This is a genomic window from Pseudomonas sp. 22189 (genome assembly GCF_052045635.1).
GTDB lineage: Bacteria > Pseudomonadota > Gammaproteobacteria > Pseudomonadales > Pseudomonadaceae > Aquipseudomonas > Aquipseudomonas parakoreensis.
This window is the reverse complement of record NZ_JBQEPG010000011.1, coordinates 1-224774: the sequence shown is the minus strand read 5'-3', so window position 1 is coordinate 224774 and position 224774 is coordinate 1. Positions and strand designations below refer to the sequence as shown.

The following is a 224774-nucleotide window of genomic DNA, read 5'->3' as shown; positions in this document are numbered from 1 at the left end:
GCCCCAATCCCTCTAATCGCGATCTGTCTGAAACACCGCATGCGCGGGTAATACGACGGCTTCGCCGCCGAGCGGGAGCAAGCTCCCTCGCCACAGGGGAAGTGGGAGCTTTAGAGCCAGCAGGCGTCCCAAAGCGGGTAATCGCCAATCCGCTCCACCAATCCTGCTCGTAGCGGATTAGCAATGATGTAACGGGCGAGGGGTTTCAAGTCTTTACCATCACGGATGGCGCGGTCGTGATAGCCTGTTTGCCAAAACGCGCCTTTTCGGTTCAGGGCGCGATTAATCGACAATGTGCTGCGGGATTTCACCGCTTGCATCAGACGTTCAATATGCATTTCTTCCAGCTGGACCAACCAATGTAAGTGGTCAGGCATCACCACCCAGGCTATCGAATCGACCCATCGCTGGTCATGAGCTCGCCTGAGTTCCGCTATCAACAAACGCCCCATCTGCCAATCGCTGAATATTCTGCGGCGCTGATGCACCACAGTAGTTATGAGATAAGCACGTCCTAACTCCGAACAACGCCCTCGGCGGAGCCGATGTGAATTTGGGGGGTTACGCATTCCGTTGCGTCCTTTGCGAGTTCAATCCTTATTCACGCTAGTCGCAGCAATCAAGAATTGGGTCTGCGATGACTGTACGAAATTTCCGAAAATTTGCAGATGTCGCCTTCTGTGTGGCGAGGGAGCTTGCTCCCGCTGGACTGCGCAGCAGTCCCAATCCCTGTAGTCGCAATTTGTCTGAAGCACCGCGTGCGCGGTAATACGACGGCTTCGCCGCCGAGCGGGAGCAAGCTCCCTCGCCACAGGGGAATAGACAGCCAAGCACATCGAAACAGCTGTGCTAGAGCTATCACCTACGCAATACCACCAACACAGGGGCATGACGGTGCACCAATGCTGTGCAATACTCGCCGGCCTTTTTAGTGGGGAAAAATCCTACGGAGTCCAGGTAATGCCTCTCCGTAAACCGGCGGAATGCCGAGATTTCCCGCTGAATGTTGCGGTTTATAGAGTGAAAAGCCCTGTCACAAGCTTTTTATACTGCACGCCCCGCTGATCTTGCAGGTCGGGACCTGCGAGACGCGTTTGCCCACGAGGCCGGCGCGGTTTCGGGAAGTTCAGGCCTATCGGTCGACGCTTCGCCACTCGGCGGTCATATCCAATAACAAGACGAGGTTGTATCCCTATGCCAGTCGGCAATCACCTGCCCCATGGCGAGACCGCTCACGGCGGCCCGCTCAAACGCGAACTCGGTGAACGGCATATCCGCCTGATGGCGCTCGGCGCCTGTATCGGTGTCGGCCTGTTCCTGGGTTCGGCCAAGGCCATTGAAATGGCCGGTCCGGCGATCATGCTTTCCTACATTCTCGGCGGCCTGGCGATCCTGGTGATCATGCGCGCCCTCGGTGAAATGGCCGTGCACAATCCGGTGGCCGGCTCGTTCAGCCGCTACGCCCAGGACTACCTCGGCCCGCTGGCGGGCTTTCTCACTGGCTGGAACTACTGGTTCCTGTGGCTGGTGACCTGCGTCGCGGAAATCACCGCCGTCGCCGTGTACATGGGCATCTGGTTCCCCGATGTACCGCGCTGGATCTGGGCCCTGGCGGCGCTGATCAGCATGGGCTCGATCAACCTGATCGCGGTAAAGGCCTTCGGTGAATTCGAGTTCTGGTTCGCCCTGATCAAGATCGTCACCATCATCGCCATGGTCATCGGCGGCGTCGGCATCATTGCCTTCGGTTTCGGCAACGACGGCGTGGCGCTGGGGATTTCCAACCTGTGGGCCCATGGCGGTTTCATGCCCAACGGCGTGACCGGTGTGCTGATGTCCCTGCAAATGGTCATGTTCGCCTACCTCGGTGTCGAGATGATCGGCCTGACCGCCGGTGAAGCGAAGAATCCGCAGAAAACCATTCCCGATGCGATCGGCTCGGTATTCTGGCGCATTCTGCTGTTCTACGTGGGCGCGTTGTTCGTGATCCTGTCGATTTATCCGTGGAACGAAATCGGCACTCAAGGCAGCCCGTTCGTGATGACCTTCGAGCGTCTGGGCATCAAGACCGCTGCCGGCATCATCAACTTCGTGGTGATCACGGCGGCACTGTCGTCGTGCAACGGCGGCATCTTCAGCACCGGGCGCATGCTGTACAGCCTGGCGCAGAACGGTCAGGCCCCGGCCGGTTTCGCCAAGACCTCCAACGGCGTGCCACGCCGGGCACTGCTGCTGTCGATTTTCGCGCTGCTGATCGGTGTGCTGCTCAACTACCTGGTGCCGGAGAAAGTCTTCGTCTGGGTGACGTCGATTGCCACCTTCGGCGCGATCTGGACCTGGGTCATGATCCTGCTGGCGCAACTGAAATTCCGCAAAGGTTTGAGCGCCAGCGAACGTGCCGGCCTGAAATACAAGATGTGGCTGTACCCGGTCAGTTCTTACTTCGCGCTGGCGTTCCTGGTGCTGGTGGTCGGCCTGATGGCGTACTTCCCGGACACCCGCGTGGCACTGTACGTGGGGCCGGCGTTCCTGGTGCTGCTGACGGTGTTGTTCTACGTGTTCAAGTTGCAACCGAGCGGTGAAACGCAGGGCGCGGTGCGTTCGGCCACTTGATGTAGTCGATAGCAAAAGCAAAAGATCGCAGCCTGCGGCAGCTCCTACAGGGTTGATACATTTCCTGTGTAGGAGCTGCCGCAGGCTGCGATCTTTTGCCGTGTTACCGCCGGTCTGAAAGAGCGATACAAAGCGGCCGATCAGGCTCAAACCTGTATCTCTTTGCAATCCCGCGCGGCAGTAACCGAGGCGCAGACATGAGGGCGAGCGCATTTCTCGAGCGAGAGCTCAGTCAGCGGCAAGTCGTGCTGTTCTTCCTGCTTGCCACTGCGTTGTACGCCCTGCCGCTGCTCCTCGCCGACTTCCCCTACATTGACGACAACTGGCGTACGCTGGCCGCCGCGAATGCCTGGGCCGGGCAAGGCCGATTGTTTGCCGACTGGTTTTATCAGGCGCTGACGTTCACCGGGGCGGCACCGAACATCTATCCGTTACCCCTGTTGCTCGCGGTCGTGGCGATGAGTCTGGCGCTGACTCGGCTGACCGTTCACTACTTTGTCGAACCGACGCTGGCCTGTTGCCTGGTCGCGTTGCCGCTCTGGTACAACCCGTTTCTGCTGCAGAACCTGTCCTATCAATACGACGGCCCGATCATGGCCTTGAGCATGGTCGCGGTGATTTACGCCATCACGTTCGACGCTTCATCGCGGGTACAGCGCTGGCTGGTACCGGCGGCGTTGCTGGCGCTGGCGATCGGGCTGTATCAGATCAGCCTCAATGTGTTTCTCGGTCTGTGTGGTGTCGAGTTGATCAGGGCTGTTCAGCAGCAAACGCAGTGGCCGCAGATCTTGCGGATGCTGGGCTGGAAGCTCGCACAAGCGGGCCTCGGCATCCTGATCTATAGCGTCACGGCTTATCCGTTCATGGAGACGTTGCGAAGAACGGATCTGCTGAACCCGGACACCCACCCGCTGTTGCAGATCGGTATCAATTTCTCTCGGGTGCTGCAGAATGTTGCGCTGCTGTTTCACGGCGGCTACTCGTGGGTTTTCGCTGCACTGGTGTTGTGTGCATTCGCGGGCTGTCTGCGTCTGGTTCGGGGCCGCCAACGCCGTTGGCCAAGCCTGCTGCTGTGTTTGCTCACGCTGCTCGTTCTGGTCTGGCTGGTGCCCGGAATCACCCTGCTGTTTCGGGATTTCAATGAAGGCGCGCGGACCCTGATGGGCTTCGGCGTGTTACTGCTGGGGCTGTTCTATCTGGCGCACGTTGCGCTGGCGTCCGGGCACCGCCGATTGCCCTTGCTGCTGATCATTGCGCTGCTGGCGACACTCTCGCTGTCCTTCGCCTATGGCCGGGTGCTGAGCCTGCAGAAAACCTTTGCCAACAGCGCGCTGAACAGCCTGAGCCACGACATCGCCGCCCATCGTGAGCTGCGTGAAGCGAAACGGATTTACCTCTCGGTCAGCTACTCCGATCGCTGGCTGGCCAGTGCGGCCGGTTCATTCCAACAGCTGCCGGTGTTGCACTATCTGCTCAACGTCGACTACTTCATCCTCGCGGAAAATCTGCCGTCGGCAGGCATCACCAACGTGGTCGCCGAACGCGAACGGCGTAACGCCACGCGCGTTGGTTATCAGGGTTTTCCCGCGTTGGTGGACAGCCTGTATTACCGGATTTACCTGATTGGCGATTACGGTTTCATCGTCATGAAGGAACCGCCTCACGGCAGGTTGCTGCAGTGGTAACCCTGACCGTCCGTCGCAATCCACCCCGCACCTGTAATTTCTGACAGTAGACCACTCAAGCGCCTTGCCCTAGCTTCGAAAGTCAGCCGGACCAAGCCATGGCAAGGAACCGTAATGAAAGGATTTCCTGCGCTGACAGTGATTGGCATCGCTGATGCACTTATCCACTGGCAGATTTTTTTTGTTTTGTGCAGCGCCATCGGGTTGACCCAGGCAGCCAGTAACTTCGCCGCATTCTGCGTGGCGGCGGCGTTCTCGTTTTACGTGAATATGCTCTACACCTTCGACAGCAAGACGCCGGTATTCGGCTACTTGCTGTTTGTTGGTCTGATGGGGGGCGCGAGTTTCGGTATCGGCAGGATTGCCGATGCGCGTGACTGGAATGGTCTGCTGACGGTCACGGTGTTTACCGCACTGAACCTGGTGTTGGGGTACTGCTTTTTCCGGTTTGTGCTGTTCTGGAGAAAACAGACATGAAACCGTTGCTGACAACTTCTTTTTCTACCAAACCTCAGACATCCGTGATGATCGACCGGCTTGCGCTGATGGCGGTTTTGCTGCTCGCAATGTCCTTGCGTTTCTACGCTTTGGAACGCCCGTTTTTCTGGCTGGATGAGGCATTCAGCCTACGTCTTGGTTCCATGTCGGTTGACCAGATCTGGTACTACACAGGTCGTGATGTCCACCCTCCCTTTTATTATTACGTTTTGCATGTCTGGTTTTTGATATGGGGTGATAGTCCATACGCTGCGCGTGCACTGAGTGCCGTTGCGGGGAGTATGGCCGTTATTTGTAGCGTCTATGTTGTAGGAACTATAGCCGGGCCGAGAGCCGGTATTGTCTGTGGCCTACTCACTGCATTTTTGCCCATCGCTATTCGTTATAGTCAAGAAGCCAGAATGTACGCGCTCCTCTCATTTTTATTACTTGCATCCTTGCTGGCGCTGACAGCGTGGGTCACTAATCCAGATCGTAAAAAATATCTCTTTTGGTATGTTTTTTTCTCGGTACTGGCGATATATACGCATTATTTTGCTGCGTTGGCGATTGCATCAAGCTGGGTGTATCTGTTTTTTTTGAGTGTCAGAAGCACTCGTGGGCATAAATACGTCCTGCATCCTCTATGGTGGTGGGCAAATCTTTTTATTGCCATATCGTATGTTCCTTGGGCTTTTAGTCTTCTGCACCTGCTATCAACGGTTAATCTTATCGGCCAGAATGGCCTGTTCGCTTGGATAGCCCCCGTGTCCTATCAAACGATTCCGTCATTATTTTGGGCCTTTTTCACGCTGCAGAACGTGCACGTAAGTGATGTTCTGGGTTGTTGGCTATTGACGTTTTTAGTTCTGTCGCTGTCTTGGTTTGTTGTTTATCGGGATAAGAACCAATTTTCGCTTTCCATGCTGGTCGTATCGTACCTATGGACGCCAATGATTGTTGCTATGAGTATTTCATTCGTGGTTCCCATGATAACGATTCGCTATCTGGCCTTTTGCTCAATGGCGGTGCCGATGATAGTTGCTGTTGCAATAGCTTGTTCGAACTGGCGTTATATGGTGGCTGTTTTGGCTTTGATGTTGTTGGTAGAGGCTCCGGGTGTTTTGAGTGTTTATCAACAAATAGATGACTTGAATTATTCACGTTCTCCGCAGGATTTCCCAATGGAAAAGTTGGGTGGGAAGTTGAAAAGTTCCATTGCCTCGGGGGATAAGATAGTCGTTGAAGGAACACTCTGGTATTACTCCTTGGAGGCGTATGGTTTTTCTGATCGGCAACCGATGTTATTTGAGCGAAGCTGGGTACATGACAATGCCTCTCGCCCGACAGGCTTTGGTTTTCTTTCGTTACTCGATCCTGTACGTGATGAGGTTTTTTTGTTCAGCCTGAGCAAGCTTTCAAATGAATCACAAAGGGTTTGGTGGGTTAGCGGCCATTCGGGCTCAAACATGGATGAAAGTATCGAGTTTCCGAACAACTGGGTTCAGAAAGGTAGATGGGACTTCGGCAACCTTAATCTGCGGCTTTTCAATATATTCGCATCGTCAAATGAAAAGCGTCAGCCTTCAATTATGGCTGACGCTATTCAGTAATCTACGCAGCAGCCACTTCCTGCGCCTCAAAACTGTCCGCCCGCGCCATTTGCCACATCCGCGAATAAAACTCGCCATTCACTTCTCCGGTGAGCAATTCCCCCGGTTTCAGAAACACATGCAGCTGCGAGAACAGCTTGATCTCGGTCGCCGACATGCGCCGCACCAGGTGCTTGGCCGACAGTTGCGACGGATGTTCCAGCCCTGCAGCGGCAAGCATTTCCGCCAGGGCCTTGAGGGTATTGCGATGGAAGTTGTAGACGCGCTGGGCCTTGTCCGGGACGACGAGGGCGCGTTGACGCAGGGCGTCCTGGGTGGCGACGCCGGTCGGGCATTTGTTGGTGTGGCAGCTTTGCGACTGGATGCAGCCGATGGCGAACATGAAGCCGCGCGCGGAGTTGGCCCAGTCGGCGCCGATGGCCAGCACGCTGGCGATGTCGAACGCGCTGACGATCTTGCCGCTGGCGCCGAGCTTGATCTTGTCGCGCAGGTTCAGGCCGACCAGCGTGTTATGCACAAACAGCAGGCCTTCGCGCATCGGCACGCCGATGTGGTCGGTGAACTCCACCGGTGCGGCGCCGGTGCCGCCTTCCTTGCCGTCGACCACAATGAAGTCCGGCAGGATGCCGGTTTCCAGCATGGCCTTGGCGATGCCCATGAACTCCCACGGATGCCCGAGGCAGAACTTGAAACCCACAGGTTTGCCGCCGGACAGCTCACGCAGTTGCTGGATGAACTGCATCATTTCGATCGGCGTGGAAAACGCGCTGTGGCGAGACGGCGAGATGCAGTCTTCGCCCATCAGGATGCCGCGGGTGTCGGCGATTTCCTGGGTAACTTTGTGCTTGGGCAGGATCCCGCCGTGGCCGGGTTTGGCGCCCTGGCTCATCTTGATTTCGATCATTCGCACCTGCGGATTCTGCGCCTGGGCGGCAAAGCGTTCCGGGTCGAAACGGCCATCGCTGGTACGGCAGCCGAAATAACCGCTGCCCAGTTCCCAGGTCAGGTCGCCGCCGTGTTCGCGGTGATACGGGCTGATGCTGCCTTCGCCGGTGTCGTGGGCGAAGTTGCCGAGTTTGGCGCCCTGGTTCAACGCGCGGATGGCGTTGGCGCTGAGCGAGCCGAAGCTCATGGCCGAAATGTTGAACACCGACGCCGAATACGGCTGCGTGCATTGCGGGCCGCCGACGGTGACGCGGAAACTGCTCGGGTCGCTCAAGGGCGCCGGGCGCATCGAGTGGCCGATGAATTCGAAGCCCGATTGATAGACGTCGATCAGCGTGCCGAAGGGTTTGTCGGCGGTTTCGTTCTTCGCCCGCGAATAGACCAGCGAGCGCTGGGCGCGGGAGAAGGGCAGGGCGTCGCTGTCGGATTCAAGCAGGTACTGACGGATCTCCGGGCGGATGCCTTCGACCAGATAGCGGATGTTGCCCAGGATCGGGTAGTTGCGGCGCACCGCGTGCGGGCTCTGCAGCAGGTCGAACAGACCGAGCAGGCTCAGCACGCCGGTGACGGCGGTGATTGGCCACAGCCAGTCGTGTTCGAGAAAGGGCAGGCTGGCGAGGGTGAAAATCACGCAGACGGCAAAGAAGGCGTAGCGGCTCAGGAGTGACAGGCTCATACGGTTTCCTTGGTTCGGACTCAATGGTTTGCAAACCTGTGGCAGCAGGCGGGCCTGTTGATGAGATTTATTGTGGTGAGGGGATTTATCCCCGATGGGTGGCGAAGCCGCCCCAAAACCATTCACTGCGGTTTAACTGAAAGACCGCATGCATAGACTTGGGGCTGCTGCGCAGCCCATCGGGGATGAATCCCCTCACCACAGAGAATCTGTCGACACAGGAAAGCATTTCCACGCGTTATCAGGCGTTCTGCGCCTGGAGAAAAATCGAAAACAGCTCCGACTGGGATTTGATCCCCAGCTTGCTGTACATGTGTTTCTTATGGACTTTCACGGTTTCTACGGAGATTTCCAGCTTACGGGCGATTTCTTTACTGGAGCAACCGCTGAGCATCAGACGCCCGACATCCAGTTCCCGGGCAGTCAGTTGCGCACCCTTGAGTTGCTGCACCGACGCTTCCAGTTGCACCCGCCAGTCGGCCGGTGCAGGCGCGGCAGCGAGGGCCACGGTTTCGTTGATTTCGTACGGCAGGCGCTGGCGCAACAGACCCAGCACCCACGGCTGGATCAATGACAGCAAAGCGATCTGTTCGCCAGTGAAACGTTGTTCACTGCCCAGCGACAGGCACAACGTGCGTTCGCCTTCGAGCTGGCAATTGAACTGGATTTCGTCGGCGACCACATTCAGACGAAAGTATCGCTGGTAATACTCGGTCAGCTCGAAATGCTCCGGCGCCACCTCCGACAGGCGATACAGCCCGGTGCGCGACTGCTCGCGGCAGGCGATGTAGAACGGATCAAGCAGATACAAACCGCGCAGATAATCCTGAAACAGCGGGTCGGGACTGCCGTCCTCGGCGGGGCATTCGGCGAACACTTGCGGGTGCTGATCGGCGCTGAACAGCAACACCACCCAGCTATCGAATGCCACGTACTGGTCGAGCAAACGCACCAGTTGTGCCCAGAAATTCGGCTTGTCCAGTGCGTCGATCAACTGCCCGACGGCGCGGTGCCAAGTGATGTCATCAAACGAAACGGTCATGAATCTACCCCTATCGGGTTACCCCGGCCGCGTGATTCCCTGCCGGTTGCTTGCTGCGCATACTGGCCCACAGACAGCCACCGGGCAATCTTTCAGCGCCCGGCCCTGACCACAAGGACTCGCAATGAAAGTCGAACTCGCCCAACTGGCGGGCCGTGACAATGGCACCGCATACAACCTCGAACGCGCCCTCGCGGCGATTGCCGCGTGCGGTGCCGACACGCAACTGATCGTATTCCCGGAAACCCACTTGATGGGCTTCCCGACGGCTGACACCGTGGCACAGATCGCCGAGCCGCTGGATGGCCCGACCGTCAGCGCGGTGCTGGCCGCTGCCCGCGAGCGCAACCTCGCCGTGGTGATCGGCATGGCTGAGAACGACAACGGTCGCTTCTACAACACCACGCTGCTGATCACCCCCGAAGGCATCGCCCTCAAATACCGCAAGACCCACCTCTGGGCGTCGGATCGCGGCGTGTTCGAGGCCGGCGACCGCTACGCCACCTGCGAGTGGAACGGTGTGCGCGTCGGCCTGCTGATCTGCTACGACATCGAGTTCCCGGAGTCCGCCCGCGCGTTGGCGCAACTGGGCGCCGAGTTGCTGATCGTGACCAACGGCAACATGGACCCGTACGCCCCGACTCACCGCACCGCGATCATGGCCCGTGCTCAGGAGAATCAGGCGTTTGCGCTGATGGTCAATCGCGTTGAGGCCGGGGATGACGGCTTGATGTTTGCCGGCGGCAGTGCGCTGGTCGATCCGCTGGGGACGTTGCTGTTCGAGGCGGGGCGCGAAGAAGGGACGTTCAGTGTCGAGCTGGATTTCGACCGGTTGCAGGTCGCGCGCCAGGATTACCGCTATCTGGATGATCAGCGCTTGAAGCTGCCGGGGGAGGTGGTAGAGCACGCGTGCGGATTGCGTGAGTTGCTGATTCCTGCGCGCTGAAGATCAAAAGATCGCAGCCTTCGGCAGCTCCTACACCATTGCACTGCGTACTCCTGTAGGAGCTGCCGAAGGCTGCGATCTTTTATCGATTCATCTGACTCACCCAAAAAAACAAAGCCACACCCGAAACATTCGCCGAACTCGGCTCTGCCATAAATCCAATAACATTCGGAGTAAGTCGCCCATGGCTCGTTTGCAACGCACCCTGTCATTAGGGTCGGTGGTGCTGTTCGGCATCGCCTACATGACGCCGATCATTGTCCTCGGCACCTTTGGCATCCTCGCGCAATCCACCGCCGGCATGGTCCCGGCCGCGTACCTGGCAGCACTGGTGGCGATGTTCTTCACCGCCATGAGTTACGGGCGCATGGCCGCCGCGTTCCCGGTTGCCGGTTCCGCCTACAGCTACGTGCGCAAGGCGATCAGCCCCAGGCTCGGCTTCATCGCCGGTTGGGCGGTGTTGCTCGATTACCTGTTTCTGCCGATGGCGATCTGGCTGATCGGCGCGGCGTACCTTGCTTCGGCATTCCCGTCGATCCCGCAGTGGATCTGGGTACTGGCGTTCATCGGCATCACCAGCGCGATCAACATCGTTGGCCTGAAACTGGCCAACGGCATCAACGCCTTGCTGATGCTGGTGCAATTTCTGGTGCTGATCGCCTTCGTCGCGCTGTGTGTGCACTACGTCGGCGGTGATGCGCGCACGCCGTTGTGGTCGATCAAACCGTTCTTCAACGGTGACATGCAAATGCCGCTGATCATGAGCGGCGCGGCGATTGCCTGTTATTCGTTCCTCGGCTTCGACGCGGTCAGTACGCTGACCGAAGAAACCCGCGACCCACGCCGCACCATTCCACGGGCGATCATGTTGATCACCTTGATCGGCGGGCTGATCTTCGTCGGCGTGTCGTACTTCGTGCAGATCGCCCACCCGTCGTTCCAGTTCGACAGCGTCGACTCGGCGGCCTATGAAATCGCACGCAACATCGGCGGCGACCTGTTCGTCTCGATCTTCCTCATCGGCCTGATCGTCGGCCAGTTCGCTTCGGGGCTGTCGGCCCAGGCCAGCGGTTCGCGCTTGCTGTTTGCCATGGGGCGCGATGGCGTGTTGCCCAAGTCGTTTTTCGGTACCTTGCATGCGCGCTTCGGCACGCCGGTCAACAGCATCCTGCTGTGTGCGGTCGTGGCATTGCTGGCGCTGAAACTCGATGTGACCACCTCAACCTCGTTCATCAACTTCGGTGCGTTCCTGGCGTTCAGCCTGGTCAACCTGTCGGTGATTTTTCATTACTGGATCGGAGGCGAGAAAAAAGGCCCGCGTGAGCTGGTGCTGTTTCTGGTCTTCCCGTTCATCGGGCTGCTGGCGGACGTGTGGCTGATGGTCAGCCTTGATCATCTGGCGGTGTATCTGGGCTTGAGCTGGCTGGCGATTGGCGTGGTGTATCTGGCGGTGCTCACTGGCGGCTTTCGGCGGCAGCCGCCGGAGATGGATTTTCAGGAAGCGACCTGAGGCGCCTCAGGCCGCGGGCCGGCTCTGACGCATCGGCAACTCGACGCGGAAGGTCGTGCCCACGCCCGGTTCGCTGCGGACCGAAATGTCACCACCGTGTTTTTTGACAATGCCGTAGGACAGGGACAGGCCCAGCCCGGTGCCCTGGCCAACCGGTTTGGTGGTGAAAAACGGATCGAAAATTTTCTGCAGGATGTCCGGCGCAATCCCGGCGCCGGTGTCCGCGACTTCCACCCAGGCCGTGTCCTGCTGTTGCCCGGTGCGCAAGGTGATGGTGCCGCGCTCGGGGCCCATGGCCTGAGCCGCGTTGACCACAAGGTTCATGATCACCTGATTGATTTGTGACGGCAGGCACTCGATGTCCGGCAGCGGCTGATATTCCTTGATCAGGTCAGCCTTGTACTTGAGTTCGCTGGCGACAATATTCAGGGTCGACTCGATGCCTTGCTGCAGATTCGCCCACTGCCATTGCTGATGGGTATCGACCCGGGAGAAATCCTTCAGATCCTTGACGATCTGTCCGACCCGGCCAATGCCTTCCTTGGATTCGCGGATCAGTACCGGAATGTCTTCGAGCAGAAAATCCAGATCGGCGTCTTTGCGCAACTGCTCAAGCCGGGCCACGGATTCGCTGTCTGGCGTGGCGCCCAGCGTTTGCCAGGCATCGAGTACGCTGAGCAACTGATTGAAGTAGCCGTCAAGGGTGCCGAGGTTGGAGGAGATGAAACCGATCGGGTTGTTGATTTCATGGGCCACACCAGCCGCCATTTGCCCCAGTGAAGCGAGCTTTTCCGACTGCACCAGCTGACTTTCCAGTTGCTTGCGTTCATCGATTTCGCGCTGCAGAGCTTCGCTGGCCTGCTTGAACTGGGCGGTGCGCTGATCGACCAGATGTTCCAGGTGATGCATCTGCAAGGAAGCGCGTTCGGTCATCTGCCATTTGGTCAGCAGGGTGTTGGCCATTTGTTGCACTTCAATGTTGTCGAACGGCTTTTTCAGAATCAGTAATCGGTCATGCGCCTGCAGCCGTTCGAGCAGTTCATCCCAGGAGTAATCCGAGTAGGCCGTGCAGACCACCACCTGCAACAGCGGATCCTGTTGCCAAAGGTGTTCGATGGTTTTCGCGCCGTCCCAGCCGTCGGGCATGCGCATGTCGACGAAAGCCAGTGCGTAGGGGCGTTGTTCGTGCAAGGCCTGCATCAGTTTGCCCAGGCCTTCCTCGCCGCCGTAGGCCGAGTCCAGCTCGAACGGCGGACGTTCGGCACGCACCTGTGCACCAAACAACGCCGCCTCCATCTCGTCGAGTTCCACTGACTGCGCCGCCGGTGGCGCGAGAATCTTGCGGAAGTCTTCATGAATCGACGGCATGTCGTCGATCAGCAGAATACGGCGGTTCGACAGCTCGCTCATGCGTTCTCCGTGACGCTGATCAGGGGAATCTGCAAGGTGAACAGCGCACCTTTGCCCGGTCCGTCGCTGTGCGCGGTGAGGTGCCCGTTCATCTCGATGGCCGCCAGGGCGCAGCTGTGCAGGCCGAAGCCGTGGCCTTCCTTGCGGGTAGTGAAACCGTGGGCAAAGATCCGCGTCATGTTTTCCGGCGCAATGCCTTCGCCATCGTCCTTGACGCTGATTTCGAGGAAGCTGTCATCGACGATTTTTACCGCCAGCGTCATGGTGCGAGGGCGGTTGCTGAGGTCGGACATGGCGTATTTGGCGTTGCTGATGAGGTTGATCAGGATCAGCAGCAAACGGTGTTTATCGCCCATCACCTGCGGCACCTCGGCGTACTCCCTGACCACCGTGACGTGGTGTCGGGTCAGCGCTCCGGCGTTCATGCGCAAGGCGTCTTCGAGCAATTCATTGATGAACAGCGGTTCAGTCATGCTGTTGGCGCCGGCATAGGACTGCTGGGTGGCGACGATGTCCTTGATGTGATCGACGCTTTTGTTCATCTGGTTCAGTTCGTCGACCATTTCCTGCTGTTCCTGGGCAATCGCACCCACCAGCTGATTGAGGTAACCGGGAAGCAATTTGCCCTTGGGGTCTTCGCACAGAAAGGCGCCGAGGTCATGCGGGTGTTCGTTGATCAACTGCATGGCCTTGCCCAGGCCCTGGGTCTTGCTGTTGCGCAGCTTGCGCGTGATCAGGTCGCTGGAGATGTTCACGCTGTTGAGCACGTTGCCGACGTTGTGCAGCACGTTGGTGGCGATTTCCGCCATGCCGGCCTGACGCGCCGCGTCGAGCAGTTCGCTCTGGGCGTCCCTGAGTTCGCGGGTGCGTTCCTCGACCCGTTGCTCCAGGGCATCGTTGGCCGTTTGCAGGGCCGTGTTGACCCGATTGATCTCGGCGAAACTGCCGATCAGGCGGATCGCCAGCCACACCAGCGAGAGCATCAGCAACACCGAAAACAGTAGCAGGTAGAAGTGGTATTGGCGGTCGACCCGATCGGCGCGCTGTTGATCGCGATCGAGCAGGGTGGTTAGGGTATCCAGGCGCTCGGCCACGGGAATGTTTTCGATGCTTTCGAGCAACTGATTGACCAGCGGTTGCTCGCGCGCGATCAGGCTGATGTGGTTGCTCATGATTTTGATCGGGGTTTCAAACGCCGGCGGCAGTCGTTGCGCATTGACCTTCAGTTTGTTCAGGCCGACCTCGATGTCGGCGGCCCTGTCGTCGGAAGTGACCTGGGCGAACTCCAGGGCACTGAGCAGCAGGTCGTAAGTGTCGGTGGTGATGTTTTGCAGCTGTAATTTATCCAGGTCCGACAGGTTGGCGAGTTGCTCCTGAATGTCGTCTTCGGCGGTGGGCAAAAAGGCCAGGGAATTGCGCAACAGTGCGTTGTGCGATTTGAACTGTTCGACCAGGCGGATCTTCTCCTGCATCGCCTGCAGAAAACCCTCGTGGGCGTCGTTCCATTGCGCCGAGTCGTTGCGACCATGCCTGGCCTCGATCGCGTCGAAGCGCGCCCAGAGCCGGTTCATCTCGGTCATGGGTGACACCAGCGGATCGTAATTGTGGGTGAGCGCCACTCGCGCCTTGAGGATCTCGTTTTCCCACAGCGAATTCTGCTGTTTGATCTGCCGGATCAGATCCCGCGACTCGGTATAGGTCATGGTCTGGTCGGAGCTGGACTTGAAGTACAGAAACAGCAGAATCGACGCCAGCACCAGAGCGACCAGCGTGAGCAACAGCAGACTGCGCCGACGGGAGATGTTGATCATGGCTTGCCTTCCCTTTGGCCGGTCAGGGTCTCGAGAAATAGAATGATCAGCCGTTTGTCCTCTTCGGTCGGCGTGCGTCCCAACTGATACTGGAACATCACATCCACCGCCTTTTCGAGGGTGTCCGCCGAGCCGTCGTGAAAGTAGGGCGCGGTCAGCGCGACGTTGCGCAGGCTCGGCACTTTGAAAAATTCACGATCCGCTTCGTCCCGGGTGACGTTGAAGCGGCCTTGATCAGCCACGGTCGGGTTGCCGCGATCGGCAATGTAATCGCCGAACACGCCAAACTTCTGGAACATGTTGCCGCCGATGTTCACCCCTTGATGGCAGGCGATGCAGCCGTATTCCTTGAAGCGCTGGTAACCGTACTTTTCCTCGAGGGTGAGGATGTCGGTGTTGCCCAGCAGGTATTGATCGAAGCGCGAACCGGGCGTCAGCAAAGTACGTTCGAAACTGGCCAGCGCCTGCTGGACATTGGCCTGGGTCACGCCGTCCGGGTAGGTGGCGGCAAAATCGCGACGGTAGTCGGGGTCGTTCGAGATCCGCTCGATAACGGTGCGCCAGTCGCTGCCCATTTCATGGGGACTGGTGATGACGACGTTGCTTTGTTCCTCCAGCGTTTCGACACGGCCGTCCCAGAACTGGCGGAAATTGAGGGCGGCGTTGAACACGGTCGGCGTGTTGACCGCCACCGGTTTACCGTCGAAGCCCAGCGACAGGGCGCGGCTGTCGGCACCGTTCTTGTCCAGTTGGTGGCAGCTGGCACAGGACAGCGTGTTGTTGATCGATAACCGTGGTTCATGGAACAGGCGCCGACCCAGTTCCACGCGGCGGACGTCCTGCTGCGGCACCGCGGGCAACGGTTTGAGCGGCTCGTCCAGCGGCTCGGCACTGGCCCCGGCGCAGAGCCCGCACAGCAGCAACACGATGGCGTGGTGGAAAAGACTCATCGGCAATCGTCTCCCTGACTCAGGACCGTTTTCAGCGTGTTGATCAAATCGCCCACGGCGTGGTTTCGCTGCCGGCCAGCAAGCGCGCAAACGCGTCTGCCGGCAGGGCCTTGCTGAAAAAGTAGCCCTGACCTTCCTCGCAGTGATGCGCCTTGAGAAAGGCCAGTTGTTCGGCGGTTTCAATACCCTCGGCAATGACGTTCAGCCCCAGACTCTTGCCCAGATGGATGATGGCGCTCACCAGTGCGGCATCGTTGGGGTCGTTGCACAGGTTGCGAATGAACGACTGGTCGATCTTCAGCACATCGATGGGAAACCGCCGCAGGTAACTCAGGCTGGAATAGCCGGTGCCGAAGTCATCGATGGCCAGGCGCGTGCCCAGCGTTGTCAGGCGCTTGAGCGCGGTCATCGTCGCCTCGACGTTTTGCATCAGCACGCCTTCGGTGATTTCCAGCTCCAGGCAGTCTGGGGCCAGGCCCGTCTGCTCAAGCACGCGCTCGATGCCGGCGACGAAGTCACGCTGGCGAAAATCGATCGGCGAAGTGTTGACCGACATGCGGATCGGCGGCAGTCCGGCGACTTGCCAGTCGCGGGTCTGACGACAGGCCTCAGCCAGCACCCATTTGCTCAGCGGCACGATCAGACCGCTGTCCTCGGCCACCGGGATGAAGTCCGAAGGATAGACCCAGCCGTGTCCCGGTTTCTGCCAGCGTATCAGCGCTTCGGCACCGACCACTGTGGCCGTGCGCAGGTCGATTTTCGGTTGGTAGTGCAAGACGAATTCGTGCTCATGCAGCGCGCGGCGGATGCCCGACTCAATGCTGTGCTGTTCCCGGGCGTGCTGGTTCATGGCTTCGATGAAGAAGCCAATGTTGTCAGGGCCGTGCTCCTTGACGTTGCGCATCGCCGTCTCGGCTTTCTTGATCAGCTCGATGGCTTCGAGGCCGTCAGCGGGATAAACGCTGATGCCCAGACTGGCCGTGACGCTGACGTCGTGGCCGGCAATCGCTTGCGGCAGGCGAATGGCGGCCAGCAGTTTTTCCGCGAGGCCGTGGGTTTGCTGGGGATGGTTGATGTCGCCAAGGATCACCACGAACTCGTCCGAGCCATAACGAAACACCGAGTCGGAATCACGTACGCAGGACAGCAGTTGCCGGGCGACCCGTTTGAGCATCTCGTCGCCCGCCGGATGGCCCAATGCATTGTTGATGCGCTTGAAGCGATCCAGACCGAGGAACATCACCACCAGTTGCTTGTCATGGCGCCGGCACACCGCAATCGCCTGGCTCAGACGATCACCCAGCAGGGTGCTGTTGGGCAGCTCCGTGAGGCTGTCGTATTGCAGCAGGTGCGAGACTTTGAGCAATTCGTGCACCCGCGCCTCGATGGTTTGCTCAAGGCTGAGCATCTTCAGCGCCGCGTCCTGCGCCAGCTGCCACTTCCAAGTCAGCGCGTTGGCCATCTGGCGGATTTCCAGGCTGTCGAACGGTTTTTTCAGAATCAGCAACTGGTCGCCGAACTCCAGCCGTTCGGCCATCGCCTCCCAGCTGTAGTCGCTGTACGCGGTGCACAAGGCAATCTGCAGGTTCGGATCGACCCGCCATAATTGTTCGATGGTTTCCAGGCCATCCCAGCCGGGCGGCATGCGCATGTCGATGAAGGCGAGGGCATACGGGTTGCCGCTGACCAGCGATTGTTTGACCAGAGCCAGAGCTTCCTGGCCCTGATAAGCGGAGTCGAGCTGGAAGCTCAGGTGCGGCGTCTGCTGGGTGCCGAACAGCGTCTGTTCCAGTTGATTCAGATCGACGGCGTCCTGAACCTGTGGGGCAAGGATCTTGCGAAAGTCGTCGTGAATCGCCGGTGTGTCGTCGATGATCAGGATGCGCCGGTTGGTCTGGGGGAACGGCGTTTTCATCACTCGTCCTCCTTCGGTGCCGGGTGAGCACTGTCCTTGAGCAATCGCCCGGCATGTTCGGCGCTGACCGCCGCGCTGAAATACAGCCCGCGCGCGCTGGGCAGCGGGGCTGCGGCAGGTGGCGCGCACGGCTGATCCGGCGACGGCTGGCCTTCAGCGATGATGCCGATGTCCAGGTCCCGGGCGAAGTTGACGATGGCGCGCAAGGCGTTGGCACCGGCCACATCGTGAGCGGCATTGTCGATGACGCTCTGGGCCAGTTTGAGCTGATTGACCCGGTAGGTTTTCAGGTAATCGAACGAGGAATACTCGGTGCCGAAATCATCGATGGCGATGGTCACGCCCAGTTCACGCAGGCGCGGCAACGCGTCGTTGTGCGTCCACTTGGTCTGGGCCAGCGTGGCCTCGGTGACGTCGAACCGCAGGTCCCAAGGGGCGAGCTCCCAGCGGGCGGTGGTGCGCAGCACGGTGTAGATCAGTTCCGGGCCGCTTTTGAGTTGCGCCAGGGAAATCTTGATCGCCATCACGGGCGGCGCCACCCCTTGATTACGCCACAGATGCATCTGATGGCAGGCGTGATCCAGCACCCAGCGTCCGAGCGGAATGATTGCGCCGGTTTTCTCCGCGATCGGCACAAAGTCCGCTGCCGGCAGCAGGCCGCGCCGGGGATGCTGCCAGAGGACTTGTGCCTCCATGCCCAGAATCCTGCCGCTGTGCAGATCTACTTCCGGCGCGTAATGCAGCCGCAGTTGATTGCCTTCAAGGGCGGTCATCAATTCGCTGACCAGGGTCATGCGCTCGGCCACTTCCCGAGAGATGTCCTCGGAGTGGAAGTGATACTGATTGCGGCCCATTTCCTTGGCGCGGTACAGCGCCATGTCGGCCTGCCCGAGCAGGCTGTCGGCATCGAGACTGAGTTCGCTGTAACTGCTGATGCCAATGCTCACCGAAATGTGCAGTGCATTGCCGGCCAGGTTATACGGCGCCAGCAACGCGTCGCGGATGTTGGCGGCCATCGCCGCCGACTGGGTCGGGTCACTGACGTCCAGTTGCAGGATCGCGAATTCATCGCCACCCAGACGCGCCACCACGTCGCTTTCGCGGACACCGGACTTGATGCGCCGGGCGACCTCCTGCAGCAGCAGATCGCCAACCGGGTGACCGAGGGTGTCATTGATCCGCTTGAAGTGGTCCAGATCCAGGTAAAACACCGCAAACGGCATCGCGCCGCGTCGCGCAGCGGCAAACGCCTGGTGCAGGCGTTCGATCAGTGTGGCGCGATTGGCCAGGCCCGTCAGGCCATCGGAGCGGGCGAGCAAGGCCAGTTTGTCCTCGGCCTGGCGACGTTCAGTGATGTCGAGGATGATGCCTTCGACTTCCAGCAGACGGCCGTCCTGATCGCGTACCGGGATGTAGCGGTTCTCCACCCAGCGCCAGGTGCCCTGGCCGGTGCGCATGCGGAATTCGATGGACGCGCCCGACGCATGCCGATCCAGTACCCGGGCCATTGCCGCGTCGACGCTGGCCTGATCGTCCGGGTGAATCAGGACCTTCGCCCAGTCGGGCGAACCCACCAGATCGGCGGCGACATGGCCGTAGCGGGTGATGTTGTGAGAGATGTACATCAGCGCGAATGAGGGCTCGCCACGCAAGCGGTAAAGGATGGTCGGACTGTTCTGCACGATCACGTTGGCGTCCGACAGCTCCCGGGTCCGCTCCTGCACTGCGTGCTCCAGCAGGCTCATTTTCAGCTCGGCGTCTTCGGTCATTTGCCATTTGACCGTGAGGGCGCTGGCCATCTGCCGAATCTCGATCGCGTCGAAAGGCTTTTTCAGAATCAGGAGCCGGTCGTTCAGTGCCAGGCGTTGGTCGATGTCTTCCCAGGAGTAGTCGGAATAGGCCGTGCACAGTGCGACTTGCAGTTTGGGGTCGACTTGCCACAGCCGTTCGATGGTCTCCAGGCCATCCCAGCCTGGCGGCATGCGCATGTCGATGAAGGCCATGGCGTAGGGGCGGTTTTCAGCCAGCGCGGCTTCGAGTTTTTCCAGGGCTTCCTGGCCCTGAAAGGCCGAATCCAGCTCGAAGTGTGGGGTGTGCCGAATAGACGGGGTGCCGAACAACAGGTTCTCGGTTTCGCCCAGGCCATCGTCGCCGGGAACGACGGGGCTGAGAATCTTGGCAAAGTCGTCATGGATCGCCGGACTGTCGTCGACAATGAGCACGCGGCGATTGATCGGCGTGGTGGGCGGGTTCATGCCGCGCCCTCCTCGGGAAGGCGTGCTGTGATCATCCGGGGCATCCTTTTCCCTCGCCATTGCCTGTTTTGTAAGCCGATGGAGTTCTTTGCCGTGTACAGCATAGTCGGCCCCTCGGTACTGCGCTGGCCGCGCCGGACGAAGATTTAAGTGAATGCACTGAAAAATCATCTAGCCTTGGACTCAGGCGCGGGCCAGTGGGGCGGTCGGTCGGTGTGTCGTTAACTCTGTTTCGCGTGAGGCCATGCCATGCAAGAGCAATCCGCGCCGATGCCGTCGCATCGCCCCACGGTGCTGCTGGTCGATGATGAGGAATCAATCCTCAACAGCCTGCGCCGCCTGTTGCGGGGGCAACCTTATGACGTCCTGTTGGCGACCAGCGGTGCCCAGGCGCTGGAGATGCTGGAGCAGCAGCCAGTGGATCTGGTGATGAGCGATGCGCGCATGCCGAACATGGATGGCGCCTCGTTACTGGCGCATGTCCGTCAACGCTATTCGGCCACTGTGCGCATCATGCTCACCGGTTATGCCGACCCTTCGGCCATCATCAAGGCGATCAACGACGGGCAGATTCATCGCTACATCAGCAAACCGTGGAATGACGAGGAGTTGCTGCTGATCCTGCGCCAAGCGCTCGACCATCAGCATTCCGAGCAGGAGCGGCAGCGTCTGGAGCGCCTGACCCAGGTGCAGAACGATCAGCTCAAACTGCTCAACAGCACCCTGGAAAAGCATGTCGCGGCGCGTACCGCCGAACTGCAGCAGACCGCCGACATGCTCGATCTGGCGTACGAAGAGCTCAAACACAGTTACGTCACCGGCACCGAAGTGTTCTCGCTGCTGGCCAATCTGCGTCTGCCACCTGCGAAGCAGACCAATCGGCAGATCATCGAACTGGTGCGCAGCTACTGCAAACAGCATGCTCTGGACGAGGCCACCAGCCGCGATCTGACCATGGCCGCCGCGCTGTACAACATCGGCAAACTGAGCTGGACCGACGGCATGATGACCACGCCTTCGGATCTGCTGCGTCACACCGATCGCGAGCGTTATCGCAGCTATCCGAAGCAGAGCGAATCGCTGCTGATGACGCTGGACCCGATGAAGGACGCGGCCCGCCTGATCCTGCATCACCAGGAACGCTGGGACGGCAGCGGCTTTCCCGACCGGCTCAAGGGCGAGGCCATTCCGTTCGGTTCGCGCCTGCTGAAACTGGCCGTGGATTTCGTCGAGTTGCAGCGCGGCCTGATCCTCGAACGGCATTTGAACAGCGACGAAGCGCTGCTGTACCTGCGGCAGTACGCCGGTCGCTTGTACGATCCTGATCTGGTGGAGGATTTCATTCAGGTGTGCGCGGCATTTCTGGGCGACATCACCCTGGCCGACCCGACGGTCAAGGTCCTGACCACCCGGGACCTGGCGGCGGGGATGATTCTGGCGCGCAATCTCAATGCCGATAACGGCATGTTGCTGCTCAACGCCGGCAAAGTGCTCAGCGCGCTGTTGGTGGAAAAGCTGATTGCCTTTGAAGCCATGGAGGGCGGCAAGTATCAGATTTTCGTCAAGCTGCCGGAGGCGGATGAAACTGCGCTCAAGGCGTTGGGAGAGTGACCTGTGAGGTGACGTGATCAGCCCGGGCATGGGATCCTTGCGCTTTTTCCAGGCCGGTGGCTGACCCATGACCTCTGCATCCGTTGTCGCTCCAAACCTCATTCGTATTGCCGCTGCGCTGTTGCTCAACCCTCAAGGCCAGACCCTGCTGGTGCGCAAGCGTGGCACCACGGCGTTCATGCAACCGGGCGGCAAGATCGAGGCGCATGAGTTGCCAGTGCACGCGCTGGCCCGCGAGCTGGAAGAAGAGCTGGGGCTGACGATCGATCCGGCGCAGGCGTCTTTTCTCGGCCAGTTCTCGGCGCCCGCCGCCAACGAGCCGGGGTTTGTCGTGCAGGCGGAGATTTTTCAACTGACCATCGATGCCGATGTGACGCCCGCTGCCGAAATCGAGGAAGTGATCTGGATCGATCCGGTCAGTGATCCTGCTGTCGTTCTGGCGCCATTGACACGCGACCTGATCCTGCCGTTTTATCGCCACTCGCTGACCGCGATCGCCTGATCCCCCACGCACAGGATGTCCACCATGATCCCGCTTCAAGACCTGTTGATCTTCGCCGCCGCCGCGTTGTTGATGGTACTGACGCCGGGGCCGAACATGATTTACCTGATCTCGCGTTCGATCTGTCAGGGACGCAAGGCCGGGGTCACCTCGTTGCTCGGTGTGGTGGGTGGTTTCTTCGTGCACATGTTTGCCGCGGCTGCCGGTTTGAGCGCGGTGTTTCTGGCGGTGCCGATGGCCTACGAGGTACTGAAGTGGGCCGGTGCGCTGTATTTGCTGTGGCTGGCCTGGCAAGCGCTCAAACCCGGTGCGCGTTCGCCGTTCGAGGCGCAGCAATTGCCCCCGGACTCGTCGCGCAAACTGATTACCATGGGCTTTCTCACCAGTGCGTTGAACCCGAAGATAGCGGTGTTCTACCTCTCGGTGTTTCCACAATTCATCAGCCCCGAACACGGCTCGGTATTCACCCAGAGCATCCTCCTCGGTCTGACCCAGATCAGCGTCAGTTTCAGCGTCAATCTGTTGATCGCGCTGTTCGCGGCAGGCATTGCTTCCTGGTTCGTGCGCAACCCGACATGGCTGGCGCTGCAGCGTTACTTCATGGGGTTTGTACTCGCTGGTCTGGCGGTGCGCCTGATGCTTGAACAACGCAGGACCGCCTGAGCATGTGGATCGAACGCCTCGACGCCAGCCATGCGCTGGCTTACCGCGAGCTGATGCTCGAAGCCTACGACCGCCATCCGCAGGCGTTCACCTCCAGCGTGCGCGAGCGCGCGGTGATGCCGCTGAGCTGGTGGGAAGCGCGGCTGACCAGCAAGCTGGATGTGGTGCTCGGTGCGTTCGAGGCAGGCACACTGGCCGGCATCGTCGGCCTGGCGTTCGAACCGCGAGAGAAGGCCCGCCACAAGTCGACCTTGTTCGGCCTGTACGTCTCAGCCGATTTTCGCCAGCACGGCCTGGGCCATCAACTGGTCGAGGCTGCCATCGCTGAAGCCCAAACCCATCCCGAACTGAAAGTCCTCCAGCTCACCGTCACCGCCGGCAACGACGCCGCGTTCAACCTGTACCAGCGTTGCGGCTTCATCCAGTTCGGCCTTGAGCCATTGGCGGTGCGGGTCGGCGAAGACTATTTCGACAAGATTCACATGTGGCGACAACTCTGATCGTCCCCCTAAATGAGAGGTTTTTGTGGCGAGGGGATTTATCCCCGATGGGCGGCGAAGCAGCCCCAAATCCTACAAACGCGGGCTATCTGAAACACCGAGTGCACAGGTCTCAGGGCTGCTGCGCAGCCCATCGGGGATAAATCCCCTCACCACAATGAATCTTTTTGTCTCGCAAATGCTCTCGGTTTACCGTCAGTCATGAGGCACCTTGGTGTCAGCGAACCGCGCTAACCCCATCCAGTGTCGAGAACGAGGTGTCCTTGGCGGTCAGCAGGAAATCGCGCATGTACGGCGCATCGAGCATGTCGGCGCGGATCGCCGCGTACAGCGTGGCAAACAGACCTTTTTCGCCCAGGCGCTTGGCTTTTACATAGCCGCGCGAGCTGTATTCGTGCAGTGCCCAGTGCGGCATGCCGCACACGCCACGGCCGCTGGCGACCAGTTGCATCATCATCACCGACAGCTCAGAGGTGCGAACCTGCGCCGGTTCGATGTCGGCCGGTTCGAGGAAGCGGGTGAAGATGTCCAGCCGGTCGCGCTCCACTGGGTAGGTGATCAGCGTTTCAGTCAGCAGGTCCTCGGGGACGATGTACGGTTTGTTCGCCAGTGGATGCTGGTTCGCCACTGCGAGCATCGCTTCGTAAGTGAACAGCGGCACGTAGGTGATGCCGGCGATGTCCAGCGGATCGGAAGTCACCACCAGATCCAGGTCACCGCGGGCCAGCGCCGGCAGCGGGGCAAAGGCGAAACCCGAGGCGAGGTCGAGTTCGACTTCCGGCCAGGCGTCACGGAACTGGTCGATGGTCGGCATCAGCCACTGGAAACAGCTGTGACATTCGATCGCCATGTGCAGGCGTCCAGCGGTACCGCCGGCCAGACGACTGATGTCGCGCTCGGCGGCGCGCAACAGCGGCAGGGTCGCGTCGGCCAGTTGCAACAGGCGCAGGCCGGCGCTGGTGAAACGCACCGGTTTGGTCTTGCGCACGAATAACGGCATGCCCAGGCGTTCCTCCAGTTCCTTGAACTGGTGTGACAGCGCCGATTGGGTCAGGTGCAGACGGTCGGCGGCATCGACCAGACTGTCAGCCTCGCGCAGGGCATGCAGGGTTTTCAGATGACGGATTTCAAGCACGGCTGGCCCCATGAGGAAAACTTGTGACAAATTCGAAGGCAGTGAGTTTGTCTCATGTTGACAGTGCTGTCGACCACTCGAGCAGAAGCGGGGCATCGCCATGCCCCGCTGCTTTTCGCCCTAGAGGTCTGCGAAATGCCGGATACCCAGCGGTTTACCGATATCGCCGCGCCAGATCGCCTCGACCTGTGCCCCGCTGGCGGCCTGAACCTGCTGCCATTGCAGGCCGAGGTTGCGTTGCTCCGGCAATTTCAGGTGCGCCTTGACGAAGTCAGCAAAGGGCACCTTGTCCGAGGTGTAGTGAAAATGCGCGTACCACAGCGTGCGCGGCGGCGTGGAGGTGAGGTCGCGCACGGCGTATTCCTGAAGGAAATCCTTGCGCCCGTCAGCCCTTTTGCCCAGTGCCCGCAGCGGACCTTCGCGGCGGATATCCACCACTTGCTGTTGCAGCAGATAATCCAGATAGCCTTCAGTGGGCGTCTTGCTGCGCAGTGACTGATCAATGCGCAGCGTACGACCGGTACGGCGCAGTTCGCGGGCCTTGTCGTGCAGTTGCAGCACCACCGGTTCGGTCGGCGACAGTCGCTCGATGGCCTGGGCACGGGTGCTCAGTTCGGTCGCTTCGCTGCTGAGCATGTGTTCCAGATCCACCGGCAGCATGTCCTGGCGGGCATAGCCCTGCACCTTGTTGCTGTAAACCGGAACAGCTGCCAGACGTTTGCGCGCTTCGACCAGCAGTGGCTGAACGTCAGTTGGCAACGTTGCTGGCGTCGGGGCGGTGCGCACTTGCAGATGGTATTTGCCACCGGAGCGCGGCAGCCAGGTTTCGCGGAATCCGTCGATGCCTTCAATGGTGATGCGTTTTTCCCGGGTGCCGGCGTCGATGCTTTCCGTGCCGATCAGCAACTGGTTGTCCTCGGTTTCGAACAGTTGCTTGCCGCCAGGCTCTTTCGGCTTGATTGGCGCACGTTGCCTGATCGCATGCCGCGCCTGCGCTTCGACCTGAGTCAGCCCCTCGAGGAACAGCCCGACCTGTTCCAGATCCAGATGCTGTGCATAACCCAGTGTCCAGGCGTTCAATTGACGACGGAAATCGGCATAGATCTGCAGGCAGTCCTCAAGGATCCGATTGCGCTGAACCAGGCTGGCGCTGACCTCTGGCAGGTGATGCTGGGTCAGCAATGCGCGCCCGACCTTGGTCCGGGCGTCTTTGAGCTGGGTATGGAAATACGCCCAGGACAGGTCAGTGACCGCATCGTAGCGGGCAATGATTTCCAGCAGATGCGCAGTTCTCAGGTAGTGATGGGTGTTGTCTCCCAGGTTGCGGTTGATAGCGGCCATGTCTTTCGCCATCCGGGCTTTCTGCGCGCGGTTGCTGATGCGGTTGTTCCACAGTCTGGCCTGCTCGGTGATCGCATGCAGTTGATCGAACTCCTTGAGGAAATCCTCGCGGGCCTGCTTGCGCCGGGCCATGAGTGTGATATGGACGCTGGTGTGGTCGAAGGGCACGGCATCGGACTCGGCGACCAGTGCGTCGATCCGGTTCAGGTGTTCCAGCAAGCGGTCGCGGGCGACGGTGACGCGCTGCACGGCGCGGTCGACCACGATCCAGGCGCAGCGGCTCTGGATGGCTTCAATCTGCAGACGTTTGCGGCCGTGGCTCAAAGGTATTAATTCGACAAGGTTGTCGTATTGGGCGATCGCGACGTCGATGTCATTCAGGCAGGCTGTGTCAACGGCTGTCTGCAGGGGCTTGCGCTGGGCAATATCGAGGTTCTGATAGTTCTCCAGCAACTGGTTGGTGGCGCGGGTCTGAGCATCGAGGCGCCGGGTGTAGTTGTCGGCGGTGTTGGTCAGGGTCATTTGCCGGCGCAGTTGCCGATCGGTCCACCAGCGCGGTAGCCACTGGCGGATCGGCGCAGGCCAAAGCGGATCCAGGCCGTCGACCAGATGTCCGAGCACTGCGCCGCCGCCAGGACCGCCACCGTCCATGACAGTGCCGTGCACCGCATAGTGGGTGTTCCACTGACCGCTGTCGTCGAGGGCGATCGGTTGTTTGTAGCCGCGCATCCATGTGCCGTAAAGCCTCCAGCCACGCGGTGCATCGCTTAGCTGAACCCGATAAATGCGGCCCTGACGAACGATGAAATCGCCATCGGCGTGACGGTAGACGTTGCGATAGACACCGTGGGTGGCCGGGTGCAGGCCGGCCAGGGAAATGTCGAATTCGTACTCGTAACCCTTGAAGCGGTCGAGCGACTGCCGGGCCCGTTGCCAGGACGCCGACATGGTGGCGAATCCGCCCAGGGCCGCGCCTTGCCGCTGACGGGTGGCCAGACGTGCTGCTGCGGGGGCGGAGACGGTTCCGGGCAGCACATCCATTGCCGCGTCGATCAGTGACAGCAGCACTGCCTCCACCTCCGCCAGACCATGCCCGAGCTCGCCGCGCAAGAACGCCGCGACGGCCAGATTGGCGCTGTTCCAGGCGTCATACAGGGCCACTGCCGCCCCCACGAACGGCACCATGCCGATGGCCATTTTCAGATAGTTGAACAATGCCCCGGATTTCAGTGCACAGCGTTCCAGATACAACGCATCGTTGGAACGCGAACTGTTGCGATGGGCCTCCAGCAACCGGCCCATGTGCACGTTCAATAGATGAATGGCCAGCGATGTGGTCGCCGGCCAAGCCATTCCGACGCCGATCAGGGCATCGAAATTGCGCAATTGCGCCTGGTTGATGCGACTGACATGGCTGGCAAAATCGCCGCTCACGGCGCGTCCGGCCAGGTAATTGACCATTTTGCTGTCCATACAACGCCTGAACAGATCCATTCGCGCCTGTTCCAGCGTCGTGTACTGCCGCAGGAAGAGGGCGTCGGTGCTGTCGGGCAGGTAGAGCAGGGTCAGGCCACTGTTCTGTTCGACAATGAACGTCAGCCCGGCGAGCGTGCTCGGTCCCTGATGCGCGGTGTCCTCTCCACCAACCGTCAGCTGCACCGGCAGCAGCGCGATGCGCTTCCCATCAACGGCATACGCTTGGGGTGAAGTCGCATCGATGGCGACCTTCAGTACGGCATGGCCGGCACTGTCGATGTGCCGTTGCAGCAGGGCGAATTCACCTTGCAACCTGAGCATCAGCCGCCATGGTTCGCTCAGGCATTCGCGGCGCCAGGCCTGCTGAAACGCAGGTTCTGCCGGCGCGCCGAAAAACACTTGGCGAATCTGTTCTTCGTAACGTCCGGGCAGATCGAGCTCGGTCACCAGTTTGCGCAAGTAGACCAGGTTGAGTCCGGCTTCGACGCGCTGCCGATCGGTTTCGTCCTCGGCACGGATCCTGGCCTGCATGAACGACAGTCGCCACCACATGGCTTGATCGATGTTGTGCTGTGCCAGTTGTTCGAGGGCGAGATCGCTGCGCTTGTCGCTCGCGGTCAGGACATTGCGTTGCGGCGTGCCAGGCGCAGCCCCTTCCATCACGGTTTTTTGCCAGACCGTCGAATCGGGCAGATCGAGGCTCACGCTCACGCTGTGTTTGAGCGCGAAGTCCGCGCGCAAGCGGGCGTCGATGCGTTTTTCGGCGAAGGCCTGACGCGACGGCAGCTCCCGTTCGAGCAGCGCATGGGCGCGATGCATGGCGCCGAGGTAGTGGCTGATCAGCGCTTTGAGCGTGTTCCGGTGCGCCGCGTCGAGGTTGTCGAACCACTCGGGCAGGCTGCCGGCCAGCGCGGCGCTGCGGTCTTGCGCCTGACGTTCGGCAAATGCCCGTTCGCGGGCCTGCGCGATCGGCACGGTCAGGCGTGGCAAGTGTTGTTCGCGCAACTTTTCCATCTCGGCCTGGCGCTCGCCGGCACGGCCGGGCAGCGGGTTGTCGCGCAGGATCTGTGCGGCCTGTTGTTCGCATTGATAGAGCTGCTGATCGAGTGACCAGGCGAGCGGGTCATCGGTCAGTGGTGTCAGGTGCAGGGTCAGCCCGCCGTCCTGGGGCGAGCGTTTGAACACGTTCTGCTCCAGTGCCGCACGCGAAGCAAAACGTTGCAGGCCGCCAAACTCGCCGGGCCAGTAAAGCAGCAGGCTGTCGGTGGAACCGGGGGCCAGCGCTGCAAGAGGGGCGATGATCAGTACACCTGGCAGCTCCTCGACGGCGCTGATGTTGTCGTCTGCCGTAGCCAACGATATGCGGGCGATGACCCCGTCTGTTGGCGGCAGGTGGTGTCCCGGTGCGTCCAGCATTGCGATGACTCGCCGATGTTCCGCGACGGACAGTTGCTCCAGCGTCCGTTGCAGTTCGACCTCCGCGCGCAGCCCTGCGATACGCGCCTGCAGCAAGGCCTGGTAATGCTCGTTTGAGCGGCGGCGTAATTCGAGCAGGGTCAGCGGAGTGTGGCTGTCGAGCAGGGCCGATGCGGCGTCATGGCTGGCCTGCTGAGCCTCGCGCAAGGCGACGAGTCGTTGTGCCAGTTGTTGACGTTGCGGACTGTTCGGCTCGGCGTCGCCAAACAAGCGGTCAAGCGCACGCTGTTCAAGCGCCAGCGTCTGCCGGCGCAGATCCAGGGGAATATCGGCCATCAGCAAACCGAAGGGCGCGACCTCATCGACGCTTGGCCCGGCACTTTGCGGCAGAGCGGGCGTGATCGGGAAAAACTTGTCGAGTGCGATCCCGTTGTCGCCAGTGACGGGCGAACTCGACAGCAGCGGTTCAACGCCGCGCTTGAGCGGATCACTACCGAATTCGATGAAGTCCAGCGAGGAGACTTGCAGTCGCTCCGGTTGCTGATCCATCAGCCAGCGCTCAAGGTCGGCCTGTTTTTCGAAGCGGAGCAACGGTTGTGGGTGTGCGGGCAGGTAAAGCAGCAGCGTTTCCTCCAGTTGAAGCAGCAACGTGCCGTACAGACGCACCCGGCTGTTATCGACACGATTGAGTACCGGTTGCGCGACCCGCAGATCCGCCGCGACCTGGCTCGACGGGGTGAGAAGTTGCTCAAGCCTGTGGCGTTGTGAGGTGTCGAGCTTGCCTTCGGCAGCCGCCCATTGAAGCGCGGCCTCAAAGTGCAGTTGATAGAGACTCAAGGCATGCTCGCGCCGTGACAGCGCAGTGCCGGGCGCGCGGGCATCCCACCAGGCGCTTTCGGGTTGCCCGGGATGCCGGGCCATGAGGTCCAGCCATTGCTGGTGACAGTCGTTCAGACGAGCCGTGGCCAACAGGTGCAGATGTTGATCGACGTTGGGCTGTAGCCGCTGATCAAGGCCGAAGTCGGCTGTTACAAGGGGAGGCGAATGGGTCATGCGACAGGGCTCCAGAGGGCATGCAGACCGGGTAATTCCGGTTTTCATGCCTATTAGAGGCGCGCTGTCACAAGCCCATGCGGTACATGGTTATCGCTGGGGGAGTGGTTTTGTTGCAGAGGATGTACAGACTGTTCCGGCCTGATTCGTTGTCGGAGAATGACCGCTCGGCAAACTTCATCAAACTGTCACGCAACTGTGGCAGCGCGCTTGAACAAACTTCATCAGACTCGCGCTCTACTGGGGTTCTGCGTTTCGGTGTTTCTTCATGCGTTTATTTTTTCTGTTGGCCGCGCTGTTGTTCGGCCTGCCGTCGATGGCGGCTTCGCGTTGCGACGTCAATGTACCGACTGAACGGGTCGATCTGGCCCAGGTGAGCCTGGCGTACCAGAGCATCGGCCGTGCTTCGGATCCGGCGCTGTTGCTGGTCATGGGTTTGGGCGGCCAGTTGATTCACTGGCCGGACGAGGTGGTGGTTGCGCTCTGTCAGCAGGGTTTTCGGGTGATCCGCTATGACAACCGCGATGTCGGTCTGTCGACCTGGCGTCAGGCCCCGGCCGACGCCAACCTGACCTTTGAAGTGCTGCGTTACAAGCTCGGATTGCCGGTGTCGGCACCGTACTCGCTGAGCGACATGGCCGATGACGCGCTGGGGTTGATGGACGCGCTGCACATCGAGCAGTTTCACGTGCTGGGTGCCAGCATGGGCGGGATGATCGCCCAGCACTTGGCGGCGATGGCGCCACAACGGGTGGAAAGCCTGACACTGATCATGACCAGTTCCGGCGCCGAAGGCTTGCCGGCACCGAGTGCGGCGCTGGTGCAACTGCTGGCGCGGCGTGGCGCGCCGAATCGCGAAGTGGCGCTGGAGCAGCAGGCCGATCTGCTGGCGGCGCTCGGTAGCCCGGCGGTCACCGATGACCGGCAAGCGTTGTTGCATCAGGCGGCGGTAGCCTACGATCGGGCGTTCAACCCTGAGGGCGTGAAGCGCCAGATCATGGCGATCCTTGCCGAGCCGAGCCGGGTGACGTTGCTCAATCAACTGCGGGTGCCGACCCTGGTGGTGCACGGCACGGCGGATCCGCTGTTGCCGGTGATGCACGGTGTGCATCTGGCGGCGCATATTCGTGGCAGTCAGTTGAAGCTGATTCCGGGGCTGGCCCATCGTTTTCAAGAGGCGTTCAAGGCGCCGTTGCTGGCGGCGGTGTTGCCGTATTTGCAAGCGCATCGTGAAGACACGTCGCACTGGGCGCAGATCGAGCCGGTGGCAAGCGGCAACCTGCTGTAGCTGAGGTTTTGACGGTGTTGACTCGGGCCTCTTCGCAAGCAAGCCGGCTCCCACATTTGCAATGCGGTTCGCTTGAGGGAGCGGACTGTGATCAGCTGTGCAGGCGTACCCACACCGAGACCAGTACGGTCGCCGCGATCAACCACGCGACCACCGCCACCGCCAGTGACGCTTCCAGGCGCATGCGGTCGACCATCACGTACAGCGTCGCCAGATAGATGAAGTAGGGAATGATCGACCACATGCCGAACACGATGGTCGCTTTCAGATCATCGACCGAACGGCCCTTGCCGACGATGTAGTGGGCAATCAGCGCGAAGGTCGGAAACAGCGGCACCAGTCCGGCGATGTAATAGTTTTTGGTCTTCGACAGCGCGGCGAGGATCACCACCACTGCGGCGCCGAGGGCGGCTTTGAGAATCAGATCCATCAGTGGCTCAACCCGTATTTTTTCACTTTGTCGAACAGCGTGGTCTTGGCCATGCCCAGCTCCAGGCTGGCCTGGGTCAGGTTGCCGCCACTGCGTTGCAAGGCGTCATTGAGCAGATTGCGCTCGAAGGCTTCCACCGCTTCGGCGAACGCCAGCCCCTGACCGCCGCTGCTGGCGCCGGACTTCTTGAACGCCGGCAGGCCGAGGGCAAAGCGCTCGGCGACGTTACGCAGTTCGCGCACGTTGCCCGGCCAGTCGTGGCTCATCAGGTTTGACAGGGTCTGGTTGTCCAGCTCGGGCAACGCGCGGTCGAAACGCAGCGCCGACTGCTGGGTGAAGTGTTCGAACAGTTGCAGGATGTCCTCGCGGCGCTCGCGCAGCGGCGGCAGTTCCAGCGTCACCACGTTGAGGCGGTAGTACAGGTCGCTGCGAAACTCGCCGGCCTTGCTCGCTTCGTCGAGGTCGGATTTGGTCGCCGCAATCACCCGGCAATCCACCGCCACGCTCTGGTTCGAGCCGAGGCGTTCGAGGGTGCGTTCCTGCAACACCCGCAGCAGTTTGATCTGCAACGGCAGCGGCATGCTTTCTACTTCATCGAGGAAGAGCGTGCCGCCGTCGGCGTGTTCGATCTTGCCGATACGCCGTTTGCCGGCGCCGGTGAAGGCGTTGGCTTCGTGGCCGAAAATCTCGCTTTCGAACAGGTTCTCCGGCAGGCCGCCGCAGTTCAGCGCGACGAATTGCTTGGTGTGGCGGCGGCTGAAGTCGTGCAGGCAGCGCGCGACCAGTTCCTTGCCGGTGCCGGTCTCGCCTTCGATCAATACGTTGGCCGAGGTGTCGGCGACGTTGGCGATCAGTTCGCGCAGGTTCTGCATCGCGGGGGAACGACCGATGATCCGGCCTTCCAGGGAGTCGCGTTCGGCCAGTTGCCGACGCAGCGACGAGACTTCGCGAGCGAGGCTGCGTTGCTCCAGTGCGCGGCGGGCGACGTCGACCAGACGCTCCGGCGAGAACGGTTTCTCCATGAAATCGTAGGCGCCTTTCTGCATCGCACCGACCGCCATTGAGATGTCACCATGACCGGTGATCAGCACCACCGGCAGACTGCGGTCGCGTTGCTTGAGGCGGGTCAGCAGTTCCAGGCCATCGATGCCCGGCAGGCGGATGTCGCTGATGACGATGCCGGCGAAGTTGTCGCCAACCTGCTCCAGCGCTTCTTCGGCACTGCCGACACCGATGCAGGGAATGTCTTCCAGGGTCAGTGCCTGCTGGCAGCCGAGCAGCACATGGGGGTCGTCTTCGACGATCAGCACACTAAGGTCGTGGTTCATATTGGCTCGGCAGGAGTAGGGCTTACCAACGGTAAACTGAGGACGAAGGTGGTGCCACCGCTGGCCGGATGTTCGACACCCAGGTGCCCGCCGGTGGCGGCAGCGAGGCTGGCGGAGAGGGTCAGGCCGAGGCCCAGGCCCTGTTCGCCGGGTTTGGTGGTGAAGAACGGCTCGAACAGATGCTTGCGCGCCTCGGCATCGACGCCGTGGCCGTTGTCGCGCACCCGCAGACGATATTTGCCGTTGAACTCTTCCCCCTCCAGCCACAGTTCCGGCTGCGGCTGCGCCTGCATGGCGTCGAGGGCATTGCCGATCAGGTTGACCAGAATCTGTTCGAGGCGGGTCTGGTCGATCTGCACTTGCACGTCGATGAATTGCCGATGCAGTTGCAGTGACGCGCTCTCGACCCTGGCACCCAGCACCTGCAGCGCGGCGTCCACCGCTTTGCCGAGACTGGCCTGGCCCTTGTCGTCCCCGCGTCGGGCGAACGAGCGCAGGCTGGCCGTGATCCGGCCCATGCGGTCGATCAGGTCATTGATGGTCTTGAGGTTGGTGCTGGCGACGTCGAGCTGGCCGCGTTCGAGGAACCGAATGGTGTTGCCGGACAGGGTGCGCATCGCCGCCAGCGGCTGGTTCAATTCGTGGGCAATGCTGGTCGACATCTGGCCGATGGCTGCGAGTTTGCCGGCCTGCACCAGTTCGTCCTGGGCGCGGCGCAGGGTTTCTTCGGCCTGCCGTCGTTCGCGGATCTGGCTCTTGAGGCGTTCGTTGCTGGCGCGCAGGTCGCCGGTGCGTTCGGTGATCCGTCGTTCGAGTTGACTGTTGGCTTCCTGCAAGGCTTCGCGGGCGGCGAGGCGGGTGGCGATGACCTTGCGCCGCTCGTTCCAGGCAATCAGCAGGAACGCCACCAGGGCGAAAGCCACGGCCACCAGAATGCCTTGGTTGATCGCTTCGCGGCGCAGGTCCTGCAACGGCGTGAGCAAGGTGAAATTCCACGGTGTGTCGCTCAGTGGCCGGGTCTGAGCCAGATAGCTGATGCTGTCGTCATCGGCGCTCACTTCGCTGTTGGCGGGGAAGGTCAGTTTCTCCACGCCTTCGGCCAGGGTTTCGCGGGCCAGTGGTTGCAATTCGTTGAGCGGGAACCAGTAATACTGCAGGCTGCGGGCGAGCTTCTCCTTGGTTTCATCGCTCAGCGGAACCACCGATTTCAGGCGCCGCGCCGGGTCGCTGGAAAGAATGATGATGCCGTTCTCGTCGCTGACGAAGGCTTCCAGACGGGCGCGCTGCCAGCGTTCTTCCAGGGCTTCGAGACGCACTTTGACCACGGCGACGCCAATGATCTTGCCGTGCTCTTCCAGTCCGTGGGCCAGGTAGTAACCGGGTTCGCCGCTGGTGCTGCCGATGCCGTAGAAACGTCCGGGCTCGCCGCGCACGGCTTTCTGGAAATAGGCGCGGAACGACAGGTCTTCACCGAGGTAACTGTCGACGTCGCGCCAGTTGCTGGTGGCCATCACGCGGCCGGTGGTGTCCATGACATAGATGGCCCGACTGCGGCTGCGCCGGTTCAGGCCTTCAAGGTAAGCATTGACCGTTTGCCGGTGCTCCGGGGTCGGGTCGGCCAGCAATTGCGGGACGCTGGTTTCCAGTTCCAGCAGGCTGGGCAGGTAGGTGTATTTGCTGATCTCGCTTTCGACGGTACGCGCGTGCAGTTCGAGCTGACGCTGGCCGTTTTCGCTGAGGCTGCGGATGCCGAAATGTTCACTGGTCCAGAAGCCGATGTAACCCAGTCCGATCATCAGCACGATGATCAGCGGCGGCAGAAACAGATGGCGAATCAGACGAGGCTTCACGGCAAGTGATGGCGGCGCTGCGCGATAGAGATTGGGGTCGCATTTCATCACAGTTGCCTTGGGTCAACCAGCATGGCTAACAGCATCCCGGTTTGTTCGAGCGCGGAACCTGTGGCGAGGGGATTTATCCCCGATCGGCTGCAAAGCAGTCGTCAAACCGGCAGATGCGGTTTGATTTTGAAATGCTGGGGTCGCTTCGCGGCCCATCGGGGATAAATCCCCTCGCCACAAAGCTCCCTCGCCACAGCGTTCAGTGTGTTGCTTTTAGTGCTGCAGGATTTTCTCGAGGAAATGCTGCGCGCGTTCGGAGCGTTGGCTGATGTCGCCAAAGAACTCTTCTTTCTTGCAGTCTTCGATGATCTTGCCGGCGTCCATGAAAATCACGCGGTCAGCCACTTTGCGGGCGAAGCCCATTTCGTGGGTCACGCACATCATGGTCATGCCTTCCTGGGCCAGTTGCACCATCACGTCGAGCACTTCGTTGACCATTTCCGGGTCGAGCGCCGAGGTCGGTTCGTCGAACAGCATGACGATCGGGTCCATCGCCAGCGCGCGGGCAATCGCCACACGCTGCTGCTGACCGCCGGACAGTTGCCCCGGGTGCTTGTGGGCATGCGCCGACAGGCCAACGCGTTCCAGCAGTTGCAGACCTTTTTTGGTCGCTTCTTCCTTGCTGCGGCCCAATACCTTGATCTGCGCAATGGTCAGGTTTTCGGTGATGGTCAGGTGCGGGAACAGCTCGAAATGCTGGAACACCATGCCGACGCGCGAGCGCAGTTTCGGCAGGTTGGTCTTCGGGTCGGCAATCGAGGTGCCATCGACGACGATGTCGCCTTTCTGGAACGGCTCCAGCGCGTTGACGCATTTGATCAGGGTCGACTTGCCCGAACCCGATGGGCCGCAGACCACGATCACTTCGCCTTTCTTGACCTCGGTGCTGCAATCAGTCAGCACCTGGAAGTCGCCATACCACTTGTTGATGTTCTTGATGGAGATCATACGGCAAACCTTTTTTGCAGACGCTTGACCAGCAGCGAGGCGGAAAAGCTGATGATGAAGTAAACGACACCGGCAAAGATCAGGAACTCGTTGGAACGACCGATGATGTCGCCGCTGGAGCGGGCGGAGTTGAGGAAGTCCACCAGGCCCACGGTATAGACCAGCGAGGTGTCCTGGAACAGGATGATCGACTGTTGCAGCAGCAACGGGGTCATCTTGCGGAACGCCTGGGGCAGGATGATCAGACGCATGGTCTGGCCATAGGTCATGCCCATCGCCTGCGCGGCGGCCATCTGGCCTTTGGGGATCGACTGCACGCCGGCACGGACGATTTCACAGAAGTACGCGGCTTCGAACATCATGAAGGCCACGACGCAGGACGTGAACGCGCCGATCGGGGTGTCTTCGCCGGTGATCCAGCGCAGCACGAACGGTACCGCCAGGTAGAACCAGGTGATCACCAGCAGCAGCGGGATCGAGCGGAAATAGTTCACATAGGCGCCGGCCACGCGGGACAGCAGTTTGCTGGACGACAGGCGCATCAGCGCGAGGATCGTACCGAGCACGATGCCGCCGACCACGCCCATGACCATCAGCTTCAAGGTCATGAGCATGCCGTTCCACAGGCCCGGGATCGCGGGGATGATGCCGCTGAAATCGAAGTCCATTATTTACCCCCCACGGAGATCAGGCCGGGCACCGCGACTTTCTTCTCGACCATGCGCATCAGCAGCATCAGGCTCATGTTCAGGGTGAAGTAGATCAGCGTGGCCAGGGTGAACGCTTCAAACAGGTTGGCCGAGAATTCGGCGGTCTGTTTGGTTTGCGCCAGCAGTTCCATCAGGCCGATCAGGGACGCCACGGAGGAGTTCTTGAAGACGTTGAGGAATTCCGAGGTCAGCGGCGGAATGATGATGCGGTAGGCCTGCGGCAGCAGCACGTTCCAGTAGATCTGCGGCAGCTTGAAACCCATGGCGCGGGCGGCGGATTCCTGGCCCCGCGGCAGCGCCTGGATACCGGTGCGCACTTGCTCGCAGACCCGGGCGGCGGTGAACAGGCCCAGGCACACGACGACGCTCAGGTAGGCCGAGGTGGTCGGGTTCAGATCCTGTTTGTACCAGTCCTGCAGGTTTTGCGGCAGCAGGTCGGGCACCAGGAAGTACCAGATGAACAGCTGAACCAGCAGCGGCACGTTGCGAAACAGCTCGACGTAGCACGTCGCGATGCCCGACACGAGGCGGCTCGGCACGGTGCGCATGACCCCCAGAATGGAGCCCAGCAGCAAAGCGATGATCCAGGCCACGACGGCGATGGCAATGGTCCAGCCCAGACCGGAGATGAACCAGTCGAGATACGTCTCGCTGCCCACGCCGGTGGACTTGAAGAACACGCCCCAGTCCCAGTTGTAATTCATTAGGGTCTCCCCTCGAAATCGATCGATGTACAAGCACCCGCTTGGGGAAGATCCTTTCCCGTCCGACGTTGAACGTCGGGCACACGCGATCGGCTCGGAAACCGCCTGGTCGAGTGTTCCACAGTAAAGCCAGCAGGTAGTAACAGACGTCTGAGGGAGGTTGCTCCCTCAGACGACAGGTTAGTCAGGAATCAGATTTTTACGTCAGGCGCAGGCTTGTCGCTCGGATTGGCGATCAGCTCTTTCACCTTGTCGCTCATCGGGAAGTTGAGGTTCAGGCCCTTTGGCGGAATCGCGGTTTCGAACCACTTCTTGTAGATCTCGTTGATCTTGCCGGACTTGTACAGGCCGACGATGGCGTCATCCACAGCCTTCTTGAAGGCCGGGTCGTCTTTACGCACCATGCACGCGTAGGCTTCGAAGGATTGCGGAGTACCGGTGATGACCCAGTCGTCCGGCTTCTTGGCCTTGGCTTCTTCACCGGCCAGCAGGGCGTCGTCCATCATGAAGGCAACGGCGCGGCCGCTTTCCAGCATGTTGAAGGATTCGCCGTGGTCCTTGGCGGAGATGATGTTCATGCCCATCTGCTTGTCGGCGTTCATCGCTTTGATGATGCGCTCGGACGTGGTGCCAGCGGTGGTCACGACGTTTTTGCCTTTGAGGTCGGCGAAGTCTTTGTAGGACGGGTTGCCATCCTTGTCTTTCTTGACCAGCAGACGGGTGCCGATTTCGAAGATGTTGACGGTGAAATCGACCTGTTGGGCGCGTTCGGCGTTGTTGGTGGTCGAGCCGCATTCGATATCCGCAGTGCCGTTCTGGATCAGCGGGATACGGGTTTGCGAGGTCACCAGGTTGTACTTGACCTGCAGGTCTGGCTTGTTCAGGTCTTTTTTCAGGGCTTCAACGATGGCCACTTGAATGTCGTGGGAGTAGCCCACTGGCTTGCCGGAAGCATCCGCGATGTAGGAAAACGGGATGGAGCTGTCGCGGTGAGCGAGGGTGATGGTGCCGGAATCGTTGATTTTCTTCAGGGTGCCGGTGAGTTCGGCGGCGAAAACTGGTGTGCTGATCAGAGCGGCCGCAATGGCTGCGCCCAGGATAGGGGGAACGATGCGCATCAAATTTTCCTCGAATTGTTTTTTTTATGGAGCCAGTTCGTCGGCCCTTTTGTGCTTCGAATGCCTGACGGCTCCTGAAGTGTTGGCACGGCAGGCATTCGTCGAGAGAGTGTAGAGCATGAGTCGTGCCAGACCAGTTGCAGTGGATCAACTGATTGATTAATAAGGAAATTAAAGTTTTTAGTTAGTGTTTTTGGCTGAAATTGATCCGGTTATCCGAATCGACCGGCAGGTCGCGTTCGGAAAACCGAACGATCTTTTAATCGCTGCCCTCATATTGATGATCGTTCGAGCCCACATTCCCTTGTGGCGAGGGGATTTATCCCCGATAGGTCGCGAAGCGGCCTTCTTTCAGCGCAAAGGCGAGGACCGCTTCGCAGTCCATCGGGGATAAATCCCCTCGCCACAGGGTTAGTGGCAGGCAAAGTAAGTCACGCAGCAAAAAGCCCCTGAATCTCTCAATTCAGGGGCTTTCGTTTTAAGCGAGGTTCAAATCACGCCGCTTCAGTCTTGCGGTTCTGCTCGACCTTGCCCAGGTAGGCCGCCAGTTTCTCCTGCTCGGCCGGGGTGGTGAACAGGCCCAGTTTGCTGCGACGCCATAGAATGTCATGCGCCGTGGTCGCCCATTCTTCGCTGCACAGGTAGTCAACCTCACGGGTATAGAGCCCGCCGCCGAGGTGTTCGCCCATGTCGGCCAGCGTTTCCACGCCTTCGAGCATGCGCCAGGTGCGGCTGCCGTAGGTGGTGGCCCAGCGGCGAGCGATTTCGCTCGGGACGAAGTCGAACTTGTCGCGGACCTGTGCGCTCAAGGCTTGTGGGGTGGTCATGTCTTCACCGCCGGGCAGGGTCGCGGTAGCGGTCCAGCTCGGGCGCATCTGGGTGAAGTACGGCATCAACTGGGCCATCGCCGACTCTGCGAGCTTGCGGTAGGTGGTCAGCTTGCCGCCGAACACCGACAGCAGCGGTGCCTCTTCGCCGCCGCCAGACAGGGCCAGGGTGTAGTCGCGGGTTACGGCCGACGGGTTGTCGGATTCGTCATTGCACAGCGGGCGCACGCCCGAGTAGCTGTGCTGGATGTCGTCGCGGCTGATCTGCTTCTTGAAGTGGGCGTTGACCACTTTCAGCAGGTAATCGGTTTCGCCGTCGGTGATTGCCACTTTTGCCGGATCGCCGGTGTACTCACGGTCGGTGGTGCCGATCAGAGTGAAGTGGTTCAGGTACGGAATAGTGAAAACGATGCGCTGATCTTCGTTTTGCAGGATATGCGCGTGATCGCCTTCGTACAGCTTCGGCACAATGATGTGGCTGCCCTGAATCAGGCGAATGCCGTATGGCGATTCCATCTTCAGGTCGTCACGGATGAACTTGGCGACCCATGGACCGGCGGCGTTCACCAGCGCTTTGGCGGTGATCGAAAACAGGCTGCCATCGGCGCGTTCCAGGTTCAGGTACCACAGCCCCTTGGCGCGGCGGGCGCTGACGCAACGGGTTTGGGTGTGAATATGGGCGCCGTGTTCACGGGCAGCCATCGCATTCAACACAACGAGGCGGGCGTCGTCGACCCAGCAGTCGGAGTATTCGAAGCCTTTCTTGATTTCGCTTTTCAGCGCGCTGTCGGCACCGAACTTCAGGCTTTTCGAACCTGGCAGCTTTTCGCGCTTGCCGAGGTTGTCATAAAGGAACAGGCCCGCGCGGATCATCCACGCCGGACGCAGGTGCGGGCGGTGCGGCAGCACGAAACGCATCGGCTTGACGATGTGCGGCGCCTTGGCCAGCAGCACTTCGCGCTCGGCCAGTGCTTCACGCACCAGACGAAATTCGTAATGTTCGAGGTAGCGCAGGCCACCGTGGATCAGCTTGCTGCTGGCCGACGAAGTGTGGCTGGCCAAGTCATCCTTTTCGCATAGGAATACCGAAAGACCGCGACCGGCGGCATCCGCTGCAATCCCCACGCCATTGATCCCGCCGCCAATCACGGCAACATCATAGATCTCGGCAATCGGGGGCGTACGCAAGGTAGAGGTGGACATCGGCTGGCCTCGGGCTCTTTTGATTTTCTGTCTTGGAAATCGAACATAAATGTTCATTTGCGAAAATGGTAGCCCATAAAGACGCGCGCAGCCAGTCGCCTTCGATTGAAAAAACTCATCGAAGGGCGGCTAAAAGAAAATTTTCGAACATTATTGAGGCGGGGATGCTCTCTGTGGCGAGGGGATTTATCCCCGATGGGCCGCGTAGCGGCCCCTCAATGTTGGATATCAGGCACACCGCATTGGGTGGTTTTGGGACTGCTTCGCAGCCCATCGGGGATAAATCCCCTCGCCACAGGGGAATGTCGACGGGATTAAACGACTTCCAGACGAATCTTGTGCTGGCTCAGCAATTGCGCCAGCGCCGGCACCGGTTGCTGATCGGTCACCAGGCAGTCGATCAGGCTGATCGGCCCGAGGCGGATCATCGCGTTACGCCCGAACTTGCTCGAGTCCGCCGCCAGAATCACCTGCCGCGCGTTGGCGATGATCGCCTGCGACACGCGGACTTCCTGATAATCGAAGTCGAGCAGGCTGCCGTCTTCGTCGATGCCGCTGATACCCACCAGTGCAAAATCGACCTTGAACTGATTGATGAAGTCCACGCTCGCCTGACCGACCACACCGCCGTCACGGCGCACGTTGCCGCCGGTCAGCAGCACATCGAAATCATCCTTGGCACTGAGCATCGAGGCGACGTGCAGGTTGTTGGTGATGATCTTCAAATGGTTGTGATTGAGCAGGGCGCGGGCAATCGATTCGGTGGTGGTGCCGATGTTGATGAACAGCGAGGCGTGATCGGGGATCTGCGCGGCGATGGCTTCACCGATGCGTTGTTTTTCGTCGCGCATCTGATCGGCGCGCATCGCATAGGCGGTGTTTTCGACGCTGGAATCGTAGGCCGCGCCGCCATGGTAGCGACGCAACAGATTGGCTTCCGCGAGCTGATTGATGTCGCGGCGGATGGTTTGCGGGGTCACAACGAACAGCGTGGCCATTTCCTCGATGCTCACATAGCCGCGTTCGCGGACCAGCTCGAGGATTTGCTGCTGACGGGGAGGCAGATTCATGGGGCTTCCTTTGGGCTGCCATGCAAAATTTGCCCATGATGACGCAGGAATCTCCTCCCGACCAGTTTCCAAACAACGTGAAAGCTACTGCGCTCGGCAATCCTGCGTTAAAAACAGGCTCGGACTGCTCATTTACAAACCCGTAAACTCCGCGTCCTCGCCTGTTTTTGCCTTGTCTTGCCTTCGCTCGCTACGCTTTCACGCTGTTTGGACAGCTTAAGTCAGTCTTCAGACTGGCTTATTCAGCGTCTTCACGCGCCCAGTCACGGGTGCGGCTGACGGCTTTTTTCCAGCCTTTGTACAGTTTCTCTTTCTCGACTTCGTCCAGGCTCGGTTCGAACTCGCGCTCGATTACCGCTTTGCCGCGCAGTTCTTCCAGGCTGCCCCAGAAACCGCACGCCAGACCGGCCAGATACGCCGCGCCCAGTGCCGTGGTTTCGCGCATTTGCGGGCGCTCGACCTGGGTGCCGAGGATGTCGGCCTGGAACTGCATGAGGAAGTTGTTGGCGACCGCGCCGCCGTCCACGCGCAGGGCCTTGAGGCGTTCGCCGGAGTCCTGTTGCATGGCGTCGAGCACATCGCGGGTCTGGTAGGCGATCGACTCCAGCGCGGCACGGATGATGTGATCCACGCGCACGCCGCGCGTCAGGCCGAACAGTGCGCCACGGGCATACGGGTCCCAGTACGGAGCGCCCAGACCGGTGAACGCCGGTACCAGGTACACGCCGTTGCTGTCCTTCACTTTGTTGGCGAAGTATTCGGTGTCGTGAGCGTCGTTGACGATCTTCAGTTCATCGCGCAGCCACTGCACGGTCGAGCCACCGTTGAAAACTGCGCCTTCCAGGGCGTAAGCCACTTCGCCACGCGGGCCGCAAGCGATGGTGGTGAGCATGCCGTGCTGCGATTTCACCGCTTTGTCGCCGGTGTTCATCAGCAGGAAGCAGCCAGTGCCGTAGGTGTTTTTTGCCTGGCCCGGCTCGACGCACATCTGGCCGAACAGTGCCGCTTGCTGGTCACCGGCGATACCGCCGATGGCGATGCCGCTCTTGGTGCGACCGTAGATTTCCGAAGACGCTTTCACTTCCGGGAGCATCTCGCGCGGGATGTCGAGGATTTCCAGCATCTTCGAATCCCACTCCAGCGAGTGGATGTTGAAGAGCATGGTGCGCGAGGCGTTGGTGTAGTCGGTGACGTGCACTTTGCCGCCGGTGAATTTCCAGATCAGCCAGCTGTCGACGGTGCCGAACAGCAGTTCGCCGTTGCGCGCACGCTCGCGGCTGCCTTCGACGTTGTCGAGGATCCACTTCAGCTTGGTGCCGGAGAAGTACGGGTCGGTGACCAGACCGGTGTTGTCGCGGATGTACTCTTCGTGGCCATCGCGCTTGAGCTGCTGGCAGATCTCGGTACTGCGGCGGCACTGCCAGACGATGGCGTTGTACACCGGACGACCGGTGGTCTTGTCCCAGACCACGGTGGTTTCACGCTGGTTGGTGATCCCGATGGCGGCGACCTGATCGTGATGCAGACCAGCCTGGGCCAGCGCTTCGACCATTACCGCGCTCTGGGTGGCAAAGATTTCCATCGGATCGTGTTCGACCCAACCGGCTTGCGGGTAGTGCTGGGCGAATTCGCGCTGGGCGGTGCAGACCACGTTCGCGTCGCGGTCGAAGATGATCGCGCGGGAGCTGGTCGTACCCTGATCGAGGGCAATGATGTAGTTCTTATTCTGAATGTCGGTCATGTCGATTGCCTTGGACGAAATAAGGGAGAGTGGGCCGTGGCGCGGGTTCTAAATGGGCAGGAACCCGCGCCGACTGTTTCAAGAAGTTCTTGGTTTGCCGTCAATGGCCGGTTCTGCATCCTTTGTAGCAGGTGTGGCGCCGGTCAGGTGACGGGCAATGAGCCCGCGATACCCGGCAGCGCCGAGGCAGGCACCGACAATCGGTGCAAAAATCGGTATCAGGAAGTACGGAATATCGCGGCCGCCAGTGAAGGAAATTTCACCCCAGCCGGCGAAGAAAGTCATCAGTTTCGGACCGAAGTCCCGGGCCGGGTTCATCGCAAAACCGGTCAGCGGGCCCATCGAGCTGCCGATCACGGCAATCAGCAAACCGATCAGCAGCGGGGCCATCGGGCCTTTCGGCAGGCCGTTGTTGTCGTCGGTCAGGGCCATGATCACGCCCATCAGGATCGCGGTGATGATCATCTCGACCAGGAACGCCTGGGCGGTGGACAGCACTGGATTGGGGAACGTCGAGAACACCGAGGCCAATTCGAGGCTGGCGGCCGTGCCACGCACCATGTGATGGGTTTGTTCGTAATCGAAGAACAGGTTGCTGTACAGCGTGTAAACCAACAGCGCGCCGCAGAAGGCGCCAGCGATCTGCGACAGGATATAGAACGGCAGTTTGCGCTTTTCGAAGTCGGCGAAAATGCTCAGGGCGATACTCACGGCAGGGTTCAGGTGCGCGCCGGAAACGCCGGCGGTCAGGTAGATCGCCATGCTCACGCCGACGCCCCAGATGATGCTGATTTCCCACAGACCGAAGCTGGCGCCCGCGACTTTGAGCGCGGCGACACAGCCGGTGCCGAAAAAGATCAGAAGTGCAGTCCCCAGAAACTCGGCCAGGCATTGGCCGGAAAGCGATGGTTGCTGTAAAGCAGTTGTCATTGAAAACCTCGGTTTTTGTTGTTGTCTGGCGCGTTTGCCGTCAGGGCAAGGCGCGATTTTCCCCGGGGCAGGATCCCCATCCTGTTCCCGGTTTACTGCTGGGTGCTGCAGTGACGATAATTCTTACATTATTCAGATTCGAAAAAATATAGACAAGAAACAAACCTGTCAAAGGTCGAAAGTGAACCGTCGGTCACAATTCAACTATCAACCTGCTGAATGGTCCTGCCAATGGCGGCGGCGATAGCCTGGCGACTCACACGCAAAGCCCGGAAAACGGGGCTTGCGCTAGAGCCTTTTGCGCTGTGATGACCTAGAATCCGGCGCAGGATTTTTCTGTTGATGCCGAGCCTGGAGCTGCCATGACCCCTGCGTTGGACTTGTTGAAAAAAGTTCGTGCCGAACATCGCGTGCACAGTTACGAACATGACCCGAAGGCCGCGTCCTACGGGCTGGAGGCCGCAGAGAAACTGGCGCTGGAGCCGGCGCAGGTGTTCAAGACGTTGCTCGCTGCCAGCGAAAAAGGTGAATTGCTGGTGGCGGTGGTACCGGTCGTCGGAAGCCTTGATCTCAAGGGGCTGGCACACGCGGCGGGCGTGAAGAAAGTCGAAATGGCTGACCCGGCTGCGGCGCAACGCTCCACCGGTTACCTGCTGGGCGGGATCAGTCCGCTGGGGCAGAAGAAGCGTCTGCGCACCTTCATCGATAACTCGGCTCAGGGTTTTGCGACTATTTATGTCAGTGCTGGCCGACGCGGCCTGGAGGTCGAGTTGGCGCCCGCCGTACTCGCCGAGCACACCCAGGGCAAATTTGCCGACATCGGTCGGGTGTAACGCTGAATTCTGTATGAAGAAAATTGGCCGGTTCTGTCACTGGCGCTGATCCGGCCCGCGCCGCATGCTCTGCCCACGGACTTAGGGAGAAGGTTATGCAGCTTGAGTTTCATCAGGTCGACGCGTTCAGCGACCGACCGTTCAGTGGCAATCCGGCGATGGTGTATCGGCTCGACGCATGGCTTGCGGATGAGTTGATGCAGAAGATCGCCGCCGAACACAATCTGGCGGAAACCGCGTTCGTGGTGCGCGAAGGCGCCGCGTGGCACATCCGCTGGTTCACTCCGACCACCGAAGTGCCATTGTGCGGGCATGCGACGCTGGCCAGTGCCCACGTGTTGTTCGAGGTCTACAAGGAAAACGTCGAGCGTCTGGACTTCACCTGCAAGTCCGGGCCGTTGAGCGTCAGCCGCGAAGGCGATCGCCTGTGGCTGGACTTTCCGTCGATCGTGCCATCGGCGATTGGCGTGACGCTGGATGTCGAGCGTGCGCTGGGTGTCGAGGCGGTGGATGTGCTCGGTTCCAACGAGTTGTTCGTGGTGCTGGAGTCGGAGCAGGCAGTGCTCGACTGCACACCGGACATGGTCGCGCTGGCGAAACTGCCGTGGCTCGGCGCCATCGTGACGGCGCGCGGCAATCAGCATGATTTTGTCTCGCGTTATTTTGCGCCGGCCATTGGTATCAACGAAGATCCGGTCACCGGTTCGACGCATTGCAGCTTGATTCCGTACTGGTCGAAACGTCTGGGCAAGTCGAGCCTGACCGCGTGCCAGCGTTCGGCGCGGGGCGGGGAGTTGTTCTGTCGGCTGGAGGGGGAGCGGGTGAAGATCGGCGGGAATGCGACGCTGGTGGCCAGCGGTACACTGATCCTCGGTTAACGCAAGACTTTGTTGGAGTGAGCCTTTGTAGTGAGGGGATTTATCCCCGATGGGCTGAGCAGCAGCCCCAAACCATTACTTGCACAGTGCCAGGCACTCCGCGGTGCAGGTTAAAGGGCCGCTTCGCGCCCCATCGGGGATAAATCCCCTCACCACAAAAAACCTCCACACTCCGATGTTCTGTTTGATCAGAGGGCGGTGCTGTAGCGGCGGACGCCGTTTTCCACTGCCGGGATTTGTGCGGCGGTGCTGCCCGATGCCTGGAACAGGACCAGGTGTTCTGCAGCAACCCGAATCCCGACATCCGCACCCACCTGATGGTCGGCATGGCTGGGGAAGATCGATTCCAGCTGCGCGCCGGTCGGCAGTTGCAGGCGATACAGGGTCGAGGCACCGAGGAAGGTCTTGCCGACGATGCGTGCTTTCAACGCGCTGTCCGGCGCATAAACGATGTCATCCGGACGCAGCAACACATCTACCGCGCCGCCCACCGGCCAGGTATAGGCCCGGTTGCCGCGCAGTTCGCCGAGTTCGGTCTGCACCGATTCCGGGCTGCCGAGCTGACCGCGAATGAAATAACCCTGACCAATGAAGCTGGCCACAAACGGCGTCGCCGGCTCGTGGTAGAGATTGTAGGGTGTGTCCCACTGTTCCAGCCGACCTTCCTTGAATACACCAACATGATCGCTGACGGCGAAGGCTTCTTCCTGGTCGTGGGTCACCAGAATCGCACTGGTGCCACGGGCCTTGAGAATGTCGCGCACTTCGTGGCTGAGCTTGCGCCGCAGTTCGCCATCGAGGTTGGAGAACGGTTCGTCGAGCAGCAGAAGTTGCGGTTCTGGCGCCAGGGCGCGGGCGAGGGCGACGCGTTGTTGCTGGCCGCCCGAAAGCTCGTGCGGGAAGCGTTTGCCGAGGTTCTTCAGGTTGACCAGTTCCAGCAGCTCTTCAGTGACGCGCGCCTTGTTCGGGTGCTTGCGGATCCCGAAGGCGATGTTGTCCGCGACGCTGAGGTGCGGGAACAGCGCGTAGTCCTGGAACACCATGCCGATTCGGCGTTTCTCCGGGGCCAGAGTGAAACCGGCGCTGGAAATGGTTTCGCCGCCCAAAGTGATTTCCCCTTCGTGCACCGGTTCAAAACCGGCAATCGCGCGCAGGGTGGTGGTCTTGCCGCAGCCGGACGAGCCGAGCAGGCAGCCGATGTCGCCGGCGTTGAGGTGCAGATTGAGGTTCTGCACCACGCGTTGATCTTGGTAGCCGCAAGCGAGGTTGCGCAGGTTCAGCAGTAATTCATGACTCATGCGTGGTGATATGCCGGTTCGACGAGGAACTCAAGCAGGGCCTTCTGTGCGTGGAGACGGTTTTCTGCCTGATCCCAGGCAACGGAGCGCGGGTCATCGAGCAGGTCGAGGCTGATTTCTTCACCGCGGTGCGCCGGCAGGCAGTGCATGAACAGCACATCTTCAGCCGCCAGATCGAGCAGGGCGCGGGTCACCTGGAACGGTGCAAACAGCTTCAGGCGCTTGGCAGTTTCCTCTTCCTGACCCATCGAAGTCCAGACGTCAGTGCTCACCAGGTGCGCACCGCGCACGGCGTCTTGCGGATCGCGGACGATGGTCACGCGATCGCCGGCGCGGGCGACGAACTCAGGATTGGGCTCGTAGCCTTGCGGGCAGGCAACGCGCAACTGGAAGTCGAACTGGATCGCCGCTTCTATATAGCTGTTGCACATGTTGTTGCCGTCGCCGATCCACGCCACGGTCTTGCCCTGAATCGAGCCACGGTGTTCGAGGAAGGTCTGCATGTCGGCCAGCAACTGGCACGGGTGCAGGTCATCGGACAGGCCGTTGATCACTGGCACGCGCGAGTTGGCGGCGAATTCGGTCAGGGTGCTGTGGGCAAAGGTACGGATCATCACCGCATCGAGCATGCTCGACATGACGATGGCGCAGTCGCCAATCGGCTCGCCACGGCCCAGCTGGGTGTCACGCGGCGACAGGAAGATCGCCTGGCCACCGAGCTGGATCATGCCGGCCTCGAAGGAGATCCGGGTACGGGTCGAGGATTTCTCGAAGATCATCCCCAGGACGCGGTTTTTCAGCGGCTCGAACAGTACGCCGCGGTTACGCAGGTCCTTGAGCTCAACGCCTCGACGGATCACGCTGACCAGCTCTTCGGGCGTGCAATCCATCAGGGAGAGAAAGTGCCTTGCGCTCATCATTGACTACCTTTTTGTTACAAACCGCAGATGCTCAAAGCCTTGTTTAACGGAACAACGGGCGAGACCTGCGGCGTAAGCCGCACGGGGCGACGAAATAGGGGAAGGCGCGATATTGACACTAAATGTCGCGTTACGCCAATAGGCTACGGATTTTGCGGGACTCGGAGGATGTTTCGTATCTTGCTGTCGGACATATGAAGACCGGTTCAAGGCCGCAGCGAGCCTCTTTGTACACCGGCCTTGCAGGGCTTGGCAATTGAGTGTGGCGGGGATCGAGTCGCCTGGGTCGGTTTACGACCGTGGCGCCATGCCATCACTTGGTCGGATGCTCGGACTGAAACATTTGCTAAAGCAAAGTGCTGGGTTATAAATAAGTTTCGAGCGACGCAGGAAGCCTCCGCATGGAATCGAAAGAAAAACTGTTAATGGAACTGCTGGGTCACACGGCTCGCTCATTGACCCATCTCACCGCGTCGGTGACCTCAATGTCCTTCGAACTGCTGCGCAGCGAAGACGAAGTGGTCAAGACCGCCGGCCGTCACATGATCGATCGCATGGCGACCATCAGTGCCGGGCTCGACGAGCACTGGCGGCTGATCGGCGAACTCACCGGCGTGCATGTCGCCCACGAGCAGATCGAAACCATTCAGGAAATTCAGCTGGCCGCGCCGCCGCAACTGCCGTCGAATTGATCATGGCGGTGTATCGGCTCGCCTGATAACCGTCGATTCACAAGACGAACGTCGCTGGCGCAGGATCTGCGCCGGGGCCATAGTTTTGTTCCCGCGGGCCTGATTGCCTGCCCAGAACAAGACAGAGACTGGCCATGACCAAGACTCTCCATCACCGTGCCTGCCACCTGTGCGAAGCCATCTGCGGCCTGACCATCGAGACCACCGAAACCGATGGCAACGTCGCGATCACCTCGATCAAGGGCGATGCCCTCGACACCTTCAGTCGCGGGCACATCTGCCCCAAGGCCGTGGCCCTGCAAGACATCCAGAATGATCCCGATCGCCTGCGTCAGCCGATGCGCCGGGTCGGCAACGAATGGCTGCCGATCGAGTGGGACGAGGCCTTTGCACTGGTGGCCGAGCGTCTGGCGGCGATTCAGGAGCGTCACGGGCAGAATGCGGTGGCGGTCTACCAGGGCAACCCGAGCGTGCACAACTATGGGCTGATGACTCACAGCAACTACTTTCTCGGCCTGCTGAAGACGCGCAATCGCTTTTCGGCGACTTCGGTCGATCAGTTGCCGCATCACCTGAGCAGTTACCTGATGTATGGCCACGGCTTGCTGTTGCCGATTCCGGACATCGATCACACCGATTTCATGCTGATCCTCGGCGGTAACCCGCTGGCTTCCAACGGCAGCATCATGACCGTGCCGGATGTCGAAAAACGCCTGAAGGCGATTCAGGCGCGCGGCGGTAAAGTGGTGGTAGTCGACCCGCGGCGCAGCGAAACCGCAGCCATCGCCGATCAGCACTTGTTTGTGCGGCCTGGTGGCGACGCGGCGCTGTTGTTTGGCTTACTCAATACGCTTTTCAGCGAAGGTCTGACCCGCGACAGTCACTTGCCGGTTGATGGCCTCGATGAAGTGCGCGCAGCCGTCGCCACTTTCACTGCCGAAGCCATGAGTCCGCTGTGTGCGGTGCCGGCCGAGCAGATCCGCCAACTGGCGCGGGATTTCGCTGCGGCACCGAGTGCGGTGTGCTACGGGCGCATGGGCGTTTCAACTCAGGCGTTCGGCACCTTGTGTCACTGGGTGGTGCAATTGATCAATCTGGTCACCGGCAACCTTGACCGGGTGGGCGGCGCGTTGTGCACCGAGCCGGCGGTGGATCTGGTGGCGTCGACCTCGGGCGGGCATTTCAACAAGTGGCAGAGCCGGGTGTCCGGACGGCCCGAGTACGGCGGCGAGCTGCCAGTATCGGCGCTGGCCGAAGAGATGCTCACTGAAGGCGAAGGGCAGATTCGCGCGCTGATCACAGTGGCCGGCAATCCGGTGTTGTCGACGCCCAACGGTCGGCAACTGGAGCAGGCGCTGGACGGTCTGGAGTTTATGCTCAGCATCGACCTGTACATCAACGAAACCACGCGTTACGCCGACCTGATCCTGCCGTCGACCTCGGCGCTGGAGAACGATCACTACGACACTACGTTCAACCTGTTCGCGGTGCGCAACGTCACTCGCTTCAACCGGGCGATTCTCGCCAAACCAGAGGGAGCGTTGCACGATTGGGAGATCTTCGTCGGCCTGGCCAAATCCTTTGCCGAAAAGACCGGCAAGGAACTGAAGCCGACCCTGCCGCCGGCGAAGATGATCGATATGGGCCTGCGCATGGGGCTGTATGGCGATACGTCCGATCGGAAGCTGTCATTGGCGACATTGTTCGATCATCCGCACGGGATTGATCTTGGGGCGTTGAAACCGAATCTTGCTGCTCGCCTCAAGACGCCAGATCAACGGGTGCAGGCTGCGCCGCCGGAGATCCTCGCTGATCTCGCACGCTTTGCGGCCTTGCAGGCACCGGCAGCCGATGAGCTGCTGATGATCGGCCGGCGCCATGTGCGCAGCAACAATTCGTGGATGCACAATTACCATCGGCTAGTGAAGGGCAAACCGCGTCATCAACTGCTGATGCACCCGGACGATCTGGCCAGTCGCGGGCTCGACGACGGGCAATGGGTGCGCGTCAGTTCGCGGGTCGGACAGATCGAAGTGGAGGTGCTCGGCAGCCTGGACATGATGAAAGGCGTGGTCAGCCTGCCCCATGGCTGGGGGCATGCGCGCCCGGGCGTGCAAATGGCGATTGCCAGTGGTCAGCCGGGGTCTAGCGCCAACGACCTGACCGATGAATGCCAGCTCGACGAGCTGTCGGGCAACGCGGCGCTCAATGGCGTGCCGGTGACGGTGGTGGCGGCTTGAATATGCCTGTCGGGGAGACCGAGCAGCGCGCTCGGGATTCCGTTACAATGCGTCACCGTGCCGACCCATGAGTCGGAAAGTTCAGCCGAGGTGCTCCATGGATATCATCGAAACGATTAAAGAGCAGATTGCCAACAACACCATTCTGCTTTACATGAAAGGCTCGCCGAATGCCCCACAGTGTGGCTTTTCCGCGAAAGCTGCGCAGGCTGTGATGGGCTGTGGCGAGAAGTTCGCCTACGTCGACATCCTGCAGAACCCGGAAATCCGCGCCAACCTGCCAAAGTACGCCAACTGGCCGACTTTCCCGCAACTGTGGGTTGGTGGTGAACTGGTCGGCGGCAGCGACATCATGGCTGAAATGTTCGCCAACGGTGAGCTGCAGACTCTGGTCAAGGAAGCATCGGCCAAGGCGGCTGCGGCCAAGTCCGAAGCCTGATCCGGCTTTCACTCGGCGCATGCTTCTGCTGTAGGAGCTGTCGAGTGAAACGAGGCTGCGATCTTTTGATCTTCAGCCAATAAAAAGCCCCGCACCTCGAAAGAGGGCGGGGCTTTTTAGTGCGCTGGAAAAGTTAACGCGAGTTGCCGGTGCAATCTGAAAAGATCGCAGCCTGCGGCAGCTCCTACTCCTCGCCCATCTGCGATTGCAGATAGTTCTCGAGACCGACTTTATCGATCAGACCCAGTTGGGTTTCCAGCCAGTCGATATGCTCTTCTTCGGATTCGAGAATGTCTTCAAGCAGTTCACGGCTGCCGAAGTCGCCAACCGATTCGCAATGGGCGATGGCGGCTTTCAGGTCGGCGTGGCCGGTCTTCTCGATGCGCAGGTCACACTCCAGCATTTCCCGGGTGTGCTCGCCGATGTGCAGCTTGCCCAGATCCTGCACGTTCGGCAGGCCTTCGAGAAACAGGATGCGTTTGATCAGCTTGTCCGCGTGTTTCATCTCGTCGATGGATTCGTGGTACTCGTGCTTGCCCAGCTTGTTCAGGCCCCAATCTTCATACATGCGGGCATGCAGGAAGTACTGATTGATCGCGACCAGCTCATTGGCAAGGATCTTGTTGAGATGCTGGATGACTGTAATGTCGCCTTTCATGATGGGAGTCCTGCCCTGTAATAGCCGTATATAAGGCGGAGTTTGAGCCGGGTACTTATAAGTGTCAAACCTAAGTTATTGAATAATAAATGAAATTAAATCTGAATAAGAATGTTTGTGTTCCGCGTCTGGCACCTAAGCACTTGATTTGCGGACATAAAAAAACCGGACATAAGTCCGGTTCTTCGAAATCTGGGTAATTACGCAGCCGTAAATTCTACCGGATAGGGGATCGCGGCCTGAGCGGTTTGCAGCTTGGTCAGGGTTTCGCGAACCACTTCCTTGGCCAGGCAGGCACATTTGCCGCATTGGCTGGCGACGCCAGTGGCCTGGCGGACTTCTTTGTAGCTGCAGCAACCTTCATAGATCGCTTCGCGGATCTGTCCGTCGGTGACGCCAGTGCAGAGGCAAACATACATAAGTGAGAACCGTCGCTGGTTGTGACTCAATTGCGATGGATCTTAATGTTAACGAGAATGATTGTCAAAGTGCTTTCTGAATGGTTTTCGATCGAAAGGCTGGTCACTGACGAACGGTGATTAATGGCGGATTGCCTGGCCCCGAAAATGCTGGTCTGTTATCGGCCTTGGGCAAAAAACCGTTAAGGACAGGCGAAAAACGCAGTGTATGATGGTCGGCCCTTGCGAAGAGGGTTCGTGTCACAGGGCTGTCGCCTGAGGGTGGCAGGCTGGCCCGGACCCTGAACTTCAAAGTTATTCACCAGGAGATATCCATGAGCGTACTCGTAGGCAAACAAGCCCCTGACTTCACCGTCCCGGCCGTACTCGGCAATGGCGAGATCGTTGACAGCTTCACCCTGTCCTCGGCCATCAAAGGCAAATACGGCCTGGTGTTCTTCTACCCGCTGGACTTCACCTTCGTCTGCCCGTCCGAGCTGATCGCTCTGGACAACCGCATGGCTGACTTCAAGGCGCGCAACGTGGAAGTGGTCGCCGTGTCGATCGACTCGCACTTCACCCACAACGCCTGGCGCAACACTCCGGTCAATAACGGCGGCATCGGCCAGGTGAAATACACCATGGCTGCCGACATGAAACACGAAATCGCCAAGGCTTACGACGTTGAATCCGAAGGCGGCGTGGCTTTCCGTGGCGCGTTCCTGATCGACGACAAGGGCGTCGTCCGTTCGCAGATCATCAACGACCTGCCGCTGGGTCGTAACATGGAAGAGCTGATCCGTCTGGTCGACGCTCTGCAATTCCACGAAGAGCACGGCGAAGTTTGCCCTGCCAACTGGAAGAAAGGCGACAAAGGCATGAACGCTTCGCCAGAAGGCGTCGCGGCTTACCTGACCGAGAACGCTGCTGCCCTGTAAGGCGCAACGTCGAGGTACAAAAAAACCGGCCCAAGTGGCCGGTTTTTTCATGCGCAGGAAATACCCGACGAGGATCAGTCGTCGAAGTCTTCCCAGCCGCCCATCTGTTTCCAGCGGTTGACGATGCCGCAGAACAGCTCGGCGGTCTTCTCGGTGTCGTAACGCGCCGAATGCGCTTCACGGCCATCGAAGTCGATGTCGGCGGCCTGACAGGCTTTCGCCAGAACGGTTTGACCGTAAGCCAGACCGGCCAGTGTCGCGGTGTCGAAGCTGGAGAACGGGTGGAACGGATTGCGCTTCATGTCCAGACGCGCAACCGCGGCATTCAGGAAGCCAAGGTCGAAACTGCTGTTGTGGCCGACCAGGATCGCGCGTTTGCAGCCATTGGCCTTCAGCGCCTTGCGCACGCCACGGAAGATGTCGGTCAGCGCGGTTTCTTCGCTGACCGCCATGCGCAGCGGGTGATCGAGCTTGATCCCGGTGAACTCCAGTGCGGCTGCTTCGATGTTGGCGCCTTCGAACGGCTCAACGCGGAAGAAGTAGGTGTGGTCCGGGTAAACGAAACCCTTTTCATCCATGGCGATGGTGGTCGCAGCAATCTCCAGCAGAGCGTCGGTGGCCGAGTTGAAGCCACCGGTCTCTACGTCGACGACAACCGGCAGGTAGCCGCGAAAACGCGCTGCCATTGGATGACGGGAACCGCCGCCGCCACCTTGACCGTCCAGTTCGTCGTCGAAATGGTCTTCACTCACGCGTGTTCCTCCAGCAGGCGCCAGCGCAGTTTTTCACCGGCGCGCAGCGGGATAACGTTCAGCTCGCCGAATGGCAGGCTGGTTGGGGCGGTCCATTCTTCGCGAACCAGGGTGATGCGATCGGTGTTGGCCGGCAGACCGTAGAAGCGCGGGCCGTTCAGGCTGGCAAACGCTTCGAGCTTGTCCAGCGCATTACGCTGCTCGAACGCTTCGGCATACAGCTCGATGGCGGCGTACGCGGTGTAGCAGCCGGCGCAGCCGCAGGCGGCTTCCTTGGCGTGCTGGGCGTGCGGCGCCGAGTCGGTGCCGAGGAAGAACTTCGCGCTGCCGCTGGTGGCGGCGTCGAGCAGGGCTTCCTGATGGGTATTGCGCTTGAGGATCGGCAGGCAGTAGAAGTGCGGCCGGATCCCGCCCACCAGCATGTGGTTGCGGTTGTACAGCAGGTGATGCGCGGTGATGGTCGCGCCAACGTTGGCCGAGGCTTCGTTGACAAACTGCACGGCGTCGCCGGTGGTGATGTGTTCGAACACCACTTTGAGCGTCGGGAAGCGCTCGACCACCCGGCGCATGTGCTCATCGATGAAAATCTTTTCGCGGTCGAAGACATCGACATCGCCACGGGTGACTTCGCCGTGGATCAGCAGCGGCATGCCGACTTCGGCCATGGCTTCCAGCGCCGGGAAGATCTTGTCGATGCTGGTGACTCCGGAATCGGAGTTGGTGGTGGCGCCAGCCGGGTACAGCTTGGCGGCGTGCACGAAACCGCTGGCCTTGGCCTCACGAATTTCTTCGGGCTGGGTGCGGTCGGTGAGGTACAGCACCATCAGCGGTTCGAAACGACTGCCGGCCGGGCGGGCAGCGAGAATCCGCTGGCGATAGCCATCGGCTTCAGCGGCGTTGCGCACCGGTGGTACCAGGTTGGGCATGATGATGGCGCGGCCAAAGGTGCGCGCCACATCGGCAACGGTATTGGTCAACACGGCACCATCGCGAAGATGAATGTGCCAGTCGTCGGGACGCAGCAGGGTCAGGCGGTCGGACATGAGGGGATTCCAGGCGGGTCAAACTGAGGGGAATGCTACCGGAAAAGACTCTTGCAGGCACTCGCTATCAAGTTTTGCCGGAACCTTCCGATAGCCCGTAGGTATGCCGTAAACATAGTGTGAATCGGTCTTTGTGTTACAGAAGCCAATGGAGCCTCCCGTGCGCCAGCGATATTTAGCCTTGCTCAGTGTGTTTGCCAGCCTCCCCGCGATGGCGCTCACCTACCAGACGCGTCTGGAGAACATTGAGTGGACGGTCGAGGGCGACAAGTTCGAGTGCCGTCTGACCCAGCCGATCACCGATTTCGGCTCGGGCCAGTTCGTGCGCAAGGCCGGCGAGCAGGCGATATTCCGCCTCAATGCCTACAACGCCATGCTCGGCGGCGGTTCTGCGACGTTGCTCGCGGCAGCTGCGCCCTGGCAGCCGGGGCGCAACGACATCAATTTGGGCAGCGTCAGAATCGGCACCGGCAACGTGCTGTTCAACAGTTCGCAATCCCAGGCCGGCGGGCTGATCAGCGGTTTGCTCGACGGTCGCAGTCCGGTGGTACGTCGTGCGTCCGGCGATGGCCGGGTTTCGGAAGTGCGTCTGTTGCCGGTGAAGTTCAGCAAAGCGTTCAATGATTACCAGACGTGTGTGGCGAAATTGCTGCCGCAGAATTTCGATCAGGTGAAACAGTCTCAGATAGGCTTTCCTGGCGAAGGCACCGATCTGGATGCCGACGCCAAGGCCAGGCTGCAGGTGATGCTCGAGTTCATGAAGGCCGACCCGACGGTCAATCACATCGAACTGGATGGCTATTCCGACAACAGCGGTAATCGCCTGACCAATCGTGAACTGTCGCGCCGGCGCGCGCTGGCGGTGGTCGACTTCTTCAAGGCCAACGGCATCGCCGAATCGCAGATCACCGTGCGGTTCCACGGCGAGCAATACCCGCTGGTGCCGAACAACAATGCAGCTAACCGGGCGAAGAATCGCCGGGTCAGCGTGAAGCTCGCGCGAGTCGCACCAACTACCGCGCCAGCCCCGCAAGCCAGTACGCCTGCCAATGCTGCAGCGACTTCCTGACCCACCGGTCATCGTCGCGCTCTCGACAGATTCTGTCGCTTTGTCGTCTTAAGCTGTCGCGCCTCTGTAAATTATCGGATTTGAGCGGTAGACTCCTCGGCTTTCCGTAGAACCCCGTGGAGTGATGGCATGGCGGACGTAAACAAGGTCGTTCTGGCGTATTCCGGCGGCCTGGACACTTCGGTGATCCTCAAGTGGCTGCAGGATACTTATAACTGTGAAGTGGTGACTTTCACCGCTGACCTGGGTCAGGGCGAAGAGGTCGAGCCGGCTCGCGCCAAGGCTCAGGCCATGGGCGTCAAAGAAATCTACATTGACGATCTGCGCGAAGAATTCGTGCGTGACTTCGTGTTCCCGATGTTCCGCGCCAACACCGTTTACGAAGGCGAGTACCTGCTGGGTACTTCCATCGCACGTCCGCTGATTGCCAAGCGCCTGATCGAAATCGCCAACGAAACCGGCGCCGACGCCATTTCCCATGGCGCCACCGGCAAGGGCAACGACCAGGTGCGTTTCGAACTGGGTGCCTACGCGCTCAAGCCAGGCGTGAAAGTGATCGCGCCATGGCGTGAGTGGGACCTGCTGTCGCGCGAGAAGCTGATGGACTACGCCGAAAAGCACGCGATCCCGATCGAGCGTCACGGCAAGAAGAAGTCCCCGTACTCGATGGACGCCAACCTGCTGCACATCTCTTATGAAGGCGGCGTGCTGGAAGACACCTGGACCGAGCACGAAGAAGACATGTGGCGCTGGACCGTCTCCCCGGAGAAGGCTCCCGACACCCCGCAATACCTGGAACTGACCTACCGCAACGGCGACATCGTTGCCCTGGACGGCGTCGAAATGACTCCGGCCACCGTACTGGCGACGCTGAACAAGATCGGTGGTGCTCATGGCATCGGCCGTCTCGACATCGTGGAAAACCGCTATGTCGGCATGAAGTCCCGTGGTTGCTACGAAACCCCGGGCGGCACCATCATGCTGCGTGCACACCGCGCCATCGAATCGATTACTCTGGACCGCGAAGTCGCTCACCTCAAAGACGAGTTGATGCCCAAGTACGCCAGCCTGATCTACACCGGTTACTGGTGGAGCCCGGAGCGTCTGATGCTGCAACAGATGATCGACGCTTCGCAGGTCAACGTGAACGGTGTGGTTCGTCTGAAGCTGTACAAAGGCAACGTGATCGTCACCGGTCGCAAGTCCGACGATTCGCTGTTCGACGCCAATATCGCGACCTTCGAAGAAGACGGCGGCGCGTACAACCAGGCTGACGCGGCGGGCTTCATCAAGCTTAACGCGCTGCGCATGCGCATTGCAGCCAACAAGGGCCGCAAGCTGTTTTAAGTCACGCAGGCCTGTATAAAAAATGGCGGCTTGTCCTTAGACAATACCGCCATTTTTTTATGCTCGTCTGGCGCTCTCCTGGATTGTCTGTCGCTACGGCCCATTCCGGGGGGTTCTTGAATACCCATTTCAGGCATCTGCCTTGCGTTTCATAGTTCGCTCAGAACCGTAGTGCTTTGTGTACTCACGTTATAGGCGACAAAGAGTTTCGCGCCGCCGCTTTTCTTCGACTGTCTGATAAGACTGAGCGTCATTTGCTTGAGCAAAATCTCGGACGCGGAATCGGTCAAAAATAGCACTGCCTTGGCCGATTGTTTGCCCAGGCGCGGAAAGTGTTCGACCAGAGTATTGAACGCCTGTGAGTTGTTCATCGGGCGTACATCTATGGCACGCAACGTGCCCATGGGTTTAGGGAACTGAATGTTGTGTTCAATCCACAGTTCCTCCGGGCAGGCTATTTCAGCAGACCGATGGGATTGCGTCTGGTCAGTACCTTGTTTTGGTAGCGTTCGTTCTGGTTTATTCGAATTTGATTTCTTTCCGGTTGCAATGGAAGTGTCTGTCGGAGACAAATCCGGGTTGCTCTCGGTGGTCTTGAGTTCCTCAAAGGTTTTTAGAAAGCTGTCGTCTTTCTCGAAATCCGAGGGGGCGTACAGAGAACGGTAGTTGAAGTTCAGTGTTAGAAAAAACAGCAGCAACAAGTAAAACGGGAAGCTGATCAGAAACCAGACATAGACCTCCCTTTCGTTGTTATCTAAAAAAGGCAAGGAAATGGCGGCTGATGATTCGGAAATAAATGCAAATATCGCAATTATAGTCATGGGGTTGGTTATCTTTTTTCTGACTTTTATCATGGGGAGTGCTCATTAAATGTGTGTTTCCAATAGGTGGAGTGGTTGGGTGTGGGTTGAAGTTTATACTTGAGGCTATTTTTATATTAAAGAAAATCAGTTGGGTAGAAGTATCTTGTTTCAGACATTGATTGTTAAAGTACTTTGAATGGTTTTTATGTTGTTTTTTACAATTGGTCATCTACCAAGTGCCGATCGCGGATGAGCCATAGGTATTCATTGAACAGCAATATTCTGTCTGCATTCGATGAGCAACTTGCTCTGAAAGCGAGTGCGCAAGGGCTTCAGGGCGTAGTATTTTTCACGTCGGTGCAGGGGGCGGAAAAACAGTTGTGTCATGGAAATAGTGCGTAAGTGGGTTTTTTTGTAGGAATAGTCTTTATTTGTTGTAGGGAATGTCTTTCGCTGGGAGTGCGATGGAACTCTCTTGTGCCATGTCGGAAGTGACTGGGCTATTGTGCGTGCTCTAAAAATTCGAACAGCGAAACTGGACTTGCCCATGAATAAAGTGCTGATCGTGGATGATCATCCCGTCATTCGTCTTGCTGTGCGTATGCTGATGGAGCGTCATGGCTACGAAGTCATTGCAGAAACGGATAACGGTGTAGATGCGTTGCAACTTGCGCGTGAACAGATGCCGGACATCGTTATCCTGGATATTGGAATACCGAAGCTCGATGGTCTTGAAGTTATTGCGCGTTTGAACTCGACACCGATGCCCTTGAAAGTTTTGGTGTTGACTTCCCAGGCCCCAGGGCATTTTTCAATGCGCTGCATGCAATCGGGGGCGGCAGGGTATGTCTGTAAACAGCAGGATCTGACAGAGCTGCTCAGTGCGATCAAAGCCGTACTGTCCGGATACAGTTATTTTCCCAATCAGGCCCTGCATACCGTACGTACCAGCCTCGGTAATGCCAGCGAGGCCGATATGGTAGACCGCCTGTCCGGGCGGGAAATGATGGTGTTGCAGCAATTGGCGCGAGGTAAAACGAACAAGGAAATCGCCGATGGCATGTTTCTCAGCAACAAGACGGTCAGCACTTACAAGACCCGCCTGCTATTGAAACTCAATGCCCGGTCGTTGGTGGATCTGATTGAACTGGCGCAACGCAACGGGCTTGTCTGATGCTCCTGAAGCCCGAGGCAACGTGGGCTGCGCCATGTCAGATGCTGCAGAAAGTAAAAAGCCTCCGGTCAGGGAGGCTTTCAAGTGTCAAAGATCAAAATCGTAATCGGCCAATTGCTTTTGCAGTCGGCGCTCCTCAAGCAGGTTGTCGATGGTGCGGCGTTTGCTCAGATTGGTCTTGGCGACTTCGACCACCGGTTCGGCGTCGTCGGTTTCTACAGCGGTGAAATCGTCATCTACATCCAGTTGTTCTTTGCTGTCAGTCATAAGGTGAACTCCAGGCTAAGACTGCCTTTGGCGCTCCTTATATCGATATTCCTGCTGCGGGTAAAAAAGATTTTTTCAATCGATAAATCAATTATTCCAATAGCCAATCAATCGTCAGAGGTTTTGTGTTTGTACTCGCACAAATCCTCGATTCGGCAGCTGCCACAGCGTGGCTTGCGCGCCAGACACACATAGCGACCGTGCAGAATCAGCCAGTGGTGAGAATCCAGCAGGTAGTCTTTTGGCACAAATTTCATCAGCTTCTTTTCAACTTCAACGACATTTTTACCCGGGGCAATACCGGTGCGGTTGCTCACGCGAAAAATGTGCGTGTCGACCGCCATGGTCAACTGACGGAAAGCGGTATTCAGGACCACGTTGGCCGTCTTGCGGCCGACGCCGGGCAGCGCTTCCAGTTCTTCGCGCGTCTGCGGGACTTCGCCATTGTGCAATTCGACCAGCATGCGGCAGGTCTCGATCACGTTTTTCGCTTTGCTGTTATAGAGACCGATGGTTTTGATGTATTCGGACAGCCCTTCGACGCCCAATGCGTGGATTGCAGCGGGGGTGTTAGCCACCGGGAACAGTTTGGCCGTGGCCTTGTTGACGCCGACGTCGGTTGATTGCGCCGAAAGAATGACCGCGATCAACAACTCGAACGGCGAAGAATAGGCCAGTTCGGTCTTCGGCTCGGGATTGTCTTCGTGAAGTCTGCGGAAGATTTCCAGACGTTTTGCGGCATTCATGGATGATGTGTTTCCTTGGAGAGAGCGTTCGAGCGGGTCCAGGCCTGGCGGGCGGCGAGCAGAAGCCCAAGCACGATAAAGGCGCCGGGAACCAGGGTGAACAGGTGCAGCCCTTCGTTGAACAGCACCAGGCCTTGCCAGTGCTCAGGCAGGCCACGGCCGATATGCCCCTGACCGAACAGTTCACGCAGTCCAGCCAGCGCGATCAGCAACCCGCTCGACAAGCCAAAAAATTTCAGGCGCAGGCCAAATGCCTGAGCAAAGAATCCATTGTATTCCAGCACCACGCATTGCAAGGCGATCAGCCCGGTATAGATTCCGAGTGACTGTTGCCACTGCAACGCCCAGCGTTGCGCGAGGATATTGGTGCAACTGGTCAGGGTGGCGGCCAGCAGCAGACTGGCCAGCATCCGGTCGCGGTCAGACAGTCGCGAGCGCAATGCGCCGAAACAGACACCGTAAACCGCCACGACGATGCCCGACATCAGCAGCATGCCCAGTGCGCTAGCCAGTGTTGTACTGGTGCCAAGTAGCACAACCAGCATCGAAGCGTTCGTCAGGTTCGTCGGCCGGTTCATGATCCGATCCCCAGCAAGGTTGTCCGGTGCTCATCAAAGTAGCGCAGGGCGTCGTGGATGGCATTGACGGTGGCCCGGGAGGTGATGGTCGCGCCCGCCAGTTGATCGAACTGTCCCTGATCCTTTTTCAGCGCCCAGCCTGCGTCGTCAGGCGCGTGACGCGATTGCCCGGCAAATGTCGCCAGCCAGTGGTTCGGCCAGTCGCCAATCAGTCCGCCGAGTGCGGGCGTTTCGTTGTGCCGCAGGGTTTTGACCCCCAACAGTCTGCCGTTGGCATCGATGGCGATCAGCAGTTCGATAACGCCGGCATAGCCCTCAGTCTGCGTGCGCAACAGCACCGCCACCGGCTGCCCGGCTTTGCTGGCGCGGTAACCCGCCAGCAGTTTGCTGTGGCTCAACGTCGTATCAGTCAACGCCAGTGGCTGCTTCAGCGGCTGATTGTCGTATGCATCGGCCGCGAGCACATCGAGCAGCTTGCGGCTGTCGAGCAGGGCTTGCTCGCTGGCAATCTGCGGCGCACTGGCGCGTTGCACCACATAAGTCAGGCCGAGCCCTGCGCCGGCCAGCAGCACGAGCGTCACAACAGAAACCGTGCGGCTCATGATTGCACCTGCGTCTGGCGGGCGGCGGCAAAACGTTCCAGCGCTGGCACGCAGAGATTCATCAGCAACACGGCAAATGCAACGCCGTCCGGGTAGCCGCCCCAGGTGCGGATCAGGTAGGTGAGCAAGCCGACGCCAACGCCGAACAGCAGCCGGGCCAGCGGACTTTTGGCGCCCGACACCGGTTCGGTGATGATGAAAAAGGCACCGAGCATGGTTGCCCCGCTCAACAGATGAAACAGCGGTGAGCCGTGGGAATCCGAACCCGAACCGTTCCAGCAGAGCAGGCTGACGACAAACAGGCTGGCAAGCATGCCGACCGGCGCTTGCCAGGCGATTACCCGGCGCTGCAACAGCCACAGCCCGCCGGCGAGAAACGCCAGATTGATCAACTCCACGCCGCGTCCGCCAAAGCGGCCGAACGCCGGGTTGGCGGCGAACAACTCATCCATGGTCAGGCTCTTGTTGATGCGCAGACTGTCCAGCGCAGTGGCCTGCACCCAGGCGTCCGGGGCCTGGCCCAGATTCAGGACTTGGGCAAAAGCGGCCTGCAGATTCATGCCGTGCGCCGGCCAGTGGGTCATCGGTTGTGGGAACAGCACCATCGCCAGGGCGAAACCGAGCATGGCCGGGTTGAACGGATTCTTGCCGACACCACCGTACAAATGCTTGCCGAACAGCAGACCCGAAGTCACCGCGGTCACGGTCAGCCACCACGGGCAGTAAGGCGGCAGGGCAGCGGCCAGCAGTGTCGCGCTGACCAGCGCGCTGCCATCGCTGAGCGTCGGTTGCAAAGGTTGGCGCCGCAGGCGGGTGACGCCAGCTTCGATCAGCAGCGCCGTGCTCGCCGCCAGAATCAAATTGATCAGCACGCCCCAGCCGTAACACCAGAACAGTGCCAACAATCCCGGCAGCGTGGCCAGCAGCACCTGCCTCATCGCCTGTTGCAGGCGATCATCCGGTGCCTCACGGGGCGACATGGTCTTGCACCTGACGCTCGGCGGCCAGCAGGCGAGCGCGGGCCTTGTCGAGGATGTCATTCGGTGTGTCGGCGCGGCGTTCGAGTTTGCTCAGGTCGGCGCGGGCGTAGGCCAATTCGGTTTTCAACTGGCGGAGCTGGTTGTCGATCGGGCGCTTTTCCACCCGGACCAGATCAGGCACAGGCTGCTCACTGGCCGCCTCTGCCACATGCAGGGCTTGCTCAGCATCACGCAGTGCCTGTTCCAGCGTGGCAATCTGCTGCGCGGGTGCTTCGGCGGTCTGAGCCTTTTTCAGTTCGGCGCGACGCATGGCCAACTGGATTTTTGCCCGTTTCAGATCCGCGTCTTTCGCTGGAGCCGGAACCGCAGCGGCTGGAACGGCGGCGCTGCTTTCGAGTTTTGCCAGCGCCTGTTCTGCCGCTTCGAACTGCTGTTGCAGCACGATCAGTTGCGATTGCTGTTCGAAGGTCGGCGGATGACCGAAGGCTTTCAGCGATTTGTGCAATTGCGCGCGGCTCATGGCGACATCGATCTTGGCTTTCTTCAGCGCCGCATCGGCGGTTGCGGCTTTCTGCGCGCGCACCCGTTCCAGAGCTGCCTGCACCGGATCGAGAGTGGCCGTCGCCGGTTGCGCAGCCCGTTGCGCGCGGGCTTCGCGCTCAGCCTGTTTGTGCTGTTCTTCGCGTTGCAGGCGGGCGTTGCGGCGTTCGAAACGCTGGCGCGCATGATCGCGTTTGGCCGTGCGTGCGCGCAGCTCTTCAAGGCTGGTCGCCAGGCCACCGACCACCGGCAAGGTGCCGAGCGGCAACGGGTGCATCTCGATGCAATCCACCGGACACGGTGCCACGCACAGGTCGCAACCGGTGCATTCGTCGATCAGCACGGTGTGCATCAGTTTCGCCGCGCCGACGATGGCGTCGATCGGGCAGGCCTGGATGCACTTGGTGCAGCCGATGCACTCGGCTTCGCGGATGTACGCCACTTGCGGCGGTGCCGCGCCACGGCTGACGTCCAGTTCCAGCACCGGTACTTTCAACAGTTCAGCCAGGGCGGCGATGGTTTCGTCGCCGCCGGGCGGGCACTTGTTGATCGGTTCGCCGTCGACGATGCCTTGCGCATAGGGCTTGCACCCGGGGTGGCCGCATTTGCCGCACTGGGTCTGCGGCAGGAGGGCATCGATGAGTTGAATCAGACTCATGTTTTGATCAGTCCACTGAATCCGAGAAAAATCACTGCGATCAGTCCGGCGCCGATCAGGTCGATCGGCAAGCCGCGAAAGGGCAGGGGAATGTCGTTGTCCGCCGTGCGTTCACGCAAGTCGCTGAACAGGCTCAGCACCAGCCAGAAACCCAGCCCGGCGCCCAGGCTCAACGCTGTTGCCTGCAGCAGGCCACGATCATTATGCGCATTGATCAAGGCCAGCCCGAGCACGCCGGCATTGCCCAACAACAATGGCCATAGCCCATCGAAGGGCCAGTCAGGCAGCGCACGGGTCAGCAGTTTCAATACCGGCGCGATCAGCAGCGCGTTGAGCGGCAAGAACACGAACAGGTGCAGGGCCTGCAGTTGCAGCGGTACCAGCAGCCAGTGCCAGATTGCGTAACCGGAGATGCCGACGCTCAGCATCAGGCACGCCGTCGCCAGCCCCAGCGCATGCACCTGGCGCCGACTGCCGGCCAGCAACGGATCGACGCCCAGCGGCCAGTGCAACACGAAGTTGTTGAGCAGGGCGGCACTGATCAGCGTAAGCGCAAGTTCGGTCATGGTTCTGCCGGCAGTAACGGGCGGGTGTCACTTAAGGTTAGGCATTATCCGGCACCCGCGAAGGGTGGGCCAGATATGAAAAATCCCACAGGCCTGCAGAACATGCCTGTGGGATCGTTTCAGCGCTGGGTCTTACTTGATGCGTTGACCCGGCTTGGCGCCGCTGTCCGGGCTCAGCAGGTAGATTTCCTCACCGCCAGGGCCGGCGGCCATCACCATGCCTTCGGAGATGCCGAACTTCATTTTCCGCGGCTTGAGGTTGGCGATCATCATGGTCAGGCGACCGTCGAGTTTCGACGGGTCCGGGTAAGCGCTCTTGATCCCGGAGAATACGTTGCGCTGCTCGTCACCGATGTCCAGCGTCAGGCGCAGCAGCTTGTCCGCACCTTCCACGTGTTCAGCCTTGACGATCAAAGCCACGCGCAGGTCGACGGCAGCAAAGGTGTCGAAGTCGATTTCCGGCGACAGCGGATCCTTGGCCAGTTCGCCGTTGCCCGCAGGCGCGGCGGCACCGGTGTCGGTCTGGCTGGCGGTCAGGTCTTCTTTCGAGGCGTCGGTCATGGCTTGCACTTTCACCGGGTCGATGCGGGTCATCAACGGCTTGAATTCATTGAGCTGATGGTTGGCCAGCAGCGTGGTGTGGTCGTTCCAGGTCAGCGGGGCGACGTTGAGGAATGCCTCGGCGTCGGCGGCCAGCAGTGGCAGCACCGGTTTGAGGAAGATCACCAGTTGGCGGAACAGGTTGATGCCGGTGGCGCAGATCGCCTGGACTTCATCCTGCTTGCCTTCCTGCTTGTTCAGCGACCATGGGGCCTTGTCGGCGATCCAGGCGTTGGCGCGGTCGGCCAGGGCCATGGTTTCACGCATGGCGCGGGCAAAGTCGCGGGCTTCATAGGCGTCGGCAATGCTTGGCGCCGCGGCAAGGAAGGCTTCGGTCAGTTCTGGCGCAGCATTGTTGTCGACCAGCAGGCCGCCGTTGCCCTTGTGGATGAAACCGGCGCAACGGCTGGCGATGTTGACCACTTTGCCGACCAGGTCGGAGTTGACCTTCTGCACGAAGTCTTCGAGGTTCAGGTCGAGGTCATCGACACCACGGCCCAATTTGGCCGCGTAGTAGTAACGCAGGTATTCCGGCGACAGGTGATCCAGGTAGGTACGGGCCTTGATGAACGTGCCACGGGACTTGGACATCTTCTGGCCGTTGACGGTCAGGTAGCCGTGCACGTTGATCCCGGTCGGCTTGCGGAAACCGGCGCCTTCGAGCATGGCAGGCCAGAACAGGGCGTGGAAGTTGACGATGTCCTTGCCGATGAAGTGGTACAGCTCGGCGGTGGAGTCCTTGCCCCAGAACGCGTCGAAGTCCAGCTCCGGCGTGCGGTCGCAGAGGTTCTTGAAGCTCGCCATGTAGCCGATCGGCGCATCCAGCCACACATAGAAATATTTGCCCGGCTCGCCCGGGATCTCGAAACCGAAGTACGGCGCATCGCGGGAGATGTCCCACTGTTGCAGGCCGGCGTCCAGCCACTCGGCGATCTTGTTGGCCACGGCGTCCTGCAGGGTGCCGCTGCGGGTCCAGGTCTGCAGCATCTGCTGGAAGTCTGGCAGCTTGAAGAAGAAGTGCTGGGAATCCTTGAGCACCGGAGTCGCGCCGGAGATGGCCGACTTCGGATCCTTCAGGTCGGTCGGGGCGTAGGTTGCACCGCATTTTTCGCAGTTGTCGCCGTACTGGTCTTCAGTGCCGCATTTCGGGCAGGTGCCCTTGATGAAGCGGTCGGCCAGGAACATTTTCTTTTCCGGGTCGAAATACTGGGTGATCGAGCGCTGGGCAATGTGCCCGGCATCGCGCAGCTTCAGATAGATCTGGCTCGACAGCTCACGGTTTTCTTCGGCGTGAGTGGAGTGGAAGTTGTCGAAGTCGACCAGGAACTCGGCAAAGTCGGCGCTGTGTTCAGCCTGCACATTGGCGATCAGTTGTTCCGGGGTGATGCCTTCCTTTTCCGCGCGCAGCATGATCGCCGAACCGTGGGCGTCGTCGGCGCAGACATAAATGCATTGATTGCCGCGATGCTTCTGGAAGCGCACCCACATATCGGTCTGGATGTATTCCAGCATATGGCCAAGGTGGATCGAACCGTTGGCATAGGGCAGGGCGCTGGTGACGAGGATCTTGCGTGGTTCGGACATGTGGGGCTTCGCTACTTGATGAAACGGAGGTCGGCCACTATAAAGCGCTGGCGCATATTTTTCACCCTGTGCCGCTGGGTACTTTGAGAGCATTTGTGGCGAGGGGATTTATCCCCGATGGGTGGCGAAGCCGCCCCCAAACCCGATATCAGGGCCTGTCAGACACACTGCGGGTGATGGTTTTGCGACTGCTGCGCAGCCGATCGGGGATAAATCCCCTCGCCACAGGGGTTAACGGGTTGAAGTAATCAGTTCGCCACAAATCAGCGTCCAGCGTACGATACCCGCCATCTTTTCCCAGTCTTGTTATCGGAGTTGCCCATGAGTGCCGTCACTCGCGCAGCGGTGGAAGCCGTCCTCAGCCAATACACCGACCCCTACCTGAACCAGGACCCGGTCAGCGCCGGTTGCGTGAAGCACATCGAGATCGATGGCGACCGCGTCAAGGTTCAGCTGGAAATCGGCTACGCCGCCGGCCTGTTCAAGAGCGGCTGGGCGCAGTTGCTGCAACTGGCCATCGAAAATCTTGATGGGGTGACGATCGCCAGGGTCGAGGTCAACAGCGTGATCGCCGCGCACAAGGCTCAGGCGCAGATCCCGGGGCTGGCCAACGTCAAGAATGTGGTCGCCGTGGCGTCGGGCAAGGGCGGTGTGGGCAAGTCGACCACCGCGGCCAACCTCGCGCTGGCGCTGGCCCGCGAAGGCGCCAAAGTGGGGATTCTCGACGCTGATATTTATGGCCCGAGCCAGGGCATCATGTTCGGCATCCCCGAGCGCACCCGTCCCGAGATCAAGGATCAGAAGTGGTTTTTGCCGCTCAAGGCCCACGGTGTCGAAGTCATGTCGATGGCGTTCCTGACCGACGACAACACGCCGATGGTCTGGCGCGGGCCGATGGTCTCCGGCGCGTTGCTGCAACTGGTGACGCAAACCGCGTGGGGCGATCTGGATTATCTGGTCATCGACATGCCGCCAGGCACTGGCGACATCCAATTGACCCTGGCGCAGAAAGTCCCGGTGGCCGGTGCGGTGATCGTCACCACCCCGCAGGATCTGGCGTTGCTCGATGCGCGCAAAGGCGTGGAAATGTTCCGCAAGGTCAACATTCCGGTGCTGGGCGTGGTGGAAAACATGGCGGTGCACATCTGCTCGAACTGCGGACATGCCGAGCATCTGTTCGGTGAGGGCGGCGGCGAGAAACTGGCCACCCAATATGGCGTTGAACTGCTGGCCTCGCTGCCGCTGTCGATGCTGATCCGCGAGCAGGCCGATGGCGGCAAGCCAACGGTGATCGCCGAACCGGACAGCCAGATCGCGATGGTCTATCAGGAACTGGCCCGCCACGTCGGCGCGCGCATTGTGTTGCAGGAAGCGGCGACGCCGGCGATGCCGAATATCAGCATCAGCGACGATTGATCGGCGTCGTTTGCTAAAAGATCGCAGCCTGCGGCAGCTCCTACAGAAAAGCTCTATNATGTAGGAGCTGCCGCAGGCTGCGATCTTTTGATCTTGCTTTAGATGCGCAACCCGCCATCCATCTCCAGAATCCGCCCGGTGTAGTAGTCGTTCTCGAAGATGTACGCTGCCGAATGGGCAATCTCTTCCGGCTTGCCCATGCGCTTGAGCGGAATCCCCGAGGTCATCTTCTCCAGCGCTTCCGGCTTCATGCCCAGGGTCATCTCGGTTTCGATGAAGCCCGGCGCAATGCCCGCCACACGAATGCCGTAACGCGCCAGTTCCTTGGCCCAGGTCACAGTGGCTGCGGCCACGCCAGCCTTGGCGGCGGAATAGTTGGTCTGGCCGACGTTACCGGCGCGGGAGATCGAGGAAATGTTGATGATCGCGCCACTGGTCTTCAGCTCGACCATTTTCGCCGCCACTTCACGGGTGCACAGGAAGACGCCGGTCAGGTTGACGTCGATCACCGCCTGCCACTGGGCCAGGCTCATTTTGGTCATTTCGCCATCTTTGACCTTGAGCAGCAGGCCATCGCGCAGGATTCCGGCGTTGTTGATCAGGCCGTGGATCGCGCCGAAATCTTCGGCAACCTGCGCGACCATGTGCTCAACCTGTTCTTCATTGGCCACGTTGCACAGATAGCTGCGCGCCTCGACGCCCTTGGCTTTGCAGGCTGCCACCGCGTCATCGAGTTTTTCCTGATTGAGGTCGACCAGTGCGAGCCTGGCGCCTTTGCCGGCGAAATACTCGGCCATGGAGCGGCCCAAACCCTGGCAACCGCCGGTGATAATGATTACTTTGTCGTTGAGTTGCATGCGCATGCCCCGATAGCCGGTCTGAGTGGTTTTTTGTTATTGGCGACGCTCGATCTGTACCGGTATGGCCAGATTGCACATGAGCATTGCCCGATGGCGTTACAGGGACTTATCCCCAGGCGCCTGTCCGTTTTTTCGACGGATTCTATTTAAGGAGTCATAAATTGAGCGTTGAAGCGGCCAAGAATGCCCGAGAATTGCTTCTCAAGGAATACCGTGGCGTATTGTCGACCCACTCCAAATCGATGCCCGGTTTCCCGTTCGGCTCAGTGGTGCCGTATTGTCTGGACGAGCAAGGCCGGCCGCTGATCCTGATCAGCCGCATCGCCCAGCACACTCACAACCTGCAGAAAGACCCGAAGTGTTCGCTGCTGGTGGGGGAACGCGAGGCCGACGACGTGCAGGCCGTTGGTCGCCTGACCTATCTGGCCGAGGCGCAAAAGCTCGAAGAGCCGGCGGCTATCGAAGCCGCCGCCGAGCGTTACTACCGTTATTTCCCCGATTCGCAGAATTACCACAAGGCTCACGATTTTGATTTCTGGGTGCTCAACCCGGTACGTCACCGCTACATCGGCGGTTTCGGCGCGATTCACTGGGTCGATCAGTTGACCCTGGCCAACCCGTTTGCCGGCAAGGCGGAAATCAGCATGGTCGAGCATATGAACAGCGATCACGCCCAAGCCATCGCGCATTACGTGGAACTCAGCGGATTGCCGCAAACCGTGCCGGCGCAACTGGCCGGGATCGACAGCGAAGGCATGCACCTGCGCATCGGTCAGGCACTGTATTGGCTGCCGTTTCCAGCGCCTTGTCATACGCCGATACAAGTGCGCGAGGCCTTGGTTTCTCTGGCTCACGCCGAGGTCTGGCCAAAAAATGCAGTGGCCGACGCTTGAATTCACGAAAGGGCGACGTCATCTAAGGCTTACTGCAAGGCATTTCTTGCGTTGAGGAATCTTTGATGCGCCCTTTTTTGTTGCTCTTTCTGCTGTTTCCGGTGCTGGAGCTGTTCGTATTCGTCAAAGTGGCAGGGGCGATCGGGTTTTTCCCGGCCCTGCTGCTGATCATTCTCGGCTCGATGTTTGGCGTGTTCGTGCTGCGCATCGCCGGTCTGGCCACAGCACTGCGTGCCCGTGAAAGCCTGAATCGCGGTGAACTGCCCGCGCAGACCATGCTTGAAGGCCTGATGCTGGCACTGGCCGGTGGCCTGCTGATCCTGCCGGGTTTCGTCAGTGACGTGGTCGGTCTGGTGATGTTGTTGCCGTTCACCCGTCGCCTGCTGGCGAACAAGATGCGCCAGCGCGCCGAGGAGCAGGCCATCCGTCAGCGTGCTTTCGCCGACGACCTGCAACCGCGTGGTGGTCCTGCACCGCGTCAGCCTCTGGGTCGCGAGGGTGATGTGATCGAAGGCGAGTTCGAACATCGCGACAGCCAGTAACCCCTGCATCGACACGGCACCTTCGGGTGCCGTTTCTTTATGCGCGGCATTCAAGGGGCACATGATGAAAAATTTTCTGTCCCCGCCCTTGTAATAAGCTTATGCGCCCTTATGTATCGGTCACCGAAAGGTTTCCGGCATTCAAGCCGGACAGACTTCCGCGGTTCGCTCGACGAACCGCAACCGGCGCAGGCCGGATTTGTTAAACCCGCCGGGACTACACCGGCCGATGAAAACCACAATTAGGAGAGATCGACAATGAAGCTTCGTCCTCTGCATGACCGCGTCGTCATCCGTCGCAGCGAAGAAGAAAAGAAAACCGCTGGCGGTATCGTCCTGCCAGGTTCGGCTGCTGAAAAAGCCAACCACGGTGTGATCGTCGCTGCAGGCCCAGGCAAGACTCTGGAAAACGGTGAAGTGCGTGCGCTGGCCGTTAAAGTCGGCGACAAGGTTGTGTTCGGTCCTTACTCCGGCAGCAACACTGTGAAAGTCGACGGCGAAGACCTGCTGGTAATGGCTGAGAACGAGATTCTCGCTGTACTGGAAGGCTGATTTCCCCGCTCATTTTCCCGTTACTACAAAGTATTTAAGGAATATCGATCATGGCTGCTAAAGAAGTTAAGTTCGGCGATGCCGCTCGCTCCAAGATGCTCAAAGGCGTCAACGTTCTGGCTGACGCGGTAAAAGCGACCCTGGGCCCGAAAGGCCGTAACGTGATCCTCGAGAAGAGCTTCGGCGCTCCGACCATCACCAAGGACGGCGTTTCCGTCGCCAAGGAAATCGAACTCGAAGATCGCTTCGAAAACATGGGCGCGCAGCTGGTCAAAGACGTTGCCTCCCGTGCCAACGATGACGCTGGTGACGGTACTACCACTGCGACCGTTCTGGCTCAGTCGATCGTCAACGAAGGCCTGAAAGCCGTCGCTGCCGGCATGAACCCGATGGACCTGAAGCGCGGTATCGACAAAGCGACCATCGCCATCGTCAAAGAGCTGAAAGCCCTGTCCAAGCCATGCGCTGACACCAAGGCGATCGCTCAGGTCGGCACCATCTCCGCCAACTCCGACAACTCCATCGGCGACATCATTGCCGAAGCCATGGAAAAGGTCGGTAAAGAAGGCGTGATCACCGTTGAAGAAGGCTCGGGCCTGGAAAACGAACTGTCGGTTGTAGAAGGCATGCAGTTCGACCGTGGCTACCTGTCCCCGTACTTCGTCAACAAGCCGGACACCATGGTTGCCGAGCTCGACGGCCCGCTGATCCTGCTGGTCGACAAGAAGATCTCGAACATCCGCGAAATGCTGCCAGTGCTGGAAGCCGTTGCCAAAGCCGGCCGTCCACTGCTGATCGTTGCCGAAGACGTTGAAGGCGAAGCCCTGGCGACTCTGGTCGTGAACAACATGCGTGGCATCGTCAAGGTTGCAGCCGTCAAGGCGCCAGGCTTCGGCGACCGTCGCAAGGCCATGCTGCAGGACATCGCAGTTCTGACCGGCGGTACCGTGATCTCCGAAGAGATCGGCCTGAGCCTGGAAAGCACCACCCTGGAGCACCTTGGTAATGCCAAGCGCGTGACCCTGTCCAAGGAAAACACCATCATCGTTGACGGTGCTGGCGTACAAGGCGACATCGAAGCCCGTATCGCTCAGATCCGCGCCCAGGTTGCCGAAACCTCCTCGGACTACGACCGTGAAAAACTGCAAGAGCGTCTGGCCAAACTGTCCGGCGGCGTTGCAGTGATCAAGGTTGGCGCTGGTTCCGAAGTTGAAATGAAAGAGAAGAAGGCCCGCGTTGAAGACGCCCTGCACGCAACCCGTGCAGCCGTTGAAGAAGGCGTTGTACCTGGCGGTGGCGTTGCGCTGATCCGTGCTCTGGAAGCCCTGACCGAACTGACCGGCGACAACGCTGACCAGAACGTCGGTATCGCTGTGCTGCGTCGCGCTGTTGAAGCGCCGCTGCGTCAGATCGCTGCCAACTCCGGTGACGAGCCAAGCGTAGTGGTCAACGAAGTGAAGAACGGCAAAGGTAACTTCGGTTACAACGCTGCTTCCGGCGAATACGGCGACATGATCGAAATGGGCATCCTGGACCCAACCAAGGTCACCCGTTCCGCTCTGCAAGCTGCAGCCTCGATCGGCGGTCTGATCCTGACCACCGAAGCAGCTGTTGCTGATGCACCGAAGAAAGAAGGCTCGGCTGGCGGCGGTATGCCAGACATGGGCGGCATGGGTGGCATGGGCGGCATGATGTAAGCCAGCCTTACCCCTGTAATGAAAAACCCCGCCTGCGATGAGCAGGCGGGGTTTTTTATTGCCTTCGATTTGTCGTTGGCGCTATACCGAGGTGCGCCCATCGCTGGCGAGCCAGCTCCCACAGGTTTAGCGCAATNGTGGGAGCTGGCTCGCCAGCGATGGCGTCATGTCAGTCAACACAGAGGCTGACTGACACAACAACGTCCATCTTCAGTTAACGATCACTGACCTGCGGAGCCTCTTCTTTCACAGGCTTCCAGCTCAACAACTGCTGTTTGAAGCCATAACTGGCCGCCTGGTAATACGCAATCGCCCGGCTGACCAGCGGATCGTCACTGCTGACCCGCGATTCACGGCTCTCGGTCAACGCATCGTCATGCCGGCGCAAGCCCTGGCGCGGACTGAGGATCGCCAGATCCTTGCCATCGAACAGGCCCAGATGCTGATAGTTGCCGACCACCACGCGCGGTGGCAGCGGGTTGTCCTGCAACAGGTTGCGGCCGAAGAACGTCGAGGTGTAATCCAGGTTCAACAGGCCCAGCAGCGTCGGGGCCAGATCGATCTGGCTGGCCAGTTGCGCGCTTTCGCGAGCCTCGATCATTTTCGGCGCATAGATGAACAGCGGGATCTGATAGTTGGTGATCGGCAAGTCTTCTTTACCGGCACTGCCTGCAGTGTGGTCAGCGACGAAAATGAAGATCGTATTGTCGAACCACGGTTTCTGCCGCGCCTGCTCGAGGAACTGGCCAATCGCATAGTCGGTGTACTTCACCGCGCCATCGCGGCCGTTTCCGGACTTGATGTCGATGCGGTTGTCCGGGTAGGTGTAAGGGCGATGGTTTGAGGTGGTCATTAGTTGCAGCAGAAACGGCTGCTGTTTGGCGTAGTCGGCGTCCGCCAGTTTCAGGGTCTGGCGATACAGATCTTCGTCGGCCATGCCCCAGGCGTTCTTGAAGTGGATTTCGGCTTCATCGACGCTGCTCTGATCGACGACGCGATAGCCGTTGCCGCTGAAGAACGCGTTCATGTTGTCGAAGTAACCGCGTCCGCCGTAGACGAACACACTGTCGTAACCTACGGCGCTGAGCTGTTGGCCAAGGCTGGCGAAACCGCTCTCACGACCGATGCGCTTGACGATCGAGCGGCCCGGCGTTGGCGGGATGGCCAGGGTGATGGCTTCCAGACCGCGGTCAGTGCGGGTGCCGGTGGCGTAGAAGTTATTGAAGTACAGACTCTGCTTGCGCAAGGCGTCGAGGTTCGGCGTCAGGTTGCGACCGTCGCCGTTGCTGCCCAGGTACTTGGCGCTCAGGCTTTCGATGGTCACCAGCACGATGTTCGGCTTGCGCGGGGTACCCGGATTGTCGATCACCCGGCGGATGTCCTGTGGATCTTTGCCAATGAAGCGCGCGTCGCTTTCACTCAGCTCGGATCGGATCTGGCTGGCGACTTTTTCCGCCGGCAGGCTTTTGTAGAACTGGGTGTAGTCCAGTTCATTGTTACGGAACGCGGCGAAGAACTGATACGGACCGTTGCTGGCCAGTTCGTTCTGGTAGGCGTTGCCGCCCTGGGCACGAGGGGCGTCCTGGCTGAGCAGTTGCAGGCTCAGGCCCGCGACGATCAACAGGCCCAAGGCACTGAGCAGACGTCCGCGCAGCGCTGGCAGCGGAGCATTCATGGCGGCATTGAACGGCTTGCGCAAAGCGAAACTGATGACCACGGCCAATACGGCGAGGAGGCTCAGCAGTTTGCCGATCGGGTAGGATTCGAGGACGTTGTTCAGCACTTCGTCGGAGTACACCAGGTAATCGACGGCGATGAAGTTGAAGCGCACACCGAACTCGTCCCAGAACAGCCATTCGGCCACCGCCACGAACAACATGGCGAACAGGCTGATCGTCAGCAGGACGCGCAGGAATCCGCGATGTCCGCGACGACGCCACAGGCCCGGCGGGCAGAGCAGCAGGTACAGGCCCATGGGCAGTGCCGCGTAGGCAAGGAACCCCAGGTCATACAGCGCACCGATGCCGAACACGGAAAGGGCGAGACCACCGGCCTCATCCAGGTGAGTCAGCAGCAAGACTGCTCGCGTCAGGAGAAAAATGACCAGCCAGGCGCCGGTGATCAGCAGCAGAAAGCGCATGGGCGCTGTCTTGAAAGAGTCCATTGTCTCGTTTTCCTTATATCAATGGCGCGCGAGTGTCGCGGCGTCACTGTAATCAGGTTGTGAATCGATAGTGAAAACTTTGTTAATTATTTAATTTGTCCGGGCAAATGGACTTGCGCGTATGCCGGCCCTAGCCCTGAACCGGCGTAGGCCTTAAGCTGCGCGGGCCAAGACGGCCGTTACTGTACGGAGGAAATGCCAATGCGAATTCTATTGGTCGAAGACAACCGCGATATCCTGGCCAATCTGGCCGATTACCTGGGGCTCAAAGGCTATACCGTCGATTGCGCCCAGGACGGTTTGTCGGGCTTGCATCTGGCGGCCACCGAGCATTACGACCTGATTGTGCTCGACATCATGTTGCCCGGGATCGATGGCTACACCCTGTGCAAGCGCCTGCGTGAAGACGCGCGGCGCGACACGCCGGTGATCATGCTCACCGCCCGCGATCAACTGGACGATCGTCTGCAGGGCTTCAAGTCCGGGGCCGACGATTACCTGGTCAAGCCGTTTGCCCTGTCCGAACTGGCGGCGCGCGTCGAGGCCGTCATGCGCCGGACTCAGGGTGGCGGACGCCGTGCGCTGCAGGTCGGTGACCTGAGCTACGACCTCGACACCCTGGAAGTGACCCGCGAGGGCAAGCTGCTCAAGCTCAACCCGGTCGGCCTCAAACTGCTGGCGGTGTTGATGCAGAAGAGCCCTCACGTCCTGCGGCGGGAAATTCTCGAAGAAGCGCTGTGGGGCGATGACTGCCCGGACAGCGACAGCCTGCGCAGCCATGTCCATCAATTGCGTCAGGTGATCGACAAGCCCTTCGCCAAACCGTTGCTGCAAACCGTGCACGGCGTGGGTTACCGCCTGGCCGAGGGGCGTGATGGAGTTTAAGCAAAGCCTTTCCCAGCGGATCATCATCGCCTTTGCGCTGATGAGTGCGCTGGTGGCCGGGGCCTTCGCCATGGGTATTGTGGCGACCGTGCACCTGGTGGAGGAAAAACTGATTTCGGCGGGGCTGGGCGGCGACCTACAACGTCTGTTGCTGATGGACAACGTCTCGGACTGGAGCCATCGCCCGGAACCGGATCAGTTGTTCTATTTCAGCGGTGGGCCAGGCGATTTCGAGCTGCCCAAGGATCTGCGTCACCTTGATGCGGGCTTCCACGAAGTGTTCCGCGAGCAGTTGTCTTATCACGCGATGGTCGAGATCGTCGACGGCCGTCGTTATGTCCTGCTGCAGGATCAAAGCGATTTCGAAGAACGTGAACGCGTGCTGTTTGCCGTGGTGCTGGTGGGTTTTGTGCTCAGTCTGGCGCTGGCGGTGTTTCTCGGCTGGGTGTTGGCGCGCAAGGTCATGGCGCCAGTGGTGCGCCTGGCGCGGCAAGTGCGCCACCGCGATCAATTGCTGGGGCTGGCGCCACCCCTGGCGCCGGATTATGCGGCGGATGAGGTCGGCGAACTGGCGGTGGCGTTCGATGCCACGCTCGGGCGTCTGCGGCAGGCACTGACCCGCGAGCGGCTGTTCACCAGCGATGTCAGCCACGAACTGCGTACGCCGTTGATGGTGTTGGCCAGTTCCTGCGAGCTGCTTCTGGAAAACCCGGGGCTGGATCAGCGCGGTCGGGCCCAGGTCGAGCGAATTGCCCGAGCCAGCGAGGAAATGCGCGAACTGGTGCAGACCTTCCTGATGCTCGCCCGCGCTCAGCGGGAAGACGCCGGTTCCGCGCCGCAGCAGACCATTGCCCAGGTGGCCGACGGTCTGCTGGGTATCTGGCGTGAACCGATCGAGTCGAAAGGGCTGCGACTGATGTACGAGTCGGGCAACCCGCCGGACACCTGCTTCAATGCCACCCTGCTCAGCGCAGTCATGGGTAATCTGCTGCGCAATGCCTGTCACTACACCGAACATGGATTCATTCGCCTGACACTCAACGACAACGGTTTCGTTGTCGAAGACTCGGGTGTGGGCATCCCCGAGGAAAAACGCGAGGCCATGTTCCAGCCCTTCGTGCGTGGCAATGAAAAGCGCGGTGAAGGCTTGGGGCTGGGCTTGTCACTGGTGCAGCGAATCTGTGAAAACCAGGGCTGGGAGGTGACGTTGAGCACCATGGAGCCCAATGGTTGCCGCTTCGAGGTCACGCTGGGCAAGCGCTGAAGATCGTTGATGGCCCCGCGCTATTGCTTTTCGCGTGTAAAACCCTGTAATAATTTGTCGGTTTACCTGACGTAATTTTCACATAGGGACGACCTGACGCTGACATGCCACTACCTATGGTAAGGGTATCAGTCAATCAGGAGCCCCCATGATGAGCAGACCGATCAAGCTCGATTTTTCCGAAAAGTATGATGACCAGCATGCACAAAAATATTTGCGCAAGCATCAGGACGGTCTAGGTCGTCGGTTGTCTCACTGGCGGGACGAGCAGTTGGCCCGCAAGGCGTTGACGCTGGCTGGCGAGCCGGGGCTGGTTCTGGATCTGCCGTGCGGTGCAGGGCGTTTCTGGCCGTTGCTGGCTGAAAAGCCCAACCGGGTGATCATTGGTGCGGACAATTCCGAGTCGATGATCAAGACCGCGATGCAATCGCAACCGGCTGACGTCGTGAAACGGGTACAACCTTTGCACACGTCAGCGTTCGACATTGCTTTGCCCGATAACGCCGTCGACAGCATTTTCTGCATGCGGTTGCTGCATCACATCGGTGAAGCCGAGCACCGGCGGGCGATTCTGCGCGAGTTCGAGCGCGTCACCCGTGATAGCGTCATCATTTCGTTGTGGGTGGACGGTAATTTCAAGGCCTGGAAGCGCAAGCGCGCCGAGCGGCGTCGCGGGCAGGAAGGTTACCAGAACCGGTTTGTGTTACCGGCTGTGACAGTTGAAAAAGAATTCGAAGAAGCAGGTTTTCGCATTCAGGAACAACTCGATTTTATCCCGCTCTATGCCATGTGGCGGGTTTACGTATTACGCAAGAGGTAACAGGATGGTGGTGCAAATAGCAGCAGAAACGGAAGTCGCTCCCCAGGATCGCTTCGATTACTACTGGAACCAGCGCGGTGAATGGGTGGAAGAGCCCAACGTACGCCGTGGCGGGGAAAGTGGTGTGCAACGGGTCGTGGGCCGTGACGGCCAGTTACTGTATGCCAAGCGCCAGACCGGACATATCTATCGCAGCTGGTTGCATCCTTTCGGCCGTCCGACGGTCTTGCGCGAGCTGGATGCGCTGACCGGCGTCAGCCGTCTCGGCGTCCGCGTACCGCAAATCGTCTTCTGCGGCGCGCAGCCCGATCCGCAACACAAGTGGCGTGCGCTGTTGGTGACCAAATCACTGGACGGCTTCGACGAACTTGAAAAGTGGGAAGCCGCCGGTGGTCGTGCGCAATACGGCGAAGCCGTCTACGAGCGCGTGCTCAAGGACCTGGCAGAAAACCTGGCGCGCATGCACAAGGGCCGCTGGCAGCACAGCTGTATCTACATCAAACACGTATTTGTACGGGTGACCGGTGAGGGCGACGCGGCGCAGGTCGAAGTGGCATTGATCGATCTGGAAAAATGCCGCCAGCGTCTGACCGCTTATCGCGCGGCCTCCCATGACATGAAGCAATTGCGTCGCCATTCGTCGTTCAGCGACACGGACTGGAAAAAACTCGTCTACTTTTATGAGACGGCGTTTGGCAGCGCTATCAAAGGTTTATAGCGATGAAACTCGAAATTGCACGAGGTTTGTTTTTGGTTGGAGCCTTGGCAGTTGCTTCATTGGCGGTGGCGGCCTGGGAGCAGCCCCGCATGCAGGTGATCGGTGCCACTACCGGCGATGCTCACTGCGCAGTACCACGGGTGGCGAAAGCCACCGTGGCGACTAAACCCGACCATGATCTGTTGTTGTTCATGTTCGGACTTTCTCAAGGGATGAGGCCACAGAGTTGAACCGATTGAAGCCAAAATGAAAGGCCTCGCAGATGCGAGGCCTTTTTTATGCATGAATGAAAATCCCATCTGATACAAATTCACTCTGTAGGAGCTGCCGAAGGTTCGGGCCGCGTTCGGACGATCTTTTGATCTTGATCTCGGCTTTTAAAAACAAAATCAAAAGATCGCAGCCTTCGGCAGCTCCTACACGGACATGGTCATGATTTGGGATCGGGCTTTGCCAGCAGGGTGTAGATGCATGGCAAAACGAACAGGGTAAACAAGGTGCCGATCGACATCCCCGTGGCAATCACCATGCCGATATCAAACCGGCTCACCGCACCGGCACCGGTCGCCAGAATCAACGGCACCATGCCGAACACCATCGCCGCCGTGGTCATCAACACCGGGCGCAAGCGGATTGCCGCGGCTTCCTCGACCGCTTCGCGCGCGGTCAGGCCTTTGTCCTTGCGTAACTGGTTGGCGAATTCGACGATCAGGATCCCGTGCTTGCTGATCAACCCGATCAATGTCACCAGACCGACCTGGGTGTAGATGTTCATGCTCGACCAGCCAAGGAACAGCGGAATCAACGCACCACAGATCGACAGCGGCACCGTCACCAGAATCACCAACGGGTCGCGGAAGCTTTCGAACTGCGCCGCCAGCACCAGGAAAATAATCGCCAACGCGAGGGCGAAGGTGACCCACAGGGCGCTGCCTTCCTGCACGTACTGGCGCGAGGCGCCACCATAGTCGAAGGCGAAACCCGCCGGCGCTTCTTCCCGGGCGATCTGCAGCACGGTGTCGATGGCTTCACCCATGCTGACCAGCGGGAATCCGGAAATCTTCGCCGCGTTGAGTTGCTGGAACTGGTTGAGCTGGCGCGGTCGCGCCCGGTCGCTGACCTTGATCAGGGTCGACAGCGGCAGCAGCTCGCCCTGGGTGTTCTTCACGTAGTAGTTGTTCAGCCAGCCAGGGTTTTCGCGGTACGGTCGTTCAACCTGGGCAATCACCTTGTAACTGCGGCCTTCGATGGTGAAACGGTTGATTTCCGCCTCGCCCAGCAGCGTCGCCAGTGTTCCACCAAGGTCCTGCATCGACACGCCCATCTGCGCGGCTTTGGCGCGGTCGATGTCGACCACCACTTCCGGCTTGTCGAACGCCAGATCGAGGTCGACGAACGCGAACTTGCCGGACGCCATGGCGCGTTTCTTGATCCGGTCGGCCACTTGCAACAGCAACTCGTAGTCGTTGGCGGTATTGACCACAAACTCGAACGGCAGACCTTCGCCGGTGCCAGGCAGGGAGGGCAGGTTGAAACCGAAAATCTGCAGGCCGGGGATGCTCGCCAGTTTGCCTTGCACCTCGGGCAGGATCTGCATCTGGGTGCGGCTGCGCTCGTTCCATGGCTTGAGCAGGAAGCCGCCGATGCCCGCTTGTACACCGTTGTAGCCATTGATCTGGAACGAGGAGTAGTACTCCGGAAACTCCTTGAAGATCTTGATGAATTCGTCGGTGTAGGTGCTCAGGTAATCGAGGTTGGTCGGCTGGGGGGCCGTGGCCATCATGAAGATGATGCCCTGATCCTCGTCCGGCGCCAGTTCCGACTTGGTGAACTTGAGAAACACCGGGATCAGGCACAGCACGATCACCGCGAACACCAGCACCACCGGCCGCGTGTTCAAGGTGCCGTGGAGCATGCTCTGGTAGCGGCGTTTGAGGCTGTCGAAAATGCGGTCGAGGCGGTGTGCCAGGCCACTGGGGTTTTCTTCGTGGCGCAACAGCAGGGCGCACATCATCGGCGACAGGGTCAGGGCGACAATCCCGGAAATCACCACGGCACCGGCCAGGGTCAGGGCGAACTCCTTGAACAAGGCCCCGGTCAGTCCGGTGAGGAAGCCGATCGGCGCATACACCGCCGCCAGGGTGATGGTCATCGACACCACCGGCATGGCGATTTCCCGCGCACCTTCCAGCGCGGCCTCCAGCGGCGTCTTGCCTTCCTCGATATGCCGGTGGATGTTCTCCACCACCACGATCGCGTCGTCCACCACCAGACCGATGGCCAGCACCATCGCCAGCAAGGTCAGCAGGTTGATCGAATAGCCCATCATCTGCATGAAGAACATCACGCCGATCATCGACAGCGGGATGGTCACCACCGGGATCACCACCGAGCGCAACGCGCCGAGGAACAGGAACACCACCACGATGACGATCAGCACCGCTTCGAACAGGGTTTTCACCACTTCATCGATCGAGGCCTGAATAAACAGCGTGGCGTCGTAGGCAATCTCGCTTTTGAGGTTGGGCGGCAGCTGCGCTTCCAGCTCCGGCATCAGCTTGCGCACTTCGCGGATCACGTCCAGCGGGTTGGCGCCGGGTGTGGCCTTGATGCCGATGTACACCGACGGCGTGCCGCCGAACGAGCTGATCGAATCGTAGTTTTCCGCGCCCATCTCGACCCGCGCCACGTCACTGAGCAGCACGCGGCTGTCGCCACTGACCTTGAGCGGAATCGCCGCGAAGGCTTCGGCGGATTTCAGTTCGGTGTTGGCGTTGATGCTGGTGACCACGTATTCGCCCTTCACCTCGCCGGCGGCGGAGAGGAAGTTGTACTGGCGCACGGCGTTGGTCACATCGCTGGCGCTGAGGCCGAAACCGGCGAGCTTCACCGGGTCGAGCCACAGGCGCATGGCGAACACCTGATTGCCGAGAATCTCCGCTTCGGCCATGCCCGGCAGGGTCGCCAGTTTCGGCTGGATCACCCGCGACAGGTAGTCGGTGATCTGCGGGTTGCTCAAGTCCTTGCTGAAGAAACTGATGTACATCAGCGCCGAGGCGTCGGCCGATTCCTTGCTCAGTACCGGGTCTTCGGCGTCCTGCGGCAGTTTGTTCTTCACCTCGTTGGCCTTGGCCAGCAGTTCGGTGAACAAACGGTCGGTGTTGGAACCGATGCGTGCGTAGATCGAGATCACCGAGAAGTTCTGGCGACTGACCGAGGTCATGTAGTCGATGCCTTCGGCGCTCGCCAGGCTCTGTTGCATTGGCTGGGTGATGTAGCCCTGAATGGTCTCGGCGTTCGCCCCGGGGTAGGCGGTGGTCACCGTGATCAGGGCGTTTTCCATTTGCGGGTATTGGCGCAGCGGCAGTTTGCTCCAGGCCTGGAAACCCAGCAGCACAATCAGCAGGCTGACCACGGTGGCGAGCACCGGGCGGCGGATGAACGGATCGGTAAAAGCCATGGGGATTCCTTGATCAGTCGGCGCGGGGCGGACTGTTCTGCTCGCCGAGGGTCTTGTCGTCGCTGATGGCAATGTGTGCGCCGTTGTCCAGTTTGATCTGGCCGGCGGTCACCACTTGTTCACCGCTCTGCACGCCCTTGTTGATCATCACCAGGCCATCGCGGCGTTCACCGGTCTCGATGAAACGGCGTTCGGCGATCAGCACCGGCTGGCCCTGGTCGTCCTTGACCACGCTGCCATCCTCGGCCTTCTGTTGCCCGACCACATACAGCGAGTTGCCGTAGAGGGTGTAGGTGATCGCGCTTTCCGGCACCACGATGTGTTGCTGTGGATCGGGCAGCAGCACGTCGAGGCTGGCAAACATGCCCGGCAGCAACTTGCCGTCGGGGTTGGCCAGGGTCGCGCGCACCAGAATATTGCGCGTGGTGCTCTCGACAATCGGGTTGATCGCGCTGATGGCGCCGGGGAAGGTCTGTCCGGGATAGGCCGCGACACCGATCTGCACCGGTTGGCCGATGGCCAGTTTTGGCACCGATTGCTCTGGCACATAGAAGTCGGCGTAGAGGCTGCTCAAATCCTGCAGGGTGGCGATTTTAGTGCCGCTGGCGAGGTAGTCGCCGATGTCGACCTGACGAATCCCGATGGTGCCGCTGAACGGCGCGACGATGCGCTTTTTCGCCAGTGCTGCATTGAGCTGATTGACCGTGGCCCGCTCCTTTTGCAGCACCGCCGAGAGCCGGTCGTATTCACCTTTGGAGATGGCCCGGCTGTCGATCAACTGGCTGCCACGGCCGAAATCCAGTTGCGCCAGGCCCAGGTCAGCCTTGGCGGTTTCCAGCAGGGCGGCTTCGACGGCACTGTCGAGTTGCAGCAGTGGCTGCCCGGCCTTGACCTTCTGTCCGGATTCGAATTTGAGTTCAGTGACGGTGCCGGCGACTTCCAGACTCAGCTCGACGCCTTGCAAGGCCTTGAGCGAACCGACGGTGGGCAAACGCATCTGCCACGGCTGTTCGGTAGCGCGAGCCACGGCGACGCTGATCGGCGGTTTCGGTTTGGCAAAGCCCTGGATCATGGTGTAGATCGAAAAGGCTTTGTACCCGCCCAATACCAGGACGACCAGCAAGACAACACCCAACATGATCAGCATGCGGCGACGCAGCATTTTTCCAGTTCCTTGGATAAATCAGGTGAGACAGGCGGGCACATTACCCCGAGTCAGGTGGGGATTCCAACTGCCAGTTATTACAGGGGAGGACGGAGTGAAGAAGTCTGAACACTGAACCTGTGGTGAGGGGATTCATCCCCGATGGGTGGCGAAGCCGCCCCAAAACCTGACACCGCGGTCTGTCAATTGAACCGTGTGCGATGGTTTTGCGACTGCTGCGCAGCCGATCGGGGATAAATCCCCTCGCCACAGGTTATGAGTCGTACTCAGAACAGGTGGGTTATGCGATCAAGTGCAGATGGTTGTCCCAGAGCCCCGCCGGCAATTCCAGCGGCTTGGCCAGCAGTTGATCCTGGCGGCAATCGTAGTAACGGCAACGGCCCTGACCCGAGGTCACGACGAAGCCGTCCTGTACCGCACCGACGCCGGCGCAATCGGGCAGCGGCGCGTCGAGGCGCACTTCGCCGCTGTCCAGGTCCCAGATGAAGAAGCGGTTGCCGCGCGGTGCGGTCAACGCCACCAGACGCAGTTCACTGTGCACCGCAACGCTGGCGGTGTAATGCCCCATCGACTGCAACTGATGCTCCGGCACCGGGAACGCCACGAAGGGCTGGCCCGGACGCTTGATCGCCAACAGCTCGGAACGCTCATGCGACGCGCCCATGAACTGCTGGCCGGCGACGATGGTGCCGTCGCTGGCAATGCCCAGGTGGCGCACGCTGTTCATCTGCTGGGAAAGGGTTTCCTTGCTCAGCAGGGTGCCGTCGCGCTGCATCAGCACCAGGCTCGGTTCCATGGCGTTGAGGTTCATGTCGACGCGGCTTTCGGCCTCGGTGCGGATCCCGCCGTTGGCCACCACCAGGGTTTCGCCATCGGGCATCCACGACACCTGATGCGGGCCGAGGCCATGGGTGGAAATCTCGCCGCTGTGCACCAGCCGCTCGCCTTCGAACTTGTACACCCCGAGCAGGCCACGCCCCGGATCAGTGGTGTCGTTCTCGGTGGCGTACAGGTATTCGCCGTCCTTGTGCACCACGGCGTGGCCGTAGAAATGCCGGTTCGGCTGCGAGGTCACGGTTTGCAGCAAGGTCCCGTCGCGCAGGTCGATCAGGTAGCTCTCGGTGCCCGGGCGGCGGGCGACGAACAGCGCGATCGGCAGCGTCGGGTGGTTGATGATGTCGTGGCAGCGCTGGCCGACTTCGGTGGCGAACACCCGAGTACCGTCCAGCCGATAACCGACAGCGTAATGCTTGCCGTCGGTGTCATCGCGCGCCGAGAGCAACAGCGGGCTCTGATCCTTGCGCTTGAACAGCGTCCAGCCGCCCAGTGTCACTGCTCCCAGCAGCAAACTACCTAAAGTCAGAGCCTGGCGTCGCAGCATGGCACTTGCCCTCATCAGTCACCGTCGTTGGCGTTGAAGCCCAGTTGGATGCCCAGCGCCTTGGCCAATTCGCCTTCGTGCAGGCGATGGACGACGTTGAGGCTGTCGTAGAGATCGTTGAGTTGTTGACGACCGGCGTCGTCCTGGAGCATTTCGGTCAGCGAGCGCTGCGTGCTGCCGAACAGCTCCAGCGACGCGGCGTAAGCGGCGTCGATTTTGTCTGCCAACGGTTTCTGCTCGGCCGGCAACAGACCGCGCAGGCCTTTGTTGTCGACGCCTTCCCAGACGGTTTTGGCCGCTGCCAGACTGGCTTCCAGCGCGGTCAGCGACGACTGGCTACGCCATGCATCGGCCTGGAACGGTTGCGGCACACCCTTGCTCTGACGGCCCATTGGCGTGCCGAGTTTTTTCTTCAGGGTGTCGAGGGCGGTAACCTGAACGCGCAGCAGATCGGCGATCGCTTCGTGGGAGTCGGCGTAGCGCTGGTTGGGGAATTTGCTCATCTGCGCGAGCATGCCGTCGGTGTTGTTCCAGCTCTGCAGAATCTCCTCGGCCAGTTGCTTCTGACGCTCACCGATGGCGATCAGCAACGGGCAGTACTTGGCTTTCTGCTCGGCGTTGGCGACGTCAGGCTTTTCATCGAACAGGATGTACTCGTAAGCCGACAGGCCCTGCACCACCACGCTGGATTTGGCCAGTGCGGCGGCGTCGATCTGCGGCTGGGCGGTGACCAGTTGCTCGACCTGACGGCCGACGAGGTTTTTCTTGTCCGGCCAGAACTGCACCTGCCACGAACGGTTGCCCTCGGCCAGCGGCCCGATCAGCAACGGTTGCAGCTCGGCCCAGGCTTTCTGCGCGTGCAGGAAGTCGGCGCGAGCGGTTTCCAGGGTTTCCTTGCCTTGGCAGTAGGCGAGGGCGCTGACCGCCAGTTGCTTGTCGGCTTCGACCCAACGGGTGTAAGTCGGCAGGATCACCGATTTGGCGATGGCCGCCGACGTGACTGCTTGCGGGTCCTGCGGCGAGCAAGCGCCAAGAGCAAGTGCGGCAAGGCTGGTGAACAACAACTTGGGACGGAACATGTCGGGCTCCCGATTCTTTTAAGTGTTTAAAGTGAGTTCAAGAACGCCAGCAGCGCGGCACGCTGCTCGGCGTTGAAAGACAAAACCTGTTGCTGCGCCTGCTGCGCTTCGCCGCCATGCCAGAGCACGGCTTCGAGCAGGTTGCGGGCGCGGCCGTCATGCAAAAACTGAGTGTGGCCGCTGACTGCCTGCGTCAGGCCGATCCCCCACAACGGCGGGGTGCGCCAGTCGCGGCCGGAGGCCTGGAATTCGCTGCGGTGGTCGGCCAGGCCGTCGCCCATGTCGTGCAGCAGCAGATCGCTGTACGGGCGAATCACTTGATTGGCCAATTCAGGTTCGGCGGCGTTGGCGGCGGTGGTGTATTTCGGGGTGTGACAGGACTGGCAACCGGCCTGGAAGAACAGGTTCTTGCCGGCCAGCACTTGCTCGTCGTTGACGCCACGACGTGCCGGCACTGCGAGGTTGCGCGTGTAGAACAGCACCAGACGCAGGATGTTGTCGCTGACTTCCGGCTCGCCGTCCGGGCCATTGCCGTTCGGCGCCTGCTTGCACGCGATTTGCGCGTCGGTGCAGTCATCGAAGGGGCGCAGGCTGGTCGTGAGGCCCATGTCTCCGGAAAACGCGTGGACATTCTGCTGATTGAGATTGGGTTGCCCGGCTTTCCAGCCAAAACGGCCGGCCACGGTTTTCTGTAACTCATCGTCCCAGACCCGATTTACGCGACCCTTAATGCCGTTGTTCTCTTTGGCCTGCGCGGCGGCGTTGGCGAGGATCGCTTCCTCCGGGATCGCTTCGAGCAGGCCGAGGCCGATCATCGGCGGCGCAACCCGGGCCGAGAAACGCGTGTCCGGGTGCATCGGGCCGTAGCCCAACTGAGTGAATTGCAGAACCGGTTTGCGCAGCTCGACTTCGGTGCCGTCCTTGAAACGGATCGGCACCGGGGTGTACTCGACGCGCACCTTGCCTTCGGGCGTGACCCCTGGCACGGCCATGTCCTGGAACTGGCCGCCGTAGACCGGTTCCGGCACCACGCCGAGTTGCTCGATGACGTTGGCATAGGCCGGTGAATCAGGGATCGACAGACGCACCAGCATCGACACCGCGTTCGCCGCATCCGGTGCCGGCGGGTGGCCACGGCCATCCTTGATGTGGCAGTTCTGGCAGGCGTTGGTGTTGAACAACGGGCCGAGGCCATCGCGGGCGGTGGTGGTCGACGGGGCGATCACCCACGGACTGCGGAAGAAACTGTTGCCGACACTGAAGTCGACCCGACGCGACGGCGGCAGATTGGCCGAAGGCAGCGAGAACGCATTCTGATCGGTCTTGCGCACAGTCGCCGCCCCGCCCGAACGCGCTTCACCCGGCTCAGCCTTGGTAAAACGCGGGGCGTCATCGCAGGCACTCAGGCCCAGGGCCAGAAACAGTGCGGACAAGCGAAGCAGCAGCGAGGGCATCAGACATCCTGCGGACGGGCGAAAACAAAGGCGCAAAGTCTAACAGGGCGAGTGAGTTTGAATAAGAGGAATTATCGTTTGCTTGATTTGCGGCAGGGGTTCACTCGAGACCGAGGCGCAGCCATCGCTGGCAAGCCAGCTCCCACAGTATTTGTGTTGTGCCCGGAGTGTGTGAACACCGCGAAACCTGTGGGAGCTGGCTTGCCAGCGATGAGGCCATCAGCATCACCGCAAAAAGCAGGCACGAAAAAGGCGACCCGGAGGTCGCCTTCTTGTGCAGCAAGCGTTGATCAGAACTCGTGATCAGCGTTGTCCGGGTTCAGGTCGCTGATGCCCAGCTTGCCGGCGGCGGCTTCGATCGAGCCGGTCTGCTTGACCAGCGCGGCGATGGCGTCACGCACGATCTGATTGCCGGCGGTGTTGCCGGCTGCGATCAACTGGTCGTAGTGCTCACCCTTGTTGGCGTGATCGACCATGACCTGGATCTTGGCTTCGGTAGCGGCCAGATCGGCTTTCAGCGCGGTGTCGGCAGCCGGGTCAGCCTTGGCCACCAGCGACGACAGGCTGGCGCCGGTCATCTTGGTCCCGTCAACCCGGGTGTACTCGCCCAGGTACACGTTACGAATGCCTTTGGCATCGTAGAAGTGCGAGTTGTGGGTGTTGTCGCTGAAGCAATCCTGTTCGTCTTCCGGCGAGTTGGCTTCCAGCGAAACCTTCATGCGCTCGCCCGCCAGTTCACCCAGGGACAGGCTGCCCATGCCGAACAGCATTTTGCGCAGACCGCTTTCAGCCGGCTCGGCTTCCAGGGTGGCGCGGTAGTTGTCAGCCACGTTCGGCTTCCAGTTGCCGACCATTTCTTCCAGGTCGCTGACCAGCAGTTGGGTCACGGCTTTGAGATAGGCACGGCGACGATCGTTGTGACCGCCAGTGGCGCCGGCGCCTTCCAGGTAATCCGACGCCGGACGGTTGCCGGCGCCCGGGCCGGTGCCGTTCAGGTCCTGGCCCCAGAGCAGGAATTCGATCGCGTGGTAGCCAGTGGCGACGTTGGCTTCGGAACCGCCCAGCTCGTTGAGGCTGGCGAGTTTTTCCGGAGTGATGTCTTTCACGTCGACCTTGTCTTCGCCGACCTGCACTTCAGTGTTGGCGATGATGTTGGCGGTGGCCCCCGGGTTGCCCAGTGCGTGTTCGTAGGACTTGTCGACGTAGTCGATCAGGCCTTCGTCCAGCGGCCAGGCGTTCACCTGACCTTCCCAGTCGTCGATGATGGTGTTGCCGAAGCGGAACACTTCGCTCTGCAGGTAAGGCACGCGCGCAGCGACCCAGGCTGCACGAGCGGCTTTCAGGGTGTCGGCGTTCGGCTTGGCGAGGAACGCGTCGACCGCGGTTTGCAGGGTTTTCGCAGTGGATTCGGCATCGCTGTAAACGGCGAAGACCATGTCGGCGTAGTGCGCGACCACAGCCTTGGCGGCGGCTTCATCGACTTTACCGGCAGCGGCAGGTGCTGGAGCGGCGGCGGTGCTGGCGGCCGGCGTCGGCGCGGCCGGGGCGGCAGCCTTGTCTTTGCCTTCGCCGCAACCGGCGAGGGAAATAGCGATGGCCAGCAGACTGGCGGTAGCCAGAGGCATACGAATCATGGCGAACATCCTGCTTCGGTAATGGAATGGACAGGGCGCGGGGGTGCGCAAAGCTGCGACATAATGCAAATCTTTCGCATTATGTGTAAAGGGTTGTGGCTGGAAATATTTCTTGTTTACGCCGGTGTGATGGCGCAGATCAAAAGATCGCAGCCTCGTTTCACTCGACAGCTCCTACAGGGGAATGCGATCCCTGTAGGAGCTGCCGCAGGCTGCGATCTTTTGACTTTATAAAATAGCCGCGTTGCTGCGTTGGGCTTGCTTGAGGTAGGCCGTCAGCTCCCGGGCCGGCAGCGGCTTGCTGTAGTGGTAACCCTGACCTTCGTGACAGCCTTCGGAAATGATGTAGGACTCTTGCTCGGCGGTTTCCACGCCTTCGGCGATCACCTGCATGCCCAGGCTCTTGCCCAACTGGATGATGGCGCGAACGATGGTCGCATCGTCGTCGTCATCCAGCAGATCCTGGACGAAGCTCTTGTCGATCTTGATCTTGTCCAGCGGCAGGCTTTTCAGGTAACTCAGCGATGAGTAACCGGTGCCAAAGTCGTCGATGGCAATCAGCGCCCCGGAGCGGCGCAGGCTCAGCAAGTGTTGGGCGGCGGTGCTGATGTCTTCCATCAGGCCGGTTTCGGTGACTTCCAACTCGAGGCTGCGCGGCGGCAGGCGGTAGATCTGCAGCAGGTTGTTGACCACCCGCGGCAGCTCGGCATGGTGCAGTTGCACGGTGGACAGGTTGACCGCCATGCGCAGGTCGACGAAGCCCTGATCGTGCCATTCCCGAAGTTGTTTGCAGGCCTGATCGAGCACCCACTCGCCGATGGCGATGATGGTGCCGTTCTGCTCGGCCAGCGGGATGAACAGGTCCGGCGGCACCAGACCATGCTCCGGATGCTGCCAGCGAATCAGTGCTTCGACCCCGACCACGCGGTGATCGCGGTAGCTGATCTGCGGCTGATAAACGAGGTAGAACTGGTCGCGAATCAGTGCGTCGCGCAGGTCTTTTTCCAGTTCGCGACGGCGGCGCATCTCGCTGTCGACGCTGGCGATGTAGAACTGATAGCGATTGCGCGAGCGGGTCTTCGCCAGCGTCATGGTCTGCTCGGCTTTCTGCAACAGTTTCTCGGTGCTGTCGCCGTCTTCGGGGAACAGGGTGATGCCGATGGTCGCGCGCAGGCGGATTTGCTGATGATCGAGGTCAAACGCCGCTTCCAGATCATCAAGGATGCTTTGCGCCAGTTCTGCCGCCTCGTAAGGCTGCTCGATATCGGCCTGCACCAGGGCAAACTGGTCGCCACCCAGACGAGCGAGGGCGCCAAGGCGACCGCTGTGGGCGCGCAGGCGATCGGCCAGTGCCAGCAATAACTGGTCGCCGGTTTGGTAGCTGAATTGCTCGTTGATGCCCTTGAAATCATCCAGCCCCACGCACAGTACCGCGACCCGGCGTTGCAGCTTGCCGGCATCCACCAGAATCTTGTCCAGTTGCTGCTGCAATTGCTGGCGGTTCGGCAGGCCGGTGAGGAAGTCGTACTGAGCCATGCGCAGCAGGCTGTTTTCCGCTTCGTGGCGCAGGTGGGTGTTGCGTTCGATGGATTCGAGCAACTGGTTGGCGGTGTTGATCCAGATCCCCAGTTCGTTTTTCTCGTGGCCCTTGAGCTGCGGAATCTTGTGCTCGCTGGGGCGATCGGGATTGATTTCGGTGAGGTGCTCGATGATCCGCGACAGCGGCTTGGTCAGCAGCCAGTGATAGACCAGATACAGCACCAGGCCCATGGCCAGGGCGCGCAATACGCCGGAAATGAAAATGATCACCGAACTGACAATGAAACTCTCGCCATAGATGGCGGTGTCGAGGGTGATGCTCAGGTCGCCGTAATACTCGCTGTACGGGCCGCGACCGACCAATTGGGTGGTGAACGTGCGTTCCTGACCGAGGATCAGATCGGTCAGCCAACGGCTGTTGGAGTGCTGCAACTCACGGGACTTTTGCGCGAGCATCGCTTCATTGGGGTGGCCGATGGAGGCCTGGCGCACGGCATCGTCCTGGAACAGGCCTTCGATCACCTGCATGCCCATTTCCCGGTCCAGGCTGTAGACCGCCTGCGTCGAGGGATCACGGAACATGTCGAGGATGCGCTGCGCGTCGCCGGCCACCGCCTGGCGGGTTTTATAGGCATCGAAAACAATCTGGGCGCAGCTCAAGACCACGCCGACGATCAATGCCGAAAGGAGCACGACCCGGAGCAACTTCACCGACAAGCTGTTCTTGAGTTCCAGCTTCAAAGGGTTATTCCTTGTTCCGTGCGGGTAGCGTCAAGTTGCCATGAGTATTGGCAATCCCGTGTTGGCAGTCAAAGGGACAATCAAGCCCAGGGATATTTGCCTGTGGCGTTGGCCGAAATGCAGCTGCCTGGAGTGTCAGCTCTATTTGTACTGTGTCGGTAGTTTCGGCCCTCAACTTGAGCAGGCTGGAACAAATTTTCGCTGATTTGATGGTAGCCCGCTGTGCTGCACCGGCAAGTGGCCGGAGACAGCGTTCATCGTGAGATACACGCAGGCATAAAAAAACCCGGCAATAGCCGGGTTTTTTGACTGGCGCGCAGCTTAAGCGGTGAAGGTTTTACCTTCGAACTGCTCGGCAACGAACTTCCAGTTGACCAGGTTCCAGAACGCTTCAACGTACTTCGGACGCAGGTTGCGGTAGTCGATGTAGTAAGCGTGTTCCCAGACGTCGCAGGTCAGCAGCGGGGTGTCGCCGCTGGTCAGCGGGTTGCCGGCGCCGATGGTGCTGGCCAGGGCCAGGGAACCGTCAGCCTTTTTCACCAGCCAGCCCCAGCCGGAACCGAAGGTGCCGATCGAAGTTTTGCTGAACTCTTCCTTGAACTTGTCGAACGAACCGAACGCTGCGTTGATGGCTTCAGCCAGTGCGCCGGTTGGTTGACCGCCGGCGTTTGGCGCCAGGCAGTTCCAGTAGAATGTGTGGTTCCAGACCTGAGCGGCGTTGTTGAAGATGCCGCCCGAGGAAGTCTTGACGATCTCTTCCAGGGTCTTGCCTTCGAACTCGGTGCCTGGCACCAGGTTGTTCAGGTTCACGACATAGGTGTTGTGGTGCTTGTCGTGGTGAAATTCCAGGGTTTCCTTGGAAATGTGCGGCTGCAGGGCATCGTGTGCGTAAGGCAGCGGCGGCAATTCGAAAGCCATGATGATTCTCCTAATCAGGTCTGTTGCGGTGAGCGCAAGGCCGATCACGGGCGGCCAGAAATGCACCGACGAGTTTTTACTCTTTGCGGCGCAGGGTTCGGATCATAGCACCGGGGTCAAGGCTTAACCACGCAACAACTGTGTGGGATAGAGGTTCCAGAGCTGTTTGGAATAAATCACTGGGCCAATATCAATTGCCCGGCGACCGTGAACATCATCAACGCCACCACCAGATCGAGAATCCGCCAGGTACTCGGCCTTGCCAGCCACGGCGCGAGCCATGCGGCACCGAGGGCGAGGGTGAAAAACCACAGCAACGAAGCACTTGCCGCACCCACGACATAAGCGCCCGGCACCGATTGCTGCGCCCCCAGCGAGCCGATCAGCAATACCGTGTCCAGATAAACGTGCGGGTTGAGCAGCGTCACCGCCAGCGCGCTGAGCATCACCGCGCGCAACGAGCGTACGGTGTGGTTTTCTCCCTGATCCAGACTCTGTTTCGAGAACGCCCGGCGCAGCGCCTGGCTGCCATACCAGATCAGAAAGACCGCGCCGCCCCAGCGCGCCACTGCGAGCAATGTCGGGTTCTGCGCCAACACCGTGGCCAGGCCGAAAACCCCGGCCGCCACCAGCAGCGCATCACAGGCCACGCACAGCGCCGCCACCGGCAGGTGATGTTCACGTCGCAGACTCTGCGCCAGCACAAAAGCATTCTGGGTGCCGATCGCCATGATCAGCCCCAGGGCCACCAATAGCCCGTTCACATAGCTTTGCCACATCAATAATTACTCCGCATTGGCTGCGAGATCGCGCAGCACGTGCATGGCGCGTTCGGCGTCGGCCTGACCGACAAACAAATGATCGTGGTAGTACCCGGCGATCACGTTGCAACTGATCCCGGCCTTGCCCAGTGCGCTGGCGAACGCAGCGGTCAGGCCAACGGCTTCCAGTGCCGAATGCACGTTGAGGGTGATCCACGCCGCGACATAATCGAAACTGAACCCGGCGCGTTCAGCCTGGGAGCGCTCGAGAATCACGGTCAGGCCTTCCTGCTCGCGGAAGCTGCCGACAATTTCCAGACCATTGGGCAACGGCGCGTCGCGCAGGGTGCAGAACACGTATTCGCCGGCGTTGAGCTGCGGGCTCATGCTGCGCAGCAAGGTCGTGAGTGAGGTTTCGCCAGCCATTGCTGTGTTCCTTGATAAAGAGTGCTTGCTGGCTATTCTCCGGTCGAAAGCGGTATAAGAAAAACCAATAGTGCTGATCGCTCATTAGGAAAACTGATGTTCGACTACAAATTGCTTTCCGCTCTGGCCGCCGTGGTCGAGCAGGCCGGATTCGAACGTGCCGCGCAGGTGCTGGGCTTGTCGCAATCGGCGATCTCCCAGCGGATCAAACTGCTGGAAGCGCGGGTCGGCCAACCGGTGCTGGTACGCGGCACGCCGCCATCGCCGACCGAGATTGGCCGGCGGCTGCTCAACCATGTGCAGCAGGTGCGCCTGCTCGAACGTGACTTGCAGACCCTGGTGCCGGCGCTCGACGAAGAAGGCCTGCCGGAGCGTTTGCGCATCGCCATCAACGCCGACAGCCTCGCCACCTGGTGGGCCGAAGCGGTGGGCGATTTCTGCGCCGAGCAGCATTTATTGCTGGATCTGGTGGTGGAGGATCAGACCGTCGGCCTCAAGCGCATGCGGGCCGGGGAAGTGGCGGCGTGTGTCTGCGCCAGCGAACGCCCGGTGGCCGGTGCGCGCAGCGTGTTGCTCGGGGCGATGCGCTATCGGGCGCTGGCCAGTCCAGCATTCATCGAGCGGCATTTCCCCGACGGGGTACGCGCCGAACAGCTGCCGCGCACCCCGGCGCTGGTGTTTGGCCCGGACGATTTCCTCCAGCATCGCTATCTCGCATCGCTGGGTGTCGATGGCGGATTCGAGCACCATTTGTGTCCGTCCTCCGAAGGATTTGTGCGCCTGACCGAAGCCGGGTTCGGCTGGGGACTGGTGCCGGAACTGCAAGTGCGCGAGCAACTGCAACGCGGTGTATTGCGCGAACTGTTGCCAGATAAACCGATCGATGTGCCGTTGTACTGGCATCATTGGCGCAATGGCGGTCAGCTGCTGGCCTTGCTGACCGAACAATTGCTACGTTCTTCATCGCGCTGGCTGGTGCCCTTGGGCTGATGATCAGCGTCAAGAAAGACGTATCAGGTAAACGAAAGTCATCGGAGCGTTACATGAAAATTCTGGTCACCGGCGCAAGCGGCTTCATCGGCGGACGCTTTGCGCGTTTCGCCCTGGAGCAGGGCCTGGACGTGCGGGTCAACGGTCGCCGGGCCGAAAGCGTCGAGCATCTGGTGCGCCGTGGCGCCGAGTTCGTCCCGGGCGATCTCACCGATGCGGATCTGGTGCGCGAACTCTGCGCCGACGTCGAAGCCGTGGTGCACTGCGCCGGTGCCGTCGGCTTGTGGGGGCGCTATCAGGACTTTCATCAAGGCAACGTGCAGGTCACCGAAAACGTCGTCGAAGCCTGCCTCAAGCAGCGCGTGCGGCGGCTGGTGCATCTGTCGTCGCCGTCGATCTATTTCGATGGCCGCGATCACCTCGGCCTGACCGAAGAGCAAGTGCCCAAGCGCTTCAAACATCACTACGCGGCGACCAAATACCTGGCCGAACAAAAGGTCTTCGGTGCGCAGGAATTCGGTTTGGAAACCATTGCTCTGCGTCCGCGCTTTGTCACGGGTGCCGGCGACATGAGCATCTTCCCGCGCCTGCTGAACATGCAGCGCAAGGGCCGTCTGGCGATCATTGGCGACGGCCTGAACAAGGTCGATTTCACCAGCGTGCAGAACCTCAACGAAGCGCTGCTCAGCAGCTTGCTGGCGGCTGGCTCCGCGCTGGGCAAGGCCTACAACATCAGCAATGGCGCGCCGGTGCCGTTGTGGGATGTGGTCAATTACGTGATGCGCAAGATGGAAGTGCCGCAGGTCACCAAATACCGTTCGTACGGCCTGGCCTACAGCGTTGCGGCGCTCAATGAAGGCGTGTGCAAACTCTGGCCGGGCCGCCCGGAGCCGACGCTGTCGCGGCTGGGCATGCAGGTCATGAAGAAAAATTTCACCCTCGACATCAGCCGCGCCCGGCATTATCTGGACTACGATCCGAAAGTCAGCCTGTGGTCGGCCCTCGACGAGTTCTGTGGCTGGTGGAAAGCCCAGGACATCCGTTGATACAAGTCGCCCGGCCAGCAATGAACCGCACTGCCGCTTGAGGGTCAATCCCTGCGGCTGCGGCGGTTATACTTCGCAGCATTTAGCCATCACCGCGTTCCACAAAGGTTGCCTCAATGTCCATGCGTAACGATGCCAACGACGATTTCGACGATGTACCGAGCCTGCGGGCCGACACCTTTGACGACGATGACATTCCGCCCAGCGCCCGCACCTCGGTGCACTCGCGCACGCCGCCGATGGTCAAGGTCAAGGCCGCGAGTACCGGGCCGCTGTGGGCACTGGTCGGCGCGTTGTTCTTCGCCTTCATCGGTCTGGCCTGGTGGAGCTTCCAGCAGATTTCGCTGATGGAGCAGCAATTGGTCGCCACCCAGGAAAGCTTTGCGCGCATCAGCGAGGAAGCGGCGGGGCGGTTGCAGGACATTTCCGGCAAGGTGGTGGCCAGCCAGAGCAACGTCAACAGCGACAGCGAAGCGTTGAAGCTGCAGATCAAACAGCTGGAAACCCAGTTGCTGGATCAAAGCAAACAGCAGCAAGGCGTGGTGGGTCAGGCCAGTGATCTGGACAAGCGTCTGGCGCAAATGACCGCGCAGACCACCGAACAACAGAACGCCAATACTCAGTTGCAGGCTCAGGTCAAAGCCTTGAGCGCGGAACTGGCGACCCTGAAAAGCACCCCGGCCGACACCGGTAAGGTCGACGCTCAGCTCAAGAGTTATGACGCGCAGCTGAAAAGCCTCGGCGCTGATATCACGGCGCTGAAGAAGCAGGGCACTTCGAACGCGGCGATCGAGCGTCTGGAGCAGGAAATCGTCGTCCTCAAAAGCGAACAGGACAATCGCCCTGCCGCTGCGCAGGGTGGTGGCAATACCGCCGAGTTCGACGCATTCCGCGGGCAGATGACCCGCAACCTCAACACCCTGCAGGCGCAGATCCAGAACCTGCAACAGCAGATCAATGCCCGGCCGTAGGGCCTGATGAACTGTAGCCAGGGACCTTTGTGGTGAGGGGATTCATCCCCGATGGGGCTGCACAGCAGCTCCCAAACCATTAGCTCGGTGTGTCAGAAAATATGTGTTCTCTCCATCAGGGCTGCTGCGCAGCCCATCGGGGATAAATCCCCTCGCTACAGGATGCGGCGCCCCGTCCGAGCCCAAGCCGTCTACGCTCTTGAAACACCAACAAGAACGAGGGATGCGTTATGGGATTTTTGCATAAAGTGGCGTGGCTCGGGGTGATGCTTTTTGTGGGGGCAGGGCAGGTCAACGCTGCCGCCACGCAAAAGGACGACAGCAAGGCCGCCATCGCTTTGCTGGAAAAGGCCCTGGCCTATTACCACGACAACGGCGACAAGGCCTTCGCCGCGTTCAGCCGTCAGGGCGAGTTCGTCGACAAGGATCGCTACGTGTTCGTGGTCGACACCAAGGGCGTGATGCTCGCCAGCGGCGGGCCCTCTTCAGCCTTGATTGGCCGTGACGTCAGCGAGGTGCTCGCGCCGGATTTGCAGAAAGCCTTCAAGGACGCCTTGCTAGTGCCGGAAGGCAACGGCATTCAACAGGCCGAATACCGCTGGCAGAACTGGGCCGACGGCAAGGTCGAGCGCAAACATGTGTATTACCAGCGCATCGGTCAGCGCATTCTGGCCGTCGGTTATTACCTGCCGCGTGCGTCAGCCGAGCAGGCCAAGGCACTTCTCGACAAGGCTGCAACCGATCTGGGGAAAAACGAGAAGGGCACGCTGACGGCCATCAACTCGCTCAAGGGTGGTTATCTGCAGGATGACTTGTATGTGTTCGTGGTCGATCTGCAGACCGAACGCTACGTTGCCCACGGCACCAACCTGCGCCTGATCAACACCGACTTCAGCAAGATCAAGGACCCGGAAGGTAAACCGGTGGGCGAGCCGATGCTGGCGCTGATCGCCAAGCAGGATGACGGTGAATACGAATACCGCTGGAAAAACCCGGTGACCGGCAAGGTCGAGGACAAGCATGCGTACCTGAAGAAGGTCGGGCATTTTCTGGTGGCGGTGGGTTACTACAGCCCCTGAAAATCAAAAGATCGTCCGAACGCGGCCCGAGCCTTCGGCAGCTCCTACATGGGAATGCATCTCTGTAGGAGCTGCCGCAGGCTGCGATCTTTTGCTGTTATTTGGCGCCGTGCTCGCGCCCGCGCAGCAGGTTGTTCGGCATCGCAATCGCCGCCGCCAGCCCCAGCAACGACACCGCCGTACTCACCCACAGCAAATGCCGGAACGTCACCGAAAGCTCGGCGCGCAAGGCGTTCTGCGCATCGCCCGGTGCGGCGTTCAAACCGTCGAGCAGCACGTTGCCCGAATGCCCCTCGCTGAGCAGCGAGTTGCTCGCCAGGTGGGCGAAACTCGAATCCTGCAATAACGCCAGCAACAGCGCCGACATCAACGCCACACCCACTGCGCCGCCCAGCGAGCGGAACAGGTTGGTGGTGCTGGTGGCGACGCCGATGTCGCGCTGTTCCACCGAGTTCTGTGTGCCCACCAATGAAGTCGGGAACTGCATGCCGCCGGCAATCCCGCTGAGCAGCATGAACAGACTGCTGACCAGCGTCGCATCCGGTGGGCTGAACGCCATGCCGAGAATCGAAATCGGCATCAGGATCGCACCCGTCAGGATCTGGGGTTTGTAACGACCGGTCACCGAGGTGCGGCGTCCGGCGAAATAGGCGCCTATCGGCAGTCCCATCGCCAGCGGCAGCAAGTGCAACGCCGCCGCATCGGCACCGGCGCCAGTGACGCTCTGAAAGCGCAGCGGCATCAGCACAATCAGCGAGATCGCCTGAAAACTGGTGAAGAAAATCGTGCACCAGCACAGCAACGCGTTGCGGTTGGTGAACAGGTGCATCGGCAGCAGCGGCTCGCGCGCCCGGCGTTCATGCCAGACGAACACCGCCAGCACCAGCACCGCACAGGCGAACAAGCCAAGCACTTCGCTGCTGCGCCACGAATGGCCCTGACCGACCTGAGTGATGGCCAGCAGCAACGCGGTCAAACCGATGATCATCAACAGCGTGCCGAGGTAGTCGATGATCGGTTTGCGCTGCGGAATCGGCAGCCCGCGCAGGTTGCGATTGGCCACCCACCAGGCGCCCAGCCCCAGCGGCAGGTTGATCAGGAATACCCAGCGCCACGACAGGTATTCGGTCATGTAACCGCCGAGCACCGGCCCGGCGACGCTGGCCACCGCATACATGCTGCTGAAGTAACCCTGATAGCGCCCGCGTTCGCGGGGCGGAACGATGTCGCCGATGATCGCCTGACTGACCGAGATCATTCCGCCGGCGCCGATGCCCTGGAGAATCCGCGCCAGCACCAGTTGTTCCATGCTCTGCGCCATGCCGCAAAACAGCGAGGCGAGGGTGAACAGGCCCATGCCGAACAGCATCAGTTTGCGCCGTCCGTACAAATCGCCGAGCTTGCCGTAGATCGGCACGGCCACGGTCATCGCCACCATGTACCCGGAAATCACCCAGGCCAGCAGGCTGACGTCCTTGAACTGTGCGGAGATGGCGGGCATCGAGACGGCGACGATGGTCTGGTCCAATGCCCCGAGAAAGATCGCCAGCATCAGCGCGACCAGCACGCTGCGAATGGCCGGTTTGGGTGTTTCAGGCTGGTGAAGATTGGTCACGGCGGAACCTGCGGGCAGTGAGAATCCCGCAGGCCATCGGGCGAGCGGGGATGCTCGCCAGTGTAAGTCGGTAGGAAGCTATTCGATAGCCTCATAAGGAAGCCCGACGTAATTTTCTGCAATGGTTTTCCGACCCGCTTCTGAACTGACGAAATAGTCCAGTTCCGAGGCGCTGATCCGTTGGCTGAAAGCATCATGCTCGTCGAAACGGTGCAGCATCGAGGTCATCCACCAGGAAAACCGTTCGGCTTTCCAGACCCGGCGCAGGCAGATTTCCGAGTATTTCTCCAACAGATCCGTGCGCCCTTCGCGATAAACCTTCAGCAGAATGTTGAACAAAGTGCTGACATCGCTGGCGGCCAGGTTCAGGCCCTTGGCCCCGGTGGGCGGCACAATGTGTGCGGCATCGCCGAGCAGAAACATCCGCCCATACTGCATCGGCTCGACGACAAAGCTGCGCAGCGGCGCGATGCTTTTTTCAATCGACGGGCCGGTGACCAGTTTTTCGGCAAGCTCGGCGGGCAGACGGGTTTTCAGCTCAGCCCAAAAGCGCTCATCGGACCAGTCCGCGACGTTTTCTTCCGCCGGCACTTGCAAGTAGTAACGGGTGCGGGTGGCCGAACGCATGCTGCACAGGGCGAAGCCGCGTTCGTGACGGGCGTAGACCAGTTCTTCGTGCACCGGCGGGGTGTCGGCGAGAATTCCCAGCCAGCCGAACGGGTAGACCCGTTCGAAAATCTTCAGGCAGTCTTCGGGAATCGACTGCCGGGCCACGCCGTGGAAGCCATCGCAACCGGCGATGTAATCGCAATCGACGCGCCAGGTTTCACCGTCCTTTTCGAAGGTGACAAACGCTTCGTCGCTTTTCATGCCGTGAGGAACGACATGGCTCGCCTCGTAAATCGTCGGCGCACCGGCCTCCCGACGAGCGGCCATCAGGTCGCGCGTGACCTCGGTCTGGCCGTAGACCATCACGGTTTTGCCACCGGTCAGACCCTGCAGATCGATGTGGGCCAGACGCCCATCCAGGGCCAGATCGAAACCGCCGTGCACCAGTCCTTCGGCGTCCATGCGCTGGCCGACTCCGGCCTGGCGCAACAGCTCTACCATGCCTTGTTCGAGCACGCCGGCGCGAATCCGCCCGAGGACATAGTCGGGCGTCTGGCGTTCAAGAATCAGGGTGTCGATGCCGGCGTTGTGCAGCAACTGACCGAGGAGCAATCCGGAGGGACCGGCGCCAATGATGGCGACTTGGGTTTTCAGCGTTTTCATTGTTTTTATGACTCGCAAGCTTCACGCGACAGCAGCCGGTGAATGATTTTTATGGATCGAGTGCTTGCATTTTTCCCTTGCGGGTCTGTCAATTGAAGGTGAAAACTGAGCCGATACCTGTACATTCTGCCAATCGGTGCGATTATCGCCCGCAAACCTCGAGGCCTGGATTGAAGTGATGAACAAGCCTGACCTGCCTTCGATTCCGGTGTTCAAGCTCTACGGTGAAAGCCTGGACTGGCCGACCCCTGACTTGCTGCACTGTGAAACCATTTCCAAACGCAGTCGCGAACATCAATGGGAAATCAAACCCCACCGCCACGCCGATTTGTGCCAGTTACTCTTCGTTTTCAAAGGTCAGGCAGAGCTTGAAATCGAAGGTCAACGCACGCAGCTCAACGAACCCGCGATTCAAGTCCTGCCCCCGTTATCGGTGCATGGCTTTCGTTTTTCCGAGGACGTCGAAGGTTTCGTCGTTACCCTCGCCAATCCGTTGATCAACCACCTGCAGGCGCAACTGGGCAATTCGGTGCATGCCCTGGCGCAGGCCGAGCACTATCCGGCGGGCAAGGATGCGCAGTACCTGCACAGTCTGTTTTCAGCATTGCAGGCCGAATACAACGGCCATCAACCCGCGCGGGAAATGCTCATGCATTCGCTGGTCAGCGTGATCATGGTCTGGGTCAGCCGTCAGGCGATCGTGCGCCATAACGCCAGTCAGCGCCCACAACGCCAGCGCGAATACCTCAATGGGTTCATTCAATTGGTGGAGGAGACGTACCGCCAGCATGTGAAGGTCGAAGACCTGGCGCATCGCTTGGGGATTTCGGTGTCACACCTCAACGGTACTTGCCGGGAGCTGGCAGGGCAGCCAGCGCTGCAGATCATGCACGAACGCCAGTTACTGGAAGCCAAACGTTTGCTGACCTACACCAGCATGACCATTTACGAGATGTCGGAGCTGTTGGGGTTTTCCGATCCGACCAACTTCACGCGCCTGTTCCGGCGCAGGGTGGGGATTTCGCCAAAGGCGTTTCGCGACCGGCTGAAGGCCGAACAGTAAATCTGTGCCACCACAAATCCCTGTGGGAGCGAGCCTGCTCGCGAAGACGGTTTTTCATTCAGCATTGTTGTTGGCTGACACACCGCTTTCGCGAGCAGGCTCGCTCCCACAGGACCGCATTCCAGCTCAGGTCAATCAGCGCAATGCGTTCAGCGTCGCATTGTGCGGAATACAACGCTCGAAATTGCAGCTCGCATAATCGCGGGGCAGTTGTCGCAGTTGCTCGACCCGCCAGGCCGCAGTGCCGTACAGCGCCAGCGTGGCGGCGCAGGTGATGAAGATCGCGAAGTACCTTCTTGTTCTGATGTTCATGGCGTAGACCTCTGAACGCATACCCTGCGGTATTACTTTCAGCATAGAACAAGATCAAAAGATCGCAGCCTGCGGCAGCTCCTACATTTGGAATGCATTTCCTCTGTAGGGGCTGCCGCGGGCTGCGATCTTTTGCTTTTCTACAACCCCACATCCCACTCTGGATGCTCGGGAAACCGTTGCACCAGAAAATCCAGCATGCTGCGCAGCGCCGCCGGCATGTGCTTGCGCGAGGCGTACACCGCGTAGATGTTCATCTGCCGTGGTTCGGCATCCGGCAGCAGACGCACCAGTTCTCCGGCATGCACATGCACCCCGGCCTGATAGGTCGGCAGCATCGCCACGCCCGCACCGGCCAGGGTCGCGCGCAGCAACGTGCTGGCCTCGTTGGCGCTGATGTTGCCTTGCACCGGCACCGACACCGGTTCGCCGTCCTCTTCGAAATGCCACAGGCTCTTGCCGAAATACGAATGCGTCAGACAGTTGTGCCGGCTCAGGTCCTCGACCCGTTGCGGCGGCGGGTTTTCGCGCAAGTAGGCGGGCGCGGCGCAGACGACCGAACGGCACACCGTCAGGCGCCGGGCGATCAGGTTCGGGTCCAGGTCATTGCTGGTGCGGATCGCCAGATCGATGCGTTCATCCACCAGATTCACCGTGCGGTCGAGCATTTGCAGATCGATGCTGACCCCGGGGTAGCGCTTGACGTACGCCGCCATGGCATCGGCCAGTTGTGCTTGGCCAAACGAGGTGCTGACACTGATGCGCAGCAGTCCGCGCGGCGCATCGTGGGGTTCGCTGACAGCGGCCTGCATATCGCTTGAGAGTTCGAGCATCTGTCGGCAGCGCGGCAGGATTTCGCTGCCGGCGGTGGTTAGGCTCAATTTGCGCGTGGTGCGGTGCATCAGACGCGCGCCGACCCAGTCTTCCAGCTCCGCCAGATAGCGCGACACCACCGGCCGTGACAGGTCCAGATGATCGGCGGCTGCCGACTGGCTGCCCAGATCCACCACCGTGACAAACACGCGCATTGCTTGAAGACGATCCATGATTTGCCCGCTTTCAGAAACAAACTATGTTCAAGCATCGCATTTTTTGTACCGAGTCAGGCAACTAAGCTCTGTCCCATCGCCAAACACGGCATTCGGATCACGGAGCAACAGATGATCGGCTTCACCACCCTCAAGCGCGTTTTGCTGGCCACCGCCACCCTCGGTTTTGCGGCCCATGCCGCTGCCGCCAACCTGACCCTGGACGTTTACAACCCGGGCACCAACGCGATCTTCCCGGTGACCTCGGTGCTGGTCAGCGGCGAGAAAGACGCGATTCTGGTCGACGCGCAATTCGGCAAGGCCCAGGCCGAACAGGTGGTGGAAAAGATTCGCGCCAGCGGCAAACACCTGACCACCATTTACATCAGCCACGGTGACCCGGATTACTACTTCGGCCTCGACACCCTGACCCAGGCCTTCCCCGACGCCGAGGTCCTGGCGTCGCAGCCGACCGTTGATCACATCAACAAAACCGTCGCCGGCAAACTCGCCTTCTGGGGCCCGAAAATGGGCGCCGACGTACCGGCCAAAACCATCGTGCCGGGCGTGCTCAAGGGCGACAGCCTGATGCTCGAGGGGCAGAAGCTGCAGGTGGTCGGTCTTGAAGGCAAACAACCGGATCGCAGCTTCGTGTGGATTCCGTCGCTCAAGGCGGTGGTCGGTGGTGTTGTGGTCGCAGAGAACATTCATGTGTGGATGGCTGATACCCAGACTGCGCAATCCCACGCCGACTGGCTGCAAACCCTGCATTCGATTGAAACCCTGAAGCCGAAAACCGTGGTGCCCGGTCACTTTCTGGGCGAGAGCAGCCGCTCGCTGGCCAGCGTGAAATTCACCGCCGACTACATTAAGGCTTTCGACGAAGAAACCGCCAAGGCCAAGGATTCCGCCGCACTGATCAAGGCCATGCAAAAACGCTACCCGACACTCGGCGAAGAAAGCTCGCTGGAGCTGAGCGCCAAAGTCGCCAAGGGCGAAATGCAGTGGTAAGCCGATTCTGAAAACGCAGCACTCTCAAGCCAACTGGAGAATGTCATGAGCAAGATCGCAATCATTGGTGCCACCGGTCGTGCCGGTAGCCAACTGCTGGAAGAAGCCCTGCGTCGTGGCCATAGTGTCACCGCCATCGCCCGCGACACCTCGAAGATCGGCACACGTGCCGGTGTGGTCAGCAAGAATGTCGATGTGCTGGATTCGGCAGCGCTGCAAGCCGCCGTCGCCGGTCACGACGTGGTGATCAGCGCTGCGCATTTCGCCACGGTACCGGCCAGTGCCGTGGTTGGCCCGGTGAAGCAGGCGGGGGTGAAGCGTCTGCTGGTGGTCGGTGGTGCCGGTTCGCTGCTGCTGCCGGATGACACCCGAGTGATCGACAGCGCCGGTTTCCCGGCCGAGTACAAAGCCGAGGCCAGCGCCGGGGCAGCGTTTCTCGATGCCTTGCGTCAGGAGAAGGAACTGGACTGGACCTTCCTCTCGCCATCGGCCGAGTTTGTCGAAGGTGAGCGCACCGGCAGCTTCCGCGTCGGCAAGGATCACTTGCTGGTGAGTGCCGAAGGTCGCAGCTGGATCACCTTCGCCGACTACGCGATTGCGTTGATTGACGAAGTGGAAACGCCGAAGCATTCGCGTCAGCGGTTTACCGTCGGCTACTGACCTGCAAACGCCCCCTGTAGGAGCTGCCGCAGGNACAAGATCAAAAGATCGCAGCCTGCGGCAGCTCCTACAGGGGAATGTGGTGTTTCAGCGGGTGTGCGCCTGCTCCACCAGCCAGATCATCAGTTCTTCCAGCTGCGGCGACGCCCCTGCACCCTGCGGCATCACCACGTAGTAACCCAGCCCCGTTTTCACCTTCAGCTCAAACGGCATCACCAGCCGCCCGGCGCGCAGGTCGTCGCCGATCAACGACCAGTCGCCAATTGCCACACCCGTCCCGTGGGACGCCATCGACATCGCCTGATCCAGCGTCTCGAAATGCTGGCCCGTGTTGACGTTGTTCAACTGCAATTCGGCCGCCGTCAGCCACACCGTCCAATCCTGCGTATCGCGGGTCGGATGCAATAGCAGATGCTGTTGCAGATCGGCCGGTTCGCTCAGCACCGGTGGGCCTTTCAATAACGCAGGCGAACAGACCGGCGTCAGTTGCTCATCGAACAAATGCAGGGCAGTGGATGAGTTGTCCGGCGGCGTGCCGTAGATCACCGCCGCATCAAACTGCTCGCGCTGGAAGTCGACACCGTGGGCCAGCGTGGTGGTCAGTTTGACCGGTACGTCCGGGCGTTCCTTTTGCCATTGCAACAGGCGCGGCACCAGCCAGCGCATCACGCAGCTGGGCGCCTTGAGTTGCAGGGTCTGACGCTTGCGCCCGATCTGCTCGGTGGCCTCGCTGATCAACCCGAAGATCTTTTCCACCCGTGGCAGCCATTCGCGTCCTTCGGCGGTCAGCTCCAGGCCTCGGGCCAGACGGATGAACAGCTCATACCCCAGATGATCTTCCAGCCCGGCGATCTGCCGGCTCACGGCGCCCTGGGTGATGTGCAACTGCTCGGCCGCCCGGGTGAAGTTGCAGCACTGCGCAGTGATCAGAAACGTGTGCAGGGCGGGCAGGGGAGGCAGTCGTTTCATGTGGATCCAAGGTATGACGTGAGGACATGGCTAGTATGACTTTTAATCGATTGTTGCCGCTACCTGCCGCCCGTTCAATGAGCCCATGTTCAGATCATGTGGGAGCGAGCCTGCTCGCGAAGGCTGTTTCACATTCAGCATTGATGTTGGCTGATCCAGCGCTTTCGCGAGCAGGCTCGCTCCCACACGGGATCTGTGTTTTTAGCTGACAGAAGGGCAATCGACATGGCGACGTGTGGCGAAGTACTGGTCAAGTTACTCGAGGATTACGGGGTCGAGCAGGTGTTCGGCATTCCCGGGGTGCACACCGTGGAGCTGTATCGCGGGCTGGCCCGTTCGAGCATCAACCATGTCACCCCACGGCATGAACAGGGCGCCGGTTTCATGGCCGACGGCTACGCGCGCACCAGCGGCAAACCGGGGGTGTGCTTCATCATCACCGGTCCGGGCATGACCAACATCACCACCGCGATGGGCCAGGCTTACGCCGACTCGATCCCGATGCTGGTGATCTCCAGCGTGCAGACCCGCAGCCAGTTGGGCGGCGGTCGCGGCAAGCTCCACGAGTTGCCGAACCAGAGCGCGCTGGTCGGCGGCGTCGCGGCGTTCTCCCACACTTTGATGTCGGCGGCAGAATTGCCGGCCGTGCTGGCCCGTGCTTTCGCACTGTTTCAGGCCGGGCGTCCGCGTCCGGTGCACATCGAGATTCCGCTGGACGTGCTGGTGGAAGAGGCTGATGAACTGCTCGCCAGCGTTCCGGTGAATATTGACCGCGCCGGGGCTGCACCGGCTGCCGTACGGCGCATGAGCGAACTGCTGGCCGGCGCTCAGCGTCCGCTGATTCTCGCCGGTGGCGGGGCCATCGATGCCGCCGCCGAACTCACCGAACTGGCCGAGTTGCTCGACGCCCCGGTGGCGCTGACCATTAATGCCAAAGGCATGTTGCCGACCAGCCATCCGCTGCTGATCGGCTCGACACAAAGCCTGGTCGCGACCCGCGCGCTGGTGGCCGATGCCGACGTGGTGCTGGCGATCGGTACCGAACTGGCGGAAACCGATTACGACGTGACCTTCGCCGGCGGCTTCGAGATTCCCGGCAAGTTGCTGCGCATCGACATCGACGCCGATCAGACCGTGCGCAACTATCCGCCGCACGTGGCCTTGGTCGCCGACTCGCGCAACGCTGCGCAAGCGCTGCTCGGTGCGCTGTCGCAGCAGGCGCTGGCCGAGCGGTGCAACGATTGGGGCCAGGTGCGGGCAGCGCGTCTGCGCGATGAGCTGGCCGCGACCTGGGATGCACCAACACTGGCCCAGACCCGTTTTCTGGAAACCGTGCTGCACGAGTTGCCGGACGCGGTGTTCGTCGGCGACTCCACGCAACCGGTGTACACCGGCAACCTCACCTTCAACCCGGAACGACCACGGCGCTGGTTCAACTCGTCCACCGGTTACGGCACCCTCGGTTACGCCCTGCCGGCGGCGATTGGCGCGTGGCTTGGCGGCAACGTCGAGGGCGGCGCTCGTCCGCCGGTGGTCTGCCTGATCGGCGATGGCGGCTTGCAGTTCACCCTGCCGGAACTGGCCAGCGCGGTTGAAGCGCGCACGCCAGTTATCGTGCTGCTGTGGAATAACCAGGGTTACGAAGAGATCAAGAAATACATGGTCAACCGCGCCATCGAGCCGGTCGGCGTCGATATCTACACCCCGGATTTCATCGGCGTCGCCAAGGCCCTGGGCTGCGCCGCTGAAGCGATCAGCTCGGTTGAGCAATTGCGTGGCGCGCTGCGTGCGGCGACTGACCGCCAAGGCCCGACCGTGATCGAAATCGACCAGAGCCAATGGATGCAGGCGGTGGCCCAATGATCAACTTCCCAACCACCCTCGATGGTCTGTACATCAATGGTCAATGGTCCGCCGGGCGTGAGCACCTGCGGGTGATCAACCCGGCCACCGAAGCACTGCTGACCACGGTCAATGGCGGCGATGAACGCGCGGTTGATCTGGCCGTCAGCGCGGCCACTGCAGCGTTCAAGAACTGGTCGAAAACCAGCGGTGCCGAACGCGGCGCGATCCTGCGCAACATTGCCAACGGTGTGCGCAACGGGCGTGACCACTTGATGAAGTTGCAGTCGAGCAACAACGGCAAGCCACAGTTCGAAGCGGCCATCGACGTCGATGATGTGATCGCCACCTTCGAGTATTACGCCGGTTTGGCCGAAGGCCTCGACGCACAACTCGACAGCAACGTGGCGCTGCCCAGCGACGATTTCAGTGCGCGTCTGCGCCGTGAACCGTGCGGTGTGGTCGGGCTGATCGTGCCGTGGAATTTTCCGATGGTCACCACTGCGTGGAAGCTCGCACCGGCCTTGGCCGCCGGTTGCTGTGTGGTGCTCAAACCGTCGGAAGTCACGCCGCTGCCGGAGCTGGAACTGGCGGCGATCATCGCTGAATCCGGTCTGCCCGACGGCGTGTTCAACCTGGTCTGCGGCACCGGTCTGGCGGTGGGGGCACCGCTGTCGGCGGATCCGCGCATCGCGAAAATTTCCTTCACCGGCAGCAACGCTGTCGGCGTGCAAGTGATGCAGCGTGCCGCCGAAACCGTGAAGGGCGTGAGCCTGGAGCTGGGTGGCAAATCTTCGCTGCTGGTGCTCGAAGATGCCGATCTGGAACTGGCCGTGGAACTGGCTTGCGGCGGCGGTTTCTTCAATGCCGGGCAGATGTGCTCAGCCACCAGTCGCGTGCTGGTCGCCGATGAACTGGCCGATGAATTTCTTGAGCGTCTGCAAAAGCGCGCGCAAGCGATTCGCGTGGCCGATCCTTTCGACCCGGACGTGGAGATGGGCGCGCTGGTCAATCAGGCGCAATACCAGCGCGTGCTCGGCCATATCGATCGCGGTTTGAGTGCCGGAGCGAAGCTGGTGTGCGGCGGTAATCGTCCGGCGGATCTGCCACGCGGCTATTTTTTGCAGCCGACAGTGTTCACCGACGTGCCCCTCGACAGTGCGTTGTGGTGTGAAGAGATCTTTGGCCCGGTGCTCTGCGTGCGCAGTTTCAGCAGCGAAGCCGAGGCGATTGCCCTGGCCAACGACAGCCAGTTCGGGCTGGTCGCCAGTGTGGTGACGCGTAACGCCGAGACCGCCGACCGCGTCGCCAACGCCCTGCAGGCGGGGCTTGTATGGCTCAACGCGCCGCAAGTGATCTTCCCGCAGACGGCGTGGGGCGGCTACAAGCAGAGCAGCATCGGCCGCGAATTGGGGCCGTGGGGCCTGGCCGCGTTTCAGGAAATCAAACACGTGATCCGGGCGCTCTGAGCGCCCGAAAACGGTGAATGCATGCCTCGCAACGAGGCATGCGTCGGTGTCATGGCTTCGATGAGTTTTTATCGATAGTCAGGTGTATTGCACGACCTCAGGATGAACCCGTCGGCAGCGCTGCAGGCCTTTTAATACAAGGCCTGCAGCGGATCCGGCCGCGCGGATGCAACGGTTGCGACCAACCTCATACTTAAAAGAACAAAGGGAGTCCTTCATGGGCGAGCATGATCTGAACAGGCGTCAATTCATTAAAACCGTCGGCGTCGCCTCGGTAGCGGCGGCGGCCCTGAGCATGCCCTTCATCCGGGCCAGCGCCAGCGACACACGGTTTGCCGGCAAGACCCTGCGTTTGCTGACCTGGTCGGATGACACCGGCCTCGCCGCACTGCGCAACATCGCCGCCACGTTCGAGGCCAAGACCGGCGCCAAGGTCATTGCCGACCGCACCGGCAGCACCTCGGAAATGGTCGCCAAACTCAAGGCCGGCGGTGACCGTCCGCAGTACGACATCATCACCCTGGCCGGGGTTGGCGCCGAAGGTCTGGCCGCCGCCGGACTGCTGGAAAAACCCGACCTCAACCGGATTCCAAACCTGATCGACGTACCGGAAAAATACCGCACCGGCGCCAACGGGCACGGCATCGGTTACCTGCTGTGGTGCAACAGTCTGGTCTACAGCACCCGTACCCTCAAACAGGCTCCAGACAGTTACGCCGCGCTGTGGGATGCCGATCTGGCGCCGAACATTTTCCTGCCGCCGCCGAACTGGACCGAGGCGATGGACCTGATCATCATCGCCGCGAAACTCGCCGGTGGTGATGAACACAACATCGAGCCGGGCTTCAAGAAACTCGCCGAGCTCAAGGATCGCGTGGTCACCCTCGGCGAGAACCCGAACCAGATCGCCGAGCTGTTCCGCACCGGGTCCCTGGACATGGGCGGCTTGTACGCCCCGGCATTCTTCCCCAAGCAGATCCGCGATCCGAACTACGGCCTCGGTGCCACGTTTGGCATGAAGGAAGGTTTCTACACCGACCTGATGCTCTCGGTGATGCCGAAGAACCGTCCGGGCGACACCGACCTGGCCTACGCCTTCATCGATCACTCTCTCGACCCGCTGGTGCAGGGCAAGATGGCCGAAGACATCTTCAACGGCCCGGTCAACGCCAAGGCGATCATCTCCGCCGAAGCGCGCAAGAGCCCGTACATCCTCACCCCGGAGCAGATTGCCGAGAAGGCGATCATGCACGACAACGCCTTCCTGGCGACCGTGCATGACCAATGGATTCGTCGTTATACGGAAATCTTTTCTTCCTGACCCTAACACCTCCTGTAGGAGCTGCCGAAGGCTGCGATCTTTTGCCTTTGATCTTCTTTGCGCAGATGAGGATCAACAGCAAGATCAAAAGATCGCAGCCTTCGGCAGCTCCTACAGGGATGTGTTGTTTGGCTTTCCATTGACGAGATCATTGCTATGGAACATCAATCCCTGACCCAACCGGTCGACGCAGGTGACGTGCGCCCGGCGCGCGGTATTTCGCCGACCGCCCGGGCGTGGTTTTTCCTCACGCCGTCGATGCTGTTTCTCGGTGTGCTGATCGCCGCCAGCCTGCTGGTGCTACGCATGAGCGTCGGCACTAAAGGCGCGGAGTGGAGCGGGTTCAGCCTCGCCAGCTACGCGCAGTTGCTCGAACCCTATTACCTGAAATCCCTGCTGCTGACCCTGCGTCTGGCGTTGATCAGCGCGGTGATCGCCGTGCTGCTGGCGATCCCGGTGGCGTACACCATGTCGCGGCTGACCTCGCCGTTCGTGCGGCGGATCTTTCTCGCGGCGGTGTTGTTGCCGCTGCTGGTCAACCTGCTGCTGCAAAGCTACGGCTGGCTGGTGATTCTCGGCCCGGGCGGGATGCTCAACCAGACGCTGATGGGCCTGGGCCTGATCAAGCGCCCGATCATGTTGCTGTACAACCAGAACGGTGTGCTCATGGGCTTGGTGCAGACCGCGTTTCCATTGGCCGTGCTGCCGATTGCCAGCGCCATGCGCGGTGTTGCGCGCACCTACGAAGAGGCCGCCGCTACCTTGGGAGCCAGTCGTTTTCAGGTGTTCCGTCAGGTGGTGTTGCCGATGAGTCTGCCGGGGATCATCACCGGGGCGACGCTGGTGTTCGCCTACAACGCCAGCAGTTTTGTCGTGCCGTTGCTGCTCGGTGGTCGCCGTGTGCCGATGCTCGCGGTGATGGTGCATGACCAGATCGCGCCGCTGATGAACTGGCCCGCCGCATCGGCGGCCGGGGTGGTGCTGATCGTCACCACGCTGGCGATCATGACCCTGTCCGAATACATCACCGGCCGTCGTCGGCGCCTGCTGGAGGCTTCGCAATGAGTACCCTGACCAACAAGCGCATGGCGCTGCTGCCCGGCGACACCGGCAAGTTCGCCGGGATCCTTTCCGGGGTCATTCTGCTGCTGGCGGTGTTGCCGATCCTGACCATGATCGTCATGTCGTTCAGTGGTGCATCGAACCTCGACTTCCCGCCGAGCAGCTACAGCCTGCAATGGTACAAGGCGGCCTGGCACACCTTCGTTTCGCCGGACGCCAGCGACGTGCTGAGCCTCGGCCAGGCCATGGCCACCAGCCTGCTGGTGTCGTGCCTGACCATGGTCTTCGCCACGCTGATCGCGGTGCCCGCCGCCTATGCGCTGACCCGCTGCGAGTTCCGTGGCAAAGCCGTGGCGCTGCAACTGATGTCGTTGCCGCTGGTGTTTCCGATGGTGGTGTTGGGCCTGGCCTTGCTGCTGGTGTTCGACAGCCTGCCGTTTCACCTGACCACCTCGCGGCTGGTGATTGCCCACGTGATTCTGGCGCTGCCATTCGTGGTGAAAAACTGCACCGCCGCGATGCTCTCCATCGGCAGTGAAGTCGAAGAGGCGGCGCGGATGCTCGGCGCTTCACCGCTGCGGGCGATTGTCGATGTGGTGGTGCCGTTGATGAAGTCGGGGATTCTGGCGGGGATGCTGCTGGCGTTCATCGTCTCGTTCAACGAATTCACCGTGACCTATTTCCTCTACACCATCGACGTCATGACCGTGCCGATCTGGATGTACAGCCGCACCGTGTCATCGCTCGACCCTACCGTGTTCTCGTTTGCCGTGCTGATCGTGCTGATCGACTTCGTCCTGATCTGGGCGCTGGAGAAGCTGGTGGGCGAGGGCGGCGTTTCCTTTTGATTTGAGGTGCAACATGACTGGTCTGATTCTGGAAAACGTCGAGAAATTCTACGGCTCGGCGTGCGCGGTACAGGACGTCAACCTGCATTTGCCGGAAGGCAAACTGGTGTGTTTTCTTGGCCCGTCGGGCTGCGGCAAAACCACCTTGTTGCGGATGATCGCCGGGCTGGAAACCCTCACCGGCGGCGAGATTCGCCTCGACGGCGAGAACATCGGCCACACCCCGGCGCACCTGCGCAACTTCGGCATGGTGTTCCAGTCGCTGGCGCTGTTTCCGCACATGACCGTTGGCGAGAACATCGCCTACCCGCTGAAACTGCGCGGCGTGAGCAAGGCCGAGCAACAGACGCGGGTAGTGGAGTTGCTGGAGCTGATCCAGTTGCAAGCGATGATCGACCGGCCGGTGGCGAAACTCTCCGGCGGGCAACGACAGCGGGTGGCGATTGCCCGGGCCATCGCCTCGCGGCCGAAAATCCTCCTGCTCGACGAACCGCTGTCGGCGCTGGACGCCAAGTTGCGCGAGTCGATGCAGGTGGAAATCCGCCAGTTGCAGCAGCGCTTGAACATCACCACGATCATGGTCACCCATGATCAGCGCGAAGCCATGACCATGGCCGACATCGTCGTGGTGCTCGGCGAGCACAAGGTGCAGCAGGTGGGCACGCCGATCGAAATCTATCGGCACCCGGCCAACGAGTTCGTCGCCGACTTCATCGGTTCGGGCAACATCTTTCCGGCCACGGCGCTGGGCGACGGCAAAGTCAGCCTGCCGGGCGGTGATGCGCTGCAAGTGCCGATCTGCGGCAGCATCGAGGCGGGGCAGAAGGTAAAGATGCTGATTCGTCCGGAAGACCTGCAACTGTCCGCACCACAGGCGACGGCGGGCAATCGCTTGCTCGGCAAGGTGACGTTTGTGCGTGATATTGGCGCGACCATCGAGACCACGGTGGAGTGTTCCGGGGTGAGTTTCACCGCGTTGAGCACGCCGTGTCAGGGGATCGGTTTGGGGATCGGGCATCCGGTGTCGGTGACATTGCCGAGCGAGGCGTGTCGAGTGTTGGGGGCTTGATCCGGATTTGATGTTGGCCTCGCTGGCCTCTTCGCGAGCAGGCTCGCTCCCACATTTGGAAACGCGTTCCTCNGGGAGCGAGCCTGCTCGCGAAAGCGCCAGATGCAGCAACGCCAAGTCCGGATCAGACCGACTGCCGCAACCGCGCCAGATCCCTTAACGGCGGCGCACCAAACAAGCGGCTGTACTCGCGGCTGAACTGCGACGGGCTTTCATAGCCCACGCGATAGCCCGCCGCCGACGCTTCCAGCCCTTCGGCCAGCATCAGACGCCGCGCCTCTTGCAGGCGCAATTGCTTCTGATACTGCAGCGGACTCATCGCGGTCATCGCCTTGAAACGGTGATGCAAGGTCGAGACGCTGAGGTTCACTTCTTTCGCCAGATCATCAATGCGCAGCGGTTGTTCGAAGTTGCCGTTGAGCCATTTGATCGCCTGGCTGATGCGATGGCTCTGACTGTTGGCAATCGCGATTTCATACAGGCGATGGCCCTGCGGACTGCGCAGCAGGCGATAAAGAATCTCCCGGCGAATCAGTGGCGCGAGCATGGCAATGTCTTTCGGCGCATCCAGCAGTCGCGCCAGACGCAACACCGCGTCGAGCATCGCGCTGTCGATCTTTTCCACATACAGGCCACGCCCGGTCGGTCGGGTCGGCACGCCCATGGGGCCGGCGTCGGCGATCAGTGCAGTGATTTCCGCGGGGTCGATGTCCAGGCGCACGGCGAGGATCGGCTCCTCCGGCGAGACATTCACCACCCGCCCGCTGAGCGGCATCGAGACCGAGACCACCAGGTAATTCAGCGGGTCGTAATTGAAGAACTCATCGGCCAGGCGCACCTCTTTGCGGCCCTGGGCCATGATGCACAACGCCGGTTGCGCGAGCACCGGGGCGAAGTCATGGGACTGGGTATGGCGCGACATGAACAGCGAGCCGATGGCGGTCTGGTAACTGCCGTCGTCGGTGGTGTTGCGGCGGATGATCGCCGCGAGCTCCGCACGCTGTTTTTCCATGTCGGCATCGGGCGGGGACTGGAAACGATCGAATGACGTCATGCGCGGCATCCTCTGCTAAAACGGTGGAATGGGGCAGAGCCTATATTTGTGCAAGCGCCAGCGGTAGACACATCCTGTCAAATGCTTGCCTGATTCTGCATCGGCTGGTTTTGTGCCGCCGCGATCAGCCTGCATCCGACGCGCAGTGCCTGCGGTCAAATCCCCCTGTAGGAGCTGCCGAAGGCTGCGATCTTTTGATTTTAAAAACAAAAATCAAAAGATCGCAGCCTTCGGCAGCTCCTACACAAAACTCGTATGACAGCGGTGTGACAAGGTTTTAGCGGTGGTTGCCAGTCGTTTATGCAGTCTCGCAGGATTGTGCAACGCAGCGGCAGGAATCGACTAACGGCGCCTTGCGCGCGGCCCTTAACCTTGGATCCTGTCGCAGCCCGTCCCCCGGCTGCCACGCGACTCCCTGGGAGGGTTGAACATGTCCAAGCAGATTCCCGTCAGTCATATGGCCTTCGTTCGAGCGCGCGCCGGCCGCTCCGCCGAACTGGGTGTGCGCCTCAGTGCCTTGATCGAACCGTCACGCAACGCCCCCGGTTGCCTGAACTTCGCCTTGCAGCATTCGCAATGCGATCCGGAACTGTGGCTGGTCTCCGGTTTCTGGAGCCATCAACAGGCAATGACTGCGTATTTCAATAGCCCGTCGATGCAGATCTTTGCCGAGCTGGTCCAGGACCTGGTGGTCAACAGCCTGGATTTCCACACCTTCAAAGAGGTGTCGGCGGCGCAGGCGCTCGGACAATGTCCGGCACCGATACACAAACTCGCCGGTTGAGGGTTTAATGTCCGGCTTATTGGTCTGAGCCAGGATGTGTGCCATGGCACGTAAAGAGTTCGAACACTTCGAAGCAGTCTCCGCAGTCGTCCCCGTCGAGTTGGGCGGCAACAAGGGTTACCACGCGGCAATCGCGGTCAAGGCCCTGGTCGATGGCGGTGCGCCACGCTTTCACAAACTGCTGGGTGACCAGGTGTTCCCCGGCGCCATCGCTGCCGATGAGGCTGCCATCAATGAGCTGGATCGCCTCAAGGGTGTCACTGATGACGCCGAGTTGATCTGGTAGTTATTTGACCGCCCCCGGGCGCCACATCTTGAACAGGGCTTCAGGCCCCAACTGGAAATAATCCGCCGGCCCGCCGCCGCGCAGAATCGGTTCTGCCGCGGCGGTGTCGTAGATCCCGTCCTTCAACAGCCACTTGGCGATATGCACGGCGACCACTTCGCCGAGAATCAGCCAGCTCGGCACGGTTTCGCCATCGGCGCGCTGCAACTGGATGATCTGCGTGACCTTGCACTCGAAGGACACCGGGCTTTCGGCGACCCGTGGCACCGCAATCACCTTCGACGCCACGGGCGTCAGCCCCGCCAGTTCAAACTCGTTGACCTGCGGCGCGACCATCGCGCAGCTCTGGTTCATCTGCTCGGCCAGCGGCCGGGTGGCGAGGTTCCAGGCGAATTCGCCGGTCTGCTCGATGTTGTTCAGGCTGTCTTTGCGCCCGACGCTGGAAAAACCAATGATCGGCGGAATGTAGTTGAACGCGTTGAAGAAGCTGTAAGGCGCCAGGTTCAACTGCCCATTGGCATCCTGCGAAGAAATCCAGCCGATGGGGCGTGGGCCGACGATGGCGTTGAACGGATCGTGGGGCAGGCCGTGGCCGTGAGCCGGTTCGTAGAAGTGGATGTCATCGGACATGGATGGAGTTCCTCAAAAGGGCAATCTGAAAGACGCCATAGTGTAAGAGCGCACCGCGTATTTCCAGTCGAACGCTGATCCCACTGTAGGAGCTGCCGAAGGCTGCGATCTTTTGATCTTGATCTTAAAAACAAAATCAAAAGATCGCAGCCTTCGGCAGCTCCTACAGGGGATTTGTATGGATTTCAGAAATTGTGCTGCCCCAGAAATGACTAAGCCCGGCCGAGGCCGGGCTGTGAATGGACTGCTGAAACTTAGCTGATGGCTGCAGCAGTACCGGTCTTGTCGAAGCCGTCAGCCGCGATGGCGTTGGCAGTACCGGTCTTGTCGAAGCCATCGGCGGCCACGGTTTTGCCGATGTTGGTTTTATCGAAACCGTCAGCGGCGTAAGTGCCCGAGTGGCTGGTTTCGATGGCGGCGCTGGCGCCGGAAATGAAGTCGGCCGATTTGGTTTTGTCCGAACCATCGGCAGCGAAAGTGTTGGCGGCCAATACGGACAGGGTCAGGGCGAGGATCAGTTTGGTTTTCATGTCAGTTACTCCAGATGCGTTGGCGATGTGTCTTGCTTGGATCTAATGCTACGCCAACTAAATTGATTAAAAAGCGCAAATAAATGCTAAAAACAATCGATTAACTTGATATTAAGGGCGGCGCATTCAATTCGCTTTCGTCGTTAGAGCGAGCGCCGCGCAGGTCATCGATCAGGTAGGTGCAGGATGCGGGAGATGCATTAACCGCTAATTAATAGCCTCCTTCGGCCTGTGTGACAGATTTTTCATACATTCCCGACCGGTTTTTCACCGGTGCAACGCCAGTCTGCCCACGGCCAGAAAACCAAGAACCGGCCGTCTCACTCTGGAGCTTTGCTTGCGATGAATAAACTGCCTCAAATCACCCTGGCGTTCTGGGTCATGAAAATCTGCGCGACGACCCTGGGGGAAACCGCCGGGGATTTGCTCTCGATGACCCTCAACGTCGGTTACGCCCTCAGCTCGCTGATCCTGATCAGCGTGTTCGTGCTGACCCTGATCACCCAGTTGATGGCCAAGACCTACAAGCCGCTGCTGTACTGGATCGTGATTCTGTCGACCAGCACCGCCGGCACCACCATGTCCGACTTCATGGACCGCACCCTTGAACTGGGCTACGCCACCGGATCGATGATCCTGATTGCGATTCTTCTGGCGATCTTCGCGGCCTGGCGCCTGAGCGGCGATTCGCTGAACGTCAGCAAGGTGCAAACCTTCCGCGGCGAGATGTTCTACTGGATGGCGATTCTGTTTTCCAACACCCTGGGGACCGCGCTCGGCGACTACCTGGCCGATGATTCGGGCCTGGGTTTTGCCGGTGGCGCGCTGCTGATCGGCTCGACCATTGCCGTGGTCGTGGCACTCAAATACTTCACGAAGATTTCGGGGGTGCTGTTGTTCTGGGTGGCGTTCGTGCTGACCCGGCCGTTCGGTGCGACCTTGGGCGACCTGATGACCAAATCCCATGAAAAGGGTGGTCTGGACTTCGGCACCATCGGCTCGTCGGCGGTGTTGGCGGGGATTCTGCTGGTGATGATTGTCGGCGCGTCGTATGCGCAGAAGCGTTATGGCAAGCCGCCGGTTGCCGAGTTGACTTGATACCGAGTCGCCCCAATCGCCGGCAAGCCAGCTCCCACAATGATCGGTGATGTTCACCAAATCTGTGTGCACCACCTGAACCTGTGGGAGCTGGCTTGCCAGCGATGAGGCCACCACAGCCACCGTTGCAGTGGCTGTGAAAACCCGATCAGTCAGTCACGATCCGCGAATGTTTCTGCGTGTCTTTCATGGTGATGTACACCAGCAGCGACACCGCGATGCACGCGGTCACGTACCAGTAGTAACCGGTTTCCATGCCGATGCTCTTGAACCACAGCGCGATGTATTCGGCGGTACCGCCGAAGATCGACACGGTCAGTGCGTACGGCAGGCCGACGCCCAGCGCGCGGATTTCGGTCGGGAACAGCTCGGCCTTCACCACAGCGTTGATCGAGGTGTAGCCGCTGACGATGATCAGTGCGGCCATGATCAGGAAGAACGCGCCCCACCAGGTCTGGATGGTGTGCAGGGTCATCAGGATCGGCACGGTGAAGATCGTCCCGAGTACGCCGAAAGCGATCAGGATCGGACGACGACCGATTTTATCGGACAGGCCACCGATGATCGGTTGCAGGCACATGAACAGGAACAGCGTGGCGGCGGAAATGGTGGTCGAGTCGGAGATGCTCATGCCGACCGTGTTCACCAGGTATTTCTGCATGTAGGTGGTGTAGGTGTAGAACGCCAGCGTACCGCCCATGGTCAGGCCGACCACGGTGAGCAGCTCTTTCGGGTGGCGCAGCAAGGTGCGCATGGCGCTTTCCTTGGACTTCTCTTTTTTGGTGAACGACTCGGTCTCTTCCATGCCGCGACGCAGGTACAGCGCGACGACCGCGCACAGTGCGCCGATGGCGAACGGAATACGCCAGCCCCACGCGTACAGCTGTTCGGTGGTCAGCAGGTTCTGCAGCACGATCAACACACCCAGCGCGATGAGCTGGCCAGAGATCAGGGTCACGTACTGGAAGCTGGAGAAGAAACCGCGACGTTCCTTGGTCGCCATCTCCGACAGGTAGGTGGCCGAGGTGCCGTATTCGCCACCGACTGACAGGCCCTGCAGCAGACGGGCAAACACCAGCAGGATCGGCGCGCCGATGCCGATGGTTTCGTAGTTCGGGCTGAGGGCGATCAGCAAGGAGCCGAAGCACATCAGGTAGACCGAGGCCATCAAGGCTTTCTTGCGACCGACCTTGTCGGCGTAGAGGCCCATCAGCCAGCCACCGATCGGACGCATCAGGAAGCCCACGGCGAAGATCGCGGCGGTGTTCATCAGTTGCGCGGTGGTGGAACCGGCGGGGAAGAAAGTCTTGGCGAAGTACAGCGAGAAGGCAGCGTAGACGTACCAGTCGTACCACTCGACCATGTTGCCGACCGAGCCGCTGAAGATCGATTTGATCCGGCTGGCGGTGGTTCTTGTTTTGGCGGGCGCGGCAGCCGACCCAAGGGGCAGGGCGTTGGAGTTATCCATTGAAGGATCCTTCGTTTAATTGTTTTTGTGGAGCGCGTTAAAACGCAGCCTGCCGGGGCTATAGCAGGAGCTGTGCCAACGGCGAGAAGGGCGGTTTAGACGGGGTGGCGGGATTTAATGAGCGGAAATCCGCTTAGGGCTGGATTGTGGTGAGCGGAAAATTGCTCATTCAGGCTGATGGATAATGGTTGCCTGTGCCGGCCTCTTCGCGAGCAGGCTCGCTCCCACAGGGGAAACGCATTCCNTGTGGGAGCGAGCCTGCTCGCGAAGGGGCCACTAGCGACAATCAATAAATCAGCTGCCCGGAACAAACATCTCCCGGCTCAACCCATGCCGCTGCAGCTTTTCATTGAAGGTGCGGCGCGGCAGCTGCAATTCTTCCAGCACCGCTTTCACATCGCCCTTGTGCCGGGTCAACGCCGCACGCAGGCACTGCGCTTCAAACGCTTCCTGCTGCGCAGCGAGGGATTGGCCGGGGTCGATGCCCTGCACCGGCTCATCCAGCCCCAGCACCTGCCGCTCGGCAACGTTCGCCAGTTCCCGCACGTTGCCCGGCCAGTCGTGGCTGAGCAGGTGACTCAATTGCGCTCCGGAAAGAGGCGCAAAGGTGCGGCCCAGACGCTGGGCGGCGTTGAAGGCGAAGGATTCGAACAGCAGCGGAATGTCTTCGCGCCGATCACGCAGCGGCGGCAGCCGCAGCTCGGCGACGTTCAGGCGATACGCCAAGTCTTCGCGAAAACGTCCGGCCCGGGCCTCATCCAGCAGATCCGGTTTGGTCGCGGCGACAATCCGCAGATCGACACGAATGCTCTGGTTCGACCCGAGGCGCTCCAGCTTCTGTTCCTGCAGCACCCGCAGCAATTTCACTTGCTGGGCCAGCGGCATGCTTTCGATTTCATCGAGAAACAGCGTGCCGCCGTCGGCGTACTCCAGCTTGCCGATGCGCTTGCCGGACGCTCCGGTGAACGCACCACTTTCGTGACCGAACAGCTCGGCTTCGAACAATTGCTCGGGGATCGCCGCGCAGTTCAGCGCCACGAAGGGCTTGTCAGCGCGCGGGCCGAAATCATGCAGGCAGCGGGCGATCAGTTCCTTGCCACTACCGGTTTCGCCACGGATCAACACGTTGACCGGCAGCGCCGCCAGATCCAGCACCTGGCGGCGCAAGGTCTGCATGCCACGGGACACGCCGAGCAGCGTCGCGTCGAGGCGGGCGCGGTGGTCGGCCTGCGCGTGCAGGGCGCGGTTTTCCAGGACCAGCCGACGCTTGTCGAGCGCGCGGCGCAGGCTGCCAAGCAGGGTGTCCGGGCTGAACGGCTTCTCGAGGAAGTCGTAGGCGCCGTCACGCATGGCTTCGACCGCCATCGGCACATCGCCGTGGCCGGTCAGCAGAATCAGCGGCAGATCGGCATCACGTTTCTGCACTTCGGCCAGCAACTGCAGACCACTGAGACCGGGCATGCGCACATCGCTGAGGATCACCCCGGGAAAGTGCGCCGGCAGGGCCGCGAGGCAATCTTCGGCGCGGCTGAACAGCTGAACCTCGAACCCCGAAAGACTCAGCCATTGCTCCACGGCGTTGCGAATGCTGCTTTCGTCATCGACCACCATCACTGAATTGAGCATCAGAGGTGTGCCTCCAGATCGATCGGCAGGGTCAGGGCAAATACCGCACCGGCCTCGCCATTTTCCACGCTCAGACGCCCGCCGGATTCATGCACGATGGCAAAGGATACCGCCAGCCCCAGACCCAGACCGTCACCCACCGGTTTGGTGGTGAAGAACGGGTCGAATACCTGGTTCAAGTGCTGTTCGGCAATCCCGCCGCCATTGTCGATCACGCTCAGGCGCCACAATTGTTCATCCGCCTCCAGGCGAATTTCCAGACGCTTGCACGGTTTGCCCTGCATCGCATCGAGAGCGTTGCGCAGCAGGTTGATCAACACCTGTTCGAGACGGATCGCATCGCCACGCACCCACGCCGGACGCGTCAGGTGCAGCACCAGACTGACCTGTTCGTCGCGCAGGCGCGCGTCGAGCAGTTGCAGCGATTGATCGACCACGGTCGCCAGGTCCAGGCGTTCGCGCAGGCCGCTGGGGCTTTTGCGGGCGAAGGTTTTCAGGTGGCCGGTGAGCGACGCCATGCGCGTGAGCATGTCGTCCACCGGTTTGAGCGCCTTGTAGGCGTCATCGACACGGCCATGCTCGAGCAGCAGGCGCAGGGTCGCCAGTTGCATGCGTTGCGCGGTCAGCGGTTGATTGATTTCGTGGGCCAGTGCGGCGGACATCTGCCCCAGCGCCGCCAGTTTGGCCGATTGCACCAGACCGTCCTGCGCGGTGCGCAGGTCGCGGGTGCGTTCTTCGACCAGTTGTTCGAGTTCTTCGCGGTTGCGCTGACGGACTTTCGACAGGCGCCAGCGCTGATTGAGGAACAGCAGCAAAAACACCAGCGCCAGCCACACACCCGCAGCGGCCAGCCCGGCGTTGCGCAAATCTTCGAACGCCACTTGCGGGCGGCGCAGCAGGTGCAGGGTCCAGCCTTCGGTGGCCAGCGGCAGCGATTCCCACAAGTAATCCGCTGTCCCGTCCGGGCCTTCGACCCGGCGCAAGTCGCTGTTGTCGTCGAAGTGACGCAGCGACAGATGCGTCAGCGGGACCAGCGATTGTTTGTCGTACTGCCGTGTACGCTTGATCTCGGCCATGTCGCGGCTATCCAGCGGCCGTAACGAGCGATAGCGCCAACCGGGCTGGTTGGCGATGAAGATGATCCCGCGCGCATCGCTGACCAGCAGCGTGTCACTGCCCTGGCTCCATTCGCGTTCAAGCTCGGGGAACTCCAGCTTGACCACCATCGCCCCGAGGAACTCGGCGTTGTCGCCGAGCACGGCGCTGGACAGAAAATAACCGGGGATGCCGCTGGTCACGCCCACTGCATAAAAGCGTCCGCTGCCCTGAGTGCGGGTCTGGCTGAAGTACGGACGAAAACCGTAGTTGTGGCCGACGTAACTGCTCGGCAGGCGCCAGTTGCTGGCGGCCACCGCGAGGCCGGTGTGATCGAGCAGTTCAAGGGTCGAGGACTGCGCCGCGCCGTTGATTTGCTCCAGCTTCAGATTCAGCGCGTTCTGTTGCTCCGCACCCACCGGCCCGGCCAGCGCGCCGCGCAATTGCGGATCCAGCGCCAGCACCGCGGGCAGGGCGCGGTAGCGGTCGATCAGGGTATGCAGTGAATTGGCATACAACGCCAATTGCTGGCTGGCGCGGGTAGCGTCTTCCTCCAGCGCCTGACGTTCGGCGTGGCGGATGGCCAGGGTCGCGGCGATGGCCGCACCGGCAATGATCAGCAGGGTGTACAACGACAAACGCAGGGTACGAGAAGTCGGCAGCATGCTGGACTGATGGATAAGGGGACGGGCGGGCACGATAGCATGGGGCCGGCGATCCTGTTCGCTTCATGTGTCAGCAGATCAGACCGTAGTGAACTGACGGGATCTGGAGCGCAATATAGTGCGCGTGTATTCCAGCTCGTTGATCACGGCCGCCGTGGCATACCATAGATTGTGCGGTGTATTGCCTTCGTTTCGGCCCAATAGCCCATAGGTATTGATTGCCGTCATGCCTGCGCCCTCGAAGGCTTTTTCGATATCGAGCATGTTGGCGGATAAATAATCGATAAGCCCACTCACATTGACGATGCCCTTGGCAATTTTTTGAGCACTGAGCTCATGACTTGCTCCGGCGATTTCATGGCCTATTTCAATTGCACCCAACAGTGTACTCGCCGTGGTGCTGATTTCAGCGGCGGCTTGCGGCAGCATTTCTTTGGCGCCAACACTGATGAGCGTGGACGCCACTTCCTTGGAGCCCTTGAGCACGCCCTTCTGCGTATCGGGGATCATTTTCGCGTACTTTTGCTGCAGGTAATGGACCGGTGCCATGGTTTTATATTCGGCTTTCTCGACGATTTTTTCCTTGGACAGGCGGCTGGCCTTGAATTTCACAGAAGCGCTGGCGCCAGTGCGTTCTGCGGCGTAATCCCACAATCCGCTGATCAGTTTCTTCGCACCAATGCCCATCGCGACCCCCAGGACATTGCCCACGCCGGGGGCGACGGCACCCAGCGCCTGGGCGCCGATACCGACCAGAATGCCGCCACCATAGGCCACGACTTGTCCGGCCAGGTGTACACCGGTGCGGCGCAGGACGGCCCCGGCAAATTGCCCCGTCGAGCGCTGGTTGAGTACCTGTTGCTGGGCATCCAGACTGCGACGCAGCGACAGCGCCAGAATGTTCAGGTGACGTTCGACCTGATGCGACAGGTTGGCCCGAGCCCGGTAATTCTGTTTTTCCTCTTTGCTCAGTGCCTTTCTCTGATCGCGCTGAGCGGGTGTTTCGAGAAACCCGTCCAAGGTCTGGCCGTCGGTGTCGATGTGGCCAATCGGATTGTTGGCGACAAAGGCATACAGGTTCAGCCCGTCGATATCCAAGGCCGGATCAGCGCTGACCCAGCGTTGTAACCACGGTGCGTAATAGCGTGCGCCGTAGTAGTAAAGGCCGCTGCTGTCCATTTCCCGGCCTGAATAGCGAATGGTTTTATAGCCGACTTCCAGTGTCGAGCGAGTTGCCAGCCAGGCGGTTCCACCAAATGCGTAGTAATGCTCCAGGCTGATGACGTCAGCCTGCCGATCAAGCTCCAGTGCGCAAGAACCAAGATGGTCATCAAGGTTGTAGCGCAGTTGATCGGCTTCGATGCCGGGCGGTCGGCCGCTGAGCCAGTGCAGGCAACGCGCCCCTGGAAGAATGATGACATGCAGTTGCTGGCCGTCGCTGCGGCTGTGGATTTCCAGGCCTGGCAGGTAGCGTACCTCGTGACGGTGGGTGACGGACGGGGTGTGGCTCAGCACGCATTTGTAGATGCGTTCACCTTGGCTGTAGCGGTAGGTTTCATTGTCGTCGGGCAAGCCGTTGCTGTGTTGCAGCAAGGTAACGCGGATCAGTTGATCACGACTGTCCCACGCCAGAGGCTGAGCGCCGGGTTGCAGTCTCAACTGGTTACCGTGCTCGTCGAAGTGATCGCTGAACACCGGGTCGGGATCACCGGATTTGCAGCGCACCCCACGATTACTGTTCGGGTCGATCTTCATCAGTTGAGTGAAATTGTGGCCTTCGCGCACATGCACAAGCTCGACGAGGTTGTTTCCCGCGTCATATGCATAATGTTCGGTGTAGTTGTAGCGTCGTCCTGGATCGACAGGCTGGATCGGTTGCGGCAAACCGGGCGACTGCTGCGGGATCTCGCCTTCGAAGCCAAGACTTTCGATCAAACGATAAAGCGAGTCGTAGACAAAGAGACGGACGCCATCGACGCGCTGATTGGCAAAATACACCGTGGCCAGGGTGCGGTCTTCGATACGCAGGACATTGCCGACCGGGTCGTAGGTGTAGCGCAAGTCCTGCAGCGGTTTTTCCTGATCCTTGCCGGCCAGCAGATTCAGCAGCCGACCGTCAGCGGGATCGTATGCGCGGCGGCTGCGAACACCATTGCCGGCCAGTTGTTCCAGCGGTTGGCCGGAGGCGTTGTACGTGGCAGCGTCGAGCACCGGTTGTGCCGCGTCAGCCCCGGCTATCCACAGCGATACCCGACTTAACTGGCCGGCGACATCGTAGCTCGAGCGTTGTCGGTGACCACCGGCATCGGTGACTTGCACCACATTGCCGTGCGCGTCGAAATCCATACGAGTGATGAACGCTGCCGTCTCGCCAGACAGCGTACGGGTTTCACCCAAGGCCTTGCCATGCAGGTTGTATCCGTCGACCACCACCGTGGCGCCCGGGTCGGCGCTTTCGCTCAGCTCACCGCGCAGGTTATGCCCGGGGTCGGCATTGTGGTCGGCATAGCTGTAGCGCTCGACATCGTCTTGCGCATTTTCCGTGACGGCGATCAACCGCATCAGCGGGTCGTATCGATAGTGCCATTGCTTGCCGCGCTGGTCGTGGCGTTGCAACACTTCATTGGCCAGACCGGGCAGATTGACGCGCCAGCCGGAGTCGACGCTGTCGACTCTCAGTCGTTCGCCGTCCAGACGGTAGGCGGTGGTCAGGCAGGGCTCTGGGAGCCGTGGGTCATATTGTTCGATCAGACGGCCGTGGGGGTCGTAACATTGGCGGCTGGTCTGGCATTGGACTTCGGCGTCCACCACCGCCCGCAGATAAGCAACGGTTCTGACCGGCAGCCCCCTGGGATCGTGAGCCGACAGGGTGGGCGTTCGCCAGTGCACTGAAGGACTCATGCCCGCCCCTCCGTGAAACGGATCATTCAGGCTGCCTTTTTCCGGGTTCGGCGCTGCGCCAGCAAGAACTGATTGTCAGTAGTGCCCATCGCTTTGTACGCCGTCATCATGTCTTGAGAGCGCTTGATGGTGGACAGCGTAAAACGGGTCAGACGACGCAGGTCTGAGCGAGAGATGGGGGCCAGGGTCTCTGCCGATGTCATATGGTTGATGTTTGGCAGGGAGTTGGCCGGGTAAACGATGTCGGTGCCCAGCGCATCGAATGCATTTTCAGCCCAGCCGGCGCGTTGTTCTACCGCCGATTTCCAGTCATCGAGCATTGTGTCTATTTTCTTGATCTTTACCGGATCAAGGCGGTTTTTGATGTCTTCTGCTTCTACTGCCCGGGCAAACATGTTCAGTGCTGCGGGGATGATCGATATCCACGAAGCCATGAGCCGGCCCATCACGAAGGAGGGGTTGAGTACCGCATCAAGGCCCGGATGAATCAACTCGTCCTTCACGTCCCGCCAGGAGCTGATTTCCTTGGCGCCCGCTCTGATGCCCAGCCCGTGATCAATGGCCTTGACCGAGATCTGCGAGGTTTGCGGAATCAGTGGGCCCGTTCTGAGACCAGCGCTGTTGGCTATCGGATCGATCATGGCCGTGGCGGAGTCGCCGCCAATATTGCCGCCGATCACCCCTCCGGTGGTGGTGTAGGGTGTGGTGCCAGGTACATTGGGCATGATCAGGTCAACCTGCTTGCCGCCTGCGACACCGCCCTCATAGCCGACGACCCCTCTCACGACTTCGCCTGCCATGTTCAGTGCCAGATTCATCGCCACACCTTCCTCATGGAGAATGTTGTGGATTTGCCCCGCCACCTGCGTGGAGTGTCCCTGGACGCTTGAAAGAAAGGCTGAATACAGCATGATCACACTTTCCGCCCTGTTGTTTCCGTCAGGATCCACATAGCGCAGCGGATTGCTACCCACGAACGCAAACCGGTTCGGCCCATCGACATCTCCCGCCGGATCCGCACTGAGCCATCGTTGCAACCACGGCGCGTAATACCGCGCACCGTAGTAATACAACCCGCTGACATCCATTTCCTTGCCTGAATAGCGCAGCGTCTTGTAGTCAACCTCAACAGCCGAATTCGCGCTCATCCACGCGGTCGCACCGAACGGGTAATAGCCTTCGTGGCTGATCAGACGCGCCTGCTGGTCCAGTTCCATCACGCAGGAGCCCAAGTGATCATTGAGGGTGTAACGCAGCTGGTTGTCGGCAACGCCCGGCGGTTTTGCGCTGAGCCAATGCAGGCAAACGACATGGGCACCGCCGGTGGCGAGGCTGATGACGTGCAATTGCTCTGCGTTGTCCTTGCTGCGGATCTCCAGTCCGGGCAGGTAGCGCACTTCGTGGAAATGCCGGGTAGAACCGTTGTAGGTGTCATGGCGTTTGTAGACGCGCACGCCTTGGCTGTAGTGATAAAACTCGGCGTCATCCGCGCCGTTTTCGCGTTTGAGCAGGGTCACCGAGGCCAGTTGATCGCGGGCGTCCCAGCGTAATGTCTGTCCCGGTTGCAGGGCCATCAGGTTGCCGTGGCGGTCGAATAGCTGATCGAAATCCGGTGCGGGATCACCTTCTTTCCAGCGCACACCGCGATTGCTCGCAGCGTCGATACGCATCAACCGGGTCTGGCAGGCGCCCTCGCGCACATGACACAGTTGCGTCAGGTTGCCGCCGTGATCGTAGCGGTAGGTCTGCAGGTAATTGCGCCGGTCGTTGGGATCGCTCGGCTGCGGGCGGCCGGGAATGTCGCCGGGTGCAGCGTCGTCGTAACCGCTGGCGCTGATCAGCCGGTACAGCGAGTCGTAGCTGAAGGTGCGTTCGCCGTCGACCCGCTGGTTGGCGAAATGGCTGGGCGTGAAAGCGTGGTCGAGGATCCGGGTCGGATTGCCGACCGGGTCGTATTCATGCTCGAAGTCCTGCAGGGGCTGCTGCACACCTTTCTGTGCCCATTGCCGTTGCAGAAGCCCGGTGTCCGGCTCATAACGCCAGTAGCGGCTGACAGCATTGCCGGCATGCTGCGCGATGATCTGTCCGGCGGCGTTGAAGTGCGCGTCGAGCACTACCGCTTGCCACGTGGTGTGTCCGGCCAACTGCAGTTGCAGATGCTTGAGCTGACCCGCGAGGTCATAGCGCGATTGCTGGCGGTGGCCGCCGGCGTCGGTCTGTTCCAGCACCGCGTCCAGCGGGCTGAAGATGCGCTGGGTGACAAATTCCCGGGCATCGGTAAAGGTGCGCCGTTCACACCGCAACTGACCGGTCAGGCTGTAGCTGTCCAGGTGCAGGGTGCCGGAAGGGTCGAACTGTTCCAGTAGTCGGCCACGCTGGTTGTGATCGGCCGGGGCACTGGCACCGGCATAGGTGAAGGTGTCGCTGAGCGGGTCGGCGCTGTTGCTGATCGACACCAGGCGCAGCAACTCATCGTAGCGGTTGCGCCAGTGCACGCCGCGTGCGTCCCAGCGCTGCACGGTTTGCCCGGCCAGCCCGGGCAGGCTCAAACGCCAGCCGGCATCAACGCTGCTGACTTTCAGTGGCTGGCCGTTGAGGTCGTAGAGGTGGGTAGTGCTCGGGCCGCTCAGGCGTGGATCGAACTGCGCCACCAGACGCCCGGCCATATCGTGCTGTTGGCGAGCCACCAAGGCCTCGGCCGGTTCATCGGCCCGTGCGCGGAGGTAGGCAACCTGACGCAGCGGCAAGCCGCGACTGTCGATCACGAGGAGCGACGGCGTGCGCCGATGGAGATTGGCGTTCATCAGTGCAGGGTCCAGGGGGATGCCGGCTTCGACTCGACGGATTCGTCGGTGTCGTTGAAGTCTTCACTGGTCTGATACCACGGATGATAAGTCTCGCGAGAAAAATAGCCCTTGGCGTTGATCAACTTGACCGGACGCCCGAGCGGGTCATAGAACAGCTGATCGAAGTAGCCGTACCGTCGCAGCGATTGATCATTGACGTATCCGTGAGTATCGGCAAAAAACGGCCGGAACTGCCGCACGGCCAGGCCTTTGTTGTTGTATTCGACCCGGGCACTGACCCGCCAGCGTGATTCGGCGTGTTCCTCGCGCAACTGTCCGCGATCGACGATCAGCGACCCATCAGCGGCCACCGCACAGGCGATGCCGGGTTCGACCCGTTGCAGGGTTTGCAGCGCGCGGCCAAAACCGTCCACGTAGCTGATGATGATCTGCACTTGTGCCGCCACCGGATCATCGGGATAGCGGTCGGCACTTAGCGTCGCGCTGTGCACCGGTGTGCGCGCAACCGCGTTGATGAGTTCACGCAGTGCCTGTTCGGCGGGTGTCGGCGCCGTCAATTGCGCGAGCCGTCGGCGCGCGCTGGCGCGAATGTGCAGGCTCGGCAACACATCGCCGCTGGCCAGCCATTGGTCAAGCAGCTGCGGCGTTGCGTTGATCGTCGCAGGCAACCGTCCCATCCAGCTGAACAAATCCCTGTGCAAGGTGCTGGCCGCTTTTTGTACGGTCGCTTGCGGGTTGGCGATGGCGGCGTCCGGGCCTGGATCTACTGGGCGGACGTATTCGTCGAGCGGTCGAAAACCGGCGGCGACAGCGTTTTCTGTGCCATGGAAACTGGTCGCAAAAGGTTGGCCGGAAGGTGCATAGAGCGCTTCCTGAATGTTCTCGTTGGCATCGATGATGCGCACGGGCTGCAGGGCATGGCGATCGTATTCGCAGCGGGTGATGCAGCCATCCGGCAGTTGGACGCTGATGACCAGCAGGCGATACTCGTCGTATTGCGCCTCGGTCCAGCCGTGGCTCAGGGTTTCGCGATACGCAAGGACCCGGAAGAAATCCTTGGCCTCGGCGTACTTCGCGTAGTTGTAATGCGCGGACCAGAGGCTTTCTGCGTCCGCATTGATCGCCGAGTCTTCGAACAGCAACGCCATCGGTGTGTAACCGATGTTCGCCAGCTCCTGCAGGATATCGAACGGTGGCGGCACAACGTCGTAGGCGGCGAGGGCCGTCTTGTCAAAGCTGGCCAGTTCCAGCGGCGCTTTCAGCGCTTCGAACCCGGCTGTACCGTCGGGCAGCGGACTGCCGTCTTCTGTCTCGATATAGCGCTGCACGGTTTGTCCGCTCAGCACCCGCAGGGCATTCCACTCGGGCGAGCGGACATGCTCTTTGAGTAATTCCCATGTCACCTGTTGCGGATTGAGGCCCGACGGCAGATCACCTTTGGGCAGCGCCAGCGCATTGCTGCGTTGCTGCCAGGGCAGGCCCAGCCGCCATTGATAGAGCTTGTCGTCCAGATCAATCGCGCGCGCGCGCGTTTCGTTGATATAAAACGACTGCTGCGCCGGGTCATGCGCGTCCCGCCACCACTGTTGCTCGTCGGGGTCGCTGAAAGGTGGCGGATCACCGGGCAGGCGCCGTCGTGCATAACTGATGGTCAGGCTGTGCGTGGCGTGGCCGTATTCGCTGCTGGCAAGCAACACTTCATGACGGCACAACGGGTCGTCAATGAAACCATCGTACTGATAGCTGAGTTTTTCCAGGGTCTGCACCAGCAGCACGGCTGCCGATCCCTGCCGACCTGTGGGCTGGACATCTCGTACCCGATAGCGAAACTCTTCTACCGCACAGAGCCGTGTATTGGCCGGCTCGTCAGTGCCGGTCCAGGTTTCGATGCGGGCGACGGCGCCGACCAGCGCGCGCGCGATTGCATGGCGTACGCCTTCGTCCTCTGGCGTTACGGGTTCATCGTATTCATCGCCGGGGTGATAGCGACTGAAGACGGTGGGTCGCAAATCAACTGCGTCACGGTCACCGTCGAAGTAGCCGTGCCTTGACCGATCCATCGCCTGCCCGGTCAAGAACCAGGTACAGACCCGCACCGGTGCTGTGAAGCCAACCTCGTCATCGCCCGCCGAACGTTCACTGTCGCTCTGCTGCAGGTGACCGAAACCTCGAAACTCACGCTCGATACTGTCGTAGACGCCTTCGCGATAGAGGCACGATTGCGTCAGGCAATTGCCGGTGATTTCATCCAGTTGGCGTTGCCGGCTGACGACTTGAACCGCGAACGGTAACTGGCAGACCGGTATTTCTCCGGGATGATCGGTGAGCCACTGCTGCTTTTCATCCAGCCATTCCTGGGCAGAGCTACGATAGACCACCTGCGTGGCGCAGCCCATGTTGTTGTTGCTAGCGGTCAGCAAGTAAGGCTTGGCCGCGACGAAGTCGTAGCGCCAGTGCTGCGGGGTCATGTGCGGCACCGTCAGGATCAGGCTGGCACAACCCAGCCCTTGCAGATCGGCGAAAGTGACCTGACACAGGCGGTCGTAACTCACGCCTTCCGGCCACGGTACGAAGACGGGCGTCTGTTCCAGGCCATTGCCGCCGCGATTGAGGTAGATCTCGAAGCCGGCGGTTTTCAGATAAAACAAGGCCGGTGCGCCGGAGCCGTCGATGTCGGCGATCCGCAGTTGCTCGACGTTGAATTCGCCATACAGGAAGGGCAGGGCACTGATCACCCGGCCTTGGCCGAATTTGCCATGCCCCAGATTGGGCCAGGATTTGATTTCGTTGTGCCGGATCCGGCACAGCTCGCTCATGTCACTGCCAAGCATGTTGCCCAGAAACACCAGTTCTGTGGGGGCGTTGCCGAACAATGGCAGACTGTCCTCATCGTCTTCGCGAGGCACGTCTTCGGCGCTGGAAAATCCCTGCTCCCGGCGGTTGGCATACAAGCGCACCGCGCGCGGACCGATCAGTGCCAGTGAGTTGAGGCCATCACCGACCAAGTCGCCGAGCTGCGAAAGGGTGTTGAAGAACTCCGGCGGCATGCCGTTAAACGCGATGAATGGCGCCCAACTGCGGTCGGCATTCAACGTGCGATATCCGCTGATGCCCGGTTGGGCAACGCTCCAGTCCAGTCGTCCGTTGCCGGTCAGGTCGAGCAAGATCTGCCGGGCGGCGCCGTCGCGTCTGGCCACCGGGATCTGTTCCAGTTCAGTCCAGGGCGCATAGGTGATGGCGTCAGGTCCCGCCATTGCACGAAGCGGTTCGCGGTAATACCAGCACTGATCGTAGCGGCAGAGAAATCCCGGTACACCTTCACCGTACAGATCGACGCACTGGTAAAACTGCCCATCCTCGATGCCTGGCACAGTGTCTTCGGCGAACATCTGTGTGGGGATTTTATTGATCTCGAAGGGCGAGTAGTCAAACTCCACCGGCGGTGTCGTCTCCAGCGTGCCGCTGGCATCGAAGGCCTGATAGTGAGCGGCGTTGATCCGGTTGTAAGTCCACGGATCAGAGGGCGACGGGTATTCGAGCAGCAGCCGCCGCACCAGCAGTGGATCCTCATCGGCAGGCCGCGAGAAGTTGTGGAACATCAGGATTTGTCGGCACAGGCGTCGCGTGCTCAGCTCGAAACCCTGACCGAAGGTGGAGAACGGATCCTGGCGTTTATCCCAGACAGCCAGGCTGTCGCCAGCGTACACCGGAGCCTCCGTCAGTGAACGGGTGCGCTCGCCGTAGTCGAGCAACAGATGAAAATGCCAATCCAGTTCGGCCGGATCGTCCACGGTCCAGCTGTACAAATGCTGGCTGGCCGTGACGTTGCCATAGAACACCGCGTGCAAGTAACGCTGGGCGCGGTAATCGTGAATCGGGTCGAGGTCCTGATCATCGGCCAGATAGGCGAAGCAGATGTGCTCGCCAAGCGGGTTCATGCTCTCGCACAGCAACCAACTGCCGACGCGATGTGCATCGTCCGGATCGGCCCGGCGTGAGGCGCTGGTCTTGCCGTATACGTGCAGTGAACCGTCCGCGCCGTGGATCAGCCAGAAGGGCGGTTCCTCTGGCTCACCCTGCGCAGTAACGGGCTGCCAGCGTTCGCGCAGGGTAAAGTCGCTCTCTACCCGTGGCCAGAAGCGCACCACGTTATGAGCGCCGACGGGAATGGCATTGTAGCTGTCTTCTACACGTGATTTTGGTGTGCCATCACTGTTCAGTTCGGGGTGCCAGACTTCACCATCGTCACCGATGATTTCATCGAGATCGCTATAACGCGGTACACCTTTTTGAATACTGCGGCTGATCTGTCCAATGCCCAGGCTCCAGCCGATGCCGAACGGTCCGTTGCCGGCCTGGCTGCTGTAAGTCAACGTGAGTTGTGGATCCCAACCGCGTCCGGCGGACAAAGGCAGCGGCAGTTCAAATGAAGCCGCGCCGGTCGCACCGACCGCTCCCCAGCTTTTGCCGATGGTGGTGATCGACGCGCTGCTGGCGATGGACGGGGTGATGATGCTCAGCTCTTGATCGGCCATGGTCGGATCCATTGCACACGTGACACACGTGAGTGCACAGACGCTACCAACAAGTGGGGAGTACGTAACCTGTCAGATCTGACAGGTGCCAAAGGGCTATTGATGTGCTGGGTACAAAAAAGGCCGGCCCGTCAGATGACGGGCCGGCCTTGTTCATGCTGCGAAACGCTTACTGCACTTCTACCGCCAGGCTTTCGGCGATTTTCTGTTGCCAGATCGCCGGGCCGGTGATGTGTACCGACTCACCGTTGCTGTCCACTGCGACGGTGACTGGCATGTCCTTGACCTCGAACTCGTAGATCGCTTCCATGCCCAGTTCGGCGAAGGCCAGCACCTTGGATTTCTTGATGGCCTGGGCCACCAGATAAGCGGCGCCGCCCACGGCCATCAGGTACACAGCCTTGTTGTCCTTGATCGCTTCGATTGCGGTCGGGCCACGCTCGGACTTGCCGATCATGCCCAGCAGACCGGTCTGCTCAAGGATCTGACGGGTGAACTTGTCCATCCGCGTCGCGGTGGTCGGGCCAGCCGGGCCCACCACTTCGTCACCGACCGGATCCACCGGGCCGACGTAGTAGATGAAGCGACCTTTCAGATCCACTGGCAGGGTTTCACCCTTGTTCAGCATCTCGACCATGCGCTTGTGCGCCGCATCGCGGCCGGTGAGCATCTTGCCGTTGAGCAGGACGGTTTCGCCCGGCTTCCAGCTCTGCACTTCTTCCGGTGTCAGGGTGTCGAGGTTGACGCGACGGGCCGATGGGCCGGCTTCCCAGACGATTTCCGGGTAGGCGTCCAGCGATGGCGCTTCCAGCGAGGCCGGACCGCTGCCGTCGAGCACGAAGTGTGCGTGACGGGTGGCGGCGCAGTTCGGGATCATGCACACCGGCAGCGAGGCGGCGTGAGTCGGGTAGTCCATGATCTTCACGTCGAGCACGGTGGTCAGGCCACCGAGGCCCTGGGCGCCGATGCCCAACTGGTTGACCTTCTCGAACAGCTCCAGACGGATCTCTTCGATACGGTTCTGCGGGCCACGGGCTTTGAGTTCGTGGATGTCGATGGACTCCATCAACACTTCCTTGGCCATCACTGCGGCTTTCTCGGCGGTGCCGCCGATGCCGATGCCGAGCATGCCCGGTGGGCACCAGCCGGCGCCCATGGTCGGAACGGTCTTCAGTACCCAGTCAACGATCGAGTCGGACGGGTTGAGCATGGCCATTTTCGACTTGTTCTCGGAACCGCCGCCCTTGGCCGCCACGTCCACTTCCACGGTGTTGCCCGGGACGATGGAGTAGTGGATGACCGCCGGGGTGTTGTCCTTGGTGTTTTTACGAGCGCCCGCCGGGTCGGCGAGGATCGAGGCACGCAGGACGTTTTCCGGCAGGTTGTAGGCGCGGCGCACGCCTTCGTTGATCATGTCGTCCAGGCTCATGGTCGCGCCATCCCAACGCACGTCCATGCCCACACGCACGAACACGGTGACGATGCCGGTGTCCTGGCAGATCGGCCGGTGGCCGGTGGCGCACATGCGCGAGTTGATCAGGATCTGCGCGATCGAATCACGGGCCGCTGGCGATTCTTCGCGCAGGTAGGCTTCGTGCATCGCCTGGATGAAGTCCACGGGGTGGTAGTAGGAAATGAATTGCAGGGCGTCGGCAACGCTCTGAATCAGGTCATCTTGCTTGATCACGGTCATGAGTCGCGCTCCTCTAAAAGACGGGAACATTCAATAAGGTGCTTGCAGCTTGGGTGCATCGGTCGGTTGCAAGCACCTTTCAAGGCACGCCGGGGCTGCTGGCGCGACGCTAAAAAGGCGCGGCAGTATACCGCGCCTCGGTGGTGGGCACACATTGGCTTTTGGTCGGATAAACATTGTGGCGAGGGGATTTATCCCCGGTCGGCTGCGCAGCAGCCGTAAATCCTGTGCACCCGGTTTGTCTGAGGGATTACAGGGGGCCGCTTCGCGCCCCATCGGGGATAAATCCCCTCACCACAGGTCTTCATGGGGCATTGATGGGTCATGCATTTGACGTCAATTTTTGGCGCCGAAAATCGGTGGTCATTTATCGACCGCCCCTCTAAAGTGGCATCCGGTCTGTAGAGTAGGACACTCGGTCAGCCTCCTATCGCACGGTGAGTCAACGATTGACCCATAACGCCATTCAACGTCTTTTGCTCAAACGCTTCGCCCTCGCTGCGGCCACCTATGGATTGGCTTTGCTGCTGCTGTGGCTGGCGTTTTTTACCGGGCATTACCCGCAATCATTGAACAGTGTGGCCATCGGCAGCGCGCTGGTGGTGATCTGCCAGGCCACGTTGTTTGCGCTGTTCTGGTCCGGGCACAATCAGCGCTTTGCCGACCCCAGCCTGACCGAAGCGCAAGTGCTGCTCGGGCTCGGCTGGCAGACCTGGCTGATCGCTCATCTGGACGAAGCACGTGGCGCGTTTCTGGTGTTCTACGTGCTGATCCTGCTGTTCGGCCTGTTTCATTTATCCCGGCGCGCGTTCATTCGTTGCGCGCTGCTGGTGTTCTTCAGTTTCTGTGCGATCACTCTCTGGGACGGCTACCACTTCCGTCTGCCGGATCCGGCAATGGCGGCGTTGCAGGTGTGCATTCTGGCGATGGTCCTGGCCTGGCTGGTGATTTACGCACGCTTTGTCCAGGTCTCACGGCAACGCATGCGCCAGCGCCGGTTTGCCCTGCAGGCGCATCAGGACACCTTGCGCGGCATGATGCGCCAGCTCGAAGATCTGGTGGCCACCGATGAGTTAACCGGGCTGTTCAACCGCCGGCATTTTCTGCGTCTGGCTTCCCGCGAACTCGACGACATGGAGCCGGGTGTGGTTCACGGTCTGGCGCTGATCGATCTCGACCATTTCAAACGCATCAACGATCTGCACGGCCATGCCGCCGGCGATCAGGTGTTGCAGGCCTTCGCCGGTGTGGCGGGTGCCTGCCTGCGTGACGGCGACGTGCTGGCGCGTTACGGTGGCGAGGAATTCGTGGTGTTGCTGCCCGACTGCGATGCCGAACGCCTGACAGCTTGTTGTGAACGCCTGCGCATTGCTTTTACCGACGTCGAGCTGGTAGGCCTGAACGTGCGTAACCTCAGTCTCTCGGCGGGCATGACCCTGCTGGAACTGGGCGATGATCTGGACGACGCCTTGCAGCGCGCCGATCAGGCGCTGTACCGGGCCAAGCGCGACGGGCGCAATCGCTGTGCAGCGGCGTGGGAGAATGTGGATGCCTGAACTTCGGGTCGGTGACCGGCAATGGTCGGTGGCGGCGGGCAGCAATTTGCTCGACGCGCTGAATCAGCACGGCGTCGCGGTGCCTTACAGCTGCCGCGCCGGCAGTTGCCATGCCTGTCTGGTGCAGTGCGTGAACGGCTTGCCCGCCGACAGTCGCCCGGACGCCTTGAGTGCCGAACAGCGCCAGGAAGGCTGGCGGCTGGCCTGTCAGTGCCAGGTCACGCAAGACTTGCAGGTACACACCTTCGACCCGCTCACTGACGGTCGCCCGGCGGTGGTCGAGGCGCTGGACTGGCTCAGTGACAACGTCCTGCGTTTGCGCCTCACCCCACAACGACCGCTGCGCTACAGCGCCGGGCAGCATCTGGTGTTGTGGATCAACCACATCGCCCGGCCGTATTCGCTGGCGAGCCTGCCGCAGGAAGACCGCTTTCTCGAATTCCACCTCGACTGTCGCCAGCCCGGCGAATTCAGCGATGCGGCGCGGCGCCTGCAGATCGGCGACCTGATCCGCCTCGGCGAGCTGCGCGGCGGCGCCCTGCATTACGACCCGGACTGGCACGCGCGCCCGCTGTGGCTGCTGGCCGCCGGCACCGGGCTGGGGCCACTGTTCGGCGTGCTACGCGAAGCCTTGCGTCAGGATCACCAGGGCGCCATCCGCGTCATTCACCTGGCTCATGACGCGCGCGAGCACTATCTGGCCAAACCCCTGGCGGCGCTCGCCGCGCAGCGCGAAAACCTCAGCGTCGAGCTATGGACGGCGGCCGAGTCAGCCGCCGCTTTGGCGCAACTGCGCCTTGTTTCCCGGCAGACCCTGGCCTTAGTCTGCGGCTCGACTGCCAGCGTCGATGCGTTTGCCAAGCGTCTGTACCTGGCCGGACTGCCGCGCAATCAACTGCTGGCCGATGTGTTTTTGTCCCGCCGTTAAGCGCTGAAACTTTTGGGGCACGGCGGAACCCTGTAGTGAGGGGATTTATCCCCGATGGGCTGCGCAGCGGCCCCAGGATTTTATGAGTGCTGCGCACTCAATCGGGGATAAATCCCCTCACCACAGAAGTTTTGCCTCACCAAAAAAGAACTTTGTCAGCCCTTTTTAATGTTGAGTAACGCTGATGACCGAAGCCATCCTGCTGGAACGCGAACGCGGTTTGCTTACCCTGCGCCTCAACCGCCCGGACAAGAAAAACGCCCTGACCCGCGCGATGTACAGTCGCCTTGCCGAGGCCCTGAAGCAGGCCGACAGCGATCCTGAAATCAATGCCGTGCTGATCACTGGCAGCGCCGAATGCTTCACCGCCGGCAACGACATCGCCGACTTCATCCAGCAACCGCCGAGCGACCTCGACAGCCCGGTGTTCCATTTCATGCTCAATCTGCTCGAATGCCGCAAACCGGTGATCGCCGCCGTGGCCGGCGCGGCTGTGGGCATCGGCACCACGTTGCTGCTGCATTGCGATCTGGTCTACGTCAGCCGCGATGCGCGGTTGCGCATGCCGTTCGTCAACCTGGGGCTGTGCCCGGAGTTCGGTTCCAGCCTGATCCTGCCGCGTTTGCTCGGGCAGGCCAAAGCGGCCGAGTTGTTGTTGCTCGGCGAAGGCTTCACGGGGGAGCAAGCGGCGCAGTGGGGCATCGCCAGCGAGGCGCTGGGCAGCGGCGAAGCGGCGCTGAACAAGGCGCGGGAGATGGCGTTGCGTTTCGATGAATTGCCGCCGGACGCGGTGCGCATCAGCAAGCAATTGATGAAGGCGCCGGATCGCGACTTGATCCGTAAGGTGATCGAGGAGGAGGGCGCGCTGTTTACTCAGCGCTTGCGCTCGCCGGAGGCGTTGGCGGCGTTGACCGGGTTTATCAAGCGGCATTGAGATTTTCGCTGGCCGGGCTGGCCTCATCGCTGGCAAGCCAGCTCCCACAGTTTTTGTGGTGGATGCAAGATCTGTGATCACCGCCTAGCCCTGTGGGAGCTGGCTTGCCAGCGATGAGGCCAGAGCCGATACAAAATCTGTTGGATCAGAATGCAAAAAGCCCCGGCACTCACATGCCGGGGCTTTTGGTTTTCAGCGAATCACTCAGACCTGCGGGTCGCCCACGTGCAGGATCTTCATGCCGTTGGTACCACCGGTGGTGTGGTAGCTGTCGCCCTTGGTCAGGATGACCCAGTCGCCTTTTTCCACGACGCCGCGCTTGACCAGCTCGTCGATGGCTTTCTGGCTGACTTCGTTCGGGGCCAGCGAAGCCGGATCGAACGGAACGGTGTACACGCCACGGAACATCGCCGCGCGGGCCTGGGCTTCGCGGTGCGGGGTGAAGCAGTAGATCGGCACCGACGAACGGATACGCGACATGATCAGCGGGGTGTAGCCGCTCTCGGTCAGCGCGATGATCGCCTTGACGCCCGGGAAGTGGTTGGCGGTGTACATGGTCGCCAGGGCAATGCTCTCGTCGCAGCGCTCGAATTCCTTGCCGATGCGGTGGCTGGAGGTCTTGCTGGTCGGGTGCTTCTCGGCGCCAACGCAGATGCGCGCCATGGCCTGCACTGCTTCCAGCGGATAAGCGCCGGCAGCGGATTCGGCAGACAGCATCACGGCGTCGGTGTAGTCGAGCACGGCGTTGGCCACGTCGGACACTTCGGCGCGGGTCGGCATCGGGTTCTGGATCATCGACTCCATCATCTGGGTCGCCACGATCACCGCTTTGTTGTGGCGGCGTGCGTGCAGAATGATCTTCTTCTGAATGCCCACCAGCTCGGCGTCGCCGATTTCCACACCGAGGTCGCCACGGGCAACCATGACGGCGTCGGAGGCCTTGATCAGACCGTCGAGGGTTTCATCATCGGCCACGGCTTCGGCGCGTTCGATCTTCGCCACCAGCCAGGCAGTGCCGCCGGCTTCGTCGCGCAGTTGACGGGCGTAGTTCATGTCGGCCGCGTCACGCGGGAACGAAACGGCGAGGTAGTCGACTTCCATTTCGGCGGCGAGCTTGATGTCGGCCTTGTCTTTTTCAGTCAGGGCTGGCGCGGTCAGGCCGCCACCGCGACGGTTGATGCCTTTGTGGTCGGACAGCGGGCCGCCGATGGTCACGATGCAGTGCAGTTCGGTCGCGGTGGCGGTCTCGACGCGCATCACTACACGGCCGTCGTCGAGCAGCAACTCGTCGCCCACGCCGCAGTCCTTGACCAGATCCGGGTAGTCGATGCCGACCACTTGCTGGTTGCCTTCGGTCAGCGGATGGCTGGTGGAGAAGGTGAACTTGTCACCGATCTTCAGCTCGATGCGCTTGTTGGCGAATTTGGCGATACGGATTTTCGGGCCTTGCAGGTCACCCAGCAGGGCAACGAAGCGGCCGTGCTTGGCCGCGAGGTCACGCACCAGCTTCGCGCGAGCCTTGTGCTCGTCGGGGGTGCCATGGGAGAAGTTCAGACGGGCGACGTCCAGACCAGCCAGAATCAGCTGTTCGAGAACTTCCGGCGAGTTACTGGCCGGGCCAAGGGTAGCGACGATTTTGGTACGACGGACGGACATGCAAAGACTCCTCAGGTTCAAGCGCTCGCAGAGGCTACTACGCTCTTTGGGTGTAGTCATTGTTCGTTTGCACTACTTATTGTTTTCTTTATTGAACGCGACAATCGGAGCAAAGGGCTCTGAAGATTTCTCGCCCGAGGTCGATAATGATCACAAGACAGGAGAATACCCCATGCGATTCGTGCCCATTGCCGCCCTTGCCCTCAGCGTCCTCGCCGTCACGGGCTGCACCCGTTGGTCGATGAACCATCATCTGAACAACGCCTACAGCGCCTATGACCGGGGCAATTGCGAGCAGGTGATGCTCGAACTGTCCAAGGTCGAACGCGCCAGCCGGGCCCGCCCGTATGTGTGGCCGGAAGTGTCGATGATGCGCGGCCAGTGCCTGGAACGGCAGAAAATGTACATCGACGCCGCGCAGACCTACCAGTTCATCATCGCCTCGTACCCCAACAGCGAATACGCCTTCCGTGCTCGCGCGCGCCTGGAAACCCTGCAGAGCCTGGGCCATTACCCGACGCGCAGCGCAGCGGCCGTGCCAGGTCCGCAACGCTTCTGATGCCGGGTGTCATACAAACGCTGGCTGACTGTACAAGCTGAGCTATAGTCCAGTGATCCGGTTCGCGCCTGGCGTCTGAACCGGGGCAACACCTGCGACTGGTAGAGGTTGAGGTGATGGCGTATTGGCGACCGTCACACCGGGAGCGGGGAGAGCGTGTCTGCGAGACGGGCACGTTCCGAAGCAAAGGTGCGGCTCTGTGATGGAGCCTTGCATGGCGTACTGCGCATGTTTACCGACCGCCGAATCGAACGGCATCAACTGCCGTACTTCCTCCGGGTGTACAACAGCGTCACCGACAAACCCATCGGTTTTCTGGGCAACGTGTCCGAAGACGGGCTGATGCTCATCAGTCAGTTGCCGATGATGCTCGGCGCCGAATTCCGTCTACGCCTGAAAATCCCTGCCAGCGATGCTTGCCAGCAGGTGATCGACCTCAACGCGTGTTGCCTGTGGTGCCAGGAAGACGCCACACCGTTGCATTACGATGCCGGCTTCAGCCTGCAATGCCCGCCTCCGGAATACGGGCAACTGGTCGAGGCGCTGCGCCAGTACTTCAGCTTCCAGCCATTGCCGGCTTCGGCCTGACTTCGGCGGCGCTCGCACGATTGCCATCGCGGGCAAGCCCGCTCCCACAGTGTCCTCGGTTGATCAAAGCGTTTGTGCACACCACAAATCCCTGTGGGAGCGGGCTTGCCCGCGAATGCATCAGCCCAGACAACGTCTATTCATGAGCTAACCCACAGCAATCGCCCGCTCACTGTCCAGCGTCTTCTCCGCCGCAACGGGGAACATCTGCATGCCGCGATCCACGGAATTGCGCGAGGGTGGCGGCTGGACGCAGGTTAGTCGACCGGGGGAAACCATCACCCAAAACCGGCGCGCCCGAAGGCGACCTGTGACAGCCACCATCGAGTGCGGGGATAGGGAATACCCGACTTGATGACGCTTATGCACATTGGTGAAACCCCCGGGCGACTGAACCCGACCACTGATTGGCAGCGGCACGGATCACGTTACGGGGCATCGGCAAGGTGCACAAGCCGGTGGGTTCTGGCGGATTTGTAGGCAAAGGCGCAAGGCGTTGTAGCCTCTCGGCACACTGGAGAAATACGGCGAAATACTCATTACCGTTTGTCAGGACTGTCAGATTTTACAGGTAGGCGACCGGGCGCTTCAGGCGTATCAATTCCTTACGCCATATCACTGTTGGCATCACCCGAGAGCGCTTTCATGGCACACGATAATGAACAACCCGGTCTTGGCAATACCTCCGAAATCACTCCTGCGACTAATGTCGATGAACACCTGAAGGCGCGACCTACACCTCTTTTTCATTACCCCAGGGATGGCTACGTGCTGGTATCCCCTGTGTATTTTTATGTTGATGCGGGCGAATTTGGCGTTCACGAATACCAGTTGGACGACCAGTATGGAGGTCAGCGGTATTCGGGGCATACAAATGACTTGGGCAGATTGTACAGAAGCGTACCCGCCACCAACCGTAACGGAAGGGGCCATTTCGGTTTCCGAGCGAAAATCAGGAACGAATGGCAACCGTGGGGGTATGTGGCGTTTGACATCGCAGCCAAACCGCAGATCACGTCCTTCCAGAATGGCGGGCAGTTGGGGGCCAGGCCCTTTATCAGCGGTACCAAAGACTCCAGGGCGTCGGCGGTTGTTCAAGTATCTTTTGATAACGGTTCGACTCTTAGTGTAAACGTGCCAACCCCAGGTCAATGGACTTATCAACATACGATGGACCTCACTCCGGGGTCGCATATCGTCTCTGTCCAGTACTACATCCCTTGGGGAGAGCAGGAAACCGGACGTACGGACTACCGTTTTACAGTCGTTTATGATCCTGCGCTGATCACTCTGCCTAAAGCGAATGATGTGATACGTGAACCTAGACCAGAAGTCTCTGGAACGGGGCGCAACGATGGGGTAACGGTCACTGTTTACAGAGAGGGCGCGGCGGGGGGAGCCTACGGATATGCAATCGTCAGAAATGGCTCATGGAACGTCAGGCTCAGTCAGGATTTGCCCGAAGGCAGCTTCGTCTTTCATGCTGATTCAAGCTTCCAGGGCACGCACATCGGATATTCGAACAAGGTACCGGTGACGGTCGACTTGCGGCCTGCCATCCCCGTAATAACCTCTCCTGCAAATGCTTCAACGCAAGCGATGACCTTTACTGTGTCAGGTAACAGGGGCGAGGCAGGGGCCAGAGTCATTTTGTTTGAAGACAGGGGTGTCACCCCAGTGGGCCAAAGCGATGTGTTGACGGGAGAGCTATGGAGCGCATCCGTCACGTTGCCCCCCGGGGCTGCTCCTCTGATTGCCAAGCAATTCAAAGGCGATCATGAGTCGGGTCGGAGTGAGGTGCGGCTGTTCAAAGTCCGCCCGCCAGCACTGACCTCCGTCAGCGTCACCAATCCAACCCTTACCACCATCGAGTTTTCCGGTGCAGGGCTTACCAACGCCACAGTCGAGATCACGATTGTCAAAGGCCCGGCAGGTGCGACGCTGCCACCTGCCGTAGTCGTGACCGCAGGCAGTTGGAGAACAACTTCACAGAACTGGCCCATCGGCGACTACGATCTGAAGATCGTGCAGAAGGTTTCCGATAACGCCGGGGGCTGGATTCCCTCGCATGAGTACCTGTTCAAAACTTCATCGGAACTGCCTCCGCCCACGGAGGTGACTTACACCGTTTCCAATTACACCCCCACCTTCACCGGAAAGGGCGTTACCAACGCATCGGTCGAGGTTACCGACGAGGCCAATGGCAATGCGGTTGCGCCGGCAACCACCGTCACGGCGCAAGGCTGGTCGACCCGGGCTTTTCAAGCCTGGGCGCCAGGTTCGACGCGCACGGTACTCATCCTGCAGAAACTGGGTAATGCGGAGTCGGATGCGGTAAAGCGGATCATCAATATCGACCGTTTTCCAGCACCGACTGACCTGTCTTATACGGTGGTCGATTACACGCCGATCCTGTCTGGCAAGGGGGTCAGTGGCGCGACCGTGCACGTGACGGACAAGGCAAGCGGAGTGGCGATTGCGCCGCCGGCATCGGTCACGGCTCAGGTTTGGTCGGCACAGGCATCTGCACGCTGGGAACCGAATACCACCAAGGTGGTGCTGTTGGTGCAGAAGGACGGTGCGCTGGCTTCCGACCCGGTGGAAATGACGATCACCGTGCCGCTGCTGGCCCCCATCATCACTGCCGTCGAGGACGATGGACTGTCACCGAAAATCTCCGGCACCTGCTGGCCCGGCGCGACGCTGAGCCTGAAGTACAGCGACAGTGCGACCGAGCACCGGCCGGTAGGCACCAGCGGTACATGGACCTTCAAGCGCGACGCGGGATTCGCCCCGGACAAGCAGCACACCGTGACGGTGATCCAGACGGTTGCCGGACGCCCGTCACCGCCGGCCTCGCAAATGTTCTCGGTCAGCCCGGAAAAACCGGTCATCACCGAGCCGGATGAAAACGCAGACACCCACTACGACATGACCGTGCGCGGTATCAACGGCTATAGCGGTGCGACGTTGCAACTGCGGGACGCGCAATTCGGGCGGAATCTGGGTGAGCCGAAACAGCTGACCACTCATAACGCTTGGTTCATCGAACTGAAAAAACTCGAGTTTCGCAAATACCAGATCGATGCCGTGCAAACCATTGCTGGCAGACCCTCTTTGCCCAGTGCCGTGCGCAGCTTTTTTGTCGTGCTGGTGCCGCCGGTCATCGAGGTGCCGGCGCCGAATCAATCGCTGGCCCGTACCTCGACGCTTTCGGGCACCGCCGAACCCTTTGGTCATGTGACGATCCGGCGTGAAAATTCGAGTGAAATCCTGCTCGATAAAGTCCCGGTCGACTCTTTGGGAAAATGGCGTGCGGAGGTAACGGTGCCGGTCGGCAATTACACCGTAAAAGGCCGGCAATTCCTCGAGACCCACGAGTCAAAGGAAAGTGCTCCGCGCACTTACAAAGTGGTGCCTGCCGCCCCGGTGATCGAAAGCCCCGGACGAGGCGTGCACGTCGGTCGTCAGGTCGTTGTGTCCGGCTTCGGCTATCCGGGTGACACCGTTCTTGTGACGCTGACAGGCAATGGCGGCACGGTGCGAGCGAGCGCTCCGGTGCTTGACGACCGTACCTGGTCATTGATGCTTGAAACGGGGCAGTCCCTCGGCCCCGCGGATCTGGTGGCGGTGGCTTCGCGTGATGATTTCGAATCTGCCGCCTCGGCTGCACTTCCCGTGGTATTGGGCACATATTTGCCAACTATCGATGAACCGGCGCCAGGGTTCTGGGTAGAAAATCCGCTGCGCTTCGTCGGCAAGGGACGCACGGGCGTCGGGCGCGTAGTGCCCTGGTTCAACCCTGAAACCGCGCTGAGCGCAGGCATTGCCGTCACTGCTCAAGGCTGGCGCGGCGAGGCAACGCAACCCCAGCTCCCGGGCGGCCAGTGGTGTCGATTCCAACAAACCATCACCGACGCAGCGGATGGCTCGACCGTATCCGACTGGGTTGAAAGCGAGCGTTTCGAGATAACGTCGATTGCTCCGGGAGCCCGACCATGACCGAGCCTTTGATCCGCCCAGTGCAGCAGTGGCTGAAACAAGTCTTCAGTGACGAACAGCGGGAAAGCTACGCCGATTTTTGTGAACACCTCGAAAACGGTGGTTCGATTTTTCCGCTGGTCGAGCAAGGCGTTCAGGGGCTGGTCAGGCATTACCGGTTGAACCCCGACGATGCGCAGACTTTTTTACGCAGAGCCAACAGCCTGGCTGTGTTCGTCCGGCGCCGGTTCATCGAACACTCGTTGAGCGGTTCGAACGCCCGGGTTACCCGGCCCGACAGCGGTCTGTTGTCGAGGGTCGATGGGCCGAGCTACGAGCAGCTGTTCTCGCCAGATTTCGATGCCTTGTGCCCGCCGCAGGCACTGGAGTCAATCGTCTCCCCGGTGGCCTACCTGATTGAGCTGTTGCGCTGGATCGAGGAGAAAATATACCCCGTTGGCAGCGCCGATAAGCTCGATTTGCATGAGCGTCGTCAGGATCTGAATAGGCTGCTGGTTGACTTCAATGCCGTACATCAGGCGGTGTCGGCGCTGGACATCATCGTTCCGGTGCTCGAGACGTTCATCAAGGAAAACGATAGCGCTACAGACCTCGAAGAGGCGTTGATCCAGACCCGTTATCCCAACGGTCTGCCGTACCACCAGCATTGGGTCACGCTTGATTTTGTCGCCCGTGAACATGGCCTGTCGGTGGGCGATATCGTCCAGATGGTGGATCTGGCCTATCCCTACTTCCTGCAGCCCGAGCTGTGGGACAACGATGCAGGTCGCGCCTTCACCCATGCGTCGCGGTTGGGGCCTTACCAGCGTGAACTGTTGACGGAAGCGCCCACTGACGAGGCAAACAAACTCGAATATTACCAACGCAACTTTGGTACGACCGGAGAAGATTGGCAGGACCTCAATCAGGTGAAGTTCTTTGGCCAGCAAACAGGGCTGGACACCCGTGATATCGAGTCGTTGCTGTCGATTCGCGAATTCGCCCCGACGCGTTCGGCCAACGTCACCGTGTATGAGAGCGAGCAGCCGGGCGCTGACGAGAGCCAGCGATCCGGCTCGGTATATCTCAATGCCGCGACCAGCCCGGCACTCGGCATTGCTTACAGTGAAGACGGCGCAACTTTTCTGCATCGTTTTACACAAGCCCCGGCCACCATTGACCGCTACGAACGAATGAATCGCAAGTTGCGCCTGGATCGATGGCTGGAGCTGCCCAGCGAGCAGGTGGACGCGTTGTTGACGGCAGCGATCAGGGCAGAGACACGTCAGGCGAAACTGGCAAACCCGTGGTGGATTTCCACTCATCAGGTGCAGGCCCTCGGCTTGTTTCAGTCGCTGCGTGAACGTTATGGCTGTTCGGCAGAGGACTTCGCGGTATTTATCGATGAAATCCCGATTTACGGCCGTGCCGATGCCCTGTCATTGTTCGATCGTACCTTCAACAGCCAGGGCAATTATCGTCAGCCGCTGGTGCTGGACGGCGAAACATTTGCGACGCTGCCGGCGCAGTCTGGGGCGGAACTGACGATCAGCCAGTTATGCAGCGGATTGGCTATTGATCTGCAGACTTATGCCTACCTTGCGGTCGCGATCGAACGGGCACATGGGTTCAACAGGACGCTCTGGCGCACCCCGGCAGTCATTTCGAGTTTCTTCCGATTGGTGAAGTTGCCACGATTATTGGGCATTACCCCGGTCGAAGGGGTGCTGATGCTGACCCTGTTGGGTGGCGAGCGCTGGGTCGACGGGCTCGCAGGCGTACCGCGCCTGTACACACGCCTCGAAAGCGAAACCCCACCGGATGTGCTCAATCTGATTGATGCCCTGCACGCCTGTGTGTCTTGGTGCAGGGAACGCGAAATCCCTGTGCTGTGGATGTTGAATCAGGTGGCACCGCTGCAGGCCCTGGCGGTGGCTACGCAGGCTGAGCGTCGGTTGTTTGAGCAGATTCTCAACCTGCTGCCGGCGACGCTGTTCAACAATGCCGGATTGTCGATGGCTGGCGTACCCTCGCTGGAGGGGCTGGACTGGCTGCAATTGCTGACCAAACTGGTCGACCACAGGGGTTTGATCATCGATCTGCAATTACCCGAGGCCCAATACTTGAGCCTGGCCCGGGAAATTTTCGACCAGGCCATCAGAGAAGGGCTGGGCGAGAACGATGCCAGTGTTCGGGGCGCGCTAGTCGAGCGAATGCTCGGCGTGCTGTTGCAGGCGCGGGAAGCGCAGGTCTCGGTCGCCAGGGAGTGTCTGGTGGCGTACACCGGCCTTGATATCGAACGCGGATTGCTGATGCTGACCTGGGCACAGTCCACGGTTTATCAATTGTTGTCTCAGGTCAGCGCACGTGCCGATCATGATGCCGCTGATGCGCTCAGCCACGCTGCGCGTGCTTCTGAACAGCCCGACCCGCTGCTGAACTTGTTGGCTGATGTGCGACGTCGCAGCGCCGTGACGAACCAGCTGGATCTGTCTGCGGTGTTGCTCGAAGACTTTCTGCAATACGGCCACAAGGCCTGGATGGCTCAGAACGATCGACATCAGCTGTCGATTCGTACCCTGTATTACCTGAGCACGCTGGGTCGGGCCTTCGAGCTGAGCGAGCAGCCGGCCGGCAAACTGCTCGACTACCTGCGACAGGTCAATGCATTGCCCAGCCCTCTGACAGGCGATGCGTTGCGCCTGGCACAGGAAGCGGCCGCGTTGCGGCTGGCGACGTTTTTCGACTGGAGCGTGCAGGAGGTGCGTGAGTGTGTCAGCCGCATCGACCCGACGTTGAAGATTCTCAAGACACTGCCCCAGCTCGATTTGCTGATGCGCGTCCGCGTATTGGCCCGGGACAGCGGCATGGACGCCCTGACGATTTTCCTCGTGGGAAACCTGCCGCAGACCGTAGACCGGAATGCTTATCGAGTTGCTGCCGAGCGCTCGCTGTTCAGCCTTTCAGACAACCGTGAGTCGGTGGGCGCCTTCGCCGATGAGGTAGCGCAACCGCTGGTCACCATGACCTGTGTTGTAGACAAGACTGAGGTGGTGGCCGGCAAAGACGACGAGAAAGTGATGTTTACCGTGACGCTGCTCGATGCCGACAAGCGGCCATTGAGGGGGGTCAACGTGTACTGGCAGGTGAGCCTCGGCACGCTTGCGACCAAAGCCACCGATGTCGACGGAACGGTATCGGTCGAGTATCTGCCGGGCAAGGTCATGGGGCAGGAAACGCCACTGTTCTGGCTTGACCTGATCGACGCGCAACCGGCTCCGACCATCAACATCTCCGATGACCCCTTGACGCTCTTCTTCCCGGGACCATTAACGTCTCTGGTGCCGCTGGAGCCGGTTCCTGCGGGGCAGGAAGTCGCGTTGTACGCCACGCTGCGCGACAACTATCGAAACCCCGGGCGTAACCGTCTGGTGCGCTGGTTTGCCGTACCCGTCAGCGGCAGTAGCGGCTCGGCGGTAATCCGTCCCGAACAGAATTATGCCGATGCCGAGGGGATTACGCGGGTGTACGTGTCGAGTTCGTCCGGGGGCACGTTCACTATCAGCGTGCGCTGCGAAGCCAATAACCGCGAAATAGATTTTGACCCGGTCACTTTCACCGAAGCACCGATTCTCCAATGACAGCGTTGGTTGACGCAGCGTCAACCCCACGACTCAGGACAAGACCATGACTCAACGCAAATTGTCTCCCTTGTTGGAAAAGCGCCGCGCAGCATTGGTCGATTACTGCATCGGTCAGGCTGCCAGGAAGAATTACTCTTTCGTGAAAACGCCGCAGGACCTGTTCGAGTTATTGCGCATGGATCCGCTGGACAACTACCCGGTGCAAAGTTCGTGGGTTGCCGAAGCGACCGGTTGCGCGCAGCAATTCATTCATGCGGCTTATCGCAAGCTTGAGCCAGGCTACCAAGACACCGCATTCCCGGCGGCGGAATTGAAGCTCTGGGAGCTGTATAGCAATTACCCCGACTGGGCGGCGCTGACGTTGATCGCGGTCTATCCGGAAAACTTCATCAATCCCTTTGTGCGGCAACGCAAGACCCGTCTGTTCAAGACGCTGGAAAATGATTTGAATCAGACGCGTCTGACCGACGATTCGGTGCGGCGTGCGTTGCAGGGATACCTCAAGGCATTCGAACAGACCTGCAATCTGGACGTTATCAGCGCCTGTCTGGATGGCGATTCGCCGAGCCGTGCAACTTACTATTTCGTCGGTCGTCAGCGGGTGCAGCCGTTGCAGTATTACTGGCGCAAGGTCGACATCGAACTCACCGCTGCCGGTAATCCGGTCAACCCGGCGACATGGAGTGAATGGCAACCCGTCGACATTCCGGTGGGGGGCCGGGTTCTGGATTTACGGCCGTTGTTCTGGGCGGGACGCCTGTGTCTGGTGTGGGCCGAATGGCGCGACCAGGTGGGTAAAAAAGGGGAGGACGGCTATTTGCCCCCCAAGCTGGATATCAACCTGGCGTTCATGAGCCAGAACGCGGAATGGTCCGCACCCCTGAGCTTGTACAGCGCTGATCAGGACAGTGATATCAGCGCGGGTGCCCGCTTGCTGGCGATGACGTTGGCCGATGACCTCATTCACCCCAAGGGACGGCTGGGTGTATTGCTCACCAGCCCGGCGGGTCTGAACATACGCGTCACCCGTGATGTGCTTTTTCGTCCGCTGGCCGAAGACGACGGCACTTGGCTCAATCATCTGGCCACTCATCGCTTCACCGATATTCTGACCTTGCAGCATCCGCTGACACCAAAGAATCAGCCAGTGGTCGCGATCAAGAGTGAGACCTCGGGGGCGCTGACGGATTATTACGGGCTGCAGGCGGTGTTTTCGGAGGCGGGCACAGAGGATTTTCTCTGGGTCAGGGGGCTGTGTCGGGAAAAGGGCGGAATCACCAGCGAAGTCGCCGAGTTTGAGCTGGCGTTCCGCGAGGGTGCCGAAGGTGACCCTACACCTGTCAAGGCATCAAAACCAGTTGCAGGGGGGTGGGCCACGGACTGGATGCACCTCAAGCGCTTGAAAGGAGGATTCACCGGGTTGTTCGAGTTCTCGTTGAGCAACGCCGAACAAGGCAGCAAGCAATTTACAGTCTCGCTGACCGGGATCACCCGTTTCGTGCCGCCGACGCTGGAAAAAAATACGCTGAATGCCGCGCAGTTCATCGGATTCAGACAGCCCGACATGCTGCCCCGCACACGCTTGAACTCGCTGTTCGGCCCGGAGCTGGTGCTGCGCAGCAATATTTCCGTGGATGCCGTACTGGACTGGGACACCCAGTTCCTGACCGAACCCCCTCCAGCTGCGGGGCCGATCGCTGAGCCGAACGGGGCGTTCGACGGGGCCAATGGTCTGTATTTCTGGGAGCTGTTTTTTCATCTGCCGCATCTGGTGGCGACCCGTTTGCGGGCTGAGGATCGCTATCTGGAGGCGCAGAACTGGCTGCATTATGTGTTCGATCCGCAAGCCGTTGAAACGTCGGTCGAACCGAAGAAACCTCGTTATTGGCGCTGCCGTCCCCTGGCAAGCGAGGGGAACGCCGGGTACGAAACACAGATGCCCACCGATCCTGATGCGATTGCCTATGCCGCGCCACGACACTATCGGATTCTGGTGTTCACCGAATACGTGAGAAACCTGGTCGCGTGGGGCGACTGGTACTACCGCCAGCTCACCCGCGATGCGCTGGTGGCGGCAAAACTGTGTTACGTGCAAGCCGAGTTTCTGATGGGCAAACCACCCTTTGCCCGGGCGGTGACTCGCTGGCAAGCGCGGACGGTAGATGACTTGTTGAAGCAGAGCACGAACCGCCCGACGCTCGAACAGTTCGAGCAGGAACTGCAGTTTTCCCCGGCAGACATTCCTCCGGCTGCCGAAGCGTCACCGTTGTTGGGCCTGCTGGCGAACGAGCCGTTCAAACTGCCGATCAACGAACAGTTGCTTGATCTGTTCGACTGGCCGGGCCAGCGTCTGAACAACTTGCGCAACAACCTGACCCTGGATGGCAAACCACTGGACGTTCCGCTGTTCAGCCCACCCACCGATCCCAACCAATTGTTGCTCGATCTGGCCGCTGGCGGGAGTGGCATGCTGCGGCCGATGGGCGGACGTCTGGTGGTGGGCGCCTTCCGCTGGCGGGTCACCTACGAGGCGGCGTTGCGCGCTGTGCAGACCTTGCAGGAGTACGGCAGCCAGGTTTTGCGCCTGCTGGAACAGCGCGATCGGGCCGAGCAGGAAGAACTGCAGCAAGAGCATCTCAAGGAACTGGGCGACTACGCCCGCACGGTTCAAGAACAATCCATTGCCCAGCTTGAAGCGGGGCTCACGGCCCTGAGGCAGAGTCAGACCATGGCCAGGCAGCGGGCCGATCGATACAACGCCTGGTACGACGAACACATCAGCGATGCCGAATACCAGGTCATGGAAAAGCTGCAGGCCGTCAAATGGATGAATGCCGGGACGCACGCGATCAAGACCGGAGGCGCGGTCGTGGGGGCCCTGCCGAGCATTTTTGGCATGGCCAACGGTGGCCATCGTCCAGAAAAAATCGCCGATGCCGTGGTTTTTGGTCTGGAAATCGGCGCGATGCTGTTGCAGGTCGACGCGGATAAACAGGCCATCACCGAAAGCTACCGCCTGCGCCGCAGAGAGTGGGAATTGCAACGCGATCAGGCATTGGCCGAAGTCGCGGCGCTGGCCGAGCAGATCGCCGCGCAAACATTCGCCCTCGAAGCGGCCAGGACGAGTCTGGAGCAAACCCGGCGGGCCAACGGTCAGGCTCTGACGCTCTACAACTACCTGAAAAAACGTGCGACCAACGCAGAATTGTTCGGTTGGCTTCTGGGTCAGCTCAAGGCCTTGCACTATCAGGCTTACGATGCGGTGGTCAGTCTGTGCCTGAGTGCCCGTGCGTCGTTGAGTGCTGAAACCGGCGATTACGAAACCGCGCAAGCCTTACCGCAGGTCTGGCTGGACAACCGTCACGGATTGACCGCCGGTGAGCACTTGCGCGAATACCTGCTGCGCATGGATCGCCTGTACCTGCAAAGCCATGAGCGCCGTCTGGAGCGGGTCAAGACCGTTTCGTTGCGACGGTTGTTTGATGACCGGGTTGATCCGCAGACGGGGTTTTCCGACTGGGCCCAGGCACTAAAAGAACTGATTGACAAGGGCACGCTGGAATTTCAGCTGACGCAGCTGTCATTCGATCGCGATCACCCCGGCGAATATTGCCGGCAGATCAACCTGGTCGAGGTCGATCTGCCCGGACTGCTCGGACCTTATCAGGATGTACTGGCGACGCTGCTGCAGATTGGCAGCATGACCGCTACCCAGGCCTCGGCACGCTCGGTCGAGTACCTGCATCAGCCGGCGGGCAAGGTGGCGCCTGCCGAGGTGCTGTTCAATTTGCGCAGTGGTCAGCAGATCGGTTTATCGGCAGGGCTCGCCGACACCGGCATGAACGCCGGTAAACCGGACGAGGGCTTGCTCAACCCGTTCGAGAACACCGGTGCGGTCTCGCGCTGGCAGTTGCACTTTCCCTGGCCCCAAAGCGAGGGGCAAGCGTCGATGCTCGAATCGCTTACCGACATCATTGTGCGCGTCCGGTACACGGCCAAGGCCGGTGAGCCGACGTTTACCCTCGCTGTCAAAGACCTGGTCACCCGGGCGCTGACTTCCCGCCAGTCACGTAAAAACCAAGGAGCAGACCATCATGTTTGAACCGGTGATTCAGGCTAATGACAGTCTGGTGCTGAACGGGGATTTCCGTGAGAGTCTGGACTTCTGGGAAAAGGGCAACAATGACCGTGAGATTTCAGTCACAGGCGAGGTGTATGAGGATGTGCAGATTAAAGTGCTTACTGCGGGAAACCGTGCCTCTGTCTCTCAACAGTTCACTTTACCTGTGGAACCGGGTGCCAGCGCCAGGTATGTGCTGAGTTTTCTGTATGAAACGCGGCACACCGAACCGGGAAAAATACTCATCACGGCTGAAAATGGCACCCTGTTGAGAGAAATACTGTTGCCGCCGGGCAGCCCTCGCAACTCTGCAGAGGATCGGGTCCGGATTGCCAGTGGGCAGCCGCTGGAATTCAAACCGACGTTCTACAACGCTCCGTTCGACCTGCCGGTGCAGCGCCAGGACAAGATTCGCCTCACAATCGTCGCTCCGGCCAATGCTGATCACGAGGACTATCACCTGCAGGTTGTGATCACCCGCATTCGCCTGGACTTGCACCTTGCGCTGCCGCAGATGCGCACGGTGAAGGTAGACGCAGAGCACTTGTTGCCTGACGAGTCGGTTTTTCTCGGGCTGGGCGCGACGGAGGACTTGCAGCACCGACTTGAGTTCATACTCGCCCCCGACAGTCCCTGGCTGCACACCAAAGCTGCGTTGGTGAGCGATGACAATCCACAAGGCGCCATTATTGCGAGCCCTCACTGGGGCGTGGATCAACCACTGGATTCACCGTGGTTCCTTCAATGCCCGTTGATTGGTGATCAGGAACCTTACTTGTTCACGGTGCAACTGGTGAACCAGTTCACCGCCGAGCCTTACTCGATGCAGGTCTCGCTGGGGCATCACCGGCTGATGTTTGGTGAGGTGCTGGAAGCGGCGTATTTCCCGGTGCTGGAGTTGGAACAATCAGTGCGTCTGGGGGTGCGAGTGGCGTCCTGGTACACCGGTCAGTTTCTGGCTGGGCGCATGGTGACCTGGGCCACAGAAGAGCGGGGGGTTCTGAGCACGACACCCACCGACCCGGAAGGCTGGGCGTATTTCGATTATCTGCCCGTTGCAGCAGGCGACATTGCCATTCTGGCCTCGGTGGCGAGTCCTTACTACGCCAGCGGGGTCGAGACCACGAAGCTGGACGTTCGTGTGCTGGCGACCGATCCATGGAAGGACGTGCTGGCCGTGGTAGAAGGCGATGCCTCGCCTTGGGCGCAAAAGACCGGTTATCCCAATCGGGGTTCGACTTATCAGCTGAGTGTCCGGCTGCCTGAGGCATTACGTGGCAGCGAACTGGCCATGCGCTGGGAAGGCGATTCCGCGGCACAGTTGGGTGTGCGGGTACGTCCCGAGCTGGAAGAATGGGTGCCGTCCGACGCCGCTGACTTGAGCTGGGAGCTGGACTGCCGGGACGAGCTTGACGGGCGTTTCCAGCTGCTGCTGTCGTGCTCGAAGTTGCTACTGCGTTCTGACAGGAAACACATGTCACTGGCACGCAATCTGGTGCGCATTGGCGACGTTCAGGAGGCCAACAAGTTTCCCGTGGTGGACGAAGGCGAAAGTGTTCTGTTGCGGGTGCAGGTGGTGCATGTGGTCACCAGCGGCGACGGCGAGCCGGTCAACAATGCACGGGTGGACTGGCAGACGCCCGAAGGCACGATTGTCACCCGATCGGGGCTCGGCGGCTGGGCCAGTGTGCTGTATCAACCAAGCCGCGCCGGTGAATTGGTGGTGACCGCTCGCGTGCGGGCACACGATGACGCGGTGCCGATAGAGCGAACGTTTGCAGTGACGGCGCTGGCCAGCAGTCCGTGGAAGAATCAGGTCAGGATTTTGTTCGACGATGTAGCAGTCGATCTGGCCGAGCTGGGGTTGCTGTGCTGGCGCGGAGCCCCACACACACTGAAAGTCGAACCCACGACCAGCAGTGTGCTGCTTGACCAGATGGTGACGCTGCAATGGCGGGGGGAGTCGCCGGGAATCGGGTTGACCGTCACGTTTATCGGCGAGCCGCGCAAGCTTGAGGTAAAAGGGCTGGAGTGGACGTTCAGTTCGCAGGTCGCCTCGAGTACCAGCAGTCTGTTCAGCCTGACCTTGAGCAGTCCGGTGCTTGCCGCGCCCCGGGAGTTGTTCGGTCGGCTGATCTCTACAGAGCTTGTGGATGAACTGACGGTGATGCTGGATCAGATGACTGCGACAAGCGCCAGTCAGAGAATGTTTCCCTGCATCGGGGCCACGCACAGCTTACGCTACCTGCCCAATGCCTTGAGCCCTCTGGTGGGACTGCAGGGGACGTTGATGTGGCTGGGAACCCCGGCTGAAGAGCTGGACGCGAGCGTCGAGCCTCCGCTCGATACTGCCCGGCCACTCGATGACGGTGGTGTCGGATGGGTACTGGACTTCAGCGCGAGCAAGGTCTCCGGCACCTTTATGCTGGGTCTTTATTTGCCGGCATTGAGCCTGTCCATGACCGCCAACCCGATGCAGCTCGGCCACAACAAGTTGCGAATCGAAGGCTGGCGTGAGTCCGCGGTCCATGCCGTCCTTGGCAAGGATAAAGCCTGGAGCTGGATCCGGGTGGTCTCGGCTTTCACCCGCCAGGCAGTCGCGCAGGTGGCGGTGCAGTGGACGAGCGCGATCGGCTCCGACACCGTCGCCAGCGATGACCTCGGCTGGTCGGGTTTTGGCCTGCTGCCGGTTACTGCGGGTGAGCATGAGGTGGTGGCCCATGTGCATAGCCTGTTCGATGGCTATGTGGAGCAGCGTGCCCTGTCCTTTACGGCAATTGCCGGTGACCCTTGGGAGGATGTGCGGGTGCGGTTCGATGGGCATGATGAACATCCATGGGGCAGTCACACCTACTTTCCGCGACGCAACGGTTCACATGCCATCGAGGTACTGTTCCCGGAGGGCAGCCCATTGCTCGACCAGGAGCTGACCCTGGGTTTGACCGGCACCGGGCCAGTGGAATTGGGGCTGAGTTTCGAACCCGCGCTCGGCGCGCCACGCCAGCCTTCAGCCTTCGGTTTTCTGCGCTATTCCTTGCGTTGCGCCGACCTGAAGGACGGCAGCTTCGCGCTGCGCCTTGGAGCCGAGCGCCTCGCCAGCCTGTCGCCGGCCAACGCGATGTCGCTGGGGGAGGGCGCGCAGGTGTGGAAACTGCTCACCAGTACTAGCGTTCAGCAAGTGGTGGAATGGGAGCAGGAACTGGTCGAGCAGGTGAAAGTGGTGTCGTCCGTTTCTGGTCAAGGTATCGCCGGCGTATTGGTGACCTGGCGCAACGAAGATCTGGGAACGACCACCAGTCTGACCGACTTTTATGGTGTTGCCACTGTGCGCTTCAAACCGCAGACGCCGGGCCCGGCGGTAGTGACGGCGAAGGTGGGAGAGACAACGCATGCGGAGTCGGTTGAGCTGCGGTATACGCTTGAAGAACCGCGCGTCATCAGCGAATTGTACGAACCGGAAGACTCTCGTTTGCCACCCAATGAGCAACAGGCGCATGCCATAGCCAAAGTGGTGTCGGCACGTACCGGTTTACCGCTGGCGGGTGTGCAGGTGCGCTGGGATTTTGCAGGCAGTACCTTGACGCCGTCGGTGACGGATGAGGAGGGTCTTGCGCGGTTGACCTTTAATTATCCGGCTGACGTAGATGAAGTCTTATCGGCCATTGTCCGAGGCGGGTTGGGTGGTTGGGATATGGCGCGACTGGGATATTTCGGCATTGTGCCGGAGATTGAGTCGTTGACCAGTCCCGATACAAATATCGATCTGGGCAAAGAGGCAACGGCCGAGGTCCGGGTGGTGTCGCGTCACGATGGCCGGGCCCTGGCAGGCGTCAGGGTCATCTGGGATTATCCGGAGTTGACGTTGCCGGCTACTTACACGGGGCCGGATGGAAAATCGCGCGTTGATTTCAGACCGATTGAAACAGGAGTGTATGAGTTGCGGGCAACGGTTGCCTTGGGCGGCTCGCAGTCACTGGAGTTTGAGGTATTTGATCCTGCGAGCAGACCGCAGATCGTAATGATACAAAAGCTTCATGGGCAGTCGATTATTGGTAAGGAAGCTCATATACAGGTTCGCGTTGCGAACACAGCCTTGGTGCCGATCAAGGGCGAGCAGGTTTTCTGGAGTTTCCCGAATTTGGAACTTGCGGCGTCACGAACAGATGACGACGGCTTTGCAGAGGTCAGATTCATTTTGCCCGCTTGGGATAGCGTCTCGGCGACTGTCAGGGGAGGTTCAAGTTGGAGTTTGCGTCTGTAAACGTGCTCCCGTTGTCATAGGTGTTATCAAAATACACCGGATCGCTTCCAGCTCAGGTATCGGCTCAGCAGCTCCGTACTTAGCCCGCTGGGGCGCACATCCAGCACCTGAACGGCATGAGCATTCAACTGCTCATGCAGCTCGACCCGGGCATTGAGGTAATCCACCGTGCCGCAATAAGCCAGTGCTTCGGGCAGCGTTTGTACCGGGGCATTGCGCACGCGATCGAGGGTTTCCTCGCGCAGGCTGACCACTAGCACTTGATGCTGCTGGCTCAAGCGTTTGACGCAGGCGAGCAGGTCTTCGGTGTCCTCATCACGCAGGTTGGTCAGCAGCACGATCAGCGCCCGGCGCTTCTGCCGCGCCAACAGCTGATTGGTCGCGGTTGAATAGTCGGCAGGACGCTGACTGCTGTCCAGATCATAAACGGCGTTGAGCAGGACCTTGAGCTGACTGGCACCCTTGATCGGCGCGAGAAAACGCGGTTGCGCGACGGCGAATGTGCTCAGCCCCACGGCATCACCCTGACGCAGGGCCACGTGGCTCAGCAGCAGACACGCATTCAGCGCATGGTCGAAATGCGACAGCTCACCATCCTGGCTGCGCATTTGCCGGCCGCAATCGAGCATGAACATGAGCTGCTGATCACGCTCGTCCTGATACTCGCGGGCAATCGGCGTGCGCTGACGGGCGGTGGCTTTCCAGTCGATCTGGCGCAGGCTGTCGCCCTCGCGAAATTCGCGCAGTTGATGAAATTCCATCCCCTGGCCACGACGCTGGCGCTGACGTACGCCGAGCTGACTGAGCCAATTGTCCACTGCGAGCAGTTCGCCGCCGTACAGCCGGGCGAAGTCCGGATAGACGCGGATCTCGCCGCGCACGTCGAGCAGACGTTTGCCTGTCCACAGACCCAACGGGCTGGGCAGATTGATTTCGCAATGCTCGAAGCTGAAGTGACCGCGTTTGAGCGGGCGCAGGCGATAGCCGACCTCGCTGTATTGCCCGGGTTGCAGTTCGACCGCCAGCGGCAGGTTTTCGAAGCTCAGGCCCTGTGGCACGTGGTCGAAAATCTCCACCGCGACCGGCTCGTTGAAGTCATGGCTGAGCTGTAGCCGTACCTCGCTCCAGCGTCCGAGCGCCAGGCTGCCTGGGGTCTGGCGCTGAATGCGTGGCGAGGGCCGGTGGCTGAGGCGCAGCGCATCGATGATCGCCAGTACCAGCAGCGCCAGGAGCAAGCCCCAGTTGATCGCCGACAGTGGGGCGGGCACGTCGATGTCGAGGGCTTGCAGGGTGCCCGTGAGGATACCGATGAGGCACAGGGCGGCGAGCCAGATCAATAACAGGCGCGAAGGTTTCATGGCGCTGTACCGGGTTGTCTGCTGAAAAGATCGCATACTGCGGCAGCTCCTACAGGGAGCGTGATTCCGTGTAGGAGCTGCCGAAGGCTGCGATCTTTTGATCTTTCCTGAACTCTCACAAGCGCGGCGCCGGCACTTGGTCGAGCAACTGCTGCAGCACCTGATCGACCTGCAGGCCTTCGATGTCCAGCTCTGGCGCTACTCGCACCCGATGGCGCAGCACCGAGAGCGCGCAACCCTTGATGTCATCGGGAATCACAAACTCGCCGCCACGCAGCAACGCGCGGGCGCGGGCGCATCGCACCAGTGCAATCGAGGCTCGCGGGCCGGCGCCGAGGGTCAGGCCGGGCCAGGAGCGGGTGCTGCGTGCCAGTCGCACCGCGTAATCCAGCACTTGGTCGTCAATCGGCAGCTCGCTGGCGATGCGCTGCAAGGCCTGCACGTCCTTGGCCTGCAAGACCGTGCGCAGCGGCTGTACATCCAGCATGTCGGCGCGGGTCGAGCGGCTGACCTGACGCACCATGTTCAACTCCTGCTCGGCCTCCGGGTAATCCATGCGCACCTTGAGCATGAAACGGTCGAGCTCGGCTTCTGGCAGCGGATAAGTGCCTTCCTGTTCGATCGGGTTTTGCGTGGCGAGCACCATGAACGGCTGGGGGATCGGCAGCGCCCGGCCTTCGAGGGTGACCTGGCGTTCCTGCATGGCTTCGAGCAATGCGGCTTGAGTCTTGGCCGGGGCGCGGTTGATCTCGTCGGCCAGCAGCAGGTGGGTGAACAACGGCCCTTTGCGCAGCTTGAATTGTTCGCTTTGCAGGTCGTAGACCGCGTGGCCGGTGACGTCGCTGGGCATCAAGTCCGGGGTGAACTGGATACGCGCGAACTCGCCGCCGAAGCATTTCGCCAGGGCGCGAACCAGCAGCGTCTTGCCAAGTCCGGGGACGCCTTCGAGCAGCACGTGGCCGCCGGCGATCAACGCGGTCAGCACGTCGTCGATCACGCTGTTCTGGCCGATCAAGGCCTTCTGCAATTCGCCGCGCACCGCTTGCACCAACTGGCTGGCACGCTGGCGTTGCTGGGCGGCGTGGGTGGCGCTGCCGGGCTCGATCTGTTCACTCATAGCGTGTTCCTCAAGGTTTGCAGGTGGGCCACCTGGCGACTGAAATCAGCGCTGCTCATGCGCTGTTTCGGCACCGGGCTCAGGGCTTGGCTGATGGCGCGGGTCGGCTGTCGGGTCAGGCGCGACAGCACCAGCCATTGCTCAGCCACGTTCAACTGGTCGAAACCGGGATAGCGGCGGCGAGCGCGGCGCAGCACATCCTGTTGCAGAGCTTGCAACAGCGTGTGCTGACCGTTGTGGCGCAGGATGAAATCGGCACTGGCGCGCAAGTGTTCCTGCAACTGGCGACGGCCACTCGGGGCACGCGCCTGCAGTGGCCCTTGACGCACAGCAACGTGCCACAAGCCAAGGACGATCAGCGCCAGCAGGGCGACGATGGCTTGCGGGAAGTAACGCCAGAGCAAGGTCAGCAGACCATCGTGCGCCGTGCTGTAAATCAGCGTGACGTCGGTGTCGGCGCTCAGGTACCAGAGCAGCCAGGCGTTGTCGTGCTTGGCGATAGCCGGGGTTTTCCACAGTTCGGCATCGGTGACCACCGTGATCGAGCCGACGCCGTAGGGCAATTGCATCATGTGCGTGGCCCTGGCGCTGTTGGCCCAGGCCTGGGCGAGATTCTTCGGGTCGTCCAGATGGAACGCGGTGTCGAAACCGGCGTAGGCCGGCGCGTCCTCGTCTTCCAGGTAGAGTTTGGTCAGGTTCGGGTACGGGTCATCGGCCAGGTCTGCCGGCGGTTCCTTGAGATCCTTGCTCAGCGACTGGTGCAACTGCACCCGGTCCAGCAACAGGTCATCGCTCTGTTTGGCCTGCTTGTCCCACAACGCTTCGGCCACGAACACGATTCGCCCGCCGGCGCGAGCCCAGTTCAACACTTGATCAACCTGACGCGGGGTCATGCGCGAACGCTCGCCAAACAACAGCAGGGTGTGCCGGCGCGGATCAATATCGGGCAGCACCGCCAGCGTTTCGGCATGGCTGACGTTGAGGCCGTGCTCGCGCAAAAACATTTCTGCCGCCAGATAAGGATTGGCTTGCGCCTGGGGCGAGGGGCCGTGATCGATCACTTCCTGATAGGGCCGGGCCTTGAGGTACAGATAAACGCTCAACGCGGCGAGCAGGGCGACGATCAGCCCACCGAGCAACCACGCGCCGCGCCGGCTCAAGCGTGCGCTCCATGGTCGAACAAGGCGCGCCAGCCGTCACACAGTTCTTGTCGCAGATGGGCCGCCGGCTCGCGGTGCCCATAGGCCATGTTCTGCCAGTGCAGCGTCAGGCTGCGACTGAACGCCAGCAGTTCAGGGCGCTGCAATTGCTCAACCCGCAGCAGTACCTGATGCTCGGTGTCGGCGGGTTTCAAGGTCAGGGCAAAATCGTGCAGCAGACGGCTGAGCAATCCGCGATAGAGCAGGCCCAGCGCGGCGCGCGGCTGGGTTTGCCAGAGTTGTTCGGCGCTGGCGGCGATGTCGTCGGGCAGGGATTGCGGGTTCAGGTCAAGGCCGAATGCTTGCTGTGGGGCAGGAGGCCGGACGCGCGCGGGCGGCTTCGGCCGACGACTGACGAAGGTGCGCAGGAATTCGCGGTAGCGCCAGATCAGCCAGCCGATAGCCGCGAGCAACGCGCCCCACAGCAGCACTTCGATCAAGACCGCCACAGCATTGAAGCGTTGACCGTCGAGCCAGCCGAGCAGGGTTTTCAGCCATTGCGGGGCCTCGCCGGGTTTGCCCTCGGCCGGGGCTGCCGGGTCGTCACCCAAGCGATAGCGCGTCACGCTTTCCTTGTTCTTGAACGGTGGTTGTTCGAGCAGTGCCTTGATGCTGTCGTGCGCAGCCTGACTGGTCAGCGGTTGATTCAGCAGGCGAGGTGCCTCCGGGGCGTTGGCCGGCGCATCCGCCCACGCCGGCGGCACTGTCGGCAACCATAGACAGACGGCCAACAGCAGGCCCAGAGCGCTGCCGCTCAGGCGCTGGCGCAAACGGCGGAATACCAGTTCGATGTCCCACGCCTCCAGTACAGTGCGTCGGTTCAGATAAAGACTGAAACCGCAGGCGACATACACCGGTTCCCAGACCACCAGTACCAGCGCGTAGAAAGCGTTGGTCAGGTGCTCCAGCCAACGCCAGTGGTGATCGCTGTCGAGGATCAGCGATTGCCAGTCCCAGTCGGTTTCGATCTGCTGTGGCAGGAGCATGTAGAACAGCACCATCAGGCCGATCCACAGCGCGGTCTCCAGGTGCATGCCGATGATCGTCAGCCATTGCGCGGCGCCGGCATTGCGTTGCAGCAACACCTGCAAGCGCTGCTGACGCGCCGTGCCGTCGAGGCCTTCGAGTTGCACCACCGGCAGCAGGAAGCTTCGACTCAGGCTCAGGCGGCGCCAGCTCAGGCTGGCCAGCAGTTGTGGTTTCAACAGCCGCGGAAATTCGCGCAGGGCCTGTTTCAGCGTGGGCGTTTCGCCGAACAGGGCCTTGGACAGGATGTACAGCGGCAGGCGCTCGTACGCCGGTTTCAGCCACCAGAAAATCAATACCGCCAGCGACGGCGAATCCCACAGCAGCAAGGTCAGCACGGCGAACAGCGGCAGGGTGACGATGGCCCAACTGGTCATCAGCAGGCGTCGATGCTGCTGGCTCATGAGCACGCCCAGGTCCATGGCTTCCCAGCTGCTGCGCGGGCGGATCGCCACGGTGGCATCACTCAGGCGCATGGCGTGTCCTTCCGGCGAACAGCAGATAAGCCGCGACGGCGATCCACAACGCAGTACCGACCGCGTATTTGATCTGCGGTGTGATCCCGGTCTTCGACGACCAGTACGCTTCGATGAACGCCGCGATCAACAGGAACAGCATGACCCCGCACACCAGCAGCACACTTTTGCGCGCGGCCTCCACCAGCGCCTCGCCGCGCGTCAGCCGCCCGGGCGCAATCACGCTCCAGCCGAGTTTCAGCCCCGCCGCCCCCGCCAGGGCGATGGCCGTCAGCTCGAAGGCGCCGTGGCCGATCACGAATGACCAGAACGTCTGGCCAAAACCGATCTCGGTCAGGTGCCCGGCCACCGCACCGATGACCAGCCCGTTGTAGAACAGGAAAAATGCGCTGCCCACGCCCAGCAGCAAACCGCTGGCGAAGGTCTGGAAGGCGATGCCGATGTTGTTCATCACGTAATAACCGAACATCACCCAGTCCTCACTGGCTGCCCGTTCGGCCGAGCGCCCGAGGTGCCCGGCCACCGGGTCGTACATGCTCTGCATCTCGCGCACCTGTTCGGCGGGGATCAGGTGGTAGATCAGTTCGGGAAAGGCATACACCAGCAAGGCGAAGCCGATCAGGCTGCCGAAAAACACCAGGCCAGCGGCCAGCACGAACGGCCATTCGGCGCGCACCAGCCGGGGGAAGTCAGCGAGGATGAAACCGAGCAGGTTGGCGGCGAGGCGACTGCGGTGCCGATACAGCTGCTGGTGGCCGCGCAACACCAATTGTTGCAGCGAGTCGATCAGAAAACTGCTGTAGCCGCGCTCCTGCGCCAATGCCAGATGCTGGCAGAGGCGTCGATAAGCCTTGGGGAATCCGGCCACCTGCGAAGTGTCCTTGCCACGTTCGAGGCGTTCCAGAGCCAGCGTGAAACGCTCCCATTCGGCCTTGTGGCGAGCCTCGAAAAGACTTTGCTTCATGTCGGACCCAGCAAGCCGCGCGCGATGCCATTGAGCTCGCTGACCGCTTTGGGCGCCGACATGTGCAGCGGCTGGGCGAGCAGGGCGGCCAGCTCATTGACCCGCGCCGGCGACAGTTCGGCCTGGCGTTCGGCGAAGGCGAGCAGGGCCCGTTGTTCACTGAGGTTGAGCGGTACGGGCGAGCGGCGCGGCTGGACGTCGGGTAATTGCGGGCGAAGCAGGGCGGGTTCGCTGTAGACCACCAGAGTGCCGGCGGCGATGTCGCCCAGGCGTTTGAAGGTGGGATGTTGCAGGCAACTGATGGCGCCAAAGGCGTAACCGAAGGGCAGCAGATCGACAAAACGCAGCAGGTTGCGCAGCAGCGACGCCGACCAGCCGACCGGTGTGCCGTTGTCGTGGATCACTCGCAGGCCCATCCATTGCTTGCCTGGCGAACGGCCCTGACGCAGCACTTCGAACAGCACCATGTACCACCAGCTGACGGCAAACAGCAGCAACGAACCCAGGCCCATTCCGAGCTGGCCAAGAAACGCCAGCACCAGGAACAGCACGCCGAGGATGGCGCCGCGAATGCCCAGGTCGATGCCGAAGGCGAGGCTGCGCACCAACAGACCGGCCGGGCGCAACGGCAGGTCGATGCCCTCCGGGGTTTCCACTGGATAGCGGGTATCGAGTGGCGGGTTCAGCGGTGCTTTCCGTGGCAGTGCTGTGTTCTCGAGCATGGGCTACCTGAGGGGGCCGGATCGGGATACGAGGTTTGTCCGATGCTAGCAGCCTCTTGGGGGAAAACCACATAACTATGTATTGCACCGCGTGTAGCGCAAGGTGTTCGAATGACACGGTGCTGGCCGCAATGGCGGTTGAACGCCTAGACTTTGCCGATCTCAAGTTCAGGAACCGCCCGTGACTTCAATCTTCTGGTACGACTACGAAACCACCGGCATCAATCCGCGCAATGACCGTCCGCTGCAGGTCGCCGGGATTCGCACCGACCACGATCTCAATGAACTCGACGAACCGGTCAACCTCTACTGCCAGCCTAGCGAAGACATCCTGCCGCACCCGGCGGCGTGCGCCATTACCGGTATCACCCCGAGCCGTCTCGCCGAACAGGGTTTGAGCGAAGCCGACTTCATGACTCGGGTGCATGCGCAACTGGCGGCACCCGGAACTTGCGGTGCGGGTTACAACACCCTGCGTTTCGACGACGAGATGACCCGCTACAGCCTCTATCGCAATTTCTTCGACCCGTATGCCCGTGAATGGCAGGGCGGCAACAGTCGTTGGGACCTGATCGATGTGGTGCGCGCCGCGTATGCATTGCGCCCCGACGGTCTGGTCTGGCCGACCGATGACGAAGGCAAGGTCACCCTCAAGCTCGAACGCCTGACGGTCGCCAACAACATCGACCATGGGCATGCTCACGAAGCGCTGTCGGACGTACGTGCCACCATCGCCCTGGCGCGGTTGATCCGCGAGAAACAGCCGAAGTTGTATGAGTGGCTGTTCCAACTGCGCAGCAAACAGAAAGTCATGGATCAGATTCGCCTGTTGCAGCCGCTGGTGCACATCTCCGGGCGCTTTTCGGCGGCGCGCCACTATGTTGGTGTGGTATTGCCATTGGCCTGGCATCCGCGCAATCGCAATGCCCTGATCGTCTGTGACTTGCACCTTGACCCGCAAGGTCTGCTCGATCTGGACGCCGAAACGCTGCGTCAGCGCCTGTACACCCGTCACGACGACCTCGCCGAGGGGGAACTGCCGGTGCCGCTCAAACTGATTCACATCAACCGTTGTCCGGTGGTGGCGCCGTTGTCGGTATTGCGTGCCGCAGATCAGCAGCGCCTGGACCTGGACATGGCGCTGTATCAGGCGCGTGCGCTGCGGCTAAGTGACGCACAACAAGTTTGGAAAGATAAAGTAACGGCAATTTATGCCAGCGAAGATTTCACCCCGAATGAAGATCCGGAACAGCAGTTGTACGATGGATTTATCGGTGATCGCGATCGGCGCCTGTGCGAGCAAGTGAGGACAGCAGATCCGGCGCAATTAGCGCAAGAGCACTGGCCGTTCGATGATGAACGTCTACCGGAATTACTCTTTCGATATCGCGCACGCAACTTTCCCGATACGTTGAGTTTTGCCGAGCAAGAGCGCTGGAGAATATTCTGCCAGCAGCGTTTGTCCGAGCCGCACATGGGCGCACCTAATACCCTGCAATCTTTTGCCGAAGCCGCGCAGCAATGGGCGCTTAGTGCTACGCCGATGCAGAATCAAGTGCTCGATGAGTGGCAGAATTATGTCCAGGCATTGCGCAAACGTTTGAATCTTTGAAATCGAACATAGTGCGTCGATGAAACATCACGCATAAAAAAACGCCAGCGTATGCTGGCGTTTTTCATGGGTCGCAGAGGCTATCGGCGACCGGCGTTGCGGCTTAGCCCAGCAGGGTAGCCCAGCCTTCAACCACGTCACCGCCCCACTTGGCTTTCCACTCTTTCAGCGTCTTGTGGTTGCCACCTTTGGTTTCGATGACTTCGCCGTTGTGCGGGTTTTTGTATTGTTTAACTTTGCGTGCGCGCTTGGTGCCAGTAGTTTTGACTGCGACGCCACGGGTGCCTTTGGTTTTCGATTCCGGATCCAGCAGGGCGATGATGTCGCGCAGGGATTTGGAGTATTCGCCCATCAGGGTGCGCAGTTTGCCTTCGAATTCCAGCTCGGCTTGCAATTTGTCGTCTTGCGACAGGTTTTTCAAACGGGCTTGCAGCTCTTTGATTGCTTCTTCGGTGGCGCGATATTCGTTGATCAAGGACATGGTAACTACCTTATGCGGATGTGTTGAATGGCAGGGGACAGTGCCGCAATAATAGTCAGGCTGTTTCATCAAGTAAACATTTAAGCGGTTTTTTTATTTGAATTAGTTACGTGAAATAACCGGTAAATTGAATGGTCATCTAAATAATGTGATGCAGTCATCACGAATATTCACAATTATCTGGCCGAACAGCTTCACGAGCACATCATCGCTTTGTCGTACAGTGCGCTCAGGCGCCATGAACCGCGCCTTCTCGGGGCAAGTGCTGATCAATACTGCAGTTTCCGCGCACAGTCGCTAGAATGGCCGCCTTTGCGAAGTTCTGGAGTTTCCCCCTCATGCGCACCTTTCGGTTGGTGATTTCCTGCCCTGACCGCGTTGGCATCGTTGCCAAAGTCAGTAACTTTCTGGCATCCCACAACGGCTGGATCACCGAAGCGAGCCACCATTCGGATAATCAGAACGGCTGGTTCTTCATGCGTCACGAGATCCGCGCCGATTCGCTGCCGTTCGGTATTGAAGTGCTGCGCGAGAAGTTTGCGCCGATTGCCGAAGAGTTCTCGATGGACTGGCGAATCACTGATACCGAGCAGAAGAAACGCGTGGTGCTGATGGCCAGCCGCGAATCCCACTGCCTGGCCGACTTGCTGCACCGCTGGCACAGCGACGAGCTCGATTGCGAAATCTCCTGCGTGATTTCCAACCATAATGACCTGCGCAGCATGGTCGAGTGGCACGGCATTCCTTATTACCATGTCCCGGTCAATCCGCAGGACAAGGAGCCAGCGTTCGCCGAAGTCTCGCGTCTGGTCAAACAGCACGACGCCGAAGTGGTGGTGCTGGCGCGCTACATGCAGATCCTGCCGCCGGCGCTGTGCCGCGAATACGCGCACAAGGTGATCAACATTCACCACAGCTTCCTGCCGTCGTTCGTCGGTGCCAAGCCGTACCATCAGGCGTCGCTGCGCGGCGTGAAGCTGATCGGCGCGACTTGCCACTACGTGACCGAAGAGCTGGACGCCGGTCCGATCATCGAGCAGGACGTGGTGCGCGTCAGCCACAGCGACAGCATCGAAGACATGGTGCGTTTCGGCCGTGACGTCGAGAAGATGGTGTTGGCCCGTGGCCTGCGTTATCACCTCGAAGACCGCGTGCTGGTGCACGGCAACAAGACCGTGGTGTTCTGATCTACCCCACGCGTGCTTGAATAAAGAAGGGCCTGGGCGTTCAATCGTCCCAGGCCCTTTTTTCGTTTCAGCCCCTTGAGGAACTGCCCGTGAGCGACCCACTGGACAAAGCCACTTCGAAAGCGCCTGCCACATTGGGCGAAGGTTGTCTGAGCCGTTATGACCCGGATGACCTGAGCCCGGAAGACGGCACCGAGTTCCCCGGCGCCGCCGAACTGTGGGAGCAGATGAAGGAGGAGGACGAACCTAAGAAGCCTGCCTGATCTTCAGCAGCTTCTTGAGCAATGGCCGCCCCAGCATCAACAGAAACACCGGGCCGCCCACCACCAGATAGAAATAGAACGTCACCACCCGCCAGATCAGAATCGCTGCCGCCGCGGTGGATTTGCCGACCATCGGTGCCAGCAGCGCCGCCGAGGTCAGTTCCGCCGCCCCCGCGCCACCGGGCAACAGGCTCATTTGACCAGCCCCCAGCGACAGCATTTGCACCAGAAAACTCCAGGCCCACTGCAGGTCCGCGCCCAGTCCGCGCAGGGCCAGATACAACACGCTGTAGCGTAGCAGCCAGTGCATGCAGGTCAGGGCGAACACCTTGACCAGGGTTTGCCACGGCAACTTGAGGGTGTCGATAAATGCGTCGAGAAAATGCAGCAGCTTGCGTGCCCAGCGCCGACGCGTGGCCGGTTGCACGTTGAGGCGGGCAAGCAGGCGTCCACTCAGAAGGATCAGGCGGCGGTGGTAGCGCGCCAGCAGCACGCAACTGAACAGCCCACCGAACAGCGACACGGCGCTGACCATCAGCAACCACTCCAGGCGGTCACTGAGATGCTGAAACAAGGCGTAAATCAGAATCCCGCTCAAGGCGCAGAGAAAGAACAGCAGATCGCTCAACTGATCCATGGCAAACACCGCACTGCCTCGGGCCGGGCGTACGCCGCAGCGCGCCAGCAACGCCATGATCGTCAGCGGTCCGCCACTGCCGCCGGGAGTGGCGCAGTAGGCGAACTCGGCGGCCATGACCACGCCGAGACTTTTCAGCGGCGTTACCTGATCGCGCTGATCACCCAGCAGCAGGCGCAGACGCAGGGTGTTGATGCCCCAGCAGAGCAGAATCATGCCGAACATGATCAGCAGCCAGTGCAGCGGAAAGTTCTGCAACCGCGCGCCGATCTCGCCGCCGCCGAGCAGCACCGGGATCAGTACAGCGGCGAGCAGGCCGATCAACAACACAATGCCGCGACTCATGCAGCGCGCTCCATTCGCTCGCGGTGCTCGGTGAGCCAGTCGATTTTGCTCATGGGCGTGCGTCCTTCTGCCAGCAGCCGTTCAAGGGTTTGCAGCCAGTAATCACGCGCGAAGGCGTGGCGCATGTCTACCGGGTGCAAGCCTAGACGAATCACCGCGGCGTCGCGCCAGTGCTGTTGGCGCTGTTCGCTGACGATTTTTGACAACCCCCGGCGCCAGGCACTGCGCGCGCTCCAGACCAGACCCGGGGCGTTGATGGCGGTGAAATCCGGCAATTGATAAAGATGTTGCGGGTCGCTGGTGTAGCTCAATGGCGTTTCACGAAGGGCCTGGCGGGTGCCCTCGCTCATCAGCCAGGCCGGGGCGACGAAACCGTGCAACGGCCAGCCATTGCGCCGGAACAGTTCGATGCCGTGGCGCAGGCGAGCCTGCGCCGCTTCCCGGGACAGGCGATAAAACTCACCCTCGTGGGTGTAGATGCGGCGCATGAACCAGTCGCGGGGCGTGGTCGGGGCTGGCTCGCGGTCGTCATGGTAATAGCCGTGCAGGGCCAGCTCATCGCCACGGACAAGCCGCTCGCCGAGCATTCGGCAGAACGCGGGATGAGCCTCAAGCGCATCGTGACCATGGAAATCCGGAACGACCAGCCAGGTCATCGGCACGCCACCCATTGCGTCGACCGCCTCGACAAATGGCCGATAATCCGTCCACGTCGACGGCGCCACGTCGTGCAGCACCAGCAGCACTGTGCGGTCATTCAAGGAATCAGCCATTGGCCACTCTTTGCTGCGAGTGACCGAGCACCGCGTGGTAATGACCGAGCAGGCTGTCGACCACGCTGTCCCAGGAATAACGCCGTTCGACATGTTGTCGCGCTTGTTGGCCGAGTTTCACGCAGCCGCGACTGAACAGCTCGCGCACCGCATTGGCCATGGCTTGCGGGTTGTTCGGTGTACAGAGCAAGCCGCAGTCTTCGGCGACGATTTCTTCAAATGCCCCGGCCGCCACCGCGACCACCGGAATCCCGCAGGCCATGGCTTCGAGGATCACCAGGCCGAAGGTTTCCTGATCGCCGGCATGGATCAGGGCGTCGGCGCTGGCCATTAATCGCGCCACGGTGGCGGCAGGACAGAACCCGTCGATCACGCTGACATTGTCCGGCACCACGGCGGGCATCGATGAACCGACCAGCAACAGGTGATAGCGTGGGCCGAGGCGTTGCATGCATTTGAGCAGCATCGGCAGGTTCTTCTCTTTGGAACCGCGTCCGGCAAAAATCAGCAGACGGGTGTCTTCGGCAATTCCCAGTTCGGCGCGCAAGCCCTTGTCGCGGGCGCCAGGATGGAAAGTTTGCAGATCCACCCCCAGCGGTTGCACGAACACGTTGCGCACCCCCAAGCCTCGAAGTTTATCGGCCATCACCTGACTCGGCGCCAGCACCCGGTCGAAGTTGCCGTACAGTTTGCTGACGTAAGCCTCGACATTCGGCGTGACCCAATGGCCCATGCGATTGCTCACCAGCAACGGCAGGTCCGAGTGATAAAAGCCGATCACCGGTACATCCAGTTGACGCCGCGCGTCGAGCGCCGCCCAGGCAGTCAGGTACGGATCGCCGACTTCGATCAGATCCGGCTGTAAATCCTGCAGGACGTTGCGCCAAGGGGCGAGACGCAACGGGAAGCGATAACCTTTGCCGAAGGGCAGGGCGGGTGCGGGCACTGTGTAGACGCCGTCGTGTTCACCGAAGTGCGCACCGGGGATCAACAGGCTGTGGCGAATGCCCGGTTTGACACCCAATCGTCGATGCTTGGCGTCCAGGTACGTGCGTACGCCGCCGCTGGCCGGGGCGTAGAACATGGTGATGTCGGCGATGTGCACAATGACGAGCCCTCCGCTGTGCTGCTCTCCCTTGGTTGACCTTTATCCAGAATAGATGTTCGGTCGGGAATTGGCGGTGGGTCTCAAGGGTAAAAAGATCGCAGCCTGCGGCAGCTCCTACACAGGATGTGTGTTCACCCTGTAGGAGCTGCCGCAGGCTGCGATCTTTTGATCTTAGATGCGGAAACTGCCGACCAACTGCTGCAGCCGCGAAGCCTGCTGCTCCAGATCCGAACAGGCGCGCAAGGTCGCCTGCAGGTTTTCGACGCCTTCCTGGTTCAATGTGTTGATCTCGGTGATGTCGACGTTGATCGACTCGACCACCGCTGTCTGCTCCTCGGTCGCGGTGGCCACCGACTGGTTCATCCCGTCAATCTCGCCGATGCGCTGGGTCACGCTGTTCAGGCGTTCGCCGGCGAGGTTGGCGATTTCCACGCTGTCCTGGCTGTGGCGCTGGCTGTCGCTCATGGTACTCACCGATTCACGGGCGCCGACCTGCAGCTCTTCAATCATGGTCTGCACCTGCTGCGCCGATTCCTGGGTACGGTGCGCCAGGTTGCGCACTTCGTCGGCGACGACTGCAAAACCACGCCCGGCCTCACCGGCACGCGCCGCTTCGATGGCAGCGTTCAGCGCCAGCAGGTTGGTTTGCTGGGAGATGCTGGTGATCACTTCCAGAATCTGCCCGATGTTCACGGTTTTGCTGTTCAGCGACTCGATATTGGTGCTGGAGGCGCTGAGCATGCTCGACAGTTGGTTCATCGCCTTGATGCTGCGATCCACCACTTGCTGGCCGTCTTCGGCGAGGCCGCGGGCGTCGCTGGCCTGGTTCGAGGCTTGTGCGGCATTGCGCGCGATTTCCTGGGCGGCAGCGCCCAGTTGATTGATCGCGGCGGCAACACTGCTGGTGCGCGAGGCTTGCTGGTCGGAGTTGTACATCGACGAGTTGGACGCGGCGACCACGCGCAGCGCGACCTCGTTGACCTGGCCGGTGGCCGAGGACACTTCGCGGATCGAGCCGTGGATACGCTCGACGAAGCGGTTGAATGCGGTACCCAGCACGCCGAATTCATCGTTGTTGACGATAGTCAGGCGCTTGGTCAGGTCGCCCTCGCCATCGGCGATGTCTTCCATGGCGCGGGTCATGACGTGCAGCGGCTGAATCAGCAGGCGAATCAGCATGCCCAGCAACGCAATGATGATCACCACCGCAATCACGGTGGCAATCACCGCCGAGGTGCGGAACTCGCTGAGCATCGAGAAGGCTTTGTCCTTGTCCACCGACAGACCGATGTACCAGTTCACCGATGGCAGGCCTTTGATCGGGGTGAAGCTGACGATGCGGGTCTTGCCGTCGACGGTGATTTCACTGAAGTCGCTGCTGATGCGCGGGGTCTCCTGCGGATAGGCTTCTTTCAGTGACTTCATCACCAGCGCCTTGTCCGGGTGCACGAGGATCTTGCCGTCGGCGCTGACCAGGAACGCGTAGCCCATGCCGGAGAAGTCCCGGGCGGTGAGGGTGTCGACCAGGGTTTGCAGGCTCAGGTCGCCGCCGACCACGCCAACGCTCTGACCAGCCTTTTTCGACGCGGTGGCGATGGAGATGATCAACTGGCCGGTGGCGGCGTCGATGTACGGTTCGGTCAGGGTCGAGGCGCTGCTGCTCTCGGCACCTTTATACCAAGGGCGCACCCGTGGATCGAAGCCGTCCGGCATCTTTACGTCCGGGCGGATGGTGAAGTGACCGGTGGCATCGCCCAGGTACGTGGCCATGAACGTCGAGGTCAGGGATTTCTGCTCCAGCAGGCTCGCGACGTTGGCCGGTTCCGGATTGATGGCGATGTTCTGCGCGGCGTTCTCGACCAGCAGAATGCGCCCGTTGAGCCAGGTCTGAATGTTGTCGGCAGTGACTTCGCCCATCTCGTTGAGATAGTTGTTCAGGTCATCGCGGATCGCGTTGCGTTGCAGCCAGTCGTTGTACAGCGTGAACGAGGCGAAAGCGGCGATGACGATGAGGGCGGCGGCAAGCAAAATTTTATGGCTGAAGCGCAGGTTTTTGTTCATGGCTTGGGGTTCCGCTAAGGTCTTAATGTCCTGGGCGTGCTTTTATAAAGACGCGCAATATGGGCAAGGGTGAAAAAAACTGATATTTCCGGCTCTCCTTAGGGAAATGTCCGACCGACTTTTCAGTCAGGTTCTCGCCCTTATCTATCGGCCACAGCGGATTAAAGATTAACCATAGGTGACAAAATGCCTGACACATCGCAACTCGTTATCGGCGCCGATCTGGCGGGGCAACCGATTGCTCAGGCCATGCGCCTGGCCAACCGCCACGGGCTGATCGCCGGTGCGACCGGGACCGGCAAGACCGTGACTTTGCAGCGTCTTGCCGAAGCGTTCAGTGACGCCGGGGTCGCGGTGTTCGCCGCCGACATCAAGGGCGACCTGTGCGGTCTGGGCGCTGCCGGCAACCCGCAGGGCAAGGTCGCCGAGCGCATCGCCGGGATGCCCTGGCTCGACCACAAGCCGCAGGCTTATCCGGTGACGCTGTGGGACATTCACGGCGAATCCGGTCATCCGTTGCGCACCACTTTGAGTGAAATGGGGCCGCTACTGATCGGCAGCCTGCTGGAACTGACCGACAGTCAGCAGGCGGCGCTGTACGCAGCCTTTAAAGTGGCGGACCGCGAAGGTCTGTTGTTGCTGGACCTGAAAGACCTCAAGGCACTGCTTAACCACCTCAAGGACAACCCGCAACTGTTGGGCGAAGACGCCGCGCTGATGACCACCGGTTCCAGCCAGGCACTGTTGCGTCGGCTGGCGACCCTGGAGCAGCAGGGCGCTGAAGCCTTGTTCGGCGAACCGGCGCTGCAACTCGAAGACATTCTGCAACCGGCCGCCGATGGTCGTGGGCGGATTCATTTGCTCGATGCCAGCCGTCTGGTGCATGAGGCACCGAAGGTCTACGCGACGTTCCTGCTGTGGCTGCTGGCCGAGCTGTTCGAGCAATTGCCGGAGCGCGGCGATGCCGACAAACCGCTGCTGGCGCTGTTCTTCGATGAAGCGCATTTGCTGTTCGGCGATACGCCCAAGGCGTTGCAGGAGCGTCTGGAACAGGTGGTGCGGCTGATCCGCTCGAAAGGTGTCGGCGTGTATTTCGTCACCCAGTCGCCGGGGGATTTGCCGGATAACGTGCTGGCGCAGCTTGGCCTGCGCATCCAGCACGGTTTGCGCGCGTTTACCGCCAAGGAACAGAAATCCCTGCGCGCGGTGGCCGATGGCTTCCGGCCGAATCCGGCGTTCGATACGTTGTCGGTATTGACCGAACTGGGCATCGGCGAAGCACTGGTCGGGACGCTGCAGGAAAAGGGCACGCCGGAAATGGTCCAGCGGGTGCTGGTGGCGCCGCCGCAGTCGCGGATCGGGCCGCTGAGCGAGACCGAACGCACTATGCTGATCGCTGGGTCACCATTCAAGGGCCGATATGACAAGCCGATCGATCGTGAATCGGCGTATGAAATCCTGATGGGCCGCAAGGATCTGGCGCCGGAGGCAGAAGTGCCGACCGGTAAGGCCGCGCCTGAAGAACCGAGCCTGGCCGATCGGGCCGGGGAGTTTTTGGGCACGGCGGCGGGGCAGGCGCTGAAGTCAGCGATGCGTCAGGCGGCCAACAATCTCGGCAAACAACTGGTGAGAGGGCTGATGGGCTCACTGCTCGGCGGCAGCAAACGCCGCTAAAAGCAAAGATCGCAGCCTGCGGCAGCTCCTGCAGGGGAACGCATTCCCAATGTAGGAGCTGCCGCAGGCTGCGATCCTTTGATCTTGCCTTCAGCTTTTGTCTTTAGCGTGCGCCGCCAGACGCTCAAGCGCTGCACGCAGACCTGGATCGCTGATCCCGTCGGCCGTTGATTGAATCGTCTGCGCTGCATCCGTCGACAGATCCATTGAGTGTCCGCCTGGCCGATGCTGGACCAGTGGCGGTTGCACGCGGAACAGGATGCGCGTCAGGTTGGCGAATTCTTCGAACAGCTGCAGTTGGCGTTGCAGGCGTTTTTGCTGGTAACGCAGGCGCGTCGCCCAGTGCCCGTCGGTCACCACCAGCGTCAATTGGCCTTCACGCCACTTGGCCACATGGCAATGTGTGCGGGCGGCCGGTTGCAGCTGGCTTTCAAGCAGGCGTTGCAGATGAGCGAGGCGTTGGGCATGGCCGAGAATGGCTTTGAGCGGCTTGGCTTCGCGTAGCAGAACGGCGGGCGCTCTGGCTGTAAGAGGGCGAAATGCCATGATCGAACACCTGAAGTAACAGAAGCGCCATGTTAGCAGAAAGCAACGGAACCACTCGCCCATTGCTTTTGTCCCTGCTTTACCCATTAAATCAACAACTAACTTCTTGCCTTGATGGGTTGAAGTTGAGCAAAACGCCCTTATTTTAAGTGAGCCCCGTCAAAGCGCAGTGCCAGCATCGTGGAATATCGCCACTTTCCTCACCACCGTTTCCGGGTAGAATGCTCGTTCGCATGCGGCCATGAGGGCTGCACGGGCGACTCACGGGGCCGCCCTCCATCCCTTTAGTGTGGAAGATCCTGCCGATATGTTTGCGCCTTTGTTAAAGAAACTTTTTGGAAGCAAGAACGAGCGTGAAGTCAAACGCATGCTCAAGACGGTGCAGCTCGTCAATGCCTTCGAAGAGCAAATGGTGGCCCTTTCGGACGATCAATTGCGTGCCAAGACCAACGAGTTCAAGGCCCGTATCGCCAAAGGGGAATCCCTCGACAAGCTGTTGCCTGAAGCCTTCGCGGTCGCCCGTGAAGCCGGCAAGCGCGTCATGGGCATGCGCCACTTCGACGTCCAGTTGATCGGCGGCATGACCTTGCATGAAGGCATGATTGCCGAAATGCGTACCGGTGAGGGTAAAACCCTCGTGGCCACCCTGGGCGTTTACCTCAACGCGCTGTCCGGCAAGGGCGTGCACGTTGTGACCGTGAACGACTACCTGGCCCGCCGCGACGCCAACTGGATGCGTCCGCTGTATGAATTCCTCGGCCTGACCGTCGGCGTCGTGACGCCGTTCCAGCCGCCGGAAGAGAAGCGCGCCGCCTACGCTGCCGACATCACCTACGGTACCAACAACGAATTCGGGTTCGACTACCTGCGCGACAACATGGCGTTCAGCATGGAAGAGAAATTCCAGCGCGAACTCAATTTTGCCGTGATCGACGAAGTCGACTCCATCCTCATCGACGAAGCCCGTACCCCGCTGATCATTTCCGGTCAGGCCGAGGACAGTTCCAAGCTGTACATGGAGATCAACAAACTGATCCCGCAGCTTGAACTGCATGTCGAAGAAGTCGAAGGCCAGGTCACCAAGGCCGGTCACTACACCATCGACGAGAAGACCCGTCAGGTCGAACTCAACGAAGCCGGTCACCAGTACATCGAAGAAATGCTCACCGGCGTCGGCCTGCTGGCCGAAGGCGAGAGCCTGTACTCGGCGCATAACCTGGGCCTGCTGACCCACGTTTATTCGGGTCTGCGTGCGCACAAGCTGTTCCACCGCAACGTCGAATACATCGTGCAGGACGGTCAGGTCGTACTGGTCGACGAACACACCGGTCGTACCATGCCGGGTCGTCGTCTGTCCGAAGGCCTGCACCAGGCCATCGAAGCCAAGGAGGGTCTGAACATCCAGGCCGAGAGCCAGACCCTGGCCTCGACCACGTTCCAGAACTACTTCCGTCTGTACACCAAGCTGTCCGGCATGACCGGTACCGCTGACACCGAAGCGTTCGAATTCCACCAGATCTACGGCCTGCAGGTCATGGTGATTCCGCCGAACAAGCCGTTGGCGCGTAAAGACTACAACGACCTGGTGTTCCTGACCGCCGAAGAGAAATACGCGGCGATCATCAACGACATCAAGGAAGGCATGGCCCAGGGCCGTCCGATCCTGGTGGGTACCGCGACCATCGAAACCTCCGAGCACGTGTCCAGCCTGCTCAACAAGGAAGGTATCGAGCACAAGGTACTGAACGCCAAGTTCCACGAAAAAGAAGCCGAGATCATCGCGCAAGCCGGTCGTCCGGGCGCCCTGACCATCGCCACCAACATGGCCGGTCGTGGTACCGACATCCTGCTGGGCGGCAACTGGGAAGTGGAAGTCGCGGCGCTGGAAAACCCGAGCCCCGAGCAGATCGCCCAGATCAAGGCCGACTGGCAGAAACGTCACCAGCAAGTGCTGGAGTCCGGCGGTCTGCAGGTGATCGCCTCCGAGCGTCACGAATCCCGTCGTATCGACAACCAGCTGCGTGGCCGTGCCGGCCGTCAGGGCGATGCCGGTTCCAGCCGCTTCTACCTGTCGCTGGAAGACAGCCTGATGCGCATTTTCGCCTCTGACCGGGTGAAGAACTTCATGAAAGCCCTGGGCATGCAGCCGGGCGAAGCGATCGAGCACCGCATGGTGACCAACGCGATCGAGAAGGCGCAGCGCAAGGTGGAAGGTCGCAACTTCGACATCCGCAAGCAACTGCTCGAGTTCGACGACGTCAACAACGAACAGCGTAAAGTGATCTATCACATGCGTAACACGTTGCTGGCCGCCGACAACATCGGTGAAACCATCGCCGATTTCCGTCAGGACGTGCTCAACGCCACCGTCAGCGCGCACATTCCACCGCAATCGCTGCCAGAGCAGTGGGACGTGGCCGGTCTGGAAGCGTCGATTGCCAGCGACTTCGGGGTGAAACTGCCGATCCAGCAATGGCTCGACGAAGACGATCACCTGTACGAAGAGACCCTGCGCGAGAAGCTGATGGTCGAGCTGATGGCAGCGTACAACGAGAAAGAAGATCAGGCCGGTGCCGAAGCACTGCGCTCGTTCGAGAAACAAATCGTTCTGCGCGTTCTGGACGATCTGTGGAAAGACCACCTGTCGACCATGGATCACCTGCGTCACGGCATCCACCTGCGTGGCTACGCCCAGAAGAACCCGAAGCAGGAATACAAGCGCGAGTCGTTCACGCTGTTCTCCGAGCTGCTGGATTCGATCAAGCGCGACTCAATCCGTGTGCTGTCGCACGTTCAGGTGCGCCGCGAAGATCCGGAAGCCGAAGAACAACGCCTGCGTGAGGAAGCCGAAGCACTGGCCGCGCGCATGCAGTTCGAACACGCCGAGGCCCCTGGTCTGGAGCAGCCGGAAGTGTTGGGTGAAGAGGTCGATGTAGCCCTCGCCACCGCGCCGGTTCGCAACGAGCAGAAGCTGGGTCGCAACGAACTGTGCTACTGCGGTTCGGGCAAGAAATTCAAGCATTGCCACGGGCAGATCCAGTAAACCCCGTTTCAATCGCTGAAATACCCGCGCCGCGACCGGCTCCTGCCGTCGCGGCGTTTTGCCATTTACACCACCGCCATCACTCTGAGCGGTGCTGACATCATTGAGTAAGGAGCGCATTCATGGCTGTTGGTCTTGGTCCTTTGCCAACGTTGCACCCGGTTGCCGGTTTTGAACTCGGTATTGCCTCGGCCGGCATCAAGCGCCCCGGGCGCAAGGATGTGGTAGTGATGCGCTGTGCCGAAGGCTCGACCGTGGCCGGGGTGTTCACGCTGAACGCCTTTTGCGCCGCGCCGGTGATCCTGGCGAAAAAGCGTGTGCAGAACGACGTGCGTTATCTGCTGACCAACACCGGCAACGCCAACGCCGGCACCGGTGAACCGGGCCTGGCGGCTGCCGAGCGCACCACGGCGAAACTGGCCGAACTGACCGGTGTCGATGCCAGCCAGATCCTGCCGTATTCCACCGGTGTGATCGGTGAGCCGCTGCCGGTCGAGAAGATCGAAGGCGCGCTGCAAGCGGCGCTGGATGATCTGTCGGAAAACAACTGGGAAGCGGCCGCCACCGGCATCATGACCACCGACACCCTGCCCAAGGGCGCCAGCCGCCAGTTCCAGCATGACGGCGTGACCATCACCGTTACCGGCATCAGCAAAGGCGCCGGCATGATTCGCCCGAATATGGCAACCATGCTCGGCTACATCGCCACCGACGCCAAAGTTTCCCGCGACGTGCTGCACAACCTGATGCTCGACGGTGCGAACAAATCGTTCAACCGCATCACCATCGACGGCGACACCTCGACCAACGACTGCTGCATGCTGATTGCCACCGGCAAGGCTGCCCTCCCGGAAATCACCCGTGCCGAAGGCGAGCTGTTCGCCAAGCTCAAGCAAGCGGTATTCGAAGTGTGCATGGACGTGGCCCAGGCCATCGTGCGTGACGGCGAAGGCGCAACCAAGTTCGTCACCGTTGAAGTCAACGGTGGCGGCAATCATCAGGAATGCCTGGACGTCGGCTACACCGTGGCCCACTCGCCGCTGATCAAGACCGCGCTGTTTGCTTCCGATCCGAACTGGGGCCGTATTTTGGCGGCTGTCGGCCGTGCCGGCGTGCCGAACCTGGATGTGAGCAAGATCGACGTGTTCCTCGGCGACGTGTGCATCGCCAGCCGTGGCGCGCGCGCAGCGACCTACACTGAAGCGCAGGGTTCGGCGGTGATGCAGCAGGAAGAGATCACCATCCGTATCGAACTGGGTCGCGGCGACTGCAGCGAAACCATCTGGACCACCGACCTGTCGCATGAGTACGTGAAGATCAACGCCGAGTACCGCACCTGATTTAATCTGAGACCGAGTCGCCGCCATCGCGCGCGGGCTCACTCCTACAGTAGATTAGTGAACGACACGGATCCCCTGTAGCAGTGAGCCTGCTCGCGATGGCGTTGTGTCAGGCATTATCAATGTTGAATGTGCCGGCCTCTTCGCGGGCAAGCCCGCTCCCACAGGGATTTGTGGTGTACACGAGATTTGTGCACGACCGAAACTACTGTGGGGGCGGGCTTGCCCGCGAAAGCGTCGGTCCAGTCACTACAAGTCTTGAAGCTTTCCACTGACGAAAAGGCGCCACACCATGTCCCTGCACCTGATCATCGGCGACAAACTGCTTTCCTCCTGGTCTTTGCGCGCCGCCCTGGCGTTGGAACTGACCGGCGCCCCTTACAGCGAAGAACTGATCAAGCTCGGCAAGCCCGACACCCGCGAGCGGCTGCTCAAGCATTCGCCGACCGCCAAGGTGCCGTTGCTGCAAACCTCTCGCGGCACCATCGCCGACTCTCTGGCGATTGCCGAATACCTGGCCGAGCAGTTCCCGGCCGAACAGCTCTGGCCGAGCGATCTATTCGCTCGCGCGCAGGCCCGCTCTGCGTGTGCGCAGATGCACAGTGGCTTTTTCGCCATGCGCAATCACATGCCGTTCAACCTGAGTCACGACGCTCCGCTCAACCCGGTACCGCCGGAGGTGAGGGTCGATATCGAACGCATGCTCGCGTTGTGGGCTGAATGCCGCGCCGCCGCCACGGAGCCCGGGCCGTATCTGTTTGGCCGGGTTAGCCTGGCTGACGCGTTCTTCGCACCGATTGCCGTGCGTCTGCGAACTTACCAGGTGCCGTTACCGGCGGTTGATCAAGCCTATGTTGAAACCGTCTACCAATGGCCCGCCTTCAAGGCATGGCAAAAGGCTGGACTGGAGGAGTTGAATCCGTGAAACGCGTACATGTCGCCGCTGCCGTCATTCGTGACGACAGTGGCAAGATCCTGATCGCCCGCCGTGCTGATACCCAGCATCAGGGAGGTCTGTGGGAATTTCCCGGTGGCAAGGTCGAGGCTGATGAATCCGTCGAAAGCGCCTTGGCGCGCGAGCTGCACGAAGAGCTGAGCATTGTCGTCGGCGCTGCTCGTCCGCTGATCAAGGTCCGCCATGATTACCCGGACAAGCAGGTGTTGCTGGATGTCTGGGAAGTGTCGCAGTTCAGCGGCGAACCGCACGGTGCCGAAGGTCAGCCACTGGCCTGGGTCAGCGCCAAGGATCTGCTGAACTACGAATTCCCGGCCGCCAACCAGCCGATTGTCGCCGCCGCGCGTTTGCCCGGCGAATACTTGATCACTCCGGAAGATCTGGAAGCCCCGGCCTTGCTGCGCGGCATTCAGAAGGCGATTGCCGGCGGGATCAAACTGATCCAGCTGCGCGCACCGAACGGCTATGACCCCAAGTATCGAGACCTGGCGGTGGATGCAGTCGGCCTGTGTGCTGGCAAGGCGCAGTTGATGATCAAGGGGCCGTTCGAATGGCTCGGTGATTTCCCGTCGGCCGGTTGGCACATTACCGCCGCGCAACTGCGCAAATACGCCGAAGCGGGGCGCCCGTTGCCGGCGGAGCGCTGGCTCGCGGCTTCGTGCCATAACGCTGAGGAGCTGGCGCTGGCCGAGCAAATGGGCGTGGATTTCGTCACGCTGTCGCCGGTACAGCCGACCCTGACCCATCCGGATGCGCAGCCGTTGGGCTGGGAGCAAGCGTCGATGTTGATCGAGGGCTTCAGCAAGCCGGTGTTCTTGCTCGGCGGCGTTGGCCCGGCGGAGCGCGAGAAGGCTTGGGGTGTCGGGGCTCAGGGTGTAGCGGGGATTCGCGCATTCTGGCCGGATTCTCTGTAGAGGCTGCTGGCCTCTTCGCGAGCAGGCTCGCTCCCACAGGTTCTATGTCGTTCACATACCTGTGGGAGCGAGCTTGCTCGCGAAGGCGTCCTTACAGGCGCTAGATATCTGAAGGTTTGGCCGCCGGCTGCCACAGAATCTCTGCAATCCCCTGCCGCCGCGCAATCAACCTTGCGGCCACAAACAGCAAATCTGACAACCGATTGATGTACGCCAACCCCACCCCGGTCAACGGCTCAATCGCATTCAAATGCTGACAGCGCCGCTCGGCACTGCGCGCCAGGCTGCGGCATACATGAGCCTGGGCGATCAGCATCGAACCGCCGGGCAGAATGAAATTCTCCAGCGGCCCCAATTCTTCGTTCCACACATCAATCGCTGCTTCCAGGCGTTCGATTTCCGCCGTGTTCAGCGCCTGATAGGCCGGCATCGCCAGCTCACCGCCCAGATCGAACAAACGATGCTGGCAAGGCGCGAGCACCTCGATCAGTTCATTCAGATCGGGGAACGCCTCGCGCTCGGCGATCAGCCCGGCCAGCAGCACACCGACCTGACTGTTCAGTGTGTCGACTTCGCCAATGGCTTCGATGCGCGGGTGATCCTTGGGCACGCGGCGGCCATCGCCCAGGCCGGTTTCGCCTTTGTCGCCGGTGCGGGTGTAGATCTTCGACAAGCGAAAGCCCATGGGTTACCTCGTTAGTTGATTGGTTTCGGCGGCGATGGCTGCCGGTTGTGTCAGCGGCAGACGCAGGGTGAAACAGGTGCCCTGGCCCGGCGCCGATTGCACTTCCATCTGGCCTTTATGGTTGTTGGTAATGATGAAGTACGACACCGACAGCCCCAGCCCCGTGCCCTGGCCGATTTCCTTGGTGGTGAAAAAGGGCTCGAAGGTGCGTTTGCGCACGCTCTCGCTCATGCCGATGCCGTTGTCTTCGACCTGAATCTCGGCCCATGGCGGATTGAGTCGGGTGCGCAGGATGATCCGCCCGGGCTCGCTGTCATCGTCGCGCTGATGAATGGCTTGCGCAGCGTTTTTCAGCAGGTTGAGCAGCACCTGCTCCAGTTCGTTGGCGGTGCCTGGCACCGGGCCGAGCGCCGGGTCGAACTGGCGGATAATCGCCTGACCCTTGAAGTCGAAACCGATCGCCAGATCGAAGTCGTTGCCGGCAATTTCCACCGCTTGATCGATCAACGCGGGCAGATCGCACGGGGCCATTTGCCGGGTGCTGCGCCGACTGAAACTGAGCATGTGGGTGACGATTTTTGCCGCGCGAGCGCCGGCCTGCTGGATGCCGTCGAGCAGTTTCGGCACTTCGCGGCTTTGCAGGTAACGGTTGACCGTGTCCAGTTCGATGCCGAGCTGTTCAGCGGTTTCGAGGTTCTTCGGCAAATCCGCCGACAGCCGCCGGCGAATGTTCTGTACGTTGTGCAGGATCGCGCCGAGCGGATTGTTGATCTCATGGGCCATGCCGGCGGCGAGGCCACCGACCGAAAGCATTTTTTCCGATTGCACCATCATTTCTTCCAGCGACAGGCGCTGGGTGATGTCGTCGATGCGGATCACCACACCGCGCCCGGCACCGCCCATCAGTGGGTAGAAGGTCAGGGCGTAATGCTTGGGCTCGTCGTCCTTGAACCAGGTCACTCGTTCGATCTTCGCCACCGTGTGTTCTTCCACGGTCTGCTTGAGTTGCGGCAGAAACGGCTTGAGCGGTTCGAAGGCGAGGAAGATCGGCTGGTTCAACGCTTCATCCAGGCGCGTGCCGGAGAGGGCGCTGGCCTCCTGGTTCCACTGCGTCACGTAGAGCTGTTCGTCGAGGGCGATCAGCGCCGAGGGCATGGAGTCGATGATGCTGTTGAGGTAGTTCTGGAAGCCGGTGAGCTTCTTCTCGATCTTGCTGCGAACCTGGACTTCCAGTTCCAGCTTGCGGTTGGTGTGACGGGTTTCTTCGGCCAGCCCCTGAGCCTGATCGTAGGCGGCCTGCGAGTCATCGCGGGCGCGCTTGAGCTGCTGCTCGCGGGCTTCGATGCGCGAGAGCATGGTGTTGAACGCCTCGGCGAGGCTGCCGATTTCGTCGTGATTGCCGCGCGAGGCGCGCAGGGCGTAGTTCTCTTCGCGAGTGACCTGGCGCGAGAGCTCCTCCAGCTCATGGATCGGGCGGGTGATCAGGCGTTTGATCTGCCGCGCGATTACCAGCCATAGCAGCACGCTGAAAATCAGGATGCCGAGGCTGGCAGTCAGGGTGCCGGTGTAAAACGCCATCGGCAGTTCACTGCTGGCCACCAGCAGCAGATGACCCGGTGCAGTGCCCGGGCGAGGCAAGGTGATCAATTGGTTGCTGCGAAACTCGGTGAGTTGCCAGGCTTCGATGTGTCGATAGTGTTCCGGCAGATTGAGCTTGTCGCCACGCTGCACCTGAGCGAGACGGTCACCTTTGCCGTCATACAGCGCTGCCGCGCGCAGCGGCGAATAACTGTCGAGTTCCTTGAGCAGGCGTTCGGCGCTTTGTGGCGATTCCAGAGCTTGCGCGACCAGGCTCGGGTTGGAGATCAGCCGGCCGATGGTCTGCAGCGCCTGTGGCGCCATGCTTTCCTGGGAGATGTAATAGGCGGCGCTGATAAAAGTCAGGTTGGCGACCAGCAGAACGGTGGTCAACAACACCAGCAGGGCGGCCAGCAGTTTCTGGCCGACCGGCAGGTTTTCAAGGCGCTGGCGCAATGGCATCAGGTTTATCGCAGCAGAGGAACAAGTGGGCAGCGTAGCCGCTGCTCAGTCGCTGGGCAATCCAAGGCTGCGCAGATGCTCGACCAGTCGCTGCTGCAATTGCTTGAGGTGCGGCAGGTTCAGTTGATGACGGGTGGCGACTTTGCAGGCGTGGCCCAGCAAGTAGCTGATTTCGGTGCGGCGCTGGTTCGCCACGTCCTGATACATCGACGAGTAGTTGGCCGCCGTGGCGTGGATCACTCGTTCGACTTCCTGTTGCAGATTGAGCGCCGCATCCGGTTGACCGCAACGCTCCAGCAACTCGGCCAGTTCCGCGCACAGCGTGGCGACTTCGCATTGATGCTGCTCCAGTCCGCCGTTACGGCAATCGTGAAGCACGGTCAAAGGATTGATCGCACAATTGAGCGCCAGCTTGCGCCACAGCCGGGTGAGGATGTCGGTGCTCCATTCGTGGGGGATGTTCGCCGCTTGCAGGTCGTCCAGCCAGATCGGCGCCACCGGATGACCGGCATCGCCCAGCCAGGTGAAACCGTGCCCGGCAAACACCACGCGCCAGTCGCCGTCGCGGAATGCGCCTTCGGTGCTGGAGGCGCTGATGCAGCGTGCCTGCGGAACCACCGCTGCGACCGCGTCCTGACTGCCGAGGCCGTTCTGCAGCAGGATCAGCTCGGCATCTGCGCTCAGGCGCGGGGCGAGGCGGGCGACCGCGCTTTCGGCGTCATAGGCTTTGCAGGCGACCAGCAAGCGACGGATCGGCTCTGGGTCATCCGCCGTTTGCGCGGGGACGGCGTAGGTGGTGGCTGCGCCGTGCTCGACCAGGGTCAGCCCGCCGGCCGCCTGATAGCTGCGCAAACGCTCGGCATCACGCACGATCAGCCGCACCGGCAGACCCGCGCGGGCCAGACGCGTGGCCCAGAGGGTGCCGAGGCTGCCGGCGCCGAGAACGTGCCAAGGGGTGGACATCAGTTTTTCACTCGGTAAGGTACTGGCATGCAAGGCTCGCCGTGTCGGTGGGAAAAGACCCGTTATAATGAGCCGGATTTTAACCGCAAGCCAAGCGCGCTCCCTCCTGATCGAGCGCGCCTTTTTATTGGAGAGACTACATGCCGTCGTTCGACGTGGTATCCGAACTGGACAAACACGAGCTGACCAACGCGGTCGAGAACGCCGTGAAGGAACTCGATCGTCGTTATGACCTGAAAGGCAAAGGCAGCTTCGAGTTCAAGGAAAAGGACCTGACCGTCAACCTCACCGCTGAAGCCGGGTTCCAGCTGGAAGCGATGATCGAGATCCTCAAGCTGGCCCTGACCAAGCGCAAGATCGATGTGCAGTGCCTTGAAGTCAAAGACGCTTATGCCTCGGGCAAACTGATGAAGCAGGACGCGATCCTCAAGGAAGGCATCGACAAGGAGCTGGCGAAGAAAATCGTCGCTCACATCAAGGACGCCAAGCTCAAGGTGCAGGCCGCCATTCAGGGCGAACAGGTGCGCGTGACCGGCAAGAAACGCGATGACCTGCAGGAAGCCATCGCGGCCCTGCGTGCCAAGGAATTCGGCATGCCGCTGCAGTTCAACAACTTCCGCGACTAAGTCCGGTCAGAAGAATTGTGGGAGCGAGCTTGCTCGCGAAAGCTGTATGTCATTCAGCCATGAGTTGACTGACACATCGCCTTCGCGAGCAAGCTCGCTCCCACATTGTTTTATGTATACCTGGCGGTTTCTGCCGCTGATTTTTTACAGCCCGGGTAGCCGGAAATCAGGAGATGGAAGATGGATTTGAATGCTGAGGTAGACAACCTGGTCAAGGCGTCCCAGGCGTGGATTCCGATGATCATGGAATACGGCAGTCGTGTGCTGCTGGCGGTGATTACCCTGGCGATCGGCTGGTGGCTGATCAACAAGGTCACGCAAAAGCTTGGCGGTCTGCTGGCCCTGCGCAATGCCGACCTGGCGCTGCAAGGCTTTATCAGCAGCCTGGCGAACATCATCCTCAAGGTGTTGCTGATCGTCAGCGTGGCCTCGATGATCGGCGTGGAAACCACCTCGTTCGTGGCCGCGATCGGTGCTGCTGGCCTGGCCATCGGTCTGGCGTTGCAGGGCAGCCTGGCGAATTTCGCCGGCGGCGTGCTGATTCTGCTGTTCCGTCCATTCCGTATCGGTGACTGGATCGAAGCGCAAGGCGTGGCGGGTACTGTCGACAGCATCCAGATTTTCCACACCGTGCTGCGTACCGGTGACAACAAGACCATCATCGTCCCGAACGGCAATCTGTCGAACGGCATCATCACCAACACCAACCGTCAGCCAACCCGTAAAGTGGTGTTCGACGTGGGTGTGGATTACGAAGCGGATCTGCAGAAAGCCCGTCAGGTACTGCTGGATCTGGCCAAGGATGAGCGCGTATTGCAGGACCCTGCGCCACAAGCGGTCATTTCGACGCTGGGTGACAGTTCGATCACTGTTTCCCTGCGTGTATGGGTTAAAACTGCAGACTACTGGGACGTGATGTTCATGTTTAACGAACAGTCGCGTGATCGTTTGAAGACGGCCGGTATTGATATTCCGTTTCCACAGCGGGTGATTCGTGTGGTTCAGGAAACAGCTACACAATGATAGGTTGCTAATTAAATGCCTGACTTGTTGGTCAGGCATTTATGGCAAGTGACAGGCAATAAAAAAGGCCCATCCGAAGATGGGCCTTTTTTTATGCTTCCAAACTAACCACTGATAATTACAGGATGTTCAGTGGGTATTCGGTGATCAGGCGGAACTCTTTAACGTCGCCTTCGCCTTCGTCAGCGTTAGCAACGTGCCAGGCTTGACGGATGCGGAAGGACAGGTCTTTTGCTGGGCCAGACTGAACAACGTACTTGGCTTCGAAGTTGGTTTCGTGGTGTTTACCGTCTTCACCGTACAGGCCGGCGTAAGCGCTACCCGCTGGAGTGTGGGTACCGTCGATATCCCAACCTTTAACGTAACGAACCATGAAGCTCAGGCCAGGAACGCCGTACTCGGCCATTTTCAGGTCGTAACGGGCTTGCAGGGATTTCTCGCCTGCACCGTTGAAGTCGGAGTACTGGATGGAGTTGGCGAGGAAGATCGAGTCGCCACCACGGTTGTTCTTGCCTACGCCGATGTAGTCGAACGGAGTGTCGCCGTTGACCTTCTGGAAGGCCAGGGTGAAGGTGTGTGCCTTCAGGAACGACAGGGCGGTTGCCAGCGAGAAGGCGGTGTTGCTGATGTCGCCCGCTTTGGCGCTGCCGGTGTCGGTGGTGCGGTAGATGTTGAAGTCAGTGTTCAGCGAAGTGTCGCCACCGAATGGGGTGGTGAGGTTCACGTTGGCGTAGTACTGGTTCCAGATGTCTTCCAGCTTGGCGCCGTACAGCGAGGCAGTCAGGTTGTCAGTGATGCCGTATTTGCCACCGAAGTAGTCGATGTTTTTGGCTTCAACACCCGCGTAAGTGGCGTAAAGGCCGCCTTCACGAGCGTTTTTGTCCTGGCTGGTGGCCGAGTAGAAGTGACCGGCTTCGAGGTCAAGGTCTTTGACTTCGCTGCTCTGCAACTGGAAGCCAGTGGCCGTTTGCGGAAGGATACGGGAGCCGCCAACAGCGAATACCGGAGCGGTGCTTGGCTGCATGTCGCCAAATTTCAGCTCGGTTTTGGAGATGCGGAATTTAACGGCTGCGCCGGCTTTGCCTTGGCTGTCGTTAACGTCGTGTGCATAACCGTTGGCTTTGACGGTGTCGCTACGGCTCATGTTACCGGTGCCGGAAGTACCATCACCGCCATCCAGTTTGACCGCCAGGTAACCGAATGCATCGATACCGACGCCTACGGTGCCTTGGGTGTAACCGGAAGTGAAGTTACCGAGAAAGCCCTGAGTCCAGTCTTTCTGGTCGTGGCCGCCGTTCTTGTTGTCGCGGTTGAAGTAGTAGTTCTTCAACGTTTCGGTGAGTTTTGCATCTTCAACGAAACCTTTGGCTTCTGCCTGGTCACTAACAAACGGGGCGGCCGTAGCCAACTGAGTGCTGGCTGCTGCTGCAACTGCCAGTGCGATTGTGCTCCACTTCATCACGCGCATCGTGATTTGCTCCTTTGGTTTTAGAAGAGTACTGCCGTCCCACCTGTTTTATTATCTGGGCGGCTCTTTCTTTTTGTGTCGGCGCAAACTTATATCACGCCGACAATGTTGGCGATACTTGCTCATACAACCTTTCATGATCTTTACGACGACGTCGCAAACAGCTGGGTTGATGTCGCAAATTCACGTTACCCATGCAGCCGGGCTGACAACTTTATCGCTGTTTCTGGGCCTTTTTGCATCGGTAAAAAAGAGTCCCTGGCAAAACACTTGAATCTCCATTGGGGCAACCCTGCCACCGTATTTGTTTGGTCTCAAGCTGCCACTTCCCGTGGTGCGCTATAGACCATGTGTGTCTCAATGCAACAAGCGTGCACAAAGTGCAGGGTTGCCACGTTTATTTTTCTGCACACCCGCCTTTCGCTGTAAAAACCGCATAAAAACGGGGGTTCAAGCCCTTTTGTATCAGGGGCTTGACGCATACCTTTGCATCGTGTTGTCAGGTTCGCGTGGGGCCATGACAACCAAAAACGTTACCGGTTCACCCCGTCAGTGAGTATTTGGCGGATGCCCGACGCACTGAGCGTAGACGCACTGTGCGGTTTTGGTGCAAAAAATTTACAGGCTGTACCGGATTCATACAGCTTGTGACGAGCCTGCTGTCGAATGAACCTGCCCATTTCGGGTGTTTGCCCGTGTCCGGGCACCGTCCTGGCGCTGTAATGGTGCGCGGTCTCTGCAAATGTCCCTTGCCTGGGCTGTGATGGCCTGGGCGGGCACGGCGCTCGTGAAGCCTGATGGATTCGCAGGTATGCTGCCTGCCTGTCGCTTGGTGTGTCGCCTGTCGTTCACGGCCGCTAAGCTGAATTATGTCGATCAGCCGGGAGTGCACGCAGTGTTTGCTTTAGATTCACGACTTCAACAGGACACCCTGACCATCGGCGATTTCCCGCTCTGCCGGCTGCTGCTGTCCAACGATGCCAATTACCCGTGGTTCATCCTGGTGCCTCGTCGCGACGATATCAGCGAGTTGTTTCAGTTGGATGTCGCCGACCAGCAGCAGTTGTGGCAGGAAACCACGGCGCTGGCCGAGCTGCTGAAGGATCTGTTCGACGCCGACAAGTTGAACGTTGCGACGCTGGGCAACGTTGTCAGCCAGTTGCACATGCATGTGATCGTGCGCAAGCGTGATGACGCGGCCTGGCCGGCGCCGGTCTGGGGTAAACACCCGGCCAGACCCTACAGTGCCGAGGAGGTGGCGGGCATTCGTGAGCGGCTGAGTCTGGTGCTGACCGAACACTTCACGTTTCTGGAGGGTTGAACCATGAACCTTGAAGAGCGCGTTACCGATCTGGAAAGCCGCCTGGCGTTTCAGGATGACACCATTCAGGCGTTGAACGATGAGCTGGTGGCGCAGCAGCGCGTGATCGAGCGCCTGCAGTTGCAAATGGCGGCGTTGCTCAAGCGTCAGGAGGAGATGGTCGGGCAGTTCGATTCTTTCGAGGAAGAAGCACCACCGCCGCATTACTGATGCCAACACGTTTGTGCAGGCGTAAAAAAACCGCGAGCAGCCTGGCTGCTCGCGGTTTTTTGTTGCCTCGAATCAGCGACGCGGCAGGGCGGCGATCACGTCCTCGGCTTGCAGGCCTTTGTCCCGGTTCATCACCGAGAACTCCACGCGTTGGCCTTCGACCAGGACGCGGTGGCCTTCGCCACGGATTGCACGAAAGTGCACGAAAATATCATCGCCGGAATCCCGGGAGATGAAGCCGAACCCTTTGGAAGTGTTGAACCACTTGACGGTACCGGTATCGCGGTTGCTCATGTCATAGGTAGTCGGTGCGGCGGCCGGTGAAGACTTGTAGAAGCTGATGGCCAGATGCAGGACCACGGCAACCAAGGCGATTACCAGACTGAACAACACGGCCGGTTGACCGGCGATGACAGGCATTGGTGCGATCAGGGTCAGGGTTTGCAGGACGACAGTCAGCACGAGAAGAGCGCTGACCAGATTTTGCAGATGCTGGCGCGGGCCTTTGTTCCAGTAAGGAATCACTGGAGCGATGACCAGGTTCAGCAGGCCGAAAAAGGCCAGGTAAAGTGCATCGGGTTGTTGCAGGTAAGGAACAGCTTCGGCTTTCAAGCTGGGTATGAACGACAGCAGCAAGGCCGCTGCGCCCATTAGCAGGTGGACGATTTTCAACATTTTGATTGGCTCACGTTATGACGGCTCACAAGGAAGAGCTGAAGGCGCACGGTTCGCTTCGGAAACAATAAAGAGGCGTTGGACACGTGCCCGGCATCAGCCTATGCGCGAGGCCCCGAAAAATGGGGCATAGCGACACACTGCCTATTTAACAGCAAAGCCTGCAGCGACTCAAATCACCCCGGCCAGCGGCACCTGCCCGGTCGATTTGTCGCACAGCGAGCGAAAATTGCCGGCTGCGAGGTCGCGGCTGCCTTGCTAGAGTGGGTCTGCACCTGTTGGATGAATTCAATCGCCTTAGGGGGTAAGCATGGCAATCGATATCGGTATCAGTGAAGAAGACCGCAAGTCCATCGTCGAGGGGCTGTCGCGGTTGTTGTCGGACACCTACGTGCTGTATCTGAAAACTCATAACTTCCACTGGAACGTCACAGGTCCCATGTTCAGGACCCTGCATCTGATGTTCGAAGAGCAATACAACGAGCTGGCGCTGGCGGTGGATCTGATCGCCGAGCGTATCCGCGCCCTGGGTTTTCCGGCGCCGGGTGCCTACGCGACTTACGCGCGACTCTCCTCCATTAAAGAGGAAGTCGGCGTGCCAAGCGCCGAGGACATGATCAAACAGTTGGTCGAGGGCCAAGAGGCTGTGACTCGTACCGCTCGCGGGATCTTCCCGCTGTTGGACAAGGTCAGTGACGAGCCGACAGCCGACCTGCTGACCCAGCGCATGCAGGTGCATGAGAAGACTGCGTGGATGCTGCGCGCGTTGCTCGAGACCTGACAAGCGTTTGCGCGGATGTCCGGGGGGATGTCCGCGTACTGTTTCAAATCTTACTGAACATGTCGGCTTATCCTACGTCGCTGGGCAACTAGTCATCTGGCGCTGACTTTGCGTCTGCGTTTTTATGAAGGCACAGGATGTTGTCTTTATTACAAGCAGCGATGGCAAAGGAGTGTCAGCGATATGGTAGGTGGAGACAGGCGATGCGAGCATGTCGGTTCGCAACGGGAAATGAAGGTCGATCCGTTTGTCAGCGATTTTGATTTTGAGTTGATCCGGCCGCTGGCAAGGTCAGTGCGTTTGAACGGGTTTGCCACTTGCTTGAGGCTCGAGCAGGTTTACTGGAACATTCTTGGTGACATGGCCGGGCACAACGGCTGTTCGGTCAGCACGCTGCTGTCACATGTGGACCGTGAAGTGCACCTGCGCCACGGCGGGGTGAAAAACTTCAGCGGTCTGGTGCGGGTGGTGTGTGTGATGAATGGTCTGCGGGATACCCCGGCGACCGTCATGCCCGGAACGACCAATACTTGAAATGACGTGGCGGGCTGTGCAGTCTTACGGCTGCACAGCCCGCATTTAATGGATATAATCCCGCTCTTTCGCCGCAAAGCCCTGCGCGCGGTGGCAATCTGATCGCCGAGACACCCCCATGCCGATGTACGATTACCAATGTGCTTCCTGTGGTCATCAGTTGGAAGCCATTCAAAAGATCAGCGAGGCACCGCTGGTCGACTGCCCTGCCTGTCAGGCGCCAGAGCTCAAAAAACAGCTGTCCATGCCGGGTTTTCGCCTCAGCGGCAGCGGTTGGTACGAAACCGATTTCAAGACCGGAGCCAAGAAGAATCTGGCCGGTGGCGACAAATCTGACTAGGGTTCAGGCCCATGTCGAACGACACGCGTGAGATTCCGCAGTGCTTGAGTGCGACGGTATCTCCACCGAATTTCGAATTACGAGAAGCGAAACCACTACCATGATGCGCAGCCATTATTGCGGCCAACTGAACGAAAGCCTGGAAGGCCAGGAAATTACCCTTTGCGGATGGGTTCACCGTCGTCGCGACCACGGCGGGGTGATTTTCCTCGATATCCGTGATCGTGATGGTCTGGCTCAGGTGGTGTTCGATCCGGATCGCGCCGAAAGCTTCGCCGCCGCCGATCGCGTGCGCAGCGAGTACGTGGTGAAAATCACCGGCAAGGTGCGTCTGCGTCCGGCCGGTGCAACCAATGCCAACATGGCGTCGGGCATGATCGAAGTGCTGGGCTACGAGCTGGAAGTGCTGAACGAAGCGGAAACCCCGCCGTTCCCGCTCAACGAATACTCCGACGTCGGCGAAGAAACCCGCCTGCGCTACCGCTTCCTCGATCTGCGTCGTCCGGAAATGGCCGAGAAGCTGCGTCTGCGTTCGCGCATGACCACCAGTATCCGTCGCTTCCTCGACGAGAACGGCTTCCTTGACGTGGAAACGCCGATCCTGACCCGCGCGACCCCGGAAGGTGCTCGCGACTACCTGGTGCCGAGCCGTACTCACGCCGGTTCCTTCTTCGCCTTGCCGCAATCGCCTCAGCTGTTCAAGCAACTGCTGATGGTTGCCGGTTTCGACCGCTACTACCAGATCGCCAAGTGCTTCCGTGACGAAGACCTGCGTGCCGACCGTCAGCCTGAGTTCACTCAGATCGACATCGAGACCAGCTTCCTCGACGAAAAAGACATCATGGGCCTGACCGAAGGCATGATCCGCAACCTGTTCAAGGAAGTGCTGGATCTGGAATTCGGCGAATTCCCGCACATGACCTTTGAAGAAGCCATGCGTCGTTACGGTTCCGACAAGCCAGACCTGCGTAACCCGCTGGAACTGGTCGACGTTGCCGATCAACTCAAAGAAGTCGAATTCAAGGTGTTCAGCGGCCCGGCCAACGATCCGAAATGCCGTATCGCTGCACTGCGCGTTCCAGGCGGAGCGAGCATGCCGCGCAAGCAGATCGACGACTACACCAAGTTCGTCGGCATCTACGGTGCCAAGGGCCTGGCGTACATCAAGGTCAACGAGCGCGCTGCCGGTGTTGACGGTCTGCAATCGCCGATCGTGAAAAACATCCCTGAAGCCAACCTGAACGTGATCCTTGATCGCGTTGGTGCAGTTGACGGCGACATCGTGTTCTTCGGCGCCGACAAGGCCAAGATCGTCAGCGAAGCCCTCGGCGCGCTGCGTATCAAGCTGGGCCACGACCTCGACCTGCTGACCTGCAAGTGGGCGCCAATGTGGGTCGTCGACTTCCCGATGTTCGAAGAAAACGACGACGGCAGCTTCTCGGCACTGCACCACCCGTTCACCGCGCCGAAGTGCTCGCCTGAAGAGCTGGAAGCCAACCCGGCCGGCGCTCTGTCCCGTGCCTACGACATGGTACTGAACGGCACCGAGCTGGGCGGCGGTTCGATCCGTATCCACCGCAAGGAAATGCAGCAAGCGGTGTTCCGCCTGCTGGGCATCAACGAAGCGGAACAGGAAGAGAAGTTCGGCTTCCTGCTCGACGCGCTGAAGTACGGTGCGCCGCCGCACGGTGGTCTGGCCTTCGGTCTGGACCGTCTGGTGATGCTGATGACCGGCGCCCAGTCGATCCGTGAAGTGATTGCTTTCCCGAAAACCCAGAGTGCTGCGGACGTCATGACGCAAGCGCCGGGTGTGGTGGATGCCAAGGCGCTGCGCGAGCTGCACATTCGTTTGCGCGAAACGCCAAAGGCTGAGTAAGACGGGCCTGAAGGCGCATCTTCGGATGCGCCTTTTTTCTTTCTATAGAGAGCAGGTCGAGATTTTTTGTTGGCTGGCCACTGCGTGAGCAGGGCGGGCAACGTTTCAAGAGAATTCGGAGCGAGTTATGGCAGGTCATTCCAAGTGGGCGAACATCAAGCACCGCAAAGAACGTCAGGATGCCAAGAGAGGCAAGATCTTCACCAAGTGGATCCGTGAACTGACCGTTGCGGCCCGTCAGGGCGGCGGCGATCCGGGTTCCAACCCGCGTCTGCGCCTGGCCCTGGACAAGGCCCTCGGTGCGAACATGAGCCGCGACATCATCGACCGCGCCGTGGCACGTGGCGCCGGTGCGACGGAAGCGGATAACGTTGAAGAGCTGACCTATGAAGGTTACGGCCCGGGCGGCGTGGCGGTGATGGTCGAATGCATGACCGACAACCGCAACCGTACCGCTGCAGCTGTCCGCCATGCATTCAGCAAATGTGGCGGCAACCTCGGCACCGACGGTTCGGTGGCTTACCTGTTCGAGCGCAAGGGGCAGATCAGCTTCGCCCCGGGCGTCGATGAAGACGCCCTGACCGAAGCGGCGCTGGAGGCCGATGCCGACGACGTGGTCAGCCATGAAGACGGCTCGATCGACGTGTTCACCTCGTTCACCAGCTTCTATGCCGTGCGCAACGCGCTGGAAGCGGCGGGGTTCAAGGGCGACGACGCGGAAATCGTCATGCAGCCGACCACCAGCGCCGAACTGGATCTGGAAGGCGCGGAGAAGGTGCTCAAGCTGATCGACATGCTTGAGGATCTGGATGACGTGCAGAACGTCTATTCCAACGCGGACATTCCGGAAGACGTGGCCGCTCAGCTCGGCTGATGCAAAATACAAAGGTCGCAGTTTTTGATGGCTCTACAATTCACCTGTAGGAGCTGCCGAAGGCTGCGATNAAAGATCGCAGCCTTCGGCAGCTCCTACATGTACCCTCAGCTTTCGCATCAATTTCTGCAGGCGTTATGACATTAATTCTGGGTATCGACCCCGGCTCGCGCATCACCGGTTACGGGATTGTTCGCGATACCGGACGTGGCGGCTGCATCTATGTGGCCTCGGGCTGCATCCGTACCGGCGCTGGCGAGCTGCATGAGCGGCTGCAGATCGTTTATCGCGGTGTGCGTGAAATCATTCAGACCTATGGCCCGGTGACCATGGGCATCGAAAAAGTGTTCATGGCGAAAAACGCCGATTCCGCCCTCAAACTCGGGCAGGCCCGCGGCGCCGCCATTGTGGCTGGCGCCGAGGAGAGCCTGGAGATTGCCGAGTACACCGCGACTCAGGTCAAGCAAGCCGTGGTCGGCACCGGCGCGGCCAATAAAGAACAGGTGCAGATGATGGTCATGCACATGCTCAAGCTGACCAGCAAGCCGCAGATCGATGCCTCGGATGCCCTGGCCATTGCCATCTGTCACGCGCATACCCGTTCCAGCCTGCTGCCGCATGGTTTGGGAACCGCACGCAGTCGTGGCGGGCGCCTGCGTCTCTGATAGCATCAGCAATCATTTTTGCGGAATGCGGATTTCGCGCCTGGGTCGTCGGCCCGATTCCCGCCTTCCATCTGTCGCCAGCCCACGGCTGGCCAACGCTCAAGGATCTGAAACGTGATTGGACGCTTGCGCGGCACCCTGGCTGAGAAACAGCCGCCGCACCTGATTCTGGATGTAAACGGCCTCGGGTATGAGCTGGAAGTGCCCATGACCACCCTTTATCGTCTGCCGTCGGTCGGTGAACCGCTGACGCTGCACACCCATTTGGTCGTACGCGAAGACGCGCAGTTACTCTATGGTTTCGCTGGCAAGCGTGAGCGAGACTTTTTTCGTGAGTTGATCCGTCTCAATGGTGTCGGGCCGAAACTGGCCCTGGCGCTGATGTCGAGTCTGGAGGTCGATGAGCTGATCCGCTGCGTGCAATCGCAGGACACCTCGGCGTTGACCAAGGTCCCGGGTGTCGGCAAGAAAACCGCTGAGCGCCTGTTGGTCGAACTCAAGGATCGCTTCAAGGCCTGGGAAACCTCGCCAGCCATGTTCGCTCTGGTGCCGAACCAGCCGGACGGCCCGGCACCGGTCAACACTGCCGAGAACGATGCCGTCAGTGCGCTGATTTCCCTGGGTTACAAGCCGCAGGAAGCGAGCAAGGCGATTACCGCCATCAAGGACAAGAATTTGAGCAGTGAAGACCTGATCCGCCGCGCCCTGAAGGGAATGATTTAAGTGATTGAAGCTGATCGTCTGATCGCCGCCGCGCACAGTCCGCGCGAGCGCGAAGAAGTCCAGGATCGGGCCATTCGCCCGGTCAGTCTGGCCGACTATATTGGCCAGCCGACCGTGCGCGAGCAGATGGAACTGTTCATCCAGGCGGCGCGTGGCCGTAGTGAATCCCTCGACCACACGCTGATCTTCGGCCCGCCGGGTCTGGGCAAAACCACGCTGGCCAACATCATCGCCGAGGAAATGGGCGTGTCGATCAAGAGCACGTCCGGTCCGGTACTTGAACGTCCGGGCGATCTGGCGGCTCTGCTGACCAACCTTGAGCCGCACGACGTGTTGTTCATCGACGAAATCCATCGTCTGTCACCCATCGTTGAAGAAGTGCTGTACCCGGCGATGGAGGACTTCCAGCTCGACATCATGATCGGTGAAGGGCCGGCGGCACGCTCGATCAAGCTGGATCTGCCACCGTTCACTCTCGTGGGCGCCACAACCCGTGCCGGCATGCTGACCAATCCGTTGCGTGACCGCTTCGGTATCGTCCAGCGTCTTGAGTTCTACAGCACGGCGGATCTGGCGACGATTGTCAGTCGTTCGGCGTCTATTCTCGGACTGCCACTGGATCCGGAGGGTTCTTTCGAAATCGCTCGTCGTGCCCGTGGTACGCCGCGAATCGCCAATCGTCTACTGCGTCGGGTGCGCGATTTTGCTGAAGTGCGCGCCAAGGGCCATATCACCAAGTCGGTGGCCGATCTGGCGTTGAACCTGCTGGACGTCGACGAACACGGCTTCGATCACCAGGACCGGCGCTTGCTGCTGACCATGATCGAGAAGTTCGATGGCGGCCCGGTGGGCATCGACAGCCTCGCGGCGGCGATCAGCGAAGAGCGCCACACCATCGAAGATGTGCTGGAGCCGTACCTGATTCAACAGGGCTACATCATGCGTACGCCACGGGGCAGGGTGGTGACACGGCATGCGTACCTGCATTTCGGTTTAAACATTCCGTCACGAATGGGTGAAATGCCCGTGGCAGACGAGTTTCTCGATGCCGTGGACGATTGATACACATTTTTTGGCGATTTATTCAGCGTTTGTACTGTCACAGGACGGTACTTTTGCGGTAAAGCCTTAAACACTGAAAAAACAGTTGCCTGGCCGGATTGGCAACCCGAGGAGTAAGCACTAGAGTATGCGCGCGCAAAACGGGCTTGAGCCGTTCGCACATCGTTGTCGCGTTTATTACGAGGACACCGATGCGGGCGGCATCGTGTATTACGTTAATTACCTCAAGTTTATGGAACGGGCTCGAACCGAGCGGCTCCGGACGCTGGGCTTTGCCCAGTCGGAACTGGCCGGGGAGGACCTGTTGTTTGTCGTGCATTCCAGCGAAGCGCGTTACCACGCGCCGGCGCGACTGGACGACGAACTGCTGGTAAGCGCTGATGTAATCGAATTGAACCGTGCCAGCCTGCGCTTCAAACAGCAGGTCAGGCGGGCCACGGATAATGTGCTGCTCTGTGAAGGGCAGTTTCTGGTGGCCTGCGTGCGCACCGACAGTTTGAAACCCCGGGCCATGCCCGAATCCTTGCGTGCGGCCTTTGCCGACGCGGGCGGCACGGGTACACACTCAAAGCAGGAGATAAAGCGTGGAAGCTAACGTCGTCGACCATTCCTCCATGTGGAGCCTGGTCAGCAATGCCAGCATCGTGGTGCAGTTGGTAATGTTGACCCTGGTGGCCGCATCGGTGACCTCATGGATCATGATCTTTCAGCGCAGCAATCTGCTGCGCGCCGGTCGACGCGCCCTGGAGAGCTTTGAAGAGCGCTTCTGGTCGGGTATCGACCTGTCCAAGCTGTACCGTCAGGCCGGCAGCAACCCGGATCCGGATTCCGGCGTGGAGCAGATCTTCCGTGCCGGCTTCAAGGAATTCTCCCGTCTGCGTCAGCAGCCAGGTGTTGACCCGGAAGCGGTGATGGAAGGTGTGGCGCGGGCCATGCGCGTTGCCATCTCCCGCGAGGAAGAGAAGCTGGAGCAGAGCCTGCCGTTTCTCGCCACCGTGGGTTCGGTCAGCCCGTACATCGGTCTGTTCGGTACCGTGTGGGGCATCATGAACTCCTTCCGTGGTCTGGCCAGCGCCCAGCAGGCGACCCTGGCCACCGTGGCCCCGGGTATCGCCGAAGCCCTGATCGCCACCGCGATCGGCCTGTTCGCCGCGATCCCGGCCGTTATCGCTTACAACCGTTTCTCTGCCCGCAGCGAAACCTTGCTGAGCCGCTACTACACCTTCGCCGATGAGTTCCAGGCGATCCTGCACCGCAAAGTGCACACCAGCGAAGAATAAGCAGGTATTTCCCGATGGCTTTAATCGCTCGAGCCCGAAACAAGCGCAAGCCGGTCGCCGAGATGAACGTGGTGCCATACATCGACGTGATGCTGGTGCTGCTGGTTATCTTCATGGTGACCGCGCCGATGCTCAATCAGGGCGTGAAAGTGGATCTGCCCAAGGTTTCCAGCGAAGCCTTGCCGCAGGACAACAACACTCAGGTGCTGACCATTTCGATCAAGGCTGACAAGACCTACTACTGGAACCTTGGCAGCGAAGTCGATACTGAAAAGCAGCAGGACAGGGCAATGACGCTGCCACAGATGACTGACGCAGTGACCAAGATCATTCGCGCCGGCACCGAAGGCGGCAAGCGTACCCAGGTCTTTATCCGTGGCGACAAGTCGGTCGACTACGGCGCCGTCATGGGTGCCATGGGCGGGTTGCAGAAAGCCGGGGTCGGTAATGTTGGTTTGATTACCGAGGCCCCCTGATGCAGCAACAGCGAGAGCCGTCCGCCTCGGAAAGCTACTTCTGGCCCAGTGTTCTGGCGATTGTCCTGCACGTGCTGGTGTTCGGCATGCTGTTCGTCAGTTTCGCCTTCACACCCGAGTTGCCGCCGGCCAAGCCGATTGTCCAGGCGACCCTGTACCAGCTGAAATCGAAAAGTCAGGCAACCACCCAGACCAATCAGAAGATTGCGGGTGAGGCGAAGAAATCCGCCGCGCGCCAGACCGAAGTCGAGCAGATGGAACAGAAAAAGGTCGAGCAGGAAGCGGTGAAGGCTGCGGAACAAAAGAAAGAAGAAGCGGCTCAAAAGGCCGAGGAAGCCAAGAAGGCCGACGAGGCGAAGAAAGCGGACGAGGCGAAAAAGGCTGATGAAGCCAAGAAAGCCGACGATGCGAAAAAAGCCGAGGCCAAGAAGGCAGAAGAGAAACAATTGGCTGATATAGCCAAGAAGAAAGCCGAAGAAGAAGCCAAGAAGGCGGCTGAAGAAGAGGCCAAGAAAGCGGCCGCTGAAGAAGCCAAGAAGAAGATCGTCGAAGACGCGAAGAAGAAAGCCGCCGAAGACGCCAAGAAAAAAGCTGAAGCTGAAGAGGCGAAGAAGAAAGTCGCCGACGAAGCGAAGAAGAAAGCTGCTGCCGATGCTGCGAAGAAAAAATCGCAGGAAGCGGCACGTAAATCCGCCGAAGAGAAAAAGGCTCAGGCCCTGGCAGATTTGCTTTCCGATACGCCACAGCGTCAGCAGGCCTTGGCCGATGAGCAGGGTGACGAAGTCGCGGGCAGTTTCGATGACCTGATTCGTGCGCGGGCAGCGGAAGGCTGGGCTCGTCCTCCTTCGGCACGCAAAGGCATGACGGTCGTGCTGCAAATCGGCATGTTGCCGGACGGTACGGTGACTTCGGTCAGCGTGGCCAAATCCAGTGGCGACGGTCCGTTCGATGCTTCGGCGGTCGCGGCGGTCAAAAATATTGGACGTTTGACGGAAATGCAGGGAATGAAGCCGAGCGATTTCGCTCCGTATCGTTCATTCAAGATGACATTCACACCTGAGGATCTAGCCTTGTGAGAAACCTTCTTCGAGGAATGCTGGTCGTGATCTGCTGCATGGCAGGGATCGCGATGGCTGATGAAAAGAACATTCTGGTCACCAGCGGCAGCGATCGGGCGACTCCGATTGCCGTCGTACCGTTCGGCATGCAGGGCGGTGCGGTGCTGCCGGACGATATGGCTGAAATCATTGGTAACGATTTGCGGAACTCGGGCTACTACTCGCCGATTCCTAAGCAAAACATGATCAGCCAGCCAAGCCAGCCGAGCGAAATCATCTTCCGTGACTGGAAGGCGGTGGGTGCTCAATACATGATGGTCGGCAGCATTGCGCCAGCGGGCGGTCGTCTGCAGGTTCAGTGGGCACTGTTCAACGTGGCTACCGAGCAGAAAGTGGCTGACGGCAGTGTTTCCGGTACCACCGAGCAACTGCGCGACATGGCGCACTTCATTTCGGATCAGTCGTTCGAAAAACTCACCGGTATCAAAGGTGCGTTTTCGACCCGCCTGCTGTACGTGACAGCCGAGCGTTTCTCCGAGAAGAACACTCGCTACACCCTGCAGCGTTCGGACTACGACGGTGCCCGTGCCGTGACTCTGCTGCAATCGCGCGAGCCGATCCTGTCGCCGCGTTTCGCACCGGATGGCAAGCGCATCGCCTACGTGTCGTTCGAGCAGAAGCGTCCACGGATCTTCATGCAGAACATCGACACCGGTCGCCGTGAGCAGATCACCAACTTCGAAGGCCTGAACGGCGCACCAGCCTGGTCGCCGGATGGCAATCGCCTGGCGTTCGTACTGTCGAAAGACGGCAACCCGGACATCTATGTGATGAACCTGGGTTCGCGTCAGATCACTCGCGTGACGGCTGGTCCTGGCATCAACACCGAACCGTACTGGGGCAAGGATGGTTCGACCATCTACTTCACCTCGGACCGTGGCGGCAAGCCGCAGATCTACAAGACCAGCGCCAGCGGCGGTGGTGCCGAGCGTGTGACCTTCATTGGCAACTACAACGCCAACCCGAAGCTTTCGGCTGATGAAAAGACCCTGGTGATGATCCATCGCCAGGACGGTTTCACCAATTTCAAGGTGGCGGCCCAGGATTTGCAGCGAGGCAGTGTAAAGATCCTCACTGATAGCACTCTGGACGAGTCACCCACTGTTGCGCCCAACGGCACCATGGTAATCTACGCCACCCGCCAGCAGGGCCGGGGAGTCTTGATGCTCGTGTCCATTAATGGACGCGTGAGGCTCCCGCTTCCTACCGCACAAGGCGAAGTCAGAGAACCGTCCTGGTCCCCTTACCTGAACTGACGCGGCGCTTTACGTTTTACTTAACACACTGGGGTTCATTAGGAGTTTCACGATGGAAATGCTGAAGTTTGGTAAATTTGCTGCGCTGGCTCTGGCCATGGCTGTAGCTGTAGGTTGCTCGTCCAAAGGCGGCGACAACGCCGGTGAAGGCGCTGTTGATCCAAACGCTGGTTACGGCGCAAACACTGGTGCCGTTGACGGTTCCCTGAGCGAAGAAGCTGCTCTGCGCGCAATCACCACCTTCTACTTCGAATACGACAGCTCGGACCTGAAGCCAGAAGCCATGCGCGCTCTGGACGTTCACGCCAAAGACCTGAAAGCAAACGGCGCTCGCGTTGTTCTGGAAGGCAACACCGACGAACGTGGTACTCGTGAGTACAACATGGCACTGGGCGAGCGTCGTGCGAAAGCCGTTCAGCGCTACCTGGTACTGCAAGGTGTTTCCCCAGCTCAGCTGGAACTGGTTTCCTACGGCGAAGAGCGTCCAGTTGCTACCGGCAACGACGAGCAGTCCTGGGCTCAAAACCGTCGCGTCGAACTGCGTAAGTAATTCGATATGCGAACGTGCCGTCGTGCTGTAACTGTTCTGGCTCTCAGCCTCGCGCCGCTTGCGGCGTGGGCTGCGGTTCCTGTGGTCGATGACAACTCCGGTTATAACAATAGCGGGAGCAGTTATCCGCCTGCGGGTTACGGTACGAACGGCGCCTATGCCGGGGGAGCGGCTTCGGCCCCTGCCTCGGCACAGGGCATGCTGTTCAACCAACTGCAACAGATGCAGGATCAGATATCGCGCCAGCAAGGTGTGATCGAAGAACTGCAGAATCAGGTTGCGCGCATGAAACAGGAATCCCTGGAGCGATACCAGGATCTTGATCGGCGCATAGGATCCGGTGCTGCACCTGACGCGACTCCTGAGAATTCTTCTGCCGGTGGCGATGCAAGTGCTGCTGCCGGTGCTGCCGCTGGCGCCGGGGCTGCTGCTGCCCAGGCACCTGCTGCCAGTAGCGAACCGGGTGATCCGGCCAAGGAAAAGCTGTATTACGATGCGGCTTTCGACCTGATCAAAGCCAAGGATTTCGACAAGGCCAGCCAGGCTTTCTCGGCATTCCTGCGCAAATACCCGAACAGTCAATATGCGGGCAATGCCCAGTACTGGTTGGGCGAAGTGAACCTGGCCAAGGGCGATCTGCAAGGTGCAGGTCAGGCTTTTGCCAAGGTTTCACAGCTCTATCCCAAGCACGCCAAAGTGCCGGATTCGCTGTACAAGCTGGCTGACGTAGAACGCCGCCTCGGTCATACCGACAAGGTCAAAGGCATTCTGCAACAGGTGGTTTCCCAATACCCGGGGACCTCCGCTGCTCAGTTGGCCCAACGCGATCTGCAACGCATGTAAGTGTGTTTGACCCGTTTGGAAGAAACCCGCGCTTGTCGCGGGTTTTTTCGTTAGAATTCACGCCCTTTTTCTGAAACACGCTTCTGGTGATCTACGCGTTGGCGGGGTTGCCTGAAGTGCCTGACGGAGGCGGACAGCCTGTTTAGCTGTTACGCCCGTGGCGACTATGCAAGACACATTGAGAATCACCGAAGTTTTCTACTCGTTGCAGGGGGAAACGCGGACTGCCGGGCTGCCCACGGTTTTTGTGCGCCTGACCGGTTGCCCATTGCGTTGCCAATACTGCGACAGTGCCTATGCGTTCAGCGGCGGTACGGTCCGCACCCTCGACGACATCCTCGAGCAAGTGGCCGGGTTTCGCCCGCGCTACGTCTGTGTGACCGGCGGTGAACCGCTGGCACAGCCCAATGCCATCCCTTTGCTCAAGCAGCTGTGCGATGCCGGTTATGAAGTGTCACTGGAAACCAGCGGTGCGCTCGATATCTCGGCGGTCGATCCGCGCGTCAGTCGCGTTGTCGACCTGAAGACGCCGGACTCCAAAGAGGCGCACCGCAACCGCTACGAAAACATCGAACTGTTGACGCCCAACGATCAGGTGAAGTTTGTCATCTGCTCGCGGGACGACTATGACTGGGCGGTCTCGAAGCTGATCCAGTACGGTCTTGATCGCCGTGCGGGTGAAGTGCTGTTTTCCCCAAGTCATCATGACCTCAATGCCAGGGATCTGGCGGACTGGGTGGTGGCAGATAACCTGCCGGTGCGGTTGCAGTTGCAGCTGCATAAATATCTATGGAATGACGAGCCGGGGCGCTGATATGACTGAACAACTGAACACTCACGAAAAACGTGCGGTAATCCTGTTATCGGGTGGCCTCGATTCGGCCACTGTGGTCGCGATGGCCCGGGCTGAAGGTTACGCCTGCTACACCATGAGTTTCGATTACGGCCAGCGCTCTCATGCGGAGCTGCATGCCGCCGCGCGCGTCGCTCGCGATCTGGGTGTGGTCGAGCACAAAGTGATCGGCCTGAACCTCAACGGCATGGGCGGCTCGGCGCTGACCGACACCAGCATCGACATCCCGGAAGAGCTGGGCGAGGGCATCCCGGTGACCTACGTGCCGGCGCGCAACACGGTGTTTCTATCACTGGCACTGGGCTGGGCCGAAGTAATCGGCGCGCGTGACATCTTTATCGGCGTCAACGCCGTGGACTATTCCGGTTACCCGGATTGCCGTCCCGAGTTCATTGAATCGTTCGAGCGCATGGCCAACCTGGCAACCAAGGCGGGCGTGGAAGGCAACGGTTTCCGTATCCAGGCGCCGCTGCAGAACCTGAGCAAGGCGCAGATCGTCCAGGCGGGCGTGAAGCTGGGCGTCGATTATGGCCTGACCGTTTCCTGCTATCAGGCGGACGATGAAGGCCGTGCGTGCGGCAAATGCGACAGCTGCCGCCTGCGTGCAGAAGGCTTCGAAGCGGCCGGTGTAAGCGATCCAACACCTTATTTTTGATTTTTTTCAAAAAGGTGTTGAATAGTCCTTAAAAATCAGTATTATACGCGCCACCACACAGCGGGTCGTTAGCTCAGTTGGTAGAGCAGTTGGCTTTTAACCAATTGGTCGTAGGTTCGAATCCCACACGACCCACCATATTTGGCGGTTTAGAAAATCCGGAAGGCCCACGAAAGTGAGGATTTCCGGGTTTTTTTTTGCCTGCGAATCAGGCACCGCTCCTTTCATCATTGCCTGCGCTGACACAGGTCAGAATCATCTTTTGTATCAACGGGATATTCTGTAGCCTTGCGCAGCTTCAATGCTGTCCGTGCCTGATAATACTCACTCTCCCGGCGGTACCCTCAAGTGGTCCGGAGCCGGGTGTATACTCGACTTTCGCGCGAAAGCGCCTGCAGGTCTTGCGAACATGACGCAGATTTCCGAACGCCTTCTGGTTCAAGCCCACCTCGATGCCAAACAGCCCAAACCGCTGACTGCCGAGGAAGAGGCCTACTACCGTTCTGCCATCGCCGCCGAGCTCAAGGCTCAGGACGCGGTGCTGGTGGCCCACTTCTATTGCGATCCGGTGATTCAGGCCCTGGCCGAAGAAACCGGCGGCTGTGTGTCCGACTCCCTCGAAATGGCGCGCTTCGGCAACGCTCACCCGGCCAAGACCGTGGTGGTCGCCGGTGTGAAGTTCATGGGCGAGACCGCGAAGATCCTCAACCCGGAAAAACGTGTGCTGATGCCGACCCTGGACGCGACCTGCTCGCTGGACCTCGGTTGCCCGGTGGACGAGTTCTCGGCGTTCTGCGATCAGCACCCGGAGCGCACGGTGGTGGTGTACGCCAACACTTCGGCCGCAGTCAAAGCCCGTGCTGACTGGGTGGTGACGTCGAGCTGCGCACTGGAGATCGTCGAAAGCCTGATGGACAACGGCGAGACCATCATCTGGGGCCCGGACAAGCATCTGGGCACTTACATTCAGCGCAAGACCGGCGCCGACATGCTGCTGTGGGACGGTGCCTGCATCGTCCACGAAGAGTTCAAGTCCAAGCAGCTTGAAGACATGAAGGCGTTGTACCCGGACGCCGCGATTCTGGTGCACCCGGAGTCGCCGACCTCGGTGATCGAGCTGGCCGACGCCGTCGGTTCCACCAGTCAGTTGATCGCTGCCGCGCAAAGCCTGCCGAACAAGACCCTGATCGTCGCCACCGACCGCGGCATTTTCTACAAGATGCAGCAGTTGTGCCCGGACAAGGTCTTCATCGAGGCGCCAACCGCCGGTAACGGCGCCGCGTGCCGCAGTTGCGCACATTGCCCGTGGATGGCCATGAACACCCTTGAGCGCACGCTCAAGAGCCTGAAGGAAGGGACGAACGAGATCTTTGTCGATCCGGCGCTGATTCCGCAGGCGATCCGCCCGTTGAAGCGCATGCTGGATTTCACCCAGGCGGCGCGGATGAAGCTGGCGGGTAACGCCTGAGGTCCTTCAGAAACACCGCAAAACCTGTGGGAGCGAGCCTGCTCGCGAAGACGGTGAATCAGCAAACATAAATGTCGGCTGATGTTACGCTTTCGCGAGCAGGCTCGCTCCCACAGTGGTATTCGGTGTCAGGAAGTTATTTGCTCTTCTTCGGAATCCGCACCACACGGGTATCGGAATAGATGTCATGCCAGGTGCGCTTCTGCTTGTCGTACAGCGACCAGAGAAATCCAAGCCCTGCGCACAGCCACGACGCGATCGACACCATGAAGCGCAGCAGCGCCTGCCACAGGCTGATCGCGCTGCCATCGGCGTTCTGCACTCGAATCCCCCACACCTGCATGCCCAGTGTCTGCCCGCCGTGAGTCCAGAACTTGGCGAAGAACGCAAACAGCACCAGCAACAGCACCGTCGAATACAGCGGATCGCCATCCATTTTGCCGGCATCGGTCAGTGCACGCAGGCGTTCTTCACCGATGATCGCTGCCTGGATCAACTTGTAAACGAAGCCGGTGACGATCAGCAGGGCGGTGCACAGCAGGAAGTCATAGAACATTGCTGCCAGACGCCGGCCAAGGCCAACAGCAGGGAAGTCGCCCTGGGGAGTGAGCAGGTTTTTCGACATGGCAGCCTCTGGGCGCAAAATGAAGCGCCATTTTACGGATTCGCGCGCACAAAAAAGCCCCTGATATCAATATCAGGGGCTTTTTTGTGACAGAAAATCAGGCTTCGGCGATGACTTCGTCAGCCTGCATGCCTTTCTGACCTTGCACAGCAACGAAGGTCACTTTCTGGCCTTCTTTCAGGCTCTTGAAGCCGTTGCCCTGAATGGCGCGGAAATGCACGAACAGATCCGGACCGCTTTCTGGAGTGATAAAACCAAAACCTTTCTCGTCGTTAAACCACTTGACGGTACCGCTCTGACGTGTCGACATTTCTTATTTCCTTTGACGCATAAATTGATGACAGTCTCTTTCTCATGAAAGAGTACTGGGGCTGGTTGCAGGAGAGTAAGAAGACGTCGAGCGGGATGTAGCTAACTTTGTAGGCTACTGCCCAGGTCACGATTCCAAGCTGACCCATGCAAACACAGTGGACAAACTCTACGCCAACTACGGGAGAAAAAACAAGCCCCGCGAAGGCCCGGTTTTCCTGCGCTTGCTGGCAGTTAGTCAATCCACTAGTGTCGGCTTAGACGATGAACGGGTTCAATTGTTTTCGATCGTTATAAGCAAAGTTCATATTCGAATCAGATGTTAGAAAATGCACTTTTTTGTGGCGATTGCGTTACACATTAGTGCACGCATAACGCAATCGCGTTACTTATAGAAACAGTCAATCAACCACGATAGTAGCGTTGTGGAACAAATGGCATTTTGCTTACAAGCATTTGCACCTTTTTCCCACGAACGATGGCCCAGACTGGCGTGTCCAGTGCCACATAAGCGCTGTCGAGATAACCCATCGCCAACGGCCCGCTTAGGGTCGGGCCGAAGCCGCCGCTGCACACGCTGCCGATGATTTCGCCCGCTTCGTTGACGATTTCAGCGCCTTCACGCACCGGCGTACGTTCCTGTGGCAGCAGACCGACGCGTTTGCGTGCCACGCCGTTCTGCTGCTGAGCAAATACTTGCTCTGCGCCCGGGAAACCGCCGGCTCGCGCGCCGTCGGCGCGGCGTGGCTTGGAGATCGCCCACAACAGGCTGGCTTCGATGGGGGTGGTGTCGGTGTTCATGTCGTGGCCGTACAGGCACAGGCCGGCTTCCAGGCGCAGCGAGTCGCGGGCGCCGAGGCCAATGGCCTGGACTTCCGGTTCGGCCAGCAGGGCACGGGCGAGTTTTTCTGCATCGGCTGCCGGTACGGAAATCTCAAAACCGTCTTCACCGGTGTAACCCGAACGGCTGACGAAGCAATCGATGCCCAGCAGCTGCACGCGGTTGAACTGCATGAATGTCATCTTCGCCACCTCTGGTGCAAGACGCGCCAGTACGGTGACTGCAGCCGGACCTTGCAACGCCAGCAACGCGCGCGCTTCGAACAGCTCCGTTATGGTGCACTGATCACCGATGTGCTTTTGCAGATGCGCCAGGTCCTGATCCTTGCACGCGGCGTTGACCACCAGGAACAGCTCGTCGTTACCGAGGTTGGCGACCATCAGGTCGTCGAGGATGCCGCCGTTGTCGTTGGTGAACATCGCGTAGCGCTGCATGCCCACCGGCAGGTCGATGATGTCCACCGGCACCAGGGTTTCCAGGGCCTTGGCGGCATTGGCGCCGGTCAGGCGAATCTGGCCCATGTGCGAGACATCGAACAGCCCGGCCTGCTCACGGGTGTGTTGGTGCTCTTTCATCACGCCGAGCGGGTATTGCACCGGCATGTCGTAGCCGGCGAACGGCACCATGCGGGCGCCGAGTTCGAGGTGCAGAGCGTGCAGCGGGGTTTTCGACAGTTGTTCGGTGGACATGCGTGACTCCTTGATTCATACCAGCTCTCTCCCGGAGGAAGAGGGGGCTAATTAGCATTCGATAATGTTGACTGCCAGACCGCCACGGGCGGTCTCCTTGTATTTGCTTTTCATGTCGGCGCCGGTCTGGCGCATGGTGCGGATGACCTTGTCGAGCGAGACGAAGTGTTGCCCGTCGCCGCGCATGGCCATGCGCACTGCGTTGATCGCTTTCACCGAGCCCATGGCATTGCGCTCGATGCACGGCACCTGCACCAGCCCGCCAATCGGGTCGCAGGTCAGGCCGAGGTTGTGTTCCATGCCGATTTCCGCGGCGTTCTCTACTTGCTGCACGCTGCCGCCGAGCACTTCGCACAACGCGCCGGCGGCCATCGAGCAGGCCACGCCGACTTCGCCCTGACAGCCGACTTCAGCGCCGGAGATCGAGGCGTTTTCCTTGTACAGAATGCCGATCGCGGCGGCGGTCAGCAGAAAACGCACCACGCCGTCATCGTTCGCACCCGGGATAAACCGCATGTAGTAATGCAGCACCGCCGGAATAATCCCGGCCGCACCGTTGGTCGGCGCGGTGACCACGCGCCCGCCGTTGGCGTTTTCTTCGTTGACGGCGAGGGCGTAGAGGTTGACCCAGTCGAGCACCGACAGCGGATCGCGCAGCGCCGATTCCGGGTTCTTGCACAGCTGTCGATGCAGCGCCGCCGCCCGGCGCTTGACCTTCAGCCCGCCCGGCAGAATGCCTTCGTTGCGACAGCCAGCGGCGACGCAGTCCTGCATCACTTGCCAGATTTTCAGCAGACCGGCGCGGGTCTCGGCCTCCGGGCGCCAGGCGCTTTCGTTGGTCAGCATCACCTGGCTGATCGACAGACCGTAGGTGGCGCAATGGCCGAGCAAGTCCTTGGCGCTTTTGAACGGGAAGGTCAGCGGTGTGGCGTCTTCGACAATGCGGTCGGCACCGGCGGCATCCTCATCGACGACGAAACCGCCGCCGACCGAGTAGTACTCGCGGCTGCGGATCTGAATACCGGCTGCATCGAATGCGCGAAAGATCATGCCGTTGGGGTGATAGGCCAACGGTTTGCGGATCATCGCCAGGTGTTCTTTCTCATTGAAGGCAATGCTGTGTTCGCCGAGCAGATTCAGCCGGCCATTGCCGCGAATGTCCTGCAGGCGCGCGGCGACAGTTTCGGTATCGACGGTGTCCGGGTGTTCACCCTCAAGACCGAGCAGCACGGCCTTGTCGCTGCCGTGACCCTTGCCGGTGGCACCGAGCGAGCCGTACAACTCGACCCGGACACTGGCGGTGGCGGCCAACAGGTTTTCCCGGCGCAGGCCTTCGGCGAAGCGCGCAGCGGCACGCATCGGGCCGACGGTGTGGGAGCTGGAAGGGCCGATGCCAATCTTGAACAGGTCGAACACGCTTAACGACATGAGTGGTTCTCCGGTTTCTTGTTATAGGAATTGGCGGAATATCAGGCTGAGTACATCCCCTGTAGGAGCTGCCGAAGGCTGCGATCTTTTGATCCTGTTTTAAGATCAAGATCAAAAGATCGCAGCCTTCGGCAGCTCCTACAGATAAAGCGATAAAGCGGTGGGGCGGACGAACCGCCCCCGTTCTTTTTAAGCGTAGCTTTCGATCGACGGGCAGGCGCAGACCAGGTTGCGGTCGCCGAACACGTTGTCGACGCGACCGACCGGCGGCCAGTACTTGCCTTCGATCAACGACGCCACTGGATATACCGCTTGCTCGCGGCTGTACGGGTGGGTCCACTCGCCGACCAGCTCCGCCGCCGTGTGCGGGGCGTTCTTCAGCGGGTTGTCGTCCTTGTCCAGCGTGCCGTTTTCCACTGCGCGGATTTCTTCGCGGATGCGGATCATGGCGTCGCAGAAGCGGTCCAGTTCTTCCTTGGATTCGCTTTCGGTCGGCTCGATCATCAGCGTGCCGGCCACCGGGAACGACATGGTCGGGGCGTGGAAGCCGAAGTCGATCAGGCGCTTGGCGACGTCATCGACGCTGATGCCGCTGCTGTCTTTCAGCGGACGCAGATCGAGGATGCATTCGTGCGCCACCAGACCGTTGCTGCCGGTGTACAGCACTGGATAGTGCTCTTCCAGGCGACGGGAAATGTAGTTGGCGTTGAGGATTGCCAGTTGCGAAGCCCGCTTCAGACCGGCGCCACCCATCATGCGAATGTACATCCAGGTGATCGGCAGAATGCTCGCGCTGCCGAACGGCGCTGCGCAGACCGCGCCTTCCTTGCGTTGCATCTGGCCATGGCCCGGCAGGAACGGGGTCAGGTGCGACTTGACGCCGATCGGGCCGACGCCCGGGCCGCCACCGCCGTGCGGAATGCAGAAGGTCTTGTGCAGGTTCAGGTGCGATACATCGCCGCCGAACTTGCCCGGTGCGCAGAGGCCGACCATCGCGTTCATGTTGGCGCCGTCGATGTACACCTGGCCGCCGTTGTCGTGAATGATCCCGCAGATTTCGCGGATGCCTTCTTCGAACACGCCGTGGGTCGACGGGTAGGTGATCATCAGCGCTGCGAGGTGTTCGCGGTGCTCGATGGCTTTGGCGCGCAGGTCTTCGATGTCGACGTTGCCACGGGCATCGCACGCGGTCACGACCACGCGCATGCCGGCCATGTTGGCGGTGGCCGGGTTGGTGCCGTGGGCGGACGACGGAATCAGGCAGATGTCGCGGCGCTCGTCACCACGGCTCTGGTGGTAAGCGCGGATTGCCAAGAGACCCGCATATTCACCCTGCGAACCGGCGTTCGGTTGCAACGAGATCGAATCGTAACCGGTGGCGGCGCAGAGCATCGCTTCCAGTTCATCGGTCAGTTGCTGGTAGCCGGCGCTTTGCTCGGCCGGGGCGAACGGGTGCAGGGCGCCGAATTCGGCCCAGGTCACCGGGATCATTTCGCTGGCGGCGTTGAGTTTCATGGTGCACGAGCCCAGCGGGATCATGGTGCGATCCAGTGCCAGATCCTTGTCCGCCAGTTTGCGCAGGTAGCGCATCAGCTCGGTTTCCGAGTGATAACGGTTGAACACCGGGTGGCTGAGGATTGGCGACTGACGTACCAGCGCCGCCGGGATGGTGCTATGCACCGAAGCGGCCAGCGCAGCGAAGTCCGGCAGGGTTTTGCCGTCGGCGAACAGGCCCCACAGCGTTTCGATGTCAGCCTGAGTGGTGGTTTCGTCGACCGACAGGCCCAGACGCTGAGTGTCGATTACGCGCAGGTTGATCTGTGCAGCGTGCGCCTTGTCGTGCAGCGCGGCAGTGTGCGCGCCGATGGCGAGGGTCAGGGTATCGAAGAAGCTTGCCTGTTCGACGGTCTGGCCCAGTGCGCTCAGGCCCTTGGCGAGAATCGCGGTCAGGTGATGCACGCGGTTGGCGATCTGGGTCAGGCCTTTCGGGCCGTGGTAGACCGCGTACATGCTGGCGATGTTGGCCAGCAGCACTTGCGCGGTGCAGATGTTCGAGGTGGCTTTCTCACGGCGGATGTGTTGCTCGCGAGTCTGCATCGCCAGGCGCAGGGCCGGCTTGCCGAAACGGTCAACCGAAACACCGACCAAACGGCCCGGCATGTCACGCTTGAATGCATCCTTGGTGGAGAAGTAGGCGGCGTGCGGCCCACCGAAGCCCAGCGGTACACCGAAGCGTTGCGCCGAACCGATGGCGACGTCCGCGCCGAACTCGCCCGGAGCGGTCAGCAAAGTCAGGGCCAGCAGATCGGCAGCCACCGCAACCAGCGCGTTGGCGGCGTGGAAACGCTCGGTCAGTTCGCGGTAGTCGAACAGGTCACCGTTGCTTGCCGGGTATTGCAGCAGCGCGCCGAAGAACGGCGTGACGTCCGTCAGTTCACGCTCATCGCCAACCACCACGTCGATGCCCAGCGGCTCGGCACGGGTGCGCAGCACGTCGAGGGTTTGCGGGTGGCTGTGGATCGAGGCGAAGAATTGGTGGCTGCCCTTGTTCTTGCTCAGGCGTTTGCAGAAGGTCATGGCTTCGGCAGCGGCGGTGGCTTCGTCGAGCAACGAGGCGTTGGCGATCGGCAGGCCGGTGAGGTCGCTGATCAGGGTCTGGAAGTTCAGCAGCGCTTCGAGACGGCCCTGGGAAATTTCCGGCTGGTACGGGGTGTAAGCGGTGTACCAGGCCGGGTTTTCCAGCAGGTTGCGCAGGATCGGCGACGGCGTGTGGCAGTTGTAGTAGCCCTGGCCGATGTAGGTCTTGAACAGCTGGTTCTTGCCGGCGATGGATTTGATCATCGCCAGGGCGTCGGCTTCGCTCAGGCCGTCGTCCATGCCGAGCACGCTGGTGCCCTTGATGCTTTCCGGGATCACGCTGGCGCTCAGCGCTTCGAGCGAGTTGAAGCCGAGGCTGTTGAGCATGGCTTGCTCGTCACCGGCGCGCGGGCCGATGTGACGGGCGATGAATTCGTTGGCAGTGCCGAGGTTTACTTGGGTCATGTCGCTACTCCTCAGGCTGCGTCTTGCGCTTTGATCAAACGGTCGTAGGCGTCCTGGTCCAGCAATTTCGCCACCGCCGAGGCGTCGCTTGGCTGGAAGCGGAAGAACCAGCCTTCGCCCAGCGGATCTTCGTTGACCAGTTCCGGAGCGTCTTCCAGCGCCGGATTAACTTCCAGGACGTCGCCATCGAGGGGCATGTACACACCGCTGGCGGCTTTCACCGATTCCACGGTGGCGGCTTCGGCGCCTTTTTCGTAAGCCTGCAGCTCAGGCAGTTGCACGAACACCACGTCGCCCAAGGCGTGCTGCGCGAAAGCGGTGATGCCGACAGTGACGCTGCCGTCAGCTTCGGTGCGCAGCCATTCGTGATCTTCAGTAAAACGCAACTCGCTCATGGAAACTCCTAAGGGGCCAGACTCGTCTGGTGGACGCGGTGGAAGGCGTGGGCATGAAAGCCCTGATTTTATGAGCGGTTACTTAGCAAGAACGCGGCCATCTTGGATTTATCTATATAAAACAATGGCTTATTGATTGTCGGCAAGCCTGATGAAGGGATGACTGTAGCGAAATCGCTACAGTTCAGGGCGGGGAGAAAAGCTGAAGCGGATCAAAGCCTTGCACAGCGGTCGCTGACGGAGGGTGTAGCGATATCGTTCCGCTGTAGCGCTTTCAGTACAGATGGAGGTCGTTTTCAAGTAGAAAAATACAAATTTTGAACTGGAAACCCGGACTGTAGGAGCTGCCGAAGGCTGCGATCTTTTGATTTNGTTTTTTAAGATCAAGATCAAAAGATCGCAGCCTTCGGCAGCTCCTACAGGGGGTTAGGGTGAGTTTAAGACTTGCCCGGAATGCCGTACTTGCGCAGGCGATGGGCAATCGCGGTGTGCGATGTCTGCAGGCGGCTGGCCAGTTGGCGGGTCGAGGGGTAGCTGGCGTAGAGTTTTTCCAGCAGCGATTTTTCGAAGGACTCGACGGCTTGTTCAAGGCTCTCGACGTCGCTGTCGGTCTGCCGCGCCACCGAGGTGCCGGCGATGTCGAGGTCGCCGATGTCCACCAGACTGCTTTCGCAGATCGCCGCCGCGCGGAAGATCACGTTCTGCAACTGCCGCACGTTACCCGGCCAACGATTACCGAGCAGTGCCGGATAGGTACCGGGCGCGAGGCGACAGACCGGCCGCTGAATCTGCGCACAGGCCTGCTGCATGAAGTAGCGCGCCAGCAACAGGATGTCCTGACCGCGTTCGCGCAGCGGCGGCACTTCGACGTTGAGCACGTTGAGGCGGTAGAACAGGTCTTCGCGGAACAGGCCTTCGCTGACCATTTTTTCCAGGTCGCGGTGGGTCGCGCTGAGGATCCGCACGTTGACTTTGACTTCCCGATCACCACCCACCCGACGGAAGCTGCCGTCGTTGAGGAACCGCAACAGCTTGGCCTGCAAGTACGGCGACATCTCGCCGATTTCGTCGAGAAACACTGTGCCCTGGTTCGCCAGTTCCATCAGCCCCGGTTTGCCGCCACGTTGCGCGCCGGTGAAGGCGCCGGGGGCATAGCCGAACAGTTCGCTCTCGGCGAGGTTCTCCGGCAGGGCCGCGCAGTTCAGGGCGAGGAACGGCGCACTGTGTCGCGTACTGATCGCATGGCAGGCGCGGGCCACCAGCTCTTTACCGGTGCCGGTTTCGCCCTGAATCAGCAGCGGCGCATCAAGGGCGGCGACGCGTTGCGCGCGGGCCTTGAGGGTGCGGATCGCCGGGGATTCGCCGAGCAGCGCATCGAAACCTTCGGCATGGTCGTGGTGCAACGCCGAGAGCTGTTCGCCGATACGGTTCGGTTGATACAGGGTCAGTAGCGCGCCGGCGTCGGTGATCGGCGTGGCGTCGAGCAACAGGGTCTGGCCGTTGACGGTGATCTCGCGCAGCGGCAGACGGAAGCCTTGTTCGAGCAGGGCGTCCAGCAGTCCCGGATCGTTGAACAGTTCAGAGACGCTTTCACCCGCCGGTTCGCGTCCGTACAGCGCGATCAGTGCCGGGTTGGCCAGCAGCACTTTCCCGGCGCTGTCGAGGGCGAGCACCGGATCGGTCATCGCCGCGAGCAATGCATCGAGCTGCAGGTGCCGACGCTGGCCGGGGAGGATGTCGACCACCGTGACCGCTTCGACACCGCGCACCCGAAACAGCGCATCTTTGAGTTCTTCGAGCACTTGCGGGCTCAAGGTCGGGGCGTCGATGTAGACGTTGGGCGGAATCATCTCCACCGCATCCAGATTGAGATTGCGCCCACCGAGGATCGCCAGGACTTCCTGGGTGATGCCGACGCGGTCGATGAAGCTGACGTGGATACGCATGGGGCGGTTCAGTGTTCTGGAATGCGGAGGGGGGCAAGTATGCCTTGGGGCGGGGCAATGGTGAAATCAGATCAAAAGATCGCAGCCTTCGGCAGCTCCTACAGAAAAGCGATCAATGTAGGAGCTGCCGAAGGCTGCGATCTTTGAACCTGGGGTTACTCGAAATGCTCGGGATTAACCGGATCTCCGGATTGCATATTCAACTTCTGCCGAATGTCCTCAAACATCAGGTCGTAATGCTTGTGCACCGAGCCGATCTGGCTGTGAGTCTTGGGAATCCCGTACTTCTCGGCAATCCGGGTCACGTCGCGGGCGAAGTTGTAAGCCTCTTCCTTGGGCAGGAAAAACGCCTCCTTCATGTCCTTGCCCTGCATATTGCCGTGCAGGGTGAACTGTATCCCTTTGCCTTTTTGCGGATCGGTGAACACTTCATAGTCGAGGCACAAGTCGTAACTGACGTCATCTGGCGTCAACGCATGTCGCTCGATGTGTAAATGACCGGGGTTGAATATGGCCATGGGTTTCTCCTTCTCAAGGCATGGGAGAAGGGCAGACCCTGGGCCTGCCCCCGGAGTTTCTGGTTATCGATAGCTGATGCCCGGCTTCGCGGTGCTGACACGGGTTCCGGCGGTGCCCTGAACGATGGCTTCGATGTCCGCCAGCGACCCGATCACCGCGACCTTGCCAGTATGGCGCGCGAACTCGCAAGCTGCCTGCACCTTCGGCCCCATGGAACCGGCGGCAAAACCGAGGCGTTCCAGTTCGTCCGGGTGCGCTTCGGCGATGGCTTTCTGGGTTGGCTTGCCGTAATCGATGAATGCCGCGTTGACGTCCGTGGCGATCACCAGCAAATCGGCCTCCAGTTGCTCGGCGAGCAGCGACGAGCACAGATCCTTGTCGATCACCGCCTCGATGCCCTTGAGGTTACGGTGCTCGTCGTACATCGTCGGAATGCCGCCGCCACCGGCGCAAATCACGATGCTGCCCTTGTCCAGCAGCCACTTGATCGGACGGATTTCGAAGATGCGTTTTGGCCGAGGGCTGGCCACCACGCGGCGGAATTTGTCACCGTCCGGGGCGATGGCCCAGCCTTTTTCAGCGGCGAGCTTTTCTGCTTCGGCTTTCTCGTAGACCGGGCCGATCGGTTTGCTCGGGTTCTGGAAGGCCGGGTCCTTGGCGTCGACCTCGACCTGGGTCAACAGGGTGGCGAACGGCACTTCGAAGTCCAGCAGGTTGCCCAGTTCCTGTTCGATGATGTAGCCGATCATGCCTTCGGTTTCGGCACCGAGCACGTCCAGCGGGTAAGGGGTGACGGAGGTGTACGCCGCTGCTTGCAGCGACAGCAGGCCGACTTGCGGGCCATTGCCGTGGGCGATGACCAGTTGGTTGCCGGGATGGATCTTGGCGATTTGCTCGGTGGCGATGCGGATGTTGGCGCGCTGGTTGTCAGCGGTCATCGGCTCGCCACGGCGGAGCAGGGCGTTACCGCCCAGAGCTACGACGATGCGCATGGTGCATGTCCTTCTGGAAAACAGTGAAAGCTCGCAGGACGAATGCGGTCCCTGTGGGAGCCGGGCTTGCCCGCGATAGCGGTGGATCAGGCAACATTGTCGCTGGCTGACATACCGCAATCGCTGGCAAGCCAGCTCCCACAGTGACCGTGTCGTGTCAGTGAGAGCTGTATTGGTTTACAGATCAGCCAGGGTCGAGACCAGAATCGCCTTGATCGTGTGCATGCGGTTTTCCGCTTGCTCGAAGGCGATGCAGGCGGGCGACTCGAACACGTCGTCGGTCACTTCGATGCCGTTGGCCAGGTGCGGGTACTGTTCGGCGATCTGTTTGCCGACTTTGGTATCGCTGTTGTGGAACGCCGGCAGGCAGTGCATGAACTTGGTGCGTGGGTTGCCGGTGGCTTTCATCAGCTCTTTATTGACCTGATACGGCAGCAGTTGCTGGATACGCTCGGCCCAGGCTTCCACCGGTTCGCCCATCGACACCCAGACGTCGGTGTGGATGAAGTCCACGCCTTTGACCGCCGCTTTCGGGTCTTCGGTGAGGGTGATGCGTGCACCGGATTCTTCCGCGTATTTCTTGCAGCGATCCACCAGATCGTCATGCGGCCACAGGGCTTTTGGCGCGCAGATGCGCACGTCCATGCCGAGTTTGGCACCGACCAGCAGCAGCGAATTGCCCATGTTGTTGCGCGCATCGCCGAGGTAGGCGTAGCTGATTTCGTGGATCGGCTTGTCGGCGTGTTCACGCATGGTCAACACGTCGGCGATCATCTGTGTTGGGTGATATTCATCGGTCAGGCCGTTGAACACCGGCACCCCGGCGAACTTCGCCAGCTCTTCGACAATTTCCTGTTTGAAGCCACGGTACTCGATGGCGTCGTACATGCGACCCAGCACGCGGGCCGTGTCTTTCATGCTTTCCTTGTGGCCGATCTGCGATGAGTTCGGGTCAATGTAGGTGACATTGGCGCCTTGGTCATAGGCCGCCACTTCGAACGCGCAACGGGTGCGGGTCGAGGTTTTTTCGAAGATCAGGGCGATGTTGTTGCCCTTGAGGTGTTGCTGCTCGGTGCCGGTGTATTTCGCGCGTTTCAGGTCGCGGGACAGGTCGAGCAGATAACGCAGCTCGCGCGGGGTGTGGTGTTCCAGGCTGAGCAGGTTACGGTTGTGGATGTTGAACGCCATGATGATTCTCCTTGGATTCGGTAATCGGCCCGGCTGCTACGGGGTGAGTGCGGCCGGGGAGATGGTCGTTTAGTAATCGATTGGGTCGCGGATGATCGGGCAGGTCATGCAGTGGCCGCCGCCGCGACCACGGCCGAGTTCGCCGGCGCTGATGGTGATGACTTCGACGCCTGCCTTGCGCAGCAGGGTGTTGGTGTAGGTGTTGCGGTCATAGCCGATGACCACGCCCGGTTCTACCGCGACCACGTTGTTGCCGTCGTCCCATTGCTCGCGTTCGGCAGCGAAGCTGTTGCCGCCGGTTTCCACCACGCGCAGCTTCGGCAGGTTGAGGGCTTTGGCCACGGTGTCGAGGAAGCTGCCTTCTTCGCGGCGGATGTCGATGCCGCCCTGTTTGCTTTCGTCAGGGCGCAGGGTGAACGCGACGATCTGGTTCACCACTTCCGGGAAAATCGTCACCAGGTCGCGGTCGCAGAAGCTGAACACGGTGTCCAGGTGCATCGCGGCGCGGGACTTCGGCAGGCCGGCGACGATGACTTTCTCCACGGCTTTGTTCTTGAACAGGTTCAGCGCCAGTTGGCCGATGGCCTGTCGGGATGAGCGTTCGCCCATGCCGATCAACACCACGCCGTTGCCGATCGGCATCACGTCGCCGCCTTCCAGCGTCGAGCTGCCGTGGTCCTTGTCCGGATCGCCGTACCAGATCTCGAAATCGGCGTTGGTGAACTGCGGGTGGAATTTGTAGATGGCAGTGGTCAGCAGGGTTTCCTGACGGCGCGCCGGCCAGTACATCGGGTTCAGCGTCACGCCGCCGTAGATCCAGCAAGTGGTGTCGCGGGTGAACTGGGTGTTCGGCAGCGGCGGCAGGATGAAGCTGGAGTGGCCGAGGAAGTCGCGGAACATCTGGATGGTCTTGCCACCAAAGCTGTCCGGCAGATCGTCGGCGGACACGCCACCGATCAGGAATTCGGCGATGTGCCGTGGCTCAAGGCTTTTCAGCCAGGATTTGACTTCGCTGATCAGGCCCAGGCCCACCGAATCGGCAGTGACCTTGCGCTCGAGGATCCAGTCCAGTGCTTCCGGGATGGCGACGATGTCGGTCAGCAGGTTGTGCATTTCCAGCACGTCGATCCCGCGTTCACGCATTTTGGTCACGAAGTCGAAGTGGTCGCGCTTGGCCTGGGCGACCCACAGCACGTCGTCAAACAGCAGTTCGTCGCAGTTGTTCGGGGTCAGCCGCTGGTGGGCCAGACCTGGGGAGCAAACCATGACTTTGCGCAGTTTGCCGGCTTCGGAATGGACGCCGTACTTAACTTTTTCCGTGGTCATTGCAGTGATCCTCCAGAGGTAAAAACTTGGGCAATTACAGGGTCAGGAAGCCGTCGTAGAGACCGTAGGCTGCCACCAGGGCACCGACGACCACCGCGGCGAAAATCAGCTTCTCGACGTTGGTGAAAACCGCTTGTTTGAGTTCGAGCTTGGCCTTGGCGAACAGGATTGCGCCGGGTGCGTAGAGCAGGGCCGAGAGCAGCAGGTACTTCACCCCACCGGCATACAGCAGCCAGACCGCGTAGATCAGGGCGATACCACCGATGATCAGGTCCTTGCGGCGCTCGGCTGCGAAGCCTTCGTAGGTTTCGCCGCGTACCGCGAGCAGCAGGGCGTAGGCCGCCGACCACAGGTACGGCACCAGAATCATCGAAGTGGCGAGGTAGATCAGCGACAGGTAAGTGCTGGCCGAAAACAGGGTGATGATCAGGAACAACTGAACCATCGCGTTGGTCAGCCACAACGCGTTGACCGGTACGTGGTTGGCGTTCTCCTTGCGCAGGAACTCCGGCATGGTGTGGTCTTTGGCGGCGGCGAACATGATCTCCGCACACAGCAGCACCCACGACAGCAGCGCGCCCAGCAGCGAGATGATCAGACCGACGCTGATCAGCACCGCGCCCCAGTGACCGACCACGTGCTCGAGCACGGCAGCCATCGACGGGTTCTGCAGTTTGGCCAGTTCCGGTTGGGTCATGATGCCCAGCGACAGCACGTTGACCAGCACCAGGAACAGCAGCACGGTGATGAAACCGATCACGGTGGCCTTGCCGACGTCGGAGCGTTTTTCCGCCCGGGCCGAGAAGATGCTCGCGCCTTCAATGCCGATGAACACCCACACGGTGACCAGCATCATGTTGCGCACCTGGTTCATCACGCTGCCCAGATCCGGGTTTTTCACGCCCCAGATGTCAGCGGTGAAGATGTCCAGTTTGAAGGCGAAGACCGCGATCAGGACGAACAGCAGCAACGGCACGACCTTGGCGACGGTGGTCACGAGGTTGATGAACGCCGCTTCCTTGATTCCGCGCAGCACCAGGAAATGCACGGCCCACAGCAGCACCGAGGCGCCGATCACGGCGGCCACCGTGTTGCCTTCGCCGAAAACCGGAAAGAAATACCCGAGGGTGCTGAACAACAGAACAAAGTAACCGACGTTACCCAGCCAGGCGCTGATCCAGTAGCCCCAGGCGGACGAGAAACCCATGTAATCGCCGAATCCGGCCTTGGCGTAGGCGTAGACGCCGCCGTCCAGGTCAGGCTTGCGATTGGCGAGGGTTTGAAAGACAAAAGCGAGGGTGAGCATGCCGACAGCGGTGATGGCCCAACCGATCAGCACCGCACCGACGTCGGCGCTGGCGGCCATGTTTTGTGGCAAAGAGAATATCCCGCCACCGATCATTGAACCGACTACCAATGCAACCAGTGCACCGAGTCGTAGTTTTCCGGGAGCTTCAGACATTGCATGACTCCATTGCAGGAGAGAAGAGTTCACAGCGTAGTGCCGTTGTCTGTTCAAACAGCTGACTTAGATCAGTTCATGGCCACATTCCATTGTTAATGAATGACTTATGAAAAGGCTGATGGCATAAAGCTGCTGCCCGAAGAGGCCCATTCCAGAGGCTTGCGGCAGATGTGGTTGGGAATTTCTCCTATTACTTTGGAATTATCACGCTAGTTGGTTTTCAGCTTTTGGCAAATTTTTCACATCTGTTTTCAGTACAGAATCAAATAATCAGGATTCGCGCACAAAAGCGATTAGTCGTGCTATGCGTTAGCGTTGTTGGCTATATATATAAGAGCGGTATTGGCGTTATTCACAGAACGTACTTACTCTTTATCCGTTTAGTTAATACCCAGAAATAGACACACCTTGTGGCGAGGGGATTTATCCCCGATGGGTGGCGTAGCCGCCCCAGATCCATTCAGCGCGGCGTATCAGGCAGAACGAGTTCTCAGGTTTTGGGGCGGCTATGCCACCCATCGGGGATAAATCCCCTCGCTACAGGTATAAACAGGTTTCGAGAACCGTTGTCAGGAAAAGGGAGACAAGAATGTCGCAACCGACGCAAAAGCTGCGCCTTGGTGCGTTGATCGCCCTGGTTGTAGGTTCGATGATTGGCGGGGGAATTTTTTCCCTGCCGCAGAACATGGCGGCGCGCGCCGATGCCGGGGCGATCCTGATCGGCTGGGGAATCACCGCCATCGGCATGCTGACCCTGGCGTTCGTGTTCCAGACCCTCGCCAACCGCAAGCCTGAGCTGGACTCCGGCGTCTACGCCTACGCCAAGGCCGGGTTTGGCGACTACATGGGTTTCTCGTCCGCCTGGGGTTACTGGATCAGCGCCTGGCTGGGCAACGTCGGTTATTTCGTGTTGCTGTTCAGCACGCTCGGTTACTTCTTCCCGGTGTTTGGCCAGGGCAACACGCCGGTCGCCATCGGCTGTGCGTCGGTGCTGTTGTGGGCCGTGCATTTTCTGGTGATGCGCGGGATCAAGGAGGCGGCCTTCATCAATCAGGTGACCACGGTCGCCAAGATCGTGCCGCTGATCATGTTCATCGTGATTGCGGCGGTGGCGTTCAAGGCCGATATCTTTACCCGCGACATCTGGGGCCGCAGCAACCCGAGCTTCGGCGGGGTGATGGATCAGGTGCGCAACATGATGCTGGTGACGGTGTTCGTGTTCATCGGCATCGAGGGCGCCAGCGTGTACTCGGCACGGGCGGAGAAACGCACCGATGTCGGCCGCGCCACGGTGATCGGTTTTCTCGGCGTGCTGGCGCTGCTGGTGCTGGTCAATGTGCTGTCGCTGGGGATCATGAGCCAGCCAGAACTGGCGACCCTGCAAAACCCGTCGCTGGCGGCGGTGCTGGAACACATCGTCGGGCCATGGGGTGCGTTGTTGATCAGCCTTGGTCTGGCGGTGTCGCTGCTCGGCGCGTTGCTGTCGTGGGCGTTGTTGTGCGCCGAAATCCTGTTTGCCACGGCGCGGGACAAGACCATGCCCGCGTTTCTGAAAAAGGAAAACGCCAACCACGTGCCGGTCAATGCGCTGTGGCTGACCAACGTGATGATTCAGATTTTCCTGCTGATCACGCTGTTTTCCGCCGGCACCTACACCAGCCTGATCTACCTCGCCTCGTCGATGATTCTGGTGCCGTACCTGTGGTCGGCGGCGTACGCGGTGTTGCTCAGCGGGCGTGGCGAAACCTATGAACATGCCTCGGCCGAGCGCACCAAGGACCTGCTGATCGGCGGCATAGCGCTGTGCTACGCGCTGTGGCTGTTGTATGCCGGCGGGGTGAAATACCTGCTGCTGTCGGCGCTGCTGTATGCGCCAGGTGTGGTGCTGTTCGCCAAGGCCAAGCATGAGCAGGGCCAGCCATTGTTCACTCATGTCGAGAAGGTGATTTTCACCGGCGTGGTCATTGGTGCGGGGTTGGCGGCATATGGGTTGTACAGCGGGGTGTTGTCGTTGTAGGTGATGTCAGTGCGGGCCTCTTCGCGAGCAGGCTCGCTCCCACATTTGAAATGCGTTCCCCTGTGGGAGCTGGTTTGCCAGCGAAGAGGCCTCCATGGTTTCACCACAGCGGGCGATGTGAACCCAATTCTGTGGCCGGCAACTGCCATTGCAGCGGCGTCCCGCTGATCTTCAGCGGTACCAGCAAGCGATGCGCCGGCCCCCAAGGTGTTTGTTCCAGAAGCGGGTTTTGATCCTGCGCATCTGCAGCCCGCAACGCTTCGCTCGACCCCGGCCCCTGTTCGATCAACAGCTTGGCGGTGCGCGCCAGCGACAAGCGTGCCGAGCCACCTCGACCCGTCTTCAAACGTTGCGTCAACAGCCGGATCGCACTCGCCGCCATCAAATACCCGGTTGCATGGTCCAGCGCCTGCACCGGCAACGGCGTCGGTTGATTCGCGTGCTTCCAGTGCTGCCCGGCCTCGGCGATGCCGCTGCTCATCTGCACCAGACTGTCGAAGCCACGGCGGTTCTGCCACGGGCCGCTCCAGCCGTAGGCGTTGAGGCAGACGTCGATCAGCCCCGGCGCCAGTAGCCGCCGGCGCTCGGAGCCGAAGCCGAGGTGTTCCAGCGCGTCGGCACGGTAGCCGTGCACGAGGATGTCGGCGTCCTTCAGCAGGTTTTCAAACACCACGCGATCTGCCGGTTGCTGCAGATCCAGCCGCGCGCAGCGTTTGCCAAGGGTCATGTCCGGGATAACGCCCGGTTCGTTCCAGGTCGGCGGATCGATGCGCAGCACATTGGCGCCGAGGCCGGCAAGGAAACGGCTGGCAGTGGGGCCGGCAAGCACGCGGGTCAGGTCCAGCACCTTGAGGCCGGCCAGCGGCCGCGCTGCCGAGCCTTGCCAGGCGTTGGTGTGTTCATCCTGCGCATCGAGGAAATGCACCAGCGGTTCGGCATTCACTGCCAGCCCCTGCGGATGCTGCTGCCACTGCGCCCAACTGCGCATTTCGGCGGCGCAGCCGTTGGCGTCGACGACTGCTTGTTCCAGATCGGCACTGCGCCATTGGGCGACGTTCGCTGCCATGGCGGCACGGTCGGCGCAGGCGCCCAGTACGCGTTCGGCGGCGGCGCGGTGATGCGGGGCGTTGGTGTGCAGGCGGATCCAGCCGTCCTCGGTTGCGTAGTCACCGGCCACCGGATCCCACAGCGGCGGAACGTTCCAGCCCATCGGACGCAGCGAAGTGGCGAACCAGAACGAGGCCAGACGTCGATCGACTTCCACCGCGGGCAAGTGCCCGGTCTGTTGCCGGAGCAGTTCGCTGACGGCCTGCCCGGCAGCGCCGATGCTGGCGCAGGCCAGGTCGGTCACGGCGAATGCCGAGGGCAGGGCGCCATGGCCCGTGAACGGAATCGGCGTGTGGGGCAAGCCGAGTGCGGCTTGAATGGACGTGAGTAGATCAGTCATCGAAGGCCCTCCGGGAGAGAGGGCGATGATAGTGCAAAAGAATCTCGGGCCAGATGAAATTCCGGACAACCCACGCTGCCCCCTGTGGGAGCTGGCTTGCCAGCGATGACGGNTGGATCAGTCAGTACATGAGTGACTGACACACCGCAATCGCTGGCAAGCCAGCTCCCACAGGGACGGTGGTGATTATCAGACGCGGAACTGGTCCATCAGCTTCATCTGCTGGCTCGCCAGGGCATTCAACTGACTGCTGATCGCCGCTGATTCAGTCGCCTGCTCGGTCAGCGTTTCAGTCACGGTGCGAATCGCCGAGACGTTGCGGTTGACCTCTTCGGCCACGGCGCTCTGTTGTTCGGCGGCACTGGCGATCTGCAGGTTCATGTCGCTGATCACGGTGACCGCGTCGCTGATCTTGCCCAGCGCGTCCACGGCCTGACGGATCTGCCCGGCGTTGTTGTGTGCCTGGGTCTGGCTCGAATGCATGGTCGCGACCACGCCACGGGTGCCGGTCTGGATGCGCTCGATGACGATGCGGATTTCTTCCACCGAATCCTGAGTGCGCTTGGCCAGGTTGCGCACCTCGTCGGCGACCACTGCGAAACCACGACCGCTTTCCCCGGCGCGGGCCGCTTCGATGGCGGCGTTGAGCGCCAGCAGGTTGGTCTGTTCGGCGATGCTGCGGATCACTTCCAGTACCGAACCGATCTGCTCGCTGTTGACTGCCAGTGCTTCGACCTCGGTCACCGCTTTGCTGACTTCGTCGGCCAGTTGATTGATGTCGCGGGTGCTGCGTTCGATGATCGACATGCCGTCGCGGGCCGACTGATCGGCGCCCTTGGCGGCGTTTGCTGCGTTCGACGCGCTGTTGGCGACGTCGTGGGCGGTGGCGCTCATTTCGTTGGACGCGGTGGCGACCTGATCGATTTCGCGGAACTGCACCTGCATGCCTTCGCTGGTCTGGCGGGCGATTTCCGAGGACTGATCAGCAGTGCCACGCGCTTCGGTGATGCTCTGTTTGATCTGGGCGATGGTCGGTTGCAGCTTGTCGAGGAAGCGGTTGAACCAGTTCACCAGTTCGCCCAGTTCATCCTTCTTGCTGTAGTTCAGGCGCTGGGTCAGATCGCCTTCACCGCTGGCGATGTTCTTCAGCATTTCAGCGACACTGTTGATCGGCCGGGTCACGCCCGAGGCGGTGAGCCAGATCAGCAGCAAACCGATCAGACCCGCGACCACGGCCACCAGCAACGCGCTGACCAAACCGCTTTTCTGCGCATCGTCGAGCACCGCTTGCAGCTTGACCGAGTCGGCCAGCAGCACCTGTTTCGGCAGGTCGATGACCACGCCCCAGGCCCGCGAATTGCCAATCGGATCGACCGGGTACACCGCGCGAATCAGCTCGCCCTGTTCAAGAATCTTCGGCGTACCGCTGCTGACCAGTTGCAGCAGGTCCTTGCCGTCGGCGCCGAGGGTATCGCTGATTTTTTTGCCGACCCTGGTCGCGTCGGAACTGTCGGCGCCGAGTACGCCGCTGCCGGAGACGATCAGCATGTGCCCGGCGTTGTTGAACAGATCGCGCTGGGAGTCCACCGCCGCTGCTTGCAGGGCATCGAGGGCGATATCGACGCCGGCCACGCCGATGGCCTTGCCGTCGACGATCAGCGGCACGGAAATGGTGGTCATCAACATTTCCTTGCCGCCCACGGTGTCGGCGTACGGGTCGAGCAGGCAGGTGCGCTTGTTGTCGCGAGGGCAGGTGTACCAGCTGTTGTAAGGCGTGCCGCTGACGCTGAGGGTGGTCTTGGTCATGTCTTCTTCGACCATGATCGTGTTCAGCGCGGAACCGGCAGCGCGGCTCCAGTAGGTCGCAAAGCGCCCGGCTTCGTTGGACTGGCGCGCGGCATCGTTGACGAACTCGCTGTCCTTGCCGTCGAGGCCGTTGGGTTCGAAAGCGAGCCAGATGCCGAGCACCTTGTCGTTGCGCTCGAACGCGGTTTTCAGGCTCTGGTTCAACTCTTCACGCAGGGCACCGGCGTCCAGCGAACGCTTGGCGGCCATCACCCGCATGTCCTTGATCTGGTCGGCCAGGGCAGTGATCACCGTCAGGCTTTCGCCAAAGGTTTTCTGTACCCGCACCGCTTGCTCGGCTGCCTTGGCCTGCAACAGGTTTTGCACACTGGCGGTGAGCATCTTGCTGCTGGAGTCACTGACCAGATCGTCGTTCTGGTTGGTCTGGTAAATGTTCATGCCGACGATCAGCGCGACCACACCGAGCAGACACAGACCGGAGAGCAGGACGATTTTCAGGCGAATGGAAAGAGAGTCGAACATGGGGCGATCTCGTGAATGAATGAGCAGGTGGCCACGGGATGAACTACCCGGTTCGCCAAATCCATTCAGCGCCATGCATTGCTCATCGGCGCGCAGCGACGGCGCATGAGTTGCTTGCCGACGAACGGTCAGCGCTAAACGTTTGCGCAGGGGAATGTGCTGAAAAGGCGATTAATTACAGGGAAGTTTCAGCCTGATGAACACCGGGGAGCTGCTGGTGATGAGGCTTTGTGGTGAGGGGATTCATCCCCGATGGACTGCGCAGCAGGCCCAAAACCTGACAACCATTTTTAACTGAAACTCTGCGGAG

180 protein-coding genes, 1 tRNA gene and 3 pseudogenes are annotated in these 224774 nt (G+C 60.3%); 87 read left to right on the top strand and 97 right to left on the bottom strand.

The genetic code is table 11. The annotated features are described in order from the left end of the window. Window positions 1–110 precede the first annotated feature (110 nt). A complete protein-coding gene (locus ACTJKS_RS14490; RefSeq protein ID WP_108183695.1) occupies window positions 111–569 on the bottom strand; it encodes an REP-associated tyrosine transposase in 459 nt (152 codons plus the stop codon). A 625-nt stretch (window positions 570–1194) separates the two neighbouring features. Between ACTJKS_RS14490 and ACTJKS_RS14485 the strand changes: the two genes are divergently transcribed. From ACTJKS_RS14485 to ACTJKS_RS14470, 4 genes are all read left to right on the top strand, one after another. After that, window positions 1195–2613: an amino acid permease gene (locus tag ACTJKS_RS14485; RefSeq protein WP_108183694.1), complete on the top strand. Its 1419-nt coding sequence runs from the start codon at window positions 1195–1197 to the stop codon at window positions 2611–2613. Between the two features lie 197 nt (window positions 2614–2810). Continuing rightward, window positions 2811–4298 (top strand): glucosyltransferase domain-containing protein, encoded by a 1488-nt coding sequence (locus ACTJKS_RS14480; RefSeq protein ID WP_108183693.1) that lies wholly within the window; start codon window positions 2811–2813, stop codon window positions 4296–4298. A 114-nt stretch (window positions 4299–4412) separates the two neighbouring features. Further along, complete coding sequence (locus tag ACTJKS_RS14475; protein ID WP_041068292.1) at window positions 4413–4775, top strand: GtrA family protein; 363 nt, start codon at window positions 4413–4415, stop codon at window positions 4773–4775. Continuing rightward, window positions 4772–6388, top strand: coding sequence for a glycosyltransferase family 39 protein (locus ACTJKS_RS14470; RefSeq protein ID WP_108183692.1), 1617 nt, complete (start codon window positions 4772–4774; stop codon window positions 6386–6388). The genes ACTJKS_RS14475 and ACTJKS_RS14470 overlap by 4 nt, the downstream gene beginning before the upstream one ends. A gap of 1 nt (window position 6389) precedes the next feature. Here ACTJKS_RS14470 and ACTJKS_RS14465 read toward each other — a convergent pair whose 3' ends face one another. Continuing rightward, window positions 6390–8009 (bottom strand): FMN-binding glutamate synthase family protein, encoded by a 1620-nt coding sequence (locus tag ACTJKS_RS14465; RefSeq protein ID WP_108183691.1) that lies wholly within the window; start codon window positions 8007–8009, stop codon window positions 6390–6392. A gap of 241 nt (window positions 8010–8250) precedes the next feature. After that, the gene (locus tag ACTJKS_RS14460; protein WP_041068300.1) at window positions 8251–9051 is read right to left on the bottom strand and encodes a helix-turn-helix transcriptional regulator; all 801 of its coding nucleotides are present in this window, start codon (window positions 9049–9051) and stop codon (window positions 8251–8253) included. 124 nt (window positions 9052–9175) lie between these two features. On the opposite strand from ACTJKS_RS14460, the gene ACTJKS_RS14455 reads away from it, so the two are divergent. Together ACTJKS_RS14455 and ACTJKS_RS14450 are read left to right on the top strand one after the other, a co-directional pair. Next, window positions 9176–9997, top strand: a complete 822-nt coding sequence (locus ACTJKS_RS14455; protein ID WP_108183690.1) for a carbon-nitrogen hydrolase family protein — start codon at window positions 9176–9178, stop codon at window positions 9995–9997. 184 nt (window positions 9998–10181) lie between these two features. Continuing rightward, window positions 10182–11507, top strand: a complete 1326-nt coding sequence (locus tag ACTJKS_RS14450) for an APC family permease (RefSeq protein WP_108183689.1) — start codon at window positions 10182–10184, stop codon at window positions 11505–11507. Between the two features lie 6 nt (window positions 11508–11513). Here ACTJKS_RS14450 and ACTJKS_RS14445 read toward each other — a convergent pair whose 3' ends face one another. The 5 genes from ACTJKS_RS14445 to ACTJKS_RS14425 are packed head-to-tail and all read right to left on the bottom strand — an operon-like array spanning window position 11514 to window position 19848. Continuing rightward, the gene (locus tag ACTJKS_RS14445; RefSeq protein ID WP_108183688.1) at window positions 11514–12917 is read right to left on the bottom strand and encodes an ATP-binding protein; all 1404 of its coding nucleotides are present in this window, start codon (window positions 12915–12917) and stop codon (window positions 11514–11516) included. Next, window positions 12914–14728 (bottom strand): DAHL domain-containing protein, encoded by a 1815-nt coding sequence (locus ACTJKS_RS14440; protein ID WP_041068308.1) that lies wholly within the window; start codon window positions 14726–14728, stop codon window positions 12914–12916. Before ACTJKS_RS14440 ends, ACTJKS_RS14445 begins: the two co-directional genes overlap by 4 nt. Then, window positions 14725–15678 carry a cytochrome-c peroxidase gene (locus ACTJKS_RS14435; RefSeq protein ID WP_041068310.1) on the bottom strand — a complete coding sequence of 318 codons (954 nt, stop codon included), beginning with the start codon at window positions 15676–15678 and terminating at the stop codon, window positions 14725–14727. Before ACTJKS_RS14435 ends, ACTJKS_RS14440 begins: the two co-directional genes overlap by 4 nt. A 43-nt stretch (window positions 15679–15721) precedes the next feature. Then, a complete protein-coding gene (locus ACTJKS_RS14430; protein ID WP_108183687.1) occupies window positions 15722–17593 on the bottom strand; it encodes a putative bifunctional diguanylate cyclase/phosphodiesterase in 1872 nt (623 codons plus the stop codon). Beyond that, window positions 17593–19848: an EAL domain-containing protein gene (locus ACTJKS_RS14425; protein ID WP_262948218.1), complete on the bottom strand. Its 2256-nt coding sequence runs from the start codon at window positions 19846–19848 to the stop codon at window positions 17593–17595. Before ACTJKS_RS14425 ends, ACTJKS_RS14430 begins: the two co-directional genes overlap by 1 nt. A 249-nt stretch (window positions 19849–20097) precedes the next feature. Between ACTJKS_RS14425 and ACTJKS_RS14420 the strand changes: the two genes are divergently transcribed. The 4 genes from ACTJKS_RS14420 to ACTJKS_RS14405 all read left to right on the top strand — a co-directional run bounded on the left by ACTJKS_RS14420 (window position 20098) and on the right by ACTJKS_RS14405 (window position 23124). Beyond that, complete coding sequence (locus ACTJKS_RS14420) at window positions 20098–21459, top strand: HD domain-containing phosphohydrolase (RefSeq protein WP_108183685.1); 1362 nt, start codon at window positions 20098–20100, stop codon at window positions 21457–21459. 67 nt (window positions 21460–21526) lie between these two features. After that, entirely contained in the window at window positions 21527–21961 is a 435-nt protein-coding gene (locus ACTJKS_RS14415) for an NUDIX hydrolase (RefSeq protein ID WP_041068318.1), read from the top strand. Window positions 21962–21985: 24 nt separating this feature from the next. Next, window positions 21986–22624, top strand: a complete 639-nt coding sequence (locus ACTJKS_RS14410) for a LysE family translocator (RefSeq protein WP_041068320.1) — start codon at window positions 21986–21988, stop codon at window positions 22622–22624. A 2-nt stretch (window positions 22625–22626) separates the two neighbouring features. After that, window positions 22627–23124: a GNAT family N-acetyltransferase gene (locus tag ACTJKS_RS14405; RefSeq protein WP_108183684.1), complete on the top strand. Its 498-nt coding sequence runs from the start codon at window positions 22627–22629 to the stop codon at window positions 23122–23124. A gap of 217 nt (window positions 23125–23341) precedes the next feature. Here ACTJKS_RS14405 and metR read toward each other — a convergent pair whose 3' ends face one another. Together metR and ACTJKS_RS14395 are read right to left on the bottom strand one after the other, a co-directional pair. Next, on the bottom strand, window positions 23342–24259 hold the full coding sequence (metR, locus tag ACTJKS_RS14400; protein WP_108184427.1) for a transcriptional regulator MetR: 918 nt from the start codon (window positions 24257–24259) through the stop codon (window positions 23342–23344). Between the two features lie 120 nt (window positions 24260–24379). Then, complete coding sequence (locus tag ACTJKS_RS14395) at window positions 24380–29545, bottom strand: dermonecrotic toxin domain-containing protein (RefSeq protein WP_262948217.1); 5166 nt, start codon at window positions 29543–29545, stop codon at window positions 24380–24382. A gap of 268 nt (window positions 29546–29813) precedes the next feature. Between ACTJKS_RS14395 and ACTJKS_RS14390 the strand changes: the two genes are divergently transcribed. Then, on the top strand, window positions 29814–30833 hold the full coding sequence (locus ACTJKS_RS14390; RefSeq protein WP_222018498.1) for an alpha/beta fold hydrolase: 1020 nt from the start codon (window positions 29814–29816) through the stop codon (window positions 30831–30833). A 91-nt stretch (window positions 30834–30924) separates the two neighbouring features. Here ACTJKS_RS14390 and ACTJKS_RS14385 read toward each other — a convergent pair whose 3' ends face one another. The 11 genes from ACTJKS_RS14385 to ACTJKS_RS14335 all read right to left on the bottom strand — a co-directional run bounded on the left by ACTJKS_RS14385 (window position 30925) and on the right by ACTJKS_RS14335 (window position 43743). Further along, window positions 30925–31254, bottom strand: a complete 330-nt coding sequence (locus ACTJKS_RS14385; protein WP_198758263.1) for a GlpM family protein — start codon at window positions 31252–31254, stop codon at window positions 30925–30927. Window positions 31255–31262: 8 nt separating this feature from the next. Next, window positions 31263–32591 carry a sigma-54-dependent transcriptional regulator gene (locus ACTJKS_RS14380; RefSeq protein ID WP_041068329.1) on the bottom strand — a complete coding sequence of 443 codons (1329 nt, stop codon included), beginning with the start codon at window positions 32589–32591 and terminating at the stop codon, window positions 31263–31265. Then, on the bottom strand, window positions 32588–34489 hold the full coding sequence (locus tag ACTJKS_RS14375) for a sensor histidine kinase (protein WP_108183680.1): 1902 nt from the start codon (window positions 34487–34489) through the stop codon (window positions 32588–32590). The genes ACTJKS_RS14380 and ACTJKS_RS14375 overlap by 4 nt, the downstream gene beginning before the upstream one ends. A gap of 216 nt (window positions 34490–34705) precedes the next feature. Next, window positions 34706–35440 carry an amino acid ABC transporter ATP-binding protein gene (locus tag ACTJKS_RS14370; protein WP_041068333.1) on the bottom strand — a complete coding sequence of 245 codons (735 nt, stop codon included), beginning with the start codon at window positions 35438–35440 and terminating at the stop codon, window positions 34706–34708. After that, complete coding sequence (locus tag ACTJKS_RS14365; protein ID WP_041068335.1) at window positions 35437–36108, bottom strand: amino acid ABC transporter permease; 672 nt, start codon at window positions 36106–36108, stop codon at window positions 35437–35439. Before ACTJKS_RS14365 ends, ACTJKS_RS14370 begins: the two co-directional genes overlap by 4 nt. Beyond that, window positions 36108–36854, bottom strand: a complete 747-nt coding sequence (locus ACTJKS_RS14360; RefSeq protein WP_041068336.1) for an amino acid ABC transporter permease — start codon at window positions 36852–36854, stop codon at window positions 36108–36110. The genes ACTJKS_RS14365 and ACTJKS_RS14360 overlap by 1 nt, the downstream gene beginning before the upstream one ends. A gap of 191 nt (window positions 36855–37045) precedes the next feature. Continuing rightward, the gene (locus tag ACTJKS_RS14355; protein WP_262948216.1) at window positions 37046–37972 is read right to left on the bottom strand and encodes a glutamate/aspartate ABC transporter substrate-binding protein; all 927 of its coding nucleotides are present in this window, start codon (window positions 37970–37972) and stop codon (window positions 37046–37048) included. Between the two features lie 494 nt (window positions 37973–38466). Next, window positions 38467–40002, bottom strand: coding sequence for a glycerol-3-phosphate dehydrogenase (glpD, locus tag ACTJKS_RS14350; RefSeq protein WP_108183677.1), 1536 nt, complete (start codon window positions 40000–40002; stop codon window positions 38467–38469). Between the two features lie 314 nt (window positions 40003–40316). After that, entirely contained in the window at window positions 40317–41072 is a 756-nt protein-coding gene (locus ACTJKS_RS14345) for a DeoR/GlpR family transcriptional regulator (RefSeq protein ID WP_007916700.1), read from the bottom strand. 238 nt (window positions 41073–41310) lie between these two features. Then, window positions 41311–42813 carry a glycerol kinase GlpK gene (gene glpK, locus ACTJKS_RS14340; RefSeq protein WP_041068348.1) on the bottom strand — a complete coding sequence of 501 codons (1503 nt, stop codon included), beginning with the start codon at window positions 42811–42813 and terminating at the stop codon, window positions 41311–41313. Between the two features lie 78 nt (window positions 42814–42891). After that, the gene (locus ACTJKS_RS14335) at window positions 42892–43743 is read right to left on the bottom strand and encodes an MIP/aquaporin family protein (RefSeq protein WP_027612073.1); all 852 of its coding nucleotides are present in this window, start codon (window positions 43741–43743) and stop codon (window positions 42892–42894) included. Window positions 43744–44105: 362 nt separating this feature from the next. Here ACTJKS_RS14335 and ybaK point away from each other — a divergent pair, with 362 nt between their 5' ends. Together ybaK and ACTJKS_RS14325 are read left to right on the top strand one after the other, a co-directional pair. Further along, window positions 44106–44576 (top strand): Cys-tRNA(Pro) deacylase, encoded by a 471-nt coding sequence (gene ybaK, locus ACTJKS_RS14330; protein ID WP_047296209.1) that lies wholly within the window; start codon window positions 44106–44108, stop codon window positions 44574–44576. 95 nt (window positions 44577–44671) lie between these two features. Beyond that, window positions 44672–45454, top strand: coding sequence for a PhzF family phenazine biosynthesis protein (locus tag ACTJKS_RS14325; protein WP_041068354.1), 783 nt, complete (start codon window positions 44672–44674; stop codon window positions 45452–45454). 188 nt (window positions 45455–45642) lie between these two features. On the opposite strand, the gene ACTJKS_RS14320 is transcribed toward ACTJKS_RS14325, so the two are convergent. Both ACTJKS_RS14320 and argF read right to left on the bottom strand, forming a co-directional pair. Next, on the bottom strand, window positions 45643–46752 hold the full coding sequence (locus ACTJKS_RS14320; protein ID WP_108183676.1) for an ABC transporter ATP-binding protein: 1110 nt from the start codon (window positions 46750–46752) through the stop codon (window positions 45643–45645). Further along, a complete protein-coding gene (gene argF / locus ACTJKS_RS14315; protein ID WP_047296204.1) occupies window positions 46749–47669 on the bottom strand; it encodes an ornithine carbamoyltransferase in 921 nt (306 codons plus the stop codon). The genes ACTJKS_RS14320 and argF overlap by 4 nt, the downstream gene beginning before the upstream one ends. A 404-nt stretch (window positions 47670–48073) precedes the next feature. Between argF and ACTJKS_RS14310 the strand changes: the two genes are divergently transcribed. The 3 genes from ACTJKS_RS14310 (at window position 48074) to grxD (ending at window position 51043) form a co-directional block, all read left to right on the top strand. Further along, on the top strand, window positions 48074–48364 hold the full coding sequence (locus ACTJKS_RS14310) for a hypothetical protein (RefSeq protein ID WP_027612069.1): 291 nt from the start codon (window positions 48074–48076) through the stop codon (window positions 48362–48364). Window positions 48365–48498: 134 nt separating this feature from the next. Next, complete coding sequence (locus ACTJKS_RS14305; protein ID WP_108183675.1) at window positions 48499–50604, top strand: molybdopterin oxidoreductase family protein; 2106 nt, start codon at window positions 48499–48501, stop codon at window positions 50602–50604. 97 nt (window positions 50605–50701) lie between these two features. Next, window positions 50702–51043, top strand: coding sequence for a Grx4 family monothiol glutaredoxin (gene grxD / locus ACTJKS_RS14300; RefSeq protein ID WP_003227729.1), 342 nt, complete (start codon window positions 50702–50704; stop codon window positions 51041–51043). 184 nt (window positions 51044–51227) lie between these two features. Here grxD and bfr read toward each other — a convergent pair whose 3' ends face one another. After that, a complete protein-coding gene (gene bfr, locus ACTJKS_RS14295) occupies window positions 51228–51701 on the bottom strand; it encodes a bacterioferritin (protein ID WP_007963971.1) in 474 nt (157 codons plus the stop codon). Window positions 51702–51901: 200 nt separating this feature from the next. After that, window positions 51902–52120, bottom strand: a complete 219-nt coding sequence (locus ACTJKS_RS14290; RefSeq protein ID WP_003227725.1) for a bacterioferritin-associated ferredoxin — start codon at window positions 52118–52120, stop codon at window positions 51902–51904. A gap of 314 nt (window positions 52121–52434) precedes the next feature. On the opposite strand from ACTJKS_RS14290, the gene ACTJKS_RS14285 reads away from it, so the two are divergent. Continuing rightward, on the top strand, window positions 52435–53037 hold the full coding sequence (locus tag ACTJKS_RS14285; protein ID WP_007963972.1) for a peroxiredoxin: 603 nt from the start codon (window positions 52435–52437) through the stop codon (window positions 53035–53037). A gap of 74 nt (window positions 53038–53111) precedes the next feature. On the opposite strand, the gene rnt is transcribed toward ACTJKS_RS14285, so the two are convergent. Further along, window positions 53112–53789 carry a ribonuclease T gene (gene rnt, locus ACTJKS_RS14280; RefSeq protein ID WP_003227721.1) on the bottom strand — a complete coding sequence of 226 codons (678 nt, stop codon included), beginning with the start codon at window positions 53787–53789 and terminating at the stop codon, window positions 53112–53114. Beyond that, window positions 53786–54832: a dihydroorotase gene (gene pyrC / locus ACTJKS_RS14275; RefSeq protein WP_047296199.1), complete on the bottom strand. Its 1047-nt coding sequence runs from the start codon at window positions 54830–54832 to the stop codon at window positions 53786–53788. Before pyrC ends, rnt begins: the two co-directional genes overlap by 4 nt. A 160-nt stretch (window positions 54833–54992) precedes the next feature. Here pyrC and ACTJKS_RS14270 point away from each other — a divergent pair, with 160 nt between their 5' ends. Beyond that, the gene (locus tag ACTJKS_RS14270) at window positions 54993–55901 is read left to right on the top strand and encodes a flagellar protein MotY (RefSeq protein WP_108183674.1); all 909 of its coding nucleotides are present in this window, start codon (window positions 54993–54995) and stop codon (window positions 55899–55901) included. A 129-nt stretch (window positions 55902–56030) separates the two neighbouring features. Beyond that, complete coding sequence (locus tag ACTJKS_RS14265) at window positions 56031–57248, top strand: argininosuccinate synthase (RefSeq protein ID WP_027612065.1); 1218 nt, start codon at window positions 56031–56033, stop codon at window positions 57246–57248. Window positions 57249–57397: 149 nt separating this feature from the next. On the opposite strand, the gene ACTJKS_RS14260 is transcribed toward ACTJKS_RS14265, so the two are convergent. After that, window positions 57398–58102 (bottom strand): hypothetical protein, encoded by a 705-nt coding sequence (locus tag ACTJKS_RS14260; RefSeq protein ID WP_108183672.1) that lies wholly within the window; start codon window positions 58100–58102, stop codon window positions 57398–57400. Window positions 58103–58598: 496 nt separating this feature from the next. Here ACTJKS_RS14260 and ACTJKS_RS14255 point away from each other — a divergent pair, with 496 nt between their 5' ends. After that, window positions 58599–59225, top strand: a complete 627-nt coding sequence (locus ACTJKS_RS14255) for a response regulator transcription factor (RefSeq protein WP_003227711.1) — start codon at window positions 58599–58601, stop codon at window positions 59223–59225. An 87-nt stretch (window positions 59226–59312) separates the two neighbouring features. Here ACTJKS_RS14255 and ACTJKS_RS14250 read toward each other — a convergent pair whose 3' ends face one another. The 8 genes from ACTJKS_RS14250 to metG all read right to left on the bottom strand — a co-directional run bounded on the left by ACTJKS_RS14250 (window position 59313) and on the right by metG (window position 66346). Next, window positions 59313–59492: a PA3496 family putative envelope integrity protein gene (locus tag ACTJKS_RS14250; RefSeq protein WP_041068377.1), complete on the bottom strand. Its 180-nt coding sequence runs from the start codon at window positions 59490–59492 to the stop codon at window positions 59313–59315. 107 nt (window positions 59493–59599) lie between these two features. Then, on the bottom strand, window positions 59600–60238 hold the full coding sequence (gene nth, locus ACTJKS_RS14245) for an endonuclease III (protein WP_003227707.1): 639 nt from the start codon (window positions 60236–60238) through the stop codon (window positions 59600–59602). Beyond that, the gene (locus ACTJKS_RS14240; protein ID WP_108183671.1) at window positions 60235–60816 is read right to left on the bottom strand and encodes an Rnf-Nqr domain containing protein; all 582 of its coding nucleotides are present in this window, start codon (window positions 60814–60816) and stop codon (window positions 60235–60237) included. The genes nth and ACTJKS_RS14240 overlap by 4 nt, the downstream gene beginning before the upstream one ends. Beyond that, window positions 60813–61418 carry an RnfABCDGE type electron transport complex subunit G gene (locus tag ACTJKS_RS14235; RefSeq protein WP_108183670.1) on the bottom strand — a complete coding sequence of 202 codons (606 nt, stop codon included), beginning with the start codon at window positions 61416–61418 and terminating at the stop codon, window positions 60813–60815. The genes ACTJKS_RS14240 and ACTJKS_RS14235 overlap by 4 nt, the downstream gene beginning before the upstream one ends. Beyond that, window positions 61415–62398, bottom strand: coding sequence for an RnfABCDGE type electron transport complex subunit D (locus ACTJKS_RS14230; RefSeq protein ID WP_108183669.1), 984 nt, complete (start codon window positions 62396–62398; stop codon window positions 61415–61417). Before ACTJKS_RS14230 ends, ACTJKS_RS14235 begins: the two co-directional genes overlap by 4 nt. Then, window positions 62385–63596, bottom strand: coding sequence for an electron transport complex subunit RsxB (rsxB, locus tag ACTJKS_RS14225; RefSeq protein ID WP_198758234.1), 1212 nt, complete (start codon window positions 63594–63596; stop codon window positions 62385–62387). Before rsxB ends, ACTJKS_RS14230 begins: the two co-directional genes overlap by 14 nt. After that, a complete protein-coding gene (locus ACTJKS_RS14220) occupies window positions 63593–64162 on the bottom strand; it encodes an electron transport complex protein RnfA (protein ID WP_262948215.1) in 570 nt (189 codons plus the stop codon). The genes rsxB and ACTJKS_RS14220 overlap by 4 nt, the downstream gene beginning before the upstream one ends. Window positions 64163–64294: 132 nt before the next feature. Further along, a complete protein-coding gene (gene metG / locus ACTJKS_RS14215; RefSeq protein WP_108183666.1) occupies window positions 64295–66346 on the bottom strand; it encodes a methionine--tRNA ligase in 2052 nt (683 codons plus the stop codon). A gap of 321 nt (window positions 66347–66667) precedes the next feature. On the opposite strand from metG, the gene apbC reads away from it, so the two are divergent. Further along, window positions 66668–67762 carry an iron-sulfur cluster carrier protein ApbC gene (gene apbC / locus ACTJKS_RS14210; RefSeq protein WP_262948214.1) on the top strand — a complete coding sequence of 365 codons (1095 nt, stop codon included), beginning with the start codon at window positions 66668–66670 and terminating at the stop codon, window positions 67760–67762. Window positions 67763–67860: 98 nt separating this feature from the next. Here the strand turns inward: apbC and ACTJKS_RS14205 are convergent, their stop codons facing one another. Beyond that, window positions 67861–68619, bottom strand: coding sequence for an SDR family oxidoreductase (locus ACTJKS_RS14205; protein WP_041068700.1), 759 nt, complete (start codon window positions 68617–68619; stop codon window positions 67861–67863). 164 nt (window positions 68620–68783) lie between these two features. Here ACTJKS_RS14205 and ACTJKS_RS14200 point away from each other — a divergent pair, with 164 nt between their 5' ends. From ACTJKS_RS14200 to groL, 4 genes are all read left to right on the top strand, one after another. Further along, entirely contained in the window at window positions 68784–69515 is a 732-nt protein-coding gene (locus ACTJKS_RS14200) for a HugZ family pyridoxamine 5'-phosphate oxidase (protein WP_108183664.1), read from the top strand. A 65-nt stretch (window positions 69516–69580) separates the two neighbouring features. Further along, window positions 69581–70057: an FxsA family protein gene (locus tag ACTJKS_RS14195; RefSeq protein WP_086791786.1), complete on the top strand. Its 477-nt coding sequence runs from the start codon at window positions 69581–69583 to the stop codon at window positions 70055–70057. A 258-nt stretch (window positions 70058–70315) separates the two neighbouring features. Then, entirely contained in the window at window positions 70316–70609 is a 294-nt protein-coding gene (locus ACTJKS_RS14190; protein ID WP_003227685.1) for a co-chaperone GroES, read from the top strand. A gap of 50 nt (window positions 70610–70659) precedes the next feature. Beyond that, a complete protein-coding gene (gene groL, locus ACTJKS_RS14185; RefSeq protein ID WP_007964008.1) occupies window positions 70660–72306 on the top strand; it encodes a chaperonin GroEL in 1647 nt (548 codons plus the stop codon). Between the two features lie 214 nt (window positions 72307–72520). Here groL and ACTJKS_RS14180 read toward each other — a convergent pair whose 3' ends face one another. Beyond that, window positions 72521–74470, bottom strand: a complete 1950-nt coding sequence (locus ACTJKS_RS14180) for an LTA synthase family protein (RefSeq protein ID WP_086791788.1) — start codon at window positions 74468–74470, stop codon at window positions 72521–72523. A gap of 201 nt (window positions 74471–74671) precedes the next feature. Here ACTJKS_RS14180 and colR point away from each other — a divergent pair, with 201 nt between their 5' ends. The 5 genes from colR to ACTJKS_RS14155 all read left to right on the top strand — a co-directional run bounded on the left by colR (window position 74672) and on the right by ACTJKS_RS14155 (window position 78387). After that, window positions 74672–75355, top strand: a complete 684-nt coding sequence (gene colR, locus ACTJKS_RS14175; RefSeq protein WP_041068401.1) for a two-component system response regulator ColR — start codon at window positions 74672–74674, stop codon at window positions 75353–75355. Next, window positions 75345–76619 carry a sensor histidine kinase gene (locus tag ACTJKS_RS14170; protein WP_108183662.1) on the top strand — a complete coding sequence of 425 codons (1275 nt, stop codon included), beginning with the start codon at window positions 75345–75347 and terminating at the stop codon, window positions 76617–76619. Before colR ends, ACTJKS_RS14170 begins: the two co-directional genes overlap by 11 nt. A gap of 151 nt (window positions 76620–76770) precedes the next feature. Next, on the top strand, window positions 76771–77439 hold the full coding sequence (locus ACTJKS_RS14165) for a class I SAM-dependent methyltransferase (protein WP_041068703.1): 669 nt from the start codon (window positions 76771–76773) through the stop codon (window positions 77437–77439). A gap of 4 nt (window positions 77440–77443) precedes the next feature. Continuing rightward, window positions 77444–78157 carry a lipopolysaccharide kinase InaA family protein gene (locus ACTJKS_RS14160; protein ID WP_086791790.1) on the top strand — a complete coding sequence of 238 codons (714 nt, stop codon included), beginning with the start codon at window positions 77444–77446 and terminating at the stop codon, window positions 78155–78157. Between the two features lie 2 nt (window positions 78158–78159). Next, entirely contained in the window at window positions 78160–78387 is a 228-nt protein-coding gene (locus ACTJKS_RS14155; RefSeq protein ID WP_041068407.1) for a hypothetical protein, read from the top strand. Window positions 78388–78587: 200 nt separating this feature from the next. Here the strand turns inward: ACTJKS_RS14155 and ACTJKS_RS14150 are convergent, their stop codons facing one another. The 10 genes from ACTJKS_RS14150 to ACTJKS_RS14105 all read right to left on the bottom strand — a co-directional run bounded on the left by ACTJKS_RS14150 (window position 78588) and on the right by ACTJKS_RS14105 (window position 92715). Then, the gene (locus ACTJKS_RS14150) at window positions 78588–81617 is read right to left on the bottom strand and encodes a multidrug efflux RND transporter permease subunit (RefSeq protein WP_108183661.1); all 3030 of its coding nucleotides are present in this window, start codon (window positions 81615–81617) and stop codon (window positions 78588–78590) included. Between the two features lie 13 nt (window positions 81618–81630). After that, the gene (locus ACTJKS_RS14145; protein WP_108183660.1) at window positions 81631–82779 is read right to left on the bottom strand and encodes an efflux RND transporter periplasmic adaptor subunit; all 1149 of its coding nucleotides are present in this window, start codon (window positions 82777–82779) and stop codon (window positions 81631–81633) included. Between the two features lie 283 nt (window positions 82780–83062). Next, window positions 83063–84163 (bottom strand): DUF1513 domain-containing protein, encoded by a 1101-nt coding sequence (locus ACTJKS_RS14140; RefSeq protein WP_108183659.1) that lies wholly within the window; start codon window positions 84161–84163, stop codon window positions 83063–83065. Between the two features lie 14 nt (window positions 84164–84177). Beyond that, window positions 84178–85242: an imelysin family protein gene (locus tag ACTJKS_RS14135; protein ID WP_108183658.1), complete on the bottom strand. Its 1065-nt coding sequence runs from the start codon at window positions 85240–85242 to the stop codon at window positions 84178–84180. Window positions 85243–85268: 26 nt separating this feature from the next. Next, window positions 85269–86696 carry a di-heme oxidoreductase family protein gene (locus ACTJKS_RS14130; protein ID WP_108183657.1) on the bottom strand — a complete coding sequence of 476 codons (1428 nt, stop codon included), beginning with the start codon at window positions 86694–86696 and terminating at the stop codon, window positions 85269–85271. Between the two features lie 290 nt (window positions 86697–86986). Then, window positions 86987–88330 carry an imelysin family protein gene (locus ACTJKS_RS14125; RefSeq protein WP_108183656.1) on the bottom strand — a complete coding sequence of 448 codons (1344 nt, stop codon included), beginning with the start codon at window positions 88328–88330 and terminating at the stop codon, window positions 86987–86989. Between the two features lie 228 nt (window positions 88331–88558). Further along, on the bottom strand, window positions 88559–90610 hold the full coding sequence (locus tag ACTJKS_RS14120; protein WP_108183655.1) for a putative bifunctional diguanylate cyclase/phosphodiesterase: 2052 nt from the start codon (window positions 90608–90610) through the stop codon (window positions 88559–88561). A gap of 321 nt (window positions 90611–90931) precedes the next feature. Next, window positions 90932–91528, bottom strand: a complete 597-nt coding sequence (locus ACTJKS_RS14115; protein WP_003227660.1) for a superoxide dismutase — start codon at window positions 91526–91528, stop codon at window positions 90932–90934. 176 nt (window positions 91529–91704) lie between these two features. Beyond that, window positions 91705–92307: a LysE/ArgO family amino acid transporter gene (locus tag ACTJKS_RS14110; RefSeq protein ID WP_086791803.1), complete on the bottom strand. Its 603-nt coding sequence runs from the start codon at window positions 92305–92307 to the stop codon at window positions 91705–91707. Window positions 92308–92313: 6 nt separating this feature from the next. Beyond that, window positions 92314–92715 carry an ACT domain-containing protein gene (locus ACTJKS_RS14105; RefSeq protein ID WP_041068425.1) on the bottom strand — a complete coding sequence of 134 codons (402 nt, stop codon included), beginning with the start codon at window positions 92713–92715 and terminating at the stop codon, window positions 92314–92316. 96 nt (window positions 92716–92811) lie between these two features. On the opposite strand from ACTJKS_RS14105, the gene ACTJKS_RS14100 reads away from it, so the two are divergent. From ACTJKS_RS14100 to ACTJKS_RS14085, 4 genes are all read left to right on the top strand, one after another. Further along, entirely contained in the window at window positions 92812–93705 is an 894-nt protein-coding gene (locus tag ACTJKS_RS14100; protein ID WP_262948213.1) for a LysR family transcriptional regulator ArgP, read from the top strand. A 53-nt stretch (window positions 93706–93758) separates the two neighbouring features. Continuing rightward, on the top strand, window positions 93759–94751 hold the full coding sequence (locus ACTJKS_RS14095; protein ID WP_047296149.1) for an NAD-dependent epimerase/dehydratase family protein: 993 nt from the start codon (window positions 93759–93761) through the stop codon (window positions 94749–94751). 116 nt (window positions 94752–94867) lie between these two features. Then, window positions 94868–95722 carry an ATPase gene (locus ACTJKS_RS14090; RefSeq protein WP_108183653.1) on the top strand — a complete coding sequence of 285 codons (855 nt, stop codon included), beginning with the start codon at window positions 94868–94870 and terminating at the stop codon, window positions 95720–95722. Between the two features lie 230 nt (window positions 95723–95952). Then, window positions 95953–96801, top strand: coding sequence for a cache domain-containing protein (locus ACTJKS_RS14085; RefSeq protein WP_086791807.1), 849 nt, complete (start codon window positions 95953–95955; stop codon window positions 96799–96801). A gap of 97 nt (window positions 96802–96898) precedes the next feature. Here the strand turns inward: ACTJKS_RS14085 and ACTJKS_RS14080 are convergent, their stop codons facing one another. Together ACTJKS_RS14080 and pobA are read right to left on the bottom strand one after the other, a co-directional pair. Then, window positions 96899–98416 (bottom strand): MDR family MFS transporter, encoded by a 1518-nt coding sequence (locus tag ACTJKS_RS14080; protein WP_086791809.1) that lies wholly within the window; start codon window positions 98414–98416, stop codon window positions 96899–96901. Between the two features lie 78 nt (window positions 98417–98494). Beyond that, window positions 98495–99679, bottom strand: a complete 1185-nt coding sequence (gene pobA / locus ACTJKS_RS14075; protein ID WP_262948235.1) for a 4-hydroxybenzoate 3-monooxygenase — start codon at window positions 99677–99679, stop codon at window positions 98495–98497. Between the two features lie 187 nt (window positions 99680–99866). On the opposite strand from pobA, the gene ACTJKS_RS14070 reads away from it, so the two are divergent. Further along, window positions 99867–100751 carry a helix-turn-helix domain-containing protein gene (locus ACTJKS_RS14070; protein WP_095668431.1) on the top strand — a complete coding sequence of 295 codons (885 nt, stop codon included), beginning with the start codon at window positions 99867–99869 and terminating at the stop codon, window positions 100749–100751. A gap of 135 nt (window positions 100752–100886) precedes the next feature. On the opposite strand, the gene ACTJKS_RS14065 is transcribed toward ACTJKS_RS14070, so the two are convergent. Continuing rightward, window positions 100887–101063 carry a hypothetical protein gene (locus ACTJKS_RS14065; RefSeq protein WP_174376820.1) on the bottom strand — a complete coding sequence of 59 codons (177 nt, stop codon included), beginning with the start codon at window positions 101061–101063 and terminating at the stop codon, window positions 100887–100889. Window positions 101064–101203: 140 nt separating this feature from the next. Further along, window positions 101204–102109 carry a LysR family transcriptional regulator gene (locus ACTJKS_RS14060; protein ID WP_262948212.1) on the bottom strand — a complete coding sequence of 302 codons (906 nt, stop codon included), beginning with the start codon at window positions 102107–102109 and terminating at the stop codon, window positions 101204–101206. 114 nt (window positions 102110–102223) lie between these two features. Between ACTJKS_RS14060 and ACTJKS_RS14055 the strand changes: the two genes are divergently transcribed. Both ACTJKS_RS14055 and ACTJKS_RS14050 read left to right on the top strand, forming a co-directional pair. Continuing rightward, a complete protein-coding gene (locus ACTJKS_RS14055; protein ID WP_108183650.1) occupies window positions 102224–103102 on the top strand; it encodes an MBL fold metallo-hydrolase in 879 nt (292 codons plus the stop codon). A gap of 45 nt (window positions 103103–103147) precedes the next feature. Further along, on the top strand, window positions 103148–103762 hold the full coding sequence (locus ACTJKS_RS14050; RefSeq protein WP_041068445.1) for an NAD(P)-dependent oxidoreductase: 615 nt from the start codon (window positions 103148–103150) through the stop codon (window positions 103760–103762). Window positions 103763–103849: 87 nt separating this feature from the next. Here the strand turns inward: ACTJKS_RS14050 and ACTJKS_RS14045 are convergent, their stop codons facing one another. After that, on the bottom strand, window positions 103850–104731 hold the full coding sequence (locus ACTJKS_RS14045) for a LysR substrate-binding domain-containing protein (RefSeq protein ID WP_041068447.1): 882 nt from the start codon (window positions 104729–104731) through the stop codon (window positions 103850–103852). Window positions 104732–104956: 225 nt separating this feature from the next. Between ACTJKS_RS14045 and ACTJKS_RS14040 the strand changes: the two genes are divergently transcribed. From ACTJKS_RS14040 to ACTJKS_RS14015, 6 genes are all read left to right on the top strand, one after another. After that, entirely contained in the window at window positions 104957–106594 is a 1638-nt protein-coding gene (locus ACTJKS_RS14040; RefSeq protein ID WP_108183649.1) for a 5-guanidino-2-oxopentanoate decarboxylase, read from the top strand. Further along, a complete protein-coding gene (locus ACTJKS_RS14035; protein ID WP_108183648.1) occupies window positions 106591–108042 on the top strand; it encodes an aldehyde dehydrogenase family protein in 1452 nt (483 codons plus the stop codon). Before ACTJKS_RS14040 ends, ACTJKS_RS14035 begins: the two co-directional genes overlap by 4 nt. Before the next feature lie 217 nt (window positions 108043–108259). Then, the gene (locus ACTJKS_RS14030) at window positions 108260–109363 is read left to right on the top strand and encodes an ABC transporter substrate-binding protein (protein ID WP_027612490.1); all 1104 of its coding nucleotides are present in this window, start codon (window positions 108260–108262) and stop codon (window positions 109361–109363) included. 156 nt (window positions 109364–109519) lie between these two features. Then, window positions 109520–110428, top strand: coding sequence for an ABC transporter permease (locus ACTJKS_RS14025; protein ID WP_108183647.1), 909 nt, complete (start codon window positions 109520–109522; stop codon window positions 110426–110428). After that, window positions 110425–111273 carry an ABC transporter permease gene (locus tag ACTJKS_RS14020; RefSeq protein WP_108183646.1) on the top strand — a complete coding sequence of 283 codons (849 nt, stop codon included), beginning with the start codon at window positions 110425–110427 and terminating at the stop codon, window positions 111271–111273. Before ACTJKS_RS14025 ends, ACTJKS_RS14020 begins: the two co-directional genes overlap by 4 nt. 13 nt (window positions 111274–111286) lie before the next feature. Then, the gene (locus ACTJKS_RS14015; protein WP_108183645.1) at window positions 111287–112342 is read left to right on the top strand and encodes an ABC transporter ATP-binding protein; all 1056 of its coding nucleotides are present in this window, start codon (window positions 111287–111289) and stop codon (window positions 112340–112342) included. A 124-nt stretch (window positions 112343–112466) separates the two neighbouring features. Here the strand turns inward: ACTJKS_RS14015 and ACTJKS_RS14010 are convergent, their stop codons facing one another. After that, window positions 112467–113396 (bottom strand): AraC family transcriptional regulator, encoded by a 930-nt coding sequence (locus tag ACTJKS_RS14010; RefSeq protein ID WP_108183644.1) that lies wholly within the window; start codon window positions 113394–113396, stop codon window positions 112467–112469. 430 nt (window positions 113397–113826) lie between these two features. On the opposite strand from ACTJKS_RS14010, the gene ACTJKS_RS14005 reads away from it, so the two are divergent. Beyond that, window positions 113827–114180, top strand: a complete 354-nt coding sequence (locus ACTJKS_RS14005; protein WP_027612495.1) for an antibiotic biosynthesis monooxygenase family protein — start codon at window positions 113827–113829, stop codon at window positions 114178–114180. 43 nt (window positions 114181–114223) lie between these two features. Then, complete coding sequence (locus ACTJKS_RS14000; RefSeq protein ID WP_007965872.1) at window positions 114224–114466, top strand: hypothetical protein; 243 nt, start codon at window positions 114224–114226, stop codon at window positions 114464–114466. Here the strand turns inward: ACTJKS_RS14000 and ACTJKS_RS13995 are convergent, their stop codons facing one another. Then, a complete protein-coding gene (locus tag ACTJKS_RS13995) occupies window positions 114467–115096 on the bottom strand; it encodes a flavin reductase family protein (RefSeq protein WP_041068463.1) in 630 nt (209 codons plus the stop codon). It lies immediately after the preceding gene. Between the two features lie 254 nt (window positions 115097–115350). Then, window positions 115351–115626, bottom strand: a complete 276-nt coding sequence (locus ACTJKS_RS13990; protein ID WP_086791830.1) for a hypothetical protein — start codon at window positions 115624–115626, stop codon at window positions 115351–115353. 342 nt (window positions 115627–115968) lie between these two features. Between ACTJKS_RS13990 and ACTJKS_RS13985 the strand changes: the two genes are divergently transcribed. Further along, the gene (locus ACTJKS_RS13985) at window positions 115969–116724 is read left to right on the top strand and encodes a COG4705 family protein (RefSeq protein ID WP_108183643.1); all 756 of its coding nucleotides are present in this window, start codon (window positions 115969–115971) and stop codon (window positions 116722–116724) included. Window positions 116725–116872: 148 nt separating this feature from the next. Here ACTJKS_RS13985 and ACTJKS_RS13980 read toward each other — a convergent pair whose 3' ends face one another. The 7 genes from ACTJKS_RS13980 to ACTJKS_RS13950 form a co-directional block, all read right to left on the bottom strand. Then, window positions 116873–118192, bottom strand: a complete 1320-nt coding sequence (locus ACTJKS_RS13980) for an MFS transporter (protein ID WP_108183642.1) — start codon at window positions 118190–118192, stop codon at window positions 116873–116875. A 294-nt stretch (window positions 118193–118486) separates the two neighbouring features. Continuing rightward, a complete protein-coding gene (locus ACTJKS_RS13975; RefSeq protein ID WP_108183641.1) occupies window positions 118487–119818 on the bottom strand; it encodes a sigma-54-dependent transcriptional regulator in 1332 nt (443 codons plus the stop codon). Continuing rightward, window positions 119818–121578 (bottom strand): ATP-binding protein, encoded by a 1761-nt coding sequence (locus ACTJKS_RS13970; protein ID WP_108183640.1) that lies wholly within the window; start codon window positions 121576–121578, stop codon window positions 119818–119820. The genes ACTJKS_RS13975 and ACTJKS_RS13970 overlap by 1 nt, the downstream gene beginning before the upstream one ends. Before the next feature lie 78 nt (window positions 121579–121656). Next, window positions 121657–124479 carry an RHS repeat-associated core domain-containing protein gene (locus ACTJKS_RS13965; protein WP_108183639.1) on the bottom strand — a complete coding sequence of 941 codons (2823 nt, stop codon included), beginning with the start codon at window positions 124477–124479 and terminating at the stop codon, window positions 121657–121659. A gap of 26 nt (window positions 124480–124505) precedes the next feature. Next, complete coding sequence (locus tag ACTJKS_RS13960) at window positions 124506–127283, bottom strand: RHS repeat domain-containing protein (RefSeq protein ID WP_108183638.1); 2778 nt, start codon at window positions 127281–127283, stop codon at window positions 124506–124508. After that, window positions 127283–131821: a SpvB/TcaC N-terminal domain-containing protein gene (locus ACTJKS_RS13955; protein ID WP_262948236.1), complete on the bottom strand. Its 4539-nt coding sequence runs from the start codon at window positions 131819–131821 to the stop codon at window positions 127283–127285. The genes ACTJKS_RS13960 and ACTJKS_RS13955 overlap by 1 nt, the downstream gene beginning before the upstream one ends. Before the next feature lie 169 nt (window positions 131822–131990). Then, complete coding sequence (locus ACTJKS_RS13950; protein ID WP_027612504.1) at window positions 131991–133514, bottom strand: fumarate hydratase; 1524 nt, start codon at window positions 133512–133514, stop codon at window positions 131991–131993. Window positions 133515–133963: 449 nt separating this feature from the next. Here ACTJKS_RS13950 and ACTJKS_RS13945 point away from each other — a divergent pair, with 449 nt between their 5' ends. From ACTJKS_RS13945 to ACTJKS_RS13935, 3 genes are all read left to right on the top strand, one after another. After that, the gene (locus ACTJKS_RS13945) at window positions 133964–135070 is read left to right on the top strand and encodes a GGDEF domain-containing protein (protein WP_108183636.1); all 1107 of its coding nucleotides are present in this window, start codon (window positions 133964–133966) and stop codon (window positions 135068–135070) included. Then, complete coding sequence (locus tag ACTJKS_RS13940; RefSeq protein WP_108183635.1) at window positions 135063–135998, top strand: iron-sulfur-binding ferredoxin reductase; 936 nt, start codon at window positions 135063–135065, stop codon at window positions 135996–135998. Before ACTJKS_RS13945 ends, ACTJKS_RS13940 begins: the two co-directional genes overlap by 8 nt. Window positions 135999–136182: 184 nt before the next feature. Next, on the top strand, window positions 136183–136932 hold the full coding sequence (locus ACTJKS_RS13935; RefSeq protein ID WP_108183634.1) for an enoyl-CoA hydratase-related protein: 750 nt from the start codon (window positions 136183–136185) through the stop codon (window positions 136930–136932). A gap of 204 nt (window positions 136933–137136) precedes the next feature. Here ACTJKS_RS13935 and pyk read toward each other — a convergent pair whose 3' ends face one another. Then, complete coding sequence (gene pyk / locus ACTJKS_RS13930) at window positions 137137–138588, bottom strand: pyruvate kinase (RefSeq protein WP_041068487.1); 1452 nt, start codon at window positions 138586–138588, stop codon at window positions 137137–137139. A 172-nt stretch (window positions 138589–138760) separates the two neighbouring features. Between pyk and ACTJKS_RS13925 the strand changes: the two genes are divergently transcribed. From ACTJKS_RS13925 to ACTJKS_RS13900, 6 genes are all read left to right on the top strand, one after another. Next, window positions 138761–139147, top strand: a complete 387-nt coding sequence (locus tag ACTJKS_RS13925; RefSeq protein WP_047296095.1) for a tetratricopeptide repeat protein — start codon at window positions 138761–138763, stop codon at window positions 139145–139147. Window positions 139148–139375: 228 nt separating this feature from the next. Continuing rightward, window positions 139376–139735, top strand: coding sequence for a PilZ domain-containing protein (locus ACTJKS_RS13920; RefSeq protein ID WP_108183633.1), 360 nt, complete (start codon window positions 139376–139378; stop codon window positions 139733–139735). A 645-nt stretch (window positions 139736–140380) separates the two neighbouring features. Beyond that, window positions 140381–143737, top strand: a complete 3357-nt coding sequence (locus tag ACTJKS_RS13915; RefSeq protein ID WP_142579956.1) for a hypothetical protein — start codon at window positions 140381–140383, stop codon at window positions 143735–143737. Beyond that, window positions 143734–147357 carry a Tc toxin subunit A gene (locus ACTJKS_RS13910; protein ID WP_108183630.1) on the top strand — a complete coding sequence of 1208 codons (3624 nt, stop codon included), beginning with the start codon at window positions 143734–143736 and terminating at the stop codon, window positions 147355–147357. Before ACTJKS_RS13915 ends, ACTJKS_RS13910 begins: the two co-directional genes overlap by 4 nt. A gap of 46 nt (window positions 147358–147403) precedes the next feature. Further along, entirely contained in the window at window positions 147404–151462 is a 4059-nt protein-coding gene (locus ACTJKS_RS13905) for a neuraminidase-like domain-containing protein (RefSeq protein WP_262948238.1), read from the top strand. Beyond that, window positions 151455–155741 (top strand): MSCRAMM family protein, encoded by a 4287-nt coding sequence (locus ACTJKS_RS13900; protein ID WP_108183628.1) that lies wholly within the window; start codon window positions 151455–151457, stop codon window positions 155739–155741. The genes ACTJKS_RS13905 and ACTJKS_RS13900 overlap by 8 nt, the downstream gene beginning before the upstream one ends. A 26-nt stretch (window positions 155742–155767) precedes the next feature. Here the strand turns inward: ACTJKS_RS13900 and ACTJKS_RS13895 are convergent, their stop codons facing one another. From ACTJKS_RS13895 to ACTJKS_RS13870, 6 genes are all read right to left on the bottom strand, one after another. Further along, window positions 155768–157099 (bottom strand): DUF58 domain-containing protein, encoded by a 1332-nt coding sequence (locus ACTJKS_RS13895; protein WP_108183627.1) that lies wholly within the window; start codon window positions 157097–157099, stop codon window positions 155768–155770. A 115-nt stretch (window positions 157100–157214) separates the two neighbouring features. Further along, window positions 157215–158216 carry an AAA family ATPase gene (locus tag ACTJKS_RS13890; RefSeq protein ID WP_108183626.1) on the bottom strand — a complete coding sequence of 334 codons (1002 nt, stop codon included), beginning with the start codon at window positions 158214–158216 and terminating at the stop codon, window positions 157215–157217. Beyond that, complete coding sequence (locus ACTJKS_RS13885) at window positions 158213–159376, bottom strand: DUF4350 domain-containing protein (protein ID WP_108183625.1); 1164 nt, start codon at window positions 159374–159376, stop codon at window positions 158213–158215. Before ACTJKS_RS13885 ends, ACTJKS_RS13890 begins: the two co-directional genes overlap by 4 nt. Beyond that, window positions 159373–160917 (bottom strand): DUF4129 domain-containing protein, encoded by a 1545-nt coding sequence (locus tag ACTJKS_RS13880; protein ID WP_108183624.1) that lies wholly within the window; start codon window positions 160915–160917, stop codon window positions 159373–159375. Before ACTJKS_RS13880 ends, ACTJKS_RS13885 begins: the two co-directional genes overlap by 4 nt. After that, entirely contained in the window at window positions 160904–161881 is a 978-nt protein-coding gene (locus ACTJKS_RS13875) for a stage II sporulation protein M (RefSeq protein WP_108184426.1), read from the bottom strand. Before ACTJKS_RS13875 ends, ACTJKS_RS13880 begins: the two co-directional genes overlap by 14 nt. Then, window positions 161878–162603, bottom strand: coding sequence for an RDD family protein (locus tag ACTJKS_RS13870; protein WP_108183623.1), 726 nt, complete (start codon window positions 162601–162603; stop codon window positions 161878–161880). The genes ACTJKS_RS13875 and ACTJKS_RS13870 overlap by 4 nt, the downstream gene beginning before the upstream one ends. Before the next feature lie 181 nt (window positions 162604–162784). On the opposite strand from ACTJKS_RS13870, the gene sbcB reads away from it, so the two are divergent. Next, a complete protein-coding gene (gene sbcB / locus ACTJKS_RS13865; protein WP_108183622.1) occupies window positions 162785–164215 on the top strand; it encodes an exodeoxyribonuclease I in 1431 nt (476 codons plus the stop codon). 103 nt (window positions 164216–164318) lie between these two features. On the opposite strand, the gene mvaT is transcribed toward sbcB, so the two are convergent. After that, on the bottom strand, window positions 164319–164696 hold the full coding sequence (gene mvaT, locus ACTJKS_RS13860) for a histone-like nucleoid-structuring protein MvaT (protein ID WP_041068510.1): 378 nt from the start codon (window positions 164694–164696) through the stop codon (window positions 164319–164321). A gap of 338 nt (window positions 164697–165034) precedes the next feature. On the opposite strand from mvaT, the gene purU reads away from it, so the two are divergent. After that, window positions 165035–165883 carry a formyltetrahydrofolate deformylase gene (gene purU / locus ACTJKS_RS13855; RefSeq protein ID WP_003227580.1) on the top strand — a complete coding sequence of 283 codons (849 nt, stop codon included), beginning with the start codon at window positions 165035–165037 and terminating at the stop codon, window positions 165881–165883. Window positions 165884–165972: 89 nt separating this feature from the next. Continuing rightward, window positions 165973–166146, top strand: coding sequence for a hypothetical protein (locus ACTJKS_RS13850; RefSeq protein ID WP_186448453.1), 174 nt, complete (start codon window positions 165973–165975; stop codon window positions 166144–166146). Here the strand turns inward: ACTJKS_RS13850 and ACTJKS_RS13845 are convergent. The 5 genes and pseudogenes from ACTJKS_RS13845 to ACTJKS_RS13825 form a co-directional block, all read right to left on the bottom strand. Further along, a complete protein-coding gene (locus tag ACTJKS_RS13845; RefSeq protein ID WP_108183620.1) occupies window positions 166130–167128 on the bottom strand; it encodes a lysylphosphatidylglycerol synthase transmembrane domain-containing protein in 999 nt (332 codons plus the stop codon). The genes ACTJKS_RS13850 and ACTJKS_RS13845 overlap by 17 nt on opposite strands. Continuing rightward, the gene (locus ACTJKS_RS13840) at window positions 167125–167901 is read right to left on the bottom strand and encodes a DUF2334 domain-containing protein (RefSeq protein WP_108183619.1); all 777 of its coding nucleotides are present in this window, start codon (window positions 167899–167901) and stop codon (window positions 167125–167127) included. The genes ACTJKS_RS13845 and ACTJKS_RS13840 overlap by 4 nt, the downstream gene beginning before the upstream one ends. After that, entirely contained in the window at window positions 167894–168985 is a 1092-nt protein-coding gene (locus ACTJKS_RS13835; RefSeq protein ID WP_262948262.1) for a glycosyltransferase family 4 protein, read from the bottom strand. The genes ACTJKS_RS13840 and ACTJKS_RS13835 overlap by 8 nt, the downstream gene beginning before the upstream one ends. A 195-nt stretch (window positions 168986–169180) precedes the next feature. Then, window positions 169181–169945 carry a methyl-accepting chemotaxis protein gene (locus tag ACTJKS_RS13830; RefSeq protein ID WP_371260380.1) on the bottom strand — a complete coding sequence of 255 codons (765 nt, stop codon included), beginning with the start codon at window positions 169943–169945 and terminating at the stop codon, window positions 169181–169183. A 93-nt stretch (window positions 169946–170038) separates the two neighbouring features. After that, window positions 170039–171070, bottom strand: a pseudogene (locus ACTJKS_RS13825) (HAMP domain-containing protein); the annotation flags it as partial. A gap of 186 nt (window positions 171071–171256) precedes the next feature. On the opposite strand from ACTJKS_RS13825, the gene ACTJKS_RS13820 reads away from it, so the two are divergent. Further along, window positions 171257–172744: a helicase HerA-like domain-containing protein gene (locus ACTJKS_RS13820; protein WP_108183616.1), complete on the top strand. Its 1488-nt coding sequence runs from the start codon at window positions 171257–171259 to the stop codon at window positions 172742–172744. Window positions 172745–172834: 90 nt separating this feature from the next. Here the strand turns inward: ACTJKS_RS13820 and ACTJKS_RS13815 are convergent, their stop codons facing one another. Continuing rightward, complete coding sequence (locus ACTJKS_RS13815; RefSeq protein WP_041068521.1) at window positions 172835–173290, bottom strand: DUF721 domain-containing protein; 456 nt, start codon at window positions 173288–173290, stop codon at window positions 172835–172837. A 307-nt stretch (window positions 173291–173597) separates the two neighbouring features. On the opposite strand from ACTJKS_RS13815, the gene secA reads away from it, so the two are divergent. From secA to ACTJKS_RS13795, 4 genes are all read left to right on the top strand, one after another. Then, the gene (secA, locus tag ACTJKS_RS13810; RefSeq protein WP_041068523.1) at window positions 173598–176333 is read left to right on the top strand and encodes a preprotein translocase subunit SecA; all 2736 of its coding nucleotides are present in this window, start codon (window positions 173598–173600) and stop codon (window positions 176331–176333) included. A gap of 122 nt (window positions 176334–176455) precedes the next feature. After that, on the top strand, window positions 176456–177673 hold the full coding sequence (gene argJ / locus ACTJKS_RS13805) for a bifunctional glutamate N-acetyltransferase/amino-acid acetyltransferase ArgJ (protein WP_108183615.1): 1218 nt from the start codon (window positions 176456–176458) through the stop codon (window positions 177671–177673). 292 nt (window positions 177674–177965) lie between these two features. Then, entirely contained in the window at window positions 177966–178598 is a 633-nt protein-coding gene (locus ACTJKS_RS13800) for a glutathione S-transferase family protein (protein ID WP_041068527.1), read from the top strand. After that, window positions 178595–179542: a Nudix family hydrolase gene (locus tag ACTJKS_RS13795; protein WP_108183614.1), complete on the top strand. Its 948-nt coding sequence runs from the start codon at window positions 178595–178597 to the stop codon at window positions 179540–179542. Before ACTJKS_RS13800 ends, ACTJKS_RS13795 begins: the two co-directional genes overlap by 4 nt. 100 nt (window positions 179543–179642) lie before the next feature. On the opposite strand, the gene ACTJKS_RS13790 is transcribed toward ACTJKS_RS13795, so the two are convergent. Genes ACTJKS_RS13790 through ACTJKS_RS13780 form a run of 3 tightly spaced genes read right to left on the bottom strand, consistent with a single transcriptional unit; the run spans window position 179643 to window position 183230 of the window. After that, the gene (locus tag ACTJKS_RS13790) at window positions 179643–180227 is read right to left on the bottom strand and encodes a cob(I)yrinic acid a,c-diamide adenosyltransferase (protein ID WP_041068531.1); all 585 of its coding nucleotides are present in this window, start codon (window positions 180225–180227) and stop codon (window positions 179643–179645) included. A 3-nt stretch (window positions 180228–180230) separates the two neighbouring features. Next, the gene (locus tag ACTJKS_RS13785) at window positions 180231–182267 is read right to left on the bottom strand and encodes a sensor histidine kinase (RefSeq protein ID WP_041068533.1); all 2037 of its coding nucleotides are present in this window, start codon (window positions 182265–182267) and stop codon (window positions 180231–180233) included. 45 nt (window positions 182268–182312) lie between these two features. Further along, a complete protein-coding gene (locus ACTJKS_RS13780) occupies window positions 182313–183230 on the bottom strand; it encodes a putative 2-dehydropantoate 2-reductase (RefSeq protein ID WP_198758887.1) in 918 nt (305 codons plus the stop codon). 140 nt (window positions 183231–183370) lie between these two features. On the opposite strand from ACTJKS_RS13780, the gene ACTJKS_RS13775 reads away from it, so the two are divergent. Continuing rightward, window positions 183371–183856, top strand: coding sequence for a YajQ family cyclic di-GMP-binding protein (locus ACTJKS_RS13775; protein WP_003227548.1), 486 nt, complete (start codon window positions 183371–183373; stop codon window positions 183854–183856). A gap of 180 nt (window positions 183857–184036) precedes the next feature. Beyond that, window positions 184037–184879 carry a mechanosensitive ion channel family protein gene (locus ACTJKS_RS13770; RefSeq protein ID WP_041068538.1) on the top strand — a complete coding sequence of 281 codons (843 nt, stop codon included), beginning with the start codon at window positions 184037–184039 and terminating at the stop codon, window positions 184877–184879. Between the two features lie 118 nt (window positions 184880–184997). Here ACTJKS_RS13770 and ACTJKS_RS13765 read toward each other — a convergent pair whose 3' ends face one another. After that, window positions 184998–186347 carry an OprD family porin gene (locus tag ACTJKS_RS13765; protein WP_041068541.1) on the bottom strand — a complete coding sequence of 450 codons (1350 nt, stop codon included), beginning with the start codon at window positions 186345–186347 and terminating at the stop codon, window positions 184998–185000. 895 nt (window positions 186348–187242) lie between these two features. Here ACTJKS_RS13765 and ACTJKS_RS13760 point away from each other — a divergent pair. Both ACTJKS_RS13760 and ACTJKS_RS13755 read left to right on the top strand, forming a co-directional pair. Then, the gene (locus tag ACTJKS_RS13760; RefSeq protein ID WP_041068712.1) at window positions 187243–187668 is read left to right on the top strand and encodes an HIT family protein; all 426 of its coding nucleotides are present in this window, start codon (window positions 187243–187245) and stop codon (window positions 187666–187668) included. A gap of 3 nt (window positions 187669–187671) precedes the next feature. Next, entirely contained in the window at window positions 187672–187878 is a 207-nt protein-coding gene (locus ACTJKS_RS13755; protein WP_007962092.1) for a SlyX family protein, read from the top strand. Between the two features lie 72 nt (window positions 187879–187950). Here the strand turns inward: ACTJKS_RS13755 and ACTJKS_RS13750 are convergent, their stop codons facing one another. Beyond that, a complete protein-coding gene (locus tag ACTJKS_RS13750) occupies window positions 187951–188553 on the bottom strand; it encodes a cold-shock protein (protein WP_041068544.1) in 603 nt (200 codons plus the stop codon). A 310-nt stretch (window positions 188554–188863) separates the two neighbouring features. On the opposite strand from ACTJKS_RS13750, the gene ACTJKS_RS13745 reads away from it, so the two are divergent. From ACTJKS_RS13745 to nadA, 19 genes are all read left to right on the top strand, one after another. Beyond that, the gene (locus tag ACTJKS_RS13745; RefSeq protein WP_003227537.1) at window positions 188864–189334 is read left to right on the top strand and encodes a Dps family protein; all 471 of its coding nucleotides are present in this window, start codon (window positions 188864–188866) and stop codon (window positions 189332–189334) included. A gap of 183 nt (window positions 189335–189517) precedes the next feature. Continuing rightward, entirely contained in the window at window positions 189518–189868 is a 351-nt protein-coding gene (locus ACTJKS_RS13740) for a ribbon-helix-helix domain-containing protein (RefSeq protein ID WP_041068547.1), read from the top strand. Window positions 189869–189986: 118 nt separating this feature from the next. Beyond that, on the top strand, window positions 189987–190208 hold the full coding sequence (locus ACTJKS_RS13735; RefSeq protein WP_003227532.1) for an FmdB family zinc ribbon protein: 222 nt from the start codon (window positions 189987–189989) through the stop codon (window positions 190206–190208). Between the two features lie 100 nt (window positions 190209–190308). After that, window positions 190309–192084, top strand: coding sequence for an aspartate--tRNA ligase (aspS, locus tag ACTJKS_RS13730; protein WP_095668473.1), 1776 nt, complete (start codon window positions 190309–190311; stop codon window positions 192082–192084). A 127-nt stretch (window positions 192085–192211) separates the two neighbouring features. Then, a complete protein-coding gene (locus tag ACTJKS_RS13725; protein WP_003227527.1) occupies window positions 192212–192958 on the top strand; it encodes a YebC/PmpR family DNA-binding transcriptional regulator in 747 nt (248 codons plus the stop codon). A 137-nt stretch (window positions 192959–193095) separates the two neighbouring features. Then, window positions 193096–193623 carry a crossover junction endodeoxyribonuclease RuvC gene (gene ruvC, locus ACTJKS_RS13720; RefSeq protein ID WP_007951206.1) on the top strand — a complete coding sequence of 176 codons (528 nt, stop codon included), beginning with the start codon at window positions 193096–193098 and terminating at the stop codon, window positions 193621–193623. A 114-nt stretch (window positions 193624–193737) separates the two neighbouring features. Beyond that, complete coding sequence (gene ruvA / locus ACTJKS_RS13715; RefSeq protein ID WP_003227522.1) at window positions 193738–194346, top strand: Holliday junction branch migration protein RuvA; 609 nt, start codon at window positions 193738–193740, stop codon at window positions 194344–194346. Then, window positions 194347–195408, top strand: a complete 1062-nt coding sequence (ruvB, locus tag ACTJKS_RS13710) for a Holliday junction branch migration DNA helicase RuvB (RefSeq protein ID WP_041068559.1) — start codon at window positions 194347–194349, stop codon at window positions 195406–195408. 127 nt (window positions 195409–195535) lie between these two features. Further along, window positions 195536–196003, top strand: coding sequence for a tol-pal system-associated acyl-CoA thioesterase (gene ybgC / locus ACTJKS_RS13705; RefSeq protein ID WP_027612533.1), 468 nt, complete (start codon window positions 195536–195538; stop codon window positions 196001–196003). Continuing rightward, the gene (gene tolQ, locus ACTJKS_RS13700; protein ID WP_007912733.1) at window positions 195993–196688 is read left to right on the top strand and encodes a protein TolQ; all 696 of its coding nucleotides are present in this window, start codon (window positions 195993–195995) and stop codon (window positions 196686–196688) included. Before ybgC ends, tolQ begins: the two co-directional genes overlap by 11 nt. 23 nt (window positions 196689–196711) lie before the next feature. Beyond that, on the top strand, window positions 196712–197164 hold the full coding sequence (tolR, locus tag ACTJKS_RS13695) for a protein TolR (protein WP_161794900.1): 453 nt from the start codon (window positions 196712–196714) through the stop codon (window positions 197162–197164). After that, the gene (tolA, locus tag ACTJKS_RS13690; protein ID WP_041068568.1) at window positions 197164–198240 is read left to right on the top strand and encodes a cell envelope integrity protein TolA; all 1077 of its coding nucleotides are present in this window, start codon (window positions 197164–197166) and stop codon (window positions 198238–198240) included. Before tolR ends, tolA begins: the two co-directional genes overlap by 1 nt. Before the next feature lie 17 nt (window positions 198241–198257). Then, a complete protein-coding gene (gene tolB, locus ACTJKS_RS13685; protein ID WP_164747834.1) occupies window positions 198258–199538 on the top strand; it encodes a Tol-Pal system beta propeller repeat protein TolB in 1281 nt (426 codons plus the stop codon). A gap of 52 nt (window positions 199539–199590) precedes the next feature. Next, complete coding sequence (pal, locus tag ACTJKS_RS13680; protein WP_003178634.1) at window positions 199591–200088, top strand: peptidoglycan-associated lipoprotein Pal; 498 nt, start codon at window positions 199591–199593, stop codon at window positions 200086–200088. Between the two features lie 6 nt (window positions 200089–200094). After that, window positions 200095–200931, top strand: coding sequence for a tol-pal system protein YbgF (ybgF, locus tag ACTJKS_RS13675; protein WP_108183612.1), 837 nt, complete (start codon window positions 200095–200097; stop codon window positions 200929–200931). Between the two features lie 166 nt (window positions 200932–201097). Next, the gene (gene queE / locus ACTJKS_RS13670) at window positions 201098–201745 is read left to right on the top strand and encodes a 7-carboxy-7-deazaguanine synthase QueE (RefSeq protein WP_108183611.1); all 648 of its coding nucleotides are present in this window, start codon (window positions 201098–201100) and stop codon (window positions 201743–201745) included. A 1-nt stretch (window position 201746) separates the two neighbouring features. Then, a complete protein-coding gene (gene queC, locus ACTJKS_RS13665) occupies window positions 201747–202439 on the top strand; it encodes a 7-cyano-7-deazaguanine synthase QueC (protein WP_198759686.1) in 693 nt (230 codons plus the stop codon). A gap of 62 nt (window positions 202440–202501) precedes the next feature. Beyond that, window positions 202502–202577: transfer RNA gene (locus ACTJKS_RS13660), tRNA-Lys, on the top strand. Between the two features lie 271 nt (window positions 202578–202848). Beyond that, the gene (gene nadA / locus ACTJKS_RS13655) at window positions 202849–203907 is read left to right on the top strand and encodes a quinolinate synthase NadA (protein WP_003227499.1); all 1059 of its coding nucleotides are present in this window, start codon (window positions 202849–202851) and stop codon (window positions 203905–203907) included. Window positions 203908–204043: 136 nt separating this feature from the next. Here nadA and ACTJKS_RS13650 read toward each other — a convergent pair whose 3' ends face one another. From ACTJKS_RS13650 to arcD (ACTJKS_RS13595), 12 genes are all read right to left on the bottom strand, one after another. Beyond that, entirely contained in the window at window positions 204044–204532 is a 489-nt protein-coding gene (locus ACTJKS_RS13650; RefSeq protein ID WP_041068583.1) for an RDD family protein, read from the bottom strand. 97 nt (window positions 204533–204629) lie between these two features. After that, complete coding sequence (locus ACTJKS_RS13645; protein ID WP_007951194.1) at window positions 204630–204842, bottom strand: cold-shock protein; 213 nt, start codon at window positions 204840–204842, stop codon at window positions 204630–204632. 404 nt (window positions 204843–205246) lie between these two features. Beyond that, window positions 205247–206371, bottom strand: a complete 1125-nt coding sequence (gcvT, locus tag ACTJKS_RS13640) for a glycine cleavage system aminomethyltransferase GcvT (protein WP_262948240.1) — start codon at window positions 206369–206371, stop codon at window positions 205247–205249. A 51-nt stretch (window positions 206372–206422) separates the two neighbouring features. Further along, window positions 206423–207799, bottom strand: a complete 1377-nt coding sequence (locus ACTJKS_RS13635; protein WP_198759688.1) for an L-serine ammonia-lyase — start codon at window positions 207797–207799, stop codon at window positions 206423–206425. Between the two features lie 189 nt (window positions 207800–207988). After that, complete coding sequence (gene gcvP, locus ACTJKS_RS13630; RefSeq protein WP_262948241.1) at window positions 207989–210841, bottom strand: aminomethyl-transferring glycine dehydrogenase; 2853 nt, start codon at window positions 210839–210841, stop codon at window positions 207989–207991. Between the two features lie 11 nt (window positions 210842–210852). After that, entirely contained in the window at window positions 210853–211236 is a 384-nt protein-coding gene (gene gcvH, locus ACTJKS_RS13625; RefSeq protein ID WP_262948242.1) for a glycine cleavage system protein GcvH, read from the bottom strand. A 437-nt stretch (window positions 211237–211673) separates the two neighbouring features. Next, window positions 211674–213182: a sigma-54-dependent transcriptional regulator gene (locus tag ACTJKS_RS13620; RefSeq protein ID WP_108183604.1), complete on the bottom strand. Its 1509-nt coding sequence runs from the start codon at window positions 213180–213182 to the stop codon at window positions 211674–211676. 155 nt (window positions 213183–213337) lie between these two features. Then, entirely contained in the window at window positions 213338–213700 is a 363-nt protein-coding gene (locus ACTJKS_RS13615; RefSeq protein WP_108183603.1) for a DUF5064 family protein, read from the bottom strand. Window positions 213701–213763: 63 nt separating this feature from the next. Further along, window positions 213764–214693, bottom strand: coding sequence for a carbamate kinase (arcC, locus tag ACTJKS_RS13610; protein ID WP_115984261.1), 930 nt, complete (start codon window positions 214691–214693; stop codon window positions 213764–213766). 177 nt (window positions 214694–214870) lie between these two features. Beyond that, window positions 214871–215881 (bottom strand): ornithine carbamoyltransferase, encoded by a 1011-nt coding sequence (locus tag ACTJKS_RS13605; RefSeq protein ID WP_003227481.1) that lies wholly within the window; start codon window positions 215879–215881, stop codon window positions 214871–214873. Window positions 215882–215950: 69 nt separating this feature from the next. Then, entirely contained in the window at window positions 215951–217207 is a 1257-nt protein-coding gene (arcA, locus tag ACTJKS_RS13600; RefSeq protein ID WP_047296012.1) for an arginine deiminase, read from the bottom strand. Window positions 217208–217241: 34 nt separating this feature from the next. Beyond that, on the bottom strand, window positions 217242–218669 hold the full coding sequence (gene arcD / locus ACTJKS_RS13595; protein ID WP_041068609.1) for an arginine-ornithine antiporter: 1428 nt from the start codon (window positions 218667–218669) through the stop codon (window positions 217242–217244). 592 nt (window positions 218670–219261) lie between these two features. On the opposite strand from arcD (ACTJKS_RS13595), the gene arcD (ACTJKS_RS13590) reads away from it, so the two are divergent. Continuing rightward, a complete protein-coding gene (gene arcD, locus ACTJKS_RS13590; protein ID WP_262948243.1) occupies window positions 219262–220689 on the top strand; it encodes an arginine-ornithine antiporter in 1428 nt (475 codons plus the stop codon). A 100-nt stretch (window positions 220690–220789) separates the two neighbouring features. Here the strand turns inward: arcD (ACTJKS_RS13590) and ACTJKS_RS13585 are convergent, their stop codons facing one another. The 3 genes and pseudogenes from ACTJKS_RS13585 to ACTJKS_RS13575 form a co-directional block, all read right to left on the bottom strand. Then, window positions 220790–222136, bottom strand: a complete 1347-nt coding sequence (locus tag ACTJKS_RS13585) for a CoA transferase (RefSeq protein ID WP_108183600.1) — start codon at window positions 222134–222136, stop codon at window positions 220790–220792. A gap of 189 nt (window positions 222137–222325) precedes the next feature. Continuing rightward, window positions 222326–222853, bottom strand: a pseudogene (locus tag ACTJKS_RS13580) (methyl-accepting chemotaxis protein); the annotation flags it as partial. 330 nt (window positions 222854–223183) lie between these two features. Continuing rightward, window positions 223184–224191, bottom strand: a pseudogene (locus ACTJKS_RS13575) (PDC sensor domain-containing protein); the annotation flags it as partial. Window positions 224192–224774: the final 583 nt, after the last annotated feature.

What these genes read in the sequence shown, in the direction of transcription:
- ACTJKS_RS13935 (WP_108183634.1), top strand. Translation starts at nt 136,183, where the DNA reads ATGACCGAAGCCATCCTGCTGGAACGCGAACGCGGTTTGCTTACCCTG.
- pal (WP_003178634.1), top strand. Translation starts at nt 199,591, where the DNA reads ATGGAAATGCTGAAGTTTGGTAAATTTGCTGCGCTGGCTCTGGCCATG.
- mvaT (WP_041068510.1), bottom strand. Translation starts at nt 164,696, where the DNA reads ATGTCCTTGATCAACGAATATCGCGCCACCGAAGAAGCAATCAAAGAG.
- ACTJKS_RS13895 (WP_108183627.1), bottom strand. Translation starts at nt 157,099, where the DNA reads ATGAAACCTTCGCGCCTGTTATTGATCTGGCTCGCCGCCCTGTGCCTC.
- ACTJKS_RS14335 (WP_027612073.1), bottom strand. Translation starts at nt 43,743, where the DNA reads ATGACAACTGCTTTACAGCAACCATCGCTTTCCGGCCAATGCCTGGCC.
- ACTJKS_RS14100 (WP_262948213.1), top strand. Translation starts at nt 92,812, where the DNA reads ATGTTCGACTACAAATTGCTTTCCGCTCTGGCCGCCGTGGTCGAGCAG.
- ACTJKS_RS13910 (WP_108183630.1), top strand. Translation starts at nt 143,734, where the DNA reads ATGACCGAGCCTTTGATCCGCCCAGTGCAGCAGTGGCTGAAACAAGTC.
- ACTJKS_RS14370 (WP_041068333.1), bottom strand. Translation starts at nt 35,440, where the DNA reads ATGATCTCCATCAAGAACATCAACAAGTGGTATGGCGACTTCCAGGTG.
- ACTJKS_RS14265 (WP_027612065.1), top strand. Translation starts at nt 56,031, where the DNA reads ATGGCGGACGTAAACAAGGTCGTTCTGGCGTATTCCGGCGGCCTGGAC.
- ACTJKS_RS13950 (WP_027612504.1), bottom strand. Translation starts at nt 133,514, where the DNA reads ATGACCGTGATCAAGCAAGATGACCTGATTCAGAGCGTTGCCGACGCC.
- ACTJKS_RS14160 (WP_086791790.1), top strand. Translation starts at nt 77,444, where the DNA reads ATGGTGGTGCAAATAGCAGCAGAAACGGAAGTCGCTCCCCAGGATCGC.
- ACTJKS_RS14135 (WP_108183658.1), bottom strand. Translation starts at nt 85,242, where the DNA reads ATGTTCCGTCCCAAGTTGTTGTTCACCAGCCTTGCCGCACTTGCTCTT.
- ACTJKS_RS13725 (WP_003227527.1), top strand. Translation starts at nt 192,212, where the DNA reads ATGGCAGGTCATTCCAAGTGGGCGAACATCAAGCACCGCAAAGAACGT.
- ACTJKS_RS14305 (WP_108183675.1), top strand. Translation starts at nt 48,499, where the DNA reads ATGACCAAGACTCTCCATCACCGTGCCTGCCACCTGTGCGAAGCCATC.
- ACTJKS_RS13765 (WP_041068541.1), bottom strand. Translation starts at nt 186,347, where the DNA reads ATGCGCGTGATGAAGTGGAGCACAATCGCACTGGCAGTTGCAGCAGCA.
- ACTJKS_RS13620 (WP_108183604.1), bottom strand. Translation starts at nt 213,182, where the DNA reads ATGCGTATCCACGTCAGCTTCATCGACCGCGTCGGCATCACCCAGGAA.
- ACTJKS_RS14425 (WP_262948218.1), bottom strand. Translation starts at nt 19,848, where the DNA reads ATGAACCCGCCCACCACGCCGATCAATCGCCGCGTGCTCATTGTCGAC.
- ACTJKS_RS13785 (WP_041068533.1), bottom strand. Translation starts at nt 182,267, where the DNA reads ATGCCATTGCGCCAGCGCCTTGAAAACCTGCCGGTCGGCCAGAAACTG.
- pyrC (WP_047296199.1), bottom strand. Translation starts at nt 54,832, where the DNA reads ATGTCCGACCGCCTGACCCTGCTGCGTCCCGACGACTGGCACATTCAT.
- gcvP (WP_262948241.1), bottom strand. Translation starts at nt 210,841, where the DNA reads ATGACCCAAGTAAACCTCGGCACTGCCAACGAATTCATCGCCCGTCAC.
- ACTJKS_RS13870 (WP_108183623.1), bottom strand. Translation starts at nt 162,603, where the DNA reads ATGCTCGAGAACACAGCACTGCCACGGAAAGCACCGCTGAACCCGCCA.
- tolB (WP_164747834.1), top strand. Translation starts at nt 198,258, where the DNA reads ATGCTGGTCGTGATCTGCTGCATGGCAGGGATCGCGATGGCTGATGAA.
- ACTJKS_RS14055 (WP_108183650.1), top strand. Translation starts at nt 102,224, where the DNA reads ATGATCGGCTTCACCACCCTCAAGCGCGTTTTGCTGGCCACCGCCACC.
- ACTJKS_RS14390 (WP_222018498.1), top strand. Translation starts at nt 29,814, where the DNA reads ATGCGTTTATTTTTTCTGTTGGCCGCGCTGTTGTTCGGCCTGCCGTCG.
- ACTJKS_RS13990 (WP_086791830.1), bottom strand. Translation starts at nt 115,626, where the DNA reads ATGAAAACCAAACTGATCCTCGCCCTGACCCTGTCCGTATTGGCCGCC.
- ACTJKS_RS14150 (WP_108183661.1), bottom strand. Translation starts at nt 81,617, where the DNA reads ATGGCTTTTACCGATCCGTTCATCCGCCGCCCGGTGCTCGCCACCGTG.
- ACTJKS_RS13975 (WP_108183641.1), bottom strand. Translation starts at nt 119,818, where the DNA reads ATGCTCAATTCAGTGATGGTGGTCGATGACGAAAGCAGCATTCGCAAC.
- queE (WP_108183611.1), top strand. Translation starts at nt 201,098, where the DNA reads ATGCAAGACACATTGAGAATCACCGAAGTTTTCTACTCGTTGCAGGGG.
- ACTJKS_RS14260 (WP_108183672.1), bottom strand. Translation starts at nt 58,102, where the DNA reads ATGATAAAAGTCAGAAAAAAGATAACCAACCCCATGACTATAATTGCG.
- ACTJKS_RS13780 (WP_198758887.1), bottom strand. Translation starts at nt 183,230, where the DNA reads ATGTCCACCCCTTGGCACGTTCTCGGCGCCGGCAGCCTCGGCACCCTC.
- ACTJKS_RS13650 (WP_041068583.1), bottom strand. Translation starts at nt 204,532, where the DNA reads ATGTCGAAAAACCTGCTCACTCCCCAGGGCGACTTCCCTGCTGTTGGC.
- ACTJKS_RS14345 (WP_007916700.1), bottom strand. Translation starts at nt 41,072, where the DNA reads ATGAATCTGCCTCCCCGTCAGCAGCAAATCCTCGAGCTGGTCCGCGAA.
- ACTJKS_RS13790 (WP_041068531.1), bottom strand. Translation starts at nt 180,227, where the DNA reads ATGGGCTTTCGCTTGTCGAAGATCTACACCCGCACCGGCGACAAAGGC.
- ACTJKS_RS14310 (WP_027612069.1), top strand. Translation starts at nt 48,074, where the DNA reads ATGGAATCGAAAGAAAAACTGTTAATGGAACTGCTGGGTCACACGGCT.
- ACTJKS_RS13940 (WP_108183635.1), top strand. Translation starts at nt 135,063, where the DNA reads ATGCCTGAACTTCGGGTCGGTGACCGGCAATGGTCGGTGGCGGCGGGC.
- ACTJKS_RS14050 (WP_041068445.1), top strand. Translation starts at nt 103,148, where the DNA reads ATGAGCAAGATCGCAATCATTGGTGCCACCGGTCGTGCCGGTAGCCAA.
- ACTJKS_RS14025 (WP_108183647.1), top strand. Translation starts at nt 109,520, where the DNA reads ATGGAACATCAATCCCTGACCCAACCGGTCGACGCAGGTGACGTGCGC.
- ACTJKS_RS14240 (WP_108183671.1), bottom strand. Translation starts at nt 60,816, where the DNA reads ATGAACCGGCCGACGAACCTGACGAACGCTTCGATGCTGGTTGTGCTA.
- ACTJKS_RS14060 (WP_262948212.1), bottom strand. Translation starts at nt 102,109, where the DNA reads ATGGATCGTCTTCAAGCAATGCGCGTGTTTGTCACGGTGGTGGATCTG.
- ACTJKS_RS13980 (WP_108183642.1), bottom strand. Translation starts at nt 118,192, where the DNA reads ATGGATAACTCCAACGCCCTGCCCCTTGGGTCGGCTGCCGCGCCCGCC.
- argF (WP_047296204.1), bottom strand. Translation starts at nt 47,669, where the DNA reads ATGAGCGCAAGGCACTTTCTCTCCCTGATGGATTGCACGCCCGAAGAG.
- ACTJKS_RS14045 (WP_041068447.1), bottom strand. Translation starts at nt 104,731, where the DNA reads ATGAAACGACTGCCTCCCCTGCCCGCCCTGCACACGTTTCTGATCACT.
- bfr (WP_007963971.1), bottom strand. Translation starts at nt 51,701, where the DNA reads ATGAAAGGCGACATTACAGTCATCCAGCATCTCAACAAGATCCTTGCC.
- gcvH (WP_262948242.1), bottom strand. Translation starts at nt 211,236, where the DNA reads ATGAGCGAGTTGCGTTTTACTGAAGATCACGAATGGCTGCGCACCGAA.
- ACTJKS_RS13920 (WP_108183633.1), top strand. Translation starts at nt 139,376, where the DNA reads ATGTTTACCGACCGCCGAATCGAACGGCATCAACTGCCGTACTTCCTC.
- ACTJKS_RS13585 (WP_108183600.1), bottom strand. Translation starts at nt 222,136, where the DNA reads ATGACTGATCTACTCACGTCCATTCAAGCCGCACTCGGCTTGCCCCAC.
- ACTJKS_RS14000 (WP_007965872.1), top strand. Translation starts at nt 114,224, where the DNA reads ATGGCACGTAAAGAGTTCGAACACTTCGAAGCAGTCTCCGCAGTCGTC.
- ACTJKS_RS14020 (WP_108183646.1), top strand. Translation starts at nt 110,425, where the DNA reads ATGAGTACCCTGACCAACAAGCGCATGGCGCTGCTGCCCGGCGACACC.
- ACTJKS_RS13815 (WP_041068521.1), bottom strand. Translation starts at nt 173,290, where the DNA reads ATGGCATTTCGCCCTCTTACAGCCAGAGCGCCCGCCGTTCTGCTACGC.
- apbC (WP_262948214.1), top strand. Translation starts at nt 66,668, where the DNA reads ATGAGTGCCGTCACTCGCGCAGCGGTGGAAGCCGTCCTCAGCCAATAC.
- ACTJKS_RS13880 (WP_108183624.1), bottom strand. Translation starts at nt 160,917, where the DNA reads ATGCGCCTGAGTGATGCCACCGTGGCGATCCGCCCGCGCAGCAGCTGG.
- ACTJKS_RS13970 (WP_108183640.1), bottom strand. Translation starts at nt 121,578, where the DNA reads ATGCTGCCGACTTCTCGTACCCTGCGTTTGTCGTTGTACACCCTGCTG.
- ACTJKS_RS14470 (WP_108183692.1), top strand. Translation starts at nt 4,772, where the DNA reads ATGAAACCGTTGCTGACAACTTCTTTTTCTACCAAACCTCAGACATCC.
- grxD (WP_003227729.1), top strand. Translation starts at nt 50,702, where the DNA reads ATGGATATCATCGAAACGATTAAAGAGCAGATTGCCAACAACACCATT.
- ACTJKS_RS13740 (WP_041068547.1), top strand. Translation starts at nt 189,518, where the DNA reads ATGGTAGGTGGAGACAGGCGATGCGAGCATGTCGGTTCGCAACGGGAA.
- ACTJKS_RS14405 (WP_108183684.1), top strand. Translation starts at nt 22,627, where the DNA reads ATGTGGATCGAACGCCTCGACGCCAGCCATGCGCTGGCTTACCGCGAG.
- ACTJKS_RS13875 (WP_108184426.1), bottom strand. Translation starts at nt 161,881, where the DNA reads ATGAAGCAAAGTCTTTTCGAGGCTCGCCACAAGGCCGAATGGGAGCGT.
- ACTJKS_RS13925 (WP_047296095.1), top strand. Translation starts at nt 138,761, where the DNA reads ATGCGATTCGTGCCCATTGCCGCCCTTGCCCTCAGCGTCCTCGCCGTC.
- groL (WP_007964008.1), top strand. Translation starts at nt 70,660, where the DNA reads ATGGCTGCTAAAGAAGTTAAGTTCGGCGATGCCGCTCGCTCCAAGATG.
- ACTJKS_RS13830 (WP_371260380.1), bottom strand. Translation starts at nt 169,945, where the DNA reads ATGTACAACTCCGACCAGCAAGCCTCGCGCACCAGCAGTGTTGCCGCC.
- ACTJKS_RS14490 (WP_108183695.1), bottom strand. Translation starts at nt 569, where the DNA reads ATGCGTAACCCCCCAAATTCACATCGGCTCCGCCGAGGGCGTTGTTCG.
- ACTJKS_RS14480 (WP_108183693.1), top strand. Translation starts at nt 2,811, where the DNA reads ATGAGGGCGAGCGCATTTCTCGAGCGAGAGCTCAGTCAGCGGCAAGTC.
- ACTJKS_RS14035 (WP_108183648.1), top strand. Translation starts at nt 106,591, where the DNA reads ATGATCAACTTCCCAACCACCCTCGATGGTCTGTACATCAATGGTCAA.
- ACTJKS_RS14420 (WP_108183685.1), top strand. Translation starts at nt 20,098, where the DNA reads ATGCAAGAGCAATCCGCGCCGATGCCGTCGCATCGCCCCACGGTGCTG.
- ACTJKS_RS14040 (WP_108183649.1), top strand. Translation starts at nt 104,957, where the DNA reads ATGGCGACGTGTGGCGAAGTACTGGTCAAGTTACTCGAGGATTACGGG.
- ACTJKS_RS14195 (WP_086791786.1), top strand. Translation starts at nt 69,581, where the DNA reads ATGCGCCCTTTTTTGTTGCTCTTTCTGCTGTTTCCGGTGCTGGAGCTG.
- ACTJKS_RS14380 (WP_041068329.1), bottom strand. Translation starts at nt 32,591, where the DNA reads ATGAACCACGACCTTAGTGTGCTGATCGTCGAAGACGACCCCCATGTG.
- ACTJKS_RS14190 (WP_003227685.1), top strand. Translation starts at nt 70,316, where the DNA reads ATGAAGCTTCGTCCTCTGCATGACCGCGTCGTCATCCGTCGCAGCGAA.
- ACTJKS_RS13615 (WP_108183603.1), bottom strand. Translation starts at nt 213,700, where the DNA reads ATGGCCATATTCAACCCCGGTCATTTACACATCGAGCGACATGCGTTG.
- ACTJKS_RS13905 (WP_262948238.1), top strand. Translation starts at nt 147,404, where the DNA reads ATGACTCAACGCAAATTGTCTCCCTTGTTGGAAAAGCGCCGCGCAGCA.
- ACTJKS_RS14010 (WP_108183644.1), bottom strand. Translation starts at nt 113,396, where the DNA reads ATGACGTCATTCGATCGTTTCCAGTCCCCGCCCGATGCCGACATGGAA.
- ACTJKS_RS14095 (WP_047296149.1), top strand. Translation starts at nt 93,759, where the DNA reads ATGAAAATTCTGGTCACCGGCGCAAGCGGCTTCATCGGCGGACGCTTT.
- ACTJKS_RS13755 (WP_007962092.1), top strand. Translation starts at nt 187,672, where the DNA reads ATGAACCTTGAAGAGCGCGTTACCGATCTGGAAAGCCGCCTGGCGTTT.
- metG (WP_108183666.1), bottom strand. Translation starts at nt 66,346, where the DNA reads ATGTCCGAACCACGCAAGATCCTCGTCACCAGCGCCCTGCCCTATGCC.
- ACTJKS_RS14065 (WP_174376820.1), bottom strand. Translation starts at nt 101,063, where the DNA reads ATGAACATCAGAACAAGAAGGTACTTCGCGATCTTCATCACCTGCGCC.
- ybaK (WP_047296209.1), top strand. Translation starts at nt 44,106, where the DNA reads ATGACCCCTGCGTTGGACTTGTTGAAAAAAGTTCGTGCCGAACATCGC.
- ACTJKS_RS14410 (WP_041068320.1), top strand. Translation starts at nt 21,986, where the DNA reads ATGATCCCGCTTCAAGACCTGTTGATCTTCGCCGCCGCCGCGTTGTTG.
- ACTJKS_RS14220 (WP_262948215.1), bottom strand. Translation starts at nt 64,162, where the DNA reads ATGACCGAACTTGCGCTTACGCTGATCAGTGCCGCCCTGCTCAACAAC.
- ruvC (WP_007951206.1), top strand. Translation starts at nt 193,096, where the DNA reads ATGACATTAATTCTGGGTATCGACCCCGGCTCGCGCATCACCGGTTAC.
- ACTJKS_RS14070 (WP_095668431.1), top strand. Translation starts at nt 99,867, where the DNA reads ATGAACAAGCCTGACCTGCCTTCGATTCCGGTGTTCAAGCTCTACGGT.
- tolA (WP_041068568.1), top strand. Translation starts at nt 197,164, where the DNA reads ATGCAGCAACAGCGAGAGCCGTCCGCCTCGGAAAGCTACTTCTGGCCC.
- ACTJKS_RS13845 (WP_108183620.1), bottom strand. Translation starts at nt 167,128, where the DNA reads ATGAGTCGCGGCATTGTGTTGTTGATCGGCCTGCTCGCCGCTGTACTG.
- arcC (WP_115984261.1), bottom strand. Translation starts at nt 214,693, where the DNA reads ATGCGCATCGTCGTAGCTCTGGGCGGTAACGCCCTGCTCCGCCGTGGC.
- ACTJKS_RS14255 (WP_003227711.1), top strand. Translation starts at nt 58,599, where the DNA reads ATGAATAAAGTGCTGATCGTGGATGATCATCCCGTCATTCGTCTTGCT.
- ACTJKS_RS14030 (WP_027612490.1), top strand. Translation starts at nt 108,260, where the DNA reads ATGGGCGAGCATGATCTGAACAGGCGTCAATTCATTAAAACCGTCGGC.
- ACTJKS_RS14110 (WP_086791803.1), bottom strand. Translation starts at nt 92,307, where the DNA reads ATGTGGCAAAGCTATGTGAACGGGCTATTGGTGGCCCTGGGGCTGATC.
- ACTJKS_RS13775 (WP_003227548.1), top strand. Translation starts at nt 183,371, where the DNA reads ATGCCGTCGTTCGACGTGGTATCCGAACTGGACAAACACGAGCTGACC.
- ACTJKS_RS14205 (WP_041068700.1), bottom strand. Translation starts at nt 68,619, where the DNA reads ATGCAACTCAACGACAAAGTAATCATTATCACCGGCGGTTGCCAGGGT.
- ACTJKS_RS13890 (WP_108183626.1), bottom strand. Translation starts at nt 158,216, where the DNA reads ATGAGTGAACAGATCGAGCCCGGCAGCGCCACCCACGCCGCCCAGCAA.
- ACTJKS_RS14475 (WP_041068292.1), top strand. Translation starts at nt 4,413, where the DNA reads ATGAAAGGATTTCCTGCGCTGACAGTGATTGGCATCGCTGATGCACTT.
- ACTJKS_RS14375 (WP_108183680.1), bottom strand. Translation starts at nt 34,489, where the DNA reads ATGAAATGCGACCCCAATCTCTATCGCGCAGCGCCGCCATCACTTGCC.
- ACTJKS_RS14180 (WP_086791788.1), bottom strand. Translation starts at nt 74,470, where the DNA reads ATGGACTCTTTCAAGACAGCGCCCATGCGCTTTCTGCTGCTGATCACC.
- ACTJKS_RS13955 (WP_262948236.1), bottom strand. Translation starts at nt 131,821, where the DNA reads ATGGCCGATCAAGAGCTGAGCATCATCACCCCGTCCATCGCCAGCAGC.
- ACTJKS_RS13900 (WP_108183628.1), top strand. Translation starts at nt 151,455, where the DNA reads ATGTTTGAACCGGTGATTCAGGCTAATGACAGTCTGGTGCTGAACGGG.
- ACTJKS_RS13985 (WP_108183643.1), top strand. Translation starts at nt 115,969, where the DNA reads ATGAATAAACTGCCTCAAATCACCCTGGCGTTCTGGGTCATGAAAATC.
- ACTJKS_RS14090 (WP_108183653.1), top strand. Translation starts at nt 94,868, where the DNA reads ATGTCCATGCGTAACGATGCCAACGACGATTTCGACGATGTACCGAGC.
- ACTJKS_RS14435 (WP_041068310.1), bottom strand. Translation starts at nt 15,678, where the DNA reads ATGAGTCTTTTCCACCACGCCATCGTGTTGCTGCTGTGCGGGCTCTGC.
- ACTJKS_RS14115 (WP_003227660.1), bottom strand. Translation starts at nt 91,528, where the DNA reads ATGGCTTTCGAATTGCCGCCGCTGCCTTACGCACACGATGCCCTGCAG.
- ACTJKS_RS13800 (WP_041068527.1), top strand. Translation starts at nt 177,966, where the DNA reads ATGTCCCTGCACCTGATCATCGGCGACAAACTGCTTTCCTCCTGGTCT.
- ACTJKS_RS14250 (WP_041068377.1), bottom strand. Translation starts at nt 59,492, where the DNA reads ATGACTGACAGCAAAGAACAACTGGATGTAGATGACGATTTCACCGCT.
- ACTJKS_RS14320 (WP_108183676.1), bottom strand. Translation starts at nt 46,752, where the DNA reads ATGAGTCATGAATTACTGCTGAACCTGCGCAACCTCGCTTGCGGCTAC.
- rsxB (WP_198758234.1), bottom strand. Translation starts at nt 63,596, where the DNA reads ATGAGTCTGATTCAACTCATCGATGCCCTCCTGCCGCAGACCCAGTGC.
- ACTJKS_RS13835 (WP_262948262.1), bottom strand. Translation starts at nt 168,985, where the DNA reads ATGTTCTACGCCCCGGCCAGCGGCGGCGTACGCACGTACCTGGACGCC.
- ACTJKS_RS14450 (WP_108183689.1), top strand. Translation starts at nt 10,182, where the DNA reads ATGGCTCGTTTGCAACGCACCCTGTCATTAGGGTCGGTGGTGCTGTTC.
- gcvT (WP_262948240.1), bottom strand. Translation starts at nt 206,371, where the DNA reads ATGTCCACCGAACAACTGTCGAAAACCCCGCTGCACGCTCTGCACCTC.
- arcD (WP_041068609.1), bottom strand. Translation starts at nt 218,669, where the DNA reads ATGTCTGAAGCTCCCGGAAAACTACGACTCGGTGCACTGGTTGCATTG.
- pyk (WP_041068487.1), bottom strand. Translation starts at nt 138,588, where the DNA reads ATGTCCGTCCGTCGTACCAAAATCGTCGCTACCCTTGGCCCGGCCAGT.
- ACTJKS_RS14285 (WP_007963972.1), top strand. Translation starts at nt 52,435, where the DNA reads ATGAGCGTACTCGTAGGCAAACAAGCCCCTGACTTCACCGTCCCGGCC.
- argJ (WP_108183615.1), top strand. Translation starts at nt 176,456, where the DNA reads ATGGCTGTTGGTCTTGGTCCTTTGCCAACGTTGCACCCGGTTGCCGGT.
- ACTJKS_RS14235 (WP_108183670.1), bottom strand. Translation starts at nt 61,418, where the DNA reads ATGAGCCGCACGGTTTCTGTTGTGACGCTCGTGCTGCTGGCCGGCGCA.
- ACTJKS_RS14365 (WP_041068335.1), bottom strand. Translation starts at nt 36,108, where the DNA reads ATGGACTTCGATTTCAGCGGCATCATCCCCGCGATCCCGGGCCTGTGG.
- ACTJKS_RS13915 (WP_142579956.1), top strand. Translation starts at nt 140,381, where the DNA reads ATGGCACACGATAATGAACAACCCGGTCTTGGCAATACCTCCGAAATC.
- ACTJKS_RS14165 (WP_041068703.1), top strand. Translation starts at nt 76,771, where the DNA reads ATGAGCAGACCGATCAAGCTCGATTTTTCCGAAAAGTATGATGACCAG.
- ACTJKS_RS13770 (WP_041068538.1), top strand. Translation starts at nt 184,037, where the DNA reads ATGGATTTGAATGCTGAGGTAGACAACCTGGTCAAGGCGTCCCAGGCG.
- ACTJKS_RS14360 (WP_041068336.1), bottom strand. Translation starts at nt 36,854, where the DNA reads ATGAATTACAACTGGGACTGGGGCGTGTTCTTCAAGTCCACCGGCGTG.
- aspS (WP_095668473.1), top strand. Translation starts at nt 190,309, where the DNA reads ATGATGCGCAGCCATTATTGCGGCCAACTGAACGAAAGCCTGGAAGGC.
- ACTJKS_RS14395 (WP_262948217.1), bottom strand. Translation starts at nt 29,545, where the DNA reads ATGACCCATTCGCCTCCCCTTGTAACAGCCGACTTCGGCCTTGATCAG.
- ACTJKS_RS14325 (WP_041068354.1), top strand. Translation starts at nt 44,672, where the DNA reads ATGCAGCTTGAGTTTCATCAGGTCGACGCGTTCAGCGACCGACCGTTC.
- ACTJKS_RS14105 (WP_041068425.1), bottom strand. Translation starts at nt 92,715, where the DNA reads ATGGCTGGCGAAACCTCACTCACGACCTTGCTGCGCAGCATGAGCCCG.
- ACTJKS_RS14355 (WP_262948216.1), bottom strand. Translation starts at nt 37,972, where the DNA reads ATGCGCATCGTTCCCCCTATCCTGGGCGCAGCCATTGCGGCCGCTCTG.
- ACTJKS_RS14460 (WP_041068300.1), bottom strand. Translation starts at nt 9,051, where the DNA reads ATGACCGTTTCGTTTGATGACATCACTTGGCACCGCGCCGTCGGGCAG.
- ACTJKS_RS14430 (WP_108183687.1), bottom strand. Translation starts at nt 17,593, where the DNA reads ATGAAAACGCCGTTCCCCCAGACCAACCGGCGCATCCTGATCATCGAC.
- nth (WP_003227707.1), bottom strand. Translation starts at nt 60,238, where the DNA reads ATGAATGCCGCAAAACGTCTGGAAATCTTCCGCAGACTTCACGAAGAC.
- glpK (WP_041068348.1), bottom strand. Translation starts at nt 42,813, where the DNA reads ATGACCGACATTCAGAATAAGAACTACATCATTGCCCTCGATCAGGGT.
- ACTJKS_RS14440 (WP_041068308.1), bottom strand. Translation starts at nt 14,728, where the DNA reads ATGATCAACATCTCCCGTCGGCGCAGTCTGCTGTTGCTCACGCTGGTC.
- arcD (WP_262948243.1), top strand. Translation starts at nt 219,262, where the DNA reads ATGTCGCAACCGACGCAAAAGCTGCGCCTTGGTGCGTTGATCGCCCTG.
- ACTJKS_RS14015 (WP_108183645.1), top strand. Translation starts at nt 111,287, where the DNA reads ATGACTGGTCTGATTCTGGAAAACGTCGAGAAATTCTACGGCTCGGCG.
- secA (WP_041068523.1), top strand. Translation starts at nt 173,598, where the DNA reads ATGTTTGCGCCTTTGTTAAAGAAACTTTTTGGAAGCAAGAACGAGCGT.
- queC (WP_198759686.1), top strand. Translation starts at nt 201,747, where the DNA reads ATGACTGAACAACTGAACACTCACGAAAAACGTGCGGTAATCCTGTTA.
- ACTJKS_RS14455 (WP_108183690.1), top strand. Translation starts at nt 9,176, where the DNA reads ATGAAAGTCGAACTCGCCCAACTGGCGGGCCGTGACAATGGCACCGCA.
- ACTJKS_RS13840 (WP_108183619.1), bottom strand. Translation starts at nt 167,901, where the DNA reads ATGGCTGATTCCTTGAATGACCGCACAGTGCTGCTGGTGCTGCACGAC.
- ACTJKS_RS14005 (WP_027612495.1), top strand. Translation starts at nt 113,827, where the DNA reads ATGTCCAAGCAGATTCCCGTCAGTCATATGGCCTTCGTTCGAGCGCGC.
- ACTJKS_RS13965 (WP_108183639.1), bottom strand. Translation starts at nt 124,479, where the DNA reads ATGAGTCCTTCAGTGCACTGGCGAACGCCCACCCTGTCGGCTCACGAT.
- ACTJKS_RS14130 (WP_108183657.1), bottom strand. Translation starts at nt 86,696, where the DNA reads ATGCCCTCGCTGCTGCTTCGCTTGTCCGCACTGTTTCTGGCCCTGGGC.
- glpD (WP_108183677.1), bottom strand. Translation starts at nt 40,002, where the DNA reads ATGTCCACCTCTACCTTGCGTACGCCCCCGATTGCCGAGATCTATGAT.
- colR (WP_041068401.1), top strand. Translation starts at nt 74,672, where the DNA reads ATGCGAATTCTATTGGTCGAAGACAACCGCGATATCCTGGCCAATCTG.
- arcA (WP_047296012.1), bottom strand. Translation starts at nt 217,207, where the DNA reads ATGACCACGGAAAAAGTTAAGTACGGCGTCCATTCCGAAGCCGGCAAA.
- ACTJKS_RS13750 (WP_041068544.1), bottom strand. Translation starts at nt 188,553, where the DNA reads ATGTTGAAAATCGTCCACCTGCTAATGGGCGCAGCGGCCTTGCTGCTG.
- ACTJKS_RS14290 (WP_003227725.1), bottom strand. Translation starts at nt 52,120, where the DNA reads ATGTATGTTTGCCTCTGCACTGGCGTCACCGACGGACAGATCCGCGAA.
- ACTJKS_RS14140 (WP_108183659.1), bottom strand. Translation starts at nt 84,163, where the DNA reads ATGCTGCGACGCCAGGCTCTGACTTTAGGTAGTTTGCTGCTGGGAGCA.
- ACTJKS_RS13745 (WP_003227537.1), top strand. Translation starts at nt 188,864, where the DNA reads ATGGCAATCGATATCGGTATCAGTGAAGAAGACCGCAAGTCCATCGTC.
- ACTJKS_RS14145 (WP_108183660.1), bottom strand. Translation starts at nt 82,779, where the DNA reads ATGCTGCGTCGCCGCATGCTGATCATGTTGGGTGTTGTCTTGCTGGTC.
- ACTJKS_RS13735 (WP_003227532.1), top strand. Translation starts at nt 189,987, where the DNA reads ATGCCGATGTACGATTACCAATGTGCTTCCTGTGGTCATCAGTTGGAA.
- ACTJKS_RS14085 (WP_086791807.1), top strand. Translation starts at nt 95,953, where the DNA reads ATGGGATTTTTGCATAAAGTGGCGTGGCTCGGGGTGATGCTTTTTGTG.
- ybgC (WP_027612533.1), top strand. Translation starts at nt 195,536, where the DNA reads ATGCGCGCGCAAAACGGGCTTGAGCCGTTCGCACATCGTTGTCGCGTT.
- ACTJKS_RS14445 (WP_108183688.1), bottom strand. Translation starts at nt 12,917, where the DNA reads ATGAGCGAGCTGTCGAACCGCCGTATTCTGCTGATCGACGACATGCCG.
- ACTJKS_RS14155 (WP_041068407.1), top strand. Translation starts at nt 78,160, where the DNA reads ATGAAACTCGAAATTGCACGAGGTTTGTTTTTGGTTGGAGCCTTGGCA.
- ACTJKS_RS14125 (WP_108183656.1), bottom strand. Translation starts at nt 88,330, where the DNA reads ATGATTCGTATGCCTCTGGCTACCGCCAGTCTGCTGGCCATCGCTATT.
- purU (WP_003227580.1), top strand. Translation starts at nt 165,035, where the DNA reads ATGCGCACCTTTCGGTTGGTGATTTCCTGCCCTGACCGCGTTGGCATC.
- ACTJKS_RS13960 (WP_108183638.1), bottom strand. Translation starts at nt 127,283, where the DNA reads ATGAACGCCAATCTCCATCGGCGCACGCCGTCGCTCCTCGTGATCGAC.
- ACTJKS_RS13820 (WP_108183616.1), top strand. Translation starts at nt 171,257, where the DNA reads ATGCCTGACACATCGCAACTCGTTATCGGCGCCGATCTGGCGGGGCAA.
- ACTJKS_RS14485 (WP_108183694.1), top strand. Translation starts at nt 1,195, where the DNA reads ATGCCAGTCGGCAATCACCTGCCCCATGGCGAGACCGCTCACGGCGGC.
- ACTJKS_RS13635 (WP_198759688.1), bottom strand. Translation starts at nt 207,799, where the DNA reads ATGTCGTTAAGCGTGTTCGACCTGTTCAAGATTGGCATCGGCCCTTCC.
- ACTJKS_RS14415 (WP_041068318.1), top strand. Translation starts at nt 21,527, where the DNA reads ATGACCTCTGCATCCGTTGTCGCTCCAAACCTCATTCGTATTGCCGCT.
- nadA (WP_003227499.1), top strand. Translation starts at nt 202,849, where the DNA reads ATGACGCAGATTTCCGAACGCCTTCTGGTTCAAGCCCACCTCGATGCC.
- ACTJKS_RS14230 (WP_108183669.1), bottom strand. Translation starts at nt 62,398, where the DNA reads ATGTCGCCCCGTGAGGCACCGGATGATCGCCTGCAACAGGCGATGAGG.
- ACTJKS_RS13645 (WP_007951194.1), bottom strand. Translation starts at nt 204,842, where the DNA reads ATGTCGACACGTCAGAGCGGTACCGTCAAGTGGTTTAACGACGAGAAA.
- ACTJKS_RS13605 (WP_003227481.1), bottom strand. Translation starts at nt 215,881, where the DNA reads ATGGCGTTCAACATCCACAACCGTAACCTGCTCAGCCTGGAACACCAC.
- ACTJKS_RS14465 (WP_108183691.1), bottom strand. Translation starts at nt 8,009, where the DNA reads ATGAGCCTGTCACTCCTGAGCCGCTACGCCTTCTTTGCCGTCTGCGTG.
- ACTJKS_RS13995 (WP_041068463.1), bottom strand. Translation starts at nt 115,096, where the DNA reads ATGTCCGATGACATCCACTTCTACGAACCGGCTCACGGCCACGGCCTG.
- ACTJKS_RS14170 (WP_108183662.1), top strand. Translation starts at nt 75,345, where the DNA reads ATGGAGTTTAAGCAAAGCCTTTCCCAGCGGATCATCATCGCCTTTGCG.
- ybgF (WP_108183612.1), top strand. Translation starts at nt 200,095, where the DNA reads ATGCGAACGTGCCGTCGTGCTGTAACTGTTCTGGCTCTCAGCCTCGCG.